General features: G+C 63.7%; 239 protein-coding genes, 5 tRNA genes and 3 pseudogenes (1 of these 247 running past the window's edge). 117 read left to right on the top strand and 130 right to left on the bottom strand.

Features of this window, described 5'->3' with window-relative positions; all coding sequences use genetic code 11:
• Together AC25ND_RS19110 and AC25ND_RS19105 are read left to right on the top strand one after the other, a co-directional pair.
• Nucleotides 1–67: the final stretch of an ArsR/SmtB family transcription factor gene (locus tag AC25ND_RS19110; RefSeq protein WP_028692330.1), read on the top strand. It extends 272 nt beyond the left edge of the window; the window shows 67 of its 339 coding nt (coding positions 273–339); its start codon lies beyond the left edge, outside the window; its stop codon occupies nt 65–67.
• Between the two features lie 26 nt (nt 68–93).
• On the top strand, nt 94–468 hold the full coding sequence (locus AC25ND_RS19105; RefSeq protein WP_420917100.1) for an FAD-dependent oxidoreductase: 375 nt from the start codon (nt 94–96) through the stop codon (nt 466–468).
• Between the two features lie 189 nt (nt 469–657).
• Here AC25ND_RS19105 and AC25ND_RS19100 read toward each other — a convergent pair whose 3' ends face one another.
• On the bottom strand, nt 658–1,182 hold the full coding sequence (locus AC25ND_RS19100; protein ID WP_186596734.1) for an arsinothricin resistance N-acetyltransferase ArsN1 family A: 525 nt from the start codon (nt 1,180–1,182) through the stop codon (nt 658–660).
• Nucleotides 1,183–1,541: 359 nt separating this feature from the next.
• Here AC25ND_RS19100 and AC25ND_RS19095 point away from each other — a divergent pair.
• Nucleotides 1,542–2,429 (top strand): annotated as a pseudogene (locus tag AC25ND_RS19095) (tyrosine-type recombinase/integrase); the annotation flags it as partial.
• 109 nt (nt 2,430–2,538) lie between these two features.
• Here AC25ND_RS19095 and AC25ND_RS19090 read toward each other — a convergent pair.
• Nucleotides 2,539–2,626 (bottom strand) — tRNA-Ser (locus AC25ND_RS19090).
• A 147-nt stretch (nt 2,627–2,773) separates the two neighbouring features.
• Between AC25ND_RS19090 and AC25ND_RS19085 the strand changes: the two genes are divergently transcribed.
• From AC25ND_RS19085 to AC25ND_RS19050, 8 genes are all read left to right on the top strand, one after another.
• Nucleotides 2,774–3,445, top strand: a complete 672-nt coding sequence (locus AC25ND_RS19085) for a Bax inhibitor-1/YccA family protein (protein ID WP_028692373.1) — start codon at nt 2,774–2,776, stop codon at nt 3,443–3,445.
• Between the two features lie 213 nt (nt 3,446–3,658).
• Entirely contained in the window at nt 3,659–5,038 is a 1,380-nt protein-coding gene (locus tag AC25ND_RS19080; protein ID WP_062359683.1) for a nucleobase:cation symporter-2 family protein, read from the top strand.
• 85 nt (nt 5,039–5,123) lie between these two features.
• Entirely contained in the window at nt 5,124–5,516 is a 393-nt protein-coding gene (gene tusD, locus AC25ND_RS19075) for a sulfurtransferase complex subunit TusD (protein WP_028692375.1), read from the top strand.
• A gap of 1 nt (nt 5,517) precedes the next feature.
• Complete coding sequence (tusC, locus tag AC25ND_RS19070; RefSeq protein WP_182323413.1) at nt 5,518–5,877, top strand: sulfurtransferase complex subunit TusC; 360 nt, start codon at nt 5,518–5,520, stop codon at nt 5,875–5,877.
• The gene (gene tusB / locus AC25ND_RS19065) at nt 5,877–6,173 is read left to right on the top strand and encodes a sulfurtransferase complex subunit TusB (protein WP_088852950.1); all 297 of its coding nucleotides are present in this window, start codon (nt 5,877–5,879) and stop codon (nt 6,171–6,173) included. Before tusC ends, tusB begins: the two co-directional genes overlap by 1 nt.
• Complete coding sequence (locus AC25ND_RS19060) at nt 6,170–6,505, top strand: TusE/DsrC/DsvC family sulfur relay protein (protein ID WP_028692378.1); 336 nt, start codon at nt 6,170–6,172, stop codon at nt 6,503–6,505. The genes tusB and AC25ND_RS19060 overlap by 4 nt, the downstream gene beginning before the upstream one ends.
• Nucleotides 6,506–6,534: 29 nt before the next feature.
• Nucleotides 6,535–7,518: a glycosyl transferase family protein gene (locus tag AC25ND_RS19055; protein ID WP_186596803.1), complete on the top strand. Its 984-nt coding sequence runs from the start codon at nt 6,535–6,537 to the stop codon at nt 7,516–7,518.
• A 97-nt stretch (nt 7,519–7,615) separates the two neighbouring features.
• The gene (locus AC25ND_RS19050) at nt 7,616–8,578 is read left to right on the top strand and encodes a glutathione S-transferase family protein (RefSeq protein ID WP_186596732.1); all 963 of its coding nucleotides are present in this window, start codon (nt 7,616–7,618) and stop codon (nt 8,576–8,578) included.
• A 113-nt stretch (nt 8,579–8,691) separates the two neighbouring features.
• On the opposite strand, the gene cysG is transcribed toward AC25ND_RS19050, so the two are convergent.
• From cysG to ftsK, 6 genes are all read right to left on the bottom strand, one after another.
• Nucleotides 8,692–10,083 carry a siroheme synthase CysG gene (cysG, locus tag AC25ND_RS19045; RefSeq protein ID WP_069017328.1) on the bottom strand — a complete coding sequence of 464 codons (1,392 nt, stop codon included), beginning with the start codon at nt 10,081–10,083 and terminating at the stop codon, nt 8,692–8,694.
• Nucleotides 10,084–11,364: a serine--tRNA ligase gene (gene serS, locus AC25ND_RS19040; protein WP_028692382.1), complete on the bottom strand. Its 1,281-nt coding sequence runs from the start codon at nt 11,362–11,364 to the stop codon at nt 10,084–10,086.
• Between the two features lie 30 nt (nt 11,365–11,394).
• Nucleotides 11,395–11,769 carry a fluoride efflux transporter CrcB gene (crcB, locus tag AC25ND_RS19035; protein ID WP_028692383.1) on the bottom strand — a complete coding sequence of 125 codons (375 nt, stop codon included), beginning with the start codon at nt 11,767–11,769 and terminating at the stop codon, nt 11,395–11,397.
• On the bottom strand, nt 11,766–13,091 hold the full coding sequence (locus AC25ND_RS19030; protein WP_028692384.1) for a replication-associated recombination protein A: 1,326 nt from the start codon (nt 13,089–13,091) through the stop codon (nt 11,766–11,768). The genes crcB and AC25ND_RS19030 overlap by 4 nt, the downstream gene beginning before the upstream one ends.
• A gap of 12 nt (nt 13,092–13,103) precedes the next feature.
• Nucleotides 13,104–13,727 carry an outer membrane lipoprotein periplasmic chaperone LolA gene (gene lolA, locus AC25ND_RS19025; protein ID WP_028692385.1) on the bottom strand — a complete coding sequence of 208 codons (624 nt, stop codon included), beginning with the start codon at nt 13,725–13,727 and terminating at the stop codon, nt 13,104–13,106.
• Between the two features lie 62 nt (nt 13,728–13,789).
• Nucleotides 13,790–16,204 carry a DNA translocase FtsK gene (gene ftsK, locus AC25ND_RS19020; RefSeq protein ID WP_486976520.1) on the bottom strand — a complete coding sequence of 805 codons (2,415 nt, stop codon included), beginning with the start codon at nt 16,202–16,204 and terminating at the stop codon, nt 13,790–13,792.
• 338 nt (nt 16,205–16,542) lie between these two features.
• Between ftsK and aat the strand changes: the two genes are divergently transcribed.
• From aat to infA, 3 genes are all read left to right on the top strand, one after another.
• Nucleotides 16,543–17,223: a leucyl/phenylalanyl-tRNA--protein transferase gene (gene aat, locus AC25ND_RS19015; RefSeq protein WP_028692387.1), complete on the top strand. Its 681-nt coding sequence runs from the start codon at nt 16,543–16,545 to the stop codon at nt 17,221–17,223.
• A 57-nt stretch (nt 17,224–17,280) separates the two neighbouring features.
• The gene (locus tag AC25ND_RS19010; RefSeq protein ID WP_069017327.1) at nt 17,281–17,988 is read left to right on the top strand and encodes an arginyltransferase; all 708 of its coding nucleotides are present in this window, start codon (nt 17,281–17,283) and stop codon (nt 17,986–17,988) included.
• Between the two features lie 103 nt (nt 17,989–18,091).
• Nucleotides 18,092–18,310 carry a translation initiation factor IF-1 gene (gene infA / locus AC25ND_RS19005; protein WP_002553999.1) on the top strand — a complete coding sequence of 73 codons (219 nt, stop codon included), beginning with the start codon at nt 18,092–18,094 and terminating at the stop codon, nt 18,308–18,310.
• A gap of 83 nt (nt 18,311–18,393) precedes the next feature.
• On the opposite strand, the gene clpA is transcribed toward infA, so the two are convergent.
• On the bottom strand, nt 18,394–20,664 hold the full coding sequence (clpA, locus tag AC25ND_RS19000; RefSeq protein WP_069017326.1) for an ATP-dependent Clp protease ATP-binding subunit ClpA: 2,271 nt from the start codon (nt 20,662–20,664) through the stop codon (nt 18,394–18,396).
• Between the two features lie 30 nt (nt 20,665–20,694).
• Nucleotides 20,695–21,069: an ATP-dependent Clp protease adapter ClpS gene (gene clpS / locus AC25ND_RS18995; protein WP_028692390.1), complete on the bottom strand. Its 375-nt coding sequence runs from the start codon at nt 21,067–21,069 to the stop codon at nt 20,695–20,697.
• A gap of 231 nt (nt 21,070–21,300) precedes the next feature.
• Between clpS and cspD the strand changes: the two genes are divergently transcribed.
• Nucleotides 21,301–21,555 carry a cold shock domain-containing protein CspD gene (gene cspD, locus AC25ND_RS18990; RefSeq protein WP_036986657.1) on the top strand — a complete coding sequence of 85 codons (255 nt, stop codon included), beginning with the start codon at nt 21,301–21,303 and terminating at the stop codon, nt 21,553–21,555.
• Between the two features lie 78 nt (nt 21,556–21,633).
• On the opposite strand, the gene icd is transcribed toward cspD, so the two are convergent.
• Nucleotides 21,634–22,890 carry an NADP-dependent isocitrate dehydrogenase gene (gene icd, locus AC25ND_RS18985; RefSeq protein WP_028692392.1) on the bottom strand — a complete coding sequence of 419 codons (1,257 nt, stop codon included), beginning with the start codon at nt 22,888–22,890 and terminating at the stop codon, nt 21,634–21,636.
• Between the two features lie 460 nt (nt 22,891–23,350).
• Between icd and AC25ND_RS18980 the strand changes: the two genes are divergently transcribed.
• The 7 genes from AC25ND_RS18980 to AC25ND_RS18950 all read left to right on the top strand — a co-directional run bounded on the left by AC25ND_RS18980 (nt 23,351) and on the right by AC25ND_RS18950 (nt 31,275).
• A complete protein-coding gene (locus AC25ND_RS18980; protein WP_062359668.1) occupies nt 23,351–25,576 on the top strand; it encodes an NADP-dependent isocitrate dehydrogenase in 2,226 nt (741 codons plus the stop codon).
• Between the two features lie 168 nt (nt 25,577–25,744).
• A complete protein-coding gene (locus AC25ND_RS18975) occupies nt 25,745–26,185 on the top strand; it encodes an NUDIX hydrolase (RefSeq protein ID WP_028692394.1) in 441 nt (146 codons plus the stop codon).
• Between the two features lie 59 nt (nt 26,186–26,244).
• Nucleotides 26,245–27,369, top strand: coding sequence for a tRNA 2-thiouridine(34) synthase MnmA (gene mnmA, locus AC25ND_RS18970; RefSeq protein WP_028692395.1), 1,125 nt, complete (start codon nt 26,245–26,247; stop codon nt 27,367–27,369).
• Nucleotides 27,366–27,992: a high frequency lysogenization protein HflD gene (gene hflD / locus AC25ND_RS18965; RefSeq protein ID WP_028692396.1), complete on the top strand. Its 627-nt coding sequence runs from the start codon at nt 27,366–27,368 to the stop codon at nt 27,990–27,992. The genes mnmA and hflD overlap by 4 nt, the downstream gene beginning before the upstream one ends.
• 237 nt (nt 27,993–28,229) lie before the next feature.
• Nucleotides 28,230–29,600 (top strand): adenylosuccinate lyase, encoded by a 1,371-nt coding sequence (purB, locus tag AC25ND_RS18960; protein ID WP_062359667.1) that lies wholly within the window; start codon nt 28,230–28,232, stop codon nt 29,598–29,600.
• Nucleotides 29,601–29,681: 81 nt separating this feature from the next.
• Nucleotides 29,682–30,848, top strand: coding sequence for a ribosomal protein uL16 3-hydroxylase (locus tag AC25ND_RS18955; RefSeq protein ID WP_028692398.1), 1,167 nt, complete (start codon nt 29,682–29,684; stop codon nt 30,846–30,848).
• Entirely contained in the window at nt 30,841–31,275 is a 435-nt protein-coding gene (locus AC25ND_RS18950; RefSeq protein ID WP_028692399.1) for a GNAT family N-acetyltransferase, read from the top strand. Before AC25ND_RS18955 ends, AC25ND_RS18950 begins: the two co-directional genes overlap by 8 nt.
• 82 nt (nt 31,276–31,357) lie before the next feature.
• Here the strand turns inward: AC25ND_RS18950 and AC25ND_RS18945 are convergent, their stop codons facing one another.
• On the bottom strand, nt 31,358–33,208 hold the full coding sequence (locus AC25ND_RS18945) for a polyurethane esterase (protein ID WP_486976519.1): 1,851 nt from the start codon (nt 33,206–33,208) through the stop codon (nt 31,358–31,360).
• A 236-nt stretch (nt 33,209–33,444) separates the two neighbouring features.
• Between AC25ND_RS18945 and AC25ND_RS18940 the strand changes: the two genes are divergently transcribed.
• The 5 genes from AC25ND_RS18940 to AC25ND_RS18920 all read left to right on the top strand — a co-directional run bounded on the left by AC25ND_RS18940 (nt 33,445) and on the right by AC25ND_RS18920 (nt 39,763).
• A complete protein-coding gene (locus tag AC25ND_RS18940; protein ID WP_486976518.1) occupies nt 33,445–35,391 on the top strand; it encodes a DNA topoisomerase III in 1,947 nt (648 codons plus the stop codon).
• A gap of 259 nt (nt 35,392–35,650) precedes the next feature.
• A complete protein-coding gene (locus AC25ND_RS18935; RefSeq protein WP_486976517.1) occupies nt 35,651–36,940 on the top strand; it encodes an NAD(P)/FAD-dependent oxidoreductase in 1,290 nt (429 codons plus the stop codon).
• The gene (locus tag AC25ND_RS18930) at nt 36,933–37,493 is read left to right on the top strand and encodes a helix-turn-helix domain-containing protein (protein WP_028692403.1); all 561 of its coding nucleotides are present in this window, start codon (nt 36,933–36,935) and stop codon (nt 37,491–37,493) included. Before AC25ND_RS18935 ends, AC25ND_RS18930 begins: the two co-directional genes overlap by 8 nt.
• Before the next feature lie 10 nt (nt 37,494–37,503).
• On the top strand, nt 37,504–38,856 hold the full coding sequence (locus AC25ND_RS18925) for a glutamine synthetase family protein (protein ID WP_207852823.1): 1,353 nt from the start codon (nt 37,504–37,506) through the stop codon (nt 38,854–38,856).
• A 133-nt stretch (nt 38,857–38,989) separates the two neighbouring features.
• Nucleotides 38,990–39,763 (top strand): TSUP family transporter, encoded by a 774-nt coding sequence (locus AC25ND_RS18920; RefSeq protein ID WP_028692405.1) that lies wholly within the window; start codon nt 38,990–38,992, stop codon nt 39,761–39,763.
• Nucleotides 39,764–40,656: 893 nt separating this feature from the next.
• Here AC25ND_RS18920 and nudC read toward each other — a convergent pair.
• Together nudC and AC25ND_RS18910 are read right to left on the bottom strand one after the other, a co-directional pair.
• Nucleotides 40,657–41,487, bottom strand: a complete 831-nt coding sequence (gene nudC / locus AC25ND_RS18915; protein WP_088851775.1) for an NAD(+) diphosphatase — start codon at nt 41,485–41,487, stop codon at nt 40,657–40,659.
• Nucleotides 41,488–41,523: 36 nt separating this feature from the next.
• Nucleotides 41,524–42,336, bottom strand: coding sequence for a crotonase/enoyl-CoA hydratase family protein (locus tag AC25ND_RS18910; protein WP_486976516.1), 813 nt, complete (start codon nt 42,334–42,336; stop codon nt 41,524–41,526).
• Nucleotides 42,337–42,487: 151 nt separating this feature from the next.
• Between AC25ND_RS18910 and nhaB the strand changes: the two genes are divergently transcribed.
• Together nhaB and AC25ND_RS18900 are read left to right on the top strand one after the other, a co-directional pair.
• On the top strand, nt 42,488–43,990 hold the full coding sequence (gene nhaB, locus AC25ND_RS18905) for a sodium/proton antiporter NhaB (protein WP_486976515.1): 1,503 nt from the start codon (nt 42,488–42,490) through the stop codon (nt 43,988–43,990).
• A 173-nt stretch (nt 43,991–44,163) separates the two neighbouring features.
• Nucleotides 44,164–44,778: a dihydrofolate reductase family protein gene (locus AC25ND_RS18900; RefSeq protein WP_028692409.1), complete on the top strand. Its 615-nt coding sequence runs from the start codon at nt 44,164–44,166 to the stop codon at nt 44,776–44,778.
• 6 nt (nt 44,779–44,784) lie between these two features.
• On the opposite strand, the gene AC25ND_RS18895 is transcribed toward AC25ND_RS18900, so the two are convergent.
• Nucleotides 44,785–45,519: an alpha/beta fold hydrolase gene (locus AC25ND_RS18895; protein ID WP_486976514.1), complete on the bottom strand. Its 735-nt coding sequence runs from the start codon at nt 45,517–45,519 to the stop codon at nt 44,785–44,787.
• Nucleotides 45,520–45,661: 142 nt separating this feature from the next.
• Here AC25ND_RS18895 and AC25ND_RS18890 point away from each other — a divergent pair, with 142 nt between their 5' ends.
• The 3 genes from AC25ND_RS18890 to AC25ND_RS18880 all read left to right on the top strand — a co-directional run bounded on the left by AC25ND_RS18890 (nt 45,662) and on the right by AC25ND_RS18880 (nt 47,266).
• Nucleotides 45,662–46,135: a GNAT family N-acetyltransferase gene (locus AC25ND_RS18890; RefSeq protein WP_088851776.1), complete on the top strand. Its 474-nt coding sequence runs from the start codon at nt 45,662–45,664 to the stop codon at nt 46,133–46,135.
• A gap of 32 nt (nt 46,136–46,167) precedes the next feature.
• Nucleotides 46,168–46,869 (top strand): YoaK family protein, encoded by a 702-nt coding sequence (locus AC25ND_RS18885; RefSeq protein WP_028692412.1) that lies wholly within the window; start codon nt 46,168–46,170, stop codon nt 46,867–46,869.
• A gap of 154 nt (nt 46,870–47,023) precedes the next feature.
• On the top strand, nt 47,024–47,266 hold the full coding sequence (locus AC25ND_RS18880; RefSeq protein ID WP_028692413.1) for a hypothetical protein: 243 nt from the start codon (nt 47,024–47,026) through the stop codon (nt 47,264–47,266).
• On the opposite strand, the gene AC25ND_RS18875 is transcribed toward AC25ND_RS18880, so the two are convergent.
• Complete coding sequence (locus AC25ND_RS18875) at nt 47,256–47,387, bottom strand: alpha/beta hydrolase (RefSeq protein WP_139121070.1); 132 nt, start codon at nt 47,385–47,387, stop codon at nt 47,256–47,258. The two genes, AC25ND_RS18880 and AC25ND_RS18875, sit on opposite strands and share 11 nt — an antisense overlap.
• 163 nt (nt 47,388–47,550) lie before the next feature.
• Here AC25ND_RS18875 and AC25ND_RS18870 point away from each other — a divergent pair, with 163 nt between their 5' ends.
• Entirely contained in the window at nt 47,551–48,171 is a 621-nt protein-coding gene (locus AC25ND_RS18870; protein ID WP_062573522.1) for a TetR/AcrR family transcriptional regulator, read from the top strand.
• A 1-nt stretch (nt 48,172) separates the two neighbouring features.
• Here the strand turns inward: AC25ND_RS18870 and AC25ND_RS18865 are convergent, their stop codons facing one another.
• Nucleotides 48,173–49,075: a LysR family transcriptional regulator gene (locus AC25ND_RS18865; protein WP_062361185.1), complete on the bottom strand. Its 903-nt coding sequence runs from the start codon at nt 49,073–49,075 to the stop codon at nt 48,173–48,175.
• A 90-nt stretch (nt 49,076–49,165) separates the two neighbouring features.
• On the opposite strand from AC25ND_RS18865, the gene AC25ND_RS18860 reads away from it, so the two are divergent.
• Nucleotides 49,166–50,521: an MFS transporter gene (locus AC25ND_RS18860; protein WP_486976513.1), complete on the top strand. Its 1,356-nt coding sequence runs from the start codon at nt 49,166–49,168 to the stop codon at nt 50,519–50,521.
• Nucleotides 50,514–50,915 carry a nuclear transport factor 2 family protein gene (locus tag AC25ND_RS18855; protein WP_062361181.1) on the top strand — a complete coding sequence of 134 codons (402 nt, stop codon included), beginning with the start codon at nt 50,514–50,516 and terminating at the stop codon, nt 50,913–50,915. The genes AC25ND_RS18860 and AC25ND_RS18855 overlap by 8 nt, the downstream gene beginning before the upstream one ends.
• Before the next feature lie 80 nt (nt 50,916–50,995).
• Here AC25ND_RS18855 and AC25ND_RS18850 read toward each other — a convergent pair whose 3' ends face one another.
• On the bottom strand, nt 50,996–51,688 hold the full coding sequence (locus AC25ND_RS18850) for a peptidase C39 family protein (RefSeq protein ID WP_051555746.1): 693 nt from the start codon (nt 51,686–51,688) through the stop codon (nt 50,996–50,998).
• Nucleotides 51,689–51,892: 204 nt separating this feature from the next.
• On the opposite strand from AC25ND_RS18850, the gene AC25ND_RS18845 reads away from it, so the two are divergent.
• Nucleotides 51,893–52,072 carry a hypothetical protein gene (locus AC25ND_RS18845; RefSeq protein ID WP_028692419.1) on the top strand — a complete coding sequence of 60 codons (180 nt, stop codon included), beginning with the start codon at nt 51,893–51,895 and terminating at the stop codon, nt 52,070–52,072.
• 81 nt (nt 52,073–52,153) lie between these two features.
• Here the strand turns inward: AC25ND_RS18845 and AC25ND_RS18840 are convergent, their stop codons facing one another.
• Both AC25ND_RS18840 and AC25ND_RS18835 read right to left on the bottom strand, forming a co-directional pair.
• Complete coding sequence (locus AC25ND_RS18840; RefSeq protein WP_028692420.1) at nt 52,154–52,909, bottom strand: TerC family protein; 756 nt, start codon at nt 52,907–52,909, stop codon at nt 52,154–52,156.
• A gap of 15 nt (nt 52,910–52,924) precedes the next feature.
• Entirely contained in the window at nt 52,925–53,164 is a 240-nt protein-coding gene (locus tag AC25ND_RS18835) for a hypothetical protein (protein WP_028692421.1), read from the bottom strand.
• A gap of 132 nt (nt 53,165–53,296) precedes the next feature.
• On the opposite strand from AC25ND_RS18835, the gene nhaR reads away from it, so the two are divergent.
• Nucleotides 53,297–54,190 (top strand): transcriptional activator NhaR, encoded by an 894-nt coding sequence (gene nhaR / locus AC25ND_RS18830; RefSeq protein ID WP_062361178.1) that lies wholly within the window; start codon nt 53,297–53,299, stop codon nt 54,188–54,190.
• Between the two features lie 96 nt (nt 54,191–54,286).
• Nucleotides 54,287–55,498, top strand: a complete 1,212-nt coding sequence (gene sstT, locus AC25ND_RS18825; RefSeq protein WP_028692423.1) for a serine/threonine transporter SstT — start codon at nt 54,287–54,289, stop codon at nt 55,496–55,498.
• A 78-nt stretch (nt 55,499–55,576) separates the two neighbouring features.
• On the opposite strand, the gene ahpF is transcribed toward sstT, so the two are convergent.
• The 7 genes from ahpF to AC25ND_RS18790 form a co-directional block, all read right to left on the bottom strand.
• Nucleotides 55,577–57,139, bottom strand: a complete 1,563-nt coding sequence (gene ahpF / locus AC25ND_RS18820) for an alkyl hydroperoxide reductase subunit F (RefSeq protein ID WP_028692424.1) — start codon at nt 57,137–57,139, stop codon at nt 55,577–55,579.
• A gap of 137 nt (nt 57,140–57,276) precedes the next feature.
• Nucleotides 57,277–57,840: an alkyl hydroperoxide reductase subunit C gene (gene ahpC, locus AC25ND_RS18815; RefSeq protein ID WP_008090543.1), complete on the bottom strand. Its 564-nt coding sequence runs from the start codon at nt 57,838–57,840 to the stop codon at nt 57,277–57,279.
• A 249-nt stretch (nt 57,841–58,089) separates the two neighbouring features.
• Nucleotides 58,090–59,445, bottom strand: a complete 1,356-nt coding sequence (gene gorA, locus AC25ND_RS18810; RefSeq protein ID WP_028692425.1) for a glutathione-disulfide reductase — start codon at nt 59,443–59,445, stop codon at nt 58,090–58,092.
• Nucleotides 59,446–59,541: 96 nt separating this feature from the next.
• On the bottom strand, nt 59,542–60,381 hold the full coding sequence (galU, locus tag AC25ND_RS18805; protein WP_010223914.1) for a UTP--glucose-1-phosphate uridylyltransferase GalU: 840 nt from the start codon (nt 60,379–60,381) through the stop codon (nt 59,542–59,544).
• A gap of 204 nt (nt 60,382–60,585) precedes the next feature.
• Nucleotides 60,586–61,497, bottom strand: coding sequence for a c-type cytochrome (locus AC25ND_RS18800; protein ID WP_028692426.1), 912 nt, complete (start codon nt 61,495–61,497; stop codon nt 60,586–60,588).
• Nucleotides 61,494–62,144, bottom strand: a complete 651-nt coding sequence (locus AC25ND_RS18795; RefSeq protein ID WP_028692427.1) for a c-type cytochrome — start codon at nt 62,142–62,144, stop codon at nt 61,494–61,496. The genes AC25ND_RS18800 and AC25ND_RS18795 overlap by 4 nt, the downstream gene beginning before the upstream one ends.
• Before the next feature lie 145 nt (nt 62,145–62,289).
• Nucleotides 62,290–62,649 (bottom strand): hypothetical protein, encoded by a 360-nt coding sequence (locus tag AC25ND_RS18790; protein WP_486976512.1) that lies wholly within the window; start codon nt 62,647–62,649, stop codon nt 62,290–62,292.
• A gap of 164 nt (nt 62,650–62,813) precedes the next feature.
• Between AC25ND_RS18790 and AC25ND_RS18785 the strand changes: the two genes are divergently transcribed.
• The 8 genes from AC25ND_RS18785 to csrA all read left to right on the top strand — a co-directional run bounded on the left by AC25ND_RS18785 (nt 62,814) and on the right by csrA (nt 68,564).
• Complete coding sequence (locus tag AC25ND_RS18785; RefSeq protein WP_028692429.1) at nt 62,814–63,116, top strand: DUF1883 domain-containing protein; 303 nt, start codon at nt 62,814–62,816, stop codon at nt 63,114–63,116.
• A 15-nt stretch (nt 63,117–63,131) separates the two neighbouring features.
• On the top strand, nt 63,132–63,302 hold the full coding sequence (locus AC25ND_RS18780) for a hypothetical protein (protein ID WP_088851781.1): 171 nt from the start codon (nt 63,132–63,134) through the stop codon (nt 63,300–63,302).
• Between the two features lie 34 nt (nt 63,303–63,336).
• On the top strand, nt 63,337–64,401 hold the full coding sequence (locus tag AC25ND_RS18775; protein ID WP_069016822.1) for an NAD(P)H-dependent flavin oxidoreductase: 1,065 nt from the start codon (nt 63,337–63,339) through the stop codon (nt 64,399–64,401).
• Between the two features lie 103 nt (nt 64,402–64,504).
• Nucleotides 64,505–65,263 carry a molybdate ABC transporter substrate-binding protein gene (modA, locus tag AC25ND_RS18770; protein WP_028692431.1) on the top strand — a complete coding sequence of 253 codons (759 nt, stop codon included), beginning with the start codon at nt 64,505–64,507 and terminating at the stop codon, nt 65,261–65,263.
• Nucleotides 65,263–65,943 (top strand): molybdate ABC transporter permease subunit, encoded by a 681-nt coding sequence (modB, locus tag AC25ND_RS18765; protein WP_069016824.1) that lies wholly within the window; start codon nt 65,263–65,265, stop codon nt 65,941–65,943. The genes modA and modB overlap by 1 nt, the downstream gene beginning before the upstream one ends.
• A gap of 1 nt (nt 65,944) precedes the next feature.
• Complete coding sequence (gene modC, locus AC25ND_RS18760) at nt 65,945–67,036, top strand: molybdenum ABC transporter ATP-binding protein (protein WP_486976511.1); 1,092 nt, start codon at nt 65,945–65,947, stop codon at nt 67,034–67,036.
• Between the two features lie 58 nt (nt 67,037–67,094).
• Complete coding sequence (locus AC25ND_RS18755) at nt 67,095–68,117, top strand: DNA topoisomerase IB (protein ID WP_028692434.1); 1,023 nt, start codon at nt 67,095–67,097, stop codon at nt 68,115–68,117.
• A gap of 252 nt (nt 68,118–68,369) precedes the next feature.
• Nucleotides 68,370–68,564 carry a carbon storage regulator CsrA gene (gene csrA, locus AC25ND_RS18750; RefSeq protein WP_023628788.1) on the top strand — a complete coding sequence of 65 codons (195 nt, stop codon included), beginning with the start codon at nt 68,370–68,372 and terminating at the stop codon, nt 68,562–68,564.
• Between the two features lie 76 nt (nt 68,565–68,640).
• On the opposite strand, the gene AC25ND_RS18745 is transcribed toward csrA, so the two are convergent.
• The 4 genes from AC25ND_RS18745 to AC25ND_RS18730 form a co-directional block, all read right to left on the bottom strand.
• Nucleotides 68,641–69,000 carry a response regulator gene (locus tag AC25ND_RS18745; protein ID WP_028692435.1) on the bottom strand — a complete coding sequence of 120 codons (360 nt, stop codon included), beginning with the start codon at nt 68,998–69,000 and terminating at the stop codon, nt 68,641–68,643.
• Between the two features lie 4 nt (nt 69,001–69,004).
• A complete protein-coding gene (locus AC25ND_RS18740; protein ID WP_186595672.1) occupies nt 69,005–70,450 on the bottom strand; it encodes an ATPase domain-containing protein in 1,446 nt (481 codons plus the stop codon).
• Between the two features lie 6 nt (nt 70,451–70,456).
• On the bottom strand, nt 70,457–71,617 hold the full coding sequence (locus AC25ND_RS18735) for a two-component system sensor histidine kinase NtrB (protein ID WP_186595670.1): 1,161 nt from the start codon (nt 71,615–71,617) through the stop codon (nt 70,457–70,459).
• A gap of 79 nt (nt 71,618–71,696) precedes the next feature.
• A complete protein-coding gene (locus AC25ND_RS18730; protein WP_028692437.1) occupies nt 71,697–71,981 on the bottom strand; it encodes a hypothetical protein in 285 nt (94 codons plus the stop codon).
• Between the two features lie 103 nt (nt 71,982–72,084).
• Between AC25ND_RS18730 and AC25ND_RS18725 the strand changes: the two genes are divergently transcribed.
• The 3 genes from AC25ND_RS18725 (at nt 72,085) to AC25ND_RS18715 (ending at nt 72,993) form a co-directional block, all read left to right on the top strand.
• Nucleotides 72,085–72,297, top strand: a complete 213-nt coding sequence (locus AC25ND_RS18725; protein WP_036986661.1) for a hypothetical protein — start codon at nt 72,085–72,087, stop codon at nt 72,295–72,297.
• A 92-nt stretch (nt 72,298–72,389) separates the two neighbouring features.
• Nucleotides 72,390–72,474, top strand: a tRNA-Leu gene (locus tag AC25ND_RS18720).
• 105 nt (nt 72,475–72,579) lie between these two features.
• A complete protein-coding gene (locus AC25ND_RS18715) occupies nt 72,580–72,993 on the top strand; it encodes a DoxX family protein (RefSeq protein ID WP_028692439.1) in 414 nt (137 codons plus the stop codon).
• A 17-nt stretch (nt 72,994–73,010) separates the two neighbouring features.
• Here AC25ND_RS18715 and AC25ND_RS18710 read toward each other — a convergent pair whose 3' ends face one another.
• Nucleotides 73,011–73,199 carry a hypothetical protein gene (locus AC25ND_RS18710; RefSeq protein ID WP_028692440.1) on the bottom strand — a complete coding sequence of 63 codons (189 nt, stop codon included), beginning with the start codon at nt 73,197–73,199 and terminating at the stop codon, nt 73,011–73,013.
• Between the two features lie 238 nt (nt 73,200–73,437).
• Between AC25ND_RS18710 and AC25ND_RS18705 the strand changes: the two genes are divergently transcribed.
• Nucleotides 73,438–74,112: a polysaccharide lyase family 7 protein gene (locus tag AC25ND_RS18705; RefSeq protein ID WP_062361168.1), complete on the top strand. Its 675-nt coding sequence runs from the start codon at nt 73,438–73,440 to the stop codon at nt 74,110–74,112.
• A gap of 144 nt (nt 74,113–74,256) precedes the next feature.
• On the top strand, nt 74,257–74,688 hold the full coding sequence (locus AC25ND_RS18700) for a hypothetical protein (RefSeq protein ID WP_062361166.1): 432 nt from the start codon (nt 74,257–74,259) through the stop codon (nt 74,686–74,688).
• A 233-nt stretch (nt 74,689–74,921) separates the two neighbouring features.
• Here AC25ND_RS18700 and AC25ND_RS18695 read toward each other — a convergent pair whose 3' ends face one another.
• A complete protein-coding gene (locus tag AC25ND_RS18695; protein WP_028692443.1) occupies nt 74,922–75,347 on the bottom strand; it encodes an anti-virulence regulator CigR family protein in 426 nt (141 codons plus the stop codon).
• A gap of 184 nt (nt 75,348–75,531) precedes the next feature.
• Here AC25ND_RS18695 and AC25ND_RS18690 point away from each other — a divergent pair, with 184 nt between their 5' ends.
• Both AC25ND_RS18690 and AC25ND_RS18685 read left to right on the top strand, forming a co-directional pair.
• Nucleotides 75,532–75,888: a hypothetical protein gene (locus tag AC25ND_RS18690; protein WP_280060290.1), complete on the top strand. Its 357-nt coding sequence runs from the start codon at nt 75,532–75,534 to the stop codon at nt 75,886–75,888.
• A 335-nt stretch (nt 75,889–76,223) separates the two neighbouring features.
• Nucleotides 76,224–76,943, top strand: coding sequence for an META and DUF4377 domain-containing protein (locus AC25ND_RS18685; protein ID WP_238348101.1), 720 nt, complete (start codon nt 76,224–76,226; stop codon nt 76,941–76,943).
• Between the two features lie 66 nt (nt 76,944–77,009).
• Here the strand turns inward: AC25ND_RS18685 and AC25ND_RS18680 are convergent, their stop codons facing one another.
• Together AC25ND_RS18680 and AC25ND_RS18675 are read right to left on the bottom strand one after the other, a co-directional pair.
• Nucleotides 77,010–77,402, bottom strand: coding sequence for a nuclear transport factor 2 family protein (locus AC25ND_RS18680; protein WP_486976510.1), 393 nt, complete (start codon nt 77,400–77,402; stop codon nt 77,010–77,012).
• On the bottom strand, nt 77,399–78,049 hold the full coding sequence (locus AC25ND_RS18675; RefSeq protein WP_028692447.1) for a DsbA family protein: 651 nt from the start codon (nt 78,047–78,049) through the stop codon (nt 77,399–77,401). Before AC25ND_RS18675 ends, AC25ND_RS18680 begins: the two co-directional genes overlap by 4 nt.
• Nucleotides 78,050–78,160: 111 nt before the next feature.
• Here AC25ND_RS18675 and AC25ND_RS18670 point away from each other — a divergent pair, with 111 nt between their 5' ends.
• Nucleotides 78,161–79,057 carry a LysR family transcriptional regulator gene (locus tag AC25ND_RS18670; protein ID WP_486976509.1) on the top strand — a complete coding sequence of 299 codons (897 nt, stop codon included), beginning with the start codon at nt 78,161–78,163 and terminating at the stop codon, nt 79,055–79,057.
• Between the two features lie 88 nt (nt 79,058–79,145).
• Nucleotides 79,146–79,283, top strand: a pseudogene (locus AC25ND_RS18665) (DUF6434 domain-containing protein); the annotation flags it as partial.
• Between the two features lie 125 nt (nt 79,284–79,408).
• Here AC25ND_RS18665 and AC25ND_RS18660 read toward each other — a convergent pair.
• Nucleotides 79,409–79,624 (bottom strand): hypothetical protein, encoded by a 216-nt coding sequence (locus AC25ND_RS18660; RefSeq protein ID WP_182323369.1) that lies wholly within the window; start codon nt 79,622–79,624, stop codon nt 79,409–79,411.
• A 276-nt stretch (nt 79,625–79,900) separates the two neighbouring features.
• Nucleotides 79,901–80,338, bottom strand: a complete 438-nt coding sequence (locus AC25ND_RS18655; protein WP_155721648.1) for a hypothetical protein — start codon at nt 80,336–80,338, stop codon at nt 79,901–79,903.
• Between the two features lie 409 nt (nt 80,339–80,747).
• Here AC25ND_RS18655 and AC25ND_RS18650 point away from each other — a divergent pair.
• A pseudogene (locus AC25ND_RS18650) lies at nt 80,748–80,825 on the top strand (chemotaxis protein); the annotation flags it as partial.
• A gap of 108 nt (nt 80,826–80,933) precedes the next feature.
• On the opposite strand, the gene AC25ND_RS18645 reads toward AC25ND_RS18650, so the two are convergent.
• The 41 genes from AC25ND_RS18645 to AC25ND_RS18445 form a co-directional block, all read right to left on the bottom strand.
• Complete coding sequence (locus AC25ND_RS18645; RefSeq protein WP_486976508.1) at nt 80,934–81,788, bottom strand: DUF6242 domain-containing protein; 855 nt, start codon at nt 81,786–81,788, stop codon at nt 80,934–80,936.
• On the bottom strand, nt 81,785–82,096 hold the full coding sequence (locus tag AC25ND_RS18640; RefSeq protein WP_486976507.1) for a hypothetical protein: 312 nt from the start codon (nt 82,094–82,096) through the stop codon (nt 81,785–81,787). Before AC25ND_RS18640 ends, AC25ND_RS18645 begins: the two co-directional genes overlap by 4 nt.
• A complete protein-coding gene (locus tag AC25ND_RS18635) occupies nt 82,086–82,379 on the bottom strand; it encodes a hypothetical protein (protein WP_028688982.1) in 294 nt (97 codons plus the stop codon). Before AC25ND_RS18635 ends, AC25ND_RS18640 begins: the two co-directional genes overlap by 11 nt.
• Nucleotides 82,380–82,453: 74 nt before the next feature.
• Nucleotides 82,454–82,666 (bottom strand): hypothetical protein, encoded by a 213-nt coding sequence (locus AC25ND_RS18630; RefSeq protein WP_486976526.1) that lies wholly within the window; start codon nt 82,664–82,666, stop codon nt 82,454–82,456.
• A gap of 264 nt (nt 82,667–82,930) precedes the next feature.
• Nucleotides 82,931–83,428, bottom strand: coding sequence for a DUF2514 domain-containing protein (locus AC25ND_RS18625; protein WP_486976506.1), 498 nt, complete (start codon nt 83,426–83,428; stop codon nt 82,931–82,933).
• A complete protein-coding gene (locus tag AC25ND_RS18620; RefSeq protein ID WP_486976505.1) occupies nt 83,425–83,847 on the bottom strand; it encodes a structural protein in 423 nt (140 codons plus the stop codon). Before AC25ND_RS18620 ends, AC25ND_RS18625 begins: the two co-directional genes overlap by 4 nt.
• Nucleotides 83,848–83,888: 41 nt before the next feature.
• Nucleotides 83,889–84,302, bottom strand: a complete 414-nt coding sequence (locus AC25ND_RS18615) for a tail fiber assembly protein (RefSeq protein ID WP_486976504.1) — start codon at nt 84,300–84,302, stop codon at nt 83,889–83,891.
• On the bottom strand, nt 84,299–85,846 hold the full coding sequence (locus tag AC25ND_RS18610; protein WP_486976503.1) for a hypothetical protein: 1,548 nt from the start codon (nt 85,844–85,846) through the stop codon (nt 84,299–84,301). The genes AC25ND_RS18615 and AC25ND_RS18610 overlap by 4 nt, the downstream gene beginning before the upstream one ends.
• Before the next feature lie 6 nt (nt 85,847–85,852).
• Nucleotides 85,853–86,449, bottom strand: coding sequence for a YmfQ family protein (locus tag AC25ND_RS18605; protein ID WP_486976502.1), 597 nt, complete (start codon nt 86,447–86,449; stop codon nt 85,853–85,855).
• Nucleotides 86,440–87,480 (bottom strand): baseplate J/gp47 family protein, encoded by a 1,041-nt coding sequence (locus AC25ND_RS18600; protein ID WP_486976501.1) that lies wholly within the window; start codon nt 87,478–87,480, stop codon nt 86,440–86,442. The genes AC25ND_RS18605 and AC25ND_RS18600 overlap by 10 nt, the downstream gene beginning before the upstream one ends.
• Entirely contained in the window at nt 87,470–87,868 is a 399-nt protein-coding gene (locus AC25ND_RS18595; RefSeq protein WP_104444098.1) for a phage GP46 family protein, read from the bottom strand. The genes AC25ND_RS18600 and AC25ND_RS18595 overlap by 11 nt, the downstream gene beginning before the upstream one ends.
• Entirely contained in the window at nt 87,865–88,371 is a 507-nt protein-coding gene (locus AC25ND_RS18590) for a phage baseplate assembly protein V (RefSeq protein ID WP_336196645.1), read from the bottom strand. The genes AC25ND_RS18595 and AC25ND_RS18590 overlap by 4 nt, the downstream gene beginning before the upstream one ends.
• Complete coding sequence (locus AC25ND_RS18585; protein WP_486976500.1) at nt 88,368–89,480, bottom strand: phage baseplate assembly protein; 1,113 nt, start codon at nt 89,478–89,480, stop codon at nt 88,368–88,370. The genes AC25ND_RS18590 and AC25ND_RS18585 overlap by 4 nt, the downstream gene beginning before the upstream one ends.
• Nucleotides 89,481–89,484: 4 nt before the next feature.
• Nucleotides 89,485–90,834, bottom strand: coding sequence for a DNA circularization protein (locus tag AC25ND_RS18580; RefSeq protein WP_486976499.1), 1,350 nt, complete (start codon nt 90,832–90,834; stop codon nt 89,485–89,487).
• Nucleotides 90,831–93,029 carry a phage tail tape measure protein gene (locus AC25ND_RS18575; RefSeq protein WP_486976498.1) on the bottom strand — a complete coding sequence of 733 codons (2,199 nt, stop codon included), beginning with the start codon at nt 93,027–93,029 and terminating at the stop codon, nt 90,831–90,833. Before AC25ND_RS18575 ends, AC25ND_RS18580 begins: the two co-directional genes overlap by 4 nt.
• A 129-nt stretch (nt 93,030–93,158) precedes the next feature.
• Nucleotides 93,159–93,458 carry a phage tail assembly protein gene (locus AC25ND_RS18570; protein WP_486976497.1) on the bottom strand — a complete coding sequence of 100 codons (300 nt, stop codon included), beginning with the start codon at nt 93,456–93,458 and terminating at the stop codon, nt 93,159–93,161.
• The gene (locus AC25ND_RS18565) at nt 93,458–93,805 is read right to left on the bottom strand and encodes a phage tail tube protein (RefSeq protein ID WP_486976496.1); all 348 of its coding nucleotides are present in this window, start codon (nt 93,803–93,805) and stop codon (nt 93,458–93,460) included. Before AC25ND_RS18565 ends, AC25ND_RS18570 begins: the two co-directional genes overlap by 1 nt.
• Before the next feature lie 57 nt (nt 93,806–93,862).
• Nucleotides 93,863–95,359: a phage tail sheath subtilisin-like domain-containing protein gene (locus tag AC25ND_RS18560; RefSeq protein ID WP_486976495.1), complete on the bottom strand. Its 1,497-nt coding sequence runs from the start codon at nt 95,357–95,359 to the stop codon at nt 93,863–93,865.
• A complete protein-coding gene (locus AC25ND_RS18555; RefSeq protein WP_486976494.1) occupies nt 95,356–95,535 on the bottom strand; it encodes a DUF2635 domain-containing protein in 180 nt (59 codons plus the stop codon). Before AC25ND_RS18555 ends, AC25ND_RS18560 begins: the two co-directional genes overlap by 4 nt.
• Entirely contained in the window at nt 95,532–96,131 is a 600-nt protein-coding gene (locus AC25ND_RS18550) for a phage tail terminator protein (protein WP_486976493.1), read from the bottom strand. The genes AC25ND_RS18555 and AC25ND_RS18550 overlap by 4 nt, the downstream gene beginning before the upstream one ends.
• A 9-nt stretch (nt 96,132–96,140) precedes the next feature.
• Nucleotides 96,141–96,575: a hypothetical protein gene (locus AC25ND_RS18545; RefSeq protein ID WP_241412604.1), complete on the bottom strand. Its 435-nt coding sequence runs from the start codon at nt 96,573–96,575 to the stop codon at nt 96,141–96,143.
• Complete coding sequence (locus AC25ND_RS18540; protein WP_486976492.1) at nt 96,553–96,927, bottom strand: head-tail adaptor protein; 375 nt, start codon at nt 96,925–96,927, stop codon at nt 96,553–96,555. Before AC25ND_RS18540 ends, AC25ND_RS18545 begins: the two co-directional genes overlap by 23 nt.
• Nucleotides 96,924–97,307, bottom strand: coding sequence for a head-tail connector protein (locus tag AC25ND_RS18535; RefSeq protein ID WP_486976491.1), 384 nt, complete (start codon nt 97,305–97,307; stop codon nt 96,924–96,926). The genes AC25ND_RS18540 and AC25ND_RS18535 overlap by 4 nt, the downstream gene beginning before the upstream one ends.
• Nucleotides 97,308–97,321: 14 nt before the next feature.
• The gene (locus AC25ND_RS18530; protein WP_258801889.1) at nt 97,322–98,545 is read right to left on the bottom strand and encodes a phage major capsid protein; all 1,224 of its coding nucleotides are present in this window, start codon (nt 98,543–98,545) and stop codon (nt 97,322–97,324) included.
• 15 nt (nt 98,546–98,560) lie between these two features.
• A complete protein-coding gene (locus tag AC25ND_RS18525) occupies nt 98,561–99,178 on the bottom strand; it encodes an HK97 family phage prohead protease (RefSeq protein ID WP_050706323.1) in 618 nt (205 codons plus the stop codon).
• A gap of 3 nt (nt 99,179–99,181) precedes the next feature.
• Nucleotides 99,182–100,408, bottom strand: coding sequence for a phage portal protein (locus AC25ND_RS18520; RefSeq protein ID WP_486976490.1), 1,227 nt, complete (start codon nt 100,406–100,408; stop codon nt 99,182–99,184).
• On the bottom strand, nt 100,405–100,548 hold the full coding sequence (locus AC25ND_RS18515) for a hypothetical protein (RefSeq protein ID WP_052896001.1): 144 nt from the start codon (nt 100,546–100,548) through the stop codon (nt 100,405–100,407). Before AC25ND_RS18515 ends, AC25ND_RS18520 begins: the two co-directional genes overlap by 4 nt.
• 9 nt (nt 100,549–100,557) lie before the next feature.
• Entirely contained in the window at nt 100,558–102,294 is a 1,737-nt protein-coding gene (locus AC25ND_RS18510; RefSeq protein ID WP_260270005.1) for a terminase large subunit, read from the bottom strand.
• 8 nt (nt 102,295–102,302) lie between these two features.
• On the bottom strand, nt 102,303–102,779 hold the full coding sequence (locus AC25ND_RS18505) for a phage terminase small subunit P27 family (RefSeq protein WP_096047972.1): 477 nt from the start codon (nt 102,777–102,779) through the stop codon (nt 102,303–102,305).
• Nucleotides 102,780–102,894: 115 nt separating this feature from the next.
• Nucleotides 102,895–103,284 carry a hypothetical protein gene (locus AC25ND_RS18500; protein WP_486976527.1) on the bottom strand — a complete coding sequence of 130 codons (390 nt, stop codon included), beginning with the start codon at nt 103,282–103,284 and terminating at the stop codon, nt 102,895–102,897.
• On the bottom strand, nt 103,184–103,528 hold the full coding sequence (locus AC25ND_RS18495; protein ID WP_410175744.1) for an HNH endonuclease: 345 nt from the start codon (nt 103,526–103,528) through the stop codon (nt 103,184–103,186). Before AC25ND_RS18495 ends, AC25ND_RS18500 begins: the two co-directional genes overlap by 101 nt.
• Before the next feature lie 39 nt (nt 103,529–103,567).
• Nucleotides 103,568–103,882: a phage holin, lambda family gene (locus tag AC25ND_RS18490; RefSeq protein ID WP_371877782.1), complete on the bottom strand. Its 315-nt coding sequence runs from the start codon at nt 103,880–103,882 to the stop codon at nt 103,568–103,570.
• 405 nt (nt 103,883–104,287) lie between these two features.
• On the bottom strand, nt 104,288–104,623 hold the full coding sequence (locus AC25ND_RS18485; RefSeq protein ID WP_236180474.1) for a hypothetical protein: 336 nt from the start codon (nt 104,621–104,623) through the stop codon (nt 104,288–104,290).
• Nucleotides 104,624–104,978: 355 nt separating this feature from the next.
• Nucleotides 104,979–105,362 carry an antiterminator Q family protein gene (locus AC25ND_RS18480; RefSeq protein ID WP_236180476.1) on the bottom strand — a complete coding sequence of 128 codons (384 nt, stop codon included), beginning with the start codon at nt 105,360–105,362 and terminating at the stop codon, nt 104,979–104,981.
• Nucleotides 105,363–105,365: 3 nt separating this feature from the next.
• Nucleotides 105,366–105,683 carry a hypothetical protein gene (locus tag AC25ND_RS18475; RefSeq protein ID WP_486976489.1) on the bottom strand — a complete coding sequence of 106 codons (318 nt, stop codon included), beginning with the start codon at nt 105,681–105,683 and terminating at the stop codon, nt 105,366–105,368.
• Entirely contained in the window at nt 105,680–106,981 is a 1,302-nt protein-coding gene (locus AC25ND_RS18470; RefSeq protein ID WP_414538055.1) for a tyrosine-type recombinase/integrase, read from the bottom strand. Before AC25ND_RS18470 ends, AC25ND_RS18475 begins: the two co-directional genes overlap by 4 nt.
• Entirely contained in the window at nt 106,978–107,274 is a 297-nt protein-coding gene (locus tag AC25ND_RS18465) for a DUF1364 domain-containing protein (RefSeq protein WP_486976488.1), read from the bottom strand. Before AC25ND_RS18465 ends, AC25ND_RS18470 begins: the two co-directional genes overlap by 4 nt.
• Nucleotides 107,256–107,468 (bottom strand): hypothetical protein, encoded by a 213-nt coding sequence (locus AC25ND_RS18460; RefSeq protein WP_088852967.1) that lies wholly within the window; start codon nt 107,466–107,468, stop codon nt 107,256–107,258. Before AC25ND_RS18460 ends, AC25ND_RS18465 begins: the two co-directional genes overlap by 19 nt.
• Nucleotides 107,465–108,130 carry a replication protein P gene (locus AC25ND_RS18455; protein ID WP_236180484.1) on the bottom strand — a complete coding sequence of 222 codons (666 nt, stop codon included), beginning with the start codon at nt 108,128–108,130 and terminating at the stop codon, nt 107,465–107,467. Before AC25ND_RS18455 ends, AC25ND_RS18460 begins: the two co-directional genes overlap by 4 nt.
• A 14-nt stretch (nt 108,131–108,144) precedes the next feature.
• Nucleotides 108,145–108,873, bottom strand: coding sequence for a DnaT-like ssDNA-binding domain-containing protein (locus AC25ND_RS18450; protein ID WP_486976525.1), 729 nt, complete (start codon nt 108,871–108,873; stop codon nt 108,145–108,147).
• Nucleotides 108,874–109,035: 162 nt separating this feature from the next.
• Nucleotides 109,036–109,314: a helix-turn-helix transcriptional regulator gene (locus tag AC25ND_RS18445; RefSeq protein ID WP_280087929.1), complete on the bottom strand. Its 279-nt coding sequence runs from the start codon at nt 109,312–109,314 to the stop codon at nt 109,036–109,038.
• Nucleotides 109,315–109,417: 103 nt separating this feature from the next.
• Here AC25ND_RS18445 and AC25ND_RS18440 point away from each other — a divergent pair, with 103 nt between their 5' ends.
• The 4 genes from AC25ND_RS18440 to AC25ND_RS18425 all read left to right on the top strand — a co-directional run bounded on the left by AC25ND_RS18440 (nt 109,418) and on the right by AC25ND_RS18425 (nt 111,995).
• Nucleotides 109,418–110,146: an XRE family transcriptional regulator gene (locus AC25ND_RS18440; RefSeq protein WP_050706358.1), complete on the top strand. Its 729-nt coding sequence runs from the start codon at nt 109,418–109,420 to the stop codon at nt 110,144–110,146.
• An 850-nt stretch (nt 110,147–110,996) separates the two neighbouring features.
• The gene (locus AC25ND_RS18435; protein WP_050706333.1) at nt 110,997–111,380 is read left to right on the top strand and encodes a helix-turn-helix domain-containing protein; all 384 of its coding nucleotides are present in this window, start codon (nt 110,997–110,999) and stop codon (nt 111,378–111,380) included.
• 21 nt (nt 111,381–111,401) lie between these two features.
• Nucleotides 111,402–111,674 carry a hypothetical protein gene (locus AC25ND_RS18430; protein ID WP_486976487.1) on the top strand — a complete coding sequence of 91 codons (273 nt, stop codon included), beginning with the start codon at nt 111,402–111,404 and terminating at the stop codon, nt 111,672–111,674.
• 12 nt (nt 111,675–111,686) lie between these two features.
• Complete coding sequence (locus AC25ND_RS18425) at nt 111,687–111,995, top strand: hypothetical protein (RefSeq protein WP_486976486.1); 309 nt, start codon at nt 111,687–111,689, stop codon at nt 111,993–111,995.
• Here the strand turns inward: AC25ND_RS18425 and AC25ND_RS18420 are convergent, their stop codons facing one another.
• Nucleotides 111,996–112,370, bottom strand: a complete 375-nt coding sequence (locus AC25ND_RS18420; RefSeq protein WP_486976485.1) for a hypothetical protein — start codon at nt 112,368–112,370, stop codon at nt 111,996–111,998.
• A gap of 108 nt (nt 112,371–112,478) precedes the next feature.
• Between AC25ND_RS18420 and AC25ND_RS18415 the strand changes: the two genes are divergently transcribed.
• Nucleotides 112,479–113,084 (top strand): hypothetical protein, encoded by a 606-nt coding sequence (locus AC25ND_RS18415; RefSeq protein ID WP_486976484.1) that lies wholly within the window; start codon nt 112,479–112,481, stop codon nt 113,082–113,084.
• A 52-nt stretch (nt 113,085–113,136) separates the two neighbouring features.
• On the opposite strand, the gene AC25ND_RS18410 is transcribed toward AC25ND_RS18415, so the two are convergent.
• Complete coding sequence (locus AC25ND_RS18410) at nt 113,137–113,619, bottom strand: hypothetical protein (protein WP_486976483.1); 483 nt, start codon at nt 113,617–113,619, stop codon at nt 113,137–113,139.
• A gap of 134 nt (nt 113,620–113,753) precedes the next feature.
• Complete coding sequence (locus AC25ND_RS18405) at nt 113,754–114,356, bottom strand: hypothetical protein (protein WP_486976482.1); 603 nt, start codon at nt 114,354–114,356, stop codon at nt 113,754–113,756.
• 371 nt (nt 114,357–114,727) lie between these two features.
• Between AC25ND_RS18405 and AC25ND_RS18400 the strand changes: the two genes are divergently transcribed.
• On the top strand, nt 114,728–115,651 hold the full coding sequence (locus AC25ND_RS18400) for a DNA cytosine methyltransferase (RefSeq protein WP_486976481.1): 924 nt from the start codon (nt 114,728–114,730) through the stop codon (nt 115,649–115,651).
• Between the two features lie 6 nt (nt 115,652–115,657).
• On the opposite strand, the gene AC25ND_RS18395 is transcribed toward AC25ND_RS18400, so the two are convergent.
• Entirely contained in the window at nt 115,658–116,380 is a 723-nt protein-coding gene (locus AC25ND_RS18395) for a winged helix-turn-helix domain-containing protein (RefSeq protein ID WP_486976480.1), read from the bottom strand.
• 166 nt (nt 116,381–116,546) lie between these two features.
• On the opposite strand from AC25ND_RS18395, the gene AC25ND_RS18390 reads away from it, so the two are divergent.
• The 4 genes from AC25ND_RS18390 (at nt 116,547) to AC25ND_RS18375 (ending at nt 119,173) form a co-directional block, all read left to right on the top strand.
• Complete coding sequence (locus tag AC25ND_RS18390; RefSeq protein WP_486976479.1) at nt 116,547–116,816, top strand: hypothetical protein; 270 nt, start codon at nt 116,547–116,549, stop codon at nt 116,814–116,816.
• A gap of 43 nt (nt 116,817–116,859) precedes the next feature.
• Nucleotides 116,860–117,624 (top strand): hypothetical protein, encoded by a 765-nt coding sequence (locus AC25ND_RS18385; protein ID WP_486976478.1) that lies wholly within the window; start codon nt 116,860–116,862, stop codon nt 117,622–117,624.
• A 252-nt stretch (nt 117,625–117,876) separates the two neighbouring features.
• Complete coding sequence (locus tag AC25ND_RS18380) at nt 117,877–118,122, top strand: DUF4224 domain-containing protein (RefSeq protein WP_486976477.1); 246 nt, start codon at nt 117,877–117,879, stop codon at nt 118,120–118,122.
• 1 nt (nt 118,123) lies between these two features.
• Nucleotides 118,124–119,173: a site-specific integrase gene (locus AC25ND_RS18375; RefSeq protein WP_198742623.1), complete on the top strand. Its 1,050-nt coding sequence runs from the start codon at nt 118,124–118,126 to the stop codon at nt 119,171–119,173.
• Nucleotides 119,174–119,272: 99 nt separating this feature from the next.
• On the opposite strand, the gene AC25ND_RS18370 is transcribed toward AC25ND_RS18375, so the two are convergent.
• Together AC25ND_RS18370 and sohB are read right to left on the bottom strand one after the other, a co-directional pair.
• Nucleotides 119,273–119,346 (bottom strand) — tRNA-Cys (locus AC25ND_RS18370).
• A gap of 144 nt (nt 119,347–119,490) precedes the next feature.
• Nucleotides 119,491–120,507 carry a protease SohB gene (gene sohB, locus AC25ND_RS18365; protein ID WP_028692451.1) on the bottom strand — a complete coding sequence of 339 codons (1,017 nt, stop codon included), beginning with the start codon at nt 120,505–120,507 and terminating at the stop codon, nt 119,491–119,493.
• Nucleotides 120,508–120,706: 199 nt separating this feature from the next.
• Between sohB and AC25ND_RS18360 the strand changes: the two genes are divergently transcribed.
• The 4 genes from AC25ND_RS18360 (at nt 120,707) to AC25ND_RS18345 (ending at nt 123,852) form a co-directional block, all read left to right on the top strand.
• Nucleotides 120,707–121,420, top strand: a complete 714-nt coding sequence (locus AC25ND_RS18360; RefSeq protein ID WP_062361157.1) for a histidine phosphatase family protein — start codon at nt 120,707–120,709, stop codon at nt 121,418–121,420.
• Between the two features lie 54 nt (nt 121,421–121,474).
• Nucleotides 121,475–121,792, top strand: a complete 318-nt coding sequence (locus tag AC25ND_RS18355; RefSeq protein WP_028692453.1) for an SCP2 sterol-binding domain-containing protein — start codon at nt 121,475–121,477, stop codon at nt 121,790–121,792.
• A gap of 197 nt (nt 121,793–121,989) precedes the next feature.
• On the top strand, nt 121,990–123,057 hold the full coding sequence (locus tag AC25ND_RS18350; protein WP_069016827.1) for a phosphotransferase family protein: 1,068 nt from the start codon (nt 121,990–121,992) through the stop codon (nt 123,055–123,057).
• Between the two features lie 27 nt (nt 123,058–123,084).
• A complete protein-coding gene (locus tag AC25ND_RS18345) occupies nt 123,085–123,852 on the top strand; it encodes an SDR family oxidoreductase (protein ID WP_028692455.1) in 768 nt (255 codons plus the stop codon).
• A gap of 55 nt (nt 123,853–123,907) precedes the next feature.
• On the opposite strand, the gene AC25ND_RS18340 is transcribed toward AC25ND_RS18345, so the two are convergent.
• The gene (locus AC25ND_RS18340; RefSeq protein ID WP_279153059.1) at nt 123,908–124,729 is read right to left on the bottom strand and encodes a class I SAM-dependent methyltransferase; all 822 of its coding nucleotides are present in this window, start codon (nt 124,727–124,729) and stop codon (nt 123,908–123,910) included.
• 136 nt (nt 124,730–124,865) lie between these two features.
• Here AC25ND_RS18340 and AC25ND_RS18335 point away from each other — a divergent pair, with 136 nt between their 5' ends.
• Nucleotides 124,866–125,885, top strand: a complete 1,020-nt coding sequence (locus tag AC25ND_RS18335; protein WP_062361153.1) for a helix-turn-helix domain-containing protein — start codon at nt 124,866–124,868, stop codon at nt 125,883–125,885.
• A gap of 56 nt (nt 125,886–125,941) precedes the next feature.
• Here the strand turns inward: AC25ND_RS18335 and AC25ND_RS18330 are convergent, their stop codons facing one another.
• From AC25ND_RS18330 to AC25ND_RS18320, 3 genes are all read right to left on the bottom strand, one after another.
• On the bottom strand, nt 125,942–126,511 hold the full coding sequence (locus AC25ND_RS18330) for an SPOR domain-containing protein (RefSeq protein ID WP_062361151.1): 570 nt from the start codon (nt 126,509–126,511) through the stop codon (nt 125,942–125,944).
• A gap of 155 nt (nt 126,512–126,666) precedes the next feature.
• Nucleotides 126,667–126,743: transfer RNA gene (locus tag AC25ND_RS18325), tRNA-Val, on the bottom strand.
• A gap of 158 nt (nt 126,744–126,901) precedes the next feature.
• Complete coding sequence (locus AC25ND_RS18320) at nt 126,902–128,344, bottom strand: SulP family inorganic anion transporter (protein ID WP_182323363.1); 1,443 nt, start codon at nt 128,342–128,344, stop codon at nt 126,902–126,904.
• 142 nt (nt 128,345–128,486) lie between these two features.
• On the opposite strand from AC25ND_RS18320, the gene AC25ND_RS18315 reads away from it, so the two are divergent.
• From AC25ND_RS18315 to AC25ND_RS18235, 17 genes are all read left to right on the top strand, one after another.
• Complete coding sequence (locus tag AC25ND_RS18315) at nt 128,487–129,251, top strand: secretin N-terminal domain-containing protein (RefSeq protein WP_259370194.1); 765 nt, start codon at nt 128,487–128,489, stop codon at nt 129,249–129,251.
• 494 nt (nt 129,252–129,745) lie between these two features.
• Nucleotides 129,746–131,071, top strand: coding sequence for an isocitrate lyase (gene aceA / locus AC25ND_RS18310; RefSeq protein WP_050706488.1), 1,326 nt, complete (start codon nt 129,746–129,748; stop codon nt 131,069–131,071).
• A 269-nt stretch (nt 131,072–131,340) separates the two neighbouring features.
• Nucleotides 131,341–132,003 carry a lysoplasmalogenase gene (locus tag AC25ND_RS18305; RefSeq protein ID WP_062361147.1) on the top strand — a complete coding sequence of 221 codons (663 nt, stop codon included), beginning with the start codon at nt 131,341–131,343 and terminating at the stop codon, nt 132,001–132,003.
• A 381-nt stretch (nt 132,004–132,384) separates the two neighbouring features.
• The gene (locus tag AC25ND_RS18300; RefSeq protein WP_028692461.1) at nt 132,385–132,798 is read left to right on the top strand and encodes an NADH-quinone oxidoreductase subunit A; all 414 of its coding nucleotides are present in this window, start codon (nt 132,385–132,387) and stop codon (nt 132,796–132,798) included.
• A 9-nt stretch (nt 132,799–132,807) separates the two neighbouring features.
• Entirely contained in the window at nt 132,808–133,485 is a 678-nt protein-coding gene (locus AC25ND_RS18295) for a NuoB/complex I 20 kDa subunit family protein (protein ID WP_008096180.1), read from the top strand.
• A 79-nt stretch (nt 133,486–133,564) separates the two neighbouring features.
• Nucleotides 133,565–135,346, top strand: coding sequence for an NADH-quinone oxidoreductase subunit C/D (gene nuoC / locus AC25ND_RS18290; protein WP_062361145.1), 1,782 nt, complete (start codon nt 133,565–133,567; stop codon nt 135,344–135,346).
• A 2-nt stretch (nt 135,347–135,348) separates the two neighbouring features.
• A complete protein-coding gene (nuoE, locus tag AC25ND_RS18285) occupies nt 135,349–135,846 on the top strand; it encodes an NADH-quinone oxidoreductase subunit NuoE (protein WP_012313767.1) in 498 nt (165 codons plus the stop codon).
• Nucleotides 135,843–137,210 (top strand): NADH-quinone oxidoreductase subunit NuoF, encoded by a 1,368-nt coding sequence (nuoF, locus tag AC25ND_RS18280; RefSeq protein WP_028692463.1) that lies wholly within the window; start codon nt 135,843–135,845, stop codon nt 137,208–137,210. The genes nuoE and nuoF overlap by 4 nt, the downstream gene beginning before the upstream one ends.
• 132 nt (nt 137,211–137,342) lie before the next feature.
• Nucleotides 137,343–140,057 carry an NADH-quinone oxidoreductase subunit NuoG gene (gene nuoG, locus AC25ND_RS18275; RefSeq protein WP_062361143.1) on the top strand — a complete coding sequence of 905 codons (2,715 nt, stop codon included), beginning with the start codon at nt 137,343–137,345 and terminating at the stop codon, nt 140,055–140,057.
• Nucleotides 140,054–141,061, top strand: coding sequence for an NADH-quinone oxidoreductase subunit NuoH (gene nuoH / locus AC25ND_RS18270; protein ID WP_028692465.1), 1,008 nt, complete (start codon nt 140,054–140,056; stop codon nt 141,059–141,061). Before nuoG ends, nuoH begins: the two co-directional genes overlap by 4 nt.
• A gap of 11 nt (nt 141,062–141,072) precedes the next feature.
• Complete coding sequence (gene nuoI / locus AC25ND_RS18265) at nt 141,073–141,621, top strand: NADH-quinone oxidoreductase subunit NuoI (RefSeq protein WP_003251442.1); 549 nt, start codon at nt 141,073–141,075, stop codon at nt 141,619–141,621.
• A gap of 10 nt (nt 141,622–141,631) precedes the next feature.
• Nucleotides 141,632–142,132, top strand: a complete 501-nt coding sequence (nuoJ, locus tag AC25ND_RS18260; protein WP_023631348.1) for an NADH-quinone oxidoreductase subunit J — start codon at nt 141,632–141,634, stop codon at nt 142,130–142,132.
• 3 nt (nt 142,133–142,135) lie between these two features.
• Nucleotides 142,136–142,444, top strand: a complete 309-nt coding sequence (nuoK, locus tag AC25ND_RS18255) for an NADH-quinone oxidoreductase subunit NuoK (RefSeq protein WP_008096201.1) — start codon at nt 142,136–142,138, stop codon at nt 142,442–142,444.
• Nucleotides 142,441–144,294: an NADH-quinone oxidoreductase subunit L gene (gene nuoL / locus AC25ND_RS18250; RefSeq protein ID WP_486976476.1), complete on the top strand. Its 1,854-nt coding sequence runs from the start codon at nt 142,441–142,443 to the stop codon at nt 144,292–144,294. Before nuoK ends, nuoL begins: the two co-directional genes overlap by 4 nt.
• A 40-nt stretch (nt 144,295–144,334) precedes the next feature.
• Entirely contained in the window at nt 144,335–145,867 is a 1,533-nt protein-coding gene (gene nuoM, locus AC25ND_RS18245) for an NADH-quinone oxidoreductase subunit M (protein WP_028692467.1), read from the top strand.
• 7 nt (nt 145,868–145,874) lie between these two features.
• A complete protein-coding gene (nuoN, locus tag AC25ND_RS18240) occupies nt 145,875–147,344 on the top strand; it encodes an NADH-quinone oxidoreductase subunit NuoN (RefSeq protein ID WP_028692468.1) in 1,470 nt (489 codons plus the stop codon).
• A 151-nt stretch (nt 147,345–147,495) separates the two neighbouring features.
• The gene (locus AC25ND_RS18235; RefSeq protein WP_062361140.1) at nt 147,496–149,547 is read left to right on the top strand and encodes a TonB-dependent receptor family protein; all 2,052 of its coding nucleotides are present in this window, start codon (nt 147,496–147,498) and stop codon (nt 149,545–149,547) included.
• Between the two features lie 44 nt (nt 149,548–149,591).
• On the opposite strand, the gene AC25ND_RS18230 is transcribed toward AC25ND_RS18235, so the two are convergent.
• Nucleotides 149,592–150,656, bottom strand: a complete 1,065-nt coding sequence (locus AC25ND_RS18230) for an AI-2E family transporter (protein WP_028692470.1) — start codon at nt 150,654–150,656, stop codon at nt 149,592–149,594.
• Nucleotides 150,657–150,780: 124 nt separating this feature from the next.
• On the opposite strand from AC25ND_RS18230, the gene trhP reads away from it, so the two are divergent.
• From trhP to AC25ND_RS18205, 5 genes are all read left to right on the top strand, one after another.
• Complete coding sequence (gene trhP / locus AC25ND_RS18225) at nt 150,781–152,115, top strand: prephenate-dependent tRNA uridine(34) hydroxylase TrhP (protein WP_062361138.1); 1,335 nt, start codon at nt 150,781–150,783, stop codon at nt 152,113–152,115.
• Nucleotides 152,116–152,194: 79 nt separating this feature from the next.
• Nucleotides 152,195–153,931 carry a copper resistance system multicopper oxidase gene (locus AC25ND_RS18220; protein ID WP_486976475.1) on the top strand — a complete coding sequence of 579 codons (1,737 nt, stop codon included), beginning with the start codon at nt 152,195–152,197 and terminating at the stop codon, nt 153,929–153,931.
• Nucleotides 153,924–154,829, top strand: a complete 906-nt coding sequence (locus tag AC25ND_RS18215) for a copper resistance protein B (RefSeq protein ID WP_182323359.1) — start codon at nt 153,924–153,926, stop codon at nt 154,827–154,829. The genes AC25ND_RS18220 and AC25ND_RS18215 overlap by 8 nt, the downstream gene beginning before the upstream one ends.
• Nucleotides 154,830–154,895: 66 nt before the next feature.
• Nucleotides 154,896–155,324: a DUF411 domain-containing protein gene (locus tag AC25ND_RS18210; protein ID WP_028692474.1), complete on the top strand. Its 429-nt coding sequence runs from the start codon at nt 154,896–154,898 to the stop codon at nt 155,322–155,324.
• On the top strand, nt 155,324–155,761 hold the full coding sequence (locus AC25ND_RS18205) for a YqaA family protein (RefSeq protein ID WP_028692475.1): 438 nt from the start codon (nt 155,324–155,326) through the stop codon (nt 155,759–155,761). Before AC25ND_RS18210 ends, AC25ND_RS18205 begins: the two co-directional genes overlap by 1 nt.
• Before the next feature lie 54 nt (nt 155,762–155,815).
• Here the strand turns inward: AC25ND_RS18205 and AC25ND_RS18200 are convergent, their stop codons facing one another.
• The 11 genes from AC25ND_RS18200 to AC25ND_RS18150 all read right to left on the bottom strand — a co-directional run bounded on the left by AC25ND_RS18200 (nt 155,816) and on the right by AC25ND_RS18150 (nt 165,176).
• Complete coding sequence (locus AC25ND_RS18200; protein ID WP_182323357.1) at nt 155,816–157,048, bottom strand: hypothetical protein; 1,233 nt, start codon at nt 157,046–157,048, stop codon at nt 155,816–155,818.
• Nucleotides 157,049–157,303: 255 nt separating this feature from the next.
• On the bottom strand, nt 157,304–158,125 hold the full coding sequence (locus tag AC25ND_RS18195) for a hypothetical protein (protein ID WP_139121072.1): 822 nt from the start codon (nt 158,123–158,125) through the stop codon (nt 157,304–157,306).
• Nucleotides 158,126–158,139: 14 nt separating this feature from the next.
• Nucleotides 158,140–159,300 carry a type III secretion system translocon subunit SseC family protein gene (sctE, locus tag AC25ND_RS18190; protein WP_158216128.1) on the bottom strand — a complete coding sequence of 387 codons (1,161 nt, stop codon included), beginning with the start codon at nt 159,298–159,300 and terminating at the stop codon, nt 158,140–158,142.
• Nucleotides 159,290–159,796: a SycD/LcrH family type III secretion system chaperone gene (locus tag AC25ND_RS18185; RefSeq protein ID WP_081791636.1), complete on the bottom strand. Its 507-nt coding sequence runs from the start codon at nt 159,794–159,796 to the stop codon at nt 159,290–159,292. The genes sctE and AC25ND_RS18185 overlap by 11 nt, the downstream gene beginning before the upstream one ends.
• Nucleotides 159,797–159,804: 8 nt before the next feature.
• Nucleotides 159,805–160,776, bottom strand: coding sequence for a virulence-associated V antigen (locus AC25ND_RS18180; protein WP_158509993.1), 972 nt, complete (start codon nt 160,774–160,776; stop codon nt 159,805–159,807).
• Nucleotides 160,777–160,911: 135 nt separating this feature from the next.
• Nucleotides 160,912–163,011 (bottom strand): type III secretion system export apparatus subunit SctV, encoded by a 2,100-nt coding sequence (gene sctV / locus AC25ND_RS18175; protein WP_486976474.1) that lies wholly within the window; start codon nt 163,009–163,011, stop codon nt 160,912–160,914.
• A complete protein-coding gene (gene sctY / locus AC25ND_RS18170; RefSeq protein WP_028692481.1) occupies nt 163,008–163,337 on the bottom strand; it encodes a type III secretion apparatus assembly chaperone SctY in 330 nt (109 codons plus the stop codon). The genes sctV and sctY overlap by 4 nt, the downstream gene beginning before the upstream one ends.
• Nucleotides 163,338–163,341: 4 nt before the next feature.
• A complete protein-coding gene (sctX, locus tag AC25ND_RS18165; RefSeq protein WP_028692482.1) occupies nt 163,342–163,698 on the bottom strand; it encodes a type III secretion apparatus assembly protein SctX in 357 nt (118 codons plus the stop codon).
• A complete protein-coding gene (locus AC25ND_RS18160) occupies nt 163,695–164,066 on the bottom strand; it encodes a type III secretion system chaperone family protein (protein ID WP_051555750.1) in 372 nt (123 codons plus the stop codon). The genes sctX and AC25ND_RS18160 overlap by 4 nt, the downstream gene beginning before the upstream one ends.
• 2 nt (nt 164,067–164,068) lie before the next feature.
• The gene (locus AC25ND_RS18155; RefSeq protein ID WP_062361122.1) at nt 164,069–164,353 is read right to left on the bottom strand and encodes a TyeA family type III secretion system gatekeeper subunit; all 285 of its coding nucleotides are present in this window, start codon (nt 164,351–164,353) and stop codon (nt 164,069–164,071) included.
• Nucleotides 164,334–165,176, bottom strand: a complete 843-nt coding sequence (locus AC25ND_RS18150) for an HrpJ domain-containing protein (RefSeq protein WP_288521395.1) — start codon at nt 165,174–165,176, stop codon at nt 164,334–164,336. The genes AC25ND_RS18155 and AC25ND_RS18150 overlap by 20 nt, the downstream gene beginning before the upstream one ends.
• Nucleotides 165,177–165,384: 208 nt before the next feature.
• Here AC25ND_RS18150 and sctN point away from each other — a divergent pair, with 208 nt between their 5' ends.
• The 8 genes from sctN to sctU are packed head-to-tail and all read left to right on the top strand — an operon-like array spanning nt 165,385 to nt 171,676.
• Nucleotides 165,385–166,713 (top strand): type III secretion system ATPase SctN, encoded by a 1,329-nt coding sequence (gene sctN / locus AC25ND_RS18145; RefSeq protein WP_062361198.1) that lies wholly within the window; start codon nt 165,385–165,387, stop codon nt 166,711–166,713.
• Nucleotides 166,704–167,174, top strand: coding sequence for a type III secretion system stalk subunit SctO (gene sctO, locus AC25ND_RS18140; RefSeq protein ID WP_083242053.1), 471 nt, complete (start codon nt 166,704–166,706; stop codon nt 167,172–167,174). The genes sctN and sctO overlap by 10 nt, the downstream gene beginning before the upstream one ends.
• On the top strand, nt 167,168–168,010 hold the full coding sequence (locus AC25ND_RS18135; RefSeq protein ID WP_486976473.1) for a type III secretion system needle length determinant: 843 nt from the start codon (nt 167,168–167,170) through the stop codon (nt 168,008–168,010). The genes sctO and AC25ND_RS18135 overlap by 7 nt, the downstream gene beginning before the upstream one ends.
• Nucleotides 168,007–168,930 (top strand): type III secretion system cytoplasmic ring protein SctQ, encoded by a 924-nt coding sequence (gene sctQ / locus AC25ND_RS18130; protein ID WP_486976472.1) that lies wholly within the window; start codon nt 168,007–168,009, stop codon nt 168,928–168,930. Before AC25ND_RS18135 ends, sctQ begins: the two co-directional genes overlap by 4 nt.
• The gene (gene sctR, locus AC25ND_RS18125) at nt 168,927–169,580 is read left to right on the top strand and encodes a type III secretion system export apparatus subunit SctR (RefSeq protein ID WP_028692489.1); all 654 of its coding nucleotides are present in this window, start codon (nt 168,927–168,929) and stop codon (nt 169,578–169,580) included. The genes sctQ and sctR overlap by 4 nt, the downstream gene beginning before the upstream one ends.
• Before the next feature lies 1 nt (nt 169,581).
• Nucleotides 169,582–169,848 (top strand): type III secretion system export apparatus subunit SctS, encoded by a 267-nt coding sequence (gene sctS / locus AC25ND_RS18120; RefSeq protein WP_028692490.1) that lies wholly within the window; start codon nt 169,582–169,584, stop codon nt 169,846–169,848.
• Nucleotides 169,845–170,633 (top strand): type III secretion system export apparatus subunit SctT, encoded by a 789-nt coding sequence (gene sctT, locus AC25ND_RS18115; protein ID WP_028692491.1) that lies wholly within the window; start codon nt 169,845–169,847, stop codon nt 170,631–170,633. The genes sctS and sctT overlap by 4 nt, the downstream gene beginning before the upstream one ends.
• A complete protein-coding gene (gene sctU / locus AC25ND_RS18110; RefSeq protein WP_062361113.1) occupies nt 170,630–171,676 on the top strand; it encodes a type III secretion system export apparatus subunit SctU in 1,047 nt (348 codons plus the stop codon). The genes sctT and sctU overlap by 4 nt, the downstream gene beginning before the upstream one ends.
• Before the next feature lie 409 nt (nt 171,677–172,085).
• Here sctU and AC25ND_RS18105 read toward each other — a convergent pair whose 3' ends face one another.
• The 12 genes from AC25ND_RS18105 to AC25ND_RS18050 are packed head-to-tail and all read right to left on the bottom strand — an operon-like array spanning nt 172,086 to nt 179,051.
• A complete protein-coding gene (locus AC25ND_RS18105) occupies nt 172,086–172,721 on the bottom strand; it encodes an HrpE/YscL family type III secretion apparatus protein (protein WP_486976471.1) in 636 nt (211 codons plus the stop codon).
• Nucleotides 172,700–173,314: a SctK family type III secretion system sorting platform protein gene (locus AC25ND_RS18100; protein ID WP_486976470.1), complete on the bottom strand. Its 615-nt coding sequence runs from the start codon at nt 173,312–173,314 to the stop codon at nt 172,700–172,702. The genes AC25ND_RS18105 and AC25ND_RS18100 overlap by 22 nt, the downstream gene beginning before the upstream one ends.
• Nucleotides 173,311–174,030: a type III secretion system inner membrane ring lipoprotein SctJ gene (gene sctJ, locus AC25ND_RS18095; RefSeq protein ID WP_486976469.1), complete on the bottom strand. Its 720-nt coding sequence runs from the start codon at nt 174,028–174,030 to the stop codon at nt 173,311–173,313. Before sctJ ends, AC25ND_RS18100 begins: the two co-directional genes overlap by 4 nt.
• Before the next feature lie 28 nt (nt 174,031–174,058).
• Nucleotides 174,059–174,397, bottom strand: coding sequence for a type III secretion system inner rod subunit SctI (gene sctI / locus AC25ND_RS18090; protein ID WP_028692496.1), 339 nt, complete (start codon nt 174,395–174,397; stop codon nt 174,059–174,061).
• Nucleotides 174,394–174,615 carry a hypothetical protein gene (locus AC25ND_RS18085; RefSeq protein ID WP_486976468.1) on the bottom strand — a complete coding sequence of 74 codons (222 nt, stop codon included), beginning with the start codon at nt 174,613–174,615 and terminating at the stop codon, nt 174,394–174,396. Before AC25ND_RS18085 ends, sctI begins: the two co-directional genes overlap by 4 nt.
• Nucleotides 174,612–174,962, bottom strand: a complete 351-nt coding sequence (locus tag AC25ND_RS18080; protein WP_486976467.1) for a YscG family type III secretion system chaperone — start codon at nt 174,960–174,962, stop codon at nt 174,612–174,614. The genes AC25ND_RS18085 and AC25ND_RS18080 overlap by 4 nt, the downstream gene beginning before the upstream one ends.
• Before the next feature lie 2 nt (nt 174,963–174,964).
• On the bottom strand, nt 174,965–175,225 hold the full coding sequence (locus AC25ND_RS18075; protein WP_028692499.1) for an EscF/YscF/HrpA family type III secretion system needle major subunit: 261 nt from the start codon (nt 175,223–175,225) through the stop codon (nt 174,965–174,967).
• Between the two features lies 1 nt (nt 175,226).
• The gene (locus AC25ND_RS18070; protein ID WP_028692500.1) at nt 175,227–175,424 is read right to left on the bottom strand and encodes an EscE/YscE/SsaE family type III secretion system needle protein co-chaperone; all 198 of its coding nucleotides are present in this window, start codon (nt 175,422–175,424) and stop codon (nt 175,227–175,229) included.
• Nucleotides 175,414–176,313 (bottom strand): type III secretion system inner membrane ring subunit SctD, encoded by a 900-nt coding sequence (sctD, locus tag AC25ND_RS18065; RefSeq protein WP_486976466.1) that lies wholly within the window; start codon nt 176,311–176,313, stop codon nt 175,414–175,416. Before sctD ends, AC25ND_RS18070 begins: the two co-directional genes overlap by 11 nt.
• Before the next feature lies 1 nt (nt 176,314).
• On the bottom strand, nt 176,315–177,826 hold the full coding sequence (gene sctC / locus AC25ND_RS18060) for a type III secretion system outer membrane ring subunit SctC (protein ID WP_088851405.1): 1,512 nt from the start codon (nt 177,824–177,826) through the stop codon (nt 176,315–176,317).
• A complete protein-coding gene (locus tag AC25ND_RS18055) occupies nt 177,823–178,245 on the bottom strand; it encodes a CesT family type III secretion system chaperone (RefSeq protein WP_158216126.1) in 423 nt (140 codons plus the stop codon). The genes sctC and AC25ND_RS18055 overlap by 4 nt, the downstream gene beginning before the upstream one ends.
• A gap of 32 nt (nt 178,246–178,277) precedes the next feature.
• Nucleotides 178,278–179,051, bottom strand: a complete 774-nt coding sequence (locus tag AC25ND_RS18050; protein WP_069016846.1) for a helix-turn-helix transcriptional regulator — start codon at nt 179,049–179,051, stop codon at nt 178,278–178,280.
• Between the two features lie 308 nt (nt 179,052–179,359).
• Between AC25ND_RS18050 and AC25ND_RS18045 the strand changes: the two genes are divergently transcribed.
• Nucleotides 179,360–179,728 (top strand): CesT family type III secretion system chaperone, encoded by a 369-nt coding sequence (locus tag AC25ND_RS18045; RefSeq protein WP_028692502.1) that lies wholly within the window; start codon nt 179,360–179,362, stop codon nt 179,726–179,728.
• 7 nt (nt 179,729–179,735) lie between these two features.
• Here AC25ND_RS18045 and AC25ND_RS18040 read toward each other — a convergent pair whose 3' ends face one another.
• The 7 genes from AC25ND_RS18040 to AC25ND_RS18010 form a co-directional block, all read right to left on the bottom strand.
• Nucleotides 179,736–180,320, bottom strand: coding sequence for a DinB family protein (locus AC25ND_RS18040; protein WP_028692503.1), 585 nt, complete (start codon nt 180,318–180,320; stop codon nt 179,736–179,738).
• Nucleotides 180,321–180,331: 11 nt separating this feature from the next.
• Nucleotides 180,332–181,432 carry a cell division protein ZapE gene (gene zapE, locus AC25ND_RS18035; protein ID WP_062361196.1) on the bottom strand — a complete coding sequence of 367 codons (1,101 nt, stop codon included), beginning with the start codon at nt 181,430–181,432 and terminating at the stop codon, nt 180,332–180,334.
• A 72-nt stretch (nt 181,433–181,504) separates the two neighbouring features.
• A complete protein-coding gene (locus AC25ND_RS18030) occupies nt 181,505–182,653 on the bottom strand; it encodes a PQQ-dependent sugar dehydrogenase (RefSeq protein WP_069016847.1) in 1,149 nt (382 codons plus the stop codon).
• A gap of 21 nt (nt 182,654–182,674) precedes the next feature.
• Nucleotides 182,675–182,995, bottom strand: coding sequence for a hypothetical protein (locus AC25ND_RS18025; protein ID WP_028692506.1), 321 nt, complete (start codon nt 182,993–182,995; stop codon nt 182,675–182,677).
• A gap of 130 nt (nt 182,996–183,125) precedes the next feature.
• Complete coding sequence (gene glgB, locus AC25ND_RS18020; RefSeq protein ID WP_236180221.1) at nt 183,126–185,336, bottom strand: 1,4-alpha-glucan branching protein GlgB; 2,211 nt, start codon at nt 185,334–185,336, stop codon at nt 183,126–183,128.
• Nucleotides 185,337–188,654, bottom strand: coding sequence for a maltose alpha-D-glucosyltransferase (gene treS / locus AC25ND_RS18015; protein ID WP_069016849.1), 3,318 nt, complete (start codon nt 188,652–188,654; stop codon nt 185,337–185,339). It abuts the gene before it with no gap.
• Nucleotides 188,655–188,824: 170 nt separating this feature from the next.
• The gene (locus AC25ND_RS18010; protein ID WP_028692509.1) at nt 188,825–190,843 is read right to left on the bottom strand and encodes an alpha-1,4-glucan--maltose-1-phosphate maltosyltransferase; all 2,019 of its coding nucleotides are present in this window, start codon (nt 190,841–190,843) and stop codon (nt 188,825–188,827) included.
• Between the two features lie 138 nt (nt 190,844–190,981).
• Between AC25ND_RS18010 and AC25ND_RS18005 the strand changes: the two genes are divergently transcribed.
• Together AC25ND_RS18005 and AC25ND_RS18000 are read left to right on the top strand one after the other, a co-directional pair.
• The gene (locus tag AC25ND_RS18005) at nt 190,982–191,143 is read left to right on the top strand and encodes a hypothetical protein (RefSeq protein ID WP_167388392.1); all 162 of its coding nucleotides are present in this window, start codon (nt 190,982–190,984) and stop codon (nt 191,141–191,143) included.
• 223 nt (nt 191,144–191,366) lie between these two features.
• A complete protein-coding gene (locus AC25ND_RS18000; protein WP_197866619.1) occupies nt 191,367–191,627 on the top strand; it encodes an acyl carrier protein in 261 nt (86 codons plus the stop codon).
• Here the strand turns inward: AC25ND_RS18000 and AC25ND_RS17995 are convergent.
• Nucleotides 191,602–193,272, bottom strand: coding sequence for an AMP-binding protein (locus tag AC25ND_RS17995; protein ID WP_028692511.1), 1,671 nt, complete (start codon nt 193,270–193,272; stop codon nt 191,602–191,604). The two genes, AC25ND_RS18000 and AC25ND_RS17995, sit on opposite strands and share 26 nt — an antisense overlap.
• A 285-nt stretch (nt 193,273–193,557) precedes the next feature.
• Between AC25ND_RS17995 and AC25ND_RS17990 the strand changes: the two genes are divergently transcribed.
• From AC25ND_RS17990 to AC25ND_RS17975, 4 genes are read left to right on the top strand one after another with little or no spacing between them, the layout of a single operon-like run.
• A complete protein-coding gene (locus tag AC25ND_RS17990; RefSeq protein WP_486976465.1) occupies nt 193,558–194,721 on the top strand; it encodes an isovaleryl-CoA dehydrogenase in 1,164 nt (387 codons plus the stop codon).
• A gap of 19 nt (nt 194,722–194,740) precedes the next feature.
• Complete coding sequence (locus AC25ND_RS17985; protein WP_486976464.1) at nt 194,741–196,348, top strand: carboxyl transferase domain-containing protein; 1,608 nt, start codon at nt 194,741–194,743, stop codon at nt 196,346–196,348.
• A 3-nt stretch (nt 196,349–196,351) separates the two neighbouring features.
• On the top strand, nt 196,352–197,161 hold the full coding sequence (locus tag AC25ND_RS17980; RefSeq protein ID WP_028692514.1) for a gamma-carboxygeranoyl-CoA hydratase: 810 nt from the start codon (nt 196,352–196,354) through the stop codon (nt 197,159–197,161).
• Nucleotides 197,158–199,113, top strand: coding sequence for an acetyl/propionyl/methylcrotonyl-CoA carboxylase subunit alpha (locus tag AC25ND_RS17975; RefSeq protein ID WP_486976463.1), 1,956 nt, complete (start codon nt 197,158–197,160; stop codon nt 199,111–199,113). The genes AC25ND_RS17980 and AC25ND_RS17975 overlap by 4 nt, the downstream gene beginning before the upstream one ends.
• Before the next feature lie 354 nt (nt 199,114–199,467).
• On the opposite strand, the gene AC25ND_RS17970 is transcribed toward AC25ND_RS17975, so the two are convergent.
• A complete protein-coding gene (locus AC25ND_RS17970; protein WP_062575698.1) occupies nt 199,468–200,175 on the bottom strand; it encodes an XRE family transcriptional regulator in 708 nt (235 codons plus the stop codon).
• 89 nt (nt 200,176–200,264) lie between these two features.
• Here AC25ND_RS17970 and AC25ND_RS17965 point away from each other — a divergent pair, with 89 nt between their 5' ends.
• From AC25ND_RS17965 to AC25ND_RS17955, 3 genes are all read left to right on the top strand, one after another.
• Nucleotides 200,265–200,579, top strand: a complete 315-nt coding sequence (locus AC25ND_RS17965; protein ID WP_062573438.1) for a DUF6124 family protein — start codon at nt 200,265–200,267, stop codon at nt 200,577–200,579.
• A 576-nt stretch (nt 200,580–201,155) separates the two neighbouring features.
• Nucleotides 201,156–201,671 carry a DUF4880 domain-containing protein gene (locus tag AC25ND_RS17960; protein WP_028692518.1) on the top strand — a complete coding sequence of 172 codons (516 nt, stop codon included), beginning with the start codon at nt 201,156–201,158 and terminating at the stop codon, nt 201,669–201,671.
• A 115-nt stretch (nt 201,672–201,786) separates the two neighbouring features.
• On the top strand, nt 201,787–202,935 hold the full coding sequence (locus AC25ND_RS17955; protein ID WP_182323228.1) for a M14 family metallopeptidase: 1,149 nt from the start codon (nt 201,787–201,789) through the stop codon (nt 202,933–202,935).
• Between the two features lie 68 nt (nt 202,936–203,003).
• On the opposite strand, the gene AC25ND_RS17950 is transcribed toward AC25ND_RS17955, so the two are convergent.
• The 7 genes from AC25ND_RS17950 to AC25ND_RS17920 all read right to left on the bottom strand — a co-directional run bounded on the left by AC25ND_RS17950 (nt 203,004) and on the right by AC25ND_RS17920 (nt 209,325).
• Nucleotides 203,004–203,972, bottom strand: coding sequence for a Csu type fimbrial protein (locus tag AC25ND_RS17950; protein ID WP_028692204.1), 969 nt, complete (start codon nt 203,970–203,972; stop codon nt 203,004–203,006).
• Nucleotides 203,969–206,302 (bottom strand): fimbria/pilus outer membrane usher protein, encoded by a 2,334-nt coding sequence (locus AC25ND_RS17945; RefSeq protein WP_197866620.1) that lies wholly within the window; start codon nt 206,300–206,302, stop codon nt 203,969–203,971. The genes AC25ND_RS17950 and AC25ND_RS17945 overlap by 4 nt, the downstream gene beginning before the upstream one ends.
• A 68-nt stretch (nt 206,303–206,370) precedes the next feature.
• Nucleotides 206,371–207,147, bottom strand: a complete 777-nt coding sequence (locus AC25ND_RS17940) for a fimbrial biogenesis chaperone (RefSeq protein WP_069017070.1) — start codon at nt 207,145–207,147, stop codon at nt 206,371–206,373.
• 34 nt (nt 207,148–207,181) lie between these two features.
• The gene (locus tag AC25ND_RS17935; RefSeq protein WP_028692207.1) at nt 207,182–207,685 is read right to left on the bottom strand and encodes a Csu type fimbrial protein; all 504 of its coding nucleotides are present in this window, start codon (nt 207,683–207,685) and stop codon (nt 207,182–207,184) included.
• Between the two features lie 3 nt (nt 207,686–207,688).
• The gene (locus tag AC25ND_RS17930; protein WP_028692208.1) at nt 207,689–208,222 is read right to left on the bottom strand and encodes a Csu type fimbrial protein; all 534 of its coding nucleotides are present in this window, start codon (nt 208,220–208,222) and stop codon (nt 207,689–207,691) included.
• Nucleotides 208,223–208,239: 17 nt separating this feature from the next.
• Nucleotides 208,240–208,773 carry a Csu type fimbrial protein gene (locus AC25ND_RS17925; RefSeq protein WP_028692209.1) on the bottom strand — a complete coding sequence of 178 codons (534 nt, stop codon included), beginning with the start codon at nt 208,771–208,773 and terminating at the stop codon, nt 208,240–208,242.
• A 24-nt stretch (nt 208,774–208,797) separates the two neighbouring features.
• Nucleotides 208,798–209,325 (bottom strand): Csu type fimbrial protein, encoded by a 528-nt coding sequence (locus AC25ND_RS17920; RefSeq protein ID WP_028692210.1) that lies wholly within the window; start codon nt 209,323–209,325, stop codon nt 208,798–208,800.
• A 323-nt stretch (nt 209,326–209,648) separates the two neighbouring features.
• On the opposite strand from AC25ND_RS17920, the gene AC25ND_RS17915 reads away from it, so the two are divergent.
• Genes AC25ND_RS17915 through AC25ND_RS17905 form a run of 3 tightly spaced genes read left to right on the top strand, consistent with a single transcriptional unit; the run spans nt 209,649 to nt 214,772 of the window.
• A complete protein-coding gene (locus AC25ND_RS17915) occupies nt 209,649–211,898 on the top strand; it encodes an ATP-binding protein (RefSeq protein WP_062361077.1) in 2,250 nt (749 codons plus the stop codon).
• A gap of 16 nt (nt 211,899–211,914) precedes the next feature.
• The gene (locus tag AC25ND_RS17910) at nt 211,915–212,376 is read left to right on the top strand and encodes a response regulator (RefSeq protein WP_028692212.1); all 462 of its coding nucleotides are present in this window, start codon (nt 211,915–211,917) and stop codon (nt 212,374–212,376) included.
• An 11-nt stretch (nt 212,377–212,387) separates the two neighbouring features.
• Complete coding sequence (locus AC25ND_RS17905; protein WP_062361075.1) at nt 212,388–214,772, top strand: hybrid sensor histidine kinase/response regulator; 2,385 nt, start codon at nt 212,388–212,390, stop codon at nt 214,770–214,772.
• Between the two features lie 55 nt (nt 214,773–214,827).
• Here AC25ND_RS17905 and AC25ND_RS17900 read toward each other — a convergent pair.
• Nucleotides 214,828–214,902, bottom strand: a tRNA-Gln gene (locus tag AC25ND_RS17900).
• A gap of 295 nt (nt 214,903–215,197) precedes the next feature.
• Here AC25ND_RS17900 and AC25ND_RS17895 point away from each other — a divergent pair.
• Together AC25ND_RS17895 and zapE (AC25ND_RS17890) are read left to right on the top strand one after the other, a co-directional pair.
• Nucleotides 215,198–215,440 (top strand): hypothetical protein, encoded by a 243-nt coding sequence (locus AC25ND_RS17895; RefSeq protein ID WP_028692214.1) that lies wholly within the window; start codon nt 215,198–215,200, stop codon nt 215,438–215,440.
• A 106-nt stretch (nt 215,441–215,546) separates the two neighbouring features.
• Nucleotides 215,547–216,620, top strand: a complete 1,074-nt coding sequence (zapE, locus tag AC25ND_RS17890; protein WP_182323224.1) for a cell division protein ZapE — start codon at nt 215,547–215,549, stop codon at nt 216,618–216,620.
• 81 nt (nt 216,621–216,701) lie between these two features.
• On the opposite strand, the gene AC25ND_RS17885 is transcribed toward zapE (AC25ND_RS17890), so the two are convergent.
• Nucleotides 216,702–218,591, bottom strand: coding sequence for a propionyl-CoA synthetase (locus tag AC25ND_RS17885; protein WP_028692216.1), 1,890 nt, complete (start codon nt 218,589–218,591; stop codon nt 216,702–216,704).
• A 152-nt stretch (nt 218,592–218,743) separates the two neighbouring features.
• On the opposite strand from AC25ND_RS17885, the gene AC25ND_RS17880 reads away from it, so the two are divergent.
• Nucleotides 218,744–220,030, top strand: a complete 1,287-nt coding sequence (locus tag AC25ND_RS17880; RefSeq protein WP_062361070.1) for a leucine-rich repeat-containing protein kinase family protein — start codon at nt 218,744–218,746, stop codon at nt 220,028–220,030.
• Nucleotides 220,031–220,205: the final 175 nt, after the last annotated feature.

The raw sequence follows: 220,205 nt of genomic DNA, 5'->3' as shown, positions 1-220,205 counted from the left end.
GATCGTCGAGCGCCTTGAGGGGCTGCTCCAGCGAACCAAGGGTCTGGTTTCGCTGTGCTGCCCGTAGCTCGTGCCCTTTTTTTGTCCTGATATATGCATGAGTGCGCACATATGAATAAATCGAGTCGCGCGGTGGATGTGATCGTCATCGGTGGTGGGCAAGCGGGTTTGGCGCTTGGCTGGCATTTGCAGCAACAGGGCTTGGACTTTCTCATCCTGGATGAGCAGACGCGCCCGGGTGGAAACTGGCGTAACTACTACGACAGCCTGCAACTGTTCTCCCCGGCAGAGTATTCAGCGCTACCGGGTTTCCCGGCGATCCCCAGGGCTACCCGCTGCGAGACGAAGTGGTGCAGTACGGGAAGGCTCTGGATACCGAACGACTCCAGCGCAAAGCGATGTTCCAGAAGGTGTTGCCCGATGGCGTCCTCTGGCCAGATGGAACGGCCCAGCAGGCCGACGCGCTGATTTTCGCCACGGGTTTCCGGCCGAACCTGGAGGTTCTGGCACGCCTTCCAGTCGCCGACCAGCAAGGTCGTGTCCTGCAGCGAAACGGCGTGGCAGATCAGTTGCCAGGCCTGTACTTCGTCGGTCTGCCCAAGCAAAGGAACTTCGCCTCGGCAACCCTCAGGGGTGTAGGGGCTGACGCCGGCTATCTCATGCCGCAGTTGCTTCGCCATCTGGACCGGGTTGGTTCGACGGGAACACCCGCTCAACAATCGCGCAATCCAGCCAGCGACCTTCAAGGAAAGCGTGCTTCTCATAGACGCCAACCGTCCTGAAACCGCAGGACTGGCAGAGCGCGAGACTCGCCTCGTTGAAGGTGAAAATGCGGGAGAGGACTTTCCAGAAACCACGTGCCTCAGCCTCGCTGAGCAATGCCTTGAGCAGCGCCTTGCCGATGCCACGTCCGCGGACGTCACGGTGCAAATAGATCGAGAAGTCGGCGATGCCGGCGTAGCACGAACGTGCGCGGTAGCTGCTCAGGTTTGCCCACGCCACTACCGCGCCGTCGACCTCGACGACCAGCACCGGATGGCGAGACATGTCGGCCACCCAGGGCTGCACATCCATGGCGGTGCGTGGCAGGGTCTCGAACGTAGAGCTGCGGTCTTCGATCCCCTGGTTGTAGATCTCGGCAATGGCCTGGACATCGCTGAGTTGAGCAAGGCGGATGTGCATCTGACTTCCTTTCGCGGGAACTAGTGGTTAAAGGACTGCATTTTTCTTTCGGCAACTGCCTATTCCCCCCCGGCGTACCAGCACTGTACAACGCGGGCATGGGGATTTTCACATTTCGGCGGCGACTCGCCGAGCAATCAGCACTTTTTAGGGATGTCCGCAACCAACAAATCGACGGGGAAACTGTTCGACTTGCTCTCCCTCGATGCACTCCCAAGCCCATTTCCGTAGCGATGCGCTGCGCAGAAAATCGCCCGCCTTCTACGAAGCTTTTCGCAAGGCAAAGCAACGGGGGAGGATTGAGGTGCCGCTGTTTGATGTCCCGAACCGTAGAGGGTCATTTGCCCTGTCGCCCCCGGCGTCAAAAATGGGCTGAGCTGGAAGCGAAAGACAAGCCTCTTGATCTGCTGCTTAATGAAAGCGATCTTCGCGCGACGTAATCCCCGAGAAGGCAGAACGAACACCAAAGGACAATCTGGCAAAGCTCCGCCAGCTTCGCCCCTTCTTCGACGAGGCGCCGATTGACGCAAAAACGCCGGTCCTAGTCGCACAGTACCGGGATGCCAGGTCAGCGCCCGTGAGGGCAAATCGGGAGATCGCACTTCACTCCCACGTCTACAACCTGGCCCGAGAGTGGGGCTCACCACGAAGGAGAACCCTTGCCAAGGTGTGCGTAAAAACAAGGAGACGCCCCGAGATTTCTACGCCAATGACGCGGTCTGGAGTGCGGTATATGCGAAGGCGGTTGATGATCTGAGGGTCGCCATGGACTTGGCGTATTTGACAGGTCAGCGTCCTGCGGACGTGCTGGTGATGAGGAAGGATCACATCAAGGACAAAGCCCTCGGCGTCAAACAGAAGAAGACCCACAAGAAGCTGCGGATCATGCTAGAGGTGGACGGATTGGCCAGCGGGATGGGCGTCCTGATCGAAAAGATCTTGAAACGCAACGAGGCTCATGGCTCGCCCTACTTGATACTCACCGAGGCGGCAAACGGGTCACAGCCGCGATGCTACGACACCGCTGGGACGATGCACGAGAGCAAGCGGTGAAGGAGGCTGTAGCAGCCGGAGACCAAGTACTGGCAGGCCGCATCAGCCAGTTCCAGTTCCGTGACATTCGCCCGAAAGCGGCTTCAGAGATCACCGATATCGACCACGCAAGCCTGCTGCTTGGCCACACCAAGGGCGACATTACCGAGCGGGTTTATCGTCGAATTGGAGCCTTGGCGAAACCCACCAAGTAGCGAAGTATTGTCAGCGCTGACAAATCAAACCATTCCAGCGGGTGTTCCCATGGGTAGTTTTACTATGCCCAAAAACGCAAAAAGCCCTGAAAAATCAGGGCTTTGAATATGGCGGAAGCGTAGAGATTCGAACTCTAGGATAGTTGCCCATCGACGGTTTTCAAGACCGTTGCCTTAAACCACTCGGCCACGCTTCCAGCTTGTTTTGCGGCGGCAATCATACCGTAATGTAACAAGCTGTCAAACTCTCTGTGTCGCGCCCTGCGACAGCTCTGATATGCTCTGCCTCATACGTTCCACTACCGTCGGTCCCGGACCGCGGTCTCACCCCAAAGGAGTGCGCCATGCGCGAACAGGATTACGCCGTCCAACACGGCCAGCAGGTCGAGCAGCAGGAGGTCAGCAAGGTCCTGCGCAACACGTACAGCCTGCTGGCCCTTACCCTCGCCTTCAGCGGCATCATGGCCTTCGTCGCACAGCAGATGCGTGTCGGCTACCCGAACATCTTCGTGGTGCTGATCGGCTTCTACGGCCTGTTCTTCCTCACCAACAAGCTGCGTGACTCGGCCTGGGGCCTGGTGTCTACCTTCGCCCTCACCGGCTTCATGGGCTTCATCCTCGGCCCGATCCTCAACCGCTACCTGGGCATGGCCGGTGGCGCCGAAGTGGTCAGCTCGGCCTTCGCCATGACTGCCCTGGTGTTCGGCGGCCTGTCGGCCTACGTGCTGATCACCCGCAAGGACATGAGCTTCCTCAGCGGCTTCATCACCGCCGGCTTCTTCGTCCTGCTGGGTGCCGTGGTGGCCAGCTTCTTCTTCCAGATCAGCGGCCTGCAACTGGCGATCAGCGCTGGCTTCGTACTGTTCTCGTCGGTCTGCATCCTGTTCCAGACCAGCGCCATCATCCATGGCGGCGAGCGAAACTACATCATGGCCACCATCAGCCTGTACGTGTCGATCTACAACCTGTTCGTCAGCCTGCTGCAGCTGTTCGGCATCATGGGCCGCGACGACTGATCGAATCGGTTGACAGCGCCTCACAAAAAGCCCGCTTCGGCGGGCTTTTTCGTGCCTGCTGAACAGCGGTAGCAAAGCCAGCGAAGATTGACTTAAAAGTCAGCTTATTACCCCATTCCCCTTCGATTGTGCGGCCATCGTGCTTGCCTCTACCCCTATGGGCTTTCTGCCCGTAGAATGCGCTCCTTTTTTCTTCCGGGGCGGCATTTTCCCATGAGTTCACACGAACACGGCCCAGGCGCGGCGACGCCTGCCAATGAACTGGTCCTTGGCCTCGAGGACAAGCCTCGCCTACTGATCGGCCTGCTGGCGGCATTGCAGCACCTGCTGGCGATCATCGTGCCGATCGTCACGCCGGGCCTGCTGATCTGCCAGGCGCTGGGCGTGTCGGCGCGTGACACTAACCTGATCGTGTCGATGTCGCTGGTGATCTCGGGTATTGCCACCTTCGTCCAGTGCAAGCGCTTCGGGCCGTTCGGCGCCGGGCTGCTGATCGTCCAGGGCACCAGCTTCAACTTCGTCGGCCCGCTGATTGCCGGCGGTGCGCTGATGGTCAAGCAGGGCACGCCGGTAGAAAGCGTGATGGCGGCGATCTTCGGCGTGGTCATCGCCGGCTCGTTCGTGGAAATGGGCGTGTCGCGCATCCTGCCCTTCGTCAAGCGCCTGATCACCCCGCTGGTGACCGGCATCGTCGTGCTGATGATCGGCCTGACCCTGATCAAGGTCGGCCTGATCAGCATGGGCGGCGGCTTCGGCGCCATGGCCAATGGCACCTTCGCCGATGGCGAGAACCTGCTGCTGTCGGGCGTGGTACTGGCGATCATCGTCATCCTCAACCGTATTCCGGTGGTGTGGATGCGCAGCTGCGCCATCGTCATCGCCCTGGCCGTGGGCTATGCCCTGGCCGGCTACCTGGGCCGCCTGGACTTCACCGGCATGCACCAGGCCGCGCTGTTCCAGGTGCCGACGCCGCTGCACTTCGGCCTGGGCTTCTCCTGGTCGCTGTTCATCCCGATGCTGGTGATCTACCTGGTCACCTCGCTGGAAGCCATCGGTGACGTGACCGCCACCAGCAAGGTCTCGCGCCAGCCGGTGGAAGGCCCGGTGTGGATGCAACGGATCAAGGGCGGGGTGCTGGTCAACGGCGCCAACTCGCTGCTGGCCGGCCTGTTCAACACCTTCCCCAGCTCGATCTTCGCCCAGAACAACGGCGTGATTCAGCTGACCGGCATCGCCAGCCGCCATATCGGTATCTGGATCGCCGCCATGCTGATCCTGCTGGGCCTGTTCCCCAGCGTCGCCGGGGTAATCCAGGCAGTGCCGGAGCCGGTGCTCGGTGGCGCGGCCATGGTGATGTTCGGCGCCGTGGCGGCCTCGGGCATCAACATTCTCGCCAGCACCCGTCTCGACCGCCGCGCCCTGCTGATTATCGCCGTGTCGCTGTCGCTGGGCCTGGGCGTGGCCCAGGTGCCGGAGTTCCTCGCGCACATGCCGGCGGCGCTGCGCAACGTGCTGGAGTCGGGCGTCGCCACCGGCGGCATCTGTGCCCTGCTGCTCAACTGGTTCCTGCCCGAGGGCAAGGAGCAGGCCTGAGCCGTGCCCGCCTGAGCAAAAGCCCGCGCCCACCAGCGCGGGCTTTTTGCTTTATCATGGCCGCATTCATTTGCACGAGCCTTCCATGAAATTCGCCATCGCGGTCTTTTCCCCGGCCCATGCGCCCTCCTCGCGCCGCGCCTTGCGCTTTGCCGAGGCGGTGCTGGCCGGCGGGCATGAAATAGCCCGATTGTTCTTCTACCAGGATGGGGTGCACAGCGCCTCGGCCAATATCGTCACGCCCCAGGACGAGCTGGACGTGGCTGCGCAGTGGCGCGCCTTCGTCAGCGACCACCGCCTGGACGCCGTGGTGTGCATCGCCGCAGCCCTGCGCCGGGGCGTGCTCGATGACACCGAGGCCAATCGCTACCAGCGCCCGGCGGTGAACCTGCCGATGCCGTGGGAGCTGTCCGGCCTGGGCCAACTGCACGAAGCCGCGCAACTGGCCGACCGTCTGGTCTGCTTCGGAGGTGATTGAGATGGCCAAGTCCTTGTTGATCATTAGCCGTCAGGCGCCGTGGAACGGCCCGTCCGCCCGCGAGGCGCTGGACATCGCCCTGGCCGGCGGCGCCTTCGACCTGCCGCTGGGCATGCTGTTCATCGACGACGGCGTGTTCCAGCTCGCCACCGCGCAGCAACCCGACGCCCTGCAGCAGAAGAACCTGACCGCCAACCTCCAGGCCCTGCCGATGTTCGGGGTCGAGGAGCTGTTCGCCTGCGGCCACAGCCTGGCCCGCCGGGGGCTGGACGGTGATGCCCTGGCGCTGCCGGTCGAGGTGCTCGACGATAGTGCGCTGACCGCGCTGATTGCCCGTTTCGACCAGGTGGTGACGCTCTGATGACGACCCTGCATGTAATCGCCCACTCGCCCTTCGGCGACGAGCGCCTGGCCAGCTGCCTTCGCCTGCTGGGCCCGCAAGACGGGCTGCTGCTGTGCGGCGACGCCACCTACGCGCTCAAGGCCGGCAGCGAGCCGTTCGCCATCCTGCAGGCCGCCAACCTCGGCGGGCGGCTGTTCGCCCTTGCCGAAGACCTGCAGGCCCGTGCCCTCGACAGCCACCTGGCCAAGGCCGTGGACTACGCCGCCTTCGTCGAACTCACCCTGCACCACGACAAGGTCAACAGCTGGTTATGAGTACCCTGACTGTCGGCGATCGCCACATCGCCCTGGACAAGGACGGCTTCCTGGTCGAGCTGCAGGACTGGTCCCACGAAGTCGCCGAGGCCCTCGCCACGCGCGAAAGCATCGCCCTGACCGCGGACCACTGGGAAATCCTCGAGCTGCTGCGCCAGTTCTACCAGGAGTACCAGCTGTCGCCAGCCACCCGCCCGCTGATCAAGTACACCGCGCTCAAGCTCGGTGCGGAAAAAGGCAACAGCCCGCACCTGAACCGCCTGTTCAATGGCACCCCCGCCAAACTCGCCGCCAAGCTGGCGGGCCTGCCCAAGCCGACCAACTGCATATGACCGAGCCACAGCTGAACGACACACGCCCGCTGACCCTGGAAACCCCGGCCGAACACCCGTTCGCCGAGTTCGTGCGCATCCTCGGCAAGGGCAAACGCGGCGCCCGCGGCCTGACCCGCGAGGAAGCCCGCGCCGCCATGACCCTGCTGCTCGAAGGCAACGTCGAGGACACCCAGCTGGGCGCCTTCCTGATGCTGCTGCGGCACAAGGAAGAAAGCGCCGAGGAGTTGGCCGGCTTCACCGAGGCCCTGCGCGCCCACCTGCAGGCGCCGCGCATCGCCGTTGACCTCGACTGGCCGAGCTACGCCGGCAAGAAGCGCCACCTGCCCTGGTACCTGCTGGCGGCCAAATGCCTGGCAGGCAATGGCGTGCGCATCCTGATGCACGGTGGTGGCGCCCATACGGCCGGGCGACTGTACACCGAGCAATTGCTCGACCTGCTGGAGATCCCGCTCAGCCGTGACTGGACGGCCGTGGAGCAGACCCTGGACCGCCACCGACTGGCCTTCTTTCCCTTGCAGGACTGGGCGCCGCAGCTGCAACGCATGATCGACCTGCGCAACACCCTGGGCCTGCGCTCGCCCATCCACTCGCTGGCCAGGGTGCTCAACCCGCTTGCCGCCCGCTGCGGCCTGCAGAGCATCTTCCACCCCGGTTACCAGGCGGTGCACCGCGAAGCCAGCCGCCTGCTCGGCGATCATGCCGTGGTCATCAAGGGCGACGGTGGCGAGATCGAGGTCAACCCGGATGTCATCAGCCACCTGTACGGCACCTCGGCCGGCGAGGCCTGGGACGAAGAGTGGCCGGCGCTCAGCGCCCAGCGCCATGTGAAGCCGGCCAGCCTGCAGCCCGAGCACCTGCTGGCGGTGTGGCGCGGCGAGGCGCAGGACAGCTACGGCGAACTGGCCGTGGTCGCAACCATGGCCCTGGCCCTACGCGGGCTCGGCCAGGAGCGCGAGCAGGCGTTCAACAATGCCCGCGCCTACTGGGCCGCCCGCATAGACATCGAATAAGTCGATAGGAATAGGGCAGTCTTTGCGCTATTTCTTCGAACGCTTTGCCCTAGACTGAGCTCCAACGACAAACGATTGTGTTTCGAGGAGCTCCGAGATGGGCCTTTTGATCGATGGCCACTGGCATGACCAGTGGTACCAGAGCAGCAAGGACGGCGCCTTCCAGCGCGAGAACGCCCAGCGGCGCAACCCGCTGCCCGCCGCCGAGGCCGGCCGCTATTACCTGTACGTGTCGCTGGCCTGCCCGTGGGCGCACCGCACCCTGATCTTCCGTGCCCTCAAGGGCCTGGAGCCGTTGATCGATGTCTCGGTGGTCAGTTGGCTGATGGGCGAGCATGGCTGGACCTTCGACCAGCAGCAAGGCTCCAGCGGCGATCAACTGGATGCGCTGCAGTACCTGCACCAGCGCTACACCCAGGACGATCCGAACTACACCGGGCGCGTGACCGTACCGGTGCTGTGGGACAAACAGGAGAAGCGCATCGTCAACAACGAGTCGGCCGAGATCATCCGCATCTTCAACAGCGCCTTCGACGGGTTGACCGGTAATACCCTGGACCTCTACCCCGAGCCGCTGCGGGCGACCATCGATGCGCTCAACGAGCGTATCTACCCGGCCGTCAACAACGGCGTGTACCGCGCCGGCTTCGCCACCTCGCAAGACGCCTACGAGGCCGCCTTCGACGAAGTATTCAACGAACTGGATCATCTGGAAGGGCTGCTGGGCCACCAGCGCTACCTGGCCGGCGAGTACCTGACCGAGGCCGATGTGCGCCTGTTCACCACGCTGGTGCGTTTCGATGCGGTGTACCACGGGCACTTCAAGTGCAACCTGCGTCGCCTGAGCGACTACCCGAACCTGTCCAACTGGCTGCGCGAGCTGTACCAGTGGCCGGGGGTGGCGGGCACGGTGAACATGGAACATATCCAGAAGCACTATTACATGAGCCACAAGACCATCAACCCGAACGGGATCGTGCCCAAGGGGCCGTTGCAGGACTTTGGCTTGCCGCATGACCGGGAGCGGTTGTCGGGCAGAGGGATCTGGCAGAGAAGATGAAGACCCCACGTGGGAGCGGGCTTGCCCCGCGATGGCGCCGGATCAGGCAACAATGTTGCCGCCTCTGACGCTATCGCGGGGCAAGCCCGCTCCCACGTGGATCTACAACGTGCTCAGGCGTCCTGCGCCCCTTCAAACCACGCCAGCTTCTCGCGCAGTTGCACCACCTCCCCGACGATCACCAGGGTTGGCGCATGCACTTCATGCCGCGCCACCAGCTCCGGCAGGTCAGCCAGGGTGCCGGTGAACACCCGCTGGTTGCGCGTGGTCCCCTGCTGCACCAAAGCCGCCGGCGTGCTCGCCGCGCGCCCATGACGGATCAGCTCGGCACAGATGGTCGGCAACCCGACCAGCCCCATGTAGAACACCAGGGTCTGGGACGGCGCCACCAGGTCATCCCACGGCAGGTTGCTGGTGCCATCCTTCAGGTGACCGGTGACGAAACGCACCGACTGGGCATAATCGCGATGAGTCAGCGGAATCCCGCCATAGGCGGAACAGCCGCTGGCCGCCGTGATACCCGGCACCACCTGAAATGGAATCCCCTCGTCGGCCAGCTCCTCGATCTCCTCGCCACCACGGCCAAAGATGAACGGATCGCCACCCTTGAGCCGCAGCACGCGCTTGCCCTGGCGGGCCAAGTCGACCAGCAGGCGGTTGATCTTGTCCTGGGGCACGGCGTGGTCGGCGCGGCGCTTGCCGACATAGATGCGCTCGGCATCACGCCGGCACATCTCGATGATGGCCGGGGCCACCAGGCGGTCATACAGCACCACGTCGGCCTGCTGCATCAGGCGCAGGGCACGGAAGGTCAGCAGGTCCGGATCGCCCGGCCCCGCGCCCACCAGGTACACCTCGCCCCCCTGCTGCACCGGCGCGCCGTCGACCATCGCCTGCAACAGCCGCTCGGCCTCGGCGCCCTGCCCGGCCAGCTGGCGCTCGGCAACCGGGCCCTGGAACACGCTCTCCCAGAAGCCACGCCGCTGGTTGACGTCCGGGTACAAGGCCTTGACCTTGTGCCGGAAACGCGCCGCCAGCCCGGCCAGTTCGCCGTAGGCGGACGGGATCCAGGCTTCCAGCTTGGCGCGGATCAAGCGCGCCAGCACCGGGGCGTCGCCACCGCTGGAGACCGCCACCACCAGGGGAGAACGGTCGACGATGGCCGGGAAGATCACCGTGCACAGGGCCGGCGCATCCACCACGTTGACCGGCAGGCTGCGCGCCTGGGCCTCGGCCGAGACCTGGGCGTTAAGCGCCGAGTCGTCGGTGGCCGCGATCACCAGGCGGCAGCCCTCCAGGTCGCTCGCCTGGTAGCCACGCACCAGCACCTCGCCACCGCCCTCGCGGGCCAGCGCGGCCAACTGGCCGTCGACCTCCGGCGCCACCACCCGCAGCGCGGCGCCGGCATCGGCCAGCAGGCGCGCCTTGCGCAAGGCGATCTCGCCGCCGCCGACGACCAGCACACGGCCGCCCTGCAGCTTATGGAAAAGCGGCAGGTAGTCCATTCAGCGAATGACCTCGACGCCACCCATGTACGGCTTGAGCACCTCCGGCACACGGATCGAGCCGTCGGCCTGCTGGTAGTTCTCCAGCACCGCCACCAGGGTACGCCCGACGGCCAGGCCCGAACCGTTGAGGGTGTGCACCAGCTCCGGCTTGCCGGTTTCCGGGTTGCGCCAGCGGGCCTGCATGCGGCGCGCCTGGAAATCACCGCAGTTCGAGCACGAGCTGATCTCGCGGTACTTGTCCTGGCTCGGCACCCACACTTCCAGGTCGTAGGTCTTCACCGCGCCGAAGCCCATGTCGCCGGTGCACAGCGCCAGCACGCGGTACGGCAGCTCCAGCAGTTGCAGCACGCGCTCGGCGTTGGCGGTCAGGCCTTCAAGCGCCTCCATCGACTTGGACGGTTCGACCACCTGCACCATCTCGACCTTGTCGAACTGGTGCTGACGGATCATGCCGCGGGTGTCACGGCCCGAGGCACCGGCCTCGCTGCGGAAGCACGGGGTGTGGGCGACCAATTTCAGCGGCAGCTGCTTGGCGTCGAGGATCTCGCCGGCCACCAGGTTGGTCAGCGACACTTCGGCAGTCGGGATCAGGTAGAAGTCGGCCTCGCCTTCGCGGCTGATCTTGAACAGGTCTTCCTCGAACTTCGGCAGCTGGCCGGTGCCTTGCAGGGCCGGAGCCTGCACCAGGTACGGGGTGTAGTGTTCCTCGTAGCCGTGCTCGCCGGTGTGCAGGTTGATCATGAACTGCGCCAGGGCGCGGTGCAGACGGGCGATCGGGCCGCGCAGCACGGCGAAGCGGGCGCCGGAGAGCTTGGCCGCGGCCTCGAAGTCCAGGCCACCGCTGACTTCGCCCAGGGCGACGTGGTCCTTGATCTCGAAGTCGAAGGTGGTCGGGGTCCCCCAGCGGCGCACTTCGACGTTGTCGTCTTCGCTGGCGCCGACCGGCACGCTGGCGTCCGGCAGGTTGGGGATGGTCAGCAGGATGCCGTCCAGCTCGGCCTGGATACCGTCCAGTTCAGTCTTGCCGGCGGCCAGCTCATTGGCCATGCGCTCGACGTCAGCCATCAGCGGTGCGATGTCCTCGCCCTTGGCCTTGGCCTGGCCGATCGATTTGGAACGGGCGTTACGCTCGGCCTGCAGTTGCTCGGTGCGGGTCTGCACCGATTTGCGGCGCTCTTCCAGCGATTCGATGCGCGCGACATCCAGGCTGAAGCCACGGGTGGCCAGGCGGTCCGCCACTGCCTGAAGTTCAGTGCGTAACTGTTTGGAATCGAGCATGTCGTTCTCTCGTTATGTGTAGATGTTGGTTCAGAATCGGGTCAGGGACAGGCCGGCCCAGGTCGCGAGCAGGCCGCCCACCACGCTGATAATGGTATAGCCCAAGGCCAACGGGACCTGCCCGCTTTCCATCAGGCGCACGGTATCGAGCGAGAAGGAGGAAAAAGTGGTCAAACCGCCGAGAAAGCCGACGATCAGCCCGGCGCGCAGTTCGACCGGCGCCAGCGGCTTGTGCAGGAACAGCCCGTAGAGCAGGCCGATCAGCAGGCAGCCGACCAGGTTGACCGCCAGCGTACCGGCATAGAAGTGCCGTGGCCAGTGGGCCGCGACCCAGTTGGCGGTGGCGAAGCGCAGCAGCGTGCCGGCAATCCCGCCAGCGCTGACGGCAGCGATGAGTGCGATCACGGTTTTCTCCGCTGACGAGGGCTGTTGCGGTCCAGCTCGGCCAGGTGCTTGAGCTTCTCGCCGATCTTCAGCTCAAGCCCCCTCGGCACCGGTTGATAGTACTGGCGCGGCTCGAGCTGTTCGGGGAAATAGTCCTCGCCGGCGGCGTAGGCGTCCGGCTCGTCGTGGGCATAGCGGTACTCCTCGCCATAGCCCAGTTGCTTCATCAGCTTGGTCGGCGCGTTGCGCAGGTGCAGCGGTACTTCCAGCGAACCGTGCTCGGCGGCCTCGCGCATGGCCGCCTTGAAGCCCACGTACACCGCGTTGCTCTTCGGAGCGCAGGCGATGTAGGTGATGGCCTGGGCCACCGCCAGCTCGCCTTCGGGGCTGCCCAGGCGCTCCTGCACGTCCCACGCCGCCAAGCACAGGCTCAGGGCGCGGGGGTCGGCATTGCCGATGTCCTCGCTGGCCATGCGCACCACGCGGCGGGCGATGTACAGCGGGTCGCAGCCGCCGTCGAGCATGCGCGCGTACCAGTACAACGCACCGTCCGGATTGGAGCCGCGCACCGATTTGTGCAGCGCGGAAATCTGGTCGTAGAACGCTTCACCGCCCTTGTCGAAACGCCGACGGCTGTCGCCGAGCAGGCTCTGCAGCAGCTCGACGCCGATCTCGCCGCCGTCTTCGGCCAGGTCCGAGGCATTCTCGAGGAAATTGAGCATGCGCCGGCCATCGCCGTCGGCGGCGGCCATGAGCATCTTGAACGCCTCATCACCCACCCGCAGGTTGCGCTTGCCCAGGCCGCGCTCCTCGCTCAGGGCGCGATCGACCAGCTTGCGCAGCGCCGCCTCGTCCAGGCTCTTGAGCACGTAGACCCGCGCCCGCGACAGCAGCGCGTTGTTCAGCTCGAACGACGGGTTCTCGGTGGTGGCGCCGATGAAGATCAGCGTGCCGTCCTCCACGTAGGGCAGGAAGGCATCCTGTTGCGACTTGTTGAAGCGGTGCACCTCGTCGACGAACAGGATGGTGCGCCGGCCATACTGGCCGGCCTGCTGCTTCGCCACCTCGACCGCCTGGCGGATCTCCTTGACACCGGCCAGCACCGCCGACACCGTTTCGAAGTGGGCGTCGCAGAACTGCGCCAGCAGCCGCGCCAGGGTGGTCTTGCCCACCCCCGGCGGCCCCCAGAAGATCATCGAGTGCAACGCACCCTGCTCCAGCGCCTCGCGCAGCGGCTTGCCGCGCGCCAGCAAGTGCTCCTGGCCGACGTACTCGTCCAGGTTGGACGGACGCAGGCGGGCGGCCAAGGGCTGGGCGACGGGTTCGCTTCGAAACAGGTCCATCACAGGCTCCGCTTACTCCTTGATGACGTCAGCGCCCTTGGGGATGTCGAACTGGAACTTGCTGTCCGGCACCGCCTGGTTGGCCTTGACGCCATTGAACAGGATATTGGTGCGCTGGCCGACGCTGTCGATCAGCTGCATGTCATTGATCAGGCCCCTGCGGAACGACACGCGCAGCGAGTCGAACAGGGTGTCCTTGGTCTTGGGTTTCAAGGTGAAGTCCATCACTTCGCCCTGCTCCTTGGAGGTGATGTCGAAGCTCTGGCTGATCTTCGACACATCGCCGGACAGCAGCAGCGCCGGGGTCTGGTTCAGGCGCACGTCGAGCTTCTTGATAGTCGCCTGCTCGAGGTCCGGGTCCCACAGGGTGACGTTCTTGCCGTCAGACACCACTACCTGCTCCTGCGGCGCATCGGTGTGCCAGTAGAACAGGCCCGGGCGCTTGACGGTCATCTTGCCGTTGGTCTCCTGCAGGCTGGTGCCACCGGCATCCAGGGTCAGCTGGGAGAAATTGGCTTCGATGGTCTGCGACTTTTCCAGCAATTGCGTCAGGCGCTGGACGTCCTGTTCGCCGGCCTGGGCCGACAGGCTGGCCGTAGCCAGGGCAGAAACCAACAGCATGCGAATCGCGCGCATGGAAATCCTCATTGCACAGTGGAGGGGCCGGGCGTCATCAATGGCGCCCGGCAGGTTGTTCATCAGTCGCGCGGGCCGCCCGGGGCAATCACTTCCCGCGAGCCGTTGCTGTTCATCGGCGTGACCACGCCGGCCATCTCCATCGACTCGATCATCCGCGCGGCGCGGTTGTAACCGATCTTGAGCTTGCGCTGCACCGCCGAGATCGACGCCCGGCGGCTTTCCAGCACGAACTGCACGGCTTCGTCGTAGAGCGCGTCGGCTTCCGGGTCGTCGCCATCGCCGCCACCGCCGCCGTCGAAGCCGCTGCCGGCCTCCTCGACGCCGTTGAGGATGTCATCGTTGTAGTCCGGCGCGCCGCGCAGCTTCCAGGCCTCGACCGTGCGATGCACCTCGTCGTCGGAAACGAACGCGCCATGCACGCGAATCGGCAGGCTGGTGCCCGGCGGCATGTAGAGCATGTCACCGTGGCCGAGCAGCTGTTCGGCGCCACCCTGGTCGATGATGGTCCGCGAGTCGATCTTGCTCGATACCTGAAATGCCATGCGGGTCGGGATATTGGCCTTGATCAGGCCGGTGATCACGTCCACCGACGGGCGCTGGGTGGCCAGGATCAAGTGGATACCGGCTGCACGGGCCTTTTGGGCGATACGTGCGATCAGCTCTTCGACCTTCTTGCCGACGATCATCATCATGTCGGCGAATTCGTCGACCACCACCACGATGGTCGGCAGGGTTTTCAGCGCCGGCGGCTCGTCGTCCATGCTTTCGCGACGGTACAGCGGGTCGTGGATGATCTCGCCGGCCTCCTGGGCATCCTTGATCTTGCGGTTGAAGCCGGCCAGGTTACGCACGCCCATGGCCGCCATCAGCTTGTAGCGGCGCTCCATCTCGGCGACGCTCCAGCGCAGGGCGTTGGCGGCGTCCTTCATGTCGGTGACCACTGGGCACAACAGGTGCGGAATGCCTTCGTAGATCGACAGCTCGAGCATTTTCGGGTCGATCATGATCAGCCGCGCGTCTTCCGGGCCCGACTTGAACAGGATCGACAGGATCATCGCGTTCACGCCCACCGACTTACCAGAACCGGTAGTACCGGCCACCAGCAGGTGCGGCATCTTGGCAAGGTCGGTGATCACCGGCTTGCCGCCAATATCGTGGCCCAGGGCCAGGGTGACCGGCGACTTGTTCTCGTCGAATTGCGCCGACGACAGCACCTCGGAGAAGCGCACCATCTGGCGGTTTTCGTTGGGAATCTCGATACCCACGGTGGTCTTGCCGGGAATAACCTCGACCACGCGCACGCTGGTCACCGCCAGGGAACGCGCCAGGTCCTTGGCCAGGTTGGCGATACGGCTGACCTTGACGCCCGCGGCCGGCTGGATCTCATAGCGGGTGATCACCGGGCCCGGGTGGATCGAGTCGACCGAGACCTCCACGCCGAATTCCTTCAGCTTGATTTCCAGCAGGTGGCCGACAGCGGCCAGGGATTCGGGCGAGTACTCGACCTTCTTCTGTTCGGCCGGGTCGAGGATGGAGATCGACGGCAGCGTGCCTTCGACGGCGCTGTCGACGAACAACGGCGCCTGCTTCTCCTTCATCACCCGCTTGCTCGGCTCCGGCGCCTTGACCGACGGAGTCGGCAGGTTGATCACCGGGGCTGGTTGCTGTTCACGCTGGGCGATGTGCTTGGTCAGCGCCTCGTCGCGCTCGATGATGCGTTCGCGGGCCTTGACCTGCTCGCGCTTGTCGGCGACCACCGGGGCGACCACTTCATCGACCTGCTCGTCCACCTCGCGCAGCTGCGCCACCAGGCGCTTGCGCTCGTTGCGCGCCTCCCACCAGCGGTTGGCGGCGCCCTGCACCAGCTCGAACAGGTCGAGGGTGATCTTGCCGGTGATGTCCATCACCTTGAACCAGGAAAGGTCGGTAAACACGGTCAGGCCGAACAGGAACAGGGCGATGAACATCAGCGTGCTGCCCTGCACGTTGAGCAGGTTGCGCGCCAGATCGCCGAGGCTCTCGCCCAGGGCACCACCGGCGGAGAACGGCATGCTCGCCGGTGGGTGGAAGTGGATATGCGCCAATGCCGCGCCCGACAACACCAGGAACACCAGGCCGATCAGGCGCCAGGAGAACAGCCAGCCGCTCCACTGCCAGGGCTGGTGACGCTCGCGAAAGATCTGCCAGGTCTTGATCGCCAGCAGCAGCGGGAAGATATAGGCGAAGTAGCCGAGCACCATGAACAGGATATCGGCGAAGTAGGCCCCGGCGCGGCCGGCGGCGTTCTGCACTTGCTCGGCGTTGCTGGTGTGGCTGAAGCCCGGATCGGCGGTGTCGTAGGTGACCAGTGCCATCCACAGGTACAGGCACAGGGCGCCGACGGCGATCAGCGCACCTTCCTTCAGGCGATAGTGCAGCTGTTGCCGCCACAGGGGCACTGGCAAGGGGGCTGGAGTTGCGGTGGATTTCTTCAAAACGCGTCTATTCCTGCGCGTGCTGCGCGTCCAATAGTGATTGGCCGGTCACTGGCCAATGAACCACTACTTTTAACATTACTGCCCGCCAGCCGCCATGGCGGCACGCCGTGTGGGGCGCGAACGGGGGCTACTTTCATATAGATGCAATTTGAGCATGCATTTTCTTTTGTGACAAAGGCTTATGCTGTGTTTTTGCACAGGTATGACAGCAAAAGCGCCAGATGGTGCCTGGCGCTGCCGAAGCCGAAGGCAATTTGTCGATCTGGCAAGGCGTTGACCTCATTCTTAACCCACGCCATGCTGCCCTCTCCCCTCCCCCGCCGCTCAAGAACCCCATGCTCACCTGGCTGACCCGCGACTCGCTGACCTTCCCCCCCCTGGAAAAGGCCCTGCACGACCCCAACGGCCTGCTTGCCGCCGGCGGCGACCTGACCCCGGACCGCCTGGTCGCGGCCTATCGCCACGGCTGCTTCCCCTGGTACCAGGACGGCCAGCCGATCCTCTGGTGGTCGCCCGACCCGCGCACCGTGTTGTTCCCGGACGAGCTGCACGTCTCGCGCTCGCTGGCCAAGCTGATCCGCCAGGGCCGCTACCAGGTGAGCTTCGACAGCGATTTCGCGGCGGTGATCGCCGCCTGCGCCGCGCCGCGGAACTATGCCGACGGCACCTGGATCACCGACAACATGCGCGCCGCCTACTGCGAGCTGCACCGCCGCGGCATCGCCCATTCGGTGGAGGTGCGTCGCGACGGCGAGCTGGTCGGCGGCCTCTACGGCCTGGCCATGGGTCGGCTGTTCTTCGGCGAATCGATGTTCAGCCGCGCCGACAACGCCTCCAAGGTGGGCTTCGTGACCTTGGTCGAACACCTCAGGCAGGCCGGCTTCGTGCTGATCGACTGCCAGATGCCCACCGACCACCTGCACAGCCTGGGCGCCCGCGCCATCAGCCGAGTCGAGTTCGCCAACCACCTGGCGCGGTACCTGGATCAGCCCAGCAGCGCCAACTGGGTTGCCTAGGCGAGTTCCCGGAGCTGGCTTACACTTAGAGACAACGTCTCACCTAAGGGGTTGATCATGACAGAGCTGGCGCGGTTGAAGTTCTATGCCACTCAACCCCACTCCTGCAGCTACCTGCCGGATGAGCAGGCGACCACGCTGTTTCTCGACCCGAGCCAGCCGATGGACGTGCACGTCTATGCCGACCTGTCGGAGATGGGCTTTCGCCGCAGCGGCGATCACCTCTATCGCCCGCATTGCCAGCAATGCAACGCCTGCGTGCCGGCGCGCATCCCGGCGGCGCGCTTCATTCCCAACCGCCAGCAGCGCCGAATCCTCAAGCGCAACGCCGACCTGACCGTCACCGCCGCCCGCCCGACCTTCAAGGAAGAATACTTCGACCTGTACCGGCGCTATATCGAGCAGCGCCACGCCGACGGCGACATGTACCCGCCCAGCCGCGACCAGTTCTCCACCTTCCTGGTCCGCGACCTGCCGTTCTGCTGGTTCTACGAGTTCCGCCTGGAGGGCCGGCTGCTGGCCGTGGCGGTGTGCGACCTGCTGCCCAATGGGCTGTCAGCGGTGTACACCTTCTACGAGCCCGACGAGGAGCGCCGCAGCCTGGGGCGCTATGCCATCCTCTGGCAGATCACCGAGGCCCTGCGCCAGGACCTCGAGGCGGTGTACCTCGGTTACTGGATCAAGAACTGCAAGAAAATGAATTACAAAACCCAGTATCGCCCCATCGAACTGCTGATCAACCAGCGCTGGGTCACCCTCAACTGAAAGGCATTGGCTTGAAACACAAATTTCGGGCATAATCCACGCCACTTTTTTGCCCGGTGCAGTCGTGCGTCGGGCCATCACTGGATACCGAGGGCTTTACTGCATGTCGAAAGAAGACAGCTTCGAAATGGAAGGCACTGTCGTCGACACCCTGCCCAACACCATGTTCCGCGTGGAGTTGGAAAACGGGCACGTCGTTACCGCGCATATCTCTGGCAAAATGCGCAAGAACTACATCCGTATTCTCACTGGCGACAAGGTCCGCGTCGAACTGACGCCGTATGACCTGAGCAAGGGCCGCATCACCTACCGTGCGCGCTAAGCTCCAGCCATGAAAAAGCCCGGCCAATGTGCCGGGCTTTTTTGTGGGCTTCCATAAAACGGGGCTGCTGTGCAGCCCCAGCCTTACGCGACTTCAGCCGTGGTCTCGTAATCGAACACCAGCTCGCCATCGCGCAGGTCGATATGCACTACACCACCGTGCTCGGCCAGCTCGCCAAACAGGATCTCCTCGGCCAGCGGCCGCTTGATCTTGTCCTGGATCAGCCGCGCCATCGGCCGTGCGCCCATCTGCACGTCGTAGCCCGAGGCCGCCAGCCAGCCGCGGGCGGCGTCGGTGACCTCCAGCAGCACACGCTTGTCTTCCAGCTGCGCCTGCAGTTCGATGAGGAACTTGTCGACGATGCTCTTGATCGTCTCGTGGGACAGGCGGCCGAACTGGATGATGGTATCCAGGCGGTTGCGGAACTCCGGCGTGAAGCTCTTGCGGATGACCTCCATCGCGTCGGACGAGTGGTCCTGGTGGGTGAAGCCGATCGAGGCCCGCGCGGCGGTTTCGGCGCCGGCGTTGGTGGTCATGATCAGGATCACGTTGCGGAAGTCCGCCTTGCGCCCGTTGTTGTCGGTCAGGGTCCCGTGATCCATTACCTGCAGCAGCAGGTTGAAGACTTCCGGGTGGGCCTTCTCGATCTCGTCGAGCAGCAGCACGCAGTGCGGTTGCTTGGTGATGGCCTCGGTCAGCAGACCGCCCTGGTCGAACCCGACATAGCCGGGCGGCGCACCGATCAGGCGCGACACGGTATGCCGCTCCATGTACTCGGACATGTCGAAGCGCACCAGTTCCACGCCCAGGGCCTTGGCCAGCTGACGGGCGGCCTCGGTCTTGCCCACGCCGGTGGGGCCGGCGAACAGGAACGAGCCGACTGGCTTGTCCGGCGCCTTGAGGCCGGCACGGGACAGCTTGATGGCGGTGGCAAGCGAGTCGATCGCCGCATCCTGGCCGAACACGGTCAGTTTCAGGTCACGCTCGAGGTTGCGCAGCAGCTCCTTGTCGGAGCTGGTGACGTGCTTCGGCGGAATCCGCGCGATCTTGGCGACGATATCCTCGACCTGCGGCACGTCGATGCGCTTGACCCGACTGGCTTCCGGCTGCAGGCGCTGGTAGGCGCCGGCCTCGTCGATCACGTCGATGGCCTTGTCGGGCATATGCCGGTCGTTGATGTAGCGCGAGGCCAGTTCGGCGGCGGCGCGCAGGGCCTCGTCGCTGTACTCGATGTTGTGGTGGCTCTCGAAGCGGCCCTTGAGCCCGCGCAGGATGCCCACGGTGTCCTCCACCGACGGCTCGGTGACGTCGACTTTCTGGAAGCGCCGCGCCAGGGCGCGATCCTTCTCGAAGATGCCGCGGAACTCCTGGAAGGTGGTCGAGCCGATGCAACGGATCTCACCGGACGACAGCAGCGGCTTGAGCAGGTTGGACGCATCCATCACGCCACCGGAGGCCGCACCGGCGCCGATGATGGTGTGGATCTCGTCGATGAACAGGATCGCCTGCGGGCGCTTGCGCAGCTCGCCGAGCAGCGCCTTGAAGCGCTTCTCGAAGTCGCCGCGGTACTTGGTACCGGCCAGCAGCGCGCCGAGATCGAGGGAGTAGACCACGCTCTGCGCCAGCAGGTCGGGCACCTGCCCGTCGACGATGCGCTTGGCCAAGCCTTCGGCGATGGCGGTCTTGCCCACGCCGGCCTCGCCGACCAGCAGCGGGTTGTTCTTGCGCCGGCGGGCGAGGATCTGCGCCACGCGCTCGACCTCCTGCTCGCGCCCGACCAGCGGGTCGATGCGCCCAGCCCGGGCCAGTTCATTCAGGTTGCTGGCATAGGCGTCCAGCGGGTTGCTGGACGACGACGCTTCGCCGCCCTCCTCGTCCTGCATGTCCTGCTCGCTTTCGTTGTGCGAACCGTGGCCCGGCACCTTGCTGATGCCGTGGGCGATGTAGTTGACAACGTCGATGCGCGCCACGCTCTGCTGCTTGAGCAGGAACACTGCCTGGCTTTCCTGTTCGCTGAAGATCGCCACCAGCACATTGGCGCCGGTCACTTCGCGCTTGCCGGAGCTCTGCACGTGGAACACGGCACGCTGCAGCACACGCTGGAAGCCCAGGGTCGGTTGCGTCTCGCGGTCCTCGTCATGCACAGGGATCAGCGGGGTGGTCGAATCGATGAACTCCTGCAGGTCGTGCTTGAGTTTGTCGAGATTGGCGCCACAGGCGCGCAGAACGGTCGCGGCAGCCTCATTGTCAAGGAGTGCCAGCAGCAGGTGTTCGACGGTCATGAACTCATGACGCTTCGAACGGGCCTCCTTGAAGGCCAGATTGAGGGTGACTTCGAGCTCGCGGTTTAACATAGCTTCACCTCATACCCAAGTGGTCGGCGATTAACCGTCCTTCTCGATTTCACAGAGTAGCGGATGCTGGCTTTCCCTGGCGTATTGGTTGACCTGCATGGCCTTTGTCTCGGCGATGTCACGGGTAAACAATCCGCATACTGCCCGCCCTTCGGTATGGACGGTCAGCATGATCTTCGTTGCCAGCTCGCGGTTCAGATTGAAGAACGTCTCGAGCACTTCGACGACGAAATCCATCGGCGTGTAGTCATCGTTGAACAAAACCACCTTGTACATCGGCGGCGCCTGCAGGATCGGCTTGGCCTCCTGGACGGCAAGGCCCGCGCCATCGTCCTCATGCCCGTCCTCATGCGACTGGGGGCGATCCTGATTGAATGTTAGTCGAATCTCACTGGGTACATGCATGGAAAGAATTTCATCATGATCGACAGGTTAAGGTTGTGGGTTGACCGCGCAGGCCGCTCCCGGCGCAGGCGCCGGCTGACCTTGACTATCGGCAAAACGGTGTTACAACCAATAAGAACCCACCGTGGTCGATAAAGATCCGCGCAGTCAACCAGATTTTCTCGCAAGGTTCGTATGCGGATGAAGTGGATGATACTCCAGTGATGGAGTCCTTTGCAGAGGGACATAGGGATGGCAAGCGGTAAAGTCAAGTGGTTCAACAATGCCAAGGGCTACGGATTCATCAACGAGGATGGCAAGACCGATGATCTGTTCGCCCACTATTCAGCGATCCAGATGGACGGTTACAAGACGCTGAAAGCCGGCCAGGCCGTGAACTTCGAGATCATCCAGGGCCCCAAAGGGCTGCACGCGACCGACATCAGAAGCGCCACCAGCAACGTCCAGGCCAGCGCGACGAACCCAAACAATACCGTCGAAGTCTGATTCCCAACCTGTCTGCCGGTAAACGAAAAAGCCGGTCGCCCCTTTAATATAAAGAGGCGACCGGTTTTTTTGCCCCGCTTACATGTGCTTGATCAGCGCCTCGCCAAAGCCCGAACTACCGACCAGTGTCGCGCCGTCCATCAGGCGCTCGAAGTCATAGGTCACGGTCTTGGCCGCAATGGCGCCATTGGTGCCCTTGATGATCAGGTCGGCCGCCTCGGTCCAGCCCATGTGCCGCAGCATCATTTCCGCCGAGAGGATCACCGAGCCCGGGTTGACCTGGTCCTTGCCGGCGTACTTCGGCGCGGTGCCGTGTGTGGCCTCGAACATGGCCACGGTATCCGACAGGTTGGCGCCTGGCGCGATGCCGATACCACCCACTTCCGCCGCCAGGGCATCGGACAGGTAGTCGCCGTTGAGGTTGAGGGTGGCAATCACATCGTACTCGGCCGGACGCAGCAGGATCTGCTGGAGCATGGCGTCGGCGATGGCATCCTTGACGATCACCTCGCGGCCTGTCTTCGGATTCCTGAACTTCATCCACGGGCCGCCATCGAGCAGCTCGGCGCCGAACTCGTCGCGTGCCACCTCGTAGCCCCAGTCCTTGAAGGCCCCTTCGGTGAACTTCATGATGTTGCCCTTGTGCACCAGGGTCAGCGACTTGCGGTCGTTGTCCACCACATACTGCAGGGCCTTGCGCACCAGGCGCTTGGTGCCCTCCTTCGAGACTGGCTTGACGCCAATACCGCAGTCCTGGTCGAAGCGGATCTTGGTGACGCCCATTTCTTCCTTGAGGAACTTGATCACCTTGTTCGCCTCGGGCGAACCGGCCTTCCACTCGATGCCGGCATAGATGTCCTCGGAATTCTCGCGGAAGATCACCATGTCGACGTCACCCGGCTTTTTCACCGGGCTCGGCACGCCCTGGAACCAGACCACCGGGCGCAGGCACACATAGAGGTCCAGCTGCTGGCGCAGGGCCACGTTGAGCGAGCGGATGCCGCCGCCAACCGGGGTGGTCAGCGGCCCCTTGATCGACACCACGTAGTCGCGCACCGCGTCCAGGGTTTCCTGGGGCAGCCAGGTATCCTGGTCGTAGACCTGGGTGGCCTTCTCGCCGGCGTACACCTCCATCCAGGCGATCTTGCGCTTGCCGCCGTAGGCTTTCTGCACGGCGGCGTCGACCACCTTGATCATCACCGGCGACACGTCCACGCCAATGCCGTCACCTTCGATGTAGGGAATGATGGGGTTATCGGGAACGTTGAGCGAATGGTCTGCATTGACAGTGATCTTGGCACCATCAGACGGAACCTTGATTTTCTGGTATCCCATGCTGCACTACTCCGCTTTTCCTGGTGTGATTGGAAATCGTGCGATCCACTGAGCCTAAACCACATCTGCCGACCTGCAAGCTCGCTGCCACGACAGTCGAAAAAGGATTGGAAAATCCCCCTGGCAGCCTGCGGCAACACGCCACATTGCTCCTACGTCTTTGGTCTTATAAATGCGCTGATACCAGTTCACCTTGCTGAATAGCCCAAAGGGTTTGATATACTCCGGCGCGACCATAGGGTCATCGGGGCGAACCCTAGGAAAATGCGGCTCGCCCTTGGTCATGAATGACCGCAAAGCCTGGGTTGTTACCGCGGCCCAGCACTTGACGCTCGACTGATGCATCCACCATCACCGCTCGCAGCCTCTCGACTTTCCGCTCATGGCGTCGCCAGGGCGAAGCGCCTACCCTGCGCACCTCGAGACTCGAGTACGCTCAGCACATAGAGAGTTAACCCGCATGCCCACCCGTTCCAAGATCATCTACACCTTCACCGACGAAGCCCCCGCCCTCGCCACCTACTCGCTGCTGCCGATCGTCGAGGCCTTCACCGCTTCGGCCGATATCGCCGTCGAAACCCGTGACATCTCCCTGGCCGGCCGTATCCTCGCCGCCTTCCCGGAGCAACTGGGTGCCGAGAAGCAGGTAGGCGATCACCTGGCGGAACTGGGCCAGCTGGCCACCACCCCTGAAGCCAACATCATCAAGCTGCCGAACATCTCCGCGTCGGTTCCACAGCTGAAGGCCGCGATCAAGGAGCTGCAAGCCAAGGGCTTCAACATCCCCGACTATGCCGACGAGCCGGCCAGCGCCGAGGAAAAAGAATCCCGCGCCCGCTACGACCGCATCAAGGGCAGCGCCGTGAACCCGGTCCTGCGCGAAGGCAACTCCGACCGCCGCGCCCCGCTGTCGGTCAAGAACTACGCCCGCAAGCACCCGCACAAGATGGGCGCCTGGGCCGCCGACTCCAAGTCGCACGTTGCCCACATGACCCAGGGCGACTTCTACGGCAGCGAAAAAGCCGCGCTGATCGAGGCTGACGACAGCCTGCGCATCGAGCTGGTCGGCAAGGACGGCGCCACCACCGTCCTGAAAGAAAAAACCGCCGTCAAGGCCGCCGAAGTCATCGACTGCGCCACCCTGAGCCGCAAGGCCCTGAAAGCCTTCATCGCCGAGCAGATCGCCGATGCCAAGGCCTCTGGCGTGCTGCTGTCGGTGCACCTGAAAGCCACCATGATGAAGGTCTCCGACCCGATCATGTTCGGCGTGATCGTCGAAGAGTTCTACGGCGACGTACTGGCCAAGCACGCAGCCGCACTCAGCCAGGTGGGCTTCAACGCCAACAACGGCATCGGCGACCTGTACGCCCGCATCAAGGATCTGCCTGCCGAGAAGCAAGCCGAGATCGAAGCCGACATCCAGGCCCTGTACGCCGTTCGCCCGGCCCTGGCCATGGTCAACTCGGACAAGGGCATCACCAACCTGCACGTACCGAGCGACGTCATCGTCGACGCCTCGATGCCTGCGATGATCCGCGACTCGGGCAAGATGTGGAACACCGCCGGTGAACTGCAGGACGCCAAGGCGATCATCCCGGACCGCTGCTACGCCGGCATCTACCAGGCCACCATCGAAGACTGCAAGGCCAACGGCGCCTTCGACCCGACCACCATGGGCAGCGTGCCGAACGTCGGCCTGATGGCGCAAAAAGCCGAAGAGTACGGCTCCCACGACAAGACCTTCCAGATCAAGGCCGACGGCGTCGTGCGCGTGGTCGATGGCAAGGGCAAGGTCGTGCTGGAGCAGGACGTCGAAGCCGGTGACATCTTCCGTATGTGCCAGACCAAGGACGCGCCGATCCAGGACTGGGTCAAGCTGGCCGTCAACCGCGCCCGCCTGAGCAACACCCCGGCGGTGTTCTGGCTGGACCCGGCCCGCGCCCACGACGGCGTGATGATCGAGAAGGTGCAGCAGTACCTGAAGGATCACGACACCTCCGGCCTGGACATCCGCATCCTGGCCCCGGTCGACGCCATCAAGTTCTCCCTGGCCCGCATCCGCGAAGGCAAGGACACCATCTCGGTGACCGGCAACGTGCTGCGTGACTACCTGACCGACCTGTTCCCGATCATGGAACTGGGCACCAGCGCCAAGATGCTGTCGATCGTTCCGCTGATGAACGGCGGTGGCCTGTTCGAGACCGGCGCCGGTGGTTCGGCACCGAAGCACGTGCAGCAGCTGGTTGAAGAGAACTTCCTGCGCTGGGACTCGCTGGGTGAGTTCCTGGCCCTGGCCGCCTCTCTGGAGCACCTGGGCAACACCTACGACAACCCGCGCGCCAAGGTCCTGGCCAACACCCTGGACCAGGCTACCGGCAAGTTCCTCGACACCAACAAGTCGCCTTCGCGCAAGGTCGGCGGTATCGACAACCGTGGCAGCCACTTCTACCTGACCCTGTACTGGGCAGAAGCACTGGCCGCCCAGACCGACGACACCGCCCTGCAGGCGCGCTTCGCCCCGCTGGCCAAGACCCTGAGCGAGAACGAGGCGACCATCGTCGCCGAGCTCAACGCCGTCCAGGGCAAGCCGGCCGACATCGGTGGCTACTACGCCCCGGATGCCGAGCTGACCGCCAAGGTGATGCGCCCAAGCCAGACCCTGAACAGCGCCATCGCCGCCCTGTAAGGTTCGCTTGACGTAACAGCACAGACCCCGGCCACGCACCGGGGTTTGTGCTTTTTGAAGTTTGTGAAATCTCCCGTGGGAGCGGGCTTGCCCCGCGATTGCGCTGAACCTGTATGGGCGCAATCGCGGGGCAAGCCCGCTCCCACGCCCCGCCATGGAGCCCACTGTATGACCTGGCAACCCCACATCACCGTCGCCACCATCGTCGAACACGACGGCAAGTTCCTCTTCGTCGAGGAGTTCAAGGCCGGCCAACATGTATTCAATCAGCCCGCCGGCCACCTCGAGGCCAACGAGACCATCGCCCAGGCCGCCCTGCGCGAAACCCTCGAGGAAACCGCCTGGGAAGTCGAACTCACCGGCGTGGTCGGCATCTACCTCTATACCGCCCCGAGCAACGGCGTCACCTACCAGCGCATCTGCTTCGCCGCCCGCCCCGTGCACCATCATGCCGACCTGGCGCTGGACAGCGACATCGTCCGTGCCGTGTGGCTGACCCGCGACGAACTGCTGGCCGAGCCGTCACGCTGGCGTAGCGAGCTGGTACCGCGCTGCCTCGACGACTATCTCAAAGGCCCGCTGCACAGCCTCGACCTGCTGCGCGACTGACGCCAGCCCACGGGTTTGATAGAATCGGCGTTTTTCCCCTCTGATACACACCGGTAGCCATGACCAGCCCAGCACTCAAAGACCCCGCCAAGACCCGCGTCATCGTCGGCATGTCCGGCGGCGTGGACTCTTCCGTCTCCGCCCTTCTGCTCATCGAGCAGGGCTACCAGGTGGAAGGTCTGTTCATGAAGAACTGGGAAGAAGACGACGGCACCGAATACTGCACCGCCCGCGAAGACCTGGCCGACGCCCAGGCCGTGTGCGACCGCATCGGCATCAAGCTGCACACTGCCAACTTCGCCGCCGAATACTGGGACAACGTGTTCGAGCACTTCCTCGAGGAGTACAAGGCCGGCCGTACGCCCAACCCGGACATCCTCTGCAACCGCGAGATCAAGTTCAAGGCGTTCCTCGACTACGCCCTGTCCCTGGGCGCCGACCTGATCGCCACTGGCCACTACGTGCGCCGCCGCGACACTGGCGCGCTGACCGAGCTGCTCAAGGGCCTGGACCCGAACAAGGACCAGAGCTATTTCCTGCATGCCGTCGGCGGCAAGGAAATCGCCCGCACCCTGTTCCCGGTCGGCGAGCTGGAAAAGCCCGAGGTACGCGCCATCGCCGAAAAACACGGCCTGGCCACCGCCAAGAAGAAGGACTCCACCGGCATCTGCTTCATCGGTGAGCGCCGCTTCAGCGATTTTCTCAAGCAGTACCTGCCGGCCCAGCCCGGCGAGATCCAGACCACCGAGGGTGAAGTGATCGGCCAGCACCATGGCCTGATGTACCACACCATCGGCCAGCGCCAGGGCCTGGGCATCGGCGGCCTGAAGGACGCCGGCGACGAGCCGTGGTACGTGCTGGAAAAAGACCTCGCGCGCAATGTGCTGGTGGTCGGCCAGGGCAACGAGCACCCGTGGCTGTTCTCCCGCGCCCTGCTGGCCTCGGAAATTTTCTGGGTCAACCCGATCGACCTGTCCAGCCCGCGCCGCCTGACCGCCAAGGTGCGCTACCGCCAGGGCGACCAGCAGTGCACCCTGGAACGCACCGAGAGCGGCTACCGCGCCGTGTTCGACGAGCCGCAGCGCGCCGTCACCCCGGGCCAGTCGGTGGTGTTCTATGACGGCGAGGTGTGCCTGGGCGGCGGCGTGATCGAGATCGCCGAGCCGTGGAGCCCGCGCCGATGAACAACCTTCAGGAGCAGTTGGTCGCCCTGGGTGGTGTGTTCCAGGCCGCGGTGCTGGTCGACCGCATCGCCCGCACCGGCCAGGCCAGCGAAGCCAACATCGGTTGCATGCTCGGCAGCCTGCTGGTGCGCGACCCGAAGGATACCCTGGAGGTGTTCGGCGGCGACGACCTCAACCTGCGCGACGGCTACCGCGCGCTGGTCGGCGCCCTGGAGCGCGACCCCAGCAGCCTGCAGCGCGAGCCGCTGCGCTACGCCCTGTCGATGCTGGGCCTTGAGCGCCAGTTGAACAAGCGTGGCGACATGCTCGACACCATCGGCAACCGCCTGCCGCAGATCCAGTCCCAGGCCGAGCATTTCGGCCTGGTTCACGAAAACGTCATTGCTTCCAGTGGAGCCTTGTACCAGGACACCCTGAGCACCCTGCGCCAGCGCATCCAGGTGCACGGCGACATGCGTTTCCTGCAGCAGGCCAGCAACGCCTCGAAGATCCGCGCCCTGCTGCTGGCCGGCATCCGCGCGGCGCGCCTGTGGCGCCAGCTGGGCGGACACCGCTGGCAGCTGGTGTTCAGCCGGCGCAAGTTGCTCAATGAACTGTACGGGATGATGCGTACCAACGATTGACGCAGAACCTGTAGGAGCGGCCTTGTGTCGCGAAAGGGCCGCAGCGCGGCCCCAGGATCTCGAGCCTGACTCAAGATTGCCGGGGCTGCTGCGCAGCCCTTTCGCGACAAAAGGCCGCTCCTACAGGGGATCGCAACAGTTTTGATAGGCCCGACCTTTGGTCAGCCACCCGACTCGGGCGCGTTTTTCATGTATGATATGCGCCCTTCCAAAAGCCTGACTGTCCGAGAACACCCCATGCAGCTCTCCTCGCTCACTGCGGTTTCCCCTGTAGACGGCCGTTATGCCGGCAAAACCCAGGCCTTGCGCCCCATTTTCAGCGAATTCGGCCTGATCCGTTTCCGCGCCTTGGTCGAAGTACGCTGGCTGCAGCGCCTGGCCGCCCACCCGCAGATCGGCGAAGTGCCGGCGTTCTCCGCCGAAGCCAACGCCGTGCTGGACAGCCTGGCCACCGATTTCAAACTTGAGCACGCCGAACGCGTCAAGGAAATCGAGCGCACCACCAACCACGACGTCAAGGCCATCGAGTACCTGCTCAAGGAGCAAGCGGCTCAACTGCCTGAGCTGGCCAAGGTCAGCGAGTTCATCCACTTCGCCTGCACCAGCGAGGACATCAATAACCTGTCCCACGCCCTGATGCTGCGCGCCGGCCGTGACGACGTGCTGCTGCCGCTGATGCGCCAGATCGCCGAATCCATCCGTGCACTGGCCCACGCCCACGCCGACGTGCCGATGCTGTCGCGCACCCACGGCCAGCCGGCCTCGCCGACCACCCTGGGTAAAGAGCTGGCCAACGTCGTCTACCGCCTGGAGCGCCAGATCGCCCAGGTGGCAGCCGTGCCGCTGCTGGGCAAGATCAACGGCGCCGTGGGCAACTACAACGCCCACCTGTCGGCCTACTCGCAGATCGACTGGGAAGCCAACGCCCGCGCCTTCATCGAGGACGAGCTGGGCCTGGTGTTCAACCCCTACACCACCCAGATCGAGCCGCACGACTACATCGCCGAGCTGTTCGACGCCATCGCCCGCTTCAACACCATCCTCATCGACTTCGACCGCGACGTCTGGGGCTACATCTCGCTGGGCTACTTCAAGCAGAAGACCGTCGCCGGCGAAATCGGCTCCTCGACCATGCCGCACAAGGTCAACCCGATCGACTTCGAGAACTCCGAAGGCAACCTGGGCATCGCCAATGCACTGTTCCAGCACCTGGCCAGCAAGCTGCCGATCTCGCGCTGGCAGCGCGACCTGACCGACTCCACCGTGCTGCGCAACCTGGGCGTGGGCTTCGCCCACAGCGTCATCGCCTACGAAGCCAGCCTGAAAGGCATCGGCAAGCTGGAAGTCAACGCCGCCCGCATCGCCGCCGACCTGGACGCCTGCTGGGAAGTCCTGGCCGAGCCGATCCAGACCGTGATGCGCCGCTTCAACATCGAGAACCCCTACGAGAAGCTCAAGGAGCTGACCCGTGGCAAGGGCATCACCCCTGAAGCGCTGCTGACCTTCATCGACGGCCTGGACATGCCGGCCGAAGCCAAGGCCGAGCTCAAGCAACTGACCCCGGCGACCTACATCGGCAACGCCGTGGCCCAGGCCAAACGCATCTAAGCTGAGCGTCGCGTACAACGCCCGGCCTGGCCGGGCGTTTTTATTCCCGTACGAAAACTAAGTTTTTTCAATAGGTTGAACATGAATTCTGATACTCCACTGCAACTGTTGGGCGGCCTCACGGCCCGTGAATTCCTGCGCGACTACTGGCAGAAAAAGCCGCTGCTGGTGCGTCAGGCCTTCCCCGACTTCGTCAGCCCTATCGACGCCGACGAGCTGGCCGGCCTGGCCCTGGAAGAAGAAGTCGAGTCGCGCCTGGTACTCGAACACGGCGAGCGCCCGTGGGAGCTGCGCCGCGGCCCGTTCGCCGAGGACGCTTTCGCCGACCTGCCCGAGCGCGACTGGACCCTGCTGGTGCAGGCGGTTGACCAGTTCGTGCCGGAAGTGGCCGAACTGCTTGAAGCGTTCCGCTTCCTGCCGAGCTGGCGCATCGACGATGTGATGATCAGCTATGCGGCGCCCGGCGGCAGCGTCGGCCCGCACTTCGACAACTACGACGTATTCCTGCTGCAGGGCGACGGCACGCGCAACTGGAAAGTCGGGCAGATGTGCAACAGCGACAGCGCGCTGATCGACCACGCCGACCTGCGCATCCTGGCCGACTTCGAGCAGAGCGAAGAGTGGACCCTGGAGCCGGGTGACATGCTCTACCTGCCGCCGCGCCTGGCCCACTACGGCGTTGCCGAGAGCGAGTGCCTGACCTACTCGGTGGGCTTCCGCGCCCCGAGCGCCGCCGAAGTGCTGACCCACTTCACCGACTTCCTCGGCCAGTTCCTGCCGGAGGAAGAGCGCTACAGCGACGCCGACGCCCAGCCGGTCAGCGACCCGCACCAGATCCAGCACGACGCCCTCGACCGCCTCAAGGCGCTGATCGACAAGCACATGGCCGACAAGGACCTGCTGCTGACCTGGTTCGGCCAGTTCATGACCGAGCCGCGTTACCCCGAGCAGGTGGTGGGTGAAGAGCTGAGCGAGCAGGAACTGCTCGACTACCTCGGCCAGGGCGCCATCCTGATCCGCAACCCGAGCGCACGCCTGGCCTGGTCGGAGTTCGGCGACGATCTGCTGCTGTTCGCCAGCGGTCGCAGCTGTCCGCTGCCGGGTAAATTGCGCGAACTGCTGAAGCTGATCTGCTCCGCCGACGCCCTGCACAGCGAGAACCTTGGGCAGTGGCTGGAAGACGAAGACGGCCTGATGCTGGTACAACAACTGGTCATGCAAGGCAGCCTGGGATTCGCCGATGAATAAGATCAGTGTTCGACTGGCCGACTGGCACAAGGACAACGCCGACATCCACCGCATCCGCAGCGCCGTGTTCGTCGCCGAGCAGCACGTGCCGCCGGAGCTGGAATTCGACGCAGAAGACCCGACCGCCGTGCACTTCCTGGCCATGGAGGGCGACTACCCGATCGGTACCGCCCGCCTGCTGCCCGACGGCACCATCGGCCGGGTCTCGGTGCTCAAGGACTGGCGCGGCCTGCATGTGGGCGACGCGCTGATGCGCGCGGTGATCGTCGAGGCGCAGAACCGCGACCTCAAGCAGCAGATGCTCAGCGCCCAGGTGCACGCCACGCCATTCTATGAGCGCCTGGGGTTCCGCGTGGTCAGCGAGGAGTTCCTCGAGGCTGGCATTCCGCACGTGGACATGGTTCGCGACTCGCGCGAGATGGCCTGAGCCATCACGTTGGCCTGCTCTTTTAGGAGCGGCCTTGCCGAGGCGTCGGCAAGGCCGCTCCTACAGGGTTACGCCCTACCCCTCAGGCAATCACAATCTGCCCATCCCCCACCCCCTGGGCCGAGATCCCCACCAGCGTCACGCTATCCCCCCCGAACTTCAGCACCAGGTCATTGCCAACCTGGCTGGCATGGGCACGCCAGTCCGGCGCCGCCGTACCTCTGTCCACGCCAATGAACACCAGCCGGTCCTGCCCGGAGAAGTCCAGCACCCGATCCTGGCCAAAATGCTCGCTGAACAGGAAGGTGTCGCGCCCGCCGCCGCCAATGAGCACATCGTTGCCCGCGCCGCCGACCAGCACGTCATTGCCAGCACCGCCCTGCAGCCGATCGTCACCGCCCAGGCCAAACAACCACTGACCCTGGTTGCCCGCCACCAGTTGGTCGCCAGCCTGGGTGCCGTTGAGCGAAGACGCGTAGGGCGTGACCTTGCCGCTCTCGAACAGCCCCTGCGCCGCGACCCCATGGCTGACCTCCTTGCTGAAGATCAGCAGGCTCGACTCCTTGCTCACCAGGTTCTCGACATTGCGCACCAGGCTGATGCCGCCCTGGGCGTCGCGCACGTACAGCGTGCCCTCGCCGTCCCGGGCGATGCTCAGGTTGGCCAGGGCGTCCTGCAGCTTCAGGGTGTCATGGCCGGCGCCGCCGTCGATCAGGTTGAAGCCGCCGTCGTCGCGGAAGGTGTCATTGCCGGCCCGCCCCTCAAGGTAGTCGTTGCCACGCCCGCCGTGGATCAGGTCATCCTGGTCGGAGCCGATGATGAAGGTGCTGCCTTTGTGCGGCTCGGCATTGCGGTTGAGGTCCTCGACCCAGGTCGAGCCACGGGTGACATCGGACAGGTTGCTGACCACGATGGTCGAGTCGCGGCTGGTCCATTGATAGAACGACGACCCCAGCACCCGACCAAGGCCATCGGCGTAGGCCGTCGGCAGGTGCGACAACCAAGTGGCGATGTTGCCGATGGAGAACGGCAGTAGGTTCCAGGCGTCGGAGGCGTAGTGGTCGTTGAAGTTGACAATGTTGTTGGTGGCCGAGGCCTTGGCGCCGTCGTGCACGCCCAGGGTGCCCCAGGTTGCCGAGGTGCCGTCGAGCACGCGGAACACCGGGTCGTTCTCATAGCCGATATTGAGCACCTTGCTGGCGTCGGCGGCCTGGGTCGGCGAGGCGAAGGCGACGTAACGCGCATCCTGGTAGAAACCGCCCCAGCGCGAGCCGCTGAGATCGGCCAGGCTGTTGACCGCCAGGCCGCCTAGGCTGTGACCACTGACGGTGACATCGGCGCCACTCAGGCCTTTGGCCTTGGCGAAGGCCGCCACATCGGCGAGCAGTTGCCCGAATGCGTTACCGGCGTAGTCACGGGCATAACCGGCCGGGCCGATCGCCGCCAGCAGGTCGTTGATGGCGTCACCGATGGTGTCACCCAGCAGGTTCTCACGCGGGCCGCTGGTGCCGCGGAAGGCGATGCCGATGCCGCTGAGCTGGCCGGCGGCATCGTAGCGCCCAAGGATTTCCACCTGTGCCGAGGTGTAGCCCGGCGCTTCGCCATGGAATGTGCCGCGGGCGTCGGTCTTGCCCTGGTAGCCCAGCTGCGCCGCGCTGATCGGCGTCCAGCCGGCGGCCTTGACCTGCGCCAGGGCCCGGGCTTCGGAGTCAGGGTTCCAGGGGATGCCGGGAATGACGCCCTGACTGTCGGTGCCGCCGATCAGCGCCTTGACCAGGGTGGCCGGCAGGCCCAGGCCAAAACCGTACTTCTGGTAGCCGGCGCTGAAGCCATCGTCGATGCCATGGTAGGCATAGGTGGCCAGGGCCATGGCATCTTTATAGAGCGAGGAGGAGGCAGTGCTGTCGAGCTGTCGGTAATCGAAAACGGGCATTGGTTTACATCCCTGTTGTTCTTGTAGGAAGGACACCCCAGCGACATCGTCCAGTGACACAACTGGCGGGCGAAAGGCAAAGCTGGCACGCATTTGCCGAGTCGTCCAACCCCAAGGGGTGACTACCCTGCCAAACATGCGGGCGAAAAACCTGTACATGCATACAGATAAAGCTTGCCTGCACGCCCTGGCTTGCGCATCCTAGTGCCCATCTTCCGCGATCAAGCGTTCCGGCCATGCGCCTCTTTCTCTGCGAAAAACCCTCCCAGGCAAAAGACATCGCCAAGGTCCTCGGCGCCCAGCGGCGTGGCGACGGCTGCTGGCAAGGCACCGATGTTTGCGTGACCTGGTGCATCGGCCACCTGCTCGAGACCGCCCCACCAGACAGCTACGACGAGCGCTACAAGCGCTGGGTCCTCGAGGACCTGCCGATCATCCCGCAAAAGTGGAAGATGACCGTCAAGCCCAAGACCGCCAGCCAGTACAAGGCGGTCAAGCGCCTGCTCGGCGAGGCCCGCGAACTGGTGATCGCCACCGACGCCGACCGCGAGGGCGAGATGATCGCCCGGGAGCTGGTCGAGCACTGTCGCTACCGAGGGCCGATCCAGCGTCTGTGGCTGTCGGCGCTGGACGATGCCTCGATCCGCAAGGCGCTGGGCCGCCTGCTGCCGGGGCAGGAGACCTTTAGCCTGTACCATTCGGCCCTCGGCCGCTCGCGGGCCGACTGGCTGATCGGCATGAACATGAGCCGCCTGTTCACCCTGCTCGGCCGCCAGTCCGGCTATCAGGGCGTGCTGCCGGTAGGCCGGGTGCAGACACCGACGCTGCGCCTGGTGGTGGACCGCGACCGCAGCATCGCCGACTTCGTGCCGGTGCCCTTCTGGGCCATCGAGGTGCAACTGGAAAGCGCCGGCAGCGTGTTCAACGCCCAGTGGCGCGCGCCGGAGGACGCCTGCGACGACCAGGGTCGCTGCCTGAGGCAGGACCTTGCCCAGCTGGCGGCCGCCGACATGCAGGCGGCCGCCAGCGCCCGGGTGCGCAAGATCGCCACCGAACGCGTGCGCGAGGCGGCTCCCCTGCCCTTCGACCTCGGCACCCTGCAGGAGGTGTGCTCGAAGAAGCTCGGCCTCGGCGCCCAGGAGACCCTGGACATCGCCCAGGCCCTGTACGAGACCCACAAGCTCATCACCTACCCGCGCAGCGACAGCGGCTACCTGCCTCTCAGCCAGCACGGCGAGGCCGCTGGCATCCTCGCCGCCCTTCAGCGTGCCGACGACAGCCTCGCGCCGCTGCGGCCGCACCTGGACCCGGGTCGCCGCTCGCGCGCATGGAACGACCAGAAGGTCAGCGCCCACCACGGCATCATCCCCACCGCCGCCGCCAGCGACCCGGCTCGCCTGCCGCCCAAGTACAAGGCGGTGTATACCCTGATCCGCGCCCGTTACCTGGCGCAGTTCCTGCCCAACCACGAGTACGACCGCACCCAGGCCGAGTTCGATTGCGCCGGTCATGCGCTGCGGGCGGTGGGCAAGCAGATCGTCGAGCCGGGTTGGCGCCGGGCGCTGCCCGAGGCACTGACCCCAACCAAGGGTCGCGAGGCGCCACCGGCCCAGGTGCTGCCGGCGCTGCGCGAAGGCCAGGACTGCGCAGTGCGAGACCTGCAGTTGAAGGACCTGTGGACCCAGCCGCCCAAGCCCTTTACCGAAGGCGACCTGATCAAGGCGATGAAGAACGTCGCCAAGCTGGTCGACGACCCTCGGCTGAAACAGAAGCTCAAGGAAACCACCGGCATCGGCACCGAGGCCACCCGCGCCAGCATCATCCAGGGCCTGCTCGACCGTGGCTATCTGGTCAAGAACGGCAAGGCCCTGTCGGCCACGCCCGCCGCCTTCAGCCTGATCGACGCCGTGCCGCGGGCCATTGCCGACCCCGGCACCACGGCGATCTGGGAACAGGCGCTGGACATGGTGCAGAGCGGCGAGATGAGCCTGGACGAGTTCGTCACCCGCCAGTCGGCCTGGATGGGCAAGCTGGTGCAACGGTGCAGCGGCCTGCGCCTGACCATCAGCGGGCCGGCAGCGGGCAAGGCGGCGGCGCCGTGGAAGAAGAAGCGCAAGGGTGCCGCCAAGGGCAAGACAGCAGCCAGCAAGCCCCGACAGCCGCGGCGCAAGGCATCTACTTAAGGTAGACGAGCTCCAGCTCAACCTGTGGGAGCGGCCTTGCGTCGCGAAAGGGGCGCGCAGCGGCCCCAGGATCTCGGCGCTAGATAGAGAATGTCAGGGGCCGCTCTGCGACCCTTTCGCGACGCAAGGCCGCTCCCACAGAAAATGCGTAAATACCGCCCCTCATGCTAGGCACCTCATCTTAAGACGACTGGCGAAATGAAAATCCTCTGCTATTTTTTCATGAAAATAATCAGAAAAAATTTCACGAGGCCCCGGCATGTTCAAGCAATCCGCCCAGCACGTCGCCAGCTACTACGCCCGCACCTATCCCACTACCCTCACCCTGCGCCCCACCCTGCAAGGCGCTCATGGCACCGACGTCCTGATCGTCGGGGCCGGTTTCAGCGGCCTGCACACGGCCCTGCGCCTGACACTGGCCGGCCAACGCGTGACCCTGCTGGAAGCCAGCCGGGTGGCCTGGGCGGCGTCGGGCCGCAACGGTGGCCAAGCCTTGCTGGGCTGGTCGTGCGACATGCCCCCGCTGGAGCGAGCCCTAGGCCTGGAACGCAGCCGACGCCTGTGGGACAGCATGTGCTGGGCCGCCCGCGAGCTGCGTGAACTGCCCCAGCGCCATGGCTTTGACGTCGACTATCGCCTGGGCAGCCTGTGGACCGCCGTACTGCCACGTCGGGTAAAACTGCTGGAGGAGGCCCGACGTGAAGCACAGGAGAAGTTCGACTACGACTGCCTGCGCCTGATCGGCCGCGAGGAATTGCCCGAGTGGATCGATAGCACCCGTTATCAGGCCGCGCTGTACGACCCCAATGGCGCCCACCTCAACCCACTGAAACTGGCCCAGGGCCTGGCCGGTGTGATCGAGGCGAACGGCGGGCAGATCTACGAGCAGAGCCAGGTACTCGACTACCACGAACACGCCGATGGCTTCGTCGTCCGCACCGATCAGGGCGAGGTGCGCAGTCGCGTACTGGTGCTGGCCTGCAACGCCTATATCGACCGGCTCGACCGTGCCCTGTCACGGCGCCTGTTGCCGGTGGGCTCCTACCAGGTGGCCACGGCGCCGCTGGACGCCGAGTTCGCCGCCTCGCTGCTGCCACGCAACAGCTGCGTGATCGACAACCAGTTCGTTCCCGACTACTTCCGCCTGACACCCGACCATCGCCTGCTTTTCGGGGGCGGCTGCACCTACCTGGGCGGCATCCCCAAGGACGTCGCCAGCGCCACACGGCCCTACCTGGAACGGGTGTTCCCGCAGTTGCGTGGGGTGGCCATCGAACATGCCTGGGGCGGCCATATCGACTGCAGCATCCAGCGCACCCCGGATATCGGCCGTCAGGGCCAACGCTACTGGCTGCAAGGATTCTCCGGGCACGGGGTGCTGCCGACCCTGGCCGGCGCACGCGCCGTCAGTGACGCGATTCTAGGTGACGACGATCTGCTCGCGCTTTACCAGAGTATCGACAATGGCCGCTTCCCTGGCGGCGACCTGCTGGCCGCGCCCCTGGAAGCAGCCGCCAAAGCCTGGTACAGGATGCGCGACCATGTCTGAACCGATCGACGACAACCAAGGCCTGGCGCGACTGGTGCGCGACCTGCGCAAGCACCGTGGGCTGACCCTTGACGAGCTGGCCGGCCGGGTCAAGCGCTCGCTGGGCTTTCTCTCCCAGGTCGAGCGCGGCCTCTCACGCCCCACGGTGGCCGACCTCACCGCCATCAGCGAGGCGCTGCAGGTCCCCACCACCTACTTCTACCAGGCCGTGCCGCCCCGGGCGCTCGACTGGGTCACCCGTCCCGGCGAGCGACGTACCCTGTACTACGCCGCCGGGGTCACCGATGTGCTGGTATCACCGACCCTCACCGGCCGCTTCGCCATGCTCGAAAGCCATCTGGCGCCCGGCGCCAGCAGTGGCGAAGGGCATCTGGATGACAGCTCGGAACAGGGTGGTTTCGTACTCGAGGGCGAACTGACCCTGTGGCTCGAAGGCCAGGAAGATGCCGTCACCCTGTACCCCAACGACAGCTTCCAGCTGCCGCCCCACAGCCAGTTCCGCTACGCCAATCTGACCACCCGAACGACCCGGGTCCTCTGGGTCTTCCGTTGAGAGCATGCCCATGACAAGTACAACAGGCTTCTCCGATCTGCTCAGCGAAGTACGCGCCTTCCGTACCCGACACCCCGAGGTCCGCTACGTCGACCTGATCAGCCTGGACATCCCCGGGCACTTCTACGGCAAGCGTTACCCGATCGACATGCTGGAAAAGGTGGCCGCCGGCAGCCCGCTCAAGCTGCCGCAGAACTGCGTGCTGCTTGGCGTGCAGGGCGGGCTGTTCCCCATCGGCGACTACTGCTTCAACGACGGTGACCCGGACGCCCCGCGCCGCCTGGTGCCCGATACGCTGAAGCCGGTTAATTGGGAGCGCGAGCCGCTGGGGCAGATGCTGATCACTTCGGACGGCACCGCGGCGCCCATCGAGTTCGAGCCCCGCGAGGTGCTGACCCGCGTCCTGCGGCGCCTCGAACGCCGGGGCATCCGCCCGGTGGTGGCGTTCGAACTGGAGTTCTACCTGTTCGACCGGGCGCTGAAGGACGGTCTGCCGCAGTTCCCCCGCGATCCGGCCAGTGGCGATGCCGACGACCAGCCGAACATGCATATCGAGCGTCTTTCGCGGTTTTCCGATGTGTTACGCGAGATGGTCGAGACCGCCAATGCCCAGGGCGTGGACGCCAATGTCATCACCGCCGAGCTGGGCCCTGGCCAGTTCGAGATCAATTTCGCTCACTGCGACGACGGTCTGCGCGCCGCCGACTGGGCGGCGCTGTTCTGTCGCAGCACCCGTGGCGTGGCGCTCAAGCATGGGCTGCGTGCGTCGTTCATGAGCAAGCCCTACCTCCACGCGCCGGGCAGCGGCATGCATGTGCATGTCAGCCTCTACGACGCGGCCGGCAACAACCTGCTCGCCGCCGACGCCCAGCGCCCGCTGCGCCACGCCGTGGCCGGCTGCCTGGCGCTGCTGCCGCACTGCATGCCGGTGTTCGCGGCCAACCACAACGCGTTTCGTCGCTATGGCGCCATGGTCAACGCCGCCAGCCGTGCAAGCTGGGGCTTCGAGGACCGCGACGCCTGCATTCGTATCCCCGAGTCGGATCCGCGCAACCTGCGGATCGAACACCGGCTGGCCGGGGCGGATGCCAATCCATATCTGGTGCTGGCGGCGATACTCTGCGGCATGGAACATGGGCTGGATGCCGCGCAGGAGCCGATCGCGCCGCTGAACGAAGATCGAGGCAGCGGGATCGATTTCCCCAAGGACATGCTCGGCGCGGTGGCGGCCATGCGCGGACACCCGGCAGTCAACGAAGGGCTGGGCGCAGAGTTCGTGATGGTCTATTGCGAGAACAAGCGCCAGGACCATCTGGCGTTTCTGCAGGAGGTCAGTGCGCGGGAGTATCGCTGGTTCCTGTAGGCCCTGTTGCTGCCTCTTCGCGGGTTTACCCGCGAAGAGGCTGGCACTGGAATCACGCGCCGCCCAGGATTACCATGCACCACCTCTAGCGCGGCCTTTTGCCGCACCCCGCCTTCCAGCCTGCGCACACCCCATGCCCTTCGAACTCACCGTAGAACCGCTCACCCTGCTGATCCTCGCCCTGGTCGCCTTCGTCGCCGGCTTCATCGACGCCATTGCCGGCGGCGGCGGGCTGCTGACGACCCCGGCACTGCTCACTGCCGGCATGCCGCCGCACCTGGTGCTGGGCACCAACAAGCTCAGCTCGACCTTCGGCGCCGCCACCGCCAGCATCACCTACTACCGGCGCAAGCTGTTCCACCCGGCGCAGTGGCGCCTGGCGATCGTCGGCACCCTGGCAGGCGCGCTGATCGGCGCGGTGGTGGCCCACTACATGCCTGCCGAATGGTTGAACAAGATGCTGCCGGTGGTCGTCTTTGCCTGTGGCGTCTACCTGCTGTTCGGCGGCACGCCCAAGGCGCCTCTGGACGCCGAGGCGCCGATCAGGAAGAAGTGGCAGTTCCCGCAAGGTTTCACCCTGGGCTTCTATGACGGCGTCGCCGGGCCCGGCACCGGTGCCTTCTGGACCGTTAGCACGTTGCTGCTCTATCCCATCGACCTGGTTCGCGCCAGTGGCGTGGCGCGTAGCATGAACTTCGTCAGCAACATCGCGGCGCTGACGGTGTTCATCATTTCCGGGCAGGTGGATTACATCGTTGGCCTGTGTATGGGGGTGTCGGTGATGATCGGGGCGTTCTTCGGGGCGCGTACTGCGATCAGTGGGGGGAGCAGGTTTATTCGGCCGGTGTTTATTGCCGTGGTGTTGGCGTTGACTGTGCGGTTGGCTTGGCAGCATTGGTTTGGGTAGGGCTTGGGCTTGGGCTTGGGCTTGGGCTTGGGCTTGGGCTTGGGCTTGGGCTTGGGCTTGGGGGCGATTGTTTTGATTTTTGTATGCGCATTCGTAGAAGATAACGACATTTAGTCACCTTTCCGCCCTTACGGCGGCCTACTTTTCTCGTGGGAAAAGTAGGCAAAACCGTCCCGCTCCGTTCATCCGGCCCCTGCGCTTCGCTCCGGGGTTCCCTCGCTCCGTTCTTGCTCCCGGGAGGACCGCGCTGAACGCCCCATCCTGGGGCGCAGCGCTTGACGGGCATCCATGCCCGTCACCTCCCTACGCAAGAACTCCGCTCGGCCTCCTGAAGTCGCAATTGGCGTTGCCCGAACTATCGCGCGCTTAGAAGCAAGAGCAAGAGCAAGAGCAAGAGCAAGAGCAAGAGCAAGAGCAAGAAATGCGAAGTTATTTGTTTGACCATTAGTTATGTATTGGCTGTTCCGGCCCTTTCGCGGGGCAAGCCCGCCCCTACAGGGTTATATATAACGACGAATATTGCGTGGGAGCGGGCTTGCCCCGCGATACAATCGAGAGATCAATTAAATTTCAACTAGCGACAGCTGCGCCAGTCCAGGCGCCGCTCGTAACTTCGCGACTTCAGGAGGCCGAACGGAGGTCTTGCGCAGGGAGGTGACGGGCATGGATGCCCGTCAAGCGCTGGGGCCCAGGATGGGCCCTGCAGCGCGGTCCTCCCCGGAGCAAGGCCGGATGAATGGAGCGCAGCGTTTTTTGGTTACTTTTGTCCGGCCGGCGCTCCGGGCGTTTGACAAAAAGTGACCCGCCGTAAGGGCGGAAAGGTGAATAAGCGTCGACATCGCAAATGAATGCGCCTACAACTTCCAAAACCAACCAACCCAACTAAAACCAACTCAGGCAGGCAAAACCGGCTCAGACAACCCCAACCGCCGAGCAACATACAGATCTATCAGATACCGAGCAATCGACCGCCCCGCCGGCAAAGGCGGCAACTCATGCACATTGAACCACCGCGCATCCTCGATCTCATCCGCCTGCATGACAATCTCCCCCCCAGCATACTCGGCATGAAACCCCAGCATCATCGAATGCGGAAACGGCCAGCACTGGCTACCAACGTACTGGATGTTTTTCACCTCCACCGCCACCTCCTCGCGTACCTCGCGCACCAGGCAGTCCTCGGCCGACTCCCCAGGCTCCGCGAACCCCGCCAGGGTGCTGTAGACCCCGGTGACGAAGCGCGGCGAACGGGCCAGAAGCACCTCGTCCCCGCGAGTAATCAGCACGATCATGCTCGGTGAAATCCGCGGATAGCTGCGCAAGTCGCAGGGCTGGCAATACATCGCCCGCTCCCAGCGAATCTGCGTCATGGCCTGCCCGCAACTGCCGCAGAAACGGTGCTCGCGAGCCCAGGTACCGATCTGCGCGGCGTAACCGAGCACCTTGTAGGTATCGAAGTCGCCCTCGAGCATGAACCGGCGTAGCCCCTGCCAGTGGCAACCCGGCACCTCACCGGCCCCGCGCAGTTCCAACAGGAACACCGGCTGGCCATCGAAATGGCCGATACCATGCTCGCACAGCACGTCCAGGTCCTGGCGCTTGAGCCAGTCGCGGGGGAACAGCGCGCCGTTGGCGTCCACCAGGAACCCTTCCGGGCTGCGGGCGACGGCCAGCCCCCCGGTGATCTGCGGGTCGAGTACTGCGGTTGTCCAGCGTGCTGACATGGTTCGGGTCCCTTGATGGCGCCCGCCACTGTCCAGTCAGTCGGCGAACGTCGGTTGCTGTTTGCTCATGTGCGCGGCCATGGCCACACGCAGGTCTTCGGACTGCAGCATGGCGGCGTTCCAGGTGGCGATGTACTCCAGGCCATCGTCGATGCGATGGTCACGCATGTAGCTGATCATCTCCTTGGTGCCGGCCACGGCGATCGGCGATTTTGCGGCAATCTCGCGGGCGATGGCAAAGACCCCGTCGAGCAGCGCCGCCTGGTCATCATAGACGCGGTTGACCAGGCCGATGCGCAGCGCCTCCTGGGCGTCGACCCGGCGGCCGGTGTAGGCCAGCTCGCGCATGATGCCGTCGCCGATGATACGCGGCAAACGTTGCAAGGTGCCGACATCGGCGGCCATGCCCATGTCGATCTCCTTGATCGAGAACTGCGCGTCAGCGGCGCAGTAGCGCATGTCGCAGGCCGAAACCATATCGATGGCGCCACCGATGCAGTAGCCCTGGATCGCCGCCAGCACCGGCTTGCGGCAGTTGTCCACGGCGTTGAACGAGCCTTGCAGGCGCAGGATGGTGCGGCGCATCACCCGGGCGTTGCGGCCGACGTCCTTGCCCAGTTGCTGCGCCAGGGTGGCCAGCATCGTCAGGTCGATACCGGAGGAGAAGTTCTTGCCAGCGCCGCTGATGACCACCACGCGCACCGCGTCGGTGTCGTCGATCCATTGGAAGATCTCGACCAGTTCTTCCCAGAAGGCGGCGTTCATCGCGTTGATCTTGTCCGGGCGGTTGATCTGCACGTGGGCGATGTTGGCAGTCAGTTCGACCTTGAACGCGGTGTATTCGGTCACGAGCGGCACTCCTGTGGGAAAAGGGTTCACAACGCCGGATCTTAGCGTACCCGCAAGGCTGCACATGTGCCAAAAGCCGGACTGGATGACTTGCACCCCGAGGCGCGATACGGCACCTTGCGCCACTGCTGAATCAAAAGGATACAAATTCATGTCCCGTTCCCTGACCGGCACCCTCGCCCATGCTTTCCTGGGCCAGTCGCCGCGTTGGTACAAGGCCATCATCTGCCTGTTCCTGGTGCTCAACCCGTTGCTGCTGGCGACCCTTGGCCCGGTGGTTACCGGCTGGGTGCTGGTGATCCAGTTCATCTTCACCCTGGGGATGGCGCTCAAGTGCTACCCGCTAATGCCCGGCGGCCTGCTGCTGGTCGAGGCGCTGCTGCTGCGCATGACCACGCCCGAGGCCCTGTACGAAGAGCTGCAGCACAACTTCCCGGTAATCCTGCTGCTGATGTTCATGGTCGCCGGCATTCACTTCATGAAGGAGCTGCTGCTGTATCTGTTCTCGCGGATCCTGCTGGGGGTGCGTTCCAAGGCGATACTGAGCCTGCTGTTCTGCGTGCTCTCGGCGTTTCTCTCGGCGTTCCTCGACGCCCTGACCGTGACCGCGGTGATCATCAGCGCCGCGGTGGGATTCTATGCGGTGTACCACCGGGTCGCCTCGGGCACCAACCCACGGGAGGAGTCGGCGCTGGACAGCGACCACCAGGTCGAACAACTGCACCGCGACGACCTCGACCAGTTCCGCGCCTTCCTGCGCAGCCTGCTGATGCACGGCGCGGTGGGCACGGCGCTGGGTGGCGTGTGCACCCTGGTAGGCGAGCCGCAGAACCTGCTGATCGGCCATGAAATGGGTTGGCACTTCGCCGACTTCTTTCTCAAGGTCGCGCCGGTGTCGATGCCGGTACTGGCGGCAGGCCTGGCGACCTGCGTGCTGCTGGAGAAGCTGCGCCTGTTCGGCTACGGCACGCTGATGCCCGAGCGTGTGCGCCAGGTACTGGCCGCCTACGCCGCCGAGGACGACGCCGCGCGCACTCCGGCCCAGCGCATCGCCCTGGTGGTGCAAGGCTTGGCCGCGTTGATCCTGATCGTCTGCCTGGGCCTGCACATCGCCGAGGTCGGCTTGATCGGCCTGATGGTCATCGTGCTGATCACCGCCTTCACCGGCATCACCGACGAGCACCGCCTGGGCCGCGCATTCCAGGACGCCATGCCGTTCACCGCGCTGCTGGTGGTGTTCTTCGCCGTGGTCGCGGTGATCCACCAGCAGCAACTGTTCAGCCCACTGATCGCCTGGGTGCTGGCCCTGCCCAGCGAGCAGCAGCCAGGCATGCTGTACCTGGCCAACGGCCTGCTGTCGGCGATCAGCGACAACGTGTTCGTCGCCACCATCTACATCACCGAGGTCAAGCAGGCGTTCGTCAATGGCGCAATGAGCCGCGAGCACTTCGAAACCCTGGCGGTGGCGATCAACACCGGCACCAACCTGCCCAGCGTGGCCACGCCCAATGGCCAGGCGGCGTTCCTGTTCTTGCTGACCTCGGCGATCGCGCCGCTGGTTCGACTGTCCTATGGACGCATGGTGTGGATGGCCTTGCCCTACACCGTGGTCATGGGTGGCCTGGGCTGGTGGGCGGTGACCTACTGGCTGTAGCCGAACCCTCTGCAGGAGTGGCTTTAGCCGCTCCTGCAGGCGACCGCGCCTTTTCCCGTTTTCTCTCCTCCCGCGCCCCCATCCGTCGAGCCCTGACTATCGTTCAGCACTGCTGTCGATTCTCGCCAACCCCGTTCGACTATCCAGCACACCCACCCGAGGAGATTCATCCCATGCGCAAGCTCATCGTCGCCGCCTTCATCACCCTCGACGGCGTCATGCAGGCCCCCGGCGGTCCGCAGGAGGACACCAGCGGCGGCTTCACCCATGGCGGCTGGATCCCGCCGTTGGCCGACGAGGCCTTCGGCCAGGCCATGCAAACCCTGTTCAGCCAACCGTTCGAACTGCTGCTGGGGCGGCGCACCTACGACATCTTCGCCGGGTTCTGGCCAGAAGTCGGGCCCGAGGCGCCGGATCGTCCGTTGGCCGACCTGTTCAATGGCGTGGCCAAGCATGTCGCCACCCACCACCCCGCATCCATCGAGTGGCAAAACAGCCACACGTTGGGTGCCGATGTGACAGGCGCGGTGCGCGCGCTCAAGCAACAGGACGGCCCGGCGCTGCTGACCCAAGGCAGCGGTGAACTGGTACGCCAGCTGCTGGCGGCCGGGCTGGTGGACGAACTGCGCCTGTTGATCCATCCCCTGCTGCTGGGGCGCGGCAAGCGCCTGTTCGGTGACGATGCACAGGCTGCAGCCTTCAAGCTGGTGGAATCGAGCAGCACGCCCAACGGGGTACTGCTGGCGCATTACGTGCGCAGCGGCGAGGTACAGACAGGATCGTTCTGAGCTCGGTCAGTCGAGCAGGCGGGCGATGGCGTTGGCGAAGCCTTGCGGGTCTTCGAGCATCATCAGGTGCCCCGCACGCGGCAGCACGGTAAAACTGGCCGCCTGCTCCTCGGCCCAGTGCGGTACATCCCAGCCAGCCCGTGAGTGTTCGCCGGCGACCAGGTGCACCGGTTTCGTGGCGAACAACGTGCGCAGCTCCACCAGATAACCTGGTAAGCCGGTCACCGCGACCACCGAGCGCGCCATGGCCTGCAGCGTGCCCGCGCCCTGGTGGGCCAGCCACTGGTCCGCCAGGGCCAGGCGCCCAGGATTGGCCACGATGCCGGAGCGGGCCAGCCAGGTAGAGGCATCGTCACGATAACCTAGCAGCAATGCCTCGGCCTCGACTGGGGCCATGCGCGCCACCGATGCCGACCAGAACGCATCCTTCAAGGTGAAGTTGCCCTCGACACTGATCACGCTCGCCACGCTGGCTGGATAGCGCCGGGCGAACAGCATCGCCACCACTCCACCCACGGAGTGGCCGAGCAGGTTCACATAGGGCAAGTTGCGCGCCAGCAGGATCTGCCGCAGGTGCTCGACCTGGGCGTCGATATCGACCAGCGTCGATGGCGTGTCGTCCAAGCCGCCATAGCCGAGCAGGTCCGGGGCGAACACCTTCCTGGGTCGCAGGGTGCGCTGAAACGTCGGGTGATCCAAGCAGCCGATCAGGCCATTGAGCATTACCACGGGCGTATCCATAGCCTGCCTCGACACTGTGCTTGCGGGACCCGCAGCATGCGACCTGCCACGGTTATTGAACAGCACAATCCCATTGCGCCGCGCCAATGAGCGTTTTCCCGCATGCCCTTGTTATCATCCAGGTTCAACCGGGAGGGAACCGATGCTCGACATTCGCCGTGCCAGCCGCCACGACGCACTGGAAACCTACACCATCCGCCGCCAGGCAATCCTGCACCAGTGCGCCGAGGCTTACGGCGACACGCTGGCCCAGGCCTGGGCCGACGTACCGTTCACCGAGGGCTACGCAGCCCTGGTCGCCGACCATTTCCACCTTGCCTGCGTGGACGGCACGATCGTCGCCACCGGCATGCTCGACCTGCACAGCGGCGAACTGGGCGCACTGTTCGTACTGCCGTCGTTCATGGGCCAGGGCATCGCCCGCAGGATGGTCGAACACCTCGAAGGCATCGCCCGGGCCGAGGGCCTGGAAACGGTCAATCTGGATGCCACCCTCAACGCCGCCGCGTTCTATCGCCGCTGCGGCTACGTCGGCGAGGCACAATCGACCTACCAGTCGCCCTTTGGCCTCGAACTGTCCTGCATCCCCATGCGCAAGGCCATGGTCCGGGTATAAGATCAGAGCCCCCTGCCCCGGAGACCCGTCCCATGCTGCCCACCGCCCCCTCCCTGCACAGTGCACGCCGCGTCCGCCTGCAGGCCTTGCGCGGGCGGGTCGGCCTGGGGCTGGTGGCCGGGCTTTCGGTGCTGGCCGGCATGACCGATGCCATCGGCCTGCTGGCGTTGGGCGACTTCGTCTCGTTCATGAGCGGCAACACCACGCGCCTGGCGGTGGCCATCAGCCAGGCGGACCTGGCGCTGATCCTGCGTCTGGCCTTGGCGATCCTCGGTTTCGTGCTGGGCAATACCCTGGGTGTCCTGCTGGCCCGGCGCCTAAACCGGCGCGCCGCGCCCTTGCTGCTGATCGTCGCCACCCTGTTGGCCTTCGCCGCGGCCTGGCCGGCGTCGATCACCTTCCCCGCGCTGATCGCAGCCACCCTGGCCATGGGCATGCTCAATGCCGTGGTCGAACAGGTGAACGGCCTGCCGATCGGCCTGACCTACGTCACCGGCGCGTTGTCGCGCTTCGGCCGTGGCCTGGGACGTTGGCTGCTGGGTGAGCGGCGCGATGGCTGGCGAGTGCAACTGGTACCCTGGAGCGGCATGCTGCTGGGCGCCGCGCTCGGCGCCTGGCTGCAACAGCGGCTTGGCTTGCAGGCGTTGGCGGCCAGTTGCGCCCTGGCCTGCCTGCTGGCGCTGGTGACGGTGTTCATTCCACGGGCCTGGCAACTGGGCTACATGCCGCGCTGAGGACGGACCAGACAGCGCAAGCCCGTAGCGGCAGGATATGCTTATCCTTCAATAGTCACTATCGAGCGCAGCAATTTCCAAAGCGTCAACGTGGCCAATAACCTGAGCTCATCGATTCGACACCCTCGAACCCCAGGCTCACGGAACCGCCCCGATGAACACCACCGCCCGCCACCTCCTCGCTGCCCTGGCCATCGCCGTGCTGAGCGGCTGTGCCAGTCATCCCGAGCAGCGCCCCTATACCGCCGAGGAAACTCGCCAGTTGCAACTCGAAGCGCTGCAACGTCAGGGCCTGAGTCTGGAAGAGTACGAGCAGCGCAAACTGGCGGTGTCGCGCGCCGGCCGCCCGCAGGTGGTGACCGACGCCGCCAGGGCCAGGACCGCGATCAGCGGTTGACCTCGACCTCCTCCAGGAGCGCCAGCAGGTGCTCGTTGAACGACACCGGCCCTTCCTCCACCACGAAATGCCCGCAACCCGGCAGGATTACGCCCTGCAACGCGTCGGCGTGCCCCCGCATCGTCAGCAGCGCACCGAGTCGATCGTCGAGCGCCTGCGCCAGGCATTGACCCTGCTGCCGAGCAGCCAGGGTTTACACGTTTCTCTGCAGGAGCGCGAGGCCGTTAACCTTGGCCCTGGCAAAGCTGTTAGCCTTGCCCTGTTCAGGTCACCACGGACAGCCCATGGCCAACCACAAGATCGAGATCCGCCGGCGCAACGTCGAGAAGATCCTGCAAGCCGCCGAGCAGGTGTTCGCCGACAAGGGCTACGGCGCCACCTCCATGGGCGATATCGCCGAGCTGGCGCAACTGCCGCGCTCCAACCTGCACTACTACTTCAGCACCAAGGACGAGCTGTACCGCGCCGTGCTGCAGGACCTGCTGGATGTGTGGAAGCAGGACGCCCTGTGCTTCGAGCGCTTCGACGACCCCAGGGTGGTACTGACCAGCTACATCCGCGCCAAGATGGGCCACTCGCGCTCAAGGCCGCTGGGCTCGAAGATCTGGGCCGAGGAGATGCTCCACGGCGCCCCGCTGCTCGGCGCCAGCCTGGACGAAATCCTGGTGCCCTGGGCGCAGCTCAAGCAAGCGAAGATCCGCAGTTGGGTCGAGGAACGCCGCATCCTGCCGGTGGAGCCGTCTGCGCTGCTGTACATGATCTGGGCCGCGACCCAGCACTACGCCGACTTCGGCTACCAGGTCAACCTGCTCAATGGCGGCGAGTCGCTGTCCGACGTGGCGTTCGAGCAAGCGGTGCAGACCGTCACCGGCGTCATCCTGCGCGGTATCGGCCTGGAGCCATGAACTAGCGCCCCAGGTGCTCGCACAGGAAGTCGATGAACACCCGGGTCTTGTGCGGCACATGGCTGCTGTTCGGGTAGACGACGCTGATGGGCTGCGCCGGCAGGCTGTAGTCCGGCAACACGCGCCGCAACCTGCCGGCGTCCAGATCCTCCTCGACCAGCCAGGCAGGCAGCACTGCCACGCCCAGCGCGGCGCAGGCCATCGCCCGGATGGCGTGGGACGCATTGGACTGGTAGACCGCCTTGCCCACCACGCTCGCACTGCCACTGCGCGTTGCGTGCAAGGTCCAACTGGTCGGGCTGCGCAGGTTGCTATTGGCGATCCAGGGTACCTGCGCAAGGTCGGCAGGCTCGGTGATGGCATGGCGAGCGAGAAAGGGCGGTGAGGCCACCAGCAGAATGTCGTAGTCAGCCAGCTTGCGACTGCGCAGGTTCGAGTCCATCAGGGCACCGAGGCGCACCACCAGGTCGAGCCGTTCGGCAATCAGGTCGCTCAGCGACGAGTCGGTCTCGTAGCTGATCGACAACGCTGGGTAGCGCTCGGCGAACACCGGGATCAGCGGCAGGATGAAGCGCTCGCCGTACTCCCCGGTGGTACTGATGCGCAGTCGGCCTGATACCCCATTGTGCCGGCGCAGCACACTGTCGAAGGCGCCTTCGACATCGCTGACGATCACCTTGAAGTCTTCGTAGAAACCTTGGCCGGTTTCGGTCAGGGCGATGGAACGGGTGCTGCGCGCCAGCAGCGTCACTCCCAGGGCCTGCTCCAGCGCCTTGACGTGCTGGCTGGCCATGGCTTTGCTGATGCCGAGAAAGTCCGCCGCCTTGGTAAAGGAGCCGAAATCGACCACCGCCAGAAACGTCTGCACCCGGTTGAGCTGGGTGTGGAGGGCCGTGCGCGGCATTGTTCACTTCCATCAAACAGAGTTTCAAGGGTAGCGATATCGACGGGGACAGTCCACGGCACCTACGCTGCGCGCCGAAAAGGAGTGGCAATGACGTACCGATATCGCGTGGCAACGATCTTCCTGATGGGCTTCTTCATCGACTGCATCAACCTGTTCATGCCGACCGTGGCGTTGCCGCGGATCACGGACCAGTTCGCCATTGGCAATGCCAGCAGCGCCTGGGTCGGCAACGCCTACATGCTCGGGCTGACCCTGGCCGTGCCGGTGAGCACCTGGCTGGCGACCCACTGGGGCGCGCGGCGCCTGCTGTGCGCCGCGATGCTGGGGTTCAGCGTGGCAGTTTGGGGCTGTGGGGAAGCCGCAAGCTTCGCCGCGCTGATCGCCTGGCGTCTGCTCCAGGGGATGGCCGGTGGCCTGCTGATCCCTGTGGGGCAAGCGCTGACCTTCGAGCGGTTCCAGGGCCCGGAGCGCGCCCGCGTGTCCACCCTGGTGATGGCCGTGGCGCTACTGGCGCCGGCGCTGTCGCCGACCCTCGGCGGGATGATCGTCGACCATGGCCGCTGGCCGTGGGTCTTCCACTGCAACATTCCGCTGGCCCTGCTGACGGCGGCGCTGGCCTGGGCCTGGATTGACCAGACGCCCGGCCCGACAGCCTCCCGCCCGGACTTCAAGGGATTGCTGCTGGTCAGCGCCACCCTCGCCTGCCTGCTGCTGGGTCTGTCGCTGTACGGCGCTGGCCATGGCCTCGCGCTGACCATCGCCTGCCTGCTGGCCAGCGTGTCCTGCGCCCTGCTGTACCGCGCCCACTACCGACGCTCGGCCGGCGGCATCGTCGAACTCAAGCTGCTCGGCAGCCCTCGTCTGCGGGTCTCGATGCAGGTCTACCATGCGATCCCCGGTGTGTTCACTGGGGTCAACCTGCTGAACATCTTCTACCTGCAGGACGTGTTGAAACTGAGCGCCCAGGCCACCGGCCTGTTCATGCTGGTCTATGCCACCGGAGCCTTGGCCGCCATGCTGGTGACCGGCCGCCTGTACAACCGCGTCGGTGCCGTCCGCCTGCTGCTGCTCGGCCTGCTTCTGCACAGCCTGGGTATCAGCCTGCTGATATGGGTCGCCACGCCGACGGATAGCGCCGCGCTGGTCGCGGCCTACGGCCTCATGGGTATCGGCGGCGGCGTCGGCGCCAACACCGCCCAGACGACCGCGCTGCTCGATTTCAGCGGCGAACGGATGCAGCAGGCCAGCGTACTGTGGAACCTCAATCGACAGATGGCCTTCAGCGCCGGCGCAGCCTTGCTGCTGATGATCTTCAACCTGCTGCTGGTGGACCTGGACGCGTCTTCGGCCTATCGCCTGACCTTTGCCCTGGCCGCGCTGCTGGGGCTGCTGCCATTGTTGGTACTGAACACACTGCCCAAGGAGAACCACGCCCATGCCTGAACACGCGATTGCCCGCGCCGAACGCAGCATTCATCACGTCCACGAACTGATCCAGATGATCTTCACTCGGTCGGCGGCCGAGACCCAGTCGGTGCTCGGCGGCCTGATGGCGGTGTTCGCCGACGATTTCAGCATGGTGGGCACGACAGGCAGGCTAGTGGGCCGCCAGCAGGTCGAGCAGTTGTTCAAGGGGGCCGCAGGCACACGGCCCGGCCTGCAGATCACGGTCGGCGATGTGCAAGTGGTGTGGCAGGCCGGGGTGAATGTGGCGGTGCGCTACAAGGAAACCCACCGCGCGCAGGACGTGACACGGGCACGCTGGTCGCTGGCATTGCTCGAATGCAGCGACCGTGGGGTGGTGTGGCGCTGCCTGCACGAGACGGCGATCCAATAAGCCCTTTCGCGACAATGCTCTCATTCGATCGGTAGAGGCACGTTTGAACTGCAGGCGGCGTCCTGCAACTGGCCAAGCCATCACTGGCCCAGGCTGGCAACCGCCTGCCTGGCGGCAATCTCCTGCCCTGAACGGGCCAGCTCATCCGCCGCCCGCAACCAGCGCTGGCGATCCACCTCGGCCGGCAGCTGCCGTGGCGACTGCAGCAGCACCGCCCAACTGCCCTCCTTGGCCCACGCCGATTCGAAATCATCGAAGGCCATCAACTGCCGTCGATGCATGCCCGAACGCAACAGCACCCGCTGCTTGTAGCGGTCATAGCCGATCAACACGGCGTAGCGCGTCTCGCTCCACCAGGCCGAACCTTCCTGGTAGCGCAGCAGCACCGGATAACCGGCGGCCACCTGCGCGAGCAAGGCGTCCAGGTGCTTGTCCAGCGGGTACACCACCCGGCCATACTCGCGGGCAACCCGGGGGATGCCGGTATCCAGCGATTCGGCGGCCTGGGGCAGGCCCAGCGCCTTGTCGAGCAGGCCCGGGGTAATCGGCGCGCCCTGTTGCGACAGCACCGCGGCCAGGGCCATCGAGCCGCTGTGGTTGGCGTTGCCGCGATAGAACGGCACGCTGCTGATCTCGACCCGCTGCGCCAGGCCCTTGAGCGCGGCAGGCGGCGAGCTTGCGCAACCGGAAAGGGTCGCCACCACCAGGCAGGCGGCCAGCAGGCGACGTGGGCCCAGGGCCCGAAACTTGGAGAGCTTTTGCAACGTGGACACTCGCTTGTTCCGCGGTCAGGCAGGCAGCGCCCGACCAAGAAGCCGATCATAGGACGCTGGCGCCTGCGGGTATAGCCCGGCGCGGGCTTGGAACAAAACAACCCAAGGACTAGACCTTCGGTCAATGGAACGTCACAGGCGACGGGCTAGACTAAAGCTGTGTCTGGATGGCGAGTCTGGCTCGCCAGAGATAAGGAGGCACACATGAGCCTGACAATGGCAATTCTAATGCTGGTCGGCATGTGGCTCAGCGTTGCGGCGGCCATGCTCTGGGGGGTGTTGCGCATCGTGCGCCGGCATTCCCACCCTCATCACCTGCCACCCCATGCACTGGCCAAGGCCCAGCCCATGCGCCGTGTCCGACGCCATGCCGGGGCTCATTGACAGCATCTACACACTTCGAGCCATGAACGACAAGAGGGAGCCCAGGCTCCCTCTTGCTTATTATCATTTGTAGCTTGCGGCTCAGTTGCCCTCGGCCGCCTCACGCTTCAAGCGTGCCCGACGCGCCAGGATGTTGAGGATCTCGATCGCCGTGGAGAACGCCATGGCCGCATACACATAACCTTTCGGCACATGTGCGCCGAAACCTTCGGCGATCAGGGTCATGCCGATCATGATCAGGAAGCCCAGGGCCAGCATCACCACGGTCGGGTTGTCGTTGATGAACTTGGCCAGCGGGTCGGCGGCTACCAGCATCACGATGACGGCGCTGATCACGGCGATGATCATGATCGGCAGGTGCTCGGTCATGCCCACGGCGGTGATGATGCTGTCGATCGAGAAGACGATGTCCAGCAGCAGTATCTGGAAAATCGCCGCGGTGAAGCCGATGGTCACGGTGCTGCCAACCTTGGACTCTTCCTTGGCGCCGTGAGGGTCGACGCTTTCATGGATCTCCTTGGTCGCCTTCCACAGCAGGAACAGGCCACCGGCGATGAGGATCATGTCCTTCCACGAGAACGTGTGGCCGAACACCTCGACCACAGGCTCCGTCAGCTGAACGATCCAGGCCACGGTACTGAGCAGCGCCAGGCGCATGACCAGGGCCATGCTGATACCGATACGGCGTGCCTTGGAGCGGTATTGCTCAGGCAGCTTGTTGGTGAGGATGGAGATGAAGATCAGGTTGTCGATGCCAAGCACGACCTCCATGGCCACCAGGGTGGCGAGGGCAACCCAGGCGGTGGGGCTTGCGGCGAGTTCCAGCAAATATTCCATTGGTCAGTCCTGCTCTCAGATGTCCTGGGTGTCTTTCTTGTCGTCTTCGGCCTTGGCCTTCTCGGCATCGCCGCCGATGGCGTCGCTCAGGGCCTGCTGGGCGGCGTCGTTGGTCTTGTCGATGGCCTGCTTGGCGGTTTCGGCGGCCTGGTCGAGCATCTGCTGGGCGGATTTCTCGGCCTGGTCGCAACCGGACATGGCGAGCAGGGCCAGTGCCAGCACCAGCGGTGTACCAATGGATTTGAGTTGTAGCATGGGGTCCTCGCTTGTCGAATGCCGGGCGGCGCGTCATGCGCCTGATGGAATGGCATTCTAGAGGGGCTGAAACATCCGGAAAATTCGTTTTTTCAGCGTGTATACTTCGGTTTTCCCGAACCGAGAAAGGCCATGCTCAACTACCGCCAGCTCCACTATTTCTGGGCCGTGGCCAAGACCGGCAGCATCGCCCGCGCCAGCGAGCAGTTGAACCTCACCCCGCAGACCATCAGCGGTCAGATCAGCCTGTTCGAGCAGACCTGGAACCTCGAGCTGTTCCAGCGCGTCGGCCGCCAGCTGGAGCTGACCGAGACCGGGCGCCAGGCGCTGGTCTACGCTGAACAGATGTTCCAGATCGGCGGCGAACTGGAGGCCATGCTGCGGGCCGGGCCGCAGGAGCAGATCCTGTTTCGCGTGGGAGTGGCCGACGTGGTGCCCAAGTCCATCGTCTACCGCCTGCTGGCGCCGACCATGGAGCTGGACGAGGTGCTGCGCATCAGCTGCCGCGAGGACAAGCTCGAACGGTTGCTGGCGGACCTGGCGATCCAGCGCCTGGACCTGGTGATCTCCGATAGCCCCATGCCCAGCCACCTGGACATCAAGGGCTACAGCCAGAAACTCGGCGAATGCGGCCTGAGCTTCTTCGCCACGCCCACGCTGGCCGATCGCCTCGACCGGCCCTTCCCCGCCTGCCTGGACGACGCACCGTTGCTGATCCCCGGCCAGGAGACCGTGGTGCGTAGCCGGCTGCTGCGCTGGCTGGCCGAGCAGCAGGTGCAGCCGCGCATCGTCGGCGAGTTCGACGACAGCGCGCTGATGCAGGCCTTCGGCCAGTCGGGCAGCGGCATCTTCGTCGCCCCCAGCGTGATCGCCGAGGAGGTCTGCCGCCAGTACGGCGTGAGGCTGATCGGCCAGACCGAGGCGGTGAACGAGTCGTTCTACGCCATTTCGGTAGAGCGCAAGGTCAAGCACCCGGGGATCCTGGCGATCACCGAGGGCGCGCGGCGGGAGTTGTTTCACTGGTAGATCGGCCGGTGATCGCGGGACAGGCCCGTTGCCACGATATGCCCTGCGGGTCTGTGATAAAGTCGCGCGCTTTCACGTAACTGGATTGCGCTGCACATGACCCCCATCCTCCGCCTCATCAACCGCACCGGCCTGGTGACGCAGATCTGCATCGGCCTGGTGGCCGGCATTCTCCTCGCCCTGCTCGCCCCGGCCGTGGCCCGCGACCTGGCGTTCCTCGGCAAGGTCTTCGTCAGCGCCCTGAAGGCCGTGGCGCCGGTGCTGGTGTTCATCCTGGTGATGGCTTCGATCGCCAACCACCGCCATGGCCAGGAAACCCACATCCGCCCGATCCTCTGGCTGTACCTGCTGGGCACCTTCGCCGCAGCGGTGGTGGCCGTGACGGCGAGCATGCTGTTCCCGTCCAACCTGGCACTGAGCGCCAGCGACGCCACGCTGAGCGCCCCCGGCGGTATCGGCGAGGTGTTGCAGAACCTGCTGCTCAGCGCCGTGGACAACCCGGTCAACGCGCTGCTCAACGCCAACTTCATCGGCGTGCTGACCTGGGCCATCGGCCTGGGCGTGGCCCTGCGCCATGCCAACGACACCACCCGCACCGTGGTCGAGGACCTGTCCAACGGCGTGACCCTGATCGTGCGCGTGGTGATCCGCTTCGCCCCGCTGGGTATCTTCGGCCTGGTCAGCGCCACCCTGGCGCAATCGGGCCTGGACGCGCTGCTCGGCTATCTGCACCTGCTCGGCGTGCTGATCGGCTGCATGCTGTTCGTGGCGCTGGTGATGAACCCGCTGATCGTGTTCTGGAAGATCCGCCGCAACCCCTACCCGCTGACCTTGCTGTGCCTGCGCGAGAGCGGCATCACCGCGTTCTTCACCCGCAGCTCGGCGGCCAACATCCCGGTCAACCTGGCGCTGTCGGAAAAACTCGGCCTGCATGAGGATACCTATTCGGTGTCGATCCCGCTGGGCGCGACCATCAACATGGCCGGCGCGGCGATCACCATCACCGTGCTGACCCTGGCCGCCGTGCACACCCTGGGTATCCCGGTGGACCTACCGACCGCGGTGCTGCTCAGCGTGGTGGCGGCGGTTTGCGCTTGTGGCGCATCAGGCGTGGCCGGCGGCTCGCTGCTGCTGATTCCGCTGGCCTGCAGCCTGTTCGGCATCCCCAGCGAGATCGCCATGCAAGTGGTGGCGGTCGGTTTCATTATCGGCGTGCTGCAGGACTCGGCGGAAACCGCGCTGAACTCCTCCACCGACGTGCTGTTCACCGCTGCAGCGTGCCAGGCAATGGAACAACGCGGCGCCTGATCGCGGCGTTACCGCCGGCAATGAAAACGCCGCCATCCCTCAGGGAATGGCGGCGTTTTCATGTGCGGCGCCTGGCGATCAGGCTGGCGCCGAGGTGCGGATCAGGTGATCGAAGGCCGCCAGCGAGGCCTTGGCCCCCTCGCCCACGGCGATGACGATCTGCTTGTACGGCACGGTGGTCACGTCACCGGCGGCGAACACGCCCGGGATGCTGGTCTGGCCCTTGGCGTCGACGATGATCTCGCCACGCGGCGACAGCTCGACCGTGCCCTTGAGCCAATCGGTGTTCGGCAGCAGGCCGATCTGCACGAAGATGCCTTCCAGCGCCAGGTCGTGCGACGCGTCGGTGGTGCGGTCCTTGTAGCGCAGGCCGGTGACCTTTTCGCCATCGCCGACCACCTCGGTGGTCAACGCGCTGGTGATCACCTTGACGTTCGGCAGGCTGTGCAGCTTGCGCTGCAGAACGGCATCGGCGCGCAGCTGGCTGTCGAATTCGATCAGGGTCACCTGGGCGACGACGCCGGCCAGGTCGATGGCCGCTTCCACGCCGGAGTTGCCACCGCCGATCACCGCCACGCGCTTGCCCTTGAACAGCGGGCCGTCGCAGTGCGGGCAGTAGGCCACGCCACGGGCGCGGTATTGCTGCTCACCCGGCACGTTCATCTCACGCCAGCGGGCGCCAGTGGCGAGGATCACGGTCTTGGCCTTGAGCGAGGCGCCGCCGGCCAGGCGTACTTCGTGCAAGCCGCCATCGGTGGCCGGGATCAGCGCTTCGCCGCGCTGCAGGTTCATGATGTCGACGTCGTATTGCTTGACGTGCTCTTCCAGGGCCGTGGCCAGCTTCGGCCCTTCGGTCTCCTGCACCGAGATGAAGTTCTCGATCGCCAGGGTGTCGAGCACCTGGCCACCAAAGCGCTCGGCAGCAACACCGGTGCGAATGCCTTTGCGCGCGGCGTAGATCGCGGCGGCGGCGCCGGCCGGGCCGCCCCCGACCACCAGCACGTCGAAGGCATCCTTGGCGTTGATCTTCTCGGCCTGGCGAGCGCCAGCATTGGTGTCGATCTTGCCGAGGATTTCTTCCAGACCCATGCGGCCCTGGCCGAACACTTCGCCGTTCAGGTAGATGCTCGGCACCGCCATGACCTTGCGGGCTTCCACTTCATCCTGGAACAGCGCGCCGTCGATGGCGACATGACGCACATTGGGGTTGAGCACCGCCATCAGGTTCAGCGCCTGGACCACGTCCGGGCAGTTCTGGCACGACAGCGAGAAGTAGGTTTCGAAGGTGAACTCGCCTTCCAGCGCCTGGATCTGCTCGATCACTTCGGCGCTGGCCTTGGAGGGGTGGCCGCCGACCTGCAGCAGCGCCAGCACCAGGGAGGTGAATTCGTGCCCCATGGGGATGCCGGCGAAACGCAAGCTGATCTCGGCTCCCGGGCGGTTCAGCGAGAACGAAGGACGACGGGCGTCGTTGCCATCCGCGCTGAAGGTAATGAGGTTCGACAGGCCGGCGATTTCCACCAGCAGGTCGTGCAGTTCGCGGGACTTCGCGCCGTCGTCGAGGGAGGCAACGATCTCGATCGGCTGGGTGACCCGCTCCAGGTAGGTTTTCAGTTGCGATTTAAGCGTGGCGTCCAACATACGGGCGATTCCTTTTTCAAAACTCGGATACAAAAACGCCCAGGCGAGATCGCCCGGGCGTTTTTACGGGGCGGTAACTGCTTCAGCTTTGGCGGCTGTCTACCGCCCGCGATTGGCGCATGATCAAAGGCTTTGCCTTAGATCTTGCCGACCAGGTCCAGCGACGGCGCGAGAGTGGCTTCGCCTTCTTTCCACTTGGCCGGGCAGACTTCGCCTGGGTGAGCGGCAACGTACTGGGCAGCCTTGACCTTGCGCAGCAGCTCGCTGGCGTCACGGCCTACACCACCGTCGTTGATTTCGACGATCTTGATCTGACCTTCCGGGTTGATCACGAAGGTACCGCGATCGGCCAGGCCGGCTTCTTCGATCAGCACGTCGAAGTTGCGCGAGATGACGTGGGTCGGGTCACCGATCAGCGGGTACTTGATCTTGCCGATGGTGTCCGAGGTGTCGTGCCAGGCTTTGTGGGTGAAGTGGGTGTCGGTGGACACACCGTAGATTTCCACGCCCAGTTTCTGGAATTCAGCGTAGTTGTCAGCAAGGTCACCCAGTTCGGTCGGGCAGACAAAGGTGAAGTCGGCCGGGTAGAAGAACACGACGGACCACTTGCCTTTCAGGTCGGCTTCGCTGACCTGGACAAATTCGCCATTGTGGAAAGCAGTGGCGTTGAACGGTTTGACCTGGCTGTTGATGATTGGCATGAGAGACGCTCCTTCATGGGTTGAAATCAGTTGACGGAGAGAATCCTAACCGCTGGTCCCGATGAAGGCTCATTGGCAAAGCTCATGCTGGTGATTGGTTTTGGCTATAAGGCGGGATTATTAATAGAAGGGATTGGGCTGAGCAAAGGATTGCGGGGGCAAAATGCATCGCGGGGCAAGCCCGCCCCCACGCCAGAAGGTTTTCAGGCGTGGGGGCGGGCTTGCCCCGCGATCCGGGATAAACGCGTATCAGCGGGTGACGGTGCGCATGGTCACGAACTCTTCCGCGGCGGTCGGGTGCACGCCGATGGTCTCGTCGAACTGCTGCTTGGTCGCACCTGCCTTCAGGGCGATCCCCAGGCCCTGGATGATCTCGCCGGCATCCGGCCCGACCATGTGGCAGCCCAGCACCTTGTCGGTTTCTGCGTCGACCACCAGCTTCATCAGGGTCTTTTCCTGGATATCGGTGAGGGTCAGCTTCATCGCGCGGAAGCGGCTCTCGAAGATCTGCACCTTGTGCCCGGCGGCCAGCGCCTGCTCCTCGGTCAGGCCCACGGTGCCGATCGGCGGCTGGCTGAATACCGCAGTCGGGATGTTCTGGTAGTCGACCGTGCGGTACTGCTCGGGCTTGAACAGGCGCCGGGCCACGGCCATGCCTTCGGCCAGGGCCACGGGGGTGAGCTGCACACGGCCGATGACGTCGCCAATGGCCAGGATCGACGGTTCGGTGGTCTGGTACTGCTCGTCGACGCGGATGAAGCCGCGCGGGTCCAGTTCGACGCCGGTGTTTTCCAGGCCCAGGTTATCCAGCATCGGCCGGCGCCCGGTGGCGTAGAAGATGCAGTCGGCGACCAGCTCGCGACCGTCCTTGAGGGTGGCCTTGAGGCTACCATCCTCGAGCTTGTCGATGCGCTGGATGTCGGCGTTGAACTCAAGGTCCAGGCCGCGCTTCTCCAGCTCTTCCTTCAGGTGGGTACGCACCGAGCCGTCGAAGCCACGCAGGAACAGCTCGCCGCGGTACAGCAGCGTGGTGTCGGCGCCCAGGCCCTGGAAGATGCCGGCGAACTCCACGGCGATGTAGCCGCCGCCCACCACCAGTACCCGGCGCGGCAGGTCCTTGAGGTAGAAGGCTTCGTTGGAGGTGATCGCCAGCTCCTTGCCGGGGATGTCCGGCACCTGCGGCCAGCCGCCGGTGGCGATGAGGATATGCGCGGCGCTGTAACGCTGGCCCTCGACTTCCACCTCATGGGCGCCGGTCAGGCGCGCATGGCCCTGCAGCAAGGTCACGCCACTGTTGACCAGCAAGTTGCGATAGATGCCGTTGAGGCGCTCGATCTCGCGGTTCTTGTTGGCGATCAGCGTGCCCCAGTCGAAATGCCCCTCTTCCAGGGTCCAGCCGAAGCCCGCGGCCTGTTCCAGTTCGTCGGCGACATGGGCGCCGTACACCAGCAGCTTCTTCGGTACGCACCCGACGTTGACGCAGGTGCCGCCGAGGTAGCGGCTCTCGGCCACCGCCACTTTCGCACCGAACCCCGCGGCGAAACGTGCCGCGCGCACACCGCCGGAACCGGCGCCAATCACGAACAGATCAAAATCGTAGGCCATGTATTCACTCTCCTAGGCAGGCGCCCAGCATAGCGCCGTTGGCCGCCGCAAACAAAAAAGCCACCCGAAGGTGGCTTTTCACACAATACCGGAAACTCAGTAAGCCTTGCCGGTCTTGTAGAAGTTTTCGAAGCAGAAGTTGGTCGCTTCGATGTAACCTTCGGCGCCACCGCAGTCGAAACGCTTGCCCTTGAACTTGTAGGCAATCACACAGCCGTCCTGGGCCTGCTTCATCAATGCGTCGGTGATCTGAATTTCACCGCCCTTGCCAGGTTCGGTTTCCTCGATCAGCTTGAAGATGTCCGGGGTCATGATGTAGCGGCCGATGATCGCCAGGTTCGACGGTGCATCTTCGGGTTTCGGCTTCTCGACCATGTTGCGTACGCGGTACAGGTCGTCACCAATCAGGTCACCGGCGATCACGCCGTACTTGCTGGTTTCCTGCGGGTCGACTTCCATGATCGCCACGATGGTGCAGCGATACTGCTTGTACAGCTTGACCATCTGCTTGAGCACGCCGTCACCTTCGAGGTTGACGCACAGGTCGTCGGCCAGTACCACGGCGAATGGCTCGTCGCCGATCAGCGGACGACCGGTGAGGATCGCGTGGCCCAGGCCTTTCATTTCTGTCTGGCGAGTGTAGGAGAACGAGCACTCGTCGAGCAGTCGGCGGATGCCGACCAGGTATTTTTCCTTGTCGGTACCCTTGATCTGGTTTTCCAGCTCGTAGCTGATGTCGAAGTGGTCTTCCAGGGCGCGCTTGCCACGGCCGGTGACGATGGAGATCTCGTTGAGGCCAGCGTCCAGCGCTTCTTCAACGCCATACTGGATCAGTGGCTTGTTGACCACCGGCAGCATTTCCTTGGGCATGGCTTTGGTAGCGGGCAGGAAGCGGGTGCCGTAACCGGCTGCCGGGAACAAGCATTTCTTGATCATATACGTCCTTAACAAGGGCTTTGCGTACGAAATTCGGCGCAGTCTAATCAGGCGGCGTTCACCTTACAATGCCCCCCGCGCTGGCCGATGCCATCATAGAGATATTCCAGTGTAGATAGTTCCGCCAGGGCGTGAATTTCAGGCGACCGGCAGCGTCATCGCGGGGCAGGCCCGCTCTCGAAGATGCCCCGCGATGACCGTGGCTCAGCCGCCGATCCCCTGCCCGATCAGCACGCCATCGACCTTCTGCCCATACAGGTTGACCCCGTCGTTGGCATGGAACTTCAGCCGGGTCTTCTCGATCGAGCCTTCGACCAGCCGCGGATCCTGCGGTCGCTCATGGCGGTTGATCCACGCGGCCACGTCCCAGGCCTGCTGATCACTCAAGCTGCCAGGCTTGCCCAATGGCATGTTGTACTTGATGAACGACGCCGCGGTATTGATCCGGTGCATGCCGGCGCCCCAATTGTAGGAATCCTTGCCCCACAGCGGCGGCATCACATACTCCCCGGCCACCTTCTGCCCTTCGCCATTGCCACCGTGACAGATCGCGCATTGCTCGTCATACACCTGCTTGCCGCGCTTGAAGTCATAACCACCTTCGGGCCTGGGCACCTCCGGGTAGCCGCGACCGGCGATTTCCACGCCTGTCGGCGCCTGGGTCGACAGCCAGTAGGCGTAAACGCTCAAGGCGGTCATCTGTGGGCTGTCGGCCGCCGGCGGCTTGCCGTTCATGCTGAAGGTGAAGCAGCCCTGGATGCGCTCGGCGAAGGTGTTGACCTTGTCGTTCTTCTTGCGATACGCCGGGTACATTGGGTAGGCGCCCCACAATGGCGCGGAATGTGGCATACGTCCCTGATCGAGGTGGCAGTTACTGCAGTTCATGCCGTTGCCGACCGCGTCGGGCATCAATCGTCGCGTATCGACGAACAGCGCGTGGCCTTCACGGATCATCTTGCCGAAGGCGTTATCCGGGATCGCGCTTTCCGCCGGCGGCACGAACTGCGGGGCGGCCTGCACGCCCGGGACCTTGAGCTGGGACTGGTCTTCCATGGCGATGGGGGCGGCTTGGGCAGTGCCCATGGCCAGCAGCAGGGTTGGCATCAGGACTTTCATGGCTTGACCTCCTGGCTGGCCGGTTGGGCAAAGTAGTCAGCGACCGCCTTGACCTCGGCATCGGTCATCGCCTTGGCCACGTTGACCATCAACTGGTTGGGGTCATTGCTGCGGCTGCCATCGCGCCAGGCATTGAGTTGCGCCACCAGGTAAGCGGCGGGCTGCCCGGCCAGCGGCGGGAAGTGCTCGCCGACGCCGCTGCCGCCCGGGCCATGACACTGCACGCAACCGGGGATCAGCCGGCTCCAGTCGCCGTAGATGGCCAGGCGGGCCACCGGATCGTTGGCGATCTGCTGGCGACGCGTGCCCGCCGCGGCATCGGCAGGCAGCTTGGCCAGATAGGTGCTGACCGCCTCGATTTCGGCATCGTCCAGGGCCTTGGCCAGCGGCTCCATCACTGGCTGCTTGCGGCTGGCGCTGCGAAAGTCGTGCAACTGCTTGCTGAGATAGCCGGCAGGCAGGCCGGCGAGACGGGGAAAGCCGGCGGCGGCGATACCCTTGCCGTCCGGGCCATGACAGCCCAGGCAGGCCATGGCGGCGGGGTTCTGCCCGCCCTGGTTGAAGATTTTCTGGCCATCGGCAGCGTGCGCCGAGGGCCAGGCCAAGATCAGCAGGCTGCCGATCACGACATGGCTCAGGGGTTTCATCACGGAGGCTCCATTTCCTTGTTATAAGCTTAGGCTCAAACGATATAAGCCCAGAAATACTAGGCCTAATCCCCGACGTGCGACAACGCGTCACCGGGAAGGAAAGTGGCAAACCGCCAGCTAATCGCCGATTAACTGAGCTGGATCAAGAACCGGAGATGCACTGGGTCGCCGAAGTACGCACATCACCCAGGCGCAGCGGGAAGTTGTTCAGCCGTTCATACACCTTGATCGCGCTGCCGCTGCCGCGCTTGTCGATATCGAGCAGCGCCGCAGGACCGACACCGGCCGACACCTTCTGCGGCACGGTCAGGCGCAGGCCATCGCCCCGTACCTCTTCCTGCAAGGGATCACGCGTGTCGGCCAGCTTGCGCTTCACGCAATCGGCATATTCGCGCGGCGTCTTGCCGGAGATCACATCCAGCGTCGCGTGGGACTGCTCGAGTTCCGTCACGCTGACACAGCCCCCCAAGGCCAACGTTACCGCCGCTAACACCCATTTCATCTACATCGTCTCCAGCATCTGCAAAGTCATCCTCTGACCACATCCAGGCGGTTTTGCTCCCACGTCTGGCAGAAATCTCCTTGGCTTGGCCAGCCCGGGCGCAAGTGTAACCTCACATCGTGGTATCTTTCGCGTTTGCTGAACCAATCCTTGCGGAGCTCCCCATGAAATTCGTACACCAGCGCGAGCACCTGAACGAAGACGACATCGTCGTCATCGAGTGCTCCCAGCGCTGCAACATCCGCCTGATGAACGACGCCAACTTCCGCAGCTTCAAGAATGGCGGGCGCCACACCTACCACGGCGGCCACTTCGAGCGTTTCCCGGCGAAGATCACCGTGCCGAGCACTGGCTTCTGGAACATCACCATCGACACCGTGACCACTCGCCCGATCTCGGTGACGCGCAAGCCGGCCCTCAGCCACAAGATCAAGATCGTCCGTCGCTCGTCGTCGAAACTCGGATAACACTTGGATAGCCGCATGACCCAGACCATCAAATATGTGATCAAGTACAAGCTCGACGGCGAGCGCCGCTGGGACTTCGCCCAGATGCCCGACGCCTCCCTCGAGCAGGCGCAGCAAGCGCTGCGCAAGATCCACGGCGACGACGTCGACAAGATCAGCGACATCCAGGTCAGCAAGGCCTTGTAACCACGCAGCACGCCCCGCACTCAAGGAGTCGTCCATGAGCACCCGGCAAGACCGTCGCATCCTCGACCTGCTGAGTATCGAGCTGCCCATTCTCCAGGCGCCCATGGCCGGCGCCAGCGGTTCGGCCATGGCCATTGCCGTCGGCAACGCCGGCGGTCTCGGCGCCCTGCCCTGCGCCATGCTCACCGCCGAGCAGGTGCGCGGCGAGATCGAGGCCTTTCGCGCCGCCTGCCGGGGCCCGCTCAACCTGAACTTCTTCTGCCACCAGCCGCCGCCGCCGGACCCCGAGCGCGACGCCCGCTGGAAGCAGGCGCTCAAGCCCTACTATGAGGAAGTCGGCGCGGACTTCGAGGCGCCGACGCCGGTGTCCAATCGCGCGCCCTTCGACGAACAGAGCTGCCAGCTGGTGGAGGAACTGCGCCCGGAGGTGGTCAGTTTCCACTTCGGCCTGCCGGCGCCCGAGCTGCTGCGAAGGGTCAAGGCAGCCGGGGCCAAGGTGCTGTCCAGCGCCACCACGGTGGAGGAAGCGCGGTGGCTTGAACAGCATGGCTGCGACGCGATCATCGCCATGGGCTACGAGGCCGGCGGCCATCGTGGCATGTTCCTCGACAGCGACATCAACAGCCAGATCGGCACCTTCGCCCTGGTGCCCCAGGTTGTGGATGCCGTGCAGTTGCCGGTGATCGCGGCGGGTGGTGTCGGCGACCATCGCGGCCTGGTCGCCGCCCTGGCCCTGGGCGCCTCGGCGGTGCAGGTCGGTACTGCGTACCTGTTCTGCCCAGAGGCCAAGGTGTCCCCGGCGCACCGCCGCGCCCTGGACAGCGCGTCCGCCAACGATACAGCGCTGACCAACCTGTTCACCGGCCGCCCGGCGCGTGGCATCAACAACCGCCTGATGCGCGAGCTGGGGCCGATGAGCGCCCTCGCCCCGCGCTTCCCGCTGGCCGGCGGCGCGCTGATGCCACTGCGGGCGATCACCGACCCGCAGGGCAACGCCGATTTCAGCAACCTGTGGTCCGGACAGGCGCTGCGCCTTGGGCGTCACATGCCGGCGGGTGAGCTGACCCGAGCCATTGCCGGGCGGCCAACAAAAAGCTGACCAATAGATCAAGAAACTTTCAGGCACCCTCTTCCCGACGGATGGCGTATCGCTATATAGTTCAAGCCATAACGATAATCCGCCGCCCCTAGGAGCCGTCTACATGCGTATTCGTCTGCCCCACCTGGCCTTAAGTGCCCTGGCCACCCTGATCGCCGTCAACGCCGCCCAGGCCGATGAAGTCCATGTCGCCGTAGCGGCCAACTTTACAGCGCCCATCCAGGCCATCGCCAAGGACTTCGAGAAGGACACCGGCCACAAGCTGGTCGCCGCCTACGGCGCTACCGGCCAGTTCTACGCACAAATCAAGAATGGCGCGCCGTTCGAAGTGTTCCTCGCCGCCGACGACAGTACCCCGGCCAAGCTCGAGCAGGAAAAGGAAATCGTCGCGGGCTCACGCTTCACCTACGCCATCGGCACCCTGGCGCTGTGGTCGGCCAAGCCGGGCTACGTCGACGCCAAGGGCGACGTGCTGAAGAAGAACGAATACAAGCACCTGTCCATTGCCAACCCCAAGGCCGCGCCCTATGGCCTGGCCGCCACCCAGGTGCTGGACAAGCTCAAGCTGACCGAAGCCACCAAGGCGAAGATCGTCGAAGGCCAGAACATCACCCAGGCCTTCCAGTTCGTTTCCACCGGCAATGCCGAGCTGGGCTTCGTCGCCCTGTCGCAGATCTACAAGGATGGCAAGGTCAGCGAAGGCTCCGCCTGGATCGTGCCCGCCGAGCTGCATGACCCGATCCGCCAGGACGCGGTGATTCTCAACAAAGGCAAGGACAACCCGGCCGCCAAGGCCCTGGTCGACTACCTAAAGGGTCCAAAGGCCGCCGCGGTGATCAAGTCCTACGGCTATGAGCTCTGATGCCGCTCGACGCCGGTGACCTGAGCGCGATCTGGCTGACCATCAAGCTGGCCAGCCTGACCACCGCCATTCTCCTGGTGCTGGGCACGCCCATCGCCTGGTGGCTGGCGCGCACACGCTCCTGGCTGCGCGGACCGATCGGCGCGGTGGTGGCCCTACCGCTGGTGCTGCCACCGACCGTGATCGGCTTTTACCTGCTGCTGGCCCTCGGCCCCCATGGCTGGATAGGCCAGGCCACCCAGGCCCTGGGCCTGGGCAGCGTGGTGTTCAGCTTCACCGGGCTGGTGATCGGCTCGGTGGTGTACTCCATGCCCTTCGTGGTGCAGCCCTTGCAGAACGCCTTCGGCGCCATCGGCCAGCGCCCGCTGGAGGTGGCCGCCACCCTGCGGGCCAGCCCGTGGGATACCTTCATCCACGTGGTGCTACCGCTGGCGCGCCCCGGCTTCATCACCGCCAGCATTCTTGGCTTCGCCCACACCGTGGGCGAGTTCGGCGTGGTGCTGATGATCGGCGGCAATATTCCCGACAAGACCCGGGTGGTCTCGGTGCAGATCTTCGATCATGTCGAAGCCATGGAATACAGCCAGGCGCACTGGCTGGCCGGAGCCATGCTGGTGTTCTCGTTCCTGGTGCTGCTGATGCTCTATGCAGGCCGTCGCAGCAAGGCCGGCTGGAGCTGACATGAGTACATCGATACAGGCGCGTCTGAAACTGGCGCGTGACGACTTCACCCTGGACGTCGACCTGAACCTGCCCGGGCGCGGCATCAGCGCCCTGTTCGGCCATTCCGGCTCGGGCAAGACCTCGTGCCTGCGTTGCCTGGCCGGCCTGGAGCGGGCCGCCAGCGCCTACATCGAGGTCAATGGCGAGGTCTGGGAAGACAGCGCGCGCGGGCACTTCATCCCGCCACACCAGCGGCCAGTAGGGTACGTGTTCCAGGAGGCCAGCCTGTTCCCGCACCTGTCGGTGCGCGGCAACCTCGAGTTCGGCTGGCGCCGCATCGCCCCGGAGGCGCGCAAGATCAGCCAGGAGCAGGCCTGCCAACTGCTGGGCATCGGCCACCTGCTGGCACGCAAGCCGGCGACCCTGTCCGGTGGCGAGGCGCAGCGGGTCGGTATCGCCCGAGCCCTGCTCAGCAGCCCACGGCTGCTGCTGATGGACGAACCCCTGGCCGCGCTGGACAGAGCGCGCAAGCGGGAAATCCTGCCGTACCTGGAACGCCTGCACGACGAACTGGACATTCCGCTGATCTACGTCAGCCATGCCCAGGACGAAGTGGCGCGCCTGGCCGACCACCTGGTCCTGCTCGAACAGGGCAAGGCCGTGGCCAGCGGGCCGATCGGCCAGACCCTGGCGCGCCTCGACCTGCCGCTGGCCCAGGGCGAGGATGCCGGCGTGGTGCTCGAAGGCGTGGTGGTAGGTCACGATCCGCATTACCAGCTGTTCGAGCTACGCCTGCCCGGCAGTGACGGCCAGCGCTTGCGCATCGCCCACCCGGGGCTGCACATGGGCAGCACCCTGCGGCTCAAGGTCCAGGCCCGGGATGTCAGCCTGGCACTGACCGCCGACAGCGCCTCGAGCATCCTCAATCGCCTGCCGGTGCGAGTCCGCGAATGCCGCCCGGCGGACAACCCCGCCCATGTGCTGGTCAGCCTGGACGCCGCCGGCAACGCCCTGCTGGCGCGCATCACCCGCTATTCGGCGGATCAGCTCGCGGTGCAGCCGGGCCAGACCCTCTGGGCGCAGATCAAGTCGGTAGCGCTGCTGGGCTGAGCAATGACGCAACCGGCGCTGTCCATTGCAGCAAGAGTGCCCTTCATGGACCGCCCCCATGCCCGACTGCCCGCTCCCTGCCGCCCTGCACTACGTCGATGACAGCCAGCCCGGCTTGACCCGGCGGCGCTGGCGCGATCGCTTTCATTATTTCGACGCAAGCAACCAGCGTGTCCGCGATGCCGACACACTGGCGCGCATCGCAGCCCTGGTGATCCCGCCGGCCTACACCGATGTGTGGATCTGTGCCGATCCACAGGGCCACCTGCAGGCCACCGGCCGGGATGCCCGGGGGCGCAAGCAGTACCGCTACCACACGCAATGGCGCGAGCTGCGCGACCAGCACAAGTACGGGCGCATGCTGGCCTTCGCCGAAGCGCTGCCGAAGCTGCGCAAGCAACTGGATGCGCACCTGGCCTGCCCGGGGCTGGGCCGGGAGAAGGTCATGGCGCTGGTGATCAGCCTGCTCGACAGTACGCTGATCCGCATCGGCAACCGCCAATACCTGCGCGCCAATCGCTCCTACGGACTGACCACGCTCAACACCCGCCATGTGCAGGTCAAGGGTAGCCAAATTCGCTTTCAGTTCCGTGGCAAGCGCGGAGTCGAGCACAACGTCACCCTGACCGACCGGCGCCTGGCCGGGCTGGTCAAGCGCTGCATGGAATTGCCCGGCCAAGCCTTGTTCCAGTACCTGGACGAACAGGGCCAGCGCCATGGCATCGGCTCGACCGAGGTCAACCAGTTTCTCCAGCAACTGACCGGCGCCGACTTCACCGCCAAGGACTACCGCACCTGGGCCGGCAGCAGCCTTGCCCTGAGCCTGCTGCGGCCACTGGCCTGGGAACCTGACAGCGAGGCCAGGCGCCAGGTCGCCGACACCGTCCGCCAGGTGGCGGCGCGACTGGGCAACACGCCAGCGGTGTGCCGACGCTGCTACATCCACCCTGCCGTACTCGAACACTTCCAACTCGGACGCCTGGCGGACCTGCCCCGCGCGCGGGCACGCAAGGGCCTGGAACTCGAGGAAGTGTCACTGCTGCGCTTTCTCCAGGCGCTTGCGCGCCAAAACGATCATTGACCCCAACTATTTAGTTCATCGAGCAGAGAAATTTCCCATATGGACCCAAGCACCCTATCCTTGCCACTGAGCACCTTGGCCAGCGGAATGCGTAGCACCCCCACTGGCACCTGCAACTAAAGATCGATAACAGAATTTGTCTGTCGGGGAATTACTATCCGCCGAAAGCGTCTTTAATGAGAAGGAAGAGGGACAGGCTCCCACCGCAGACCATCAGGCTCGGCGGTTTTCTACATCACCAAGGAGAAATACATGCTGATACTCACACGCAAGGTTGGCGAAAGCATCGTCATCGACGATGACATCAAAGTCACCATTCTGGGCGTCAAGGGGATGCAGGTGAGGATCGGTATCGATGCACCGAAGGATGTCCAGGTGCACCGTGAAGAGATCTACAAGCGGATCCAGGCCGGCAGCCCGGCGCCGGAAAAAAGCAACGACGAGTAACCCCAAGCCAACCGCATCATGCCGCACGGATGCGCCTGATCGATTGCCCGCCCATGCGGGGAGCCTCTTGCGAACCTCAGGCGCCAAGCAGTTCGCGTACCGTGGCGATCATTCGGTCCATGTCGAAGGGTTTGTCGAACACCGCCGCGAACCTTCCGGGGCAGGCCCGGCCCTGGCTGGCCTGGGCACCACTCATGAGGATCACCGGCAGGTCCGTCAGCAGCAGTTCGTCACGAATCGCATTCAACAGTTCCTCGCCATTGAGCACCGGCATCATGTAGTCGGTGATCACCAGGTCCACGCGCTTTTCTCTCAAGGCCTCCAGCGCCTTGCGCCCATTGCTGGCCTTTTCCACCAGGTAGCCCTCATCCTCCAGAGCGAATCCCAGGATATCGGCGATCAGGTACTCGTCGTCGACGATCAGGATGCTGCTCATCCCATCAGCGGTCTCCTGGCGATATCGCCGAGCCACTGAGCACGCCGCTGGCGCCATCGAATGCCCGCGCCAGGTTGATGCCTGTCGGCCCCAGATTCAATGCCTGCAAGGCCGGATCGTGGTCGCTGTCACGCACCTTGATGATCGACAGGGCGCGATGCAGTTGTGCGTCGAGCTCGGCGAAGCGCATGAGGATCAGGTTGTCGACGATGCTCGACAGGTCCGGAGCCGGCGCAGTGATCTCCGCACCGAAGATGTCGCGCATCTCCCAGGTCAGCAGCACCGTGACGCCACGGGCACGCAGCTCGCCGGTCAGCGCGCGGAAGAACGCATTCAGGCGGGCGGGCTCTAGCGCCAAACGGCCGAAGGCGCCCAGGCTGTCGATCACCACGCGTCGCGCGCCCAATGCCTCGACCTGCGCCAGCAGGCGCGCGCCGAGTTGATCCAGCAGGCCTTCGGTGGTCGGCTGCCAACTCAGTTGCACCGCCCCCTCGCGCTCCAGCGCAGGCAAGTCGTAGCCCAGAGCGGACGCTTTCAGGCGCAGTCGCGCCGGCGTCTCGTAAAATCCAAAATGCAGACCCGGTGCGGCCCTCGTCGAGGCGGAGAGAAACGCGATGCCCAAAGCCGTCTTGCCCACGCCGGATGGCCCCATCAGCAAGCTCACCGAGGCTTCGGCCAGCCCGCCACCGAGCATGCCGTCCAGGTCGGCGACCCCGGTGGCGACCCGCGCCAGGGTTTGCGCACCCTGCTGGCTGGGGCGGCTGTAGAGCGCTTCAAGGCGCGGATAGACCTGCAACCCCGACTCATCGATCTGGCATTCGTGGCGACCAGACAGCGCGCCGCTGCCGCGGGTCTTGCGCAACTGGACATGCCGCACCGCGGTACTGCCGACCAGGTGTTCGCCCAGCTCTATCACGCCGTCGACCATGGTGTGCTCGGGACTGCCCTCCTCAAGCCGGGCACTGGTCAGCAGCAGCACCGTGCAACCGGCGAACGCCGCATGCCCCTGCAGCTCGGAGACGAACTTCTTGGTATCCAGGCTGGTTTCCGCCCGTGAGCGGGCGTTGAGCAGGCCATCGACGACCAGCAAGGTGGCCTGCTGCCGCGCAATCTCTTGACGCAACAGCCTGACTACCGCATCCAGGCCATCCTGCTCGAGGGTATCGAAGGCGCTGACGAACTGGATGCTGTCGCCGACCAGCGCCGGGTCGAAGAAGCTCAGCGTCGACAGGTATTGGAACAAGCGCTCATGAGACTCGCTGAGCAGGGTCGCCACCAGCACCCGGCCACCGTCGCGCACATGGTTGCAGGCCAGCTGGTTGGCGAGGATGGTCTTGCCCGAGCCCGGGTGGCCCTGGACGATGTAGGACGCACCGACCACCAGCCCGCCCTTGAGCAGCGCATCAAGCCCTTCGATGCCGGTGGCCAGTCGCTTGAGTTGCTCTACCATGATGGTCTATCCGTCGCTCGATGGGGTATCGTCGCCCATTCGGGCGGGTAGGTACAAGCTCATGCAGGTGCCTTCACCGGGGCGGCTGGACACGCTGATCGCGCCATCACTCTGACGAGCGAAACCATAGGCCTGGCTCAGGCCGAGACCGGTGCCCTTGCCGAAGGCCTTGGTAGTGAAGAACGGCTCGAAGATGCGCGGCAACACCTGGGGGTCGATACCCTGCCCGTCATCACGCACATCGAAGCGCACGAAGCGCCCATGCAGCCCCTCCACCTCGCCGGCCAGGCGGACGCTTTCGGCCGTCAGGTGGATCTGCCCCGTCGTCGCGATCGCATCGCGGGCATTGAACACCAGGTTGAGCAGGACCATCTGCAGCTGCCCGGCGTCCACCTCGATCAGCGGCAGGTCCGGCTGCACCTGCAGCAGCAGTTCGATGTCCCTGGGCAACGCGTGCTCCGCCAGCCCGCGAGTGGTGTCGATCACCTGGGCCGGCGCGATGCTGGTGACATTCAGTTGCCGATGCCGGGCAAAACTGAGCAGTTGCTGGGTAAGTTGGGTACCGCGCTGCCCGGCGTCGAGAATATGCTCGAGCAGGCGCCGCACGCGTGCCGGATCCTGGTTGCCAGAGGCCAGCCGGGCAGAACTGATGATGATCGTCAGCAGGTTGTTGAAATCGTGGGCCAGGCCTCCGGTCAGTTGTCCCAAGGCTTCGAGCTTCTGCGCCTGGAACAACTGCGCGCGCATGGCGTCCAGTTGCAGCGCGGACTCGCGGCGATCGGTGATGTCGCGGGTGACCTTGGCCAGGCCGATGACCTCGCCATGCTCATCACGGATCACATCCAGCGCCGCCAGCGCCCAGAACTGCGTGCCATCCTTGCGCACGCGCCAGCCCTCGTCCTGCGCCTTGCCTTCTTCCAGGGCCTGGCGTAGCAGTTGTTGTGGGCGCCCTTCAGAACGGTCCTGATCGGTAAAGAACAACGAGAAATGCTGGCCGATCACCTCAGCGGCACGATAACCCTTGATTCGCTGCGCACCCGCGTTCCACGACACCACATGGCCGGTCGTGTCGAGCATGTAGATGGCATAGTCCACCACGGCCTGGACCAATTGCTCGTAGCGCGCCTCGGGCATTACCGAATGAGTGGGGCGGTCTGTCGACACCATGCAAGCTCCACAAGCACCGCGAAAGGACATATTGAGCGTAGCCAAAGTCCCGCCGACACCGTCCTTCAGGCGACGATCGTCAGTGCTCACGCTCCACCACCGTCGGCACCAGACGGCGCGGCATCGCCACCTTCAACAGCCACAGTCCCAGTAACAGGATCGACACGCCGCCGCCCAATGCCAGGAAGCGTTGAGGTTCGGGGTGGTCCAGGTCGAGCCCTAGCATCAGCAGGTAGCCGCCCAGGCTCATGAAGCCGGCGTACAGGAATGCCGCCAGCAGGCAGACAAGCAGGAACAGCAGCCGCCAGAACAGCTTCGGCTGTACACGCCGTGCTGTCTCTGGATAGGAGGAACGCGATGACATGGCGACACGACCCGTTGGATCCAATGCCTGAACAGTGGCGTAATGGCGGCATGCTGTCAATTGGCCTATAGTGGGCCCCGCCCCGATCCCACGAGGACCCGACATGACTTCGAACTTTCGCATGCAAGGGCTGCAGGATGATCTGGTGCGCAACGCCAGCGAACTCGACGAACTGTGCCAGGCCCTGGATGGCCATGCCCGCTTCCTGCGTCACTCGGTTCACGAGGCCGATGCACAGGCCATGGACGGGCATGTCGATGCCCTGCGCCACTCGGCCTGCGACATGCGCGACATCGCCCGCAGCATCGAACCCTGAACCCCAGGGCCAGTTGACGCTTCTATAACAATGGGTTATAAAGCGCGCCTGATTGCCAGGCCCCGCCGCTATGCAGCGCGCCGGCCTATCGTGCGAGTGTGGTGGAATTGGTATACACAGCAGACTTAAAATCTGTCGGCGTGAGCCTTGCGGGTTCGAGTCCCGCCACTCGCACCATCTTCTGTCGATCAAGGCGCCCTTGCGGCGCCTTTTTCATGCCCGCCGGAAAACCGCCACACAACTGCTAGAGTGGAACTTGTCCCTGTCCACTGGAGCGCCGCCATGCGCTATAGCCTGCTCGACGGTCAACGCGACGTCATCCTGCTGCTCGCTCGCATCCTGCTGATGATCCTGTTCGTGCTCTCCGGCTGGAGCAAACTGAGCGGTTTCGAAGGCACGGTCGGCTACATGACCTCCCTGGGCGCGCCCGCGCCCATGCTGGCGGCGGCCGTCGCCGTGATCATGGAGCTGCTGGTCGGCATACTGCTGATCCTGGGCTTCTACACCCGCCCGCTGGCGTTGCTGTTCGCCCTGTTCGTGCTGGGTACCGCGCTGCTCGGGCACCCGTTCTGGAACATGGTCGAGCCCGAGCGCAGCGCCAACATGACCCAGTTCCTGAAGAACCTCGCCATCGTCGGCGGATTGCTGCTGCTGGCCCTCACCGGCGCCGGGCGCTTCTCCCTCGACCGTCGCTGAGCGTGACGGCGGCGACATCAATCGTCGCAGTCGTCGTGCCAGGCCGGGTGGTCGTCCTCATCGTCGAAGTCGTCGAGTGACTCTTCATCCTCTTCGACTTCATCCAGCGCCCCGTAAGCGTCGGCCTCAGGGTCGTAGTCTTCGTGGAATTCGGGATCGAGCAGGTGATCGTGCTCGGGTTCGGGCAGATCGTCTTCGTCGTGCATTGCAGGCTCCGGTAACAACGGCACGCCTGTATAGGCGCATCGGCGCGGGCGGTCAATGCTCGCGGCACTTAACCTCGGCTTAACCGACAAGGTGCAAGGTACAGGCTCTCCCTTCAAAAACGCACTTCGCCCGCCGCCCTGGCGGGCTTTTTTTGCCCGGACCTCCCTGGCTCACTGAACCCGACGCCTTTCAACTGCTCGCATAGGTGCAGGATCTTTTTATCCAGGAGGTTTCCGTATGGCCGTGAACATCGACACGCTGATCATCACCACACCGCTCGCCAAATCCGCTAGCGACCCTCTGGCCCTAGAGGTCACCGGGGCACAGGCCCTGGCCACCCTGCCACAGGTGGTCAGACGCCTGGACAATGGCGCGGTACGCATGACCGCGCCGACCAAGGGCGCGTCGAGCAAGAGCACACATCGCACTCGCTGCGAGTGGAAGGAAGCCACCTATTGGGCCATGAACAGTGCCAACCGACATTTCAGCCACCAGCGCATGGTGCTCGAGCAGGTCAACTCGGCGCAGAAGGTGGTGATTGCACAGATGCATGTGAAAGACGACGACAGCCCGGCGATCAAGGTGTTCTGGAACAAGGGCAGGATCACCCTCGGCTTTCGCCGGGACTTCGATCAGGTGACGCCGATCAACAGCGAAGTCCTGGCCAATGTGCCCCTGCACACCCCCTTCGACATTACCCTGGAGGTTTCTGCAGCAGGGGCCGCGTTGGTTTCAGCCACCTGCAACGGCCGCACAGGCAGTACGGGGCTGCTGCAAATGGCCAAGACCTGGAACAGCCGCACCTTCAACTTCCACGGCGGAGTCTACAACCAGGTGGACTTCAGCGACCGCACAGCACCAGAGGATGCCTCGGTCTGTGTCATCAGCCAGCTCGAACTGCACCATCGATGATGAATAGACAACCAAGACGCGACTGCAGGGTCGCCCATTCATCTGAATGTAATATTTCGAGGCAAAGTGCCATCATGTCAGGTAGGATTCCACCGCCTCGCCCTGGATTGCGAGGTAATTCACTGAAATTCCAAGGAATCCGCAATGCCATTCGCTCGTCACCTGATCGCCGCCGCCCTTGTCGTCCTGACCACGGGGTGCGCCAGCGGCCTGAACTCCGTGCAGGAACAGGAGCTCGGCTACTACCGTGCGCAAAACCTCGAGGTCAGAGAAAAGAGCCCGGGCGCTGCTGCGGCACTCGGCCTGCTGCCAGGCGGCGGCTCGTTCTATGGCCGGGCCTATGGTTATGGCGTTGCCAACCTGCTGCTGTGGCCGCTCTCGATTCTCTGGGACCCGGTCAGTGGCTACAGCGCCGCCGAGTCGATCAACTACCAGGCCACCCGTGCCCATGTCTCGCGCATGAAGAAAAGCCAGATGGATACGCTCGACAACAAGCTGATCGCGGAAGAGATCGATCCGAGGCAGTACGCGATGGAGAAGCGCAAGATCGAGGAAAAATTCAGTAACGGTTACTGAACCCCTTCCAGCATGACCTTCACGAAATTCTGACATCTGCGTAGGCAGACTGACCTGGCTTCGATACGTTCTGTTCAACCCGCCTCTTTAGGCGGGTTTTCTTTTTTGGGCGCTCCGATCACGAGAAAGCCACGGCAATTGACAACATTTTCACGTCTGCCGTGCCAAGGTAGTGACTCATCCGTGAAACACTTGGCCCGCCCTCCCCAGCGGGCCTTTTCTTTGCCTGCGCGCTAGTCGAAAGCACCGTTGAGTACTTCGTAGATCACCCCCGTGGCGACTGCCACCAGAATCAGGTCGACACCCGCCTGCATCCATTCGTAACCGTCATAACGCGGCAGTTGGCCCAGCAGCCGGCCATCGAGCTTCTTTGCAATGCCAGGGGGCAGAGGCTTGCCACGCGCCAGGTTCTTCTGGATACCCGGAGGAAGCGCTGGCCCAGGACTCCAGTAGTCACGGTGCCCCCCCAGGATACCGAGCACATCGCCACGGTCGATCACGGGGCCGCCATGACCACCATCGTGCTTGCCCGCCCCCGGGTTGCCATGGTTCTGCTGGGATTTCCCCTTGCCATTCCCCGGGTCGGCGAAGGATATGCAGGGCGCCAGTACCAGTGCGATGGATGTCAATGTGGCAATGACGGTGCGGTATTTGCTCATTGCTGCTTGCCTCTGCAGATTGGGGTCTGTGCAATCCTAGCCCACGACAACGACAAGAAGCTTTCTCATACCCCTACTTGAGCGATCAGGCATATCAACACCACGGCGGATGCGCACTCTCCCGTTGCGACTTGGTAAAGTGGCATACAGCCGGTATTGAAGGACCATAGGTCAAAGGAACGACATGCTGAAACTGCTCACCGACATCGCCTTTCTGTGCGCTGGACTGTTGGTACTGATCGCCCTCTTCTGGGCATGCACCTACGAGCGCAATCGCTGGCGCGCAGCCTTAGAGGCAGACTTCACGGCCAGGCTGGGCAGTTTGGATATCGACGGCTACGAACTGATGGTCGATAAAGTCACGCTACCACCCCCCCATAGAGCTGCCGATGTTTACCGGATCTTCCACGACCTGCAGGGCAACTATTTTCTTTACATCAAGAACGGCTATGCAGCAGGGGCACTCACGCCCTTGGCCAGGGAGCGTGCGCTGCAGGCCGCGAAAATGAGTGGATATCCCTGCAAAGGCCCGCAGGTCTAGAGGGCGCTGGCTTTCCTGCAAAATCCGGCAACACTTGTAGGCCACCCCGTTGATGAAACTCAATGGAATCGATGCTGTCCCATTGCCATCGGTTACTGCCGAGGCCGTCCGATAGCGCTCACAGGCGTGGCAAGGTCCACATCGCGAAGCGATCCTGAAACGGTCTCGATATCCCGGTTTACCGGCGCGCGCATCCCGCCTGTCGAGGATGCCGCCCCCACTTTTCAAGGCTGAAAGAGCGAACCATGAAACAGAATATTCTCCTCGTTGCCGTCTGCGCCGCCCTGCTCCAGGCGTGCGCTCCGGCTTCCACTTCCCATGAAGGGACGCCTTCCATGCCTGCTACTGCCGCCTCTCCCGCAACCCAGCCCAAACTCTCGGCCTACTACTGGAACTTGGTCGCTGCCAACGATGCGTCGGGCAAGGCCATCGCCGCCATGGCGCCTGGCATCGAGGGCAAGCTGCGCCTGAACTTCGCCGAGCGTAACCTGAACATCAATGGCGGCTGCAACAACCAGTTCGGCGGCTATTCCTACAAGGACGGCGTATTGAAGGTGCAATCACTGGCCTCGACCCTGAAGGCCTGCGATAAGCCCCTGATGGAGCTGGACGCCCAGGTCGGGCGCCTGTTCAAGGGCGACCTGCGCACCACCTTCTCCGACGATGCCGGGGAGCCGGTGCTGCAACTGACCACCCAGGACGGTTCGGTGCTGAAATTCCAGGGTGAAGCCACCCCGGAGACCCGCTATGGCAGCAAGGGCGAGATCAAGTTCCTGGAAGTGGCCGCCAAGACCGTCAAGTGCAGCCACCCGCTGATCCCCAACTACCAGTGCCTGCAAGTGCGCGAGCGTCGCTATGACGACGCCGGCCTGCAACTGGCGACCCAGGACAGCTGGCACCCGCTGTACCAATCCATCGAAGGCTACGAGCACCGCGACGGCGTGCGCACCGTGCTGCGCGTGAAGCAATACGAATGGAAGAACCCGCCGGCCGACGCCTCGTCGCAGGTCTATGTGCTTGACCTGGTGGTCGAGCAGGACGCTTCGGACAAGTAATTGCCTGTCGGCGCAGGCCGCTCTGCGGCGGCCTGCGCCTTAAGCCAACGGCGACCGTGAAACGGCTCAGGTGAGCGCCGCGTTGACCTGCGCACTGTCGACGTATTGCTCCATGCTGACAATTTTGCCGTTCGTCAAACGGTACAGATGGGCAAAGGTTGCGGTCATCGCTTTCCCGGTCTTGCGATAGGTACCTGAGTAAACGCCAAAGGCGGCAACTCGGTCGTCCTCGGTCACATAGGTATGCACCTTGGCCTGGTAGCCATCCCATTCGGTGGCCAGGCGATGGAACACACCCTCCATGATCGCCTGGGGGCCGACATAGGTACCGGCATAAGGAAAGCCGGCCGCCTCGGTCCAAGTCACGTCCGCAGCCAACGCCGCCAGCAGATTCTGGCCATTCTGTTCGGCTGAGCCTTCGTACGAGGCTCGGATGATGTCCAGGTTGCCCTTGCTCATGATTTTACCCCCGCGTTCAGCTCGCGAATGAAGGCCCGTGGATCTGAAAAGATAGCGCTGGCAGGCAACAACTGCAGGGCATCGTCCGCTTGTTGCAGAACGAATGTCGGTACGCCTTGGCCGCCCACACGACGCAGCAAGGCACGCCCCTGCCCCACACGATCGTCGTTGACCTGCAGCAAGGCCGAATCCGGACGCGTCAGGCGCTCGGCGGCGGTATCCAAGCCCAGGTTTGCCAGGACAGCGGTCAACGTCTCCACTCGAGTCACGTCCAGGCCATCGACATAGCGCGCCGCCTGAATCGCCTTGAGCGCTTCGAACTCGCGCTCAGGCGCTGTCAGGTTCACTGCACTGAGCGCCAGGGTAGATGGGCCGCTGTCGAACGCCTGAAGACGGTCGGCGAGTACATGATCGCGATAGCGTTCACTGAAGACTTGCCCGGTCAGGCGTTCGATACGCTGGTCGTTGCTCCAGGCATAGGCCGCAAAGTCGTCATCCATGACGCGCGCACCGCTGCCGGAAAACAGCCCCGTCGGTACCAAGCGCAACGCAAGGCCAGTGGACTCGAGGACCTGAGGCAGCGGTCCAGCTGCGCCGTAGCACCAGCCGCACAGTGGATCGAAGAGGTAAACCAGAGTCCTGCTCATAGTAGATCGCCTTAAATGGAATGCCTCAAATCCTACCGCGCAGGCATTGACATTTAAATACATACGAAATAAACACACTGTATGCTATAGACATACATTGAGGATCTATCAATGACCGGCGCTTCCAGCCTGAACAGGCTTGCGTACTTCACCGCAGTGGTCGAGACCGGCTCCTTCACCGCCGCTGCCGAACGCCTCGGCATCACCAAGGCCGTGGTCAGTCAGCAGGTAGCGCGGCTGGAAAGCGACTGCCGCACCACACTGCTGGTGCGCAGCACGCGAAAAGTCCGCACCACCGAGGCAGGCCAACAGTTCTACCACCGCTGTGCTCTGATCCTCAAAGAGGCGGAAGAGGCTTTCGAAGAATTGTCCGAGGCCGCCAGTGAGCCGACGGGCACCCTACGCCTGACCGCCCCTTTCGATTACGGCATCGGTGTCGTGGTGCCGGCCATCACCGCATTCTCGCAGCGATATCCGCAGTGCAAGGTCGAGGCCCATTTCAGCGACCAAACCCTGGATCTGGGCGCCAACGATCTGGACCTTTCCATTCGCGTTGGCTGGATTACCGAGCAACATCTGCAGGCCCGACAAATCGGCCAGTTTGCGCAACGATTGGTGGCCGCCCCTCAGTGGCAAGCGCGGGTAGACAAACTGCAGACCCCAGCGGAGCTGGCCGAGTTGCCGATCGTGGCGAACCTGGCGCTGCGAGAGCCGACCCGATGGGTATTTGCCAAGGACACCTCACAGCGCGAAACGGTTGAGATGAGAGCCAGCCTGTCGCTCAACGCCACCTTGGCAGTGCGCGAAGCCACGCTGCTCGGGGCCGGGCTATCGGTCCTTCCGGACTATGTGGCGGAACCTGACCTGCAAGCAGGCCGGCTGATCGAGGTGCTGCCGCAATGGTCGCTACCCCGAGGCGAGATCCATGCAGTCTTTCCAACGGCTCGCTTTCGACCGGTCAAGGTGCGGGCGTTTGTCGAGCTTCTGGCAAGCCGCCTGGCTCAATGAGACGGCTCAGACCATCAGGTGAGCGCACGCCCGCACAGCCGCAGACAGTGCTACGCTCCGAGGATCATGGCCATCCAAGGGAATGAAGATGAGCTTCGACTGGCACGCTGGACCGATCACCCGCAACACCCCGCTGGACAGGCACTACCGGAATACGCAGAAGGTCCGACAGTTCCTGGTTAATGAATGTGGCGAGGCCTTCAAGTTCGACCGCGCCTTCATGGCCTAGATCAAGAGCGCTGCGCCTGCCACCATGGGGGACGTCGCGGATGAGTGGCTGCGCAGACGCGGCTGATCAAGGCCGCTTGCTGTCCCACGCTGGCCGCCCTGGCTCCCACCCCGGAGTTACCTTCAGGATTGGCCCTTTTTAGCGTGGAACGGCGCGAAGGTCATACCGAAGAACCAGCCGCCAATCATTGCCAGCCAGATCGATTGGTACCCCTCTACGTTGTAAGCGCACCAATAGTTGATCGCCGTAATCACAACGAAAATCGAGAAAAACTGCTTGCGGGAGTACCTGCTGAGGTAGCAGCTGGCTGCTGCGTCCAGTTCTTTGAGCTTCTTCACTGCGTTTCATCCTTGAATGACCGGTAGGAGATTACAGCGGATTTACCGGTGGTCACACACTTTCCTTCGTGTCCCACGATTTGTCCCAGATGGCGGGGCGACGAACGATTCGCAGGCATTAAAAACCCCGCAGACCTAGATCTGCGGGGGTTTCGAAAGGTGGAGACCGAGATCAGTATCCAACCGACGTAGACGGATTTTGCTACGGGGCATTCTCTTAAAGACCCGAAGAGATCAAGTTTTCACAGCGTCTGCGAAGGTGCCTTTACAAGTTGCTCACGGCTGGAATCGCGTGGCGCACGCGTGGCATAGCCAAGTGCGGCGCCATTCTTCCAACTTGTCGTACTGCGCGACGTTGAACTTCCAGTGACGCACAAATCCGATCACACCGATGGTGGCGAGCGTGGCTCCGATAAAGAACCTGGTCCAATCGACGCCCCAGTAAGTGTTAATCAGCTTGAGACCATCGTAGAGAATGATGGTACCTACTCCGGTCATGATCACAGGACCCAACAGGCGTTTGCCCGGGGGCGGACCTACGCTGGCAGCCAAATCGGTCTGATGCCGACCAGTCGTTTCGACCGTAACAGGACCATAGCCGGAGTTGGTCTGGTGAGTTGCTTGAATGCGAGTGGTACCAGCAGCGTGAATCACGGATAGCAGCTGGACATTTTGGCCTTGGCAATGCGGACAGCAGATGGCGTTGTTGCTCACCACGTAATCATTCCTTTGAGGGGTGAAAAACGACCATTCTAAGGCAATTGCATACCCCGATAAACTGCGCGGCGCAATCAACAACTGACCAGGCCGCCAAGCGATCCATGCTCCCTCCCATTCGGCTTATCCCTACCCATCCCAACCACTCACGTGAAGAGTGCGCAGATGCCTGAGAATTAAAAGCGACGATTAATGGAGGCTCTGCAGCGGTAGTGCCGCGCATCCGAAGAACACCGAGCAGCCCGCAGACCGGTGCCATCACGTTTTACCGGGGGATGCGCTGGACGCGCGGCGAGACAAGTTCAGTTGGGTACCAGCGCTGCAAGTCCATTGGCGGGCAGGCGGGAAGAGACTCGCATCGAATTCAGTGGTTCCACGAGGGCCTATTCAGACCCTCGGAGTACTTATGGACCCTACCGACCTCGGCCCAGGCACAGCCACCTGGCTGGATGGAACGGGCACCGTTTTGCTAGGTGGCTTTATCCGCGTCCAGGCATCCCCCGAAGGGCCACCCTGGCTGTGCCGAGCCTGAATCAGAAATGAAAAAAGCCCAGCGCGACGGCTGGGCTCTATTACGCAAGGAGATAGAAGATTATGGAGTCCAGTAAGCAATCTTGCCGCCTGCACCAACAGCTACAAAATTGCCGTTGCCGTAGGCGACGCTCCGGATATCGGTTCCTGCGAAAGTGTTGACTTGCTGAACCCAGCCGATCCCATCCTCGGAAACGGCTGTCTTGCCGCCGTCGCCGACAGCTACATACTTGCCATTACCGTAAGCAATGTCGCGGATGATGGTTCCATCGAAACTGGTATCTTCAACAGCAGTCCAGCTAAGCCCATCGGATGAATATGCCATCTTGCCATCCGCACCAACGATAAACATTTTCCCGTTGCAAAGTTTCATGGAAAGGATGGTGCTAGTGCCGAAGGTACTGGTTCTGGTCGCGAATGATTGCGGATTGTTCGTCGCCATCTTCACAGCGCTAAGCAACTTCCCATTCGATCCCGCAATCAACACAATGATCACGAGCGCCTCAATGCGTTTCTTCGAGGCCTGCCCTGCGGCAACCGCAGCATTGACTACGGCTTTGCGGCACCACGCCGACGCATCCAGCGAGATGTCTAACCTAGCGCGTTTACCGTCGAGTAGGTGCGATGGCCAAGCCCTCGAAGGGCTGAAGTTTCGGAACTCCATGCCTTTTGTTTCGGAACTCTTGACATTTTCTGCGCGCAAAGAAAAACCCCGCAGACCTAGATCTGCGGGGTTTCGAATAGTGGAGGCCGAGGTCGGAATCGAACCGGCGTAGACGGATTTGCAATCCGATCTAGGAATGCCCAGCCAATGCGGCCTGCACATCAATATCAGTTCCAAAACAAAATCGAAATTGGCAAGCTGCAAGCCGCATTCTACAAGGGTCGGCATTCGAGTTTTGGAACCGATTTTCACCCCTCCTTCGGCGTTCTGCCGACCACGATCCGTCCTGGCTCGTCCCTCTCCCACTCCTCTGCAGATTCATACCTGAGCAGGCCGATTGCCCAGGCCTCTTCGTGCTCGAGTAGCGCCCAGGTCCTGGCTGCCTCGGCAAGCTCCAGCATGTCGGAAAGCACGCCGGCATCGACCTCTCGTCGGCGGCTGGCCGCATAGGCCATTTCTGCCAGCACCGCGGCTCGCCCATCTGGATCTGTGACCAGGGCCGACTGGTCGCCCAGCTCATCAAGCCACGGCTGCGGTATCCCGGCCAGGCTACTCAACACGGCACCACCACGACTGCGAGTACAGCACGCCGTCGACCTCTTCGAAGCCGGTGATGTTCATGCCCATCTGGGCCATGCCGTTGACGCAGGCATCGTGAAGGCGCGGAATGATGTCACCGCTCGGCGTCGGGTTGAACACCCAGGCCTCAATGCACGGGCGCCCGAGCACTTTGCTGTGGCCGTACTCGATGTGCACGTCTGCGCGCAGCGGCTTGACCTTGGCGAGCTTTTCGTTGGGGATGGCGACACCGCGCACACGGCGGCGAACGAGGAGGAAGTACATGTGGCACCAATACTGTATATCGATACAGCATTTGACCATTCAAACGGAAGATGAGACCACTACCGTCCGGCGCTTCAGTGGCGAACCAAAGGCTGGTGCCCAAGTGCGTAGAGCTGGTAGTCGGTCACAGCCTGGTAAGCGGACTCGGCGATTCTTCGAAGGCGTTCGACCTGCTCTGCCGGAGCCCCGGCGTCCTGAGCATTATGGTAGGTGCGTAAGGCCTCAATTGCCTCGCGTATCATCGGCTCACCCGCCTCAATCATTCCCTCTATGGTTCGCTTCACGATGCTGCCCCGGTGGCTTGACTAAAACAGTATAGGATCAAGCGCGCCGCAACGAGCACCGCTTTAAGTCACCATGTGGTGCCATGCCAAAGTGGCCAGCGCAATACCGCAGACCCAAAGCCCAACCATAGCCCACGCCTGCGCCTCACTCTTCAGATCATTCCTTCGCATAACCTCTCCTTTGCCGGCTTCATGCCGAGACATCGCAATTTCGTTGCGACCAAGCACCACAGATGAAGGTTCATTCTGTTTACCCACAAGATGCCCCTACTCCACCAAGCCGTCATAGGATGCCTCGCAGGCTAGGCCAGCTACTCGGGCCCGGTCATACGCTGCCGCCAATTCTCGATTCGTTTCGACAGACCTGTTGAGCAGGTCGGAGAGCACCATGGCGGCGCGGCGAGCTGCCTCGCCTCGAGCGGTAACGGCGGGATCCTGGCCGGGGCAACCGACGGCGGCAGCGAGTTTGCCGGCTTCATCGCGCAGCCGCTGGCCAGCAGCATCAGCCCAAGCAGCAGCACCCTCAGCGATCGTTCGTTGTTTCTGAGCATGTGCCCTCACCTCCTCCTGCGCGTCGGCGCGCTGTTGCTCCTTTGTCCGCTCACCGCGCTCGCCCAGCACCTCAGCCAGGCGATCGCCACTATCCCGCTGCGCTGATGCCGCCGTGGCCTCGGCACGCTCCACAGATCGACCGTGCTGGTAGACGAGCCAGTACGACCCGACCACAGCCAGCAGCGCAATCACGCGCACGCCCCAGGTGTTCATCCCAGCGCCCTTCGCAAGCCCTCAGAGAACACCGCCGCCGGATACTCGTAATTCGCGTTCTCGTGCCTGATGATCGCGTGCACCAGGCCGCCCAGGACCTGCTGGTTCTTGATGTCCTGGATCGGATCGCTCGGGGCAAGGCCACAGCGCTGCGCCACGGTGCGGATATAAGCATCGGTGTCGTTCTCTATCTCCGGCGCCCAGCGTTTGATGATCGCCGCCACAGTGCGCAGGCCGTGCTTGTTGTAGTAGGTCTGCAACAGCTTGCCGAGCGCACGAATGCCATTCTCCGGCGTGTCGAAGATGCAGAATCGCCCGCCGGGCTCTTTACGGATCTGGCCAACCCAGTTGTTGGCAGGGTTGAAATCGATGTTTCCCGGGTTGCGATTGCGCACGCCGCGAGGAAGCAATTGAGTCATGGTTTTCTCCAGGCAAGAAAAAGCCCCGACTGTGCGGGGCTTTAGTGGGTAAGTTCGACAAGCCAGTCAGGCGCCACCGGGCGATGCTCAGTGGCTGGAAACAGCTCTGATTGGGGCCAGTCTCGCAAGGCCTGCAGCAGCGCAAGCAGCTCCACATACTGCGCACTGGTCAGCGTCGTATCCCGCCCAAGCTCGATCTCATCACGGTGTCGATCACGCAATGCGCCGTAGACGGGCAACAGTTCATCGCGCCATTTCCGTTCATCCTCTGCAGATGGGGGCAGGTAGAAAGCCTGTAACTCCGCATCCCAGTAATACTTCGTACTTTCCGGGGCGCTGGGGACTTCGATGTACCCCCGCTCTGAAAGCTCATTGTGGTCTTTTTCTGGATCACCCAGCCAACTGCCATAAAACTGGCCACTTGGGAGGCAGTAGAAAAGCTGAACAGCACTCATGCTTTAATCCTTATGCGTGCCCGCCAGTTGGCGAGATTCATGGTGACGGCCCCACCGGTCCCCTTCGCGGGCAGGGCCCAAACAGATGCAGACGGCCCAAACCCGATAGTGACCGTTGATGCGTTTACGTCGTATGCGTATGCCCCCGTAGTTGAAGCTACAGATGTGTTGTCTTGCATCCATGTCAAAACCTTGAAACTTTCACCAGGCTGCCAGCCACCTTGGGCGGTCACGCACTCCCAAAAGACCTCTACAGAGTCCAGAGACGGCACATAACCTAAGTTGTGACTGACAACCACCGGCGCACCGGCCGTGATCTGGATATAGCCAGACAAGAAACCCGCCCCGGCTTGCTTTGTGAGCAGTTCGTTACCATTCCACTTCAGCTTCCCGAGAGAATCCATGAACAACTTCCCGGCGACCTTACCGGCCCAGTGAAACGCTATACCAGGCGCCCATTGATCACCCGTCTCAGTCGGAGCCCACTCGCTCACTTGCTTCGCCTCTCGAATTTCTAACGCTGCAGAGTTCCAGTCTGCAGTGTTAGTTGGTGAGGAAAGGCTCGGGCGCTGTTGACTCACCGCGCCGACCAGCAACCGCCTCCCCAACTCTGCAGTCACTGCGGCATTGTCAGCCTTTGCCGCTAGCGCATTGAGCACAGTGGTCGCAAAGTTCGGGTCATTACCCAGCGCCGCCGCCAGCTCTTTCAGCGTGTCCAGCGAGCCAGGAGCAGAATCCACTAGCGAACTGATAGCGGCCCGTACAAAGGCCGTGTTGGCGGCTTGTTGATTGTCCGCACCTGCAGCTGCGGTTGGCACCTCGGGTGTGCCGGTGAACTTCGGACTGTCCAACGGCGCCCGGGCAGCCAGCCGTTGCTCTACCTCCGTCGTGGTGTAAACATCGGTCAGGCCATAGCCCGCCGCCGTGGTGGGGTTACTGCCGGCAGTGACGCGACCGAGCGTATCGACGGCAACCTGCCGATAGCTGCCGGCAGCGACCCCCGTCTTACCAAACAACATGACGAAGGCCAGCGGCGTGGTGCCCACCTGCGGCGGCAACGTGTTGGCCAACTGCCACATGGTGCCGGCGTATGCGGTGCCGGCCTGGACGATGATCAGGTGACCCGGGGTGCATTCAGCGTCTTCGTTCGCATCCAGCGCCCGTGACCATGCATTGGCGGACGCCGTGTAGATCCAGTTCTGCGCGGCGTTAGCCTGGTCCTTCACCAGCACCCGATCACCAGCCGCCAGAGCCACGCCATCAATCGTCTGCAGGCCGGACAAAGCAATCGGCCCGGTGGTGGCCACGCGCACGGCGCGTTTTACGTCACTGGCCGAAAGGCCCTGGATCGCCTGCAGCAGCTGCGCGTTGTTGTCTTCACTCGGCACAAGGCCGGCGGCCTTGATCACAGCCAACAGCTCATCGGTGACCGCGTTGCCCCAGGCGGACGGGATCAGCGAGCCCGGCAGGCCCGTGCTGACGTTTTCGTCCACGAACTTGCCGCCGACCAGGCCGACATTGGGAATGCGTTTCGGGTAGTCCATATCGCGTTATCCGTAGGTAATGGTTTCAAGGGTGTGCGCCGGGGCGGCGCGGCTGACCAGGCACTCCAGCGCGCCGTTGGCTGCACCGCCGAAGGTCTGGCCCCAATGGCTGAATCCGAAGCGGCTGCCTTGGGCCAGGCGCGGCCCCGTCTCTAGGGTCCACATGAACTGTGCGCCCCAGGTGCCGAAGCGGGCCGAGCCGAAGCGCGACCGCCCAAAGCGCGGCGCCCGGTGCTCGACCACGCGGGCATTGCGGTAGCCCAGCGAAAAAGCCAGCTCCACGAAGTAGGCCGGCGTCTGACCGCCGACTTCCAGCAGCCGGCGGCGCACGGCCAATTGCCGATCGGCAAACGCCGGTGAGTCGCCCATGCAGGGGTCAGGCAGGTACATGACCCGCTCCCAATCCGGGACCAGCTCGCGCACCGTGGCGGGGTCGCTCTCGGCCAGTAGGTCGGCAGCGCGGCGGTCCTCGGTGGCCAGTTCCTGGGCCGCCGCCTGCAGCACCTGGTCAACGCCGGGGTTGAACTCGCGATCCCAGGCTGGCCCCGGCGGCAGCAGCGCACACAAGTGGGCGTAGTAGTCCGCTACCGTCCTCACGACCACAGCACACCCCCATAGGTCAGCAGCTCATTAGGGGCCGCCTGCACATCGCCTGCGGGACTGATTACCTTATGATCGCGCTCACCCGTGGCGCCGCTGATAGCCTCGGCAATGTGGGTGGCCAGCAGCGTGGCGCCCAGCTCCGATTCACGGTTGTGCAGGTCCACCAGGGCGGCTTCCACGGCGCGCCGTACCGCGCTGCTATCCGGGGTGACTGACAGCTGGTATTGCACCGACTTCTCTGCCGGCGGCAGCACGTACACCTCGGCCGTGACGGGCCGCTCCTGCTCGATGTAGGCGGCCACGGTCGCCAGGGCCTCGGCGTTGGGGATGATGTCGATATCGCCATCGCGCACGAAGAACAGCCCCACCGTACCCGGCCCCACCCAGCGCCGCACCACCCAGGCCCGGGTCACCCCGGCAACCTCCAGCGCCCAGGTTTCGTAATCGCTCTTGCTGCCGCCGTGGGCAATAACCCGGTACGAACGGATCACCCGAGCACGCAGCGCCTCGATACTCTCCTGCTCGGTGCCGCCGGTGAGGCCCGGCGCCGCCACGGTGAACGTGTCATTGACCCCCAGCACCGGCGACACCACGCGCAGCGGGGTGCCGGCCGGCGTGTTGCCCAGCTCGCCCGGCTCCAGGGCCTCGACCTGGGCGACGCCTTCGGTGCCGATCAGCTTGACCGAGGCCCGCACCCTGAACAGCACCTGATCATCGCGCTGCAGCAGCGTGCCGGCATCGAGCAGCGCCGAGGCGGCGCCGGTGAAGGTGGCCGCCCCGCTCGCCTTCACGGCCTCCAGGCGGCCGCGCTTAAGCCGCGCCTGGGCCATGCGCAGCAGGGTTTCGTCGTCGGCCGTGTCCGGCAGGATCTGGTCGGCAATGTAGCGCTGGTGGCCGTAGCGGCCGGATGACGCCGCGCCGAGCACGCGGGACAGCACCTCGGCGTCAGAGCGGACCAGGGCGCTACCGCCGGCCAAGTCGGCCTGCGCCCTGGCCACCAGGGCGGGCAGTGTTGGGATTTCAAACGGCATTGATCACCTGCCACAGGTTGTCTAGTTGAACATCGATCACCGGACCATCGCGCAGGCCGACCCGCACCTGCATGTCGAGGCGGTCGACCTTGCGCGACGCCGTTACGGTAACGGCGCTCACCCGGTCGTCATCCACCGCCCACTGCAGCGCCTCGCGGGCGAACGCCTCAGCCGTGCGCACCGTGTCGTCGGTCAGCGTGCGCCGGCGCAGCTGCCACAGGCGTGAGCCAATCCGGTCATTGGCCAGGGTCGGGAACGTGTCGCCCCACCAGCCGTAACGCTGGTCATCGTCCAGCAGGTCGCCGGCCTCGGCGCGCCGCCAGGTCAACAGGCTGATCACCACGGCGCGCTGCCAGGCGCGTTCGGACTCGGCATCGAGCAGCGTCATGCCGTCACCACCGGCTTACCGCTCTGCTGGTTACCCTTCGCCACGCCCTCATGCGGGTGGTTGACCTGGCTGACGCCGGCGGCGATCTGGTCGCCCTCGGAAACGATCTGGCCCGTGGTGCGGATCACCGGTGTGTCGAACTCCACGGCAGTGTCGGCCTTGACCTTGAGCGTCAGCGTCTGGATCTCAATCAAGCGGCCACGCTTGAAGTGCAGGCAGTCGCCCTCGTCGGTGTACACGGCCACCTCGCCGCTCTTGAGCGCCTGCAGGCGAAAGCGCCGGTCGGCGACGCAGACGACCACCCCATGGGAGCGGTCGCCGCCCAGGAACGCCGCTAGACCCTCGGCACCGGGTAGCGGGTTGGATGTGAAGCCGTAGGGCTCGAAGTGCTCCATGCCGTCTTTCACTTCGTCGGCGGTCAGGCGCATCTGCAGGGCCTGCAGCTTGCGGCCAGCATCGACCAGGGCGACCACGCCCCGGGCGAGAAAATTTCCCATTTTCATTGGCCAGGCTTCCAGTCGGCGGGGATCAGGTATTCGAAGTTGTCGGCCTTGCCACCCTTCTTGAGCTTGCGCGACTTGTGCGGGTCTTTCGGCTCGGGGTCGAAGCCATCCGGCGGCCCTACCACGATGTTGGCCACGGTGCCGGCGTCATCGAGCACGTACTCGATTTCGCTGATGAGCATGTCGCGGTCGATGCCGATCAGCGGGTCGACCACGCGCACGATCATGTTCGGCACCCACAGGGCGCCGGTGGACTGCCGCCACCCTTGAATCTTGTAACGCAGTGTCAGCGCCTTGCCCATGCGGCTCCCGCGCTCCCAGTTGGCCCGCGCCTGGGCCAGCTCCGGGGTCATCTGGCCACTTTCGTGGATCAGCAGCACCCGGCGCCGGGTGGCGCGCGGATCGGTGACGCCGGCCTTCACTTCGCTGGCCGCCGCGCCGTAGTCAGTGTCGGTGCCCGAGCGCTGACCGGTAACGTGGTACTCGGAAAACACCCCCGAAAAATCCAGCTCAGCGCTGCCGGTCAACAGGTTCTGTCCCAGTTCCAGGCGGTCGACGGCACGGCCGGCGCTGCCCGGTTTGATGATCACCACCCGCCCCCGGGCGTCATCGGTCGACAGCAGCCGCGAAAGCGTCAGCAGGCGGTCGATGGACTCGAAGGCAGTTTCGCCCGGTTCTATCTGGTGGTCGGCCAGCTTGGTGGTTTCCGCCACCTCACTCAGCACCCGCACCTCGTAGGGCTCGGCCAGCGCCTGCACGATCTTCTGCACGCTCTGCCCGCGCCACTGGCCGGGCTTGTTCACCGCCGAGCAGTCCACCAGGTCGGCAGTCAGCGAACGGCCGGCGACCGAGCGTTCGACGCTGCGGGCGTCGTAGCTGATCGGCGTGCCGAACACCCAACCCGTCAGCACCAGGTCGGCACCGATCCGCACTTCGCAGCGGTCGCCCTGGCGCACCGGGATTTCCTGCACCTGGCCCGGCCAGCTCCACGTCACGCCCAGGCGAAAATCCCGGGCTTGGCGTTCAATGCCGGCGCTGATGCTGACTTTCTTCCAGCCGCGATAGTCCAGGCCGTTCACGCTCAGCGTGACAGCGTTTTGGTTGTCCATGGATTCACTCTCGAGCGATGGTCAGCGCGCCCACGGGCAGGAAGCCCGGGTGCTGCACCTTGTTACGCGTAACGATTTCCTCGGCGCGGGTGGCATCGCCGTAGCGCTGGTACGCCAGCACCACCGCCGGCAGACTTTCCCGCGTGGTCACTTCACTCAGCCGCACGCCGGCGCGGGCCACTTCGGTCAGGTGCGCCCGCACCTGGTTGCGCACCACCTCCAGCCGCTCGACATGCTCGACCGGCGACGCCAGGGCGGCCAGCCACAGGGCGTCGCTGATGGCGTCACGCAGCGCGACCACGTCTGCAGTCACCGGCACCTCGGGGCGCTGAATCGGGGCCACCACCTGCTGCTCCAAGGTGGCGAAGCCGGTCAACGGCTCGGGCGCCTGCACCACCGGCATGGCCACCGCCTCGCGCACGGCCAACACGATCAGCGCGTCGCGCACCAGCTCGCGGGCAGCAGTGACCACGGCGGCGGTATCGGTCCCCCCGGCCGGTGGCGGCGCGTTGGCCAACTGGCGGGCCTGCTCCACCTGGCCGGTGATGGCCCGGCCGGACTCGGCGAAGCTGGAAAACTCCGGCGTCGCCTCGGGCAGCGCCGCGACGGTGCGGGCAAACTCCGGATCGGCCTCCAGGCTGGCCGAGTCGCCGCCGCTGGACGGCCCCCAGCGATAGCCCGATGACCGTGAACTGCCGCCGACACTGGCGAACTGCCCCCGGATCATCGCCGCGAAGTTGCCCGGGGCGTTGATCAGCATGTCAGCCAGCGCCTCCACCGAGCTGACCAGACCCGTCAGTTGGCGAAGCTCCGAGGCAATGGCCATCTGCACCCCGGCCACACCGTTCTGCAGCGCGACCACGGCCAGGCGCGCCCGGTTGACCACCGCCATCGCGGCCTTGTACCGGGCAATCGCCGATTCCAGCAGGCTTTCCGATGAGTCCTCCAGCTGCCGCGCCGTGTTCGGCACGCCGGCAGGAAAGCCCTTCTCGCCGTCCTCCACAAACACCAGGTCAAAGCGGACCATGCCGCCCTCGCGGCGCTCATGGCTGACGCTGCAGACCGTCGCGGTGGCTGTCAGCCGGCCATACCAGGGGTGGACCAGCTCACCCGCCCCGGGCTTGTCCAGGGCGTTGAGCAGGTTGTCACGTTGGAAATAGCAGTCCTCCCCGATCACGAAGGCGGCCAGCTTGATTTCCCGCGTGACGCGGCCCAGATCTTCCACCAGCGGCTTGTCCCGCTGCGGATACTCATGCGTCTGTGTGCGCCGTCCCGCCGGCATGCTGTCGCTGTCGACGTGGAACGGCACGCCCCGGAATGAGGCCGGGTGCAGCTTATCCCGCCAGGTACTCATGACGCCCTCCCCAAGGATCGGTAGCCCACTTGTGGGCTGACCTGCAGCCCGGGTTGGTTGGTGTCGGCCTGCTCCACCCGCATGCCGGGCGGGGCATTGTCGAAGCGCACGACCATTTGCCCTTCCAGCTGGGCTTTGCTGGCCTGGGCCGCCTGCTGCACCAGGGAACCCCGCGACGCGGCCAGGGCACCGGGTGCCGGCGCCGACAGGCTGGTTTGCCCAGGACGCGACAGCAGGCCCATTTCAGCGCGTTTCGCCGCCTCCTGCGGGGTCAGCCCTTTGGCCAGGCTTTCCTGTGCATGCTCGGCCATCTGCGAGGCCGACAGCGGCATCGCCGCCCACGGTCCCGGCTGATTCGGCGCACGCATCAGGCTGGCCACGCTGGTGGCTTCGGGCATCAGTTGCACCGGCTGCGCCATCGGCTTGACCAGCGCCCCCGGTACCGGCTCGCCGGCGGCGTTGCGCGCCTTCTGCTGCTCGGCCCAGTCGTTGACCTTGGCCGTCGCCGCGCTGATCACGCCGTCGCCGCTCGACTCACTGTCGAAGCCCAGGAATTTCATCATGGGCTCGATGATGGGTCGCAGCTTGTCCCAGATCCCCTTGAAAAAGCCGGTGATGGGCTCCCAATGCTTGATGATCAAACCCAGCGGCGACCAGTCAAAGACCGACTTGAGGAAGTCGAAGAACGGCACCGACAGGGCTTTGACCAGTTCCCACAGCGCGCCGAAGAACGCCGTCAGCGGCTCCCAGTTGGCGACGATCTGGCCCAGCGGTGACCAGGCGAAAGCGGTTTTCATCCACTCCCACACCGCCATCGCCGGGGCCTTGATCTTGTCCCATACCGCTTGGAAGTAAGGCGCCACGGTCGACCAGTTACCGATCAGGATGCCGGCCGCGATGGCGATGCCACGGACGATCATGCCCACCGGGCTCATACTCGCGACCCCGTTCATCAGGGCCAGCGCCGCCGAGGCCCCGGCCGTGGCCAAGCGCAGTACGGTGAAGCCCACCGCCGCACCCAGCAGCCCTTTAATCAGCCACGGGTGCGCCCCGGCCAAGCTGGTCACGCTGCTGATGATCGGCCCCACCGACGCCATGAAGTCATTGAGCGGCGGCAACAGCACGCTGCCAACCGTAATACCCAAGCGGGTCACCCGGTTCTGCAACTGCTGCAGGGCGTTTGCCGTCGTCGCCGCCCGCGACGTGTACTCCCCTTCCATGGAGCCGGCATACTTTGTTGAATCCCCGACACTGGCCAGGTTGCTTTTCAGCAGCTTCAAGTTGGTTAAGAGCGGGGTGATAGCCGCCACCGACTCACTGCCAAACAGATTAGTCAGCAGCGCCGGACGCTTGGCCGCGTCGACCTCGGAAATCCGCTTGAGCAGGTCCATCATGGTGCCCTGCGAATCCTTCTGCATGCCCTCTGCGACCTGCTTGGAGTCCAGGCGCAGAGACTTGAAGGCCTCGGCCTGCGACTTGGTAGCCGCCGTGCCCTTGGTCATGGCCAGCATGAAGTTCTTGATGCCCGTAGCCGCAACATCCTGCTTCACGCCCACCATAGTGGCGCCGATGGCCGCGATCTGCGCCGAAGAAAAGCCAGCCACCTCACCCAGTGCACCCACTTCGGTCACGATAGAGGACAGTTGTTTGGTGTTGACTGGCCCCGTGTTCCCCAAGTAGTTGATTTGGTCTGCGAGCTCCACCACGCCATCCTGGGTCATGCGGAAAGCTGTCCGCCATGTCGCCATCATGCTGCCGGACTCCTCAGCAGTCTGGTCGAAGGCGACGCCCATTTTCACAGCGTCTTCGGCGAACCTGGCCAACTCCTCCCGGGCAATGCCCGATTGGCCACCGGCAGCGACGATTTTGGCAATCCCCTCGGCCGCCATGGGCAGACGCTCGGACAGGTTCAGCACGTCATCGCTCATCGCCTTGAACTGCTCGGGCGTTTTGAAGTTGACGACCTTCGCCACGTCGGCCATGGCGCTTTCAAAGCCAATGGCTGCTTTCACACCCATCACGAACGGGGCCGCGATCGCCCCGCCCTGCAGGGCCTCACCGAAGGTGATCTTGCCCAGGCCCGAGCTGTTCAGCTGCTTGCGCAGCACCGCGGCGTTTTTGCGAACACCGTTAAGCACCGGTGACAGCTTATCGACGCCGGTAATCAGCGCCTTGAGTTGGAATTTATCCGCCACCGCCTCCCCCATTCAGCGCGTTGATGCGCCACGCGTTTTCCTCACTCTCGAACAGCGTGTCGAGGGTCCAGTCCAGCACCTCGCCCGGGGTGGCTTTCCACCACCAGGCAAGGTCGTAGGCCAGCTCGGTCAGGCCGCCGACTGCTTCGAATCTTGGGGCATGAAAAAACCCACGATCATCCAGCCGATGGTGTTCAGGTCAGCCAGGTCCAGCTGGTTCACCGAACTGGCCGGGATGGCAGCGCAGATCGCGATGTACTTACCGACCGCTTCGACCTCCATGATCGGGTGGCCGCTCTCACCAACGACGTAGGGCAACGCCTTGATTGCGCGGCACTCCTGCACGGTCGGGCGGCGCAAGGTCAGTTCGGTGACCTCTTCACCATGGGCTTGGATTGGGGTAGCGAGGGTGTGAGTTACAGTGGTCATTACTGCCAGTCTCCTTGGATGCCTTCGAATTTGAGCGAGACCTTGGCGTCATCGCCGGTCACTTTGATTTCGTCCACCAGATACGCGCCGCTCAGCACGTACACCGAACCGTCAGCCAGTTCGGCGGTGATGGTCATGCTGATCCCGTTGGCCAGCTTGGCCCGGGGGAAGTTGGCGGTTTTCACCGCGTCGACCACCACATAGGGGATCAGGTCTTCTTCTTTGAAGTAGCCCCGCGTGATGGTTTCGCGCTTCTTGTCCGAAAGCGGGCATTCCACGCCGCCGGTGATCACCAGCTGATCGCCGTCGACCTTGATAAAACAGGTGCCCGCGACTTTCTGACCCATAAAGGGCACTCCCATAAAAAAGCCCGCACTGGGCGGGCTGGGGTTGAACGATGAGGGTTACGCCGCGTCCGGGTACTGCAGGCGGAATTGGTACAGCAGCGCGAACACACGCAGTTGGTTCACCAGGTCCGGCGGGAACAGCACACTCAGGCGATTCGGGTTCTTCGGGTCGCGCTCCACGATCAGGTACTGATTGAACGCCTCGGCGTTCTCGACAATGCCCTCACGCTCAAGCGCGCCATAGGCCGCGATCAGCTCGCCGCGAATCACCTTCGGCGTGACGATGGACTGGCCAGGGCCGAAGCGCGTGCCGTCGTTGGCCAGTTTGTGACGGCCGTACTTGCTGGTGATGATGCTGCGCAAGTAGCGAATCACGTAGGCCGACTGGTGCAGTGTCTCGCTGTCCAGATAGGAGTCATCCGGCTGGCCGTAGGCGTTACGCTGGTAGGTCGTAACGGCCCGCTCGATGCGGTAGCTGCCGCCGTTGTAGGCAGCGGTGGCCATGCCACTGGTCAGCAGCGATTGGCGCTCGGTCAGGGTAAAACGGTCACTCGCCTGCGCCGGGTCGATGCCCGTCAACGCGCCGGTCTGCGTCGGTCGCGCCGGGTCGGCACTGATGAACACAGCGGTACGTGCCGCCCAGGCCGCCGCCACTTCCCACGCCGGCTGCGGCACGCCGCGCTCGAAGCCATGCACGGAGACATGCGGATCGTTACGCGTCCGCCCGGCGGCGACCAGCTGGCCCAGTGTGCCGCGCTGCGCGCTGTACACATGGCCGTAGAGCTGCTTCGCCCAGGACCAGCGGCCGGCGCTGTCGTCCATTGCGGTTTTCCAGGCGCCCAACGTGTCGGCATCGGTCCAGGGCTGGGCGATGAACTCGAACTCTTCGTCGCCCAGCGCGGCCAACGCCGCCGATACAGCCGGGGTGCCGGCGCCGTTGGTCATGGCCGTGGCCACCAGCGTCAGGCCGGCCGGCGTAGTCTCGCCATTGGCGCGCCCCAGGCGGTTCAGCTGGACTTGGATATCGTTGCCCAGCTCTCCCTTGAACTTGGCCTGCAGGGTGACCACGCCGGCGGCGGCCGTGGCCGTCACCGGCAGGTCAATGGCGGCATTGATGGCCGCCGCCAAGCTGGCCGCCACGGCCTCGGCCGAGGCCCCGACCACGGCATCGGCGCGCACGCGCTGGCCGGCCACGTACAGATTGACCAGGCCGGCGGTGGCGACACTGCCCGTTACGGTAACAGTGGCGGTCGCGGCCGCGCCGGTGGCCACCTTGAGCGGCAGGCACCAGACCTCGCCGGCCACGTCGATGGCCCGCCAGCGTGCATGCATAGCGGCCAGCATCGAGCCGGTGCCGCCGATGTCCTTGGCGTCGCTGGTCTTCGACACCAGCACCAGGCGGCCGATTTCATCGCTGTCGGCGTCGTCATTGACCTGGCCGACGATCAGCCGGCGCAGGCTGGACCCGCCGCTGTTGGCCATGGAGTTGTCGACTTCGGCATAGAACAGCGGCACGCGAATGTCGCTGGGGATGTTGCTGAAACCGATGCTCATCGCGCTTTGCTCCCCCGGGTGGTGGTCTTCTGTTCCAGGGCGTCGCCGTCAAGTAGGCGGCGCTCCCAATAGGCATCGCGGGGCACTGCAGCGCCCTCGGCGGGCAGGTACTTGCCCGGCTGATCCGGCAGCGGGCAATCGCGCCCCGGTGCCGGCTTGAGGTGAATCGTGGTCATGGGTTCAAGTCCTCACGGATGGTGAACTCGACCCGCCCGTCTGGCCCGGGGGCGTCGACGTTGGGGTCTTTCAGGGGGTTGAGGAAGTCCAAACGGGTGTCGATGCCTTCCAGGGCTGGCAGGCCGGCCAGCTGCCATTCCTGCCAGGTCTGCGGCTTGCCTTCGCCGGTCTGCTCCCAGCGGCCGAGCTGGAAGTCGGCATAGAAGCGATAGCGGTAGACCATGCGGTCGCGGTCGAGCAGCAACAGTTGACCGCCGTCGTACAGCAGCGACCCCGATTCGTCGTCCGGCTCGAAGCCCACCAGGGCACGCCACAGCTGGGAGCGCACGTCGTGCAGCACGTCGGCTACCGACTGGCCGCGCTCATCATCGGTCGGCAGCACGACACACACGTCGATGACGTCGCGCACGGCCTGGGTGTAAACGTTCTGCGCTTGCGGCTCGTCGGCCGAGTCGCCAACGGCGATCACATAGGCCGCCGGCGGGGGCATCTTGGCGCTGTCGGCGGTCGGGTCCCAATCCAGTCCGCCGGCCACGCGCCCTTCGAAGCCAGACGCATAGGCGCGCAGCTGCTCGATCACAGGCGTGATTTTCATGTCAGGTACTCAGTTGAGCAGCGCGGCGGCAAAGGCCTGCTGCAGGATGCGCCGCACCTCGTCTCGGCTGTCGACCAGGGCGTCGGTCATGTAGTTGTCGCGGGGTTTGATCCGCCACCCGCCCCCACTCTTGCGGCGCACGCCGTAGTGCAGGTAAGCGGGATAGAAGGCCCTCATGCTCGCGGTCTTGCTGGGTGCGACACGCACCAGAAAGCCCGAGCGCGACACCTTGTAGCCGATGGAGTCGGTGGTGGCCCCGCTACGGTTTACGGGGTAGCCGTCCTGGCCACCGCCGAGCGCTAGATTCATCTGTGCCCGGCCGGTGATCAGCTGGCCAACCTTGCGCATGCCAGCGCGGATCTTTCGCTTGTTGAAGGCCTCTTGGTCGAACTTGTCGAAGCCCTCGACATGCAGATAGCCGTCAATCGAAACGGAGTTGGCCACGGCCACCTCCCGCCGGCGCATTCGCCGCCTGCAGCTCCTCGACCTCGATCACCGACCACACCTGCCGCCCGCGCATACCGGTAGCCCGCTTGACGCGGAACACTCGGCCGCCGGCGACCAGTTCATGCCGCGTGTCCAGGTCCTGCACGAATCGACAGTAGATCCGATGCGTAATGGTCGTCCCGGTCTGCACCGACCCGGTGTAGGTGGCCGTGCCTAACGGCTCGATCTTGCACCAGCGTTTGGCTACCGACTCGAAATTTGACTCAAGGCCTGCAGAGCCTTTTGGCGTGTCGCTGCGGATGCGCACCACCGCCCGGGTGCGCAGTTCGCCCGCTTCCGGCTCCCTCACAGCGTGAACCAGCGGTAAGGCTGCACCAGGGCGTCATAGGCCAGCGGCAGCGCCTTGGTGCCGTTGCTGGTCGACTCGGTGACCGGCTCGCGGTTGCGGTGCCAGTGGGCGACCAACAGCAGCATGGCCAGCGCCAAGTCGTCCGTTACGGGTAACGCGTTCTCCGAAGCATCGAGCGGCAACAGCCCACGTAGGTAGGCTTCATCGCCGGTCGCGTCTGCCGGCGCGTCGGCCGGCAGCGTGACCCAATACAACCGCCGGCCGCTGTCCTTCTCGACCTGGCGACGCGCTGCGCGGGCGTAGGCCTGCAGCAGCGTGTCTTCCTCGGTTTCGTCCAGCTCCAGCTTGCAATGGCTCTTGATCTGCTCAAGCGTCAGCATGGGCAACCCTCTCGTCAGGCGGTCTTGCCCACCAGGTGCTTGATAGCGGCCGTGTCCTGCAGCACCAGGCCGAAGCGCACGAACGCCAGGAAGCCGACCTGGCCGTACTCGGCGTAACGCTCCACCAGACGCTTGAGGGTCAGGCTACGGACCGCGCGCAGCACCAGTTCGTTGAAGTCGCCGGCATACATGAATTTCTTGCCGGCGCCGATATCGGCGATGGCCTGATCGATCACGTACTGATGCTTGAGGATGGTGGCCGGACGGTCGCTGTCGATGCCGGGCAGCCACAGCGGACGATTGTTGGCGTCCACCATTTCTTCCATCGCCTGCAGCGTCTTGTCGTTGAACGCCAAGCGGAACTTGGCGGCCGCACGATACGCCGGGTCAACGGAGTGAATCAGGCTGTTGACCTCCTGCCAGGTAAAGGCGGTGGCCTTGGCCGTCATGGCACCTTGAGGGGTCGAGTATTCCAGGCCCTTCGGCTGCGCCGGCGCATCGGCGGTTTCGCCGGTACCGGTGCCCTGGACGATCAGGCGGTTACGGGTACGCGACACGCGCTTACCGATACGGCCGGCCAGGTAGCCTTCCATGTCAATGCCCGAGTCCTGCAGCAGCTGTTCAGAGACGCGGATGATCTTCGAGCTGATGGTGTGCGACCCCATGGTGCCCATCCCGAACTCGACATCCTTTTCGCCGGCGGGCTTGTTCTCGCCGATCAGCTCGCCTTCTTCCTCGCCGCCGTTGCTGGTGGCCCAGGCGATAGGCGCGCCGTTGTCGGTCTGCAGCAGCTGGCACACCGAAGCAATACCGCCGTAGGTCACCAGCGATTCGATCACCTTGGCCTGCAGGGTGGTCGGCACGGTGAAACCGCCTGCCTCGTTCGGATTGGTGCCTTGAGCACGCATTTCCAGAACCACGGAACGCTGCTCGGGGGTCAGATACTCCAGGCCGCGACGTACCCAGTTATCCCAGGCGCTGCGCTGCTCAGCTTCCGCCTCGTTCTTCGGCGCGCCGGCCGGACGCTCACGGTCCAGACCTTCGACAAAGCTCTGATCCTGGGCGCGCAGCTCTTCTTCACGCTCGATCTTCTCGCGCAGCCCCTTGAGGTCGGCTTTCATGCCTTCCCACTTGGCGCGGACTTCGCCGGTCCAACCGTCGTCCGGGGTGGTGTCATGCAGCGAGCGCATTTCGGCCGACAGCTTGTTATAGGCTTCTTTCATTTGTTGCAGGGTCATAGCTCCCCCTTGGGATCACAGTTCAGTTAGGTCAAGCAGGCGCTCGCGGGCCTCGCGCTCAAAATGTGCGCGGGCTTCGTCGCCTTCGGTTTGCGCCTGCTTCCAGGCAGTCAGGGAGCGCTGGGCAGCGCTGGAGTCGGGGTAAGCCGGGAACGCCACCGGCCCTACGTCGCGCAGCTCGGCGATCTTGAAGATCGTGCGCACGATCAGGCCGTCTTTCTCCTCGTGCCAGGTGTCGCCACCCTTGGCCACGCGCATGGCGAAGCTGCTGCCGCTCATGTCGCCACGGCGCAGCGGCTCGACCACCAGGTCGCGGATGGTCTGCGTATTGGGCGTATCGATTTCGTAGGCCAGGCCGCGTTCATCCACGGTCAGGCGCAGCGTGCCGCTGGCCGTGCGACCCAGCAGGTAGGTCGGGTCGTGGTTGAACAGCGCTCGGGTGTCCTGGTTCAGCACGTCATCGAACGCGCCCGGGGCGATGATTTCCACGAAGGTGCCGCCCAGCAGGTCGCTACGCTGGTTGAAGACAGCGGCATAGCCGGCGATCTTCGGCGCGCTGCCCTGCTCATCCGGCTGGACAGCACGAAGCTCGCAATGCTGCGCCTGCAGCATGCGTTGTTCGAATTCACTCATGGGTTATTCCTGCTTCGTTACGGGTAACGGCTTGCCGTCGGCGCCGAGCAACTGCGTGTTGACGTTGAGCAACATCGAGTCGAGGCCTTCCAGCTGGTTGAGGTCTTCCAGCACGCGCACTTCGTTGCGGCTCATCCAACCGTCTTGAATGGCGATGCGGTAGAACTCGGCGCGCTCTTTTGGGGTGCCGCGCAACAGGCCGGCCAGGTTGAACTTGACGTAGTAGCCGGCCATGCGCTCGGCGCGGGTGAAGACGCGGCGGTTTACTTCTTCCTCCCAGTTCTTCACCCACGGCATGACCGTATGGCGCACGAACTGGATAGCCTGTTCGCTGATGTTCGAGAACGTGGCCTTTTCCAGGTCGTTGATCATGTGCGCCGGCACGTTGAAGATGCTGGCAATCTCGCTGCGGGTCAGCTTGCGAGTCTCGAGAAATTGCGCATCCTCGGGAGCGATGGTCAGTGCCTTGTAATCGAGGTCGGCGGGCAACAGCAGCGTCTTGTTGTCCGAACGCTTGAGCCGTTCCACGGCGGCGCGCCAAACCGTTTTCAGGCGCTCCCAGCTGGTGTTATCCAGCTTCCCGTCCTTGACGGTGACCAGCCCAGTCGGCCGGCCGCCACCTTCGAAAAACTCCTTGCCATAGCGCACCGTGGCCATGCCTAGGCCGATGGTGTCGGCGTTCTGCCGGATGGGGCTGATCCCCATGCGCCGGTGCGAGCCGATGGCGCGCAGGTGAATCATGTCCTCGGGTGACACCGCCAGCGGCGCGCCGTCCTCATCCTGGGTCGAATACACCCAGCGATTGCCGTTCTTCACCAGATCGGTGTGTTGCGGCTCGTGCATTTCCAGCGACAACAATTCACCGCGGCGACTGCGCACCGTGCGCGTGTAGCCGTTACCCCAGCCGAGCACATGGGCTTGCTTGGTTTCCCGCCAGCGGTAGGAGGTCTGCCAGGTGTTCGGCTCATCGTGCAGCAGGTAATGGGCCGGATGGTCGGTGGCCGCCTCGATCCGCCCGTTGACCTTGCGCAGCACGCTCAGCGGCAACTGGGCCATGGAGCTGGACAGCACGTAGATGCAGGCATACACCGCCGTCAGACGCATGGCCGAAGCCGGGCTGACGCTGATGCCCTGCCCTTCGAACAGGTATTCGGTCAGCTCCTTGCTGTTCATCGGCGTGCTGGGCACTTCCAAGCTGCTGCGCTGCTCGAACATCGCGCCCAGGATCATCGCCACACCGCCTTGGCGGCGCCGGCCACCAGCAGGCCGCCACCGACCATCAGGGCCACACCCGCCCCAAACTGGACGTAGAGGCCCGCGACGAACAGGCAAAAGCCTGCCGTCCCGATAGATTCAGGAAGCCATTTCATCGTAGGGGCTCACATAGCTAATAGGTCGTCTTCGGTCAGGCTGGCCAACAGCCCTTCCGGCTCAAATTCGCTGACCATGGCGCGGTTCATCGCCATCAGCGCGGCGACAATGCCGTCGATTTTGCGCATGTCGGTCTTGCCTTCGTCGGCCTTCATCGGCGTGATGCAGCCCTTGAACGGACGCACCACAACGTTGCCAGCCTGCCAGGCCAACACTGGGTCGCTGGAGTGGCGCACGCGACCGGACAGCAGCGCCGCTTCCAGCTCGCGCATGGGCAGGTTCATGCTGGCCACGCCGCCGCCCATTTCGACTACCTCGGCGCCGTCCTTCTGCAGCTGGTGGGCCAGCTGGGTGGCGCGCCATTTGTCGTAGGCCACTTCCTGCACGTCGAACATGCCAGCGAATTCGCCCACCATGTCGCGCACCAGGTCGAAGTCCATTTCCTCGCCGTCGCACACCTCCAGCAACCCAGCGTTGGCCCAGGCCTCGTAAGCGGCCTTGTTGGGGCCGCCCCGCTCTATCGCGCCTTCGGGCAAGAACGACTTGCAGAAGATGGTCCAGCGGTTGACCCACTTGCCGCTCCCCGGGACCAGCTCCACCTTGTCCAGGAACACCAGCGACACCGCGCAGATATCCGACTTGCTGGCCAGGTCAATGCCGATCCAGCAGCGCTGGCCCAGGAACTGATCCAGGGTCAGCGTGGGGTCGCCGCACGCCTCCCAGTCGGCCATGTTCAGCCAGGCTTCCTTGGCGCTTACCCAGATGTTGAGGTGCTTGGTCTTGAACGCGTTTTGCCGTGACGGGTAACGCGTCGCATCAGCCTGGCGTTTCAGCAGGTACTCAGCCCCGACCGAGACGCCATAGTTGGGGTTGGCCTTGCGCAGGACCGCCGGGTCTTTCCAGTCGTCGTCCTCGTCAATCGTGTAGATGATCCCGAACAACTCATCGTTCGGCACCGTCCCTTCCAGCTTGTCGATCACCTGGGCGCGCTGCAGGTAGCACGGCCCGGCGATGTTGTAGCCGGCCGTGGTGATGGCAAACATCATCGGCTGATCGCGGGCGCCCATGCCGGTCAGCATGGTTTCGTAGAGGGCGGCCGAGGTGTGTTCGTGGAACTCGTCCACGATGGCACAGCTCGGTGACTGGCCGTCGCCGGGGTCGCCGATCAGGGGTTCGAACTTGCTTTCGTCGCCGATCACCGACAAGTTTTTCGCCGCGACCTGGATGCCAAAGGCCTCGACCAGCTCGGGCGTGCGCCGCACCATCTGCCGTGCCGGCTTGAACACCTCCCAGGCCTGCCGTTCGGTGGTCGCACCGCAATACACCTCGGCGCCGAACTCCCCGTCCATGACCAGCATGTACAGGCCGACACCAGCGGCCAGCACGCTCTTGCCGTTCTTGCGCGGCACCTCGATGTACACCTCGCGGTACCGCCGGCGGCGGGTCTTCTTGTCGACCCAACCGAAGATGCTGCAGAAAATGAACAGCTGCCACGGCTCAAGCTTGATCAGCTCGCGCAGCGCCGCCCATTTGCCCTTGGCGTGCGGCAGCAGCTGGATGAACACCGCCACCTGCTCGGCGGTGTCGCGGTCGAAGGTCCAGCGAAAATTGCGCTTCTTCGACTTGGCCAGGTCATCCAGGTGGAGCTGACAGGCCCGACGCACGTATTTGCATGCTGCGATCTTGCCGGCCACCACGTCGCGGGCGTACTTGTTCGCCGCGTTTACGTTCGGGTAGCTGGCCATGTCCTAACTCACTTCGAGGCCCGCCCTCCTTTGAGCACGATGAACGGGTTTTCTGGTTTTTCCGGCCCGCCGCTGCCCATCAGGCGCGCACGGCTGGCCGGGTCCAGCCCGAGGGCTGCCCCGAAGCTGGCCAGCTGACGCAGCGCCTCATTGATCACGGTGCAGGCGGGGTTCTTCTTGAGCACGCCTTTGGCGTCCACGACGGTGATGCCCTTGCTGGCCACTTCTTCCTCAGCCAGCCGCCACCGCTCATAGGCAGCGCAGAAGACCGCCAGGTTGTGCGTGTCGGTGCGGGTCATGATCCCGGTCTGGGTCAACCACGGCGCAATGGTGTCCCACATTTCAATGGCCCATTCCCCCAGCCACTCCGGGGCGTCTGGGGTTTCCGCCAGCGGCGCCGGCGCGGGGCCGTCCTTCTTGAGTTTTCGCTTGCCGGGGTTGCCCTGCAGCAGCTTGAGGGCGGTAGGTTTCGCGGGTCGCCCCATCGTTCAGGCCTCCCGATTTTCTGGAATGCGATTTTTTTTAATTTCGCGGGTGTGTGAAAAAGGCTGGGCGATCGGTGGAGAGAGACGAAAGCTGTAGAGATTTTGCCCCGCCCCCTTATTTGGCCGATTTTTGACCACTTTTCGCTAATTTTGCCCGCAGACTCTCACCATCCATTAAGGCAGACAGATGAATAAGCGGACGCTCTGGCACTCCGTCAGCGGCATGCATGTATGCGTCAATTGCTGCCACTAGCTCATGTAGAACACGCGAAATCAGCTCTGGAATTCCAAGCTTATGAATGTTTTTCCAGCAGTACAGCGCTCGATCCAGGTGCCAGTCACCATGGAGGATCAGCTCGGTACTTCGGCTGCGCTTGATCGCTCTTTCGCGCAAACGCATTGCCTCACGCGCCAGGCGGACGGCCTGACCGCGCCCGTGCCGACTCTGCCGCCGTTTTGAACTTGTGGCAGTTTTTATTGATGGCAAACAGGTTGGATGGGTCATTCGTTCCCCCTTCAAACTTCGGTATGCGATGGTCAACCTCTGTTGCCGGCAGTCGGCGACCATTGCAGTCATGGCACTGGCACAGATAGCGATCTCGTTTGAGTACTGCCTTGGCAAGCTTGCGCCATGCCCAGTCATAGCCACGCTGCTCAGCAGTGCCACGGCGCGGGTTGTTCCAACCGATCGCGAGCGAGGCATGAGCGCTGCAGTAGCCGTGGCTGTCACTGGTCTTGCCGGGGCACATAGGAACACGACACGGGCGCTTGGCCTTGGGCGGCATAGATCAGCCCTCCACCTTCTTGCCCATGAAGCGGTCGGAATACTCACGTAGCTTATCCACCCCCATGAAACCAACCATGCAGCCGGCGAAGACCGAAAGGTTCGCAGGCAGGGCGAAGTACTCCAGCACTGGCAGTAGACTCACGGCGATCAAGCCGCAGATCGCGCCTTCCAAAAGGACCTTGCGCCCTCGGCCACCTCCATAAATGACTCGAAACATGGCCACTGCGGCGGCTATGCCACCAGTGGAAAGCTGGGGCTGGTGAGCTACCAACCATGCCAGCGCTGCGGCCCAAAGGCCAGGGTCTTTCTCAGGCATGTGGACCATCCCGTTTCCTCCCGCTACGGGGAGCAAAAAATGAAAAGCCCCGGCATGTGCCGAGGCTTAGATAAATGCTTGCGCTTATAGCGAGCGAAAGTTATCGCATCAAATTGTCAGTCATCGAACTTATCTTTGCTCCGAGTGAAAATCATCGCTTGAATGCAAAGCTCAGGTTCAGCGACCGAAGTTACACTTTGACCTTCTGCAAAGCGCAGTTAGAACGCCTATAACGAGACGGAGCCCGTGCCCCATCCGTGGTGCTGTGCTACGACCAAGGTCGGTCGAATCCCTTAAATACCAGAAATGAAAAGGCCCGCCGAAATGGCGAGCCTATCGAGCAAGCAGAAAAGGAATCGGCCTAAACGCCCCTCGTCATGCGAGCTTATTAGAAACTAAATTCCTTTACGCTACCGCTCCACCTGCATCCAAGAAGTCCCAGGAAATGCCCATCCAGGTGGAGTACGAATCCGCTGCCTGCATGAAAACGCCATTGCCAGCAGGAACAAAATATTCACTATACTTCACACCATCGCTCGGAAACCTAACACAGCTAGTGTCACGGCGTTCTTTCGGCTTAGTGGCGCCATACACAAAAATGGTATCGACGTTGCCCATATCCAAAGATCGAATTACCACGCCATGCTGATTATCTTCCGGCGCAACAATAGTATGCACCTCAATCACCTTGCCGTTAACGTAATTATACTTGAAGTGCTTTCCAAGAGTACGAACTGCCATAGATTCACCTTTGAGAAGTTTTGAATAACTTGGTTAGGCTGAAATTTCACCTAACCACAATTGCTCGAGGCTCAAAGGCCTTCTCAAGACAGATCCTACGGTGCGTGTTGCGCGCTGTGTGGGTCTGACGATGGAGTGACTCAAGCATCTCACAAAAATACTGTACATGCAACCAGTATCATGCGCGCCATCCCAAGCTCACACCCCAAGCTTCGAAAACCCGCGCGCCTGGACATGTCATCCCCATAAACGAAAAACCCCGGCGCAATGGCCGGGGCTGGTATGTGTCGCGTTGCTTGCAAGCTGGACACGCTGCTATGAAAACAGAGCTATTCCATATGGACAACCCCTTTTATCAAGCAGCGCCCTTCAAGTCCTCAAGCACGCAATCAACCCAAGCCACACCGGCCTTGATCAGCTCTCGCGCCTTCATTTCACTGACACCATAGTGGCGCCCTACCCGCACCGCAGGCCATTTCGCCCCGTAATACAACCAAATCATGTCACCCATCATCTGGTCACGCCGGCAGAGCCTGGCCACGGCTCCATCTACAGCCATGGCAAGCTCATCGATAAGTGCATACGGCTTAGAGGCCGATGGGAGATGATCCCGCATCAGCGCGAAAGCAGGCGACGTATAGCCCGGAACTCCCTTTCCATCCATCCGCCACCATCCCCACTGTTCCAACATGTACTCGGTATCGCCTAATGGGCGGTGCAGCGGCTTTCTTGTGTTCATCCTTCAGTCCCCGGTGTAGTTGGTGCCGCCGGCGCCCAGCCGGTTGCTTTCCTGATACAGCGCCTCCGGGCCGGTCGCTCGGAGGGTCTTCAATTGCTCGATCTGCCGTCTCGCGGCCTGGAGCATCATGCTGAGCTGGGTCACCAGTTCATCCTGAGCCAGGGCCTCGCCAGTTGCTGCTGCTACCCAGCCCGAGGCACTGCAGCGTTCGCACGACAGCTCATAAAACAAGCCCTTGATAAGCGCTTTCCCGAAGCACTCCGGGCATTTAGCCAGTTCGATCACCGGCTTCTTGAGGGCCGGTCCGTGGCTCTTTTTCATGCTTTCGAATCCTCGCTAATTACAAATTCGGTAAGGTTGCTCGAAGCCACGGCAGTCGTGGCCTGTGGCGAATTCTGCGAAATTTCAAATAAGGCCTCGGTAAGGCCGTGGATGGCACCAAAGCCGATGCCATCTAACCAGGCGTGCCACTTCTCCAGGGCTGCACGGCGCTGCTGCATGGCTTGGGTGTGGATGTATGTGCTGGCGATCTTGCCCAGCGTGTGGTTCAGCAGCATCTCGCCGATGTGGCCGTCGATGCCGAGGTCGGTCCAGGTGCTGCGCGACACCTTGCGCAGGTCGTGGCTGGTCCAGGCGCCCTGCCCCAACCGGGTGAACACCATGCTGGCCTGGGTCTCGCTCATCGACAGGCCGCGACGGTTCGGGAACAGGTACACGCCCTCATAGCCTTGGGACTGCTGAATGGCCCGGTAGCGGACCAGCAGCGCCTTGAGCTGGGCGGTCAGTGGCAGGCGATGCTCGGTGCGGGTCTTGGTGTTCGCCGCCGGGATGAACCATTCGGCCGCCGCTAGGGAGATATCCGCCCAGCGCGCCATGCGGGTCTCGCCAATCCGCGTGCCGTGAGCCAGCATCATCACCGCCAACATGGCGTCACCCGGGGTCGCCTTGAAGGCCTGGGCCAGCTGCTGCACCAGCTCGGGCAACTGCACGTCACGCAAGCGCGCTGCCTTGGGCAGGATCTTGGCCTTGGTGAAGTCGTTGAAGCGCATCCCGGCCATGGGGTTATGGTCGATCAGGCCGAGCTGCCGGGCCTGGCGGAAGGCGGTCAGCAGCAGCACGAACATCTGCCGCAGATAGGACAGCGACACCTCGGCCTGGCATGGCCACATCAGCTGCTTGTCCACGGTGTCAGCGCTCACTTCGACCAGGGGCAGGTCATCCAGTCGTGGCTTCAGGTGCTGGGCGATGGCCGACCGGGCACCGGCCTTGCGCTTGGCCGACAGCGAGCGGTCGCGGGCCATGCGGTCGCCGTACCAGTCGAGCAGTTGGCCCACGGTGACCATCCCCGAAGCAATCGGCGCAGTGGCCGGACTGCGCAGCAGGCGTCGACGTAGCGCGGGTAGCTCGGCCAGCACCGCCGACACGCCCAGTTCTGGCCAGCGTGCAAGGGGCATCCACTGCTTGCCGCGCACCAGATGCCATGTGCCCCGCTCGCGATTGCTCCAGAACCGCAGGTAAAGGCCAGGATGTCGTGGATCACGTAGATCGCGTACCGACTTGTCGGCGGCCTGGCGGCGCACCTCGGCTTCGCTGAACTTCACTTCCCGGGTCGCACTCATTGGAAGGGTACGCTTTCGCTTAGTATCACAGCCTGAGTACGCATGACGCCCTCAGCGTGATACCTGCGAACCGTATCGCGATCGAGCTCCCGGCTTCGTCCATCACAAACGTCATGGCAAGCGCTGCATGCCCAGGCGCCTTGCAGGTCGTGCGGCTTCTTGCCAACGCCGCAGGTGCCGCCCAGGCGGTAGTGGGCAAGCACAGTGGTTTCGGGATTGCCGTTGCAGATGCCCGGGATGCGCACCTGGCACTCCCGGCCGCGTGCAGCCTTGGTCAGTTTCGATTGCCGCATGGGCTGTCGTCTCCATGAAGGTCAATGACGGTGTAAGCGCTCGGCCACATGAGTTGGCCATGAGCGATGGCCGCGGCTTCGTCGCGGTAGAGCGCAATGGGTGGATGCGAGGTACTGGAGAGCCCGAACAGGTCGGAGCGGCAGTACAGCGCGTATCGGTATTCGGTGAGGTCAGGTGCGGGAAGCTCGATCATCGGCGCAGCATCCTGGATCGGATCGCCGCCAGGGCTTCATTCCCCACTTTTGGCGTGCGCTGGCCTGGCACCTCCGCAGGGAGAGCCAGCGGCATTCTCTGCAGCGGCTCACCTGCTACCAGGCGCCGAACGGCAATCGTGTAGTTGCGTTCGAACAGCTTGGCGCTCACCTCGGTGGCCAGCTTGTTCAGGTTCTCGAAACCACTTTCCTTGGCGGCATGCCAGACCGCGTCATGGGTCCACTTGCCCTTCCCTGCCATGGCGGGATGAGCGTTACGGCAAGCCTCACGGAATGCAGCTGCCAGCGGGGGAAGGCCCAGCATTTCCGGCGAAGGCTGGCACCACTCGATGAACTTCCCGGGCGCCGGGATGAACTCGCGGCCGGATTGCCGGCAGCGCATCAAGCCGAACTGCAGTTGCTCCGGGGTGTTGATGCCAGCCTCGAGAAACGCGGTTAGCCACTGCTGCTTGGCCGCCTTGTACGTCGCTTCATCTGGCCATGCCTGCTTCCAGGCGCTGCAGATCGTGCGCAGATCGCGGAACAGGTCGTTGATCACCCCAGCAGTTTTGCGATTGAGCTCGGCCTTCACATCGGCAGGCAGCGAGTAATCCGAGGGCACGTATTGGCCAGCCTGGACCTTTGCCCACAGGCCATGGGCCACGGTTGCAACCTGATTCATTGGCCGCCACCTTCCACGATCCACGACGTGTCATCGTCATCGAAGCTGGAGCGCTGCGATCCGCTATTGCGAGCAACTGGAGAACGCGCAGCGCGGGCGAGATCGGATTTGACCCAGCTGACCAGAGCGGCCAGCCACTGCTTTTCTGTTTGGGCCACGCCCTTGGCATCGTGGTGAAGCACAAAGCCGGATATGGCAACCGCGTTGAATTGATCCAGGGTCAGACCTGCACGACGGGCATAGGCTTTCAGCAGTTCCGGATTCGGTTCCCAGTCGAGGGACATTGCGAATGGCTCGCGCTGAGAGAGAGTAGATTGGTTCAATGACGGATTGGGTGCAGCTGCTGCACCCCGTTCTGCGTTTTGCTGCACCCCGTTCTGCTGTGAGCTGCACCCCGTGCGGTTTCCTGCACCCCGTTCAGGACGGGGTGCAACAGATGCACCCCGCTTAATCAACAGGTCGTAAACGACAGGGCGACGGTCACGGCGATCGATATGGGCAGCAGCAATTGCCTGGTTACCCTCAACGATCCAACCGGCCTGGGCGAGCTCATCTAGCTTCAACCGCACTGTTCGCTCAGAAAGGCCAGTGTCGTCGGAGAGAGTTCCGGCAGAAGGGAATGCCCCTCTTCCATCGCTGCCTGCGTAGTTGGCCAAGCAGAGCAGAACATGGCGCGCTGCAGGATTCTCAAGTTCAGCTTTGGGAATGGCGAGTGCCCAGGTCATGGCTTGTACGCTCACGCTTGCCACCATCGCGATTGACATAGAGCGACAGGCGCAGCGTTGCGCGCAGCATTGGAGAGATGCATAATTGATCCCGATTCAGAAGTTGAGAAAGCCGGGCTGCCACCCGGTTTTTTTATGCCCGCGATTTGGGTACTGGATGAATTAGCAGGTGTTTTGGCCATCTACTCGCACAAGGCCGGCTAGATCAGAATCTGCACCACTTGGCGTCAGACCTCCGGCTGAAACAGGGAAAACATCATCCAGGGCGCAAGTCGCTCCAAGTTGGTTTAGGGCCGAGACGATCCGTCTAGCCTCTTCCAGCCCTGGGGCCCTCCGCCCTGCCTCATAATTGGCGAGCCGTGATTGGTTCCAATCGAGCTTTCGCCGGAGACTGGCCTGACTGATACCCGCCCCCTTTCGGATCTGTCGAACGTGGTTCATAGGGGTTCCTCTTGACTGGACCCCAGGATAAACACGTAACGTGTTATTTTCAATCACGAATAGTGAAAGCGAGCTATTTCGTAACGTGATTACAATCACGGCTATGAAAGAAACCCTCGGACAACGCATCAAACGCCACCGCAAGGCTGCCGGGCTCTCCCAGGCCGCGCTGGCGACTGCCTGCGGCTGGAAATCCCAATCACGGGTGGGCAACTACGAAACTGATACGCGGGAGCCATCTCTCGCGGATCTGCGCCTAATCGCAAATGCGATTGGTGTGGATGAGTCGGAAATCATCTTGGATTACAAACCGAGCGCCCCGGAAGCGGGCGCTGAGGCTGTCGAATCAAACGCGACGATGATTGGCCCATTTGATGTGTGGGATGACGAAACGCCATTGGATGGAGATGAGGTATACGTGCCCTACCTGAAAGAGGTCGAGCTTTCAGCAGGCCGAGGCCGCACGGTTGTTGAGCAATCACATACACGCAAATTGCGGTTCGGCAAAATCACCCTTCGCCGACAGAACGTGCAACCAAGCGAAGCAGTTTGCGTGACCGTTGGCGGCAATAGCATGGAGCCCGTGCTACCCGATGGAAGCACCGTCGGCGTTGATCAGGGCGCCACTACCGTAATCGATGGCAAGATGTACGCAATCAATCATGGCGGCCAGCTGCGGGTGAAAACCCTATACCGCTTGCCTGGTGGTGGGATCAGGATGCGCAGCTTCAACCGTGATGAGCATCCTGACGAGGAATACAGCGCAGAAGAGATGGTCGCTAAAGAGATCGTCATTCTAGGGAAAGTCTTCTGGTCCTCGGTCCTCTGGTAGCACTCCTTTCGCCAACCAAGCCCGGCTAAATGCCGGGCTTTTTGTTGCTTGCCTGAAAAATAATCACGATTCGTGTTGACACCAATTAACACAATACGTGATATTTGCCTTCGCCGGATCGACACCGGCCAGCAACGAAGGCAGCGATGGACAGGCCTCAACTGTTCAGAGGGGTGGCAACTGCCCTGGGCGTGCAGCGTAAAGCGCCAATGCAGTTATCCAGCGGGTGAGCACCGCGGCTGGAGAAAAAACAGATTTCACTGACTGGCCTTGGAAACAGGGCCAGACGGGAAATCAACGGGAGTAAAGAAATGAGACGACTGCTTTGCACAGGCATCTATTGGCTGATAGAGCCACTGCTCGACCTGCTGGATGAGCGAAAAGCGAGGTTCGCCAGCCAGCAGGCAGAGCAAGCAGGCTTACCTTCTGGGGAAGCTGGGCATAGGCATTGAAGGTGAATTAACTACCTTCGGGAAAACTCCATAAACGTGCCCGCAGGCAGCGCAGTGTGCGACTTCAAACCAAGCGTCGCCACCCTTGCTTTCCTGCACACTCCTCTGGCTCACGATGTGTCCAAGACCGACGATTGCGCAGCTTGGGCATTTTGGCTCTGCAAGCCTTTTTTGTTCCATCAAATTTGCCTCAACAGTTGTAGGGACTTGCGAGGCTACCACGGCCCGGCGTGGCTAAGCATCCGGGAACCATCAAATCGCCACCACAAGCTGGCAGCCCGATCACCTGGTCTTCCCCAGCACCAGGCTGCATCGGAGAGCCCTTCCCGCCCCTACATCAACATGTTCAGGGAGACAGGCGGGATAGGCTCTCCAATGCAGCCCACCAAGGACCACTCATGGAAACGATCACTTGCGGCACATGGACAGGCCACCTTGGCAAAGGGCTGGCTCCACGCGAGCTAGAGGCGCTGCTCGGCGTCGCCCAGGGCATGACCGCTAAACAGATTGCCCAGCAGATGCAGATCACGCCGGGCACTGTTGCCAACCGCATCGAAAACGCGATGTTCAAACTCGGCGTAGCGCGTCGGGCGGCCGCCGTGGCCGAAGCCATGCGCCGGCAGATCATCAGCCCGCTATGCATCGCCCTCGCCGGCCTGATCGCTATGCATGCGGTCATTGATGACAGCGATCCATTGCGCCGCGACCGCAGGGCGCCAGAGCGGCGTACAGCCCAGATTCGAATCGTTCGTAAGGCCGAGGCCTTCGAGCACCACGCCTGAATCCCATCAGAGGATCATTACATGCATCACTCCATGCAACAGCGCGTGGACGGCCTGGCCGCCCTGCGTGCACGCTCCCTCTTGGCTACTACCGAGTTCTACGAACTGATTGGTCGCCCTGCCCCGACGCCCGAACCTCTGTTCCAGGCAGTCGCCAAGGGCAAGGCTTGGCACATCATCGAGGTTGCCACCGGCAAGACCAAGAGATTCTGCTTTAGCCACCGTGCTGCCATACACCTTATTGAGGCAATGGAAGCAGGCAAGCGAACCCTCATTTCTCGCACCGCCGATTAACGGGGGTACTGTATGGCAATGGACCAGTCAGAGCGCGACCGACTCCGTCGCGAGAAGGCCGCGCGACTGCAGGAAGAAAATCTACGCTTGAAGGTCCGACCAGGGACTAAACAGGCCCTGCAGGAATTGATGGAGTGGGCCGGGATAGAGGAACAGGGTGAGGCGATGACGCTGATGATTCATCACCTGCATGGGCTTGGCCCTGGCGGTGCTCTGCCGCTGCTGACGCCTCCGCGCCACGAAATCACAGCGTCACCGTCTATGGTGCGGAAGCTTGAGAATTTCCGCGATCGCGAGTCGCTGCGTATAACTTCCGATTAATCAGAATGCAGCGGGAAAACCGATCGCCATACCACCTAAAGCAACTAATCCCTGAATTACAGACGTTACATTAGCGGACCGCTCAATGAACGCCCATAGCTTCGACTGCTTTAAGGATTCAACTTTATCTTCATGGGTAGCCCCATTCATTGCCTGAAGCGTCCTAAGAACTGCAAGGATATCTTCAATAGGAGTATCAGCAGGCAGACCAAGTTCCTGAACCAGCCCTTTTGGGTCTCGTTGGACAATCGCACTTTTGCAATTGATCAAATTATTGTCAGTAAAATCGAGTTCGGCGTCTGCATCATGCGGAACTGAAACAGCCGTGCCTACTCCGTTGAAAGTGTTCCCGGATACATTAATTTTGAATGCCATGACTTCCTCGAGGTTGTGATCGCTGAGCATCCTGTAATACCCCATCCCACCCCAAATTGCCACCATGCCGCCACCAGCACGGAGGGCGGCGCATGCTTGGAGAAAGCCATGATCGAAGCCACCAAGAAGCAGCTGGGCCTGCTCTGGCACACCCTGGGTCTGTCAGCTGAGCGGTCAGACCGCCGTAGCATCAGCCGTAACCACTTCCTCACCAGCCCAGGCTACGACGACTCGAACAACCTGGATGTGCTGGTGGAGGCCGGCCTGATGACACGCGGCAAGGCCCCGGTCTTTTGCTCAGAGGACGAGGTGGTTTATCGCGCCACGGACGAGGGCAAGCAGTTCGCTTTGGACAAGCTGCCATCGCCGCCGCCGCCTCCCAAACGCACCAAGTTCGATGCCTACCTCGATGAGTGTGAGTGCTACGACGGCTTCGCCCACTTCCTCGGCATCAACATGCCGCAGTACCAGCAGCGCGGCAGCTGGGGGAAGTGGGAGTACCGGATGGTTCGTTACCCCCGGGGCAGCGCGTATCGCCAGTATCGGCGCCACTACAACTTCGAGCGCTGGTCTATCTACGAGCCGCTCGAGGTCGCCGGTGAATGGGCTCTGACCATGAAGGAAGCCAAGGCGAGCTACAAAGAAGCACTCAAGAAGTTCCGCGCCTGCCCCAAGCCCCCGGCCAACGACTCCGAACGCCTCTACTCCGCCTGACCCTCCAGCGCTGCCCGCAATCTGCCGTTGACACTGGAGCTTGCCCAACAACCTAAAGGCCAGGCTTCCTCTCGTGGCGATAATCTATCCAGTATTTCCATGCTCGCTGAGCAATGTCACATAGATCATGTTGGCCGCCGGCTTTATCAGTGTAAATCCAGCAGGGCAGCTGATTGACTCCAGCATCGTCAGTAGGCGTTCGGTCTCGCAAACCATACGTCTGTGGCTGATTCTTCAGATGTTTTACATCGTTTGTCAGCATTCGACAGATATCTAGAGCTGTTCCAGCCTCAAGATCAGAGGCCTTGACGAGATTGATCACCTCTTCTGAATTTTTTGCACCACGCTGCCTGGCAGCTTTGTCAGTCATGTGATTCAAGAAAAAAAGGGCCGTAACTAAGCGCCGGTAGATGAACATAAACCTGCCGATGTTTAGGGGAATGTCTGCCTGGTACTCAAACCAGAACTCCTCAAATGCAGGGGCAGCAAGCTCCTTGAAGTAGCCACGCAGATCACTGAGTTCAATCGTACCCACACGCGTCTCCTTAGCCGGCTCCATGCCGGGCCGGTCACGTTCTACCCCACTTCGACGAAGCGCGCCACCTCGGCGCTGCCTGCCAGCGCCTTCCCCTAACCATCTAGTAGGGGCAAGCCATCAAGAACCAGCGATTATACCAGCGGGCACGGTAGTGCAGATGGCTTTTCAGCTGGACCCAATTTGTTTCTGCCAGATTTATTTTCTGCTGATTCGCAGGAGTGCCTTAGAATGAGTGGCGATGGCCGTTCTGGAATTTTTTCCTTAATCAACTCCTGCGAAGTTTTCAGCTGAGGATCTATCGACCCAGTTACTCCCGGCCTAACAGCAGCATATATGGCAACCATCAAACTAATTAACGCAATCATCGCACTGAGAATAGCAACCAGAGTATTGAGCCCTGGATTTGAATTCCAGTAATCGACAAATTTCCGCCACCGCCCTCTAGACGCATAATCATACCCTTGCAAAGTAAGGAAATATTTATACCCCTCCTCGCTCCGCATAAAACCACGCCCCTCAAGCTCCTTGAGATTATCCAATAGAAGAGGCCTTGAAATGTTACCATTCACTTCCATAAGATCTGGAATATACTGAGAGAATAATTCATGAGCCGTGATTAGGACGAAAAAATCCTTCAAGTTTCTAATGCCATGACCATGCTTATCCAAATACATACTATAGATAACCCGCAGCAACTCCAAAGGCATCTCTTTACGGATTTTCTTAGTAAACACAACCACCTCCTTTTAAAGACCAACAAATAACCGCACTCAGGTCATTCATGGAGTACTAACTCCCATAGAAAACTGATCCAGCAACACCGATCATTCTGAGATGTAGGGGATAAAGTCACCTAACAGCTCGCGAGCAGCTGGCACAGCATATTCGAGCAGTTCCAAAGGGACGCCCCGTTCAAACAGCGTCACCTCAAACTTGAGCGGCTCATCGTTTCGGAAAATCTCGAAGAGGCTCTGCAGAAGCTGTATTCGACTCCATGAACTATCACGCTGGGCTCTCCTGAAAAATGGAAAAGTACCCCGAAACACTGCTGCTGTAACCCCTTTCCCCTCTATTCACTGCCGCGATATGTCGGCGAGGTATCACCATGCCCACAGCAATCGACCTGTTCGCCGGCCTCGGCGGATGGAGCACCGGCGCGCGCGCCGCAGGCGTCCAGGTTCTCTGGGCGGCAAATCACTGGCCAGAGGCAGTGAAGTGGCACGCGGCTAATCACCAAGACACCGACCACGTATGCCAGGACCTTCACCAGGCCAACTGGGCGGCAGTGCCGCGAACCGATATCGGCATCGCCTCACCATGTTGCCAAGGCCACGCAAAGGCCCGCGGCAAGAAGAACGGAAACCCGGAGCATGATGCGTCGAGATCCACAGCCTGGGCTGTGCCTTCAGCGGCCGAGGTACTCCAGCAGGACGCCTGGGTGATCGAGAACGTGCCCGAGTTCGTGAACTGGGTGCTCTACCCCAGCTGGGTGGATGCGATGCAGCGCCTGGGATACCAAGTCGCACCGCACATCGTCGATTGCGCCGACCTTGGAGTGCCGCAACACCGGGTGCGCCTGTTCCTGATCTGCACAAAGAGCAAGGCGCCAATCCAACTGCAGTTGCAGCAGTGCGAGCACGTGCCGGCCAGCAGCTTCCTCGACTTCGACGCCGGGCGCTGGTCACCAATCGAGAAGCCCGGTCGAGCCCAGACCACACTCGACCGTGTTCGCAACGGGCGCCAGCGCTTCGGCGACCGGTTCATCATGCCCTACTACGGCAAAGGCTCCGGCACCACCGGACGCGACATCAACCGGCCGATCGGCACCATCACGACCCTGGATCGCTGGGCCCTGGTCGACGGCGACCGCATGCGAATGCTGAGCGCCGACGAGGCCCTGGCCGCGCAGTCGTTCCCGGTCGACACCCTGCGTCCAGATAACCACAGGTTGACCATGCATATGGCCGGCAACGCGGTACCGCCACTGGCTGGGCAACGTATTATCGAAGCATTACTAAAGGCGGCGTAAGCAGAGCTACCAAAATTTATCTTCCGCTTTAGAAGTCTGAAGCATCCAGACCAGAAACTCGCGACCTTTCGCAGTTATGGCGAAAGTCTCACCATCCGTTAGAATCAAACCTTGAATCACCAAATAATTTATGTACTGGTCGAGTTGCCAATGATTCATTTGCGGGGCCCACTTGGCCTTATGTTCAGCCCACAGAGTTTCGACTTCAGCCTTCGCAACGCCATTCACAAATCGATGATTAAGATGCTTCAGCAAAGCTATTTGCCCTCCAAAAATCATCGAATAAATAGATTCAAAGTTCCATAGAACGCGCATGAACGACAGCCTGGAAACTAAGTATTCATGCTGATCAGATTGATCGACGGTCGAAATTTCATTTTCTACGAACTTTCTTGCCACAGCCATTGAATTAGCTACAGAGTAAGGCGGTAGAGGAATACCCTGAGCCTGAACCGATGCAGCTTCAGACTCAATAGATTCTTTCATCTCCTCAACAACTCTTGCAGGATCCTCCTTGCTAATCGGAGCTTGTAAATCTTCAGGAACTGGAGAATTTCCAAACTCAGCTCCACTTGGACTGAGCTTCGATAAGCGATCAATTAGAGCACCGATTTTACTCCTGAACATTATAAGAAAAATCAACGACATAAAAAGAGCCACATGAGGCCAACCAAAACCATTCCATGCTGTGATCAACTGGCTTACGGCCGTAGAACTCTCTGAACCCATGGGGCTATCCTTTTTAGAAATGATGGCATCTGGCCTGTGCTGCGTATAATAGTCTCTGGAGCCGAAAATCGCTGTATTTTTCCCAGCACCAAACTCTTCTGTAACACCCCGCTTTAACCCCTACCCCCTCTATTCACTGCCGCGATATGGCGGCAAAGGAATCGTCATGCCTGAAATACTCAAACTGGAGCGCGGCCGCACCTATCGCGGCAAGAAGCCCGCGTGCGTGCGCAGCTGCGGCCTGGTCAATGATCGAACCGTCATCTATGTCGGCGTGGATGAGGTCCAGTACGACGGGCCATCAGTGGCCCCTGGGCGCCACTATCCGCGCATGCCTATCAAGAAATTCTTGGAGTGGGCCGGCCATGACGTGACCGACGAGCTGCCGCAGGGAGAATACGCATCCTGGCCGCCAGCAAAGCAGGCTGCATCATGATTGCCTTCGCCTACATGGCCTACCTGATCTGGAAGGCGCCGCGATGAACGCAAGGATCGTCTGCCAGTTCAGTTGCGGCGCCGCTTCGGCGGTGGCCACCAAGCTGGCCTTGGCAGAGTACGGCAGCACGCACGACGTGCAGATCATCAACGCCTTCCTCGCCAACGAGCATGAGGACAACCGCCGGTTCGCCCAGGACTGCGAAGTGTGGTTCGGCCAGCCGATCACCGTCCTGCGTGATGAGAAGTACGGCGCCGACGCCCACGAGGTGTTTCGCCGCGAGCGCTACATGAAGGGACGCACTGGCGCCCCCTGCACCAAGATCCTTAAGCGGCGATTGCTCGACTCATGGAAGCAGCCTGGCGATGTGATGGTGTTCGGCTACACCGCCGAGGAGGTTGATCGGCTGGAGGATTTCAGAGAACGCAATCCAGACCGCCCGGTGATCGCCCCGCTGATCGACCGAGGCCTGGGCAAGGACGACTGCAAGGCCATCCTGCTGCGCGCCGGCATCGAACTACCTCTGATGTACCGGATGGGCTACGAGAACGCCAACTGCATCGGCTGTGTGAAGGGCGGCGAAGGCTACTTTCGGGCCATCCGCCAGGACTTCCCGCAGCAGTTCGAGGCGCTGTGCACCATCCAGGACGACCTGGGCGAAGGCTCGTACCTGTTCCGCAACCGAACCACAAACGTGCGGTTCTCCCTGCGCGAGCTCGGCGACGGTCCGGTTCGCCGAAACGAAAAGCTGCCGGCCTGCTCGTTCTTCTGCGAGCTAGCCGAAGCCGACATCATCGGCAAAGCCTAACCCCTCACCCAACTACTCAAGCCCGCCGACATGCGCGGGCGAGGATGAACCGTGTCCGATAACACAGTGAAGTGCTCCCGGTGCCGCAACCAGCACAAGGAGAGCGAACGCGTGCTCGCGCCCTGCAAATGGCTTAAGGGCACCAGCACCATGGTGTGCCCGCGCTGCAGGTGCACCAGCTACTACATCGTCAGCCCTGCGCCAGCAGCCTGACCACCAAACTGCCGCCACCGGCGGCGTGGAGACCATCCCATGGAAACCGAGATCCTTTCGGACGAAGAGCTGGTGACGATCACCGGCTACAAACCCCGGGCGTGGCAGCGCCGTTGGCTCACAGAGAAAGGCTGGCATTTCGTCGAGAGCCGCGGCGGGCGCCCACTCGTTGGTCGCCAGTACGCCCGACAGAAGCTGAGCGGCGTGGTGATCGACACTGTGCCCGTCGCTGCATCGCCGCCCCCGGCAACAGCCTGGACCCCTGATTTCTCCCGAGTGAAGTGAAATGCGCCCAAGGAAGACCGAAAATCGCGACCTGCCACCTGGCATGTACCGTCGCAAGAGAAAGAAAGCCAATGGCAAGGTGTGGGAAGCGCTGTACTACAGGGACAAGTCAGGCAAAGACATCTTCCTGGGGAACGACCTGGTGAAGGCGAAGCTGATGTGGGCAGAGCTTGAGGCCAAGGCGATCCCGAAAGAGCTAACCACGATGAAGGGTATCTTCGACGAGTACCTGCTGAAGATCATCCCAGGCAAGGCCGCCAGGACCCAGAAGGACAACATCTACGAGCTCAAGCAGCTGCGCATCGTGTTCGACTCGGCGCCGATCGATGCCATCACGCCAGCCATGATTGCGCAGTACCGCGACTCGCGCTCGGCTAAGACCAGGGCAAACAGGGAAATCGCCCTGCTCTCCCATGTTTTCAATACAGCGAGGGAATGGGGGCTCACAACCCGTGACAACCCGTGCTTAGGGGTGCGGAAGAACAAAGAGAAGCCGCGAGACTTCTACGCAAACGAACTGGTGTGGAAGGCGGTTTATGCGGAGGCTCCATCGGAGCTGAAGGACGCGATGGATCTTGCCTATCTGACCGGCCAGCGGCCGTCGGACGTGCTGTCCATGCGGAAGGATGACATGCAAGGGGGGTACTTGCTGGTAAGCCAAGGCAAAACCGGCAAGCGACTGCGGATCGTGACTGAAGTGGATCAGGTGAAGAACAGCCTTGGCCTGCTGCTCGATCGGATCATGCGAAGCACAAGCCGGCACCTTTCGCCGTTCTTCATCCTGAACGAGCACGGGAAGCGCATGAGCTGGGGAATGCTTCGCAACCGATGGGCCGAAGCGAGAGAGGCAGCCAGAGTGAAGGCTGAGCTGGAGAAAAAGCCCGACCTGGCCAACCGGATAGCGCAGTTCCAGTTCAGAGACATCCGGCCGAAGGCGGCATCGGAGATCAACGACCTGGGCGATGCCAGCGTGCTGCTGGGACACTCGAAAGAGGGCATCACCGAGCGCGTTTACCGTCGAGTCGGAGCCATCGCCAAGCCTTCCAAGTGATCCAGTTTTGGGACTGCGCGTAATTTGTTTTGGGACTTCGGTAGTTTCCTGCGCGCAAAGAAAAACCCCGCAGACCTAGATCTGCGGGGTTTCGAATAGTGGAGGCCGAGGTCGGAATCGAACCGGCGTAGACGGATTTGCAATCCGGAGCATAACCACTTTGCTACTCGGCCTCAAAGTCGGAGCCAGCTTTCGCTATCCCCTTGAAACCGCTGGGCTTTTTCAAGTCAGCTGCGTTTCGATGGACGCCATTATGTCGGCATTCGATGGACCTTGCAACCCCCTTGAAGAAAAAAATCTTCAAGGGGTTCAAGGTGTTAGCGCAGACGCCCGAGTTTGCTCCACAAGCCTACCAGGGTGTTCTCCACCGCCCCACTGGCGGCCACGCCGATGCGCTCCTGCAGGCTCTTGCGCTCGGCGAAGCGCAGGTGGAACACATTGGCCTCGCGGGCGCTGCGGCTCAGGTACTCGTCACTGGTGCCCAGCTCATCGACCAACTGGCGATTGAGCGCGGCGATGCCGAGCCAGACCTCGCCGGTCGCCACTTCGTCTATATGAAGCTGCGGACGGTAGCGGGCAACGAAGTCCTTGAACAGCTGGTGGGTAATGTCCAGGTCTTCCTGGAACTTCTCCCGGCCCTTGTCGGTGTTCTCGCCGAACACGGTCAGGGTGCGTTTGTATTCACCGGCGGTGAGCACTTCGAAATCGATGTCGTGCTTCTTCAGCAGCCGGTTGACGTTGGGCATCTGCGCCACCACGCCGATCGAGCCCAGCACCGCGAACGGTGCACTGACAATCTTCTCGCCGATGCAGGCCATCATGTAGCCGCCGCTGGCGGCGACTTTGTCGATGCAGATGGTCAGCGGGATGCCGGCCTCGCGGATACGCGCCAGCTGCGAGGAAGCCAGACCGTAGCTGTGCACCATACCGCCGCCGCTCTCCAGACGCAGCACCACCTCGTCACGCGGGGTGGCCAGTGTCAGCAGCGCGGTGATCTCGTTGCGCAGGCTCTCGGTGGCCGAGGCCTTGATGTCACCGTCGAAGTCGAGGACGAACACCCGGCGCTTGTCCTCGGGCTTTTTCTTCTGCTGTTTTTCCGCCTTGGCCTGCTGCTTGCGCAGGGCCTTGAGCTGGGTCTTGTCGAGCAGGCCCGATTCCAGGCGCTCGCGCAGCTCCTTGTAGAACTCGTTGAGACGGGTGACCTGCAACTGCCCGCCCGGCTTGCGCCGCCCTTTGCCACGCAGGCCGGCGATGGCCGACAGCACCACCAAGATGGCGATCACCAGGGTGGCGGTTTTGGCGAGAAAGCTTGCGTATTCGGCAAGAAACTCCACATTGACTCCTTGATAAACCAGCGCCGCAACGGCGCGAACTGGATGCAAGCATACCGGGGCGCCAGAGCCGCTGCCAGCCGGTGAAAATGCTGGCAACACAGTTCAAACGACCTTTTCAAACGCTTGTATGTTTTTTCGTTGACAGCCCGCCTGGGGCAACCTAACCTCGCAACAACCTCCAACCGGGCCGGACTTCAACGTGGGCAATCTCTACCTGATCCGACATGGCCAAGCCTCCTTCGGTGCCGCTGACTACGACGTGCTCTCGCCGGTCGGTGAGCGTCAGAGCCGGGCACTGGGCGAGCACCTCGCTCAGCTGGGCGTGCGCCTGGACCGTTGCCTGGCCGGCACCCTGCGTCGCCAGCAGGACACCGCCCGCCTGGCCCTCGACGCGCTGCAGGCACATGGCGAGGCAGTCCCGACCATTGAGACCGACGCGGCCTTCAACGAGTTCGACGCCGACGGCGTGATCCGTGCCCTGCTCCCTGCCCTGCTGCCCGAAGAGCCCGAGGCCCTGCATGTACTGCGCAATGGCGCCCAGCACCGCGGCGAGTTCCAACGTCTGTTCGCCCTGATGGTGCAGCGCTGGCACGACGGCGAGCATGCCCACGATGAACACCTGGAAACCTGGCAGGCCTTCACCGGCCGGGTCGGCGATGGTCTGCGACGGCTGCTCGACAGCGCCGCCAGCGGCGACAACATCGCCCTGTTCACCTCCGGCGGCACCATCGCTGCCCTGCTTCACCTGGTGAGCGGAATCACGCCGGCTCAGGCGTTCACCCTGAACTGGCAGATCATCAACACGTCGCTCAGCCACCTGAAATTCCGGGGCCGCGACGTCACCCTGGCTTCCTTCAACAGCCAAGCCCATGTGCGGCTGTTGCGGTTGCCGGAGCTCGTCACCTACCGATGAGCCCGGTCTGTTGTGTCCTTGCGGACGCGAATATCATTTAACAAGGAATACACCATGAGCGATGTAGCTAAAGCCGTCGAGGCGATGAAGGCAAAATTCAACCCATCCGCTGCCGCCGGCCTGGACCTGGTGTTCGGCTTCAACATCACCGATGAAGACAAGCACTACGCCCTACTGGTCAAAGATGGCACCTGCGAGATCCAGGAAGGCGAGAATGCCGACGCCAACTGCACCCTGGTGATGGACAGCGAGACCCTCAAGGGCATCGTCAGCGGTGAAACCGACGGCATGCAAGCCTTCATGGGTGGCAAGCTGCGCGTCGAAGGCGACATGATGCTGTCGATGAAGCTCAGCGAGCTGTTCCCATCCTGATCGGCGCGGCGAATCGCCAATGAAAAACCGAAGCCTGACGGGCTTCGGTTTTTTTTTCGCCGGCCGCTAGGCCCATCCATCAGGGCGATTGATCGTCCGGCAACACCCAGGCCAATAAACGTCTGGCACGCTTGTACCAGCTTTGACGGGAAATTAGATTAGCCAATAGTCCTTGCTACCGATCATAAGGAAATCGCATGACGCTCACCGACCAGTCCACCCAGGTACGCCCCGGCGAAGAACTCGACGCGGCCGTCATCGATCCGTACCTGAAGGATCACATTCCCGACCTCGACGGCACGCCGAGCATCAGCCAGTTCCCCGGCGGCGCCTCCAACCTGACCTACCTGGTCAGCTACCCGGATCGTGAATTCGTGCTGCGTCGCCCACCGTTCGGTCACAAGGCCAAGTCGGCCCACGACATGGGCCGTGAGTTTCGCATCCTCAACCAGCTCAACGCCGGCTTCCCCTATTGCCCCAAGGCCTACGTGCACTGCACCGACGAATCGCTGATCGGCGGCGAGTTCTATGTAATGGAACGGGTCAACGGCATCATCCTGCGTTCGGACATCCCTGCCGAACTGGACCTGGATGCTGGCCGCACCGAAGCCTTGTGCAAGAGCTTCATCGATCGCCTGGTCGAGCTGCACCAGGTCGACTACCAGGCCTGCGGCCTGGCTGACCTGGGCAAGCCGGAAGGGTATGTGCAGCGCCAGATCGAAGGCTGGGCCAGCCGCTATGAAAAAGCCCTGACGCCCGACGCGCCGCGCTGGGAGCAGGTGATCGCCTGGCTGCGCGAGAAGATGCCCACCGACCATCCGCGCCCGGGCATCGTGCACAACGACTACCGCTTCGACAACGTCATCCTCGACAGCGCCAATCCGATGCGCATCATCGGCGTGCTGGACTGGGAGATGGCCACCATCGGCGACCCGCTGATGGACCTGGGCAACAGCCTGGCCTACTGGATCGAGGCGGGCGACCCGGCGCCGGTGCAACTGATGCGCCGCCAGCCGAGCAACGCCCCCGGCATGCTCACTCGCCAGCAGTTCGTCGACTATTACGCCGAGCGCGCCGGCATCCGCATCGACAACTTCGACTTCTATTATTGCTACGGCCTGTTCCGCCTGGCCGGCATCGTCCAGCAGATCTACTACCGCTTCTTCCACGGCCAGACCCAGGACAAGCGCTTCGCCCAGTTCATCCACATGAACCGGCTGCTGGAGCAGATGAGCCTGCAACTGATCGGCAAATCCAGCCTGTAACTTCGGCAGACAACAAGGAATATGCGCATGTCCAAGACCCACCTGTTCGACCTCGACGGCAAGATCGCCTTCGTTTCCGGCGCCAGCCGCGGCATCGGCGAAGCCATCGCCCACCTGCTGGCCCAGCAAGGTGCCCATGTGATCGTTTCCAGCCGCAAGCTCGACGGCTGCCAGCAGGTGGCCGAGGCGATCGTCGCCGCCGGCGGCAAGGCCACCGCGATGGCCTGTCACATTGGCGAGATGGAGCAGATCCAGCAGGTGTTCGCCGCCATCCGCGAACAGTTCGGCCGCCTCGACATCCTGGTCAACAACGCCGCCACCAACCCGCAGTTCTGCAACGTCCTGGACACCGACCTGGGGGCGTTCCAGAAGACCGTCGACGTCAATATCCGCGGTTACTTCTTCATGTCGGTGGAAGCCGGCAAGCTGATGCGCGAGCACGGCGGCGGAAGCATTATCAACGTGGCCTCGATCAATGGCGTCTCGCCCGGATTGTTCCAGGGCATCTACTCGGTGACCAAGGCGGCGGTGATCAACATGACCAAGGTCTTCGCCAAGGAGTGCGCGCAGTTCGGCATCCGCTGCAACGCCCTGCTGCCGGGGCTGACCGACACCAAGTTCGCCTCGGCGCTGGTGAAGAACGACAGCATCCGCAACGCCGCGCTGCAGCAGATCCCGCTCAAGCGCGTGGCCGACCCGAGCGAGATGGCAGGCGCGGTGCTGTACCTGGCCAGTGATGCCTCCAGCTATACCACCGGCACCGCGCTCAATGTCGACGGTGGATTCCTGTCCTGATCCGGATTCATGCACGCGCCTAAGGGGTGGTGACGCATGCCATAGGTCCGCGCGCCTACCCCTTCACCGCCTGCAGCGTATAGCTCAGCGGCAACCGCCACGGCGCCTCGTTCAGGCGCCACTCGCCGTCATCGCCCAGCGTCATCTGCCCCGGCAGCGCCTCCCAGGGGAGGCTCTGATGCTCTTCCAGGCCGGTAATGCGCAGGCCATTGTTCAGCAACGCGGTGATCACCTCGCCCAAGCCATGGTTCCACTCATGAGTTTCGGTCTGGGTCAGGGCCTGGTCGGTCTCGACGTAGGTCTCGTCGCTGTGCCACACCGTCGGCGCCTCGCGCTCGAAGTACGGATACTCCAGTTGCAGGCGGTCCTGATGGTCCTCGTTCACGGCCATCAGCATCGGGTGGCCGTCGCGCAGGAACAGCCGCCCGCCCGGCTTGAGCAAAGCCGCCACGGTCTGCGCCCAGCGCTCGATGCACGGCAGCCAGCACAGCGCGCCGATGCCGGTGTAGACCAGGTCGAATGCCTCAGCAGGCAGTACCTGCGCGGCCTGATAGACGTCCGATTCGACATACCCGATGCCCGCACCACAGCGCTCGGCCAGTTGGCGCGCCTGAGCCAGGGAGGCCGCGGAGAAGTCCAGGCCGCAGACCTCGGCGCCCAGGCGCGCCAGCGACAGGGTGTCGGTACCGATATGGCATTGCAGGTGCACGGCGCGCAGGCCGTGGATATCGCCCAGACGCGGCAGGTCGAAACGCACCACCTCGGACAGATGCCCGGGCTCGGCGACGAAGCGCTCGACTTCGTAGTCCCCGGAGGCGGCGTGCAGGGGCGCGCGCTCGTCCCAGCTGGCGCGGTTGAGTTCCAGTGATCGGCTCATTGCGGTGCTTCCCTGTCCTGAGTGAGTCAGGCGCCACGTTAACCGGCCCCGACATGCCCGGCAACCACCCCGTCAACCTCAAGTTGACAGCTCGGGTATACTGCCCCCTTCGTGCCCGCCCAAGGATCCAGCGCCCATGACCGAAAACAGCTTCGCCTTTCGCCTCAAGGAACTGCTCGAACACCACAAGCTGACCCTGCAAGCCGTGGGCACGGCGCTGGGAATCTCGCGCACCGCGGTGCACAAGTGGACCCGCGGCGGCGAGATCGACTACGACAACCTGCGCCGCCTGGCCGACCTGCTCAAGGTCAACTGGATCTGGCTGCGCTACGGCGAGGAGGCCCTGCACAGCGTGCAGCAGGCCGAGGTGGTCGAGCTGCCGATGACCGACGTGCGCCGCCGCTACACCGCCGAGATCATGGAAAGCGAGACGCGCATGAAGCTGGCCCAGGAGGGCGCGCGCATCGTCACCTGGGAATGGAACCTGGTCACCGACGAAGTGACCTACTCGCCCAACGTCGAGGCGGTGTATGGCTGGCCGTTGCGTCGTAACGAGGACTTCTGGGAACACATCCATGTCGATGACGCCCAGCACATGCAGGGCATGTATGCCCAGGCGGTCGCCGACGGCACCGGCTGCGAATGCGATTTTCGCATCACCCGCCCCGACGGCGGCCAGCGCTGGATCGCCTCGCGCGCCACGGTATTGCGCGACAGTGTCGGGCGCCCGGTGAAAATGGTCGGCATCAGCATGGACAACACCGAGCGCAAGGTGGCCGAAGAGGAGCTGCGCCAGAGCGAAGCGCGTTTTCGCACCATCTTCGAACTGGCCTGGGGCGCGCTGGCCTACATCGACCCAGATGGCAGCTGGCAGCGGGTCAACGGCAGTTTTTGCGAGCTGCTGGGGTACAGTGAAGACGAACTGTACGGCACGACCTTCCAGCAGATCACCCACCCCGACGACCTGCCGGACAACCTGGCGCTACTGAGGCGCATGCTGGCCGGCGAGATCGACCGTTACGAGGTGCAGAAACGCGTGCGCCACAAGGACGGGCACTATATTTGGGTGCGGGCGCGCACCTCGCTGGAACGCCGAGCAGATGGGCAACCGCAGCATCTGATCAGCGTGTTCGAGGACATCAGCACTGATCGCTAGCCGTTGAAGCGGTCCGCACCGCAACCTGGGCAATGCCCCCAAGCCACGGTCGACAATCAGCGTTGGACGCCGTGCTGGATGACGATCGAGTCAGTGCCCAGCTTGGCCATCACTTCGGCCTTGCGCGCATCGGCATCGGCCTTGGCCGGGAACGGCCCCATCAGCACCACCGGCTTGCCCTCGCGGTATTCGACCCAGGACGGAATGCCCTTCTCGATCAGGCGCGCGGTCATGTCGCTCAGGGCGCCCATGTTCGGCCCCTGGATCACCTCCACGTCCCAGCCCTCCGGCGCCGGCTGGTCGGCCAGAGCCTCGGCGCGACGCTGCAGGTCGGCGCCCCCGCAGACTTCACGAATGCGCAGGTTGTTGCCGGTCTCGTCGATGAGGATTTCGTATTGCCCATCATGCTTGATCGCCACGTAGCTGCGATACGCTTCGTACTGCCCGGCGTCGTCCTTGCCACGCACCTGGCCGCAGATAGAGCCCTGGGTGTCGAAGCGCACGTTGGCGAACTTGGCCGTCTTGGGGTTGTTCAGGTGTTCGGCCACCTGCTTGTGTACGCCTTCGACCTCGTTGTTACAGCCCGCCAGGGCCAACACCGCCATTACCACCGCCAGTTTGCGCACGCCTGTACCTCCAGATTCGAAGGGGCGGATTCTAGCATGAGCGGACAGCTCGGCCGCAGGGATGAGGCGAAGGTGGAAGGTTGCAGCGTATGTCGGCAACGGTGGAACGGCACAAAGCAAAAAGGGCGATCCTTACGGATCGCCCTCTTCAGGTTTGGTAGGCACAATTGGACTCGAACCAACGACCCCCACCATGTCAAGGTGGTGCTCTAACCAACTGAGCTATGTGCCTGTCGTGTGGGGCGCATATTAGTCATCGATCGTGCGTCTGTAAAGCGGTTTTTTCAAAAAAATCAAAAACTTTGCGAATCAGCTTAACGCGACCTCTGCTTGGACGCGCAGTGCCCAGGCCCAAGACCCTCTACAACAATCCTGCTCGCCAGCACACACTCAGTGCTGCTCCCCCGCACGCCTGAGCAGCTTCCTGCAACGCTCCGACAAGTGCACCACCCGCAACTGCTTGCCTGCCTTGGCATACCGCTCGCGCAAGGTCTTCAGCGCCGCCACCGCAGAATAATCGACAAAGCTCAGGTGCTGGCAGTCCAGGGTGACCCTGGCCGGATCATTGGCCGGATCGAACTGGTTGAGAAACGGCGTGGTCGAGGCGAAGAACAGCGTGCCATGGACCTGGTAATGCTTGCTGCCCTCGCCGTCCACATGACTGTCGGCATACAACTCCCGCGCATGCTGCCAGGCGAAGTTGATCGCGGCGATGACGATGCCGAACAGTACCGCCGTGGCCAGGTCAGTGAACACCGTGACCACGGTCACGGCGATAATCGCCAGCACATCACTTACCGGCACCTTGTGCAGCACCCGCAGGGAGGCCCAGGCGAAGGTCTGCTGGGCCACCACGAACATCACCCCCACCAGCGCCGCCAGCGGAATGCGCTCGATCAGCGGCGACAGGAACAGGATGAACAGCAGGATCATCACCCCGGCCACCACGCCCGACAGGCGCCCACGGCCATTAGAACTGAGGTTGATCACGGTCTGGCCGATCATCGCGCAGCCGCCCATGCCACCGCACAGGCCCGAGACCATGTTGGCCGCGCCCAGCGCCACACACTCGCGGTCCGGATAGCCGCGGCTCTCGGTGATCTCGTCGCTGAGGTTAAGGGTCAGCAGGGTTTCCAGCAGGCCGACCATGGCCATCAGGAATGCGTAAGGCGCGATGATCTTCAGGGTCTCGAGGTTCCAAGGCACCTCCGGCAGGGCCAGGTGCGGCAGGCCGCCGGCGATATGGGCCATGTCGCCGAGGGTGCGGGTCGGCAGGCCAAGCAGGTAGACCAACAGGCCGACACCGAGGATCGCCACCAGCGCCGGCGGCACAGCCCGGGTCAGCTTCGGCAGGATGTAGACCACCAGCATGGTCAGCGCCACCAGGCCGATCATCAGGTACAGCGGCGTCCCGCCAAGCCAGTGCTCGCCGTCCTTGAAGTGCTCCAGCTGGGCCAGGGCGATGACGATGGCCAGGCCGTTGACGAAGCCGAGCATCACCGGGTAAGGCACCAGTCGCACCAGCTTTCCCAGGCGCAGCGCGCCGAACAGGATCATCACCACACCGCCGAGCAGCACCGTGGCCAGCAGATACTGGGCGCCGTGCTGCACCACCAGGGCGACGATCACCACCGCCATGGAGCCGGCGGCGCCGGAGATCATGCCGGGACGACCGCCGAACAAGGCGGTCAGGGTACAGATAATGAAGGCACCATACAGCCCCATGAGCGGGTTGAGGTGTGCCACCAGGGCAAAGGCGATGCACTCCGGCACCAAGGCGAACGAAGTGGTGAGGCCGGCGAGCAGGTCGGCGCGTAGTCGGGCGGGTTTCATGGAGGTCCTGTAGACAACCTCAAGCTCCCACGCTGTGGAGACTTGAGTAATGAGCCTGAAAATCGAGGGCGCGATGTTACGGATTTTGTCTGACAGCAGCCACCGCCAATCCGCACGGCAAGTTGCACGCAAATTTGCCATCATGTCCATTCCACCCGCGGAGATCATGGACATGCCGCTACGCCCCCTGCTCGCCTCCCTGCTGCTGGCCGCCAGCCTCACCGCCCAGGCCGCCACCGAGGTCATCCCCCTGCAACACCGCAGCAGCGCCGAACTGCTGCCCGCCGCCCAGTCGCTCCTGGGCAAGGACGGCAGCGTCAGCACCTTCGAGGACAAGCTGATCGTCAACGCCAGCCAGGAACGCATCGACGATCTGCGCGCCCTGCTGCAACAGCTCGACACCGCGCCCAAGCGCCTGCTGATCAGCGTCGACAACAACGACAGCAACTTCCAGGACAACCACGGCAACGCCCGCGTGATCCGCTACGGCACAGCCAATCGCGAAGGCGGCGTGCAGCAGGTGCAGGCCAGCGACGGGCAGCCGGCACTGATCCAGGTGGGCCAGAGCATTCCCGTCACCAGCACCGCCACCGATGGTTACGGGCGCCTCCAGAGCAACACCGAATACCGCAATGTCACCCAAGGCTTCTACGTCACGCCACGCCTGAGCGGCGACACGGTTCGTCTGCAAATCAGCACCAATAATGATCGAATGAGCCAGGAACGTGCCGATGTAGTGAAAGTTCAAAGCACCGACACGACCGTCACCGGCAAGCTCGGCGAGTGGATCACCCTGGCCGGGTTCAACCAGCAGAGCCAATCCGAACGCAGCGCTTCAAGCCTCAGTTACAGCACTCAGCGCGGTGAAAACATGACTCTGCGCGTCAAAGTCGATCTTCTCGACTGAACCCAGGCAATTCAAGGCCTCGACCAAAGGCCTTGAAACTGACCGCCAAGTCGCATTAGACCAAAGATGTAGTAAGCAGAAAAAAGCACTACAAAACATTTGACAGGCTCTTTTCGCCAAGGGCATGATGGCCTCGCTCCCGCTAATCAGAGGCCCTGGCAAGGGTCTTCGAGGTGCGCTCCTCCCACCGTGGAGGCACCTCGTGTCCATACGGCCCACAAGGCGGTTCGACGGGATTGCGACTGCAACGAAGAAGTTGTCCCGAGGGACGGAAGCGCATCACCGCAGTTCTGGTAATCGCGTCGCACCGCAGCAAGGCAACCACGAGCCGACCTGCAGGGCACACCTTCGCCTGGCCGCACACCCCTTCCCCCTTCGAGCCTTCTGCGTTCGCCGCCGCACGCCCCCGGACAGGACAGCCGCCTGGCTTCTGATCCGCGTATCCGAGCATCAGCACAATTACACTCAAGATCGATGCGACGAGGTTTATTTCCATGGCACTGACACGCGAACAGCAAATTGCAGCCCTCGAGAAAGACTGGGCCGAAAACCCGCGCTGGAAAGGCGTGACCCGTACCTACACCGCCGCTGATGTCGTTCGCCTGCGTGGCTCGCTGCAGCCAGAGCACACCTTTGCTCGCCAAGGCGCAGAAAAACTGTGGAAGCTGGTCACCGAAGGTGCCCACCCATCCTTCCGCCCAGAAAAAGATTTCGTCAACTGCATGGGCGCCCTGACCGGTGGCCAGGCAGTGCAGCAGGTAAAAGCTGGCATCCAGGCCATCTACCTGTCCGGCTGGCAAGTTGCCGCCGACAACAACTCGGCCGAGTCGATGTACCCCGACCAGTCGCTGTACCCGGTCGACTCGGTACCAACCGTGGTCAAGCGCATCAACAACGCCTTCCGCCGCGCCGACCAGATCCAGTGGAAAGCCGGCAAGAACCCGGGCGACGATGGCTACATCGACTACTTCGCACCGATCGTGGCTGACGCCGAAGCCGGTTTCGGCGGCGTGCTGAACGCCTACGAGCTGATGAAGAACATGATTGAAGCGGGCGCCGCCGGCGTCCACTTCGAAGACCAGCTGGCCTCGGTGAAAAAATGCGGCCACATGGGCGGCAAGGTCCTGGTGCCGACCCAGGAAGCCGTGCAGAAGCTGGTTGCAGCGCGTCTGGCCGCCGACGTCTCGGGTGTGCCGACCATCATCCTGGCCCGCACCGACGCCAACGCCGCCGACCTGCTGACCAGCGACTGCGACCCGTACGACCAGCCGTTCGTGATCGGCGAGCGTACCCGTGAAGGCTTCTACAAGGTGCGCGCCGGCCTCGACCAAGCCATCGCCCGCGGCCTGGCCTACGCCCCGTACGCCGACCTGATCTGGTGCGAAACCGCCAAGCCGGACCTGGAAGAAGCCCGTCGCTTCGCCGAGGCGATCAAGAAGGAATACCCGGACCAGATCCTGTCGTACAACTGCTCGCCTTCCTTCAACTGGAAGAAGAATCTGGACGATGCCACCATCGCCAAGTTCCAGCGCGAGCTGTCGGCCATGGGCTACAAGCACCAGTTCATCACCCTGGCCGGCATCCACAACATGTGGCACGGCATGTTCAACCTGGCGCACGACTACGCCCGCAACGACATGACCGCCTACGTGAAGCTGCAGGAGCAGGAATTCGCCGACGCGAGCAAAGGCTACACCTTCGTGGCGCACCAGCAGGAAGTCGGTACCGGCTACTTCGACGACATGACCACCGTGATCCAGGGTGGCGCCTCGTCGGTGACCGCACTGACCGGTTCGACCGAGGAAGAGCAGTTCCACTGAGTGCAGTGAGCTGTTGAGCAAGGCCCGGGATTCGCGAGGATTCCGGGCCTTCTTCATTGTTTTCAGGCCAAACGCCCCCTGTGGAGCGGCCTTGTGTCGCGAAAGGGCCGCAGAGCGGCCCCGGCAATTTCGGCTGCGAAGCTGAAATCCTGGGGCCGCTCCGTGCCCCCCCCCCTTTGCGACACAAGGCAGCTCCTACAGGGACCGCATTACCAGCAAAAACCAGGATCAGGTCTAAGCTTGTGGCTACCCCACAGCAAGGACTGCCCATGCCCCGCCCTGGCCACCTGCTCACCCTCGCCGTCGCAGCCGCCGCCGTCTATCTATATGCGCTGACCAGCGACAACGCCCTGCTCGGCCTGCTGGTCAAACCCATTCCGGTGCTTGCCCTGATTGCCTGGCTGAGCACCACCCCCGTCACACCCTATCGTCGCTGGATCATCGTCGGCCTGGCCTTCTCAGTGCTTGGCGACATACTCCTGGCCATTCCCCGTGACCTGTTCGTGTTCGGCCTCGCGGCGTTTCTTTGCGCCCACCTGGCCTACCTGCGCGGCTATTGCAGCCTCACATGGCGCCCGGCCTACCCGGCCCTGGCCTTCGCCGTGCTGATCGGCGGTTCGCTGTTCGGCCTGCTCGCCGGCCATGGCCTGGGTCCACTGCTGATCCCGGTGGTACTCTACGCCCTGACCATCGGCGCCATGCTCTGGCGCGCCCTGGCCTGTGGTGGCCTGGCCGCGCTGGGCGCCTGCGCCTTCGTGTTCTCCGACAGCCTGATCGGCATCGACCGCTTCGTCAGCCCGTTCGCCGCCGCCGAGTACCTGATCATCCTCTTCTACTGGCTCGGCCAGTGGCTGATCGCAGCGTCGGTCAGCCGCGACGCAAGCGACAAAGTATTGATCCAGAGCGGTACGCGCAGCGCCGGAAGCTGCTAGAACGAGAGTTTTTCGCATTTGCAAGAGGGGCGCTCGGCAGATGAACTTTGCAAGGGCCAGAACAGCAAAAACATTACAGGCCAGATCAAATGATATTAATTATCATTACGAAATTAGCCCGTCATTACGCGGGGCAAGAAACATAATTAACAAATCCGCGCCCAATGCCCGAAACTCAAGGGTTTCAGCCAGTTACGAAAGATTTTTGTTCTTAAACCTACGAATAAATTTGCAACGGAAATTTTACTTGCACTGGGTTTACCCATAAAATCAGCGCGATTGATTCAGCTGCGACATTTGGTCACTGCGTCTGCGACACCACGTCGCCGCTCTACTTTATTTCAGACTGCAGAGCTGGGTCTCTGTATAAGGATTTCTAGCATGTCCGATTCGGCAGGACTCATCGCCCACAACTGGGGCTTTGCCATCTTCCTCCTGGGTGTCGTCGGCCTGTGTGCCTTCATGCTCGGCCTGTCCAGCCTGCTCGGTAGCAAGGCCTGGGGTCGCGCCAAGAACGAACCCTTCGAATCCGGCATGCTGCCCGTCGGCAGCGCCCGCCTGCGCCTGTCCGCCAAATTCTATCTGGTCGCGATGCTGTTCGTGATCTTCGATATCGAAGCCCTCTTCCTGTATGCATGGTCTGTGTCCGTCCGCGAAAGCGGCTGGACCGGATTCGTCGAAGCTCTCATTTTCATAGCAATTCTGTTGGCAGGTCTTGTCTACCTATGGCGCGTCGGGGCGCTCGATTGGGCTCCCGAAGGTCGCCGCAAGCGGCAAGCGAAGCTGAAACAATGAGGCTTTGGCATGCAATACAATCTCACCAGAATCGATCCGGACGCACCCAACGAGCAGTATCCGGTCGGTGAGCGGGAAACCGTCACCGATCAACTGCTGGAAGACCAGGTCCACAAGAACATCTACATGGGGAAACTCGAAGATGTGCTGCGTGGCGCGGTCAACTGGGGTCGCAAGAACTCCCTCTGGCCGTATAACTTCGGCCTTTCCTGCTGCTACGTGGAAATGACCACGGCCTTCACGGCACCCCACGACATCGCCCGCTTCGGCGCCGAAGTCATCCGGGCCTCGCCGCGCCAGGCCGACTTCATGGTCATCGCCGGTACCTGCTTCGTCAAAATGGCGCCGATCATCCAGCGCCTGTACGAGCAGATGCTCGAGCCCAAGTGGGTCATCTCCATGGGTTCGTGCGCCAACTCCGGCGGCATGTACGACATCTACTCGGTCGTTCAGGGGGTCGACAAGTTCCTCCCCGTGGACGTCTATGTGCCTGGCTGCCCGCCGCGCCCCGAGGCATTCCTGCAAGGCTTGATGCTGCTGCAGGAGTCGATCGGCCAAGAACGACGCCCGCTTTCCTGGGTGGTTGGTGATCAAGGCATCTACCGTGCCGAGATGCCCGCCCAGAAAGACTTGCGTCGCGAACAGCGCATTGCGGTAACCAACCTGCGCAGCCCCGACGAAGTCTGATCCAGCGACCTGCCGCCCGCTCCCGAAGGAGCCGGCGGCCTGGCTTCATTCTTAACGCTGACCCAAAGCGACCGAGACCATGACAGCGGACAACGCTATTTATATTCCGCCCTACAAGGCTGACGACCAGGATGTGGTCGTCGAACTGCACAACCGTTTTGGCGCCGACGCGTTCGTCGCCCAGGAAACCCGCACCGGCATGCCGGTACTGTGGGTAAAACGTGCCCAGCTCAAGGAAGTGCTCAGCTTCCTGCGCGGCGTCGCCAAGCCGTACAGCATGCTGTACGACCTGCACGGCGTCGACGAGCGCCTGCGCACCCAGCGCCGTGGCCTGCCCGCCGCCGATTTCAGCGTGTTCTACCACCTGCTGTCGGTCGAGCGTAACAGCGACGTGATGATCAAGGTGTCGCTCAGCGAGGGCGACCTGAACCTGCCGACCGTGACCGGCATCTGGCCGAACGCCAACTGGTACGAGCGCGAAGTCTGGGACATGTTCGGCATCGATTTTGCCGGCCACCCGCACCTGAGCCGCATCATGATGCCGCCGACCTGGGAAGGCCACCCGCTGCGTAAGGACTACCCGGCCCGCGCCACCGAGTTCGACCCCTACAGCCTGACCCTGGCCAAGCAGCAGCTTGAAGAGGAATCGGCGCGCTTCAACCCCGAAGCCTGGGGCATGAAGCGTCACGGTGCCAACGAGGACTACATGTTCCTCAACCTCGGCCCGAACCACCCTTCGGCCCACGGTGCCTTCCGCATCGTCCTGCAACTGGACGGCGAAGAGATCGTCGACTGCGTCCCGGACATCGGCTACCACCACCGTGGCGCCGAGAAGATGGCCGAGCGTCAATCATGGCATAGCTTCATTCCCTACACCGACCGTATCGACTACCTCGGCGGGGTGATGAACAACCTGCCGTACGTCCTGGCGGTGGAAAAACTCGCCGGTATCAAGGTGCCGCAGAAGGTCGACACCATCCGCGTGATGCTCGCCGAATTCTTCCGTATCACCAGCCACCTGCTGTTCCTGGGTACCTACATCCAGGACGTCGGCGCCATGACCCCGGTGTTCTTCACCTTCACCGACCGCCAGCGCGCCTACACCGTGATCGAAGCGATTACCGGTTTCCGCCTGCACCCGGCCTGGTACCGCATCGGTGGCGTCGCCCACGACCTGCCGCGCGGCTGGGACAAGCTGGTCAAGGACTTCGTCGAATGGCTGCCCAAGCGCCTCGACGAGTACGAGAAGGCCGCGCTCAAGAACAGCATCCTCAAGGGTCGTACCATCGGCGTCGCCGCGTACAACACCAAGGAAGCCCTGGCCTGGGGCACCACCGGTGCCGGCCTGCGAGCCACCGGCTGCGACTTCGACCTGCGCAAGGCGCGCCCCTACTCCGGCTACGAGAACTTCGAGTTCGAAGTGCCGCTGGCCCACAACGGCGATGCCTACGATCGCTGCATGGTCCGCGTCGAGGAGATGCGCCAGAGTATCCGCATCATCGACCAGTGCCTGCGCAACATGCCGGAAGGCCCGTACAAGGCGGATCACCCGCTGACCACGCCGCCGCCGAAAGAGCGCACCCTGCAGCACATCGAGACCTTGATCACCCACTTCCTGCAAGTCTCGTGGGGCCCGGTCATGCCGGCCAACGAGTCGTTCCAGATGATCGAGGCGACCAAGGGCATCAACAGTTACTACCTGACGAGCGACGGCGGCACCATGAGCTACCGCACCCGGATCCGTACCCCGAGCTACCCGCACCTGCAGCAGATCCCTTCGGTGATCAAAGGCAGCATGGTCGCGGACCTGATCGCGTACCTGGGCAGTATCGACTTCGTTATGGCTGACGTGGACCGCTAAGCATGAACAGCACGCTTATCCAAACCGACCGTTTCGCCCTGAGCGAAACCGAGCGCTCGGCCATCGAGCACGAGATGCACCACTACGAGGACCCGCGCGCGGCGTCCATCGAGGCCCTGAAGATCGTCCAGAAAGAGCGCGGCTGGGTGCCGGACGGCGCCATCTACGCCATTGGCGAAGTGCTGGGCATCCCCGCCAGCGACGTCGAGGGCGTGGCCACTTTCTACAGCCAGATCTTCCGCCAGCCAGTCGGTCGCCACATCATCCGCGTGTGCGACAGCATGGTCTGCTACATCGGCGGCCATGAATCGGTGGTCAGCCAGATCCAGAGCGAGCTGGGCATCGGCCTCGGCCAGACCACCGCAGACGGCCGTTTCACCCTGCTGCCGGTATGCTGCCTGGGCAACTGCGACAAGGCCCCGGCGCTGATGATCGACGACGACACCTTTGGCGACGTGCAGCCTGCCGGCGTCTCCAAGCTGCTGGAGGGTTACGTATGACCATCACTTCCTTCGGCCCGGCCAACCGCATTGCGCGTACCGCCGAAACCCACCCGCTGACCTGGCGCCTGCGTGACGACGGCGAGCCGGTCTGGCTTGCCGAGTACGAGTCCAAGAACGGCTACGCCGCCGCGCGCAAGGCGCTGGCCGACATGTCCGCCGACGACATCGTGCAGAGCGTCAAGGACTCCGGCCTCAAGGGCCGTGGCGGCGCGGGCTTCCCCACTGGCGTGAAGTGGGGCCTGATGCCCAAAGATGAATCCATGAACATCCGCTACCTGCTGTGCAACGCGGATGAAATGGAGCCCAACACCTGGAAAGACCGCATGCTGATGGAGCAACAGCCCCATCTGCTGGTCGAGGGCATGCTGATCAGCGCCCGTGCGCTGAAAGCCTACCGCGGCTATATATTCCTGCGTGGCGAATACACCACTGCGGCAAAGAACCTCAACCGCGCCATTGACGAAGCCAAGGCCGCAGGCCTTTTGGGCAAGAACATCCTCGGTTCGGGCTTCGACTTCGAGCTGTTCGTGCACACCGGCGCCGGCCGCTATATCTGCGGTGAAGAAACCGCGCTGATCAACTCGCTGGAAGGCCGCCGCGCCAACCCACGCTCCAAGCCGCCCTTCCCTGCCGCGGTCGGCGTGTGGGGCAAGCCGACTTGCGTCAACAACGTCGAGACCCTGTGCAACGTGCCGGCCATCGTCGCCAATGGCAACGACTGGTACAAGTCGCTGGCCCGTGAAGGCAGCGAGGACCACGGCACCAAGCTGATGGGCTTCTCCGGCAAGGTGAAGAACCCCGGCCTGTGGGAACTGCCGTTCGGCGTCACCGCCCGCGAGCTGTTCGAAGACTACGCCGGCGGCATGCGCGACGGCTTCAAGCTCAAGTGCTGGCAGCCAGGCGGCGCCGGTACCGGCTTCCTGCTGCCCGAGCACCTCGATGCACAAATGTACGCCGGTGGTATCGCCAAGGTCGGTACCCGCATGGGTACGGGCCTGGCCATGGCGGTCGACGACAGCATCAACATGGTCTCGCTGCTGCGCAACATGGAAGAGTTCTTCGCCCGCGAATCCTGCGGCTGGTGCACGCCGTGCCGCGACGGCCTGCCGTGGAGCGTGAAGATGCTGCGCGCCCTGGAGAAAGGCCAGGGCCGCGCCGAAGACATCGAGACCCTGCTGGGTCTGGTCAACTTCCTCGGCCCAGGCCGCACCTTCTGTGCTCACGCACCAGGTGCCGTCGAGCCATTGGGCAGTGCCATCAAATATTTCCGCTCGGAATTCGAGGCCGGTGTAGCCCCAGCCAGTGCTGGTAGCGAAGCCCTGCGCCCGAACCTGGCGAAGCCGATCGTGGTCGGCGCATAACAAGATGAACAGCGGATGGTCCGTGCCATCCGCCAGCTCGCCGGCCGGCCCGAACGATTCGTGGCTGGCCGCGAGCTCACCGATTTCCATTAGCCACGCCCGCCCACGCGGGCCAACGAAGAACTTTGAACAATGGCCACTATCCACGTAGACGGCAAAGCGCTCGAAGTCAACGGTGCGGACAACCTGTTACAGGCCTGTCTGTCGCTCGGCCTCGACATCCCCTATTTCTGCTGGCACCCGGCGCTCGGTAGCGTCGGCGCCTGCCGGCAGTGCGCGGTCAAGCAGTACACCGACGAGAACGACACCCGTGGTCGTATCGTCATGTCCTGCATGACCCCTGCCTCCGACGGCACCTGGATTTCCATCGACGATGAAGAGTCCAAGGCGTTTCGCGCCAGCGTCGTCGAATGGCTGATGACCAACCACCCGCACGACTGCCCGGTGTGCGAGGAAGGCGGTCACTGCCACCTGCAGGACATGACGGTAATGACCGGCCACAACGAGCGCCGCTACCGTTTCACCAAGCGTACCCACCAGAACCAGGACCTCGGCCCGTTCATCGCTCATGAGATGAACCGCTGCATCGCCTGCTACCGCTGCGTGCGCTACTACAAGGACTACGCTGGCGGCACCGACCTGGGCGTGTATGGCGCCCACGACAACGTGTATTTCGGTCGCGTCGAAGACGGCGTGCTGGAAAGCGAGTTCTCCGGCAACCTCACCGAGGTCTGCCCGACCGGTGTGTTCACCGACAAGACCCACTCCGAGCGCTACAACCGCAAGTGGGACATGCAGTTCGCCCCGAGCATCTGCCATGGCTGCTCCAGCGGCTGCAACATCAGCCCCGGCGAGCGCTACGGCGAACTGCGCCGCATCGAGAACCGCTTCAACGGCTCGGTGAACCAGTACTTCCTGTGCGACCGTGGCCGCTTCGGTTATGGCTACGTCAACCGCAAGGACCGTCCACGCCAGCCGTTCCTCGCCGATGGCAGCAAGCTGAGCCTGGACGCCGCCCTGGACAAGGCCGCCGACCTGCTGCGCGGCCGCACCATCGTCGGCATCGGCTCGCCACGCGCCAGCCTCGAGAGCAACTACGGCCTGCGTGAGCTGGTCGGCGCCGAGTACTTCTACTCGGGCATGGAAGCTGGCGAACTGGCCCGCGTGAGACTGGCGCTGAACGTGCTGAATGACAGCCCGCTGCCGGTCCCGACCCTGCGCGACATCGAAGACCACGACGCCGTGTTCGTGCTCGGCGAAGACCTGACCCAGACCGCCGCCCGCCTCGCCCTGGCCGTGCGCCAGGCCACCAAGGGCAAAGCCGAGGCCATGGCCGACGCCATGCGCGTACAGCCTTGGCTGGACGCCGCGGTGAAGAACATCGGCCAGCACGCGCTGTACCCGCTGTTCATCGCATCCTTGGCTGAAACCAAGCTGGACGACGTCGCCGAAGAGTGTGTACACGCCGCTCCCGCTGACCTCGCCCGCATCGGTTTCGCCGTGGCCCACGCCATCGACCCGAGCGCGCCTGCCGTCGCCGGCCTGGACGAGGAAGCCAAGGCCCTGGCCCAGCGCATCGCCGACGCCCTGGTCGCCGCCAACCGCCCTCTGGTGGTCGCCGGCACCTCCCTGGCGGATCCAGCGCTGATCGAAGCCGCCGCCAACATCGCCAAGGCCCTCAAGCTGCGCGAGAAGAACGGTTCGCTGAGCCTGGTCGTGCCTGAGGCCAACAGCCTCGGCATGGCGATGATGGGCGGCGAGTCCGTCGACGCCGCCCTGGACGCGGTCATCAGCGGCAAGGCCGACGCCATCGTCGTGCTGGAAAACGACCTGTACGCCCGCGTACCGGCTGCCAAGGTCGACGCCGCCCTGGCCGCCGCCAAGGTAGTGATCGTTGCCGACCACTCCAAGACCCCGACCCTCGACCGCGCCCACCTGGTGCTGCCGGCCGCCTCCTTCGCCGAAGGCGACGGCACCCTGGTCAGCCAGGAAGGCCGTGCCCAGCGCTTCTTCCAGGTGTTCGACCCGCAGTACCTGGACAGCAGCATCCAGATTCACGAAGGCTGGCGCTGGATGCACGCCCTGCGTGCCACCCTGCTCAACAAGCCGGTGGACTGGACCCAGCTGGACCACGTCACCAGCGCCTGCGCCGAAGCCGCCCCGCAACTGGCCGGCATCGTCAACGCCGCACCAAGCGCCGCATTCCGCATCAAGGGCATGAAGCTGGCCCGTGAGCCGCTGCGCTACTCGGGCCGCACCGCCATGCGCGCCAACATCAGCGTGCACGAGCCGCGTACCCCACAGGACAAGGACACCGCGTTCGCCTTTTCCATGGAAGGCTACTCGGGCTCGGCCGAGCCGCGCCAGCAAGTGCCGTTCGCCTGGTCGCCGGGCTGGAACTCGCCGCAAGCCTGGAACAAGTTCCAGGACGAAGTGGGTGGCCACCTGCGTGCCGGTGACCCGGGCGTGCGCCTGATCGAGTCGCAGGGCGACCGCCTGAACTGGTTCACCGCCATTCCGGGCGCGTTCAACCCGGCCCGCGGTACCTGGACCGCCGTACCGTTCTTCCACCTGTTCGGCAGCGAAGAGTCCTCCTCGCGCGCCGCCCCGGTGCAGGAGCGCATCCCGGCCGCCTACGTCGCCCTGGCCAAGTCCGAGGCCGACCGCCTGGGCGTCAACGACGGCGCGCTGCTGAGCCTGAACGTGGCCGGCGTGTCGCTGCGTCTGCCGCTGCGTATCAATGAAGAACTGGGCGCTGGCCTGGTTGCGTTGCCCAAAGGCCTGGCCGGCATTCCGCCCGCCATCTTCGGTGCAGCCGTCGAAGGCCTGCAGGAGGCAGCACAATGAGCTGGTTCACCCCCGAAGTGATCGATGTGATCATTCAGGTCGTCAAGGCCATCGTGGTGCTGCTGGCCGTGGTGGTCTGCGGCGCGCTGCTCAGCTTCGTCGAACGACGCTTGCTGGGCTGGTGGCAGGACCGCTACGGTCCGAACCGTGTCGGCCCGTTCGGCATGTTCCAGATCGCAGCCGACATGCTGAAGATGTTCTTCAAGGAAGACTGGAACCCGCCCTTCGTCGACAAGATGATCTTCACCCTGGCACCGGTCGTGGCCATGAGCGCCCTGCTGATCGGCTTCTCGATCATCCCGATCACCCCGGGCTGGGGCGTGGCCGACCTGAACATCGGCCTGCTGTTCTTCTTCGCCATGGCCGGTCTGTCGGTCTACGCCGTGCTGTTCGCCGGCTGGTCGTCGAACAACAAGTACGCCCTTCTGGGCAGCCTGCGGGCTTCGGCACAGACCGTGTCGTACGAAGTGTTCCTGGGCCTGGCGCTGATGGGCGTGGTGGTGCAGGTGGGCTCGTTCAACATGCGCGACATCGTTGATTATCAAGCCCAGAACCTGTGGTTCATCATTCCGCAGTTCTTCGGCTTCTGCACCTTCTTCATCGCTGGCGTCGCCGTGACTCACCGTCACCCGTTCGACCAGCCGGAAGCGGAACAGGAACTGGCCGACGGCTACCACATCGAATATGCCGGCATGAAATGGGGCATGTTCTTCGTGGGTGAGTACATCGGCATCATCCTGATCTCGGCGCTGCTGGTAACCCTGTTCTTCGGTGGCTGGCACGGTCCGTTCGGTATCCTGCCGCAAGTACCGTTCCTGTGGTTCGCCCTGAAGACCGCGTTCTTCATCATGCTGTTCATCCTGCTGCGCGCCTCGATCCCGCGCCCACGCTATGACCAGGTGATGGACTTCAGCTGGAAGTTCTGCCTGCCGCTGACCCTGATCAATTTGCTGGTGACCGCTGCGATCGTGCTCTACAACACGCCAGCCGTCGCGGCCCAGTGAGGATTTGACCCATGTTCAAGTATATCGGCGACATCGTTAAGGGCACCGGCACACAGCTGCGCAGCCTGGCCATGGTGTTCTCCCACGGGTTCCGCAAGCGCGACACCCTGCAGTACCCCGAAGAACCCGTGTACCTGCCGCCGCGCTACCGTGGCCGCATCGTCCTCACCCGCGACCCCGACGGCGAGGAGCGCTGCGTGGCGTGCAACCTCTGCGCGGTGGCCTGCCCGGTCGGCTGTATCTCGCTGCAGAAGGCCGAGACCGAGGACGGCCGTTGGTACCCCGAGTTCTTCCGCATCAACTTCTCGCGCTGCATCTTCTGCGGCCTGTGCGAAGAGGCGTGCCCGACCACCGCGATCCAGCTGACTCCGGATTTCGAAATGGCCGAGTTCAAGCGTCAGGACCTGGTGTACGAGAAAGAAGATCTGCTGATCTCCGGCCCCGGCAAGAACCCTGACTACAACTTCTACCGTGTTGCGGGCATGGCGATCGCTGGCAAGCCGAAAGGCTCTGCGCAGAACGAAGCCGAGCCGATCAACGTGAAGAGCTTGCTCCCATAAGGACAGAAAGATGGAATTCGCTTTCTACTTCGCATCCGGTGTCGCCGTCGTCTCCACGCTGCGCGTGGTGACCGGCACCAACCCGGTGCACGCCCTGCTCTACCTGATCATTTCGCTGATCTCCGTGGCGATGATCTTCTTCTCCCTCGGTGCGCCATTCGCCGGCGCCCTGGAAGTGATCGCCTACGCCGGCGCCATCATGGTGCTGTTCGTGTTCGTGGTGATGATGCTCAACCTCGGACCGGCTTCGGTCGCCCAGGAGCGCGGCTGGCTCAAGCCCGGCATCTGGGCGGGGCCGGTGATCCTCGCCGCCCTGCTGCTGCTGGAGCTGCTGTACGTGCTGTTCGTCACCCCGTCGGGCGCCGCCATCAGCGGTACCACCGTCAGCGCCAAGGAAGTCGGCATCAGCCTGTTCGGCCCTTACCTGCTGGTGGTCGAACTGGCCTCGATGCTGCTGCTCGCGGCAGCCGTCACCGCCTTCCACCTGGGCCGCAACGAGGCGAAGGAGTAAATCATGGGTGCTATCCCTCTCGAGCATGGTCTGGCGGTCGCCGGCATCCTGTTCTGCTTAGGTCTGGTTGGCCTGATGGTCCGCCGCAACATCCTCTTCGTGCTCATGAGCCTGGAAGTCATGATGAACGCCTCCGCACTGGCGTTCATCGTCGCCGGTGCCCGTTGGGTCCAGCCCGACGGCCAGGTGATGTTCATTCTGGTGATCAGCCTGGCAGCCGCCGAGGCCAGCATTGGCCTGGCGATCCTGCTGCAGCTGTATCGCCGCTTCCACACTCTCGACATCGATGCTGCCAGTGAGATGCGCGGATGAACCTTATCTTCCTGACGTTCGTATTCCCCCTGATCGGCTTCCTGCTGCTGTCGTTCTCGCGCGGCCGCTGGTCCGAGAACCTGTCGGCGCTGATCGGCGTCGGCTCGGTCGGTCTGTCGGCGGCCACCGCCGCCTATGTGATCTGGCAGTTCAACGTCGCCCCGCCTGAAGGCGGCGCGTACAGCCAGCTGCTGTGGCAGTGGATGTCGGTGGACGGCTTCGCGCCGAACTTCACCCTGTATGTGGATGGCCTGTCGGTCACCATGCTGGGCGTGGTCACCGGCGTGGGCTTCCTGATCCACCTGTTCGCTTCCTGGTACATGCGTGGCGAAGCCGGCTATTCGCGCTTCTTCTCGTACACCAACCTGTTCATCGCCAGCATGCTGTTCCTGGTGCTGGGCGACAACCTGCTGTTCATCTACTTCGGCTGGGAAGGCGTGGGCCTGTGCTCGTACCTGTTGATCGGTTTCTACTACAGCAACCGCAACAACGGTAACGCGGCGCTAAAGGCGTTCATCGTCACCCGCATCGGCGACGTGTTCATGGCCATCGGCCTGTTCATCCTGTTCGTCCAGCTGGGTACCCTGAACGTTCAGGAACTGCTGGTGCTGGCACCGCAGAAGTTCCAGGCTGGTGACACCTGGATGGTCCTGGCGACCCTGATGCTGCTGGGTGGCGCGGTCGGTAAATCGGCCCAGCTGCCGCTGCAGACCTGGCTGGCCGACGCGATGGCCGGCCCGACTCCTGTTTCGGCACTGATCCACGCGGCCACCATGGTGACTGCGGGCGTGTACCTGATCGCCCGTACCAACGGCCTGTTCCTGCTGGCGCCGGACGTCCTGCACCTGGTCGGCGTCGTGGGTGGCGTGACCCTGATCCTGGCCGGCTTCGCCGCCCTGGTACAGACCGATATCAAGCGTATCCTCGCCTACTCGACCATGAGCCAGATCGGCTACATGTTCCTGGCACTGGGCGTCGGCGCCTGGGACGCGGCGATCTTCCACCTGATGACCCACGCCTTCTTCAAGGCCCTGCTGTTCCTTGCCTCCGGTGCGGTGATCGTCGCCTGCCACCACGAGCAGAACATCTTCAAGATGGGCGGCCTGTGGAAGAAACTGCCGCTGGCCTACGCCAGCTTCGTGGTCGGTGGCGCCGCCCTGGCCGCCCTGCCGATCCTGACCGTGGGCTTCTACTCCAAGGACGAGATCCTCTGGGAAGCCTTCGCCAGCGGCAACAGCGGCCTGCTGTACGCCGGCCTGGTCGGTGCGTTCATGACCTCGCTGTACACTTTCCGTCTGATCTTCATCGCCTTCCACGGCGAAGCCAAGACCGAAGCCCACGCCGGCCACGGCATCAGCCACTGGCTGCCGCTGGGCGTGCTGATCGTGCTGTCGACCTTCATCGGCGCCTGGATCCACCCGCCGCTGGCAGGCGTGCTGCCTGAAAGCGCAGGCCACGCCGGTGGCGAAGCCAAGCATTCGCTGGAGATCGCCTCGGGCGCCATCGCCATCGCCGGTATCCTGCTCTCGGCCCTGCTGTTCCTGGGCAAGCGCCGCTTCGTCACCGCAGTTGCCAACAGCGGTATCGGTCGCGTCCTGTCGGCCTGGTGGTTCGCCGCCTGGGGCTTCGACTGGATCTACGACAAGCTCTTCGTCAAACCTTACCTGCTGATCAGCCACATCCTGCGCAAGGACCCGGTTGACCGCAGCATCGGCCTCATTCCTCGCCTGGCTCGCGGCGGTCACGTCGCCATGAGCAAGACCGAGACCGGCCAGCTGCGCTGGTACACCGCCTCGATCGCCGTGGGTGCCGTGCTGGTGCTCGGTGCCGTGGTAGTGGCCGCGGTATGACTATGAATCTTGCGACTTTGCCAAAGGAAACCAACCCGTCATGATTTTGCCTTGGCTGATCCTGATCCCCTTCATCGGCGGCTTCCTGTGCTGGTTGGGTGAGCGCTTCGGCGCCACCCTGCCGCGCTGGATCGCGCTGCTGACCATGTCCCTGCTGCTCGGCATCGGCCTGTGGCTGTGGGCGAACGGCAACTACACCCTGGCTCCCGCCCCTGGCGCGGAGCCCGCCTGGGCCCTCGAATACAAGGTCGAGTGGATCAAGCGCTTCGGCATCAGCATCCACCTGGCCCTCGACGGCCTGTCGCTGCTGATGATCCTGCTCACCGGCCTGCTCGGCGTGCTGTCGGTGCTGTGCTCGTGGAAAGAGATCCAGCGCCACGTCGGCTTCTTCCACCTCAACCTGATGTGGATCCTCGGCGGCGTGGTCGGCGTGTTCCTGGCCCTGGACCTGTTCCTGTTCTTCTTCTTCTGGGAAATGATGCTGGTGCCGATGTACTTCCTCATCGCGCTCTGGGGTCACAGCTCCTCCGACGGCAAGAAGACCCGCATCTACGCGGCGACCAAGTTCTTCATCTTCACCCAGGCCAGCGGCCTGATCATGCTGGTGGCGATCCTCGGCCTGGTGCTGGTCAACTACAACAGCACTGGCGTGATCACCTTCAACTACAGCGACCTGCTCAAGGCCGAACTGCCGGCCGGCGTCGAGTACCTCCTGATGCTGGGCTTCTTCATCGCCTTCGCGGTGAAGCTGCCGGTGGTGCCGTTCCACTCCTGGCTGCCTGACGCTCACGCCCAGGCGCCGACCGCAGGTTCCGTGGACCTGGCGGGCATCCTGCTGAAGACCGCGGCCTACGGCCTGCTGCGCTTCGCCCTGCCGCTGTTCCCGAACGCCTCGGCCGAGTTCGCGCCGATCGCCATGACCCTGGGCCTGATCGGCATCTTCTACGGAGCCTTCCTGGCCTTCGCCCAGACCGACATCAAGCGCCTGGTGGCGTTCTCCAGCGTCTCGCACATGGGCTTCGTGCTGATCGGCATCTACTCCGGCAGCCAGCAGGCCCTGCAGGGCGCGGTGATCCAGATGCTGGCCCACGGCCTGTCGGCCGCCGCGCTGTTTATCCTGGCCGGCCAGCTGTACGAGCGCCTGCACACCCGCGACATGCGCGAGATGGGTGGCCTGTGGCACCGCATCGCTTATCTTCCGGCCATCAGCCTGTTCTTCGCCGCCGCATCGCTGGGCCTGCCGGGCACCGGCAACTTCGTCGGCGAATTCTTGATCCTGATCGGCAGCTTCGCCCACGTCCCATGGATCACCGTGATCGCCACCACCGGCCTGGTCTTCGGCTCGGTGTACTCGCTGATCATGATCCACCGTGCCTACTTCGGTCCGGCCAAGGCCGACACCGTGCTGGCCGGCATGGACGGTCGCGAGCTGATCATGGTGCTGGGCCTGGCGGGCCTGCTGATCCTGCTGGGCGTGTATCCGCAGCCGTTCCTGGACACCTCTGCCGCCACCATGAGCGGTGTGCAGCAGTGGCTCGGTTCCGCTTTCACTCAACTCGCTTCGGCCCGGTAAGAGCGCTATGGAATTCACCACTCAACACTTCATCGCATTGGCGCCGATGCTGATCACCACGCTCACCACGGTGGTGGTGATGCTGGCGATCGCCTGGAAGCGCAACCACTCGCAGACCTTCCTGCTGTCCACCGTGGGCCTGAACCTGGCCCTGCTGTCGATCCTGCCGGCGCTCAAGGTCGCGCCGCTGGCAGTCACCTCGCTTGTGACCATCGACAAGTTCGCCTGCCTGTACATGGCGATCATCCTGGTGGCGACGCTGGCCTGCGTCACCCTCGCCCACGCCTACCTGGGCGAAGGCTCCAAGGGCTTCCCGGGCAACCGTGAAGAACTGTACCTGCTGCTGCTGATGTCGGCACTGGGCGGTCTGGTGCTGGTCAGCGCCAACCACCTGGCTGGCCTGTTCATTGGCCTTGAGCTGCTGTCGGTGCCGGTCTACGGCCTGGTGGCGTACGCCTTCTTCAACAAGCGCTCGCTGGAAGCCGGCATCAAGTACATGGTGCTGTCGGCCGCCGGCTCCGCCTTCCTGCTGTTCGGCATGGCGCTGCTGTACGCTGACGCAGGCAGCTTGACCTTCGACCAGCTGGGCAAGGCCCTGGCCGCCACCAGCATGCCGAGCCTGCTGGCGCAACTGGGCCTGGGCATGATGCTGGTCGGCCTGGCCTTCAAGCTGTCGCTGGTGCCGTTCCACCTGTGGACCCCAGACGTGTACGAAGGCGCCCCGGCGCCGGTCGCCGCGTTCCTGGCCACCGCCAGCAAGGTCGCGGTGTTCGCCGTGGTCGTGCGCCTGTTCATGCTCTCCCCTGCCGCCAGCAGCGGCGTGCTGAGCACCGTGCTGGCGGTGATCGCGGTTGCCTCGATCATCATTGGCAACCTGCTGGCGCTGACCCAGAGCAACCTCAAGCGTCTGCTCGGTTACTCGTCCATCGCCCACTTCGGCTACCTGGTCATCGCCCTGGTCGCCAGCAAAGGCCTGGCCCTGGAAGCCATGGGCGTGTACCTGGTCACCTACGTGATCACCAGCCTGGGCGCCTTCGGCGTGATCACCCTGATGTCCTCGCCGTATGCCGGCCGTGACGCCGACGCCCTGTACGAGTACCGCGGTCTGTTCTGGCGCCGTCCGTACCTGACCGCGGTACTGACCGTGATGATGCTGTCGCTGGCCGGTATCCCGCTGACCGCGGGCTTCATCGGCAAGTTCTACATCATCGCCACCGGCGTCGAGTCGCACCTGTGGTGGCTGGTCGGCGCCCTGGTGATCGGCAGCGCCATCGGCGTGTACTACTACCTGCGCGTCATGGTCACCCTGTACCTGGTCGAGCCGAACCTGCGTCGCCACGACGCTCCGCTGAAGTGGGAACAGCGCACCGGCGGCGTGATGCTGCTGGCCATCGCCATCCTCGCCTTCGTGCTCGGTGTGTACCCGCAGCCGCTGCTGGAGATGGTGCAGCAGGCGGGTCTGCAACTGATCGGCTGATCGGCTGACTGCGTCACAAGACACCCCGCCTCGGCGGGGTGTTCTTTTTTGGGGCCGCTTTGCGGCCCCATGGCCATTACCGATCGACCACTGTGCTTCGTCTGCCCTTTGCAGCGTCAGACTCCCGCATTCGATCTGGAACCCCGTACCCATGCGCCCCACCCTCCCCTACTCCCTGCTGGCCCTGTTCGTCGCCGGCACCGCCCAGGCCGCCAATCGCGTCGAACTCGACCAGGTGCTGATCCAGGACCGGCAGCAATCCGAACTGGAAGCCGCCGCCGACCAGCTGCGCGAAATCCCCGGCGCCAGCAACCTGGTGGACATGGACAAGGTGGGCCAGGGCCGGGTGGCCAGCAACCAGGACGTGCTGGCCTATCAGCCGGGGGTGTTCGCCCAGTCGGCGGGCAACGACGGCATCAAGCTGTCGATCCGTGGTTCGGGCATCAACCGCGCGCCGGGCGCCCACGGCTCGGGCGTGTACACGATGTTCGACGGCCTGCCGCTGACCGGCCCGGGCGGCACGCCCTATGAACTGTTCGAACCGCTGTGGCTGAGCCGCGCCGAGGTGCTGCGCGGCGCCAATGGCTTCGACCAGGGCTCGCTGGCCCTGGGTGGCGCGATCAACTATGTGACCCACACCGGTCACGATGCCGCGCCCTTGCAGGTGCGCTACGAAGTCGGCAGCCGTGGCTACCAGCGCCGGCACATCAGTACCGGACAGGTGCTGGGCAACCTCGACTACTACGTGGCCCTGACCGATGCCGAGTACGACGGCTATCAGGACCACAGCAGCGGCAGCGCCAAGGGCATCGCCGCCAACGTCGGCTACCGCTTCAACCCGAACCTGGAGACGCGCTTCTACCTGCGCTACCGGGAAACCGAGAACGACCTGGCCGGACGCCTGACCAAGGACCAGATCAAGCACCATCCCCGTGCCGCCAATCCAGCCTACCTGGCCCGCGACGACAGACGCCCGCAACCGGGCAGCACCTGGGTGGGCAACAAGACCACCTTCTTCCTGGATGACGATTCGCGCCTGGAGGCGGGGCTGGTCTATCACGACTACCCCATGGACCTGCGCGAAGGCCCGATGCGCCTTAAGGTCGCCTACACCGATGTCAGTGGCACGCTGAACTACTTGCGTCGCGACACCCTGTTCGGTCATGAGAGCAAGACCACCCTCGGCTGGCGCACCACCAAGCACCTGCCCAACAGCGGCGCTTCGCAGTTCGCTCGCCCCGGCGGCGACAATTTCGGTGCCCGCACCCGCGATTTCAGCTACCAGGGTTCGGACACCGTGCTGCATGCAGGCAACGACCTGGAGCTGATTCCGGACCTGTGGCTGACCACGGGCCTGGCGATGATCTACACCCGCCGCGAAAGCGACGTCACCTACCCAACCAGTGGCGGCAAGGTCAGTCAGCATGACTGGGACTACGCCCCACGCCTGGGCCTGCGTTACGACCTCCGCCCGGACCTGCAGGTCTACGGCAACCTCAGTCGCTCGGTGGAGCCGCCGCACCCGTGGTCGCTGGTCTGGAGTGCGCCAGTCGCCAACCAACCCATGAAGATGCAGAACCAGACCGCCGCCACCCTGGAACTAGGCGCCCGCGGCGATTCGGCACTGGGACGCTGGGACCTGGCCTGGTACTACGCCCAGGTACGCCACGAACTGTTAAACGTGGAAGTCGTGCAAGGCTTGCCGTTCAAGGAGTTCAACGCCAGCCCCACCGTGCACCAGGGCATCGAGGCCGGCCTGGACAGCCTGCTCTGGGAACAACCGGGCACCGGCAAGCTCAGCTTGCGCCAGGCCTACACCTTCAGCGACTTCCACTACCGCGACGACGACACGTTCGGCGACAACCGCCTGCCCGGCATCCCCATGCACTACTACCAGGCCGAACTGCGCTACGACTGGCCGAGCGGCTTCCATGCCGGGGTTAACACGCAGATGGCCTCCAAGGTGCAGGTGGACTACGCCAACAGCTACCACGCCGACGCCTACGCCCTGCTCGGCGCGCGCCTGGGCTGGGATTCGCCGAAACGGGATTGGCAGACCTGGCTCGACCTGCGCAACCTGACCAACAAACGTTACGCGGCGACGGTGACGCCGGGGTACAACGATGCCGGGCAAGACATCGCCCGCTCGACGCCGGGTGAAGGGTTTGGGGTGTATGCGGGGGTTTCCTACAGCTTCCGATAATCGCCAATGGCGGTGCGCCGATGCGACTTGCCCCACGATGGTCCTCATGAAGGCAACTGCACCTGCGGCTTGGTCGAGGCAAAGATCGCCCAGCTGGAGATGAACAACGCCGCGATCAATGGCCCGATCACAAACCCGTTGAGCCCGAATACCGCCAACCCACCCAAGGTCGACACCAGCACCAGGTAATCCGGCATCCGCGTATCCTTGCCCACCAGGATTGGCCGCAGTAGGTTGTCCACCAATCCGATCACCAGCACACCGAACGCGGTCAGCACGATCCCCTGCCAGATCGCCCCGGTCAGCAGGAAGTACAACGCCACCGGCCCCCAGACGATCCCCGCGCCCACCGCCGGCAGCAACGACAGGAACGCCATCAGCACCGCCCACACCAGCACGCTGGGAATGCCCAGCACCCAGAAGATCAGCCCGCCCAGCGCCCCCTGGGTGATCGCCACCAGCAGGTTGCCCTTGACCGTGGCCCGCACCACGCGCTTGAACTTCAACTGCAGGCGGCGCTTCTGCTGCTCGGGCAGCGGCACCGCCTGGCGCACCTTGCGCGCCACCTCCGCGCCCTCGCGCAGGAAGAAGAACAGCAAATAGAGCATGATGCCGAAGCTCACCAGGAACTCGAAGGTGCCCTGGCCGAAGCTGAACGCCTGCCCGGCGAGGAACTGGCTGCCCTGGGTCGCCCACTTGGTGATCTTGTCACGCAGGCCATCGAGGTTGCCCATGCCCATGCGGTCGAGGAAATGCTGGGCGTAGGCCGGCAGCATGTCCTTGCCGCGCTCGATATAGCCGGCGATATCCAGCTGGCCGCTTTCGATGCGCTGGTACAGCGTCGCGCCCTCCTGCACCAGCAGGGCGCCGATGACGATCACCGGCAATACAGCGATCAGCAGGCAGGTGACCAGCGCCGTCGCCGTGGCCAGGTTGCGCCGCCCACCAAAGCGCAGCAACAGCTGGCGTTGCAGAGGCGCGAAAAGAATCCCGAGGATCACCGCCCAGAAGATCGCGCCGGAGTACGGCAGCAGGATCCAGATGAAGGCGATGGTCACCAGTGCCAGCAGCACGGTCAGGGCTTTGTTCTGCAATAAGGTTTCGTTCATGGGCATTCCTCGAGGGCTCAACAATTTAGTGCCCCGCGCGCCGGCAAAAGTGCCGTTGATCCAGATCAATACCTGAACATCGCCTCCGTCTTAGCATCCGCGCCTTTTGCCCCCGGTGCGCACCATGACCCCTCTCGCCAAGCCCGAACTGCTCGCCCCCGCCGGCACCCTCAAGACCATGCGCTACGCCTTCGCCTACGGCGCCGACGCGGTCTACGCCGGCCAGCCGCGCTACAGCCTGCGGGTGCGCAACAACGAGTTCGACCACGCCAACCTGGCCCTCGGCATCCAGGAGGCCCAGGCCCAGGGCAAGCGTTTCTACGTGGTGGTCAACATCGCCCCGCACAACGCCAAGCTCAAGACCTTCCTCAAGGACTTGGCGCCGGTGATCGAAATGGGCCCGGATGCACTGATCATGTCCGACCCGGGACTGATCATGCTGGTACGCCAGCACTTCCCGCAGATGCCCATCCACCTGTCGGTGCAGGCCAACACGGTGAACTGGGCCAGCGTGCAGTTCTGGCAAGGCCTGGGACTGACCCGGGTGATCCTGTCGCGGGAGCTGTCGTTGGAAGAGATCGAGCAGATCCGCCAGCAGGTGCCAGAGATGGAGCTGGAAGTGTTCGTGCACGGCGCGTTGTGCATGGCCTATTCCGGGCGCTGCCTGCTGTCGGGCTACATGAACAAGCGTGACGCCAACCAGGGCACCTGCACCAATGCCTGTCGCTGGAAGTACCAGGCTACCCCGGCCACCGAGAATGCCACCGGCGATATCGTCCGTGAGTGCGAGCCGACCCTGGGCCTCGGCGCGCCGACCGAGCAGGTGTTCCTGCTCCAGGAGTCCAACCGCCCCGGCGAAGAGATGCCGGCCTTCGAGGACGAGCACGGCACCTACATCATGAACGCCAAGGACCTGCGCGCCATCCAGCACGTCGAGCGCCTGGCCCGGATGGGCGTGCACTCGCTGAAGATCGAGGGCCGCACCAAGTCGCACTTCTACTGTGCCCGCGCCGTGCAGTCCTACCGCCAGGCCATCGACGACGCCGTGGCCGGGCGGCCGTTCGACCGCGGCCTGATGAGTAACCTCGAGTCCCTCGCCCAGCGCGGCTACACCGAAGGTTTCCTGCGCCGCCACGTGCACGACGAGTACCAGAACTACCAGCGCGGCAACTCGGTGTCCGAGCGCCAGCAGTTCGTCGGCGAACTGACCGGAGTGCGCGTGGACGGCCTGGCCGAAGTGAAGGTGAAGAACCGCTTCGCCGTGGGTGACCACCTGGAGCTGATGACCCCGCGCGGCAATTACCACTTCGACCTGCACCGCCTATGTGACCGCCTGCAGCAGGCCATCGAGGTGGCGCCGGGCGACGGCCATGTGGTGTACCTGCCGATTCCCGAGCAGGTCTCGCTGGAGTTCGGCCTGTTGATGCGCGACCTGGAGAGTGGCGAGGCCGCTGCCTGACAAATCTGTAATCCGCGCCTCAGGTGGCTGACAGGCGCGGGCGGCGAGGATCGTGGCAGTTCCGTAGCGAGAGCACGCCATGCCACCGACTCCAACCCGCCGCACCTTCGTCAAGGGCCTGGGTGCCGCCAGCGCCCTGGCCGGCCTCGGCCTCTGGCGCCCGCTGGCCCAGGCCGCCGAGGGCCGCCTGCCGCTGCACGAGCTGAGCGGCCAGCAGTTCGACCTGTTCATCGGCCAGACCCCGGTCAACATCACAGGCCGGCCGCGCACCGCGCAGACCATCAACGCCAGCCTGCCCGGCCCGCAGCTGCGCTGGCGCGAGGGCGACACCGTGACCCTGCGCGTGCGCAACCGCCTGGACCAGCCCACCTCGATCCATTGGCACGGCATCATCCTGCCGGCCAACATGGACGGCGTGCCGGGCCTGAGCTTCGCTGGCATCGAACCCGGCGGCGACTACCTCTACCAGTTCACCCTGCGCCAGAGCGGCACCTACTGGTACCACAGCCACTCCGGGCTGCAGGAGCAGGCCGGCGTGTACGGCGCCATCGTCATCGAGCCCCGCGAGCCTGAACCGCATCAGTACCAGCGCGACCATGTGCTGCTGTTCAGCGACTGGTCGGACCAGGCGCCAGAAGCGCTGATGGCCACCCTGAAGAAGCAGTCCGACGCCTTCAACTACCACAAGCGCACGGTCGGCGACTTCGTCGACGATGTCGCGCAAAACGGCTGGGGCAAGGCCGTCGACAACCGCTGGACCTGGGCGAAAATGCGCATGAGCCCGACCGACCTGGCCGACATCAGCGCCGCCAGCTACACCTACCTGCTCAACGGCCAGCCCCCGGACGGCAACTTCACCTGCCTTTTCCAGCCCGGCGAGACCGTGCGCCTGCGCCTGATCAACGCCTCGGCGATGACCTACTTCGACTTCCGCATTCCAGGCCTGAAACTCACGCTGATCGCCGCCGACGGCCTGCCGGTGACACCGGTGAGCGTGGACGAGCTACGCATCGCCGTGGCCGAAACCTACGACGTGCTGGTCACCGTGGGCGACCTGCCCGCCTACACGCTGTACGCCCAGAGCATGGACCGCACCGGCTTCGCCCGTGGCACCCTGGCCCGTGCAGCGGGCTTGCAGGCCCCCGTACCCGAGCCGGACCCGCGCCCGGTGCTGACCATGGACGACATGGGGCACGGCGACATGGGTGGGATGGAGCATTCGAATATGCCAGCGATGAACCACGCCAACATGGCGGGCATGGACCACTCGAACATGGCCGGTATGACCATGATGCAAGGCCACCCCGCCAGCGAGATCGACAACCCGCTGGTGGACATGCAGACCATGGCCCCCCGCGCCAACCTGGCCGATCCTGGTATTGGCCTGCGCGGCAACGGCCGCCGAGTGCTGACCTACGCCGACCTGCGCAGCCCCTACCCCGATCCGGACGGGCGCGAACCGTCGCGCAACATCGAGCTGCACCTGACTGGCCACATGGAACGCTTCGCCTGGTCGTTCGACGGCATCAAGTTCAGCGATGCCGAGCCCCTGCGCCTGAAATACGGCGAGCGGGTGCGCATCATCCTGGTCAACGACACCATGATGACCCATCCCATCCACCTGCACGGCATGTGGAGCGACCTGGAGGATGAACAAGGGCGCTTCCTGGTGCGCAAGCACACCATCGACATGCCACCCGGAAGCCGGCGCAGCTACCGCGTCAGCGCCGACGCCCTGGGCCGTTGGGCTTACCACTGCCACCTGCTCTACCACATGGAGACCGGCATGTTCCGCGAGGTACGGGTCGATGAATGAGAACCGCAACCGCCACATCGTCACCGGTGTCGCGCTTATGGCCTTGCTGGCCAGTGAACGGGCCCTGGCCGCGGGCATGGACCACATGAACCATGGCACCATGCCGATGGACCACGGCCAAATGAACCATGACAGCATGCCCATGGACCACAGCCAGATGAACCACACGGCGACGCCCCCCAGCCAACCGCGCACACCGCTTCCGGTGATCACCGACGCCGACCGCCGTGCCGCTTTCCCGCCGCTTCCGGGGCATCAGGTGCACGACCAGGCGACCAACTGGGCGGTGATCGTCGACCAGCTGGAATACCAGAACTTCGAAAGCAGCGGCGCCCTGAACTGGAACGCCACTGCCTGGGTCGGCGGCGATATCGACCGCCTATGGCTGCGCACCGAGGGTGAGCGGGAACAAGGCAAGACCCACAAGGCCGAGCTGCAGGCCCTCTGGGGCCATGCCATCAGCCCCTGGTGGGAACTGGTCGGCGGTGTGCGCCAGGACTTCCAGCCCGCCAGCGGTCAGGGCTGGGCCGCCTTCGGCATCCAGGGCACGCCGCTCTACGGCCTGGAGCTGGAAGCCACCGCCTACGCCGGCGAGCGACAGCAGACCGCGCTGCGCCTGGAGGCCGGTTACGCTATGCTGCTGACCAATCGCTGGATCCTCGAACCGACCGTCGAAGCCAACTTCTTCGGGCGCAATGATGCCGGGCGCGAGCAAGGCTCGGGGCTGGCCGAAAGCGAAGTGGGCCTGCGCCTGCGCTACGAGATCACCCGCGCGTTCGCGCCCTATGTCGGCGTCAGCTTCAACCGCCTGCACGGCGACCGTGCCGACCAGGCCCGGGAGAATGGCGAGGACATCGGCCAAACTCGGCTGGTGGTGGGGTTACGCCTGCGCTTCTGAAGCACAGGCGCTCCCACCAGGCCGCCACCTGGCCAATGAATCATGCTGTTTCACAGGAGCTCCACCATGCTGCGCAAACACCTGCTAACCCTCGGCCTGCTGGCCGTCACCGGCCTGGCCCAGGCCGCCGAGACCATCGATGTCTACCGCGATCCCAACTGCGGTTGCTGCAAGGAATGGATCAAGCACCTGAGCGACAACGGTTTCACCGTCAACGACCATGTCGAACCGAACATGAGCGCGGTCAAGCAACGCCTGGGCGTCGAGCCACGCCTGGCGTCGTGCCACACCGGGGTGATCGACGGCAAGTTCGTCGAAGGCCATGTGCCGGCCGAACAGGTACGCCTGCTGGCCAGACGCAACGACCTCAAGGGTATCGCGGTACCGGGCATGCCCATGGGTTCGCCGGGCATGGAGATGGGTGACCATAAGGACGCCTACCAAGTCATCGGCGTGACCCTGGATGGCCAGGATACCGTGGTCGCCAGCTACTGATGCTCAGCCTTGGGGCGCTGTTCCTCAGCGCCTTCGGCGCCGCCACCTTGTTGCCGCTGCAGTCCGAAGCGGTGCTGGTCGGACTGCTGATTCGCGAACCGAGTGCCTGGGCAACTCTGCTGCTGGTGGCCACCCTCGGCAATGTGCTCGGTTCCATCGTCAACTGGCTGCTGGGCCGGGCCGTCGATCACCTGCGCGAACGCCGCTGGTTTCCGTTCAGCGCCAGCCAGCTGGAACGCGCCCAGCAACGCTACCAGCGCTGGGGCCAGTGGTCGCTGCTGCTGAGCTGGATGCCGGTGATCGGCGACCCGCTGACTTTGATCGCCGGGATCATGCGCGAGCCGTTCTGGCGTTTCGTACTGCTGGTCACCCTGGCCAAGGGCGGGCGCTATATCGTGGTGGCAATGATCACCCTGGGCGGGTTTCACACAGGGTGATCGGAGGGATTCGAAGGGCTGGCTGAAGCCCGAAGGCCTCAGCCAGTGTTACGCTCAAGCCGCGTTGGCAGCCTGCAGGTTGCCAAGTAGGCGCCCTGCCTTGTCCAGCTTATTCTGCAACGTGTCCATGAACGATTGCGCGGTGTGGAACTGCAACAGATTGGGCTCCAGTTTACGCTGCCCGAAGAGGTCGCCGAAGGAGTGGGACTGCCCCACCGCCGTGTGGTCCAGGACCATTGAAGCGATTGCCTTTTCGGCAGCACTGCCCTTTTCGGCAAGATGCTCCAGGTGCTCGAACGACTGCGAGAGCGGACTAGCCGGCCGCTGTAGCGAATGGATGGTCGCGTTGAAGTCATTACGCGTAGGCAGAGCGACCTCATCATCAATCTTGACAAAGTCGAGCTTGACGGCCTGGAGCGACGTTACCGGATCAGACTGTTCGATGGTCGTCGCGTGATAAGCCACTTCAGGCTCCACAGGCCGTGCCGCGCTCGCGTGGGCTAATGTGCCGGCCACCACCGGATGGGTATGGTCGCTTGCATCCCCCACGACAACTGGCGCCACTGGATCAGGCTTCTGGGCGAACCGTTCGATGAACTCGGCATCGACCTCTTTGACAAACTCCACCACCGCTTCAGCCCCCACTTGCTCGGGATCCGGAAACTCGGCAAATCGCGAGGCCAGGAAAATTACCGCATCGAGCACCTTGGCGGCAGCCATCGAGTCGTTCTGCATAAGCGCGATACTGTCCGGAGACTGGGCTGCAATCAGGGTGTACCCACCGACAATATCGACCTTGTTAATACTTGTCTCGACCTTAAGCTCAGGCACAAGCTTGCCCAGCATGTCGATATTCGACAACAGGCAGTTGGCGTTACGCATGATATTGCTACCCGTGAGCTGTTCCGTGTAACTGGTCATGAACTGCTCGGTGGGCAGATGCTCCTGCTTCGCCAGTATCCCGTTGGCCTGCGACCTCATGACATCCGGCAGCCCCTTGGCCACCTGCTCGTTCAAAGAGCGCATCACGTCCGACGTCGAATCCGCGGCCTGCGCGCCCCCCGTCGCCACACTGGAACGAAAGCCGAGGAACTCGGCAATCGCGATGAATAGGCGCATCAGGATGCCATGCTTCTGCGGTTCCTCGTGACGTGCCAGGCGCTGCGCCGTTTCGCTGGTTTTTACCTCTTTGCAGTCACTGCCCGCGTTGACGGGGTCCAGGTCGGCGCCACACACCCAACTGGTTGAAACCGATTCAATCATCGTGCAAACCTCTTCTTGCAGCATCGTTTAACTTGTGGAAAAGACCGCTCTCACTCCAGCAAGAACAAAAGTCTTCTCCGCAGTAATTTGCCTCCAGCATGGTGGAAGCTGAGCAAACGATACTGGCGCTGCACATCAGGCCCCATCAGCCCTTATCGCCTTTTTTGCACTTTTCGGCGTTGGTGTGATGGCACGGTATTGGTTGATACGCAAGCATGAAAAAGCCGCAAGAGCCTGGACACTTGCGGCGTCTAACATCCTTCAAGAAACCGGGTCTTCTCAGGCCATGATGCCAGCAGCCCTGAGCCCCTGGTTGTCATTGCGCAGGATTTCCTGGATCAGCTGACGCACCTGGTCGATCATCTTCGCCAAATCATCGGTACAGCGCTGGAACAACTCCTTCTGGTTACCGGCAACCGCCGCCTCAAGCTCCTGCTCCTTGGCCCAGACATCCTGCAACGACTTGATGGCATGGGCGATGCCCGTGCCGAAGGCTGCGCCACTCTGGGCCACGCCATTGAGCGTGTGCAATGTGGTATTGCGGGTGTCGATGCCGTTCTGCAGATGCTTGACCTCGATACGGTTCTCGGCGATCAGCTTCTTTGAGGCCATCGTCACCTCACCGGGCTTGGCAAACTCGGCAGCATGACTGGCTTGCTCCACTCCCTTGATAGTCCGCGCATCCCCCAGATTTTTGAGCATCCCGGTGGTACCGCTGACCAGGGTGAACATACCCAATGCACCGCTGACAGCCGCCGAGGCGAACAGCGCATTGCTGGCGGTTCTCATCCAGCCGATCTGTTCCTTGCTCGCCAGCACGCTGACTTCGGCCTGGGTCCTGCGCCCCTGCGCATTGCCATCGCGCACCTGCATGGCGGCTCGGAGAATCGCCAGCAGGCTCTCCAGGTCCTGGCTGCAGGGCGTAGCCTGCGGCGTATCCAGGCTTACCCGCCCTTGCTTCTCGGCAAATGCCGCGCTCGTCGCTGCACCGGGCATGGCCAGCATCGCCCACAGCGGCTGCCCAACCTTCTGCCCCTCGGTGACCGGCAGTTGGGCATTCACGTGGGACGAATGATCAATAGTGGAAATAGACAGACTCATGATTGACTCCTTGATCAGGCAATGACGTTTCGGCAAGCAATATCGGCGCAGGCTTTGCTGCGGTTGTTCAACAGTTCCAGCAGTTGTTCGAAGCGTTGCTCCTTCCCCGCGAGCAGTTGTTCCAGCGCCTTGGCCAACTGCTCGAGAAAACTGTGTCCCTGGTCCAGCAGCAGGCGCATCTCCGCCAGCTGGGCCTCGCTGCGCAACGCCAGACCCTGCATGATCGAACTGGCCGCCTGCCCGGCGCTGGACAGCGTGGTGGTCGCCATGCTGGCGCCTGTCAGGGTCATCTGCAGCTTGGCCTGGGTGCCCGCGCTGGCGGTCGAGATGACACCGGTGGAGGCGACGCTCTGGATCTTCTGGCCCACCGACAGGACCGCCTGAGCGACCTTGCCACTCACCTTGCCGGCCACCCGGGCAGCGACCACCGCGAGGCTACCGCCGCAGGTCAACACCACCGAGGCCAGCGCCAGGGCGACTTCCACCGCCATCAGCACCGGCCCGAGGTACTTCATTACCTCCTTGGAGATGTGCCCGTCCTCGGCGGCCTGGTTCAACGACATGGACACCACGCCCATGACGCCACCGGCGATCATCAGCGCGCCCGCGACGGCGCCCAGGCCGGTGGCGACCATGACGGTCCCCACCACGATGGAGACGATGGCGGCGGCCCAGCCAAAAACCTTGGCGAACACGCTCGCCGTGCCAGCATCCCGGTGTCGCTGGGCCACCTCCTCCATCTTTTGCGCGTTGAGCGCCATCTGCTGGCGGTTCTGCTCGGTGAGCTGACGTACCTGCTGCAGATTCAGCTCGGTCTGGCGAGCACCCAACTGGCTCAGCAGTTCGGTGAGGCGAATATCCAACTCAGCGTCGGAGATGTCCCCGGCGAGCTGCCCAAGTATCAGTGCCCCGACATCGGGTACCGCGACCAGCACCGGTTGCATGAGGCCTTCGGCGTCGAACAGTTTGTCGACTACCTGCCCCTGTAGCTGTCCCGTCGCCAGTGGCGCCGGAGGATCCAGCCGGACATTCATGTCCTGCTTGATCGTTGCGATTCTGGACGGTGTGCCGGTCTCGCCGGGCAACTGGATCGCCGCACCCGGCAGACGCGGTTCCGATTCGATTTCAGCCGGCATCAGGAGCGGCTGCTCCACAGGAAGAAGTTCAGCTCGCATGACGTGCGCCCTCCTTCTGCTGCAGGGCCTCGAGCAGCACCTGTGCCTGACCTGCCAGACCGGCATGTTCGCTGTCCACCGCCAGGATCTGCGCCTGTTCGTAACCGCTGCGCGCCGAGGCAAGGTCGCCCAGGTGCTGGTGGCATTGAGCGGCATGGAAGGTGAAACGCGGGTCCTGCGGCGCGAGCATCGCGCCATAGGCATAGGCCGGCAATGCATCCTGGTAGCGCTCAAGGGCCTGGTAGGCACCTGCCACGCCCAGAAACGCCCGGGGATCGTAGTGGTTGAGTGCCGCCAGCCCCTTGAACATCGTCAGCGCATCCTCCAGCCGTCCCGCCTGGTAGAAGTTGAACGCCTGGGCATAAAGCGTTTCCAGTTGTGCCACGCAAACCCCGCGCAGCATGGCGAATGTGCCGCCATCGCCGAAGAAGCGCTCGATCGCATCGACGTTGTTGGCATCAGCATCGCCGCCGGCCATCTGTTGTACTACTGTCATCTCCTACCTCAGTTCTGCAGAATCTTGGACAGCATCGAGAACCAGGTCTCGACGAACTTCATCATCACCTCGGTGGAGGTGGTGTAGCGCGAACCCACGTCGTTGAGCAGGGTGGTCTGTTCGGTCACCTTGTCGTTGACGATGCGGGTGCGGTCGCTCAATGCCTGGGAGAAATTGGCCAACGGGTTGTTGTCCTTGTCCCAGGCGTACTGCGCTTTCAGATCGGTCATCGGCCCACTGACCTTGTGCAGGCGGCTACCGCTTGCACTCGACGCAGTGACGGATTGCGTGCCCTCGAGAAAATGCCGCACCGTGACGACCCCAGAGCCGTTGAAGGTGGGCTTGAACGTGTCCAGGCTCGAGAGCAGTCGGCGCTCGAAACTCTTCTCCCAACTGTCCGCATCGAGGTCATAGAGCTTGCGGTCGAAGAGGTTGAAACTACCGTCTTCCAGCTTGAAGGTGCCCTTGTCAGCCATCACCACGTTGACCTTCGACTGGATCACGCTGAAGATCTTCAGCTCCGCCGTGAGGCACCTGAGCTGCTCGCTAAGCTCGGTGCGTTCGACCTTCTGCTTGCGCATGCGCAGGCCCATCGCCGCCATCACCAGCTCGTCCATGCGCAAGCGCTCACCCAGGTTCTGCAACTGCAAGGGAGCTCCCGGCAACCAGCCGGCATAAGCCTCGAGCAACTGGCAAAGCGCATCGACATGCTGCTCAGGCAGCGGTCGCGCCAGCAACCCCTCGAAATAGGGACGACTCTGCGCCAGGCGCGCCTGCCCCTCGGGGCCCAACAACTGCTCGATGGCCTGCGCTCGATGTACCAGGTCCAGCGGCTGCCCCTGGCCGCCCATGGCCATGATCCCGTGTTGATCCAGGATCTCCTCCAGGCGCCTTATGTCTTGCCAGGTGTCCGGCGGCGCGACACGGTCTACATACGGCAATGGGACAGGGCGACTACTTGCTTCAATAGAACTGCTCATCATCTGTATCCGGTTGGCCAGGTACCCTTCTTGGGGTACATGCAGATGAGTCTATTGAAGGGCGAACAACCGCTCCGTCAGGCCCGGCCGCGATTTTGTAGTTTCCGGATAACGCTTTCTGACACCCGATGAGCGTCAGCCGATTCGCCCCAGCGGCTGGATGTTGATCTGCGTGGTGAGCTCCTGGAACGACAGCACCGGCAGCTCGAAATAGATGCCCTCGACCAGCTTGCGTACATAGCGGCGGATATCCATCGACACCACCAGCACGGGCCTGGCTTGAACATCCTGCAGGTCGCCCACCACGGCTTTCACCTGGGCGAGAAAGGCGTCGCTCTGCGCCGGCTCCAACGCCAGGTAGCTGCCGGCGCTGGTCTGGCGGATGCCACTGCGGATCATCTCCTCGACCGCAGGGTCCAGCAGATAGGCCGGCAGCAGGTTGTGGCCGCTGGCGTACTTGTAGCAGATGTAGCGCTTGAGGCTGCTGCGCACGTATTCGGCCAACTGCACCACATCCTTTTCCTTCTGCCCCCACTCCACGAGAGCCTCGAGAATCGAGCGCATGTTGCGGATCGAGATGCCCTCGCCCACCAGCCGCTGGAAGACCTCGGTGATGCGCTGCAACGGCAGGATGCGCTGCACCTCCTTGACCAGTTCCCCATAGCCCTGCTCCATCTGCTCCAGCAGGTAGCGGGTCTCCTGGATGCCGATGAAATCCCCGGCGTACTCGCACAAAACCTGCGAAAGATGCCAGGCGAGCACCTGGTCGATCGCCAGGAAGGCGCACCCGGCGCGCTCCAGGCGCTCACGCTGCGCCTGCTCCACCCATAGCGCCACACGCCCCGGCTGCAGGGCTTCGCCTTCCTCATAGGACACGCCGACAAGCGCCAACTGGCTGGGTTTTTCCTGCACCAGTAGCCGTTCCGGCATGAGCCGCCCACGCGCCACCGGCACTTCCTGCAACAGGATGCGGTACTCGCCGGGGCCAAGCGCGCTGGTAAAACGCAGGCGGATGCCGGGAAACGGCACGCCATGATCCAGGTACAGCGCCTGGCGCACCCGCGCCAGCTCGTCGTTCAGCGAGACGGCTTCAAGGGCGGCTTGCAGGCCACTGTCCACATCGATGAGCAAGGGCACGGTCAGAGCAAAAGCTTGTGTATCACCGGCCAACTTCGCCCTGCCGGTTGGTTTGAGCGTAGGCGCGCCGGCGCCGTTGGCCAACAGCGCCGGCAGGCCACCGCTCTGCTGCCGGCCGTCCTCCTCGATGCGTCGCTGGCGGATTACCCACCAGCCACCGCCGCCAACCAACAGCGCCAGGCTGAAGAAAGTAAACGTCGGAAACCCTGGGATAATACCGAACAATGCCAGCAGCGCGCCGCCGATCAATAAGGCCTTGGGCTGCGCCATCACCTGGCTGCCGATGTTCGCCCCCAGGTCGCGGGCACCTTCACCGTCGCGGGTGACGATGATGCCCGCGGTGATGGCGATGAGCAGCGCCGGCACTTGGCTGACCATGCCGTCGCCCACGGTGAGTACCGCGTAGAGCTGCAAGGCGTCGGCCGCCGTCATGCCCTTCTGCATCACGCCGATGGCCAGCCCAGCCAGCAAGTTGACCACGATGATCACCAAACCGGCGATGGCATCGCCCTTGACGAACTTCATCGCCCCGTCCATGGCCCCGTACATCTGGCTGGCCTTTTCCACTTCGCCACGGCGCGAACGGGCCTCGTTGACGTCGATGACCCCGGCGCGCAGGTCGCCGTCGATGCTCATCTGCTTGCCCGGCATGGCATCGAGGGAAAACCGCGCGCTGACCTCCGCCACCCGCTCGGCACCCTTGGTGATCACCAGGAACTGCACGATGGTGATGATCAGGAACAGGATGCAGCCCACCACCAGGTTGCCGCCGACCACGAAGTCGCCAAAGGTCTGCACGATCTGCCCGGCGTCGGCCTCCAGCAGGATCATCCGCGTGGTGCTGATCGACAGCGCCAGGCGAAACAGCGTGGTGACCAGCAGCACCGACGGGAACACCGAGAAATGTAGCGGCGAGACAACGTACACCGACATCATCATCAACACGACGGCGATGGTAATGTTCAGGGCGATCAGCAGGTCCAGCAACAGCGGCGGCAACGGCAGGATCATCATGAACAACACTGCCAGCAGCATCACCGCCAGCATCAGGTCCTTGCGCGCGCCGACATGGCCGAGCATCCGGGTCAAGGTGTTCATGACTGATCCTTGAGTCGCAGGTACTCGGCGAAGGTGGCCTGCGCCTGCTCCAGGCGGCCCGCCATCTGCTGCGCCTGGCTCAAGCACAGCCATAAGGATGCCTGCTGCTCGCCGGCGTCACGCAGCGTCAGGCACTGCTGCTCGGCGCGCGCCCAGTCGCCCAGCTCGAGGGCGGCCACTACCGAAGCGCGCCGCCCGGCGAGGTGATCGGGATCAACCCGCAACAGCACCTCCAGCAATGTTTGCGCACCGTCAGGTCGTCCACATCGCAGATGAAGCCAGGCCAACAGTTGCAGGACATCACACTGTTCGATCGTCAATTGCATCTGTTCATACCTTGAGCAGAAGGTTCGCGTAGCACGCCAGCGCGTGCCGGTCGGCCAGCAACGCTTGCAGCAGTACCGCCGCCTGGCGCTCCTTGGCGCTCAGCAGTTGCTTTGCCAGGGAGCCCAGCGTCATGGCGAAGCGATGTGGGTCGTACAGGGCACGCAGCTCCTGTTCGGGACTGGCGTACGACAGCCGCAGGCTTGCCATCCGATACTGCGGGTACAGCTCACGCAGGTGTGCCTGCACAGGTTGCCCAGGCATCGGCAGCGGTTCGCCAACCGATCGGGGGAACACGGTGTCGGCTGCCAAGGATTGCAGCCACGGGGCATGGAGCTGCCCGCCTCGTTCTATCAGGCTCATGCCGCAAGCACTTCGACGCGCATCCGCGACAGCAACTGGTAAGCCTCGTGCAATACCTGTTTCGTCACGCGACGTTCATCGAGACTGACCAGCAACACCAGACGTTCGTCAGGCAGCAGGCCGCATCGCAACAGCTGCCCAGGTACCTGGTGGTCCTGGACATGCCTGAGGGCACTCGACATGGCATGCTCGAACAATGCGCCCTGCACGGCAAAGCTCAGCCAAAGCGTCACCTGGCCCGCCAGCCGCTCGAACTGCAGGACACCGATATCCGGAAGATCCAGGCGTAGCCGTGTTTCCGGCAGATGCGCCAGTACCACGCCTTGATCGCGGCAGAACCGGACGATGGCCTCGCTACAAGGGTCCATGCTCATTCCTCCCGCACGCCACGCAGCGACGCTTCCTCATCGTCGATGAGCCGGTCCATGGTCAACTGACAGACCATCAGCAGGTGCTCGCGCTGGGTCTCATCGCTGAAAACCTGCAGAGGCAACAGCCGGAAGATGCGCTGCAGTTCACGCAGGCAGTGGATGCGTTGCCCGCCAGGAGCAAGCGGCAGCACGGCCAGCAGGCGCAGGATGTCCTGCTCGCCGGCCCAGCGTTTGTCGATCAGCGCCAAGAGGTCGCTGACCAGATCAGAAGGCCCGTACGCCACTGGGCTCTCCGGCAAGCTGGCGGAACAGCGCGGTAGTGTCGCTTTCCAGTTTCTTCAGGGCATGCACCAGTTTCATGTCGCCGATGACCTGCTGCAGCTGATTGCTGTCCAGGTGCGAGGACGGCCCGCTGATATGACTGGCCAGGCCGTTGAGCATGAACTGGGCGACATCGCCGATGGCCGCGTCACCGAAGCGTGCGCGCAGCTCATCCCAGGCGTGCTTGAGACCGCGATAACCACACAAAAAATCGCAGTACACCCCACGCAGCGCGGCCACTTCGGCGACCCCCTGTTCCTGGGTAGCCTGGGCCAGCGGACCGATCTCGATTCCCAGCTCGATCATCCGGCCCTGCGCCTGCGCCATGCCCGCCATGGCCTGATCTAGCTTCCCAGGCAAGCCGCTGTCATCAGCCATATTGCCCAATGCGGCACGGGCATAGGCCAAGGCCAGGTAGCGATGGCAGGCTTCGCCTGAAAACCCATCCAGCCGTGCTTGCAACTCTCCCGGCGTCAGATCGGGATGCTGGCGCAACCAGGCCACCAGTTCATCCAGGGCACGACGCTGCACATCCGGCACCTTGGCCAGCATCTCCTCGGCCGCCTGGCCTGCCTGCAAGCCATGCTGGCGCGCATCGGTGATGCGGCTACGGGCACCGAGCCGGGCATTGGCCAACGACGAGAACGCCATCGACACCTCTTCCGCCATCTCGACCTGCTGCCCCATCGGGGTTACCTGCCGCACCTGGATGGTTGCCTGCCCTTCCCATCCGCCCCCGACGACCACCGCCGATTCAACCTGCGCTAAGCCGATGCCTACACTCATGCCCACCTCATTATCGAACTACATGAATGAGCGGCATGCTAGAGGCCTGCCATGAGCCTTACTGTCATTGCCGGGCGCTTCTTTTTAGCCTTTCGGAAGGCGTCAAAGAGGGCGGCCGAAATCTAAAAACATGCGACTCACAGTGAAATCCGCCCCATGGCAAGCCTCCTAGAATGGCGTCCTTCCTTTGCGCACCAACACCCTTCCCATGTCGCCATCGCTGCTCCAGATTCCCCAGGCCCTGAAAGCCGCCGTGAACGACGTCACCCTGGTCCAGGTCAACGGCAAGGTCACCCAGGTCACCGGCACCCTGATCCGTGCACTGGCGCCTGGGGTGCGGGTCGGCGAACTGTGCCGGCTGCGTAGGCCGGACCATGAGCAGGAACTGCTGGCCGAGGTCATCGGCCTGCAACAGGACCAGGCATTGCTCGCCCCGTTGGGCGACATACAGGGGCTTTGCACGCGCACCGAGGTCTGCCCCACCGGTAGCCAGCATCGCGTCGGTGTGGGTGATCATCTGCTGGGAATGGTACTCGACGGCCTGGGCAACACGCTCGACGGCAACGTACAGACCGCGCCGCAAGCCTGGTACCCGGTACATCGGGATGCGCCGGCTCCCTTGAGCCGCAAGCTGGTCGACACACCCTTGAGCCTGGGCATCCGTTGCATCGATGGCCTGCTCACCTGCGCTGAAGGGCAGCGCGTCGGCATCTTCGCACCCGCCGGCGGCGGCAAGAGCACGCTGCTGGCCTCACTGCTGCGCAACGCACAGGCAGACGTGATCGTCCTCGCCTTGATCGGCGAACGCGGCCGAGAAGTGCGCGAGTTCATTCACCATGAGCTCGGCGAACAGGGCCTGCGCCGTGCGGTACTGGTGGTCGCGACCTCCGACCGTCCGGCGATGGAGCGGGCCCGTGCGGGCTTCGTCGCCACCACCGTGGCCGAGTATTTCCGTGATCAGGGCCGCAAGGTCCTGTTGCTGATGGACTCGCTGACCCGCTTCGCCCGGGCCCAGCGGGAGATCGGCCTGGCCGCGGGCGAACCGCCGACTCGACGCGGCTTTCCGCCGTCGGTGTTTGCCCAGTTGCCACGCCTGCTCGAACGTGCCGGGCACGCGGACAAGGGCTCGATCACCGCGCTCTACACCGTGCTGGTGGAAGGCGATGACCTGAACGAACCGATCGCCGAGGAAACCCGCTCGATCCTCGATGGCCATATCGTGCTGTCCCAGGCACTGGGGGCGGCCAACCACTACCCGGCCATCGACGTGCTGCGCTCGGTCAGCCGGGTGATGCACCAGGTGGTCAGCCCTGCCCACCGCGCCGCCGCCAGCCAGTTGCGCCAGTGGATGGCGTGCTATGAAGAAGTCGAGCTGCTGCTGCGAGTCGGCGAATACACCCGAGGCCAGGACCCTGCCGTGGATCAGGCCATCGACAAGCGCGATGCCATTCGCGCCTGGCTGTGCCAGGCGCCGCATGAGCGCAGTTCGCTGCAACAGAGCCTCGAACAACTGCTGGAGATCGCCCGGTGTCCTTGACCGCCCTGTTATCCATCATGCAACGCCGGCTGCAACGGGCCGAGCGCGAAGCGCACACTCAACAGGTCCGCTTGCAGGCAGCCCAGGCGGACCAGGCGCAATCGCTCGAAGTGCATCTGACTTATCGGCGCTGGGCCCTCGAGGAGGAACAGCGTCTGTTCGATGCGCAGATGGGCCGCCTGACCAACCTCCATGGCCTGGAGCACTGGCGTCGACAGGTCGGTCTGCTCGGTGAGCGCGAAGCGAGCCTGCGTGGACAGGTCGTGGCCTGCGAGGACGCGCTGATGCGCCAGCACTCGGCACGCCAGCAGGCGCAAACGAAGCTCGCCAAGGCCAGACAACAGCTGGACAGTTTCAAGCAGCTGCACGAGCAAGCTTCCCGGCAAACCGCTCGGCGTACAGAGCACAGCCAGGAGCTCGAAGTGGAGGAGCGCCATGGCCAGGGAGGTTCTCCATGCTGAACACCCAGCCTGTCCCTGCGCTGCCGGACAACCGATTGCCTGAAACGCCTGGACTTAGGCCATGCAACGAGCAGCGACGGTTGTTCGAACACCTGCTGGAAGATCCACGGATAAAGCGCAGGACGCCGCAGGAGACTGGCCATCGACCCACCCAGGACGAAGCCTGCCCTGAACGCCCTGTCACCCAAGTGGTCCTGAACATGGCTGACTTGATCGCAAAGTGCCCGCGCGCCTGCGCAGCAGAACGACCTGCGCTGCTCGAGGACGTCATCGAACGTCCCCTTCCGGAGCCCATGCCAGCGATACCTGATGCAGTCGAGCCAACCTCATTGACCGAAGCACGTCGAGCCGAGGCGGGCCCTCAAAATGTCCACGACAATACCAACAACGTGCCGGATCGTCTGCTACTCCGCGATATCGACCCAATCCTTGCCCCCCCCATCCCATCGAGCGAGCGCCCCCTGATCGACAAGGGCCTGTCATCAACTGTCGCTGCCCCCGTCCAGGATCTGCAGACGCTTGTTGAGCGCCTGCAACTGCAACTGTTCGCCAGCAGGACTGGCAACCGCGAACAGGCCCTGTTGCAGGTGCAGTTACCTCAGCTGGGCCATGTCGAAGTACGCATGAACCCTGCGAGCGCTGGCCTGCAGGTGGAGATCCAGGCTGCGTCGGCCGCCCTGCGGCAATTGCAGGTGGCCGGTACGGACCTGCTTGAGCGCCTGCAACGACTCGATCCCGCACAGCCGGTCAGCCTCGGCTTTGGCGCAAATGGCGACAACCATCAAGGCTCGCGCAACAAGCGCCATGTAGAGGACGAAGGCTGGCCTGAACCATGAGTACATCGAACTTGCCTGTCGCCCACACTCAGGAACTGCGCTTGCAGCAGTCACTGAGCCATCGCCAACCCCATTATGCCGACGATCAAGGGCAGGTCTCGCTGAGCGTCAGCACTCCAGGCGATGACCTGGACCTGACCGTGCTAATCGATTGGCACGGCGTGCCGGCTCGCCTGCTGTGTCGTCGGCAGCAGCTGGCGCAATGGCTCGCACCACAGTTGCAGGCAGCCGACTTCGCCAGCCTCCCCAGCGCACTGCAGCTGGCGGTGCTGCAACGGGACACCCCTCGCCTACCCGGCCTGCAATGCCTGGGCATCGAGCCGGCAGACAGAATCGACCGCATACCCGGTCTGCAGGTGACGCTGAGAAGCGCGCAGGGCCTGCTGCCCTGCTGGGTACAAGGCGACAGCGAGCACATGCTGGCAGCCTTGCCACGGCGTCCACTACGCGAACGCCTGAACATCCAGCTCAACCTCTCGCTGCAGTGGCGCGCCCTCGAATTGACGTTGCACGACCTGCGCAACCTGGGCTCGGGCGACATCCTGCTACTGCCTGCCGGTACGCCAAGTTCCCCGCGACTGCTGGGCGTGCTCGATGGCCACCCCTGGGCCGAGCTGCAACTCGAAGACACACATCTGGAGCTAGTCCGCATGCACGATACCCCCCCTGTGGCCGACACTACGCTGCAAGCGCTGGAGCAACTGCCCATCCCGGTCAGCTTCGAAGTCGGTCGCCAGACCCTCGACCTGCACACACTGTCGACCCTGCAACCTGGAGCGCTGATTGAACTGCATAGCCCTGTGGATGCCAAGGTGCGCATCCTCGCCAACCAGCGCTGCATCGGCACCGGTCTGTTGGTGCAGATCGACGGCCGCCTCGGGGTGCGAGTCGACCGCCTGCTGGAGCAGCAACCGACATGATCCAGCTGCCGGACGAACTGAGCCTGATCCTCGGTCTGGCGCTGCTGTCGCTGGTGCCGTTCATCGCGGTCATGGCCACCTCGTTCCTGAAGATGGCCGTGGTCTTCTCGTTGCTGCGCAATGCCCTGGGTGTCCAGCAGATCCCGCCAAACATGGCTTTGTATGGCCTGGCGATCATCCTCAGCCTCTATGTCATGGCCCCGGTGGGCATGGCCACCTACGACTACCTGAACGCCCATGAGACCACCCTCGGCGATGCCCGTTCGGTCGAGCGCTTTCTCGACGAAGGCATGGCGCCGTTTCGCGCTTTTCTCGACAGCCAGGTCAACGAGCGCGAACGCGCTTTCTTCCTCGACAGCACCCGCCAACTCTGGCCCCAGCACTATGCCGAGCGGGTCGACGGCAACAGCCTGCTGGTGCTGCTGCCGGCGTTCACCATCAGCGAGCTGAGCCGGGCCTTCGAGGTAGGTTTCCTGATCTACCTGCCCTTCATCGCCATCGACCTGATCATCTCCAACATCCTCCTGGCCATGGGCATGATGATGGTGTCGCCCGTGACCATTTCACTGCCCTTCAAGCTGCTGCTGTTCGTCCTGCTCGACGGCTGGGGGCGACTTTCCCATGGCCTGGTGCTGAGCTACGGAGGCTGACATGGGCAATACCGAAGTTCTGCACTTCGCCACCCAGTCGCTGTGGCTGGTGCTGGTCCTGTCGCTGCCGACGGTGCTGATGGCCGCGCTGGTCGGTACCCTGGTTTCCCTGGTACAGGCGTTGACCCAGGTACAGGAGCAGACCCTAGGTTTTGTCGCCAAGCTGGTGGCGGTGGTCGTCACCCTGTTCGTCACTGCCGACTGGATGGGCAGCGAGTTGTACCGCTACACCGATCTGGTGCTCAACCGAATTTCCTCGGCACGATGACGGTCCAGACGCTTGAACAGATGCTGCTGGGCTTCAGCCTGATCCTGCCCCGGTTGTTCGGCTGTTTTCTGCTGCTGCCGATCCTCGGCAAGCAGGTACTGGGCGGCGCGCTGGTGCGCAATGGCGTGGCCTGTTCGCTGGCCCTGTTCATCTACCCCAGCGTGGCCGGTACCCTACCCGTTGCGCTGGACGGATTACAGCTGGGGCTGCTGATCGGCAAGGAAGTGCTGCTCGGCCTGCTGCTGGGCTTCGTGGTGGCCATCCCGTTCTGGGCCCTGGAGGCCTGCGGCTTTCTCATCGACAACCAGCGCGGCGCCACCCTGGCCTCCACCCTCAACCCGCTTCTGGGCAGCCAGACCAGCCCCACCGGCGCCTTCCTGGCGCAGACGCTCGTTACCTTGTTCTTCACCGGCGGCGCCTTCCTGGGGCTGCTAGGGGCGCTGCTGGGCAGCTATGCCAGCTGGCCGGTGGCAAGCTTCTACCCGTACATCGGCGACCAGTGGAATACGTTCTTCCTGGCCCAGTTCGACTACCTGCTGAGCCTCTGCGTGCTGTTCGCCGCGCCATTGCTGATTGCCATGTTCCTCGCCGAATTCGGCCTCGCCCTGGTCAGCCGCTTCGCACCGTCACTGAACGTGTTCATCCTGTCCATGCCGATCAAAAGCCTGGTCTGCAGCGCGCTGCTGGTGCCGTACCTGTTCCTGCTGATGACGCAGGCCGAAAGCCAGGTTTTCATCGCACTGTCCAAGGTACGCCTGCTCGGCCCTTTGCTGGAGCAGCCATGAGCACCGAAAAGACCGAACAACCCACACAAGCGAAATTGCGCGATGCGCGCCGCAACGGCCAGGTGGCCAAGAGCAAGGAGCTGGTCTCCACTGTACTCATCCTGAGCCTGGTCGCGTTGCCCATGGGCTTTCCCGACTACTTTCTCGGGCATCTTGGTGAGCTGATGATGCTGCCCGCCCCCCTGCTCCATCTGCCCTTTCGCCAAGCGCTGGAGCTGATGCTGAAGCAACTGCTGCATGAGTTGCTATGGCTCACCCTGCCGTTCCTTTTGACCGCGGTGCTGGCCGCCATCGCCGGCAACCTGCTGCAGACCGGTTTCGTCTTCAGCGGCCAATCGCTCACACCTGACCTGAAAAAAGTCAGCCCGCTGGAGGGGGTGACGCGGATCTTCTCGATCAGGAACCTGCTCGATTTTCTCAAGTCGGCGCTCAAGGTCCTGCTGCTCGGCGCGCTGGTGATTGGCCTGCTCAGCGATCAGCTGCGCACGCTGCTGCGGGTGCCGTCGTGCGGCATCGAGTGCATCCTGCCGTTGCTGGGCAGCCTGATGGGCAACCTTATCGGGGTCTGTGCCGTGGGTTTCCTGGCGATCTCGGCGGCCGACTATGGTCTTGAACGCTGGCAACATCTGAAACAGCTGCGCATGAGCAAGGAAGAGGTCAAGCGCGAGCACAAGGAGATGGAGGGTGCCCCGGAGCTCAAGCGCGAGCGTCGCAAGCGCCATCGCGAGATACACAACGGCACACTGCGCGCGGACGTCAGGCGCTCGTCGGTCATCGTCGCCAACCCGACCCATATCGCCGTGGGCCTGCGCTACAGGCCCGGGGAAACGCCCCTGCCGTTGGTCACCCTCAAGTACACCGACGAACAGGCCCTGCTGGTCCGGCGGATCGCCGAAGAGGAAGGGATACCGGTGCTCGAACGTATTCCCCTGGCCCGGGCGCTGTTCGCGGATAGCCTGGTGGAGCAGTACATTCCAGGTGACTTGATCCAGCCGGTCGCTGAGGTGATTCGCTGGTTGCAGGCGCAAGAGAAGATTGCATAGATAACCGCAAACCACTGGCAACCCCTATCCCACAGGTCCAGGACAATCGGAGTTGGAAGCCCGGGGTTTGTACGAACAGTAGCCGAGTGGCGATCAGACAAGGCGAAAACAGGCGAGGAACGGCCGAAGTCGTGCTCGATTTCACGGGTTGTAAATGAACATTCCGAGCCTGTTTTCAACCCCGCATGAGCGCAAAAAGCGCCGCGAGTTATGGTCACTATTTGTGATACACCACACTAGACCAGGATCCCTCGCTGAGGCAGTGGCCGGCGAACAGGCATGGCTTCTGCTCTCTCCCTCGCCAGATTCCGAGCAGGCTGGCGAAGCTGTTTCCAAAACACCTGGAGTAACGCATCACGCTCCTGATCATCATGGAGCGCCCGCGCGGCTGCGGCCAGCACGGCTTCGTTCATGGCGCTCCAGCCTCATCATCAAGGTACCGTTGCGTCAGCGCCCGATGCAACGCGGCCAACTGCCCTTCGATACTGGCATTGATCACGCAGCCTGCGGTCTCCAGACGACATCCGCCTCGCGCAAGCCTGGCATCGGCGCATACCTCGACAGACCCGACCTCGGGATATAGCGCGAGCACTTCATCCAAACGCTGGCTAACCTCGGACAACTGATCGGGCCTTACGTGCAGCAACAGTGCTTCCCGTGGCTGAACCTGCGCCAGCGCCTGACGGGTCGCAGCCAATGTAAGCTCGATATCAGGGTATTGCCCCAGCACCTTGCACACGGCCTGGCGCACCACCTCGCTCATCTGCCGGTCGACCTGGCGATAGAACGCGTCGCAGTGCAAACGTGTCCCGTGCAGCAACGCCGCCTGCTCGATGGCGGCCATTTCCAGCCCGACCTCCCGTCCGAGCCGCTGATGCTCCTCAAGCACCGCATCGGCCCGGGCATCGATATCACGGGCACGCTGACATGCATTGTCGGTCAGTCCGCGGGCATCGAGGTACTGCTGATAGTCAGCGCTGCGCAATACGTTCAGGCTCGGGTCGATCATCGGCCGGGCCTCATTCAATTCAATAAATGGCAACATTCCGGGCTCCTGTCTCGGGCCACTTTCAGGCAAAGGGTGCGGGCCAAGTCGCGTTGCTCAGCGTCCATCGGCCAAGTTGGCACAGCAGTCATGCCTGGCAGGCGCAGGGCCATGCGCCGAGCGAACCCTGGATCGACCTCGCCGCATGCCTGCAGCCAGAATGCCAAGCCACAACCGGGCAGGTACGCATCCAGGTCGCCGGCTGGCAATACCTGTTCCCAGCCGGCAGGCCAAGGGCCGATGACCAGAGGCCACTTTTCCAGGCAATAGCGAAGGTCTTGCAGGTCGAGCGCCTGGCGCAACCGCGTCTGACCTTCAGGGTCGAGCAGCTGCTTGATGGCCCGACCATGCAGCAGTCCCCCCAAACTTGACAGCACCCGCTCAAACACCGGCTGCGGATAATAAGCCAGCTTACCGAGCCGTTCTGGCACGTCGAAAGGCTCGGACAGTCCCAGCACAGACATCAGCCAACCGTTGAGCGTGCAACTCTCCCGCCAAAGCGGCAATGCCGGGGCTACCTGGCTCAGGGCTCCAGGACAATGGTTCAAGTGCAAGTAATTCGCCGGGCAATAGCGAAGCTGGAATTCGGTCATGTGCGTGCCCGCTGATGCCACCACAGGTACTGCGCCAGGTTGCTCAGCACCAGCATCCCCAGCAGCACACCCAGCAGCGTGAGCAAGCGCCAGCGCGAGCCTTCCAGAACCTGAATCGATAACAGCGTGACATGGCGCGGGCCCGCCAGTGGTTGACGCGCCTGGGTAGACGGTACCAGCACCACGCTGATGCGCTCGTAGTCCAGGCCTTCGATACTGTTGCTCAACAGCTGCTTCATCTGCCCGATGTACATCCCCAGCGCCGCATCCGCCGCGTGCTTGATAAAGATGGACGCCGACGCCGCACCGTTCTGCGTGCGCAGTCCATCACGGGGCTCCGGAAGCACCACATGCACCCGGGCCACCAGCACGCCATCGATCTCCGACAGGGTCCGCGACAGCTCCTGGGACTTCACATAGGTCAGCCGCGCCTGCTCTTCCAACGGCGAGGAGATCAGACTGTCGCGGGGGAACACATCATTGACCGTGGAAAACATTTCCCGCGGATAGCCTTGACGCTTGAGCGCCGCCACCGCGTGGCCGATGTCGGCTTCGTCGATTAGGATCTTCACCTTGCCATCCTTGTCCTGGGCCTTCACCGCGTCGATGCCCTCGCTGTCCAACACTGCGAGCATCTCGTTGGCCTCGCGCTGGCCGAGGCCGAGGTAAAGCTCGACCCTGCATCCCCCCAGCGCCAGCACCGCCAGAAGCAGCATGCACTGCCATGATCTTTTCACACGGCACCTACTGGGCTTTCATGAGAGTTTCGATGTTCTGCGTGGTGCGCCCCACGCCCTTGGCGATCAACTCCACCTGCAGGTTTGTGCGAATCAGTGCCCAGTGAGCATCCATCAGTGCCACGGGATCCCCCGTGCGCGAGACCAGACTGGCCTGCGCGCTCAGCCGGGCTTCTGCATGCTGCTGGTGGAGCTGACCTATCTGGTGCAGCAGTCCATCCCCGGGGCTGCCGGAGGCGCCGGATAGCGCTTGCTCGAACTCGGCCACCTGCCGGGAGTCGGCAGCCGGTGCCGCCAGCGACTGCAGATCGGTGACCATCTGGGTCACCTCGGTGATACCACTCATGAGCCTCCCTCCACCGTGAAGGAATCATTCAGCAGGTCCATCGCCATGGCGAGCACTTGCAGCCTCGTTTGCTGTGTCAGTTCCGAATACACCTGCTCGCGAGGTTGATGTTCAACAAGGCTTGCCTGGAACTCGGCAGCATCCTGATCGCTGTGCACGTGCATCGCGATCTGTGCACCTTGTCCAGCAAACACAAGCGTCGAGGCCAGCGGACTCATGCCACCACCTGGGCGCGCATGCCCTGGGCAAAGTAAACCAGATCAGGATTACCGCTCTGCGCCATGCCCTCAAGCCGCCGCTCGAGGGCTGCCATATAGCCCAACTGACGCTCACACAGCGCCAACCAAGGCCCCAGCGATGGCCAAGGCGCCTGGTTGCCCTGCGCCAAGGCTTCTTCGCAACGCCCCAGCCCCATCAGGCAGGCAGTACGTATCGCACAGGCAGCTTCCATTGTCTCAGGCTCCCGGGCCAGCCACTGCGCGATGCAAAGCGCCTCTTCATGGTGACGATGCTCGACACCCAGCAGGCCCAGGCGGGCCAGCAGATTGTTCACGGAATGGTTCATGCTCAGAACTTCTGCAGAATGCTGCTGATGGTGTTCTTGAAGGTCTGGCCCAGGGTCGCGTCGACCTGGAACACGTTCGACCAGATGTTCGAGCGATGACGCATATCAGCCAGCAAAGCGGGATCGTCACTTTTCTCGTTGAGCTTCTGCAGGGAGTCGAGAACCGCCTTGTTGGCCTGCCTTGCCTGCTTGACCATGCCCTCGTGGACCATGTCCATGGTGTTGCTGGTACCGTCGTGGAACCCGCTGCTGATCGTTGTCATTTCAGTATTCCTCCAGTTTTTCGAGTATCTTCAAGGCTGCGTCAAGGGCTGCCAGTTGGTGGTGCAAGCGCTGGAACGCAGGGGGTGGCAGCGGCTCAGACAGCTGCCTGGCGCAGGCCTGCCGTGCGTGCTCCAGCACGGAGAACATGCGTGCCTGCTTGCGTCGGTCACGCACCTCCCGCATGAGTTCATCCATCATCCGCCGGTCTCTCCTTCAGGTTGATCACATAGTCCCGACCGCCCTTGCTCAGCGTGATCGCCTGCCCATCGATGGCCAGGATGCGAATGCCGGAGGGCATCAGTGCCCCCACTGGATAACGGCGGTTGTCGGTCAGCGTCACGTAAGGCAACCGCCCCAGTGAAACGCCTCGAACAGGGAAATCGAGTTTCGCGGAAGGTGCCCTGCCCTCGTCGACCAACCGCAACGACGGGTAGTCGCCAAATGCCTCGCGGTACTGTCGCTGAAGGTTCTGGTAGTCCTGAAGCTGGCGCTCGCGCAGCGCCCCGCGCAACACCAGGGCGTGCCCCTGGTCCGACACGCTCAAGGCATCCTCCAGTCGCCAGTCGCGCAGCAGCTGCGCCAGCCGCGTCCGGGCTTGCTCCTGGGGTTGAGCGGGTTGCCCGACTGGGGCAATCACTGCTGCCGGCGTGTCCTGTGCCTCTGCCTCGGGCACCAACAATCGGGTAAGCAAAACGAGCAGCAAGATCAGACCGGCGCCGGGCACCATGAACCAGCCGCGCCCTATCCAGGGCGCAGGGGCCTGCACCACAAGCCGCTCGCTGAACACTTCGTCCTGGTTGCCAAATGCCCAGCGCAACGGACCACAACCTTGAATCGCCAAGGCCTGCAGCTCGACATCCGCAGCCACCTCCCGCCCGTCCTGGGTAGGTGGTTCAGCCGACCCCCACTCCAGCAGGCGCACGCCATGGGGCTCGACCATCAGCACCAGGTGCACGGCAGCGATGCCTGTATCCACCAGGACCAGGTCGGCCAGGGCAGGATCGGCACCGATGACCACCCGCCCCGACATCAAGGACACCTCGGCGCCGGCATTCAGACCACTGTAGATCCGCAATTTCCAGGTCATTTCAGGCACGCTCGCCAAGCCCGGAATCAATCAGCCTCGGCTCGATCAGGAACAGCCGGACCGAACGACGGGTGTTGCTCGACTGATAACGGAACAAGGCGCCCAGGAAGGGAATGTCACCCAGCAGCGGGACCTTGCGGATGCTTTCGCTGGTCTCGTCGCGATGGATGCCGCCGATCATCAGGCTCTGTCCGAGATCGACCCGGGCCAGCGTGTCGATGACCGTGCGGCTGATGGTGGGGATGCCGTCGGGCCCGGTGCTGTTGGGCTTCTGGCTGCCGTCCTCGATATGCAGGCTAAGGCTGATTTCCGGCCGGTCCGCACTGCGGATCAGACGTGGCGTCATCTTCAGCAAGGTGCCGTAGGTGATCGCCTTGAGCTCGGCAACGCGTTCACCCATCACCCGTACATAGTAGGTTTCACTGTGATCAATCACCGCCAGGGTATTTTCCTGGGTCAGCAAGGTCGGTCGCGACACCACCTGGGCATGGCCCTCGCCCTGCATCAGGGTCACCTTGGCCAACAGCCGGTTCAAGCCCCGACTATCTACCAGGCTGCCGGTCAACGTGGTTTCCGATACGCCCGCTCGGGTACGAAGGTCCACCAGCTGATGCTTGCCGATACCGAACTGCCACTCCACGCCCAGCTCATCCAGGTGTTCAGCGTTGATATCGAGGATTGTCAGGCCTACCTCGATCCGAGCAGCAGGCCGGTCCAACGCCATCACCAGCCGTCGATACATGGGCAGGCGCTCGGCGTGATCACGCACGATGATGGCATTGAGCGACGGCTCGGCCTGGACCACGGCCCGACCTGCGCGAACCTGTGCCCCCTCCCCCATGGATTGGCCTTCCACCGACACCACATTGGCATCGGCCAGCACCCGGGAGAGGATCGTGGCCACGCCAGGCACCGCCACCTTCTGATCGCGATAGTCGATCTCACGATCCTCGGCCATCGCATGCCTGAGCGGGATCACCTCGACGCTGAGGTTGCCGCCCAGTTCGTCCTGCAGACTCGCCTGCTGCTCCAGGGCCTTGACCGTCTGCTCGACCCGGTCCAGATAGCGGGGCGGTCCTGACGCGTACACCAGCCGTCCACTTGCTGCGGCGCGCCAGGCAAAGCGCGAGGTCCAGCCACCACCTTCTTGGAGCGCGACGCGCAGTTGCGGCTCGCGCACCTTGTCCAGGTGGATCAGCCGTGTCTGGACTTCGCTCGATTTGTCGACATGCAGCACCGCGCCGTCGTAGTACCAGGCCAGGTTGTAGAGCACCGCGACCTGCTCGAGAAACGCCTGCGGATCCGGCTGCTCGAACGTGGCGCTCACCTGGTCCCTGACCTTGTCACTGACCACCACCGAACCCTGGTAGTTGGCGGCAAAATTGGTCAGCACGTCACGCAGACTCTCGCCCTGAGCGATATAGTGGAACGGCTCGTCAGCCCAATCCAGCGGCTCGCCCTCGGCGAATAAACTGACCAGCAGGACTGCCAAACCGGTGGCAAGCGATCTCATGGCAGCCATACGCTGGGCCCTCGGACAATCACAGGTGTTTGGCTGCAGCGTTGCGCGCACAGGACATTCAGCAGGGCGACCTGAACCCCAAGCACCTGCTCGAGGGTGTCGACATCGCCCTGTGACACGTCGATCCAAGCCTCGAGCATGAGCTCTGAGTCAGGCGTCAGCGCCAACCGCTGTGGGCAATGCGCAGCCCAGGCAGTGACCATGCCCATCAGGCGGCTCAGCGCCTGATGATCGAGACTGGCGCCATGCCCGACCACCGACGATAGCGAGCTGCGGACCATCAGCTGTACGCCCCGCGGTTCAAGCCACAGGCCATGGCCATCGATGCACAGGTGGTAGCTGCCAGCGTCATCGGCCAGCCAGGGCGCCATGCCCAGGCGGCGGGCCAACTGCATTGGAAGTCTGTTCATGCGGGTCTTGTCCATGCGAGGTCGGGGGGCGTCTAGCGACGGGCGTCGCTGGGCGTGCAACCGAAGCGCCGACGGTAGCTCTGGCTGAAATACGACTGGCTGGAAAAGCCGCTTTCCATGGCGATGTCGACAATGCTCATGCGCGTGTTAAGTAACAGGTGATGCGCATGGACGATCCTACGTTCGGTGATCCAGGCGCGTGGCGAGCAGTTGTAGAAGGAGCAGAACAGGCTCTTGAACGCCGTCAGGCCCAGCCCGAAGGCCTCGGCGTACTGGTCCAGGCGCCACTCGCGCAGGTAGTTCTGCTCCATGAAGGCGTGCAGCCGATCAACATGGCGATTGCCCTGTTGGCGCAGAGCCGCCAGCAGCGTCCGACCTTGCGCCCCGAACACCAGCAACAGCAGCAGCTCCTCAAGACGCAGCATCGCCAGCATCGACGCAGGCCCTTCGCCACCGAGCGCCGCCAGACGGGTCACGCACTCCCGCGCCATGCTGCAGGGCTGAAGGCGCAGGGCATTCACACAGGGTTTATCGTAGCGCTCGAGATGGCTCAATTCCTTACCGTGACGCTGCATGAACGCCTGCACGAAATTCACATCCAGCGGCAGCCACAGGACTTGGCACGCCTGCCATCGGATCGCCACCAGGTAGGTGCCGCGCTTGACGAATAGCAGTTCGCCGGCCTGTAGATCGATGACATTGTCTTTTTCGCGTACGGCCAGCTCACCGGTCATGACCGCGTAGAAGCCTTCCTGCCCTTGGGATGCAAAACCCGCCCCGACAACATCCAACTGCCGCCCTTGCACTCACCAGTCCTCAACTGGAGAAATCCCTCTCGCACCAGGCCTTACTTCCCGTAGAGCCCTTTACACACCACGTCGAAGCTCAACGGGTGTAGACATGGCCATAGGCTACGATGCCCTCCCATGCTTGAACGCAGGGATTGTCCTCGTATGGGTGGAGGTATTTCGCCATTACTTGTAGGAAGTTCACGGAACCTGGCGCACGGCAGAAGGCGGACGCAAGCCAACAGCTAAAAAACGACGACAGCCTCCGATAGTCGAGCATGCGGCATGGTCGTTACCGTGGCGGCCCCCTCCAACGAGAACTCGCCATGCCAGGCAAGAACTATGACTATGCACTGACCCAGCTGTACGCGGCCTTGAAGCTGGAGCCCCCTGTGGCCTTCGAGCCCGTGATCAGCCTGCGGGTAGGCCCCCATGTGTGCAACGTGACCGAGCACCCTGCCGACCAGTTACTGATGTTCATCGAACTTCCCGCCATCGATGGCGTATGCTGGGGTCAGCAGAACCTGTTCTGCCAGGAGCTCTGCAAGCCCATGCTCGGAGTCGATCCGCTCACGGGCATGCATGTGCTATGGAACCGCCAGCCCCTGGTAAAAATGGACCGCGCCATGGTGCATCACCAATTGGAACAATTGGTTCAGGGCGCCCACGACCTGGCCGACAGCGAAACGCCCTGAGCAGCGTTCAGCGCTGCGCCCAGATCTGCGCCTCGCTCCATCCCAGAGCGGCAAAGTCCTCGGCGCGCAGCGACGCCTCCTCCTCGCAGAAGAACTCGTCGAGTTGCGGAGGCCTTACCGCCGTGTCGCTGAGCATCGCGTGGACCTGGCCACGGTGGTGGATCTGGTGCTCGAACAGGTGCGACAGCAAGCGCAGACGCGACTCATGCTGCATCCGTTCTGGCCGCACGATGCTGACATAACGTCCGAGCTGGTCGTCACGCAATTGCCGGCAATAGGTGATCAGTCGCTGATCGGCCTGAACCTGCTGAGCTTGCAGGTCGGTGCAGGTGGCAAAGGGTTGCTCAGGCACAAAGAAACGCTCGCCATCCGGATCGGGAGCTTCACCGCGCTGCTCGCACTCCAGGGCATCCAGGTAGAACCAGTCCACCGTCAACAGGTGGTTGAGGGTAGCCTTGATCGAGGGAAAGAAGCTGCAACGGGGGGCGACGAACTCGTCCTGGGTCAGTTGCAGGCAAGCCTTGTACAGGCGGTGGTTGGCCCAGCCATTGTTGTAGGCCTGGGTCAGCAGATGATGCGACAGCGGCTCCATGGTCGGCTCCTTCAGGCGAAGCGTTGCAGTTGCATCTCCCGTAGCCGGCTCAGGGTCCGTTGGTACGGGAACGCCAGATACCCTTGAGTGTAGAGCGCTTCCAGCGGGACCTCGGCCTCCAGGTACAACGCCACCCGACGGTCGTAGCACTCGTCGACCAGCGCGATGAAACGGCGCACGCTGTCATCCTTGGGCGCCAGGGTCGGCAGCTGGCGATCGCCGGCCTCGACCCGGGCCGCGCCATCCTCGGTGCCACGGGCGATACGCCCGGCCTGTTGCACGCCGCCCAGGGCCGGCACGTCACTTACCAGAATGGCCGGAAAACGGTCGCACAACGCCATGAAGTCCATGGCGGCCAGGGGCTGCTCGCACAGATCGGCGAATCGGCACCAGAGCGCCCGGGGGCTGTGGCGCACGACCCGCACATGGCGCGAACCGATCTGCACGGTCTGCTCGCTGCCGGGATCATCCGGGCTCAACTGTTCGAACACCGCAGCCAGCGCCCCGCCAGCTCCCGCCGGCGCCACCCAGTAGCGCTGCCGCCATGCTCCTGGATGCAGGCGATGGTCCTGCTCGCCAGTCACCGACAGCACCCGCATGTGCCGCTCGATGGCGGCGATGGCCGGCAGGAAGCGTTCACGGTTGAAACCGTCGCGATACAACTGATCGGGGGGCTGGTTGGACGTGGCGACGATCACCACGCCCTCGTCGAACAGCTCCTGGAACAGCCGTCCGAGGATGATCGCGTCACCGATATCGCTGACGAACAGCTCGTCGAAACACAAGACGCGGATCTCGCCGGCCAACGCTCGAGCCAAGGCCTTGAGCGGGTCGGCGGTGCCGTTGAGCTGGAACAGACGCTGGTGGACCCAGGCCATGAAGTGGTGGAAATGCTGGCGCCGGGCGGGTAGCGGCAGGCACCGGTGGAACAGGTCCATCAACCAGGTCTTGCCGCGGCCGACCGGGCCCCAGAGGTAAAGGCCCTGGGTCGGCTTGCCCTGGACCAGGGCATCGAAGCAGCCCTGCAATGCAGTGACGGCCGCCGCCTGAGCCGGATCAGGAAAGAAACCGCGTTCGATGAGTGCTTGCTGGTAGAAGGATTCGGGCGTCATGCCCGCCATGGTACGACACTTTCGGCCTTGTCGCGGGCGCGCCTGCTGCCACGCGACACGCCCTCACCGGCATCAATCGTCTTTCAACCCCAGCTTCAACAATGCCCCATCCTTGGCATCGGTCAGCACATACACATAGCCATCCGGCCCAACCCGCACGTCACGGATCCGCGCCTTGAGGTCGCCCAACAGGCGCTCTTCATGCACGATCTTGTCGCCATCAAGCTGCAGGCGGATCAACTCCCGGGTCGCCAGCGCGCCGATGAACAGGTTGTGGTCCCACGCCTTGAAGGTCGGGCTGTCATAGAACGCCATGCCGCTGATGCCCGGCGATTTCTCCCACACATGGTGCGGGTCTACCATGCCCTCGACATGCTTGCCCTTGGCCTCCGGGATCGGCAACAGCGAGTAGTTGATGCCGTGGGTGGCGATCGGCCAACCGTAGTTCTTGCCTGGCCGCGGGATGTTGATCTCGTCGCCGCCACGGGGGCCGTGCTCGTGGGTCCACAGTTGCCCGGTCCAGGGATTCAGGGCCGCGCCCTGCTGGTTGCGGTGGCCGAACGACCAGATCTGCGGGCGCACGTTGTCGCGGCCGACGAAGGGATTGTCCTTGGGCACTTCGCCATCGGGCAGGATACGCACGACCTTGCCCTGCAGCTTGTCCAGGTCCTGGGCGGTGGGCCGCTGGTTGTTCTCGCCCAGGGCGATGAACAGGTAGCCGTCACGGTCGAACACCAGCCGCGAACCGAAGTGATTGCCTTCTGAGAGCTTGGGCTGCTGGCGGAAAATCACCGTGAAGTTTTCCAGACGCGCCCGGTCCTGCGACAGCTGGCCACGGCCGACCGCAGTCCCGGCCTTGCCGTCGGGGCCTTCCTCGGCGAACGACAGATAGACCGTTCGATCCTTGGCGAAGTCCGGCGACAACACCACATCGAGCAGGCCGCCCTGCCCTTCGGCCCACACCTTGGGCACGCCAGAGAGCGGTGGGCCCACCTTGCCCTCGGCGCTGACAATACGCAGGTTGCCGGGGCGCTCGCTGACCAGCATGTCCTTGCCACCCGGCAGGAAGGCCAGGGCCCATGGATTGCGCAGGCCGTCGGCGACGGTACTGACGGTCAGTTGCCCCTCCTCGCTGGGAAACTGCTGCTCGGCGGCCGCCTGGGCCAATACGGGAAACAGACTGGCGGCCGCCAGGGAGATCATCAAGATGCGTGGCGTCATGCTCGACTCCTTCGAAGGGGCTCACGGCACGCGCTGGGTGTCACGTGGTGGCCGGGTGGGTTCCAGATTCGGGGTTTGCTGCTCGCGCCGCAGGTTGTCGCCATTGCCGATACCGCGGTTGTCCAGGGTCGGCGGGCGCGGATTGGGTTGCGTGGAGGGGCCGCGCACCGGTGGCGTGGCGGGCACGCTGCCCTGGCGGCTGTTGGGGTTGGCGCGCATGATCGGGCTGTTGTATGGATTGTTGCTGTCATTGGCGGCCAGCAACGGCCCTGGCAGGGGCGCCGCCTGCAGCGGCAGGGCCAGCAACCAGCCAAGGCCCAGCATTGGCAAGGTGGGATTCATGCTTCACCTCTGGTAGGAAAGGTCGCGCGCCTAGGTGGGTTAGCCTAGGACGCGCCGGCCTGATGGCAAAAGGATGAATTTGGGTCCTGATGTTTCAGTATGGCCCCTCTCTCTACTGGCGACGCCGCCATCAGGCGGGGCTCATCACCAATACCCCCAATGGCGGCAGGTTCAGCGCCAGCGATAACGGCTGGCCATGGCTGGCGATCGCCTCGCTGGCCACCCCGCCGAGATTCCCCACATTCGATCCGGCATACAGCCCGGCATCGCTGTTGAGCAGCTCCTGCCAGCGTTCACCGAACGGCACGCCGATCCGGTAGCCCTCCCGCGGCACCGGGGTGAAGTTGGCCACCACCAACAGAGGCTCGCCCTGGCTGCTCCAGCGCAACCAGGCGTACACACTGTTGTGCGCATCGTCGCCGATCAGCCACTGGAAGCCCTGGGCCCGGCAGTCCTGTTCGTGCAGCGCCGGCCGTTCACGGTACAGCCGGTTGAGGTCGGCCACCAGCTTCTGCACGCCCTGGTGCTCGGAGTACTGCAGCAGGTACCAGTCCAGTTGCTGGTCATGGTTCCACTCGCGCCACTGGCCGAACTCGCAGCCCATGAACAGCAGCTTCTTGCCCGGGTGGGTCCACATGAACGCCAGGTACGCCCGCAGGTTGGCGAACTTCTGCCAGCGATCGCCGGGCATCTTGTCGATCAGCGAGTGCTTGCCGTGGACCACTTCGTCGTGGGAAATCGGCAGGATGAAATGCTCGGAATAGGCGTAGATCAGCCCGAAGCTCATCTCGTTGTGATGATAGGTGCGGTGCACCGGGTCGTTCTGGATGTAGTGCAAGGTGTCGTGCATCCAGCCCATGTTCCACTTGTAGGCAAAACCCAGTCCGCCCTGCTGCACCGGCTGGCTGACCCCGGGCCAGGCGGTGGATTCCTCGGCGATGATCAGCGCGCCCGGCGCTTCGTGGGCGGCGACACCATTGAGGTGGCGGATGAAGTCGATGGCTTCGAGGTTCTCGCGCCCGCCGTGGCGGTTGGGCACCCACTCGCCGGCCTTGCGCGAATAGTCGCGGTAGAGCATCGAGGCCACTGCGTCCACGCGCAGGCCGTCGATGTGGAAGTGCTTGAGCCAGTGCAGCGCCGAGGCCAGCATGAAGCCGCGCACCTCGTTGCGCCCGAGGTTGTAGATCAACGTGTTCCAGTCCTGGTGGAAGCCTTCCAGCGGGTTTTCGTACTCGTACAGGGCGGTGCCGTCGAAACGCGCCAGGCCATGCTCGTCGGTGGGAAAATGCGCCGGCACCCAATCGAGGATCACGCCGATGCCACCCTGGTGGCAGGCATCGACGAAGAAGGCGAAGTCCTCGGCGCTGCCATAGCGCGAAGTCGGCGCGAACAGCGACAGCGGCTGGTAACCCCAGGAGCCGCCGAAAGGGTGTTCCATGATCGGCATCAGTTCGATATGGGTGAAGCCCAGCTCCTGCACGTAGGGCACCAGGCGCTCGGCCAGCTCGCGCCAGTTGTAGAAGCGCGCGACTTCGCCGGCATCGTCCAGTTCGCAACGCCAGGAGCCGGCGTGCAATTCGTAGATCGACAGCGGCGCGCTGTAGGCGTGGCGCTGGGCACGCTGCTCCATCCACTGGCCGTCGCGCCAGTCGTGGGCCAGGGCGCCGGCCACCTTCGAGGCGGTGCTCGGCGGCAGCTCAGTGGCGCGGGCCAGGGGGTCGGCCTTGAGCGGCAGCACGCCGTCCGCGCCCAGCACCTCGAACTTGTAGGTCTCGCCCACGCCGAGCCTGGGCACGAACAGTTCCCACACCCCGGCACTGTGGCGCAGGCGCATGGGGTGACGGCGGCCATCCCAGTTGTTGAAGTCGCCGACCACCGAGACCCGCCGGGCATTGGGCGCCCACACCGAAAAGCACACGCCCGCGACACCGTCGACCACGGTCGGCTGGGCGCCGAAACGCCCGGACAGGTCGCGGTGATTGCCTTCGGCGAACAGGTAGAGGTCCATGTCGCCCAGTTGCGGACCAAAGCTGTAAGGATCCTCGGTAACCTGCTCGCCACCGGCCCAGCCGATCTGCAGCAGGTAGGCCCGTGCCTCATCGAGGTGCGCGGTGAACAGCCCCGGCACGCTGCCCTGCACCATTTCGGCAAGCACCTGCCCGTCATGGCGCGCCAGCAGGCGTGCATTCAGGGCATTGGGCAGGAAAGCGCGGACGAACAGGCCGCCCGCCCCATCGTCATGGGGACCCAGCACGGCGAATGGATCGGCGTGCTCGGCGCGGGCCAGGGCATCGAGGTCCCGTTGCCGAAGGCCGCCGTTGTCACGCGTGGTTGCATTCATCTAAGACTCTCCCCAGGTACTGATCAGTCCATGCAGGCCATGCAAAGGCACGGCCAGCCAGTTGGGCCGGTTTTCGGCTTCATAGGTGATTTCGTAGGCGGCTTTCTCCAGGCAGAACAGTTCCAGCGCGGCGCGCTCGCCCTCGGCCTGCTGCCAGGCGTGGGGCATGGCGGCGGTGGCCAGCCCGTAGGCCTCGACGAAAGCGTGACGCGACTGGTGCAGGTACTGCCGGGCGACCCGCTGGCGGGCCTGGCGCGCCGCCTCGGAGAGGTCTACCGCCGAGGCGCTGCGCAGGATCATCGCAGCAGCATAGTCGAAGGAGCGCAGCACGCCGCTGACATCCTTGTACGGGCTGTGCTTCGCCCGACGCTCGTCGAGCGGGCGCGCCGGCTCGCCCTCGAAATCGATCAGGTAGGCATCGCCCTGCACCACCAGTACCTGGCCCAGGTGCAGGTCGCCGTGCACGCGCATCAGCAAGCCGCCCTGGGCTTGCCGGGCGAGGTTGTCGACGTGCTGACGCAGGCCGTCGCGCTGTTGCTGCAGGTCGTCGACCAGCGCCTGGCTGTCGCGGTCAAGGGTGTCACGGTGCTGGGCCAGCAGGTCGAGGGCGCGGGTCAGTTCGGCGCTGATCTGCCGGCTCCAGCGCTCGCTGTCCCTGGCATCGCTCGGGCGGGACTGGAACGCTGTGTCGTCGCTCGGCGCGGCCAGCAGCAGGTGCATTTCGCCCAGACGTTGGCCGAGCAAGGCGGCAAACCCCGTCAGCTCGGCCAGGGCATCGGTATGCGCCTCGGGCTCGACGTTGCCGGGCTCCATCTGGTCGCGGATCGCCCGCTCCAGGGTGTTCTGCGTCCAGTCCCAGGCATCACCCTGGTTGCTCAGGTAGCCCTGGGCGATCATCAGCAGGTGCGGCTGCTCGCTCTCATCCACGCGACTGACCCAGGCCAGCAACGGGGAGATATTGGCAAAGCCGGCGGCGGTCAGGTAGGCGCTCATCTCCAGCTCCGGGTGAGTGCCCGGATTGACCCGACGGATCAACTTGAGCACCAGGCTGCCACCGACCACCACCGAACTGTTGGATTGCTCGGCGCCCAGGTAGCGCACCTCGCTCTGCGCATCGAGCTGCAGCGCGGCCAACTGCTCGGTGCTGTGGAAGCGCAACTCGCCCAGGCCATCGCCACAGCCCAGCCGCAGGCCGTCCTGGCAGCCCTGGAGCACGGCGCGGATGAAGGGTTCAAGCACGAACGCATCGGTGATCAGCCCCACCTGCCGGCCGCGGCGTACCCGCGACAGCGCCAGCTGCTGAGGCAGCGCGGCATTGATCTGCTCCTCTGGCAACAGGCCGAAGGGCAGTTGGTAGTGGGTGACCACGCCTTCGCTGTGCACCTCCAGCTCGCCAAGCAGCACCGGCAGCGCCGGGGTGGCGAAGCGCACGCCATAGCGCAGGCGCACCTGGTCGATCGGCCCTTCCTTGCCGGCGAACCAGCGACGCTTGGGCAAGTACTGCGGCAGGATCGACGCCTGCAAGGTTTCGCGGGAGGGCGACTCGAGCAGTTCCTCCATGCGCTTGCGCAGCACCAGGGTGGTCAGCTCGGGCAGCCCCTCGGCAGGCTGGACATGCCAGCTGGGCATGCGGTCGTGACTGGCCAGCACGAACCAGTAGAAGCCATAGGGCGGCAGGGTCAACAGGAACGGCAGCTGGCCGATGGGCGGGAAGGCGCTGCCGCCAAGCATCTCCACCGGCACCTTGTCGGCGTACTGCGACAGTTCCAACTCCGCCGCCTGGGCCGCCCGCGAGACGTTGGCCACGCACAGCACGATTTCGCTGTTGCCGTCGGCATCGGTGTATTCGCGGATGTACGCCAGCACCCGGCGATTGCTCGGCGTGAGCATCTTCAGACTGCCACGGCCAAAGGCCTTCTGCTGCTTGCGCACCGCCAGCAGCCGGCGGTTCCAATTGAGCAGCGAATGCGGGTCGTGGGCCTGGGCTTCGACGTTGATGGTCTGGTAACCGTACAGCGGGTCCATGATCGGCGGCAACACCAGGCGCTGCGGATCGGCCCGGGAGAAACCGCCGTTGCGGTCCGGCGACCACTGCATGGGGGTGCGCACGCCATCGCGGTCGCCCAGGTAGATGTTGTCACCCATGCCCAGTTCGTCGCCGTAGTACAGGGTCGGGGTGCCGGGCATCGACAGCAGCAGGCTGGTGAGCAGCTCGATGCGCCGCCGGTCGCGTTGCAGCAGCGGTGCCAAGCGCCGGCGAATTCCTAAGTTGATGCGTGCGCGGCGGTCCTCGGCGTAGTAGTTCCACAGGTAGTCGCGCTCGCGGTCGGTGACCATCTCCAGGGTCAGCTCATCGTGGTTGCGCAGGAAGATCGCCCACTGGCAGTTGGCCGGGATCTCCGGGGTCTGGCGCAGGATGTCGGTGATCGGGAAGCGGTCTTCCATGGCCAGGGCCATGTACATGCGCGGCATCAACGGGAAGTGGAAGGCCATGTGGCATTCGTCGCCGTCGCCCTCGCCGAAGTACGGGCGGGTGTCCTCGGGCCACTGGTTGGCCTCGGCCAGGAGCATGCGGTCGGGGTAGTTGGCATCAATCTCGGCGCGGATGGCCTTGAGCACGGTGTGGGTTTCGGGGAGGTTCTCGTTATTGGTGCCGTCGCGCTCGATCAGGTAGGGGATGGCGTCCAGGCGCAGGCCATCGACGCCGATATCGAGCCAGAAGCGCATCACCCCGATTACTGCCTTGAGCACTTGCGGGTTGTCGAAATTGAGGTCCGGCTGGTGCGAGTAGAAGCGGTGCCAGAAGTACTGGCCGGCCACCGGGTCCCAGGTCCAGTTGGATTTCTCGGTGTCGAGGAAAATGATCCGCGTGCCATCGTACTTCTGGTCATCGTCCGACCACACGTAGAAGTCCCGGGCCTTGCTCCCACGCTTGGCATGCCGGGCGCGCTGGAACCAGGGGTGCTGGTCGGAGGTGTGGTTGATGACCAGCTCAGTGATCACCCGCAGGCCGCGCTTGTGCGCCTCGGCGATGAAGCGCCTGGCGTCGGCCATGCTGCCGTAGTCGGGGTGCACGGCCTTGTACTCGGCGATGTCATAGCCGTCGTCGCGCCGTGGCGAGGGATAGAACGGCAGCAGCCAGAGGGTGTTGACGCCCAGTTCGGCGATGTAGTCGAGCTTGCCGATCAGGCCTGCGAAATCGCCGATGCCGTCGTTGTTCGCGTCGAAGAACGATTTTACGTGCAGTTGGTAGATCACTGCGTCCTTGTACCACAGCGGATCGTCGATGAAGGCTGCCGGGCGGGAACGCTTGGCCATTGGGGACTCCTTTCATTTCCGTTTCGACACGCACCCTGTAGGAGCGGCCTTGTGTCGCGAAAGGGCTGCGTAGCAGCCCCAGCAATCTGTCATGTCGCTAAGAACCTGGGGCCGCTTTGCGCCCCTTTCCGACTGGTCCGACGCCTCGGCAAGGCCGCGCCTACAGGGGATTAGCGCAGCTTTTCTATGCGCCAGATACCAAACGGCTGGTGCCACGGCTCGATGCGCATCCACTGGGTCTTGCCATGCCAGGTCCAACGGTGGCCATTCATCAGATCCTCGCCCTGGGTATCGGCGTTATCGTCCAGCCCCAGCTCCCATAGCGGCAACTCGAAGCTGGCCTCCTGGGCATTGTGCGGGTCGAGGCTGATGGCCACGAGGATGAAGTTGTCACGCTCGGGCGTGCGCTTGGCGAAGTAGAGAATGTTGTCGTTCCAGCAGTTGAGGAACACCACCCCCAGGTGGGTCTGCAGGGCGCGGTTCTGCCGACGGATGCGGTTGAGCTGGGCGATCTCGGCGACAATGTTGCCGGGCTGGGTGAATTCGCGCGGGCGGATCTCGTACTTCTCCGAATCCAGGTACTCCTCCTTGCCCGGCAGCGGCGTGCCTTCACACAGCTCGAAACCCGAGTACATGCCCCAGAGGCCCGAGCCCATGGTCGCCAGCGCGGCGCGGATAAGAAAGCCGGCACGGCCCGAGGTCTGCAGGAAGAACGGATTGATATCCGGCGTGTTGACGAAGAAGTTGGGCCGGTAGCACTGGCTCCACGGCGGCTGGTTGAGCTCCTCGACGTATTCACGAAGCTCTTGCTTGGTATTGCGCCAGGTGAAGTAGGTGTAGCTCTGCGCGTAGCCCACCTTGCCCAGGCGCGCCATCATCGCCGGGCGCGTGAAGGCCTCGGCGAGGAAGATCACCTCGGGGTACTGGCTACGCACATTGGCGATCAGCCATTGCCAGAACGGCAGCGGCTTGGTGTGCGGGTTGTCGACACGGAAGGTCTTCACGCCCTCCTCCACCCAGCCGACCACCACGTCGCGCAAGGCCAGCCACAGGCTCGGCACCGATTCAGGGGCGTAGAAGTCGACGTTGACGATGTCCTGGTACTTCTTCGGCGGGTTCTCGGCGTAGCGGATGCTGCCATCGGGCCGCCAGCTGAACCAGCCGGGGTGCTGCGTGAGCCAGGGGTGGTCCTGGGAGCACTGGATGGCGAAATCCAGGGCGATCTCCAGCCCATGCTCGGCGGCGGCGGCGACCAGCCGGCGGAAGTCCTCGCGGCTGCCCAGCTGCGGGTGGATGGCATCGTGCCCACCCTCGGGGCTGCCGATGGCGTAGGGACTGCCGGGGTCACCGGGCTCGGCCTGCAAGGCATTGTTGCGGCCCTTGCGGTGCTTCATGCCGATGGGGTGGATCGGCGGGAAGTACAGCACGTCGAAGCCCATGTCGCGGACCATCGGCAGGCGCTGGTGCACGTCATTGAACGTGCCATGACGTTCAGGATCGTCGGTGACAGAGCGCGGGAACAGCTCGTACCAGCTGGCGAACAGCGCCGCCTCGCGGTCCACGTCCACGGCAAATTCGCGGCTTCGGGTGAGGTAACTGCGGTGCTCGGCCTCGGCCATCAGCTGGGCGGCATCAGGATGCAACAGCAACGCCACCTGGTCATCCACCAGCAAATCCGGCAGGCGCTGTTGCAACCGTTCAAGCTGCTCGCGCAACAGCCCGTCGCTGCGCTCGATGCCCTGGCCCAGCAGCAGCCGGCCCTCCTCCAGTTCGAGCTTCACGTCCACACCGGCGGCGTACTTCTTCTCCAGGTCGTGGCAGAAGGTGGCGAACGGGTCGATCCAGGCCTCGATGCTGAACAGGTGCAAGCCCAGATCGGCGGGGGTGAACTCTGCCTGCCAAAGATCGTTGCCCGGCGAGTGCATTGCCACGCAGTGCCAGCGCCTGCTGTGGGCCTGGCGCCAGTTCAGGCTCACCGCCAAGCGGTCATGGCCGTCGGTGTAGACCTTGGCGCTCACCTCGACCTTGTGCCCGCGCACCGCCTTGGCGGCGAAGGTGCCGCCGTCGAGCACCGGGCTTGCGTCCTCGATCACGATGCGCGGGGCCAGCAGCGCCTGGGCCAGGCTGATGGCCTGGTCCGGGTGATCGTTAGCCATGGCCACGCTTTCGAACGGCTCTTTACCAGACATCGACCTGCTCCCCTGGGCTGGTGGCGGTAAGGGTTCAGAGCCCTGTTGGCGCGCGGGGGTTCAAAAAAAATGAGCGTCGGGCGCAGGCCTGGGTCAAAGCCTGCGACAACGCTTCATTCATCCCGCGAGGCCAGGCCCATGAACATTCCCATTCCACCGGAGACACCCGACCCGAACATCGACGACCCGACCTTGCCGCCGCCGGTGCCCGAGGAGGATCCGGACGAGCTGCCGATCAAGCCAACCGTGCCGCCGACCGTGGGCGATCCGCCGAGCCAGGAGCCGCCAGTGAAAGCTTGAGGATAGACAAGGTTGTGAGAGGTTGACCGCCTGAACCGGCCCCTCGCGGGCAAGCCCGCTCCCACAAGTGCCGTGTCGCCTGAGTGGGAGCGGGTGTGCACCGCGATGAGGCCGGTCCTGACAAGCACAAAGCCGCGCCCGATACACCTGGTATTTCTGCCAGTGGCGCCCGATCACGAAGCCAAGTACAGAGAAGCACCACCCTCTGACGGTCACCTCCGGCATGCGCTCGCGCCTCTACATCGCCTTCCACCTGCAATGGATCCTCGCTGGCCTCCTCGAACAGAGCCCGCACCGGATCCGGCCGAACATCGCCATGGACGAACTGGGCGCCGACAGTTTCGACGTGGTGGAACTGCAAGCCATCGTGGAGGAAACATTCGGCATCTTGATCCCCGATCAAGTCCAGACCTACACCACCTTTGCCGAGCTGGTCGACCTGGTCTACAAGGCGATGCCTAGCCCCCCAGCTCCTCCACGCTGATCTCACGCATCCGGAACTTCTGCACCTTCCCCGTCACTGTCATCGGAAATTCATCGACAAAACGGAAATGCCGTGGCGTCTTGAAATGCGCCAGCCGCGCCTTGCACCACTGCTGCAACTCGTCCGCCGTGGCACTGTGCCCAGGATGCAGGCGAATCCACGCCACCACCTCCTCGCCATACTTGCTGCACGGAATCCCCACCACCTGCGCCTCGGCCACCGCCGGGTGGGTGTGGAAGAACTCCTCAAGCTCGCGCGGATAGATGTTCTCGCCACCGCGAATGATCATGTCCTTGTTGCGCCCGACGATGCGCACGTAGCCTTCGTCGTCCATCACCGCCAGGTCGCCGGTGTGCATCCACCCGGCCGGGTCGATGGCGTCATGGGTGGCCTGCAGGTTGTCCCAGTAGCCGAGCATCACGCTGTAGCCCCGGGTGCACAGCTCGCCGATCTCGCCCCGGGCAACGATGCGCCCTTCAGCGTCCACCAGCTTGGTCTCCAGCTGCGGCTGGGTGCGGCCCACGGTGGTCACGCGCAGCTCCAGGCCATCGTCCGGGCCGGTCTGCAGCGACACCGGGCTGGTCTCGGTCATGCCGTAGGCGATCTGCACCTCGGCCATGTGCATCTGCTCGATGACCTTGCGCATCACCTCGATCGGGCAGGTGGCGCCGGCCATGATGCCGCTGCGCAGTGTAGACAGGTCCAGCACGGGGCGGCTGGGGTGATCGAGCATGGCGATGAACATGGTCGGCACGCCATAGAGGATGCTGGCGCGCTCCTCGGCCACTGCGCGCAGGGTGAGTTCGGCGTCGAAGGCGTCGTTGGGGTAGATCAGGGTGCTGCCGTGGGTGATGCAGCCGAGATTGCCCATGACCATGCCGAAACAGTGGTACAGCGGCACCGGGATCACCATGCGGTCCTGCTCGGTCAGGCCCAGGCTCTCGCCGACCATGTAGCCGTTGTTGAGCAGGTTGTAGTGGCTCAGGGTCGCGCCCTTGGGCGCGCCAGTGGTGCCGGAGGTGTACTGGATGTTCACCGGCTGGTCGAACTGCAGGCCCTGCTGCCGGGCTTCGTAGACGGCGGGTTCCACCTGCCCTGCCCGCCCAGCCAGCGCGGTCCAGGGCACGAAGCCCATGGGCGGCTCGGCGGCCAGGCTGATCACCCCGCGCAGGTCGGGCAGGCGCTCACTGGCCAACTCGCCCACGGCATGTAGCGCCAGCTCAGGTACCAACGCCTGCACCATCGCGTGGTAGTTGGAGGACTTGAAGGCATCGGCGCACACCAGCCAACGGCAGCCGGACTGGCGCAGCACGTATTCAAGCTCGCCCACGCGATAGGCCGGATTGATGTTGACCAGGATGGCGCCGACCTTGGCACTGGCCAGTTGCAGAATGCACCACTGGGCGCAGTTGGGCGCCCAGATGCCGACCCGCTCGCCCACCTCCACGCCCAGCGCCATCAAGGCCCGGGCGTGCACATCGACCTCGGCGGCCAGCTCGCGCCAGCTGTAGCGCACTCCCTGGTGGCGCACCACCAACGCCTCGCGCTCGCCGTGAAGGGCGACGGTGGCATCGAAGGCCTGGCCGATGGTCAGGGTGAGCAAGGGTTTGTCTTGACGGCCGCGCGTGTAGCTTGGTTGAGGCATGGTTGTCCCTTCTTGTGGTTGTTCTGGGCATGACTGAAGCAGGCGGTAGTTACTCTGGCGCAGATTTACGTTTACGTAAAGGTGACGTTGCGATTGACAGTCCCGGAAGGCAGGTTTACGTTAACGTCAACCGCAGACATGACGGCGTTGTGGGAGCGGGCTTGCCCCGCGATGAGGCCGGACCAGGCAATACCGCTGGCCGTTCTGACGGGCATCGCGGGGCAAGCCCGCTCCCACAACGCCGCAGCAACCGCTCCCATTTCAAGAACAAGAAGGTGCCCGCACATGCATTACCCCAGCCTGAACTTCGCCCTGGGCGAGACCATCGACATGCTCCGCGACCAGGTGCGCACCTTCGTCGCCGCCGAACTGGCGCCGCGTGCCGCGCAGATCGACCACGACAACCTGTTCCCCGCCGACATGTGGCGCAAGTTCGGCGACATGGGCCTGCTGGGTATCACCGTGCCGGAAGAATACGGCGGCGCCGGCCTGGGCTACCTGGCCCACGTGGTGTCGATGGAAGAGATCAGCCGCGCCTCGGCTTCGGTGGCCCTGTCGTACGGCGCCCACTCCAACCTGTGCGTCAACCAGATCAACCGCAACGGCACCCACGAGCAGAAGCTCAAATACCTGCCCAAGCTGATCAGCGGCGAGCACATTGGCGCCCTGGCCATGAGCGAGCCCAACGCCGGCTCTGATGTGGTATCGATGAAGCTGCGCGCCGAAAAACGCGGCGACCACTACGTGCTCAACGGCAGCAAGACCTGGATCACCAACGGCCCCGACGCCAACACCTACGTGATCTACGCCAAGACCGACCTGGACAAGGGCCCCCACGGCATCACCGCGTTCATCGTCGAGCGCGACTGGAAAGGCTTCAGCCGCAGCAACAAGTTCGACAAGCTCGGCATGCGCGGCTCCAACACCTGCGAGCTGTTCTTCGACGGCGTCGAAGTGCCGGAAGAAAACATCCTCGGCCAGCTCAACGGCGGCGTGCGCGTGCTGATGAGCGGCCTGGACTACGAGCGCGTGGTGCTCGCCGGCGGCCCCACCGGCATCATGCAGAGCTGCATGGACCTGGTGGTGCCCTACATTCATGATCGCAAGCAGTTCGGCCAGAGCATCGGCGAGTTTCAGCTGATCCAGGGCAAGATCGCCGACATGTACACCCAGCTCAACGCCAGCCGCGCCTACCTTTACGCCGTGGCCCAGGCCTGCGACCGCACCGAAACCACCCGCAAGGACGCCGCCGGGGTGATCCTCTACACCGCCGAGCGCGCCACGCAGATGGCCCTGGAGGCCATCCAGATCCTTGGCGGCAACGGCTACATCAATGAATTCCCGGCTGGGCGCCTGTTGCGCGACGCCAAACTGTACGAGATCGGCGCCGGCACCAGCGAGATCCGCCGGATGCTGATCGGCCGCGAACTGTTCAACGAAACCCGCTGAGCACAAGGAACCGGCGTCCATGGCTACCTTGCATACCCAGATCAACCCACGCTCGGCGGAATTCGCCGCCAACAGCGCGGCCATGCTCGAACAGGTCCAGGCCCTGCGCGGCCTGCTCGCCCAGGTCAGTCAGGGCGGCGGGCCGAAGGCCCAGGAGCGGCACACCTCGCGCGGCAAGCTGCTGCCCCGCGAGCGTATCGACCGCCTGCTCGACCCAGGCTCGGCGTTTCTCGAGATCGGCCAGCTGGCCGCCCATGAAGTCTATGGCGAAGACGTGCCGGCCGCCGGCGTGATCGCCGGCATCGGCCGGATCGAAGGCGTGGAGTGCATGATCGTGGCCAACGACGCCACGGTCAAAGGCGGCTCCTACTACCCGCTGACGGTGAAAAAGCACCTGCGCGCCCAGACCATCGCCCTGCAGAACCGCCTGCCGTGCATCTACCTGGTGGACTCCGGGGGCGCCAACCTGCCGCGCCAGGACGAAGTGTTCCCCGACCGCGAGCACTTCGGGCGGATCTTCTTCAACCAGGCCAACATGAGTGCCCTGGGGATCCCGCAGATCGCCGTGGTGATGGGCTCCTGCACCGCCGGTGGCGCCTATGTGCCGGCCATGGCCGACGAGGCGATCATGGTGCGCCAGCAGGCGACCATCTTCCTGGCCGGCCCACCGCTGGTGAAGGCCGCGACCGGTGAAGTGGTCAGCGCCGAGGACCTCGGTGGCGCCGACGTGCACTGCCGCACCAGCGGCGTGGCCGACCATTATGCCGACAACGACGAGCACGCCCTGGCCATCGCCCGGCGCAGCGTCGCCAACCTCAACTGGCACAAGCAGGGCAAGCTGCAGTGCCAGGCGCCGATCGCGCCGTTGTACAACGCCGAGGAGCTGTACGGCGTGGTCCCGGCCGACGCCAAGCAGCCGTTCGACGTGCGCGAGGTGATCGCTCGCCTGGTCGACGGTTCGGTGTTCGATGAGTTCAAGGCGCTGTTCGGCACTACCCTGGTGTGCGGCTTCGCCCACCTGCACGGCTACCCGATGGCGATCCTGGCCAACAACGGCATCCTCTTCGCCGAGGCCGCGCAAAAAGGCGCGCACTTCATCGAACTGGCCTGCCAGCGCGGCATCCCACTGCTGTTCCTGCAGAACATCACAGGTTTCATGGTCGGCAAGAAGTACGAGGAAGGCGGCATCGCCAAGCACGGCGCCAAGCTGGTGACCGCCGTGGCCTGTGCGCAGGTGCCGAAGTTCACGGTGATCATCGGCGGCAGCTTCGGCGCCGGCAACTATGGCATGTGCGGCCGCGCCTACGACCCGCGCTTCCTGTGGATGTGGCCCAACGCGCGCATCGGCGTGATGGGCGCCGAGCAGGCGGCCGGCGTGCTGGCCCAGGTAAAGCGCGAACAGAGCGAGCGCAGTGGCGAAGTGTTCAGCAGCGAAGACGAGAAGAAGCTCAAGCAGCCGATCCTCGACCAGTACGAGCGCCAGGGCCACCCCTACTACTCCAGCGCCCGGCTGTGGGACGACGGCGTCATCGACCCGGCGCAGACCCGCGATGTGCTCGGCCTGGCGTTGTCCGCCGCGCTGAACGCCCCGATCGAACAGAGCCGCTTCGGCATTTTCCGGATGTGACCCATGAGCGAATTCGCCACCCTTGAACTGGTCAAGGACCCTCGCGGCTTCGCCACCCTGTGGCTGAGCCGGGAAGACAAGAACAACGCCTTCAACGCGCAGATGATCCGCGAACTGATCGTCGCCCTCGACCGCCTGGCCGAGGACGCCAGCCTGCGTTTCGTGGTGCTGCGCGGCCGCGGCCGGCATTTCAGTGCCGGCGCGGACCTTGCCTGGATGCAGCAGTCGGCGCAACTGGACTTCAACACCAACCTGGACGACGCCCACGAACTGGGCGAGCTGATGTATGCCCTGCACCGGCTCAAGGCGCCGACCCTGGCCGTCGTGCAAGGCGCGGCCTTCGGCGGTGCGCTGGGGCTGATCAGCTGCTGCGACATGGCCATCGGCGCCGAGGATGCGCAGCTGTGCCTGTCGGAAGTGCGCATCGGCCTGGCCCCGGCGGTGATCAGCCCGTTCGTGGTCAAGGCCATCGGCGAGCGCGCCGCCCGCCGCTACGCCCTCACCGCCGAGCGCTTCAGCGGCGTGCGCGCCCGTGAGCTGGGCCTGCTGGCCGAGGTGTACCCTGCCAGCGAGCTGGACGCCCAGGTCGAGGCCTGGGTCGACAACCTGCTGCACAACAGCCCGCAGGCGCTGCGCGCCACCAAGGACCTGCTGCGCGAGGTGGACGCTGGCGAGCTGAGCCCGGCCCTGCGCCGCTACTGCGAGAACACCATCGCCCGCATCCGCGTCAGCGCCGAAGGCCAGGAAGGCCTGCGCGCTTTCCTGGAAAAACGCCGCCCCGCCTGGCAAGACAACAAGGAGCCGCGCCCATGAGCCGACCCACGCTGACCACCCTGCTGGTCGCCAACCGCGGCGAGATCGCCTGCCGGGTGATGCGCACCGCCAAGGCCATGGGCCTGACCACCGTGGCCGTGCACAGCGCCACCGACCGCGATGCGCGCCACAGTCGCGAGGCCGATATCCGTGTCGACCTCGGTGGCACCAAGGCCGCCGAAAGCTACCTGGTGATCGACAAGCTGCTCGCCGCGGCCAAGGCCAGCGGCGCCCAGGCGATCCACCCGGGCTATGGCTTCCTGTCGGAGAACGCCGGTTTTGCCCGCGCCATCGAGCAGGCCGGGCTGATCTTCCTCGGCCCACCGGCCAGCGCCATCGATGCCATGGGCAGCAAGTCGGCGGCCAAGGCACTGATGGAGCAAGCCGGGGTGCCGCTGGTGCCGGGCTACCACGGCGAGGCCCAGGACCTGGAGACTTTCCGCGCCGCCGCCGAGCGTATCGGCTACCCGGTACTGCTCAAGGCCAGTGCCGGGGGCGGTGGCAAGGGCATGAAGGTGGTCGAGGACGAGAGCCAGCTGGCCGACGCCCTGGCCTCGGCGCAGCGCGAGGCGCAGTCGTCGTTCGGCGATGCGCGGATGCTGGTCGAGAAGTACGTGCTCAAACCGCGTCATGTGGAGATCCAGGTGTTCGCCGACCAGCACGGCAACTGCCTGTACCTCAACGAGCGTGACTGCTCGATCCAGCGTCGCCACCAGAAGGTGGTCGAGGAAGCCCCGGCGCCGGGCCTGTCCCCCGAGCGGCGCAAGGCCATGGGCGAGGCCGCGGTGCGCGCCGCCCAGGCCATCGGCTACGTGGGCGCCGGCACCGTCGAGTTCCTGCTCGATGCCCGCGGCGAGTTCTTCTTCATGGAAATGAACACCCGCCTGCAGGTGGAGCACCCGGTCACCGAGGCCATCACCGGGCTCGACCTGGTGGCCTGGCAGATCCGCGTGGCCTGCGGCGAACCGCTGCCGCTCACCCAGGAGCAGGTGCCGCTGATCGGCCATGCCATCGAGGTGCGGCTGTACGCGGAGGATCCGGCCAACGAGTTCCTGCCGGCCACCGGCACCCTGGCGCTGTACCGCGAGTCGGCGCCGGGCGAAGGCCGCCGGGTGGACAGCGGCGTCAGCGAGGGCGACGTGGTGTCGCCGTTCTACGACCCGATGCTGGGCAAGCTGATTGCCTGGGGCCAGGACCGCGAGCAGGCGCGCCTGCGCTTGCTGGCGATGCTCGATGAGTTCGCCATTGGCGGGTTGAAGACCAATATCGCCTTCCTGCGCCGCATCCTTGCACACCCGGCATTTGCCGAGGCGGAGCTGGACACCGGGTTCATCCCGCGTCACCAGGATGTGCTGCTGCCTGCGCCCCAGGCGCTGCCGGCGCAGTTCTGGGAGGCGGCCGCCGAGGCGTGGCTGCAAGGCGAGCCAGCGCTGCAGCGCCAGGACGACCGCGCTTCACCGTGGGCGGCCCGCGATGGCCTGCGCCTGGGCTTGCCGGCGCGCAGCAGCCTGCATTTGCAGTGCGACGGGCATGAACAGGCGGTGGCACTGGAGCGCAGCGCGCCTTCGACTTATCGGCTGGAGAGGGAGCAGCTGTGTCATGACCAGGACGGCCTGCGCCGTCGTCACCTGGCGGTGCGTCGGGGCGGCACCTTGTACCTGCAATGGGCCGGCGAGTTGCACGCCATCAGCGCCCATGACCCGATTGCGGCGGCAGAAGCCAGCCACAGCCATCAGGGCGGGCTGGGCGCACCCATGAATGGCAGCATCGTGCGAGTGCTGGTCGAACCGGGACAGGTGGTCGAGGCCGGTACCGCGCTGGTAGTGCTGGAGGCGATGAAGATGGAGCACAGCATTCGGGCGCCCCACTCCGGGACGGTGAAGGCGCTGTTTTGCCAGGAGGGGGATATGGTCAGCGAGGGGACAGTGCTGGTCGAGCTGGAGGCGGAGTAACGGCGGCAATGTGTTCGCCGAAAGGGTTGTTTCGCCTATGAGATCGAGCGCCGCCCGCGCGGCGCATCGCGACGCAAGGCCGCTCCCACATTTGTTGCAACGTGCCGAACCTGTCAGGCCATGGTTGCCCGCCCTGGCGCATGTCTTGAGACAGGCGGGGCGGCAGCAGTGTCTATGCTGGGACCGCGTCGGACCAACGAGGCGGACCAGGTAATGGCACAGGATTGACTGGCCCGAAACAGATGTGGGAGCGGCCTTGCGTCGCGATGCGCCGCGCGGGCAGCGCTCGATCTCAAGAGCACTGAAGGCCCCCCGCCTGGCACCTCGCAGCCCCAACACGACCTGCGTGGGAACCTAGAGCACCCCGTGCATCCGCACCACAACACCAAGGAACTCGCAGCCCTCCTCGCAGACCAGGGTCGGATAGGCATTGTTGAGCGCCTTCAGATACCGCTGCCCACCCTCCTCGGTCAACTGCCGAAAGATCGCGGACTTGCCAGGCAGTCGGGCAATCACCAGGCGCCCCGGCTCGGCGGCCACGCCGTCATCAACCAGGATTCGAACCCCCTCGGGCACGCTCCTGCCGCTGGCAGCACTCATGGTGTCGTTCTCGACCGTCAGCCAGAACGCCTTGCCCTGGGCCAGGTAGTCGGTCTGCTCGAAGACCTCCGGCGCTTCCTGCTCCTGCTGACCCAAGGTGCTCCAGTCACGTACCGGATAGCGGAAACACACGAAGTATTTTGCCAGCCCGTCATCATCATCCTCGTCCTCGAGGCCATAACGCGCCCGCTCCTCGCCCACCTGTCCCAGCACACGCAGTTGCATGCTGACCTGGTAATGCGGCATGCCCAACTCGATGAACGTACGGTTCATCGAGTCGACCCGAGGCTGACGGCGTTTCTTCAGCCAATGGCCGATGCTGCCCTGGGAGACCCCAACGCGTTCGGCAAGCTGCTCCTGGGAGATATCGAGTTCCTCGATCCGTTCCCGGACCAGGGCTATCCATTTGTCCATATTCATCGCAGGCACGATACGGACTGCCTCCCTGCGTTCAATACACATCAAGTAGTATTTGTCCAAACACATTTCAATACTTTAGGTATTAGAATCGAGCTTCACCTTTCCCCTATTGGTATTCGCAGGTAATCAGGATGAGCATCTCGAAAGAAACGGAAACAGATCTCGACGAAGAAGCAGCCCGCCGCGCCCTCGATTTCTACCTCAACCCCACCCCCACGCCCCGCGACCTGGAGCGTTCGCTGTGGACCTTGCGCGAAGGCGTCAGCAACGCCCAGGCCTGTGACCATGCCATGGCCCTGCTGCGCTGCGCGTCGGCCACGGCACAGGAAACCGGCAACCATCTGCAGGGCACGACGCGGGAAGTGGTGTTTGCGCTGATGCACATGGTCAACATGGCCCGCGCCCTGCTGGAGCAGTGCCACGCCACGGAAAAGGCATCGATGTGAAGGGAGAACGTGATAGCCGACGAACGGCAAAAGCCCCGATTGCCGGGGACGAGGCGTGCGTCAGTTAGATATTTTTTAGCAAATCGCGGAAAAATCATTTGACTGGCAAATGATAACGATTATTATTGCACTCGGCAGGTCGCGAGACCCGCTGGATAACCTGCAACGTCCTCAGGTCGGACGCTCAGATTATCTCCTCATCAGGCTAATCACGGTTTTTGACCCGGCTTTTTGCCGGGTCATTTTTTTTGGCTCTTCAGGCTAATGAAGATCGTTGATGGCGGCGATGATAGCAAAACTGTGTCAGGACGTGAATGCTCATTACAAATCTTTGCGGAATCAGCACTTGAGAATCAATCTCGTTTAGCCTAGGCTTTGTACGAAAAGGAGCCGAGCGGCGATCAGGCAAGGCGAAAACAGGCGAGGAAGCGGAGTTTACGGGTTGTAAATGAGCATTCCGAGCCTGTTTTCAACGCAGCATGATCGTCGCGCAGGCCCTTTTCGTACAAAGCCTAAGCTGATTTCGCGTCAAGGAAGACGCCCCCACCCCTTTCCTTAATGAGCAAGGAGCTGTCCATGACCCGCCTGCTGCTGCCCCTCGAGCACGACCCGCACACCGCCGAACAGCATGGCGATGACGCGCTGCTGCATGCGCTCAAGCGTCTGCCGCGCCGGGTCCAGCAAGTGTTCCTGCTCAACCGCCTCGACCAGCTGGGCTTCGCCGCCATCGCCGAACGCCTGGACCTGCCGCTGATCAGCATCGAACGCCATATGAACCAGGCCCTGCAGACCGCCCGCGCCCCAGGCGACGCGCTGGCCAGCATCGCCGGCCAATGGTACGTGCGGCTGCAGAGCCCGCAGGTGACCGCCAGCGAGCGCATCGACTTCCGCCGCTGGCTGGATGCCGACCCCGACCACCTGCGCGCCTTCCACGAAACCGAACTGCGCTGGCGCAGCCTGCTCGCCCCTGCCCGGCAATTGGGCCACGACGGCTGGTACCGGCAAGGGCGTGCGGCGCTGTCGCTGGGTGGCTGCTCGATTGCCGTCGGGCTTGGTGTTGCCGCCCTCGTGGCGCTGGGGCTGTTGACCTGAACCCGGTAGCCCGCACCCACGCCTCAGCCACGCTGCTCCGAGTCAATTTACCTGCGCACCCCCGCCGCCAAGCGGTGTAGAGTACGGACACAACAACGCCAACAGGAGGCTGGCAATGACCGTGACGCTCTCCCCGCTGCACATCGACTGCGATTTCGACTCCGGCAACATCCTGGTCCTGGACGCCAGCGACCCTGCGCACGTCCACCTGAACATCCGCCCCGATACCCACAGCGACCACTTCCAGTGGTTCCACTTCAAGGCCAGCGGCCTGACCCCGGGCCAGGTCCATCGCTTCAGCCTGGACAACGCCCACCAGTCCTCCTACAAGAACGCCTGGACCGGCTACCATGCCATGGCCTCGTACGACCAGCAGACCTGGTTCCGCGTGCCCAGCCAGTTCGACGGCAAGGCCCTGAGCTTCGACTTCAAGGCTGAACAGGCGCAGGCCTGGTTCGCCTACTTCGAGCCCTACCCGCGCGCCCGGCACAACCAGCTGATCGAGCGCGCCAAGCAGATTCCCGGCGTCGAGCTGCTGGCCAGCGGGCGCAGCGTGCAAGGGCGCGACATTCCCCTGCTGCGTGCGGGCAGTGGTGCGACCGGCAAGCGCAAGCTATGGATCATCGCCCAGCAGCACCCGGGCGAGCACATGGCCGAGTGGTTCATGGAAGGCGTGATCGACGCCCTCGAAGCCAACGGCCCGGTCATCCAGCAACTGCTGGCCAAGGCCGACCTGTACCTGATCCCCAACATGAACCCGGACGGCGCCTTCCTCGGCCACCTGCGCACCAACTTCAAGGGCAAGGACCTCAACCGCGCCTGGCAGGACGCCAGCGTCGAACTGAGCCCCGAAGTGTTCTTCGCCCAGAGCCAGATGAAGCTGCATGGCGTGGATGCGTTCATCGACGCCCATGGCGACGAGGAGATCCCCCATGTGTTCACCGCGGCCTGCGAAGGCAACCCCGGCTACACGCCGCGCCTCGCCAAACTGGAAGAGCAGTTCCGCAGCACCCTGTGCAGCCTGACCCCGGACTTCCAGACGAAATACGGCTACACCCGCGACGAGCCGGGCCAGGCCAACATGACCCTGGCCTGCAATGCCGTGGGCCAGGCCCATGACTGTCTGTCGCTGACCCTGGAGATGCCGTTCAAGGACCACGACGATGCGCCGAACCCGCGCACCGGCTGGTCGGGCGAGCGCTCCAAGGCGCTGGCCGGGGCGGTGCTGGAGACGTTGCTGAAGATGGTCGGCGATCTGCGCTGAGCAACCCGGTCCCATTGTGAGAGCGGCCCTTTCGCGACACAAGGCCGCTCCCACAGGTGTGGTGTTACTCAGAACTGCACATCCAGAATCACACTGTCGGTATAGGTCGCCGCCGGCGGCGTGGCCTGGTCGGTGTACACCTTGGCGTTGTAGTTGAACACCTGGCTCCCGGTCCCGGTCCCCGCCCCGGGGTTCACCTCGGCATCGCTGCTTGAGCGCCGCGCCGCGCCCACCGAGCCCCAGCGCACCGCGCCGGCGCTCTTGAAGATATCGTAGGCCAGGTAGTTGTTGGCGCTGGACTTCATACGCCGCCGCCCGCCCGAGACATTCTGCCCGTCATCCAGCCCCACCGTGTAGTTGCTGCCTTTGGTGCACGACACGCTCACGCTCTGGTTCACCGTGCCGAATCCGGCCACCACCGGCGCGCTGGCGAAGCTGATGTTGGGCGTGGTGATCTGGCAGTCGTTGGTCACAGTGAGGCTGACCAGCAGGGTCTGGTTGCCGCTGCCGATGTCGCGCCCCAGGCAGATGGCACCGATACCAATCCCCGAGCAGTAGTTCCAGCTCCAGGCGATGTTCAGGGTTTCCTGGTACAGGCCGGCGGCGACATTGGCACCGACCACGGTCTTCAGGTACAGCGGCACGGCTTTGGGCGTGGTGCCGTTGAGCAGGCCCAGGGCATCGATGATGCCATTGCGGGCGAAGTCGAACTGCACGCCACGGCTGATCGGATAACTGGTGGTATTGTCGGCGTAGAGCGTATAGGGGATCACATCGCCGGTCGGGCCCACCAGCCCACTGCTGGACGAGGTGAAGGTGGCATAGAAATGATCATTGCTGGTCAACAGCGACAACAGCGAACCGGTGCACTGCAGGCCGGCATTGGTGGTCGAGGCACTCTGCACGGTGGTGCGCACCAGCGTCGAGTTGACCGAGCCGAAGGCCGCCGGCGCGGTGGCCACCGACGCGCACAACGCCCAGGCCGCTCCCGGCAGCGACAGCAGACCCGCCAGGCATCCGCGGATCAGCCAGTTCATCGGCACTCCAACGGGCCGATCAGCGGAATCGGCCCCTGCCCTTCAGGCAGGTCGAAGGCTACCTGGCACTGCCCGCCATCGGCCTTGTCCACCTGCAAGCGATTGTGCGGTGCCAGGTTCTCCAGGTAGACCAACCCATCCCACCCCACCACCGCCTCGCCGCCGCTTTCCTGATGGCGTACCCGGCTGCCCAGCTTGAGTTCCTGCTGGTCAGCATCGACCAGCACCAGACTCGCCGCCAGCACACGCTTGAGCGGGAACTCCAGCAGGTAGCCGCTGCCACGGCGCACCGCCACGCGTTGCTCCACCTGCGGCGCCAGCACATCGGCAGGCAGGTCCATCGGGTCGATCTCGTACTTGCCGCGGTAGTAGCCGCTGCTGTACGGCACCAACAGGTGGCCGTTGCGGTCGGTGCGACCGATCTGCTGGTTCTCGTAACGCACCGGCACGTCGGCGTAACCGCTGGTGCTGACCACCACGAAGGCGTCGTCAATGCGATTGGCGGCGAACAGGCCTGCATCCATCAGCACCAGCGAGCCACTGGCGTCGGCCCAACGGGTCATTTCGCCGCTGCTGCCGTAGGCGCCCACCTGCAACTGCACCGACTGCAGACGCCAGGTCAGGTCGGCCTGGCGGTAGTCGTCGCGGTTGCCGCCGGTGGCATAGCCCAGGTTGTAGCCCACCCCGCCGCCCACCGGCACCGCCTGGCTGTAGTTGACTCGCTGCAGGTCCTGGCCGTCCTTGCTGCGCTCGGCGCTGAAGGCCAGGGTGCCGCGCAGGTCGAAGGGGATCACCAGCTGCGCCTGCACCGCCCACTGGCTGTCACCGACCTCGCGGTTGGCCGACAGGTACAGGCTGCTGTTGCGCCACAGTGGCTTGCTCCAGCTCAGGTTGATCAGCCGCGTGCGCGTGCCGTCGCCGGCGCGTACGTCGAAATAGCCGGCACCAAGGCTGCCGTAGCGGTCCAGGTTGAGGCTCAGGGTGGCCTGCTCGCTGCGCTGGCTCAGGCGGGTGAAGGGGCTGTCGACCAGCGACAGGTCGGCGTAGTCGCCGTGGCGCTGCACGCGCTGGTAGTTGAAGCCGATGCGCCGGCTGTTGTACTGGTAGCCCAGCGCCAGCTGCTGGCCCGTATCGCCTTCGAAACGGCTCTGGGTCAGCGCCGCGTTGAGCACGCCGAAGGTACCCAGGCGCAGGTTGCCACCCAAGCCGCCGAGCATCAGCGACTCGGCGCTCTCGGCATGGGTTTCCAGGGTGAAATAGTCGGACACCCCGTGACGCAAGGTCGCCGAGGCGACCCCCGGGCCATAGGCGAAATCACGCACGGCGTAGTCGCGGCGCAGGCTGCCGGCGGCCACCGAAAAGTCCGACAGCCCCTTGGTCAGCAGGCTACTGGTGACATAAAACGGCAAGGTGGTCGACACCTGCCGGCCGAGGGCGTCGGTGGTCACCACCACCGCTTCGCCGGCGCCATTGATGAACGGCACGTTGGTCAGGGTATAGGGACCCGGCTGCAGTTCAGTGCTGCTGCTCTTGTAGCCGTTGATGAACAGGTCCAGCGAGGTCGGCACGGCAGCTTCGCCGGCAAAGGCCGGCAGCGGATAGGTGACCAGGTCGGGACGGGCGCCGAAGTCGCGGGACAGTTGCAGGCCGCCTACCCGCACCGAGGTAGTCCAGGGCAGCGCGCCGGTCACCAGGTCGCCCGCCTCATAGGTGAGCAGGCGCTGCTCGTCGGTGTAGCGGAAGGTGGTGTCGTAGCGCAGGAAACCCTGCCGACCCTGGGCCTGGGCGCCATTGAACGACTGGCGCCACTGCCCGGTGGTGGAGAAGGTGCCCCAGTCGTCGAACAGGCGCAGCTCGTTCCAGGCGGCCAGGTAGCTGCCGCCCTCGTCGGTGTCGTTGAGGTAGGCGTCGTAGTTGAGCAAGGCGCCGAAGCTGCTGCGGGCGTCACTGGCCGGGTACAGGTTGCGCTCGCCGACCTGCTGGTCGGGTAGCCAGGCCGGCGGCACCTGCAGCAGCAGGCGCTGGTTCTGGCTGTCGTAGTCGCTGTGCAAGCCGGGGATCTCGTCCAGGGCCACTTCGCCCTGGGGTTCGCCCGGCAGCCTGATGCCCGCCTCGCGCAAGACCTCGCTGGCCAGGTACAGGCGCCCGGCGCGCTGCTGCACCGGCACCAGCTCAGCCTTGGCCACCTGGTTCACCTGCAGGTCGAGGTACAGCGTGGCGTCGGCGATGGCGGCCTGTTCCGAGGGTGGCGGCGGCAGCTCGTCGGCCACGCCCAGGCCGGGCCCCAGTACCGCCAGGCCCAGGCACAACCGGTGCGTTGCCACCCACACCCAGCTCACACACGACTTCCAACCATTACCGGGTCCTCCCTGGCCCCTGTGATCCGTTCAAGCGCGGCTTATTGCCCCTGTTTGATGGCCTGGGCCACCTCCTGGCCGTTGACCCGTCCCTTGAGCACGCTGGCCGCGCCCGGCGTGGCCGGTGCCGGCCAGCGCATGCTGGCGCCGGGCAGCACGTAGCCGAGCAGCCCCTCTACCAGCGGCCGGTCCTGGCCGGCCTGCTGCAACACCACGTCGGTCAGCCGCGCATGCACCGGCCCCGTGTTGCGCAGCTCGACATAGGGCTTGCCCTGCACCGTCACCGCGCGCCAGCTCAACTGCGGCTTGCCCACGCCCTCTGCGCTGCGCCTGCCCTCTGGGTCGGGCTTGCCCCACAGCCCCTCGCCGTAGACGAACAGCGGCACCGAGTAGCGCATCTGCAGGCGGATTGCCGCTTTCGGCCCCTCGCTGGCGGCATCGGTCGGCAGCGGCGAAGGGATCTCGTCGATGATGATGCGGTAGGCCTGCTCCTGGCCCGCGGGCGAGCTGCCGGTGCGGGTCAGGCGGATCAGTTGCTTCTGCCCCGGCGGGATATTGGCCACCGGCGGGCTGCCGATGATCTCCCGCTGGGCCTGGAACTGCTCCTGGTACTCGCCCTGGCGCCAGGCGAACACCCGCACCTGCAGGCTGGTCGGCGCAGAACCACGGTTTTCCAGCCACAGCGCGCCGGCCTTCTGGTCGGCCTCCAGCACCGGGTCGATCGGCCAGATCAGCACCGAAGTGGCCGCGAAGGCCGGTGCACTGGCCAACAGCAGCAGCCCGATGACCCCACGCGCCCAGTTAGCGCCTGCCCCCATGCCCCTCTCCTTCTCTGTTATCCGCAGTGGCCTTTCACCAGGTCACCGTCACTTGCACGACATCGGTGTAGGTCCCCGCCGGCAAGGTGCCGGTCAGGGTGGTACGGCCATAGACCGGCAACTTGATCGCCGTCGGGTCGCTGTAGCTCACCGCCACGCTGCTGCCGATGCCCAGGCTCTGGCTGAACGCGGCGTCGCGGTACAGCTGGTAGGCCAACAGTTGCGCCCCCCCCGAACGCTTGAGATTGCGCGTGCCGCTGGCGCTGTTCTGGCCGCCGTCCAGGCTCATGCTCAGGGCCACGCCGGGGGTGCACTGGAAGGTCACGGTGCTGCCGCCGAGCGAAGTGCTCAGGGTGGCGGTGGACAGCGCCGAGCTGGTGCCGTAGTCGAGCACGCCATAGGCGGTCACGCCGCCGACCACCAGGCAGCCGGCGACGATCTGTGCCGTCACCTGGAAGGTGCTGGTGGTCACCGCGTGGGCACCCTGCGTCAGCGCCAGGCACAGCCCGACGGCCAGCAGCCGCACCGCGCCCGGCATGGCTCAGAAACTCAGCTCGACCGCCACCGTGTCGGTGTACACCCCGGCCGGCAGGCCGGCCTTGCCACGGGCCTGCCCGTAGAGGTTGACAGTCTGCGCCACGCCCGTGCTGGTCGGCAGGGTGATGGTGCCGTCGATCGCCAGTAATTGAGTGTGCCCGGCGTCGGTGTAGAAGTCGTAAGGCACGAAATTGCCCGCGCCATCGGCCAGTGCCCGGGTGCCCCCGGCAGACTGCGAGTCATGGGCGCCGGCACGCACCTTGATCGTCGGCACCGTGCCTGCCGAGCAGAGAATGCTCATGGCCCCGCCTCCGCCGCCGAGCACCTGGCCATTGGCGGTGGTGAACAGCGAATCCTGGGTGCCGAAGTTGAGGCTGCCGAAGTTCAGCCCCGAGCTGCCGCCACTGCCGTTGACCTGGCAGGCGGCGGTCAGCGTCAGGGTCGAGCTGATGGTGCCGGTCACGGTGGCCGCCTGGGCCTGGGCGGCCAGGGCCAGACCAAGACCGGCGAAGATGTAGCGGGTGAGGTGCTTGGGCATCGGAGTCTCCTTGCGTGTTACCAGTCCAGAGTCACCCTGAGGGTGTCGCGATACAGCCCGGCGGGCAGCGCGCGCGGTTGCGCGACCACCACGCCATAGATGGGCACGGGCACCTGCTGGGTGCCGCTGATGGTGAAGGTACGGGCCTGGCCGATGCCATAACGGCTGTTGCCGCCCGGATCGATGGCCAGTTGGTAGGGAATGAGCTCGCGGCCGTTGCGCAGGCGGCGCACGCCGTCGCCACCGTTCTGCCCGCCGTTGATGCGCACGCTGAAGGCACGCACCTGCGGCGAGCAACTGATCTGCAGGCTGCCCTCGCCGCCGGCCTCGTCGACCCGGCTGGTCAGCGGCTGGTCCCAGGTCGGCCCGCGGGCACCGAAGTCCATCAGGCCCGGGTTGCCCAGGGTGGCCGGTTGCGGGTCGCTGCTGATCTGGCAGGCGGCGCTGATCACCAGCCGTGCCTGGATAAAGCCGGTGGTGGTGCCGTGGGCCGCGCCGCTGGGCAGCAGCAGCGGGCCGAGGGTCAGTAGCAGGATCGAACCACGGTGCAACACGTCCATGAGCATGCAGCCTCCCTACCAGGTGACCGTAACTTTGAGCAGGTCGGCGTACAGCCCGGCGCGGGGGGCCCAGGCCAGCTTGTCGATCCGTGCGTAGAGGGGCAGCTCCACCGAGCCGCTGTCCGGTACCCGCGCCGATTGCGCCACGTCCACCGCCAGCGGCTGATGCCAGGCGGCATCACGGTACAGCCGGTAAGGTATCGGCCGGGCCAGGGCATCGGGGCTTACGAGGTAGCGCACTTCGCCGACGCCGCCGTGCTGGCCGCCATCGACACGCACTTGGTACGGGGTGTCCGGGTTGCACTCCAACCGCGGCGGGCGCTGTGCGAGCAGCACGCCACTGACCGGCGCAGCCGGGCCATCCAGGCGCGCCGCGCTGCCCAGGTCGATGCGCCCCAACGCCTGCGAACCGGCGTCGCGTTGCTGGTTGACCAGCATGCAACCACGCTGCACGCGCACCTGCACTTCGACGAGGAAATCCGCTGCCATGGCGTTGCCACTCAACCACAGGCCCAACAGCAGGGCCACAAAGCGCTCCGTCACCGGTCGATCCTTGTGCGTATGGATTGAGCTTGAGCGTAGCAGCGCGATTGGATCCGAGCCGGGGAAGGCCTACCCCTCTTTGGCATTAATGAAAATGGCAGGGCTGAACCTGTGCTTGCCGGTTTGTGTCACCGGGGCTGCCGCGCAGCCCATCACCGGCAGGGCTCAGAAGGAAATTTTCCGGTCTGGAACGAAACCTCGGCGCCCGCCCACTTTCCAATGACCAGACTCCGGCATGGCGGCCACCATTCTGGTACCGTTCATCCGCAATATTTTGTGCTAGCGCATGACTCATGCATGGACGGAACCTACAGGAGAGTCCCGTGACGACCGACCAGACCCCGCTCGACCAGGCGATCGAGCGCTGCGCCCAGGAGCCGATCCAGGTTCCGGGCAGCATTCAGCCCCAGGGTTTCCTGCTGGCTGTTGACGAGAGCACGTTGCGCGTCCTGCAGGCGAGCGAGAACGCCGAGCGATGGTTCGGCATACCCGCAGGCGAACTGCTCGGCCAGGCCTTCCCGGATCTGGTCAGCGCTGACTTCGACCTGAGCGGCCAGCTGGGCTATTTGCCGCAAGGAGACGTCTTCCCTTTTCACATTGGCGACGTGCACTTGCGCCAGGACGCACCCAGCCAGTCATTGCTGCGCGTGCTCGCCCATCGGCATGATCAGGTGCTGATTCTCGAATTCGAATCGAGCCATAAGTCCGAGGGCGTTTATCAGGGGGACTACTATCCGTTGGTGCGCGCTTTCGTCAGCACCTTGCACAAAGCCACCAGCGTCGAGGAACTGCTGCAGCATTCGGTGCGGCAGATCAAACGCCTCACCGCCTTCGGACGGGTCAAGGCCTACAGTTTCGATCCCGAGGGCAACGGCACGGTATTGGCCGAAGAGGCCGACCCTGGCTATCCAAGCTATCTGGGGCTGAGCTTCCCTGCGTCTGACATTCCTCGCCAGGCCCGGGAGTTGTACCGGGTCAATCGCATCCGCCTGATCGAAGATGCCAACTATCAGCCCTCTCCCTTGCTGCCGCCGTTGAACCCGATGACCGGCAAGCCGCTGGACATGAGCTTTGCGGCCCTGCGCAGCGTGTCGCCCGTGCATCTGCAATACATGCGAAACATGGGCACCCTGGCCTCCATGTCGCTGTCCATCGTGGTCGACGGTCGACTATGGGGGCTGGTGTCCTGCCACCACGAGCGCCCCCGACCGGTGGACTTCCAGACGCGCACCGCGTGCGAATTGCTTGCCAGTGTCCTGTCGCTGCAGATCGAGTCACGCGAATCCCACGACCGCACCCGTACCCTGCTCGAGCTGCGTGAGCGCATCGTACGCATGCTGGCGGCGATGGCCGATCGTGACAGCGTGAGCGAAGGCCTGCTCGACCAGCCCGAAGTGCTGCTGGCCTTCGCCGGAGCCAGTGGCGCAGCCATCATCAGCGCCGAGCGCTGCGACCTGATCGGAGACACACCTTCTGCGGCGCAGGTCAATGCCCTGGTGCACTGGCTGGGCGAGCGCGGCGAAGAGGAGGTGTTCCATACCGATAACGTGAGCCGTGACATCGAAGCTCTGCCGGAGCTCGCCAGCTGTGTCGGCGGAGTACTGGCCGTTGCGATCTCGCAGTTGCACTCGCATTACCTGGTGTGGTTTCGCCCTGAGCAAACCCGCCTGGTCAACTGGGCCGGACGGCCGGACAAAGCGATCAGCCCCCAAGGACACCTCAATCCACGCCACAGCTTCGAACGCTGGGAGGAGGAAGTGCGTGGTTTCAGCGCCCCCTGGAGTCCCCTCATCGTCGATGGCGTGCTCGAACTGCGCATGGCCGTATTGGGCATCGTCCTGCGCAAGGCCGAGGAACTGGCGCAACTGGCCGGAGAGCTCAAACGCTCCAACAAGGAACTCGAAGCCTTCTCCTATAGCGTCTCCCACGACCTGCGCGCACCGTTGCGGCATATCGCCGGCTATACCGAGCTGCTGAGCGAAATCGAGGGCGAACACTTGAGCGAACGCGGTCGACGCTTCCTGTCCCACATCGATGAGGCCGCACATTTTGCCGGTTCACTGGTGGACAACCTTCTAAACTTCTCGCAAATGGGACGCTCGGCGCTGCGCTTGGCGGACGTCGACCTCAACACCCTGGTCGATACCATCCGCCAGGAGTTCGAGCCCGATTACCAGGGGCGCGAAATCATCTGGATGGTCGCCTCCATGCCCAAAGTCATCGCGGATCCGGCGTTCATCAACATGGCCCTGTACAATCTCATCGCCAATGCCATCAAATACAGCCGTGGACGCCGCCCCGCGCGTATCGAAATCGGCGCCGTGCAGCACGAACTGGAGACCGAGGTGTACGTGCGCGACAACGGCGTGGGCTTCGACATGGCCTATGCCAACAAGCTTTTCGGTGTGTTCCAGCGCCTGCATCGCATGGAAGAATTCGAAGGGACCGGCATCGGCCTGGCCAGCGTGCGTCGCATCATCGAGCGCCACGACGGCCGGGTCTGGGCTGAAGGCCAGGTCGGCCAGGGCGCCAGCTTCCATTTCACCCTTCCTCGCCATCAACCGCATTCCTGAGGCGTCTGCACCTATCATGCTCAAACCCATTCTGCTGGTCGAAGATAACCCCAGGGACCTGGAGTTGACCCTCCTGGCACTGGAGCGCAGCCAACTGGCCAATGAGGTCATCGTGCTGCGCGATGGCGCCGAAGCCCTGGACTACCTGTTGCGACGCAACACCTACGCCGAGCGTGACGATGGCAACCCGGCGGTGCTGCTGCTTGATCTGAAGCTGCCCAAGGTTGATGGCCTTGAGGTACTCAAGCAAGTGCGCGATACCGCCGAGTTGCGCAGCATCCCGACGGTCATGCTGACCTCCTCGCGAGAAGAACCCGACCTATTGCGCGCCTACGAACTGGGCGTCAATGCCTACGTGGTCAAGCCCGTGGAGTTCAAGGAGTTCGTGGCAGCGATCTCCGATCTGGGCGTGTTCTGGGCGGTACTCAACGAACCACCGCCCGGCTCGCTGCGCCTGAACAGGCGCGGCAGCAATTGAGTCAGCTGGCAATGCAAGGCGCACCACTCAGCCTGCTGCTGGTCGAAGACAGCTCGATGGACGCCGAGCTGACGCTTTTGTGCCTGGAACGCAGCGGGCTGCAGGTCCAGTCACGGCTGGTGTTCGACCATGTCGGCGTCGAGCATGCCCTGCGCGAAGACAGCTACGACCTGATCCTGTGCGACTGTGTGCTACCGGGCTCATCGGGCACTGATGTACTGGCCATTGTCCAGCGCCTGGCACCGGACATACCGTTCATCTTCCTTTCCGGCATCTATGGCGAAGAGCATGCGGTCGAGATGATCCGCCTGGGCGCCACCGACTACGTGCTGAAGAAGAACCTGCCCCTGCTGCCCAAGGCAGTGCACCGGGCATTGACAGAGGTACACGAGCGCCAGCGTCGGCGCCGTGCCGAGGAGGCACTGGCCGACGTCGAGGCCCGGGCGCGCATCGCCATCGACGCGGCAGGCATGGGCAGCTGGGATTTCCGCCCGCAGGAGAACCTGCTGCTGTGGGATGACCGCTGCAAGACGCTGTTCGGCCTTCCCACCGAGACGCAAATGACCCTCGAGGTGTTCTACGACGGTATCTTCCACGAAGACCTGGCAAGGGTCCGCGCAGCCGTTGAGCAGGCCATGCGCCCGGACAGTGACGGCCTGTACCGCGCAGAGTTCCGTATCGCCCAGCCCAATGGCCTGGAGCCTCGCTGGCTGCTTTCCAGCGGCCAGAGCCAGTTCGTCGACAACCGATGCGTTCGCTTCTCCGGGGTATTGCAGGATATTCACCAGCAACGCCAGGCCACGCGCGCCTTGGAACAGCTCAACGAAATGCTGGGTGAGCGGGTCGAGCAGCGTACCCGGGAACGCGACCGCGCATGGGAGTTGTCCCAGGACCTGCTGGCAGTACTGAACAAGGACCTGACGCCGGTCACCCTGAACCCGGCCTGGGAAGCCAGCCTGGGCTTCACCCGCGAACGCCTGGGCCAGACTTCGCTTCTGCAACTGGTGCTCGAAAGCGACCAGCAGGCACTACTCGCAGAACTGGCCGCGTTGTCCTCGGGTAACACCAGCGCCCGCTTCGTCGGGCGTATCCTGCATGCCAATGGCCAACCACGCTGGCTGTCCTGGGTGGTGGTTCCTGATGACAGCCTGCTGTACGTGGTCGCCCGGGACATAACCAGCGAACGCGAAGCTACACTGGAACTGGCCAAGGCCAACGAGAACCTGCGCGAACAAATTGCCGAACGCGAACGCATAGAGGCAACACTGCAACAGATGCAGCGCCTGGAAGCTGTCGGCCAGCTCACCGCAGGCGTGGCGCACGACTTCAACAATCTGCTGACGGTCATTCTCACCGGCGCCAGCTTTCTCCAGCGCGATCTGGACAAAGGCTCACTGGACAAGGCCCTCACCCGCCTTCAGCACATCCGCGAAGCCGGTGAGCGCGGAGCCAAGCTGACTGCGCAATTGCTGGCATTCTCCCGCAAACAGCGACTCGAACCGGTGCCAGTGAACCTCAACCGCACCCTGTCCGGGTTGGAGGAGCTGTTGCGACGCACACTGGGCGGCAACATTTCGGTGCGGCTGGACCTGGATACCCGCCTTTGGCAGGCGTTGACCGATATTACCCAGACCGAAATGATCATCCTCAACCTTGCCATCAATGCCCGTGACGCGATGCCCGACGGCGGTCAACTGACGCTGGCCACCCGCAACGGCCGGATCAGTGCCCGCCCTCTGCGCCCGGAAGACCCGGATCCGGGCGAATACGTTGTACTGTCGATTCGCGATACCGGCTGCGGCATGAGTGAAGAAGTGCTGGCCAAGGTGTTCGAGCCCTTCTTCACCACCAAGGACATCGGCAAGGGCTCAGGCCTGGGGCTGGCCCAGGTGTTCGGCTTCGCCAAGCAGTCAGGCGGTGGCGTGCGCATCGATACCGCGCTGGGGCGCGGCACACAGGTCAGTGTCTACCTGCCCGCGGTGCATCAACCGGAGGCGCCGGCAACCCAGGAACAAAGTACGCAGGCTTTGCCGGCGCGGCCTGCCGGCAGGCGCAGTGTGCTGCTGGTGGATGACGACCATCTGGTACGGGAGATGATGAGCGACGTTCTGCTGCGCCATGGCTATCAGGTGCGTCAGGCGCACAGCAGCGAGCAGGCATTGGCACTGCTGAACGATGAAATAGAGGTGCTACTCACCGATTTTGCCATGCCGGAATTCAATGGTGCGCAACTGGCGCTGGCTGCGCGTCAGCGCTTCCCTGACCTGCCCGTGGTATTCCTGACGGGGTATGCCGAGTTGCAGGGGCTGGAACTGCCCGGCAGCCTGGTGATTCAGAAACCGGTAAGCGAGCAGGCTCTTGCCCAGGCACTGGCCGAGCTTCTGGAAAATAGATAGGCAGAAACGAAAAAATCGCCGAAAGGCGATTTGGGGAGAGTGTACAGCTTGAAAATGGCAGGGGCGGCTGGATTCGAACCAACGCATGGCAGGATCAAAACCTGCTGCCTTACCGCTTGGCGACGCCCCTGTATCGGATCTGGCAAGTGAATCAATCACCGCCTCACTGACAACTCCTTGCAGCACCGTGAGTTGCTGCTTGGGAATGGCCGGCACTTTAACAACCTTTTTTCGAAGTGGAAAGCTTTTTTTTAAAAAAAACGCAGAAAAACAGCAGGTTACTTGTAGCGAACCTTTTCGCGGGGTTTTTGCCCGTGAGCGACCAGGACGACCATTCGTCGTAATTCCCCCGCCTCGCTTCAACACAATTACGTTCCTCCCTTCCAATCAGATAGACCCCGTCGGCGCATCACAAGGAGGACGCCATGCCCGTTTCCCACGACCTCTACCAGGACTTGCACTACCCTCGCGAGATCGTCCAGCAGCGACGCCAACGCGACCCGCAGCTCGACCGCCTGCTCGACGAGTACATGGACATCGACAACCAGGTCCTGGCCGCCGAGTCGATCTCGGCGGGCAACTTCCAGGACGACGACTTGCGCCATCTCAAGGAGCGTCGCCTGGCGATCAAGTACATGATCGAACGCCAGCTGGAGCACAAGGCATGACCTATCGCATTTCACGATCATTGCCCGGTGGATTCTCGATTGGTCAAAATGCACGGCGTCGCGCAAGCTATGCCCTGCCCCAGTTCCGCTCCGAGGAGCCTGCCACTTGCCCACCTGGATTCCCGCACCCTTGCGCCTGCTCGGCCAGCGTTTGCGCCACGAACCGCCTGCGGATACCACCCTTGCGGACAATTTCCAGGACCGCGCGACCGAACGCGGCTACACCCTGAGTGACGGGCAACGCCGGGTGATCACGGCGATGGCCGCGCAGCTGGCCGCATTCGAGACAGGCCAGGCACGCAGCCTGTACCTGTACGGCGCGGTCGGGCGCGGCAAGAGCTGGCTGCTCGATGGTTTCTTCCAGGCCGTGCCGACTGCAGCCAAGCGTCGCCTGCACTTTCACGACTTTTTCGCCCGCCTGCACCAGGGAATGCATCGCTATCGAGCGCTGGACAACGCCCTAGGGGCAACCCTCGACGAGCTGCTGGGGGATTGCCAGGTGTTGTGCTTCGACGAGTTCCACGTCCACGACATCGGCGACGCCATGCTGCTCACCCGGCTGTTCGATGCCCTGTTCGCCCGTGGCGTGCTCCTGCTGGTCACCTCCAACTACGCCCCTGAGGGACTGCTGCCCAACCCGCTGTACCACCAGCGCTTCCTGCCGGTGATCCGCCTGATCAACAGCCGCATGCAGGTGCTGGAGGTGGACGGGGACACGGATTTTCGCAGCCTGCCGGCCAACCGCGCGCATCAGCGATTTACCCAAGGGCATTATGTCTGGCCGGGCAATTCGCAGCAGCGCGAGCGCTTGCGGCTACCCATGCCGCAGCCGCTGCAACTGGAGGTCAACCAGCGCCCATTGCGCGTCCTGGCCAGCAACGAACGCCAGGTCGTGTTCAGCTTCCACGACCTGTGCGAACAGCCTACCGCGGTGATCGACTACCTAGCCCTGGCCGAGCGCTACGACCACTGGATCATCGAGGGCCTGGACGATCTGGCCGAGTGCTCGCTGGCGGCGCAGCAGCGCTTCGTCAACCTGGTGGACGTGCTGTACGACCAAGATCGCCAAGTGACGGTGATCGCCAAGCGGTCACTGGAACAAAGCCTGGGTGGGGCGCTGGCCGACCTCATGCGCACCCGCAGCCGGCTGGGGCAGTTGCACCAGGCCGGTCCGACCTGACCCTGCGCTCCGACAAACCCACTCCCACGTCATGTTCTGCCCCTGAGGATTGCGTGAGAGCGGGCTTGCGCCGCGATGACTTCAACTCGCCCTGGGCAGATCAGACAGCACCCCCTCGATCTCCGCCAGCACCGCCGGATCGTCCAAGGTCGAGGGCGGCACGTAGTCCTGCCCATCGGCGATCTTGCGCAGTACCGCCCGCAGGATCTTGCCCGAGCGGGTCTTGGGCAGGCGTTTCACCAAGCGCACTCGGTTGAAGCAAGCCAGCGCGCCGATCTGCTCGCGCACGCTGGCCACCAGCTCACCCTGCAACTGCGTCTCGCCAATGCCCTGGCCGTCCTTGAGCACCACCAGCGCCAACGGCACCTGGCCCTTGATCTCGTCGTGCACACCGATCACCGCGCACTCGGCCACCGCCGGATGACGCGCCACCAGGTCCTCCATTTCGCCAGTCGACAGCCGATGCCCGGAGACGTTGATCACGTCATCGGTGCGTCCCATGATGTAAACGAAGCCGTCCTCGTCCAGATAACCGCCGTCGCCAGTGTGGTAATAGCCCGGGTAGCTGTGCAGGTACGCCTGCAGGTAGCGCTCGTGATCGCCCCACAGCGTCTGGCTGCACCCCGGCGGCAGCGGCAGGGCGATGACGATCGCGCCCTGCTGGTTGGGCCCCAGCGGCTTGCCGTCGTCGTCCAGCACCTGCACGTGATAACCCGGTACCGCACGGTTGCTCGACCCAGGCCGCGCCGCGCTGCCTTCAAGGCCAACGCAAGGCGCGGTCACCGGCCAACCGGTCTCGGTCTGCCACCAATGGTCGTGCACCGGCTTGCCGCTGACCCGCTCGAGCCATTCATGGGTACTCGAATCGAGCTTTTCCCCGGCCAGGAACAGTTGGCGCAACGAGCCCAGGTCATGGCGACGGATCAACTCGCCTTCCGGGTCTTCTTTGCGAATCGCGCGCATGGCGGTGGGCGCACAGAACAAGCCGTTGACCTTGTACTGCTCGACCACCCGCCAGTAGGCCGAGGCATCCGGAGTACGAATCGGCTTGCCCTCATAAAACACCGTGGTGCAGCCGCTCATCAGCGGCCCGTAGACAATCAGTGAATGACCCACCACCCAACCCACATCGGAAATCCCCCACCACACATCACCCGCCTGCATGCCGTAGACATGACGCATGGCGTAGCACAGGGCGACTGCGTTGCCGCCATTCTCGCGCACGATGCCCTTGGGTTTGCCGGTGGTGCCGGAGGTGTACATGATGTACAGCGGGTCACCCGCGTCGAGCGCCACCGGCGCTACCGGCTCGACGCCAACCAGCGCTTGCTGCCAGTCCAGGTCGCGCCCGGCCTGCAGCTCGGCGCGCGCCTGCGGACGCTGCAGCACCAGTACATGCCGCGGCTGATGACGGGCCAACTGCAGGGCGCGATCGACCAGGGGCTTGTATTCAATCACCCGGTCGAATTCCAGGCCGCAGGATGCCGTCAGCAGCAGCGTCGGTCGAGCATCGTCGATGCGCAGGGCGAGCTCGTTGGCGGCAAAACCGCCGAACACCACAGAGTGCACCGCGCCGATGCGGGCGCAGGCGAGCATGGCCATCGCCGCCTGGGGCACCATTGGCATGTAGATGATCACCCCGTCCCCCTTGCCCACGCCCAGCGAGCGCAGTAGCCCGGCCAGGCGCGCCACCTCGTCGCGCAGCTGGTGGTAGGTGAAGGTCTGCTGCACGCCGGTCACGGGCGAATCGTAGATCAACGCCATCTGTTCGCCGCGGCCCTGCTCGATCTGATGATCGAGGGCCAGGTGACAGCTGTTGAGGCGCCCATCAGCGAACCAGCTGTGGGTGCCGTCGGCGTTCTGCTGCAGGGTCAGGGTAGGCTTGCGCTGCCAGGCCAGCTGTTCGGCCTGGGCCTGCCAGAAGGTGGCGGGATCGGTGATGGAATGGGCGTAGCTGTGCTGATAAGTCATTGGTTCGCAACCCGGTACTTGTTGTTATTGAAGGGCGAACCCTGAGTATGGACCGGCGCGGCCCGCCCGCCATCGGACTTAAGTCGCAACCCATATGCAGATTTGCCGCACCTGTCTGCTTACAATGGCCACTCATCAAGACAGAACAGCCTATGCATACCCTCGACGACCTACGCGCCGGCCGCCTGCGCGGCATCACCCGCCTCAATCTCTGCCAGGACTTGATCGATTTCCCTCGGGAGATCTTTAACCTGGCCGACAGCCTCGAGGTACTGGACCTCTCCGGCAACAGGCTGAGCGAACTGCCCGAAGACCTGCACCGCCTGACTCGCCTCAAGGTGTTGTTCTGCTCCAACAACCGATTCACCCACCTGCCTCACGCCATTGGCCGTTGCCAAGCCCTGCAGACAGTGGGTTTCAGGAACAACCGCATCACCCGGGTCGACGCCCAGGCGCTGCCGCGCTCGCTGCGCTCATTGGTGCTGACAGAAAACGCACTGGAGCAATTGCCCGAGGCCTTGGGCAATTGCCCACAGCTGCAGAAGCTGATGCTCGCCGGCAACCGGCTCACCACCCTGCCTGAGGGCCTGGCCAATTGCGTACGGCTGGAGTTGCTGCGCGTGGCCAGCAACCGGCTGGACACCCTGCCCGACTGGCTGCTGCGCATGCCGCGCCTGGCTTGGTTGGCCTACGCCGACAATCCCCTGCCGCCAGGTTTTGTCGCCCCTGTAACGCAGGAGAACTGCCCCTCCCTTCACTGGAAGGATATCCGCCTGGAAGAAGAGCTTGGCCGTGGTGCCTCTGGAGTGATCCACCGTGCGCACTGGAACGGCCAGGCGGCACCGGTGGCGGTCAAGCTGTACAAAGGCGCGATTACCAGCGATGGTTCGCCGCTGGCGGAGATGAGCGCCTGTATCGCCGCCGGTGACCACCCCCAGTTGGTACGCCTGGCCGGGCGCATCGACGACCACCCGCAGCAGCTTCCGGCGCTGGTGATGCAATTGATCGATTCGCACTGGTCGAACCTGGCCGGCCCACCCAGCCTAGACAGCTGCACCCGTGACCGTTACCCCGGCACACGAGAACTGACCTTGCCAGCATTGCGACACCTCGTTGCCGGTATTGCCTCGGTCTGCGCCCACCTGCACAGTCGAGGCTTGAATCACGGCGACCTGTATGCCCACAACATCCTGTTCGATGCGAATGGCCAGTGCCTGCTGGGCGACTTCGGCGCCGCCTCGTTCCATCCACAGGACGACAGTCTCCCCGCACGCGCGCTCGAACGCCTGGAAACAAGGGCTTTCGGCATTCTTGTCGAGGAACTGCTGGTGCGCTGCGACAAGCCCGATACAGTGTTAGGGGAACTGGCTGAACGCTGCCAGCAACCCGATGTACTAGCCCGTCCATCTTTCAACGAACTGGCGACACAACTCGCGTAAAGACCTGTGCGGCCCCTTTCCGACCGGTCCGACGCCTCGGCAAGGCCGCTCCTACCGGGAGCGCGGCGTTCGCGCCTGGAACGCGGAAAAGACAAAACCCCTACCTGCTCGCGCAGATAGGGGTTTTGCGAAATGAATCTTGACGATGACCTACTCTCACATGGGGAAGCCCCAC

The sequence above is a fragment of the Pseudomonas sp. P110(2024) genome, from assembly GCF_057480795.1.
This window is presented reverse-complemented; position numbering and strand designations above follow the sequence as displayed.

Bases quoted from the DNA above. Each gene is read 5' to 3' on its own strand.
- AC25ND_RS19105 (WP_420917100.1), top strand. From the start codon at position 94: ATGCATGAGTGCGCACATATGAATAAATCGAGTCGCGCGGTGGATGTG.
- AC25ND_RS19100 (WP_186596734.1), bottom strand. From the start codon at position 1,182: ATGCACATCCGCCTTGCTCAACTCAGCGATGTCCAGGCCATTGCCGAG.
- AC25ND_RS19085 (WP_028692373.1), top strand. From the start codon at position 2,774: ATGCGCGAACAGGATTACGCCGTCCAACACGGCCAGCAGGTCGAGCAG.
- AC25ND_RS19080 (WP_062359683.1), top strand. From the start codon at position 3,659: ATGAGTTCACACGAACACGGCCCAGGCGCGGCGACGCCTGCCAATGAA.
- tusD (WP_028692375.1), top strand. From the start codon at position 5,124: ATGAAATTCGCCATCGCGGTCTTTTCCCCGGCCCATGCGCCCTCCTCG.
- tusC (WP_182323413.1), top strand. From the start codon at position 5,518: ATGGCCAAGTCCTTGTTGATCATTAGCCGTCAGGCGCCGTGGAACGGC.
- tusB (WP_088852950.1), top strand. From the start codon at position 5,877: ATGACGACCCTGCATGTAATCGCCCACTCGCCCTTCGGCGACGAGCGC.
- AC25ND_RS19060 (WP_028692378.1), top strand. From the start codon at position 6,170: ATGAGTACCCTGACTGTCGGCGATCGCCACATCGCCCTGGACAAGGAC.
- AC25ND_RS19050 (WP_186596732.1), top strand. From the start codon at position 7,616: ATGGGCCTTTTGATCGATGGCCACTGGCATGACCAGTGGTACCAGAGC.
- cysG (WP_069017328.1), bottom strand. From the start codon at position 10,083: ATGGACTACCTGCCGCTTTTCCATAAGCTGCAGGGCGGCCGTGTGCTG.
- serS (WP_028692382.1), bottom strand. From the start codon at position 11,364: ATGCTCGATTCCAAACAGTTACGCACTGAACTTCAGGCAGTGGCGGAC.
- AC25ND_RS19030 (WP_028692384.1), bottom strand. From the start codon at position 13,091: ATGGACCTGTTTCGAAGCGAACCCGTCGCCCAGCCCTTGGCCGCCCGC.
- lolA (WP_028692385.1), bottom strand. From the start codon at position 13,727: ATGCGCGCGATTCGCATGCTGTTGGTTTCTGCCCTGGCTACGGCCAGC.
- aat (WP_028692387.1), top strand. From the start codon at position 16,543: ATGCTCACCTGGCTGACCCGCGACTCGCTGACCTTCCCCCCCCTGGAA.
- AC25ND_RS19010 (WP_069017327.1), top strand. From the start codon at position 17,281: ATGACAGAGCTGGCGCGGTTGAAGTTCTATGCCACTCAACCCCACTCC.
- infA (WP_002553999.1), top strand. From the start codon at position 18,092: ATGTCGAAAGAAGACAGCTTCGAAATGGAAGGCACTGTCGTCGACACC.
- clpA (WP_069017326.1), bottom strand. From the start codon at position 20,664: ATGTTAAACCGCGAGCTCGAAGTCACCCTCAATCTGGCCTTCAAGGAG.
- clpS (WP_028692390.1), bottom strand. From the start codon at position 21,069: ATGCATGTACCCAGTGAGATTCGACTAACATTCAATCAGGATCGCCCC.
- cspD (WP_036986657.1), top strand. From the start codon at position 21,301: ATGGCAAGCGGTAAAGTCAAGTGGTTCAACAATGCCAAGGGCTACGGA.
- icd (WP_028692392.1), bottom strand. From the start codon at position 22,890: ATGGGATACCAGAAAATCAAGGTTCCGTCTGATGGTGCCAAGATCACT.
- AC25ND_RS18980 (WP_062359668.1), top strand. From the start codon at position 23,351: ATGCCCACCCGTTCCAAGATCATCTACACCTTCACCGACGAAGCCCCC.
- AC25ND_RS18975 (WP_028692394.1), top strand. From the start codon at position 25,745: ATGACCTGGCAACCCCACATCACCGTCGCCACCATCGTCGAACACGAC.
- mnmA (WP_028692395.1), top strand. From the start codon at position 26,245: ATGACCAGCCCAGCACTCAAAGACCCCGCCAAGACCCGCGTCATCGTC.
- hflD (WP_028692396.1), top strand. From the start codon at position 27,366: ATGAACAACCTTCAGGAGCAGTTGGTCGCCCTGGGTGGTGTGTTCCAG.
- purB (WP_062359667.1), top strand. From the start codon at position 28,230: ATGCAGCTCTCCTCGCTCACTGCGGTTTCCCCTGTAGACGGCCGTTAT.
- AC25ND_RS18955 (WP_028692398.1), top strand. From the start codon at position 29,682: ATGAATTCTGATACTCCACTGCAACTGTTGGGCGGCCTCACGGCCCGT.
- AC25ND_RS18950 (WP_028692399.1), top strand. From the start codon at position 30,841: ATGAATAAGATCAGTGTTCGACTGGCCGACTGGCACAAGGACAACGCC.
- AC25ND_RS18945 (WP_486976519.1), bottom strand. From the start codon at position 33,208: ATGCCCGTTTTCGATTACCGACAGCTCGACAGCACTGCCTCCTCCTCG.
- AC25ND_RS18940 (WP_486976518.1), top strand. From the start codon at position 33,445: ATGCGCCTCTTTCTCTGCGAAAAACCCTCCCAGGCAAAAGACATCGCC.
- AC25ND_RS18935 (WP_486976517.1), top strand. From the start codon at position 35,651: ATGTTCAAGCAATCCGCCCAGCACGTCGCCAGCTACTACGCCCGCACC.
- AC25ND_RS18930 (WP_028692403.1), top strand. From the start codon at position 36,933: ATGTCTGAACCGATCGACGACAACCAAGGCCTGGCGCGACTGGTGCGC.
- AC25ND_RS18925 (WP_207852823.1), top strand. From the start codon at position 37,504: ATGACAAGTACAACAGGCTTCTCCGATCTGCTCAGCGAAGTACGCGCC.
- AC25ND_RS18920 (WP_028692405.1), top strand. From the start codon at position 38,990: ATGCCCTTCGAACTCACCGTAGAACCGCTCACCCTGCTGATCCTCGCC.
- nudC (WP_088851775.1), bottom strand. From the start codon at position 41,487: ATGTCAGCACGCTGGACAACCGCAGTACTCGACCCGCAGATCACCGGG.
- nhaB (WP_486976515.1), top strand. From the start codon at position 42,488: ATGTCCCGTTCCCTGACCGGCACCCTCGCCCATGCTTTCCTGGGCCAG.
- AC25ND_RS18900 (WP_028692409.1), top strand. From the start codon at position 44,164: ATGCGCAAGCTCATCGTCGCCGCCTTCATCACCCTCGACGGCGTCATG.
- AC25ND_RS18895 (WP_486976514.1), bottom strand. From the start codon at position 45,519: ATGGATACGCCCGTGGTAATGCTCAATGGCCTGATCGGCTGCTTGGAT.
- AC25ND_RS18890 (WP_088851776.1), top strand. From the start codon at position 45,662: ATGCTCGACATTCGCCGTGCCAGCCGCCACGACGCACTGGAAACCTAC.
- AC25ND_RS18885 (WP_028692412.1), top strand. From the start codon at position 46,168: ATGCTGCCCACCGCCCCCTCCCTGCACAGTGCACGCCGCGTCCGCCTG.
- AC25ND_RS18880 (WP_028692413.1), top strand. From the start codon at position 47,024: ATGAACACCACCGCCCGCCACCTCCTCGCTGCCCTGGCCATCGCCGTG.
- AC25ND_RS18875 (WP_139121070.1), bottom strand. From the start codon at position 47,387: ATGCGGGGGCACGCCGACGCGTTGCAGGGCGTAATCCTGCCGGGTTGC.
- AC25ND_RS18870 (WP_062573522.1), top strand. From the start codon at position 47,551: ATGGCCAACCACAAGATCGAGATCCGCCGGCGCAACGTCGAGAAGATC.
- AC25ND_RS18865 (WP_062361185.1), bottom strand. From the start codon at position 49,075: ATGCCGCGCACGGCCCTCCACACCCAGCTCAACCGGGTGCAGACGTTT.
- AC25ND_RS18860 (WP_486976513.1), top strand. From the start codon at position 49,166: ATGACGTACCGATATCGCGTGGCAACGATCTTCCTGATGGGCTTCTTC.
- AC25ND_RS18855 (WP_062361181.1), top strand. From the start codon at position 50,514: ATGCCTGAACACGCGATTGCCCGCGCCGAACGCAGCATTCATCACGTC.
- AC25ND_RS18845 (WP_028692419.1), top strand. From the start codon at position 51,893: ATGAGCCTGACAATGGCAATTCTAATGCTGGTCGGCATGTGGCTCAGC.
- AC25ND_RS18840 (WP_028692420.1), bottom strand. From the start codon at position 52,909: ATGGAATATTTGCTGGAACTCGCCGCAAGCCCCACCGCCTGGGTTGCC.
- AC25ND_RS18835 (WP_028692421.1), bottom strand. From the start codon at position 53,164: ATGCTACAACTCAAATCCATTGGTACACCGCTGGTGCTGGCACTGGCC.
- nhaR (WP_062361178.1), top strand. From the start codon at position 53,297: ATGCTCAACTACCGCCAGCTCCACTATTTCTGGGCCGTGGCCAAGACC.
- sstT (WP_028692423.1), top strand. From the start codon at position 54,287: ATGACCCCCATCCTCCGCCTCATCAACCGCACCGGCCTGGTGACGCAG.
- ahpF (WP_028692424.1), bottom strand. From the start codon at position 57,139: ATGTTGGACGCCACGCTTAAATCGCAACTGAAAACCTACCTGGAGCGG.
- ahpC (WP_008090543.1), bottom strand. From the start codon at position 57,840: ATGCCAATCATCAACAGCCAGGTCAAACCGTTCAACGCCACTGCTTTC.
- gorA (WP_028692425.1), bottom strand. From the start codon at position 59,445: ATGGCCTACGATTTTGATCTGTTCGTGATTGGCGCCGGTTCCGGCGGT.
- galU (WP_010223914.1), bottom strand. From the start codon at position 60,381: ATGATCAAGAAATGCTTGTTCCCGGCAGCCGGTTACGGCACCCGCTTC.
- AC25ND_RS18800 (WP_028692426.1), bottom strand. From the start codon at position 61,497: ATGAAAGTCCTGATGCCAACCCTGCTGCTGGCCATGGGCACTGCCCAA.
- AC25ND_RS18795 (WP_028692427.1), bottom strand. From the start codon at position 62,144: ATGAAACCCCTGAGCCATGTCGTGATCGGCAGCCTGCTGATCTTGGCC.
- AC25ND_RS18790 (WP_486976512.1), bottom strand. From the start codon at position 62,649: ATGAAATGGGTGTTAGCGGCGGTAACGTTGGCCTTGGGGGGCTGTGTC.
- AC25ND_RS18785 (WP_028692429.1), top strand. From the start codon at position 62,814: ATGAAATTCGTACACCAGCGCGAGCACCTGAACGAAGACGACATCGTC.
- AC25ND_RS18780 (WP_088851781.1), top strand. From the start codon at position 63,132: ATGACCCAGACCATCAAATATGTGATCAAGTACAAGCTCGACGGCGAG.
- AC25ND_RS18775 (WP_069016822.1), top strand. From the start codon at position 63,337: ATGAGCACCCGGCAAGACCGTCGCATCCTCGACCTGCTGAGTATCGAG.
- modA (WP_028692431.1), top strand. From the start codon at position 64,505: ATGCGTATTCGTCTGCCCCACCTGGCCTTAAGTGCCCTGGCCACCCTG.
- modB (WP_069016824.1), top strand. From the start codon at position 65,263: ATGCCGCTCGACGCCGGTGACCTGAGCGCGATCTGGCTGACCATCAAG.
- modC (WP_486976511.1), top strand. From the start codon at position 65,945: ATGAGTACATCGATACAGGCGCGTCTGAAACTGGCGCGTGACGACTTC.
- AC25ND_RS18755 (WP_028692434.1), top strand. From the start codon at position 67,095: ATGCCCGACTGCCCGCTCCCTGCCGCCCTGCACTACGTCGATGACAGC.
- csrA (WP_023628788.1), top strand. From the start codon at position 68,370: ATGCTGATACTCACACGCAAGGTTGGCGAAAGCATCGTCATCGACGAT.
- AC25ND_RS18745 (WP_028692435.1), bottom strand. From the start codon at position 69,000: ATGAGCAGCATCCTGATCGTCGACGACGAGTACCTGATCGCCGATATC.
- AC25ND_RS18740 (WP_186595672.1), bottom strand. From the start codon at position 70,450: ATGGTAGAGCAACTCAAGCGACTGGCCACCGGCATCGAAGGGCTTGAT.
- AC25ND_RS18735 (WP_186595670.1), bottom strand. From the start codon at position 71,617: ATGGTGTCGACAGACCGCCCCACTCATTCGGTAATGCCCGAGGCGCGC.
- AC25ND_RS18730 (WP_028692437.1), bottom strand. From the start codon at position 71,981: ATGTCATCGCGTTCCTCCTATCCAGAGACAGCACGGCGTGTACAGCCG.
- AC25ND_RS18725 (WP_036986661.1), top strand. From the start codon at position 72,085: ATGACTTCGAACTTTCGCATGCAAGGGCTGCAGGATGATCTGGTGCGC.
- AC25ND_RS18715 (WP_028692439.1), top strand. From the start codon at position 72,580: ATGCGCTATAGCCTGCTCGACGGTCAACGCGACGTCATCCTGCTGCTC.
- AC25ND_RS18710 (WP_028692440.1), bottom strand. From the start codon at position 73,199: ATGCACGACGAAGACGATCTGCCCGAACCCGAGCACGATCACCTGCTC.
- AC25ND_RS18705 (WP_062361168.1), top strand. From the start codon at position 73,438: ATGGCCGTGAACATCGACACGCTGATCATCACCACACCGCTCGCCAAA.
- AC25ND_RS18700 (WP_062361166.1), top strand. From the start codon at position 74,257: ATGCCATTCGCTCGTCACCTGATCGCCGCCGCCCTTGTCGTCCTGACC.
- AC25ND_RS18695 (WP_028692443.1), bottom strand. From the start codon at position 75,347: ATGAGCAAATACCGCACCGTCATTGCCACATTGACATCCATCGCACTG.
- AC25ND_RS18690 (WP_280060290.1), top strand. From the start codon at position 75,532: ATGCTGAAACTGCTCACCGACATCGCCTTTCTGTGCGCTGGACTGTTG.
- AC25ND_RS18685 (WP_238348101.1), top strand. From the start codon at position 76,224: ATGCCTGCTACTGCCGCCTCTCCCGCAACCCAGCCCAAACTCTCGGCC.
- AC25ND_RS18680 (WP_486976510.1), bottom strand. From the start codon at position 77,402: ATGAGCAAGGGCAACCTGGACATCATCCGAGCCTCGTACGAAGGCTCA.
- AC25ND_RS18675 (WP_028692447.1), bottom strand. From the start codon at position 78,049: ATGAGCAGGACTCTGGTTTACCTCTTCGATCCACTGTGCGGCTGGTGC.
- AC25ND_RS18670 (WP_486976509.1), top strand. From the start codon at position 78,161: ATGACCGGCGCTTCCAGCCTGAACAGGCTTGCGTACTTCACCGCAGTG.
- AC25ND_RS18635 (WP_028688982.1), bottom strand. From the start codon at position 82,379: ATGTACTTCCTCCTCGTTCGCCGCCGTGTGCGCGGTGTCGCCATCCCC.
- AC25ND_RS18625 (WP_486976506.1), bottom strand. From the start codon at position 83,428: ATGAACACCTGGGGCGTGCGCGTGATTGCGCTGCTGGCTGTGGTCGGG.
- AC25ND_RS18620 (WP_486976505.1), bottom strand. From the start codon at position 83,847: ATGACTCAATTGCTTCCTCGCGGCGTGCGCAATCGCAACCCGGGAAAC.
- AC25ND_RS18615 (WP_486976504.1), bottom strand. From the start codon at position 84,302: ATGAGTGCTGTTCAGCTTTTCTACTGCCTCCCAAGTGGCCAGTTTTAT.
- AC25ND_RS18610 (WP_486976503.1), bottom strand. From the start codon at position 85,846: ATGGACTACCCGAAACGCATTCCCAATGTCGGCCTGGTCGGCGGCAAG.
- AC25ND_RS18600 (WP_486976501.1), bottom strand. From the start codon at position 87,480: ATGCCGTTTGAAATCCCAACACTGCCCGCCCTGGTGGCCAGGGCGCAG.
- AC25ND_RS18595 (WP_104444098.1), bottom strand. From the start codon at position 87,868: ATGACGCTGCTCGATGCCGAGTCCGAACGCGCCTGGCAGCGCGCCGTG.
- AC25ND_RS18590 (WP_336196645.1), bottom strand. From the start codon at position 88,371: ATGAAAATGGGAAATTTTCTCGCCCGGGGCGTGGTCGCCCTGGTCGAT.
- AC25ND_RS18585 (WP_486976500.1), bottom strand. From the start codon at position 89,480: ATGGACAACCAAAACGCTGTCACGCTGAGCGTGAACGGCCTGGACTAT.
- AC25ND_RS18580 (WP_486976499.1), bottom strand. From the start codon at position 90,834: ATGAGTACCTGGCGGGATAAGCTGCACCCGGCCTCATTCCGGGGCGTG.
- AC25ND_RS18570 (WP_486976497.1), bottom strand. From the start codon at position 93,458: ATGACCACTGTAACTCACACCCTCGCTACCCCAATCCAAGCCCATGGT.
- AC25ND_RS18565 (WP_486976496.1), bottom strand. From the start codon at position 93,805: ATGGGTCAGAAAGTCGCGGGCACCTGTTTTATCAAGGTCGACGGCGAT.
- AC25ND_RS18560 (WP_486976495.1), bottom strand. From the start codon at position 95,359: ATGAGCATCGGTTTCAGCAACATCCCCAGCGACATTCGCGTGCCGCTG.
- AC25ND_RS18555 (WP_486976494.1), bottom strand. From the start codon at position 95,535: ATGACCACGATTCACCTCAAGCCGGCACCGGGGCGCGATTGCCCGCTG.
- AC25ND_RS18550 (WP_486976493.1), bottom strand. From the start codon at position 96,131: ATGAAAATCACGCCTGTGATCGAGCAGCTGCGCGCCTATGCGTCTGGC.
- AC25ND_RS18535 (WP_486976491.1), bottom strand. From the start codon at position 97,307: ATGCTGACGCTTGAGCAGATCAAGAGCCATTGCAAGCTGGAGCTGGAC.
- AC25ND_RS18530 (WP_258801889.1), bottom strand. From the start codon at position 98,545: ATGACCCTGCAACAAATGAAAGAAGCCTATAACAAGCTGTCGGCCGAA.
- AC25ND_RS18525 (WP_050706323.1), bottom strand. From the start codon at position 99,178: ATGAGTGAATTCGAACAACGCATGCTGCAGGCGCAGCATTGCGAGCTT.
- AC25ND_RS18520 (WP_486976490.1), bottom strand. From the start codon at position 100,408: ATGATCCTGGGCGCGATGTTCGAGCAGCGCAGCAGCTTGGAAGTGCCC.
- AC25ND_RS18515 (WP_052896001.1), bottom strand. From the start codon at position 100,548: ATGAAATGGCTTCCTGAATCTATCGGGACGGCAGGCTTTTGCCTGTTC.
- AC25ND_RS18510 (WP_260270005.1), bottom strand. From the start codon at position 102,294: ATGGCCAGCTACCCGAACGTAAACGCGGCGAACAAGTACGCCCGCGAC.
- AC25ND_RS18505 (WP_096047972.1), bottom strand. From the start codon at position 102,779: ATGGGGCGACCCGCGAAACCTACCGCCCTCAAGCTGCTGCAGGGCAAC.
- AC25ND_RS18500 (WP_486976527.1), bottom strand. From the start codon at position 103,284: ATGACCCATCCAACCTGTTTGCCATCAATAAAAACTGCCACAAGTTCA.
- AC25ND_RS18495 (WP_410175744.1), bottom strand. From the start codon at position 103,528: ATGTGCCCCGGCAAGACCAGTGACAGCCACGGCTACTGCAGCGCTCAT.
- AC25ND_RS18490 (WP_371877782.1), bottom strand. From the start codon at position 103,882: ATGCCTGAGAAAGACCCTGGCCTTTGGGCCGCAGCGCTGGCATGGTTG.
- AC25ND_RS18485 (WP_236180474.1), bottom strand. From the start codon at position 104,623: ATGGCAGTTCGTACTCTTGGAAAGCACTTCAAGTATAATTACGTTAAC.
- AC25ND_RS18480 (WP_236180476.1), bottom strand. From the start codon at position 105,362: ATGAACACAAGAAAGCCGCTGCACCGCCCATTAGGCGATACCGAGTAC.
- AC25ND_RS18475 (WP_486976489.1), bottom strand. From the start codon at position 105,683: ATGAAAAAGAGCCACGGACCGGCCCTCAAGAAGCCGGTGATCGAACTG.
- AC25ND_RS18470 (WP_414538055.1), bottom strand. From the start codon at position 106,981: ATGAGTGCGACCCGGGAAGTGAAGTTCAGCGAAGCCGAGGTGCGCCGC.
- AC25ND_RS18465 (WP_486976488.1), bottom strand. From the start codon at position 107,274: ATGCGGCAATCGAAACTGACCAAGGCTGCACGCGGCCGGGAGTGCCAG.
- AC25ND_RS18460 (WP_088852967.1), bottom strand. From the start codon at position 107,468: ATGATCGAGCTTCCCGCACCTGACCTCACCGAATACCGATACGCGCTG.
- AC25ND_RS18450 (WP_486976525.1), bottom strand. From the start codon at position 108,873: ATGACCTGGGCACTCGCCATTCCCAAAGCTGAACTTGAGAATCCTGCA.
- AC25ND_RS18445 (WP_280087929.1), bottom strand. From the start codon at position 109,314: ATGAACCACGTTCGACAGATCCGAAAGGGGGCGGGTATCAGTCAGGCC.
- AC25ND_RS18440 (WP_050706358.1), top strand. From the start codon at position 109,418: ATGAAAGAAACCCTCGGACAACGCATCAAACGCCACCGCAAGGCTGCC.
- AC25ND_RS18435 (WP_050706333.1), top strand. From the start codon at position 110,997: ATGGAAACGATCACTTGCGGCACATGGACAGGCCACCTTGGCAAAGGG.
- AC25ND_RS18430 (WP_486976487.1), top strand. From the start codon at position 111,402: ATGCATCACTCCATGCAACAGCGCGTGGACGGCCTGGCCGCCCTGCGT.
- AC25ND_RS18425 (WP_486976486.1), top strand. From the start codon at position 111,687: ATGGCAATGGACCAGTCAGAGCGCGACCGACTCCGTCGCGAGAAGGCC.
- AC25ND_RS18420 (WP_486976485.1), bottom strand. From the start codon at position 112,370: ATGGCATTCAAAATTAATGTATCCGGGAACACTTTCAACGGAGTAGGC.
- AC25ND_RS18415 (WP_486976484.1), top strand. From the start codon at position 112,479: ATGATCGAAGCCACCAAGAAGCAGCTGGGCCTGCTCTGGCACACCCTG.
- AC25ND_RS18400 (WP_486976481.1), top strand. From the start codon at position 114,728: ATGCCCACAGCAATCGACCTGTTCGCCGGCCTCGGCGGATGGAGCACC.
- AC25ND_RS18395 (WP_486976480.1), bottom strand. From the start codon at position 116,380: ATGGGTTCAGAGAGTTCTACGGCCGTAAGCCAGTTGATCACAGCATGG.
- AC25ND_RS18390 (WP_486976479.1), top strand. From the start codon at position 116,547: ATGCCTGAAATACTCAAACTGGAGCGCGGCCGCACCTATCGCGGCAAG.
- AC25ND_RS18385 (WP_486976478.1), top strand. From the start codon at position 116,860: ATGAACGCAAGGATCGTCTGCCAGTTCAGTTGCGGCGCCGCTTCGGCG.
- AC25ND_RS18380 (WP_486976477.1), top strand. From the start codon at position 117,877: ATGGAAACCGAGATCCTTTCGGACGAAGAGCTGGTGACGATCACCGGC.
- AC25ND_RS18375 (WP_198742623.1), top strand. From the start codon at position 118,124: ATGCGCCCAAGGAAGACCGAAAATCGCGACCTGCCACCTGGCATGTAC.
- AC25ND_RS18355 (WP_028692453.1), top strand. From the start codon at position 121,475: ATGAGCGATGTAGCTAAAGCCGTCGAGGCGATGAAGGCAAAATTCAAC.
- AC25ND_RS18350 (WP_069016827.1), top strand. From the start codon at position 121,990: ATGACGCTCACCGACCAGTCCACCCAGGTACGCCCCGGCGAAGAACTC.
- AC25ND_RS18345 (WP_028692455.1), top strand. From the start codon at position 123,085: ATGTCCAAGACCCACCTGTTCGACCTCGACGGCAAGATCGCCTTCGTT.
- AC25ND_RS18340 (WP_279153059.1), bottom strand. From the start codon at position 124,729: ATGAGCCGATCACTGGAACTCAACCGCGCCAGCTGGGACGAGCGCGCG.
- AC25ND_RS18335 (WP_062361153.1), top strand. From the start codon at position 124,866: ATGACCGAAAACAGCTTCGCCTTTCGCCTCAAGGAACTGCTCGAACAC.
- AC25ND_RS18320 (WP_182323363.1), bottom strand. From the start codon at position 128,344: ATGAAACCCGCCCGACTACGCGCCGACCTGCTCGCCGGCCTCACCACT.
- AC25ND_RS18315 (WP_259370194.1), top strand. From the start codon at position 128,487: ATGTCCATTCCACCCGCGGAGATCATGGACATGCCGCTACGCCCCCTG.
- aceA (WP_050706488.1), top strand. From the start codon at position 129,746: ATGGCACTGACACGCGAACAGCAAATTGCAGCCCTCGAGAAAGACTGG.
- AC25ND_RS18305 (WP_062361147.1), top strand. From the start codon at position 131,341: ATGCCCCGCCCTGGCCACCTGCTCACCCTCGCCGTCGCAGCCGCCGCC.
- AC25ND_RS18300 (WP_028692461.1), top strand. From the start codon at position 132,385: ATGTCCGATTCGGCAGGACTCATCGCCCACAACTGGGGCTTTGCCATC.
- AC25ND_RS18295 (WP_008096180.1), top strand. From the start codon at position 132,808: ATGCAATACAATCTCACCAGAATCGATCCGGACGCACCCAACGAGCAG.
- nuoC (WP_062361145.1), top strand. From the start codon at position 133,565: ATGACAGCGGACAACGCTATTTATATTCCGCCCTACAAGGCTGACGAC.
- nuoE (WP_012313767.1), top strand. From the start codon at position 135,349: ATGAACAGCACGCTTATCCAAACCGACCGTTTCGCCCTGAGCGAAACC.
- nuoF (WP_028692463.1), top strand. From the start codon at position 135,843: ATGACCATCACTTCCTTCGGCCCGGCCAACCGCATTGCGCGTACCGCC.
- nuoG (WP_062361143.1), top strand. From the start codon at position 137,343: ATGGCCACTATCCACGTAGACGGCAAAGCGCTCGAAGTCAACGGTGCG.
- nuoH (WP_028692465.1), top strand. From the start codon at position 140,054: ATGAGCTGGTTCACCCCCGAAGTGATCGATGTGATCATTCAGGTCGTC.
- nuoI (WP_003251442.1), top strand. From the start codon at position 141,073: ATGTTCAAGTATATCGGCGACATCGTTAAGGGCACCGGCACACAGCTG.
- nuoJ (WP_023631348.1), top strand. From the start codon at position 141,632: ATGGAATTCGCTTTCTACTTCGCATCCGGTGTCGCCGTCGTCTCCACG.
- nuoK (WP_008096201.1), top strand. From the start codon at position 142,136: ATGGGTGCTATCCCTCTCGAGCATGGTCTGGCGGTCGCCGGCATCCTG.
- nuoL (WP_486976476.1), top strand. From the start codon at position 142,441: ATGAACCTTATCTTCCTGACGTTCGTATTCCCCCTGATCGGCTTCCTG.
- nuoM (WP_028692467.1), top strand. From the start codon at position 144,335: ATGATTTTGCCTTGGCTGATCCTGATCCCCTTCATCGGCGGCTTCCTG.
- nuoN (WP_028692468.1), top strand. From the start codon at position 145,875: ATGGAATTCACCACTCAACACTTCATCGCATTGGCGCCGATGCTGATC.
- AC25ND_RS18235 (WP_062361140.1), top strand. From the start codon at position 147,496: ATGCGCCCCACCCTCCCCTACTCCCTGCTGGCCCTGTTCGTCGCCGGC.
- AC25ND_RS18230 (WP_028692470.1), bottom strand. From the start codon at position 150,656: ATGAACGAAACCTTATTGCAGAACAAAGCCCTGACCGTGCTGCTGGCA.
- trhP (WP_062361138.1), top strand. From the start codon at position 150,781: ATGACCCCTCTCGCCAAGCCCGAACTGCTCGCCCCCGCCGGCACCCTC.
- AC25ND_RS18220 (WP_486976475.1), top strand. From the start codon at position 152,195: ATGCCACCGACTCCAACCCGCCGCACCTTCGTCAAGGGCCTGGGTGCC.
- AC25ND_RS18215 (WP_182323359.1), top strand. From the start codon at position 153,924: ATGAATGAGAACCGCAACCGCCACATCGTCACCGGTGTCGCGCTTATG.
- AC25ND_RS18210 (WP_028692474.1), top strand. From the start codon at position 154,896: ATGCTGCGCAAACACCTGCTAACCCTCGGCCTGCTGGCCGTCACCGGC.
- AC25ND_RS18205 (WP_028692475.1), top strand. From the start codon at position 155,324: ATGCTCAGCCTTGGGGCGCTGTTCCTCAGCGCCTTCGGCGCCGCCACC.
- AC25ND_RS18200 (WP_182323357.1), bottom strand. From the start codon at position 157,048: ATGCTGCAAGAAGAGGTTTGCACGATGATTGAATCGGTTTCAACCAGT.
- AC25ND_RS18195 (WP_139121072.1), bottom strand. From the start codon at position 158,125: ATGAGTCTGTCTATTTCCACTATTGATCATTCGTCCCACGTGAATGCC.
- sctE (WP_158216128.1), bottom strand. From the start codon at position 159,300: ATGCGAGCTGAACTTCTTCCTGTGGAGCAGCCGCTCCTGATGCCGGCT.
- AC25ND_RS18185 (WP_081791636.1), bottom strand. From the start codon at position 159,796: ATGACAGTAGTACAACAGATGGCCGGCGGCGATGCTGATGCCAACAAC.
- AC25ND_RS18180 (WP_158509993.1), bottom strand. From the start codon at position 160,776: ATGAGCAGTTCTATTGAAGCAAGTAGTCGCCCTGTCCCATTGCCGTAT.
- sctV (WP_486976474.1), bottom strand. From the start codon at position 163,011: ATGAACACCTTGACCCGGATGCTCGGCCATGTCGGCGCGCGCAAGGAC.
- sctY (WP_028692481.1), bottom strand. From the start codon at position 163,337: ATGCAATTGACGATCGAACAGTGTGATGTCCTGCAACTGTTGGCCTGG.
- sctX (WP_028692482.1), bottom strand. From the start codon at position 163,698: ATGAGCCTGATAGAACGAGGCGGGCAGCTCCATGCCCCGTGGCTGCAA.
- AC25ND_RS18160 (WP_051555750.1), bottom strand. From the start codon at position 164,066: ATGGACCCTTGTAGCGAGGCCATCGTCCGGTTCTGCCGCGATCAAGGC.
- AC25ND_RS18150 (WP_288521395.1), bottom strand. From the start codon at position 165,176: ATGAGTGTAGGCATCGGCTTAGCGCAGGTTGAATCGGCGGTGGTCGTC.
- sctN (WP_062361198.1), top strand. From the start codon at position 165,385: ATGTCGCCATCGCTGCTCCAGATTCCCCAGGCCCTGAAAGCCGCCGTG.
- AC25ND_RS18135 (WP_486976473.1), top strand. From the start codon at position 167,168: ATGCTGAACACCCAGCCTGTCCCTGCGCTGCCGGACAACCGATTGCCT.
- sctQ (WP_486976472.1), top strand. From the start codon at position 168,007: ATGAGTACATCGAACTTGCCTGTCGCCCACACTCAGGAACTGCGCTTG.
- sctR (WP_028692489.1), top strand. From the start codon at position 168,927: ATGATCCAGCTGCCGGACGAACTGAGCCTGATCCTCGGTCTGGCGCTG.
- sctS (WP_028692490.1), top strand. From the start codon at position 169,582: ATGGGCAATACCGAAGTTCTGCACTTCGCCACCCAGTCGCTGTGGCTG.
- sctT (WP_028692491.1), top strand. From the start codon at position 169,845: ATGACGGTCCAGACGCTTGAACAGATGCTGCTGGGCTTCAGCCTGATC.
- sctU (WP_062361113.1), top strand. From the start codon at position 170,630: ATGAGCACCGAAAAGACCGAACAACCCACACAAGCGAAATTGCGCGAT.
- AC25ND_RS18105 (WP_486976471.1), bottom strand. From the start codon at position 172,721: ATGTTGCCATTTATTGAATTGAATGAGGCCCGGCCGATGATCGACCCG.
- AC25ND_RS18100 (WP_486976470.1), bottom strand. From the start codon at position 173,314: ATGACCGAATTCCAGCTTCGCTATTGCCCGGCGAATTACTTGCACTTG.
- sctJ (WP_486976469.1), bottom strand. From the start codon at position 174,030: ATGCTGCTTCTGGCGGTGCTGGCGCTGGGGGGATGCAGGGTCGAGCTT.
- sctI (WP_028692496.1), bottom strand. From the start codon at position 174,397: ATGAGTGGTATCACCGAGGTGACCCAGATGGTCACCGATCTGCAGTCG.
- AC25ND_RS18085 (WP_486976468.1), bottom strand. From the start codon at position 174,615: ATGAGTCCGCTGGCCTCGACGCTTGTGTTTGCTGGACAAGGTGCACAG.
- AC25ND_RS18080 (WP_486976467.1), bottom strand. From the start codon at position 174,962: ATGAACCATTCCGTGAACAATCTGCTGGCCCGCCTGGGCCTGCTGGGT.
- AC25ND_RS18075 (WP_028692499.1), bottom strand. From the start codon at position 175,225: ATGACAACGATCAGCAGCGGGTTCCACGACGGTACCAGCAACACCATG.
- AC25ND_RS18070 (WP_028692500.1), bottom strand. From the start codon at position 175,424: ATGATGGATGAACTCATGCGGGAGGTGCGTGACCGACGCAAGCAGGCA.
- sctD (WP_486976466.1), bottom strand. From the start codon at position 176,313: ATGACCTGGAAATTGCGGATCTACAGTGGTCTGAATGCCGGCGCCGAG.
- sctC (WP_088851405.1), bottom strand. From the start codon at position 177,826: ATGAGATCGCTTGCCACCGGTTTGGCAGTCCTGCTGGTCAGTTTATTC.
- AC25ND_RS18055 (WP_158216126.1), bottom strand. From the start codon at position 178,245: ATGAACAGACTTCCAATGCAGTTGGCCCGCCGCCTGGGCATGGCGCCC.
- AC25ND_RS18045 (WP_028692502.1), top strand. From the start codon at position 179,360: ATGCCAGGCAAGAACTATGACTATGCACTGACCCAGCTGTACGCGGCC.
- AC25ND_RS18040 (WP_028692503.1), bottom strand. From the start codon at position 180,320: ATGGAGCCGCTGTCGCATCATCTGCTGACCCAGGCCTACAACAATGGC.
- zapE (WP_062361196.1), bottom strand. From the start codon at position 181,432: ATGACGCCCGAATCCTTCTACCAGCAAGCACTCATCGAACGCGGTTTC.
- AC25ND_RS18030 (WP_069016847.1), bottom strand. From the start codon at position 182,653: ATGACGCCACGCATCTTGATGATCTCCCTGGCGGCCGCCAGTCTGTTT.
- AC25ND_RS18025 (WP_028692506.1), bottom strand. From the start codon at position 182,995: ATGAATCCCACCTTGCCAATGCTGGGCCTTGGCTGGTTGCTGGCCCTG.
- glgB (WP_236180221.1), bottom strand. From the start codon at position 185,336: ATGAATGCAACCACGCGTGACAACGGCGGCCTTCGGCAACGGGACCTC.
- treS (WP_069016849.1), bottom strand. From the start codon at position 188,654: ATGGCCAAGCGTTCCCGCCCGGCAGCCTTCATCGACGATCCGCTGTGG.
- AC25ND_RS18010 (WP_028692509.1), bottom strand. From the start codon at position 190,843: ATGTCTGGTAAAGAGCCGTTCGAAAGCGTGGCCATGGCTAACGATCAC.
- AC25ND_RS18005 (WP_167388392.1), top strand. From the start codon at position 190,982: ATGAACATTCCCATTCCACCGGAGACACCCGACCCGAACATCGACGAC.
- AC25ND_RS18000 (WP_197866619.1), top strand. From the start codon at position 191,367: ATGCGCTCGCGCCTCTACATCGCCTTCCACCTGCAATGGATCCTCGCT.
- AC25ND_RS17995 (WP_028692511.1), bottom strand. From the start codon at position 193,272: ATGCCTCAACCAAGCTACACGCGCGGCCGTCAAGACAAACCCTTGCTC.
- AC25ND_RS17990 (WP_486976465.1), top strand. From the start codon at position 193,558: ATGCATTACCCCAGCCTGAACTTCGCCCTGGGCGAGACCATCGACATG.
- AC25ND_RS17985 (WP_486976464.1), top strand. From the start codon at position 194,741: ATGGCTACCTTGCATACCCAGATCAACCCACGCTCGGCGGAATTCGCC.
- AC25ND_RS17980 (WP_028692514.1), top strand. From the start codon at position 196,352: ATGAGCGAATTCGCCACCCTTGAACTGGTCAAGGACCCTCGCGGCTTC.
- AC25ND_RS17975 (WP_486976463.1), top strand. From the start codon at position 197,158: ATGAGCCGACCCACGCTGACCACCCTGCTGGTCGCCAACCGCGGCGAG.
- AC25ND_RS17970 (WP_062575698.1), bottom strand. From the start codon at position 200,175: ATGTGTATTGAACGCAGGGAGGCAGTCCGTATCGTGCCTGCGATGAAT.
- AC25ND_RS17965 (WP_062573438.1), top strand. From the start codon at position 200,265: ATGAGCATCTCGAAAGAAACGGAAACAGATCTCGACGAAGAAGCAGCC.
- AC25ND_RS17960 (WP_028692518.1), top strand. From the start codon at position 201,156: ATGACCCGCCTGCTGCTGCCCCTCGAGCACGACCCGCACACCGCCGAA.
- AC25ND_RS17955 (WP_182323228.1), top strand. From the start codon at position 201,787: ATGACCGTGACGCTCTCCCCGCTGCACATCGACTGCGATTTCGACTCC.
- AC25ND_RS17950 (WP_028692204.1), bottom strand. From the start codon at position 203,972: ATGAACTGGCTGATCCGCGGATGCCTGGCGGGTCTGCTGTCGCTGCCG.
- AC25ND_RS17940 (WP_069017070.1), bottom strand. From the start codon at position 207,147: ATGGGGGCAGGCGCTAACTGGGCGCGTGGGGTCATCGGGCTGCTGCTG.
- AC25ND_RS17935 (WP_028692207.1), bottom strand. From the start codon at position 207,685: ATGCCGGGCGCGGTGCGGCTGCTGGCCGTCGGGCTGTGCCTGGCGCTG.
- AC25ND_RS17930 (WP_028692208.1), bottom strand. From the start codon at position 208,222: ATGCCCAAGCACCTCACCCGCTACATCTTCGCCGGTCTTGGTCTGGCC.
- AC25ND_RS17910 (WP_028692212.1), top strand. From the start codon at position 211,915: ATGCTCAAACCCATTCTGCTGGTCGAAGATAACCCCAGGGACCTGGAG.
- AC25ND_RS17905 (WP_062361075.1), top strand. From the start codon at position 212,388: ATGCAAGGCGCACCACTCAGCCTGCTGCTGGTCGAAGACAGCTCGATG.
- AC25ND_RS17895 (WP_028692214.1), top strand. From the start codon at position 215,198: ATGCCCGTTTCCCACGACCTCTACCAGGACTTGCACTACCCTCGCGAG.
- AC25ND_RS17885 (WP_028692216.1), bottom strand. From the start codon at position 218,591: ATGACTTATCAGCACAGCTACGCCCATTCCATCACCGATCCCGCCACC.
- AC25ND_RS17880 (WP_062361070.1), top strand. From the start codon at position 218,744: ATGCATACCCTCGACGACCTACGCGCCGGCCGCCTGCGCGGCATCACC.